Raw genomic sequence first — 230,686 nt, 5'->3', positions numbered from 1 at the left:
CGCAACGTCCTCGTCTCCATCGGTGGCAACGCCGATGACCGTGGCACCGCGGGCGATGCATTCCTGGATGTTGGAAATCGTTTTGTCGTGCACATGGCCCTGCGGCACGATCGCCACAACGGGGAAGCCGGGCTCGAGCAGGGCGATCGGTCCGTGCTTCATCTCGCCTGCCGCATATGCCTCGGCATGTAGGTAGCTGATCTCCTTGAGTTTGAGGGCGCCCTCGGCGGCAGCGGTTGAGTTTACACCGCGTCCCAGGAAGAGCGACGAATGAGCGCGGCGGAAGGCGCGAGACGCCTCCTTATCCTGCCAGCTTCTCTGGAGAACCTGGTCGATGAGATTGGGAACGGTTTCCAGCTCATGGAACTTCTTCTCGACCTCTTCCCTCGTCATGGTGCCGCGTGCTTGGGCGAGGCGCAGGGCGAGGAAGGCGGCGCCGACCATTTGCGCCGTGTAAGCCTTGGTCGAGCAGACGCAAACTTCGGGGCCAGCTTGGATGTACAGGGTGCCGTCCGACTCGCGTGCGGCCGTCGAGCCGAGAACGTTCGTGATGGCAAAGATCTTGCAGCCCAGGCCGCGCATGCGGCGCGCGGCGGTAAGGGTGTCGGCTGTTTCGCCGGATTGGGTGATGATGACGCAAAGGGTGTTGGGGGTTACCAGGACCGATTCCTTGTAGTTGAGCTCGGAGGCCTGTTCGACGACGACCGGGACCTTTGCCCAGTTCTCGATGAAGTCGCGGGCGATGAGGCCGACATGGTACGAGGTGCCGCAGGCCACGACGTAGACCTTGTCGATGGCGGCCATCTCCTCTTTGGTGAGAGTGAGCTCGTCGAGTTCGATACCGTGTTTGCCAAGGCGGTTTTGGAGCAGGCGGCGAATCGCCTCAGGCTGTTCTGCGATTTCCTTTGCCATGAAATCGGGATAGCCGCCCAGGGTGGCGGCCGAGGCGTCCCAATCCACGGTCATGGTGGTCGGGGAGTTGACGGAATTGCCGTCCTCGTCGAAAACCGAGCAGGTGCCCTGTGGACTCAGGATCGCCAGCTGTCCATCGTCGAGCTGGATGACTTCCTTGGCTTTGCCAGCCAGGGCCGTGATGTCGGAAGAGACGTAGCAGCCGTTTGCAGTGGTAGCGATGACGAGCGGCGAGCGTCTGCGAGCGCAGACGATTTGGCCGGGCATGTCGGCGCACAAGACCGCCAGCGCCCAGGAGCCCTCGCAACGGGAGACGGCGATGCGGACCGCCTCGAGCAGGTTGCCCTTGGCGGGGCCGTTCCAAGAGTCCTCGATCAGGTGGGCGATAACCTCTGAGTCGGTATCGCTTTTGAACTCATGACCAGCGGCGATAAGCTGGGAGCGTAGCTGTCGGAAGTTTTCGATGATGCCGTTGTGGACAATTGCGATACGGCCTGAGCAATCGGTATGCGGATGGGCGTTGCGGTCGGAAGGGGCGCCGTGTGTGGCCCATCTGGTATGGGCGATGCCCGATGTTCCCACGAGGTTTGCCGTGGCGCAGCGTTGCGCGAGGATTTCGACGCGACCCGAGCATTTGACGCCGTGAAGCGATCCGTCGGGGGAGAGGACTTCGATGCCCGCCGAGTCGTAGCCGCGATACTCAAGGGATGCGAGTCCGTCGAGCAAAAATGGTTGGGCCTGGTGGTTGCCGGTGTAGCCAACGATGCCGCACATAGTGAACCTCCTGTTTTCGTTTGTAGTTGCGCCGCAATGGCTTCATGTTGCAAAACGCCTGCGCTGTAATGCTGCATTGCTGCATACAGGTGGCCTGCAACGGCATGGTGCCGGAAACGACAGGTCGATTTTACCCACGGTGGTCTTATGAAAGGCAAACCAGTTCCATTGTTAACCGATTCACAAATTTTGCATGGATAACACTGCTGGGCTATGGTCGATGGAGTGAGACTATAGGCGATGACAGGAGGCTGGAAGAACGGTGCAGGTCGTATAGGCGACAGATAGACGACATAGGCAATAGGTGAGTCAAACAAAAAAGGCGAGCACCTAAAGGTGTTCGCCTAATTCTCCTATGGTGGAGCCTAAGGGGAAGCAGTCGAACTCGGCGGCTTCCCCTTTAACAAAAGGGTCGCCGTCCGCTCCTTTCAGCATATCCCACGTGATTTCAGTCTTATCCTCCGAATACCACGAGGTCACGACCAGCTTCTCGTCGTAGAGATAAATCTTATCGACGAAATATTCCAATATCTTATCGCGCGTCTCCGGGTTGTCGAAGTCCGCGTGAAGGAACTTCTCGAAGTACGCCTTGATGCTGTGCTCGTCCTCGCACAGCGAGACCTTGACGTTCTCGGCCTGTATCGCGTCGTTCAGGGATGCCTTCTGCGCCTCAAGCTGGTTCAGGCGCTCTATGAGGGTGTCGCTGAGCGCACCGCCCTCGATTGCCTTCATCAGGTTCGCGATGCCCTTCTCGACCTCCTTGCGCTTCGCCTCCAGACCTTCGAGGTACCCCGTCTCCTTGTAATGCTCCTTGTAGTACACGGCGGCGTCCACCGCAAGGGACATCAGGTTCTCCGAGTCGTCGATGATGTACCTCAGGACGTCGGTCACGAGGTCCTCAATCCAGTCCTTCTTGACCTTCTTCTTCGTGCACAGCTTCTTCCGCTGGGCGGAGCAATAGTAGTAGTAATACGTGCGCCCCGTCTTGCTCGTGCCCGAGACACCTTGCATCGTCTCCCCACACTCGCCGCAGTACAGCTTCCCGGTCAGCCAGTAGCGAGGAGCGCCATCCTCATCCATTCCTCGCGCCCTCTGGGAACCCTTGCGCTTGTTCTCGGCGAGGCGCTTCTGCGCCCTGTCGAACGTCTCCCCGTCGACCAGAGCGGGCATCCCGCCGGGAACGACGAACTCGCCGTGCCTGTACTCGCCGATGTACGCGCGGTTCTTGAGCATCCTGTGCATCGTCTTCACACCGAAGGGGTTACCCCTCGACGTACGCAGACCGGCCTCGTTGAACTCGTCGCAGATGGACTGCATGGGTTCTCCTTCGGCGTACTTCGTGAACATCAACTGCACGAACGGCGCGGTATCGGGGTCTATGACGTACTTGCGCTTCTTGTCCACCTTCTCCGTCTTGAAGCCGAACACCTTATGGCCGTTGAAGTTCGCGTGCTCGGCGTTGAAGTCCATCCCTCGTTGGATGTGCACGGACAGGTTCCGGCTGTAATACTCCGCCAGAGCCTCCATCAGCCCCTCGATGAGGATTCCCTCGGCGGTGTCCGTCGGGATGTTCTCCGCCAGCAGGTGTATCTCGCACCCCGCGTCGCGAATCGTCTTCTTCGCCATCGCCAGCACGTACTTATCGCGACCCAGACGGTCGGTCTTCCACGCGATGAGGGTGTTCGGACGGATTTTTGCGACCTCCGACAACATCAGCTGGAATCCCGGACGGTCTTCCTTCGTGCCGGATATGGCCGCGTCCTCGTACTCTCGGACGATTTTCAGCCCGTGCGCGTCCGCCCATTCGTGGGCAAGCTCGCGCTGCTGTTCGATGCTCGCCTCGTTCTGCGAGTGGGAGGAGTAGCGATAGTACGCGATGGCGAGGTTGTTGTCGTTGAGCTTTGATTTCTTTCTCGCCAAATGAATCACCTCCATTCGTTTAGACACTTTCTATTTCAATCTCAATTGATTAAATGCTTTTTGATTAGTCCGCAAATGCTCAATTTGTGCTTTCTTCCGACTTGTCGGAACAATGCTCCTTCACCCACCCGTGGATGATTGCCGCGATGGTCGTGTTCCTCTCTGCTGCCATAATCTTCAGCTTTCTCTTGTCCTCCACCGTTATGGAAAGCGAGAGAATCGTCCTCTCGGGGGCGGCTCCACTCTTGGTCCCATCCATCCGTACTCCCTCCCTAGGTAAACTTTATATAATTATATAATTGCAACGCAAGAGTGTCAATCTCCGGCGGGAGGCACCGGACAGCGTGATAATGTGCGCCGACCGGGAAATCCCTTGATTTACGTGCAGATTTTATATATAATTATATAATAATATGTTGGATTTTGCTCTGACAATGAGGTGCGGCCTGCCGCACCAAAAGTGAGAGTGGCAGCTTACACATAAAAGGAGGTTCTTTCATATGACTCTAACACCGACCGTCAAGCGCCTGCTTGCCGTGACGGCGTCCCTCGCCATGGCTTTATCACTGGCCGCATGCGGAACCGCTAAAACGGGGGAAGAAGCGCCGGGCCATCGAATCACATTGACCATCACGGCGGACAAGGGCTGGGACGAGAATTCCACGCCTGCCATCGTCCACATCAAGGGGCTTGATGAGGACAACGCTTCCGTTGACTTCTATCACGCCGTGAAGGCTGATAAGGACGGGAACAAGGGCACATCCGAAGTAGAAGTTGACAAGGGACGCTACGACATCGATGTCATCAGCCCTGTCAATAAGGACGGCTCAGCCTACGAGCTATTCGACACCGGCGATGCGACAGAAGTCGCAATCTCCGACGAACAGGACGAAGTCACTGTCGACTGCCAGATGACCTTCATCTCCGCAGACAAGGTGACGGACGATATGCTCAAGGCAATCGTAACCGACACGAAGACCGCCGTTGAGAACGGCGACTCCACCCTCAAGGGTGACAACGGAAAGGCTATCCTCGACAAGCTCGATAGCAATGTGAACGCCAACCCGAACGCCTCTGACGAGACGAAGGAAGACGCTTCCAAAGCCGACGAGGAAGTCAATGTCGACAGCGAACCTGCCGACACTACCAGCAAGCCTGCTGACAAGCCTTCCGACGGAAACGCCAACTCTTCCAGCTCCAACTCTGGAAATTCCAACTCTGGAAACTCTGGAAACAGCGGTTCCAACTCCGGCTCTTCCAGCAACACCGGAAACTCTGGCGGTTCCGACAAGCCGAGCAAACCTGCTCACCAGCATTCGTGGAAACAGCACACCGCACAGAAGTGGGTGTCCAACATGGTGACGGTTCCCGACTATGAAACCCAGAAGGTCGCTGTAGGAACAAACTTCATCTTCGCTGAAGACGGATATGTCGCAAGTAACATCAACGACGCAAAGGCTCACGCTAAGGAGCTTATTAAAGCTGGTTATATCGGTAATTACCGTACGGAAACCATCTACGAGGAAAAACAGGTTCAGGTCGGTTCCCATCAGGAAGACCATGGTCACAACGAAACCTATGTCGACTACGAATACTGCGACTGCGGTGCCCGCCGTTAATCACAACTGTCCATACCACGGCTATGCCAGACCCCTCACGGGGGAACGGCATAGCCGTATTTTTTTTTTCAATTCTCCGCCACAGGCGGTACGGCGGATGCCCGCCAAACTATCGCGATACGACTCATGGCATAGGCGAAGACGCCTGAGACCCTCCGAGGGGCTTTCTGAAGCCCACCGTTCCATCATCCCTAGACCCCTTTCGGAACGATTTTCGGGAATCGTCCCATAGACGAGCCGAAGTCGATTTTTCGACGTTTCCGCCTCTTTCGGGGAGAGACCCTTGAAAGGTCTTTTCCAAGCCCATCTCAAGCCCACCCGCGCTCTCGACCGTCGATATGCCTTCGGCATCGGGTCGGCGCGTGAAGGAGAAGGCCCGAAAGAAAGGGAGACGAGAGATGAACGGCTACGGCATCGAGACCTATGCGGATTTGGCCAAGACGGTCGGCGGGATGGTCCTCGCCAACGAGATGGCGCATCGTCCGCTGGAATTCGTGAGCGGGGATTTCGCACCATGGGACGAGATATTCCAGTGGTACATCATCAGCTACCCCGACTTCCTGATGGAGCACACGGACGAGCCGGTGTTCCATGACGAGGAACTCGACCTGTACGTCTGGGGAATCACCCACTTCGGTACAGGCTGGGACTGCGTGCCCGCCCCCGAGATTCGCTGAGAATGACGGTTCCCGCAAGGGAGCCGCCATTTTTTTACTCCCCGAGGTACTTGTCCTCGTCGCGCACGCGCTCCGTCGCCTCGGCCGTCTGCTGCATCTTCGGCGTGACGCCGCGATGCTTGACGGTGCGGGCGGCCTCGTTGTCCAGAGCCTCCTCGGCGGCCTTCAGGCGCTTCTCGGCGTCCCACATGTTGCCTCGGGATTCGTAGAGACGACGCTCGGCATCCTCCTGCATCCTGCGGCGCTGGTCCTCCATGAACTGGAGCATCATCATGCGGAACATCCGGGCCATCATGTCCGACATCATGCGGGAGACGGGGTCGGTCCCGGTCCTGCTCGCCAGCGTGTACAGCCCGAATCCCATCGCGAGGCTCGGGCAGGCTCCCTTCAGGGCGTCTCGTGCCTCCCTGGAATCGCGGAACTCCCTGCGGGCGCGTTCCACATCGGCGCGGAGCTGGGCGAGGGCGTCTTCCGGGTCGTTCTCTGCATTCGCGAGCGCCTCGTACTGCTCCCCGGCGATAGGCATGCCCTCGCTCTTCCTGCGGCGGGCGTACACGTTCTTCAAATCGGAGGCCATGTCCCTCACGTCGGACTCGCTCGGTTCGTACATGTCAAAATCATGCTGGGCAGGGGAATCCTGCTGCGTATCCTCCATGCCGACCATCTGGGAATCCTGATTCGGGGCCGGCGCTGTCTTCAGTTCCTCGCGGGCCTGCTGTCCCTGCTTCTCCTCGAAGAACCGCTCGACGCCTTCCTTCGTCAGGTCGTCTGCGAGGTTGGAGGCACGGCGCTTCCGGGTCCTACGCTTCGGACCCCATTCGTCCCGCATCCTGTAAGACCATCCGACGGACTTCTCGCCCGTCTTCTTGTCGACTTTCGATGTCTCATTGAGGGTCACTCCGGCGAACGCAAGACGCTGCTTGAAATCATCAATATCGCTGGCGTCGTCCCTTGCTTTTGCCACCGCATCGCCGAGATGGCGGTCGAAGGAATCGTGCTCGAACGAGTCCCGTTTCTCCGCCCACGTCGACTTGTCCTTGTCCGCTCCAATCACGGACAGGCCCCACTCGCGGCTCAGCTCGTCGTTCACCGCCTGCACGCGCGGGGCGAACAGGCTCGTGTCGTCCTTGTTGATGACCTGCCCGGTGCGGCAATCGTGGTTCGCGATTGTCGCGTGGGCGTGGACGCATCCGCCCTCGCCGTCCACGTGCATGGTCACCCAACACGGGGAGTCGGGGGCGAGTTCATGGCAGAGCAGGTAGGCGTGCTCCATGCCCCTCTGCACATCGTCGGGATTGCCCGGATTCAACTCGTCGAGCGCCCATGAGACGCGAAGCTCGTAACCCTCGTTGACCATGTTCGGATGGACGGCATGAAGCCCGTTGCAGTACGCGATGAACTCACCTCGGGAGGGCATGTCGCCCATCTGGGCGGCGATGCGGTCCGTCCCGTTTCGCAGATGGTCGCGTCTGCGCTTTCCCTCTCCGAACTCGGTGTAGGACATGCGGCCCCGGACGTCGGGCAATGCCTGCACATACGTCGTCGACATCAGACATCACCTCCCGTGATTCCGCCATGCAAATCGGCTCGAAGCCCCTTGACCTCGTCCGACAATCCGTCGATGGATTCCCGCAGGCTCTCGAACGCCTTCTTGTCCGGTTCCATCTTGATTTCCTCAAGCATGCCCATCCCTTTCACGCGGGCGTTGAAGGCCCGTGCAATCTGGTTGATGTTCACGCCGATTCGGTTCAATTCCATCAGCATCCGGTCGAGCTGCGGAGTGTCCGCAACGACCTCGTGCTCCGTGTGGGAACCGGCGGAACCGTACAGCGCGCCACGCAGATAATTCGAGCGCGTGCGTCCGCCTCTCTTCCCATCCAAAAGGGCAAGCTCCTCGGCGTTCATGCGCACCTGAATAACAGTCTCGCGACGGTCCTTCTTGTAGTGCTGGCGGGTCGCCTTGCCGCTTCTCTTCTCAACTTCTTTTGCCATGCAAAACACCTCCTTATTCGCAATCCAAATGCGATGCTCATTTCTCGTCGCACTTTGCTGCAATCTGCGAAACGGGGAAGGGAGCAAGCATTGACCATGTACGTACAAAATGCGAATATCGCATTTTTCCGCCATGGTCAGCTTGCGAGGGGGCGGCTTTGCCGTCCCCTTCGAACCCCCGAATCTGTCCCCTCCGACTCAACATGTTCTGTCCGACAGAACCACGCGACCGAATGTCGGACACGGGGACGACTCCCCATGTCCGAACCTCCGGCGCGTTTTAATCGAAGGGACGGCGCTCGGGATTGAAGCCCTCGACGCCGAGAGAACCGCGGCCGCCGTCCGAAGAATCGGCGTCGCCCGCAGGTCCGCGCACGACTGCGTTCTGAAACCCATCGGAAGGATTTCCGCCGTTTCCATGTCCGGCGTCCCTGCGCAGCGTCTTGACGAACGCGAGCACCTCTTCGGCGGAACCCATTTCCTTCACTTCGGGGAAGACCGCCACGAGGGCATCTGCGTACGCCTTGGTCTTCGCGGCCTGCTTCTCGCGGCGCAACTTCTTCGCCTGAGCCTCAAGCTCACGCGCCTTCTTGTCTATGTCATCGAATCTCTTTATAGCCATAATCAATCACTCCTTATCTATTTGAATCTATCTCTTCACTTGCGGTCGTTTCTCCGGACACCATGTACGCCGGAATCGACCCCACCTTGTTCCGCACATAGCCTCGATAGCTGTCCTTCACGTCGGGCTGCGCCAGACGCATCTTGTCGTTTCCCCGGTAGTCGTGATTCATCCACTCCTGCACCTGATATTCGAGAATCAGCATCTCGGGGACATCCATCCGGTTCGCCGAGCGGACCTTGTCCTGTAACTGCCATCCGTATTCCGGTGCAATCAGTTCGAGCGAGGAATAGAAGGAGTTCCGGCTCAGCATCTTTCCCTGAGGGACGTTCGTCTGGAACCAGTAGCGGTACAAATCGTATAGAAACTTGCAAGGGAGCAGGTCCCATGCGGCTTGGTCGAACACCTCGTCCGCGAACTGGCGAAGAGGGTCGTTGTCGACTCGGAACACGTCCAGCGACTTCTCGGATGCTTCGGGAACGCTGAACTCGTCGAAATCCATCTCGTACAGGGTGTGGAACAGGACGTATTCGAGGACATCCTTTCGTCCCAGATAATCGTCCTTGATGTATTTCCGCTCGCAGCCCTCGAATCGCTTCTCGAACGGAATCACGAGCAATCGCCTGTACATGGATTCCGACTTGTCCTTGAGCTTCGGAATCTCGTTCACGCATTGAATCATCAGCCCGCGGAAAAGGCACGGCATTGGAGCCTTGTACTTGCGGTTGAGCAGGAACGGGTCTCCCGTGATGACCGACTTGAGCGTGGCCGCCTTGTCGATATACGTTCCGACGTCGTTCTCGTCCGTGATAATCGCCTGTACGCGGGTAAGCTCCTCAAGCATGAAATCCTGCCCGAAATCCTTCAGGGGAATCGAGGCCCAAGAGCCTTTCCCGAGCAGGTTCCGGACGAGGGCGCAGAACGTGCCCTTTCCGTTGTTGCCCTGAGTGGAGTACAGCCAGACGGATTTGTTCCACGGCATGTTCGGACGCAGGGAAGCCCCCAGCACCTCCCAGAGAACCTTGACAACCTCGGGGTCGTCGGAAAGCTCCTCCATCCACGAGACCACGTCCCAATCCGTTCCGTCTTGGTCGTTGTGGATGACCGGATTCCGGGCGTTCGGGACGAAATCCACGTTCGACTTGCTGGTGAACACGTACTTCGGGTCGAAATCCAGCAGAATCTTGTTCTCGTAGTCGAAGATTCCGTTGTTCACGGGAACGAGTGCCTTGTCTTTGCAAGGCTCCACCTTCGGCACGAGGACGCGCAGCTTGTTCTCGGTGTTGCGCATGTCCACATCGCTGATTCCCGGGTGGAGAGCCGTAATCAACCTCCGGACCGTCTCGGTGCGGGTGTCGTACAGCCCTCGCCGTTCCCCGTGGGATTGGTAGACCCCCACATCGAAATTTCCGTCACCCTCCTGACCGTTCAGGCGGATTCCGACCGCGTGGTACAGGCGAATTATCACGCTCGCCACCTGCCAAGGCGTCAGGGCCTTCAGTTTCCGTACGCGGTCAGCAGGGGCTTTCGCGTTCGGGTACGCGTCCTTGATGGGCGCTCCCATAGGGGCGTTCGGGTCGCGGGGACCGAGGTTGTATTCCTCGATTGCGTTGTTGGTCGCCTGAAGAAGCTCCGCCTCGATGCTCTCGAACGGCAGGTCGGCGTCCTCGTCGAGGCCGTCCAGATAATCGTCCGTGACCGCCTTGAGCAGCCCGTTGTATGTTAAGTCTTGAAATTCGCTCATATCTGTGGTATCATTAATACAATTAAATGGTACCGTCCCGTAAGCGTCGCCAGCGCCGGGGCGGTTTTCTTTTTGCCTCATAACCTCACCTCCTTAATGAATCCCGTGAGACACCAGATATTTCTCGAACGTCTCGCGGTGAATACGGCGACTTCGAATCGTGTCGGTCATCACTACGAAGTCCGCGTCATCGGCCTTCATCAGCGAACGCACGCGCCCGATTCCTATTTCGAACAGGGTCGACGCCTCGGCACTCGTCAGGAACGGCTTCGCCTTCAGAGCCGTGATGTAGGCCGCGTATTCCTCCATCGTCAGCTCGCTCCCGCCGAGAATCTTCTTCGTGAACCCCTTCTTCTGTTTTGCATTTGCCATAAAGCAACCTCCTTTTTCCTGCCTATAAACGCAAAAAAGCGGCGAACCAGAATCCAGCAATCAAGCTGAAATCTGATTCGCCGCTCGTCACGTTCGTGCGATTGCCGTCCTATTTGGACGGATAGACGCTGTTGCCTCCCGCATCGGCTCGTCAGACCGACGCAGTTTCGAGGGCGGACCCTCATCGGCTTCCTCCCGAGCCTAAGGCTCGGTCTCGGATAGGCTCACGTCGGTATATCCCGGCCGCTATCCATCGGCAATCATGTCGCGAATATATGGATATTATACAACATGAAATGACGGAAAGCAATAGCAAACGTCATATAATTGCAGGTCAGGGGCTTGTCCGACGCTGTTTCCCGCCATAAATGAGCGGAAACAGTATGCAAAAAAATCGCGGTACAGGGGGAAGAGGGGTGCTCTCAGGTAAATGTTCCAGTTTTGTTCCACTTTTGTTCCAGTTTTTTCAGGCAAAATGGAACGCTGATTTCCCGATGGTTCTCGACCCGAAACGCCGTTGTTCCAATTGTTCCGGTTTTTTTCAACAAACTTTTTTATATATACGGATTTCTCTTTTTTCTTCTCGCGTAAATAAAGGTTTATAAAAAAGTGGAACAAATGGAACAATCGAAGAAATGCCCCGAGAATATGCGGGTTTCGTCTGTTCCAATTTTGTTTTGAGAAATGGAACAGGATTTTTCAAATCGGGCTGGGGCACCGAGGAATTGCGGGAAATGTCTGTTCCAACTTTTTTGGAACAAAATGGAACAACAATCTCTTGAATACATCATCTTTCCCACGTATCCAGTCCATAAAGCGCATCGAGCGAAGCGAGATGCAGGTTGTGCTCCCACATCCTCTTCAGAATGCCCTAAAAGCCGTTTTAAGCCACAGAAAAGCCCGAAGGGTAGACGAGTACCTCTTCGGGCTTAAAACGTCTTAAAACGCAAAATACGACGTCAGGAAAACGAAAAGGGGACGCCCTAAAGGGCATCCCCAAATCTATACACAAGCGCGAACTCATTCTTGATGAAGAAGAGTTCGACGCTTCCTCTTTTGGTGGAGGCACGGAGAATCGAACTCCGGTCCATAACAGCTCCCTGATCGGCATCTCCAAGCTCAGTCGCTTATTTAATCTCGGACGCATTGCGCGAAGCGACACGCTCGCTGCGTCCCAATCGGTTCAATCTTAGCTTTGACCATACCGATTACGTGCCAAAGCGCATTCCCCTGAAATGACGTCGCGCCGGTGTCGGGGAAATCACCGGGTTGACGCGCCGCTAATTATTTAAGCAGCGAGAGCCAGCTGGGGCTCAAAAGAAGAATTCTTGTCAATTCATTTTGACGGTACCCCTGTTTAACGTGGCGAGGAGACCACGGCCTGCTTCCTCTCTCAGAACTATCATGTCGAAACCAGTTGCCCCCATTGATGGGGGTCGGCGTGAGCCCGCTTTCGCGATTGAGACTTAAGACATGTGACGCGGCGTGGATTTGACAACCAAACCCGCATTTTGAAGCAACTCAAAGACCGCCCGCGCAAAGACCCAAAGTCTCAGCTCACTCGACCTGTCAAAGAACCCAATGGCTCGGCTCTTGAAAAGAACCTGTCATCCGTGGATAGGTATTCTACCACGTTTTGCTGCGCGTTATTCGGATGTGATGCTGTTCGTCAGGGGCGGTAGGGCTTTTGCATTCTGTTCAGCGGGCAGGTCGTCATTGCTCTGCCTGTTGGGCATTTGCCGGGGTCTTACATGTTGTTCGTTGAACGAGCGGGCATGTTCGGCTCCGCTTATCGGGCATTTGTTCACCGACCGTTTGAGATGACGAAGCATGTGGTAGAAGGAATTGCGAGTATCAAATGCGAAGCGGGGCCGCGGGGCCTCGGCATCTGCGAGACCCATTGTTCGATGTGGAGGGGCACGAATGGAAGACAAGGCGAAGAATGCCGGAAAAGTTGCGCTGGTTCTTGAGGGCGGCAGCTTTCGCGGGCAGTTTACGGCGGGCGTGCTCGACGTGATGATGGAGCATGGCATCGAGGTCGCCGCGTGCTACGGAACCTCCGCCGGCGCGCTCAACGGCCTTAACTACAAGAGCCGTCAGATTGGTCGCGCAAATCGCGTCAACCTCGCGTTTTGCAACGATTCCCGCTATATGGGAGCGCAGTCGCTCATCTCGACCGGCAGCATGGTCGGCTACGACTTTATGCTCAACGACGTGCAGGATCGCCTCGACCCGTTTGATAACGACGCCTTTTTGGCCAACCCCATGGAGATGTGGGCATGTGCCACGGACATCGTATTCGGCACCGCCGCGTACCTGCCCGTGCGCAATGCTACGCTCGATGTGGATTACCTGCGCGCCACGACGTCGTTGCCGCTGGTAACCAAGCCCGTTGAGATCGACGGTCACCTGTACCTGGACGGCGGCACCGCCGATTCGGTTCCGGTGGAGCATGTGCTCGAGGATGCGGGTTTCGACCGTGCGATCGTGGTGCTCACGCAGGACCGCAGCTATGTGAAGCAGCCGTCGAGCCAGATGGCGCTTGTCCGCCGTATGTACGCCGGCTACCCGTACTTGCTCGATGCCATGGAGAACCGCCACGAGCGTTATAACGAGCAGCGCGAGCACATCTGGGAGTACGAGCGATCGGGGCGCGCATTGGTGCTGGCGCCGCCCAAGCCAGTCGAGGTGGGTCATGTGGAGCACGACCCTGTCAAGCTGCTCGAGCTTTACCTGCAGGGACGTCAGGAGGCAACACGTCGTTTGGACGAGATCAAGGCATTCATGTAGGTTCGTGCAAGTTCGTGAAGATGGCGGGTTGGCTCCAGCCCGGTTGCCCGTCAATCTGCCGCGGCGGTGGAGCGGCGTTCGTGTGGTGCCTTCGGAGCCCATGCGCGCACGGGCGTATCGGGCTATACTAGATAGACTGGTCAAATCCCCTCGCATAGAGCGATTGCATGTAAAGGAACCTCATGGCACTCTCCATCGGTATCGTCGGCCTGCCCAACGTGGGCAAGTCCACGCTGTTCACGGCACTCACCAAAAAGGGCGGTCTTGCCGCCAACTACCCGTTTGCCACGATCGACCCCAACGTGGGCATCGTCGATGTGCCCGACGACCGCCTTCAGGCGCTCGCGGACATCGTGCATCCGGGCCGCATCGTGCCCGCTACCGTTGAGTTCGTTGACATCGCCGGCCTGGTGAAGGGCGCGAACGCGGGCGAGGGCCTGGGCAACCAGTTCCTTGCCAACATCCGCGAGACCGACGCGATCTGCGAGGTCGTGCGCTACTTCAAGGACCCCAACGTGCTGCGCGAGGCCGGCCGTGCCGACGAGTTCGTGGACCCCATGGCCGACGCCGAGACCATCATGACCGAGCTCATTCTCGCCGACATTCAAACGCTCGAAAAGCAACTGCCCAAGCTCGAAAAAGAGGCGAAGCGCGACAAGGACCTCATGCCCAAGCTCAACGTGGCAAAGCGCCTGGTCGAGTGGCTGAACGAAGGCAACCGCGCCGCTGCCATGGAGATGACGGACGACGAGCGCGCGGCCGCCAAGGGGCTGTTCCTGCTCACCATGAAACCGATGCTGTATGTGGCGAACGTGGACGAGGATATGCTGGGCGAGGATCTCGAGCCCATCGACGGCGTGACCCCGATCCCCATCTGCGCCAAGGTGGAGGCCGAGCTCTCCGAGCTCGACCCCGAGGAAGCCGAGATGTTCCTGGCCGACCTGGGTCTCGAGCGCTCTGGCCTGGAGACTCTCGCTCAGGCCGCCTACAAGCTGCTCGGTCTGCAGAGCTTCTTCACTGCCGGTGAGATGGAGGTCAAGGCTTGGACCGTGCGTTGCGGAGCGACGGCGCCGCAGGCGGCGGGCGTGATTCACACCGACTTCGAGCGTGGTTTCATCAAGGCAGAGACCATCGCGTATGACGACTACATCGAGCTGGGTGGCGAGCAGGGCGCCAAAGCGGCCGGCAAGCTGCGTATGGAAGGCAAGGAGTACATCGTGCACGACGGCGATGTGATGCACTTCCGCTTCAACGTGTAAGTTGCTTCATGTGCGGTATGCGGTTGCCGCACACATCCAAATTCAAGGTTTATGACGCGCGACGTTTCGAAAGGGGCGTCGCGCGTCTATGACTCCTCGTCAATGGTCAAATTGATGCGCGAATCGATGCTTTTGACCATTGGGGTCGTTGTGCGCGAGCAATGTCTTCCGCAACGACGAGATGTTTGATGTATCAGGCGGGAATCATATCCGGCTATGCAGGCAATTTGGCTACCGGAGGAGCTCCCAGGGTTCTTTTCCGAGATTGCGGGCGAGTTTTTCCAAGGTTTTGAGCTTGGGGTTTGATTTGCCGTTTTCGATAAGGTCGAGTTCAACGCGACTAATACCCAGCTGCAGTGCAAATTCGACCTTCGAGAGGTCGGCGTCCGTGCGAATGGCGAAGATGTTGTCGCCGAGTATCTGTTGAATGCTCTTTTCCATGGCATCGAGCATGCCGTGTGTTCGATGTGGAATGTAAACTACAGTTTACGTCTTGCGCCATTCGCACAGGTAATCCAAGATTTTTCGCTCATTCATTGCGGATTTCTTGAATTGGGTCTTACCACTCGTTCATACGGTCGTGGTTGACGACGCGATAGAACAGCTCCTGCAGCTTTTTGGGTTCGCGCGTTTGCCCCAGCGCCCACATCGTCTTCGCCACGAGCGCCTCGGTGGTCATGTCGCCACCCTTAAGGACGCCCGGATGCTCGGCATATGCACGGCCGACTTCATAGACGCCCAGGTCAAGGCCCTCTTCGGGGACCTGAGTGGTCATCACGACGGTTCGCCCTGAGTCAACCCAATTGAAGATCGCCTCCTGGAACGAGGCGTCGTCGGAGCCGAGCTCGGGCACGCCTCCCACGCCGAAGGTCTCAAGGATGACGGCGTCGTAGTCGGGCATGAGAAGGCGGAAGATGTCGGGCGTGAGGCCCGGTGTGAGCTTGAGCGTGCAGACGCGGTGGTCGAGTTGGGAGTAGAACCGCGGTGCGTTGTCCTCGCTGGGGCTTGTTGCCGGTGAACCGCTGCGGATGATCTTATTCTGGCGCAGGTAAGCCAATACGGGGTAGTTCACGCTGCAAAACGCGTTGAAGCTCATGGTCCGTTGCTTGCGGGCGCGCGTACCGGCGATTGCGTAGCCGCCAAAGACGATGCACACGTCGCGCGATCGGTCGTCTACGGCATAGGCCAGGCTCTGGTAGAGGTTGATTTTCGCATCGGTGAACGGATTGCCCATGGGTTGCTGCGATCCGGTGAGGACGATGGGCTTGGGGCTGTTTTGGATGAGGTAGGACAGTGCCGCTGCGGTGTAGGCCATAGTGTCGGTGCCGTGCAGGATTACAAAGCCGTCGTGTGTGTCGTAACCCTCGCGAACGACCTCGGCGATGCGCAGCCAATCGGCGGGGCGCATGTTGGTGCTGTCGATGTTCATGGGCTGCACGATGTCGAGATTGCACAGGCTCTCGATTTCGGGGACGCTGCGGGCGAGCTCCTCGCCGGTGAGTGCGGGCGAGAGGCCGTTGCCGTCCTCGGCGGATGCGATGGTGCCGCCGGTGGCGATGAGCAGGATGTTCTTCATGCGCATAATCCGTTTCCTCGGTGTTTGCACCATTGTAGAGCAGGGGAGTGAAAACGGGGAAGAGAGACGGCCGCGGATGACGCATGACAGTATTTTGCGGGTGAAATGTCACACGATTGTGTCTCGGGTTTGACTGCAGCGCCCCAAATTGACGAAAGTGCAGCAGTCTCTGGTGTCTCTTTGAGTAGACCGAATACATGCAGATTAAATACCTGCGGTTTCTTAGAGCAAAGTCGCTGTCTACTTTTGCAATTGTCAAAAGGTTCCACACTTTCGTCAATTTGGGGCGGAGAAGGGTGTTGATGTCGCCCTCTCCGCACGTTCTGTTAAAAAGTGATTGATGTTTTCGATTGCGGTGACGATCTTTTTGTGTGCGAGTACCATAAATCGGTCGAAAAAGCGCATGCGCATCGTCCGCTCGGAGGCGCGTTTGTTTTTGGAAGAGGGGATTATGGGACAGGTTGATCCTCAGGTGAGGCAGAAGGTTTTGGTTTTTGATTTCGGCGCGCAGTACGGGCAGCTCATCGCCCGCCGCGTGCGCGATTTGCACGTGTACTCCGAAATCGTGCCGTGCGATTTGACGGCAGACGAGGTGCGCGCGCTCGCCCCCGCGGCGCTCATCCTTTCAGGCGGCCCTGCCTCCGTGTATGCTGAGGACGCTCCGAACATCGACCCGGCTATTTTCGAGCTTGGCATCCCCGTGCTGGGTTTCTGCTACGGACACCAGGTCACGGCCGTCGCTTTGGGAGGCGAGGTCGGTCATTCCGAGGTGGGCGAGTACGGCCCGGCAACCATCGAACGTGATCGCGAGAGCGCTTTGTTTAACTCCACACCGCTCAAGCAGACCGTGTGGATGAGCCACCGCGATGCTGTGGCGCGCGTGCCAGAGGGCTTCACGGTGACGGCCAGCACGAGCGTGTGTCCGGTTGCGGCGATGGAAAACCCCGAGCGTCGCATCTACACCACGCAGTTCCATCCCGAAGTGAGGCACACCGAGTTCGGCCAGCAGTTGCTGAGCAACTTCTTGTTCGACATCTGCGGGCTCGAGCCCACGTGGACCATGGACAATCTCGTCGAGACCATGACCGCGGATTTTTGTGCGCAGGTGGGCGGTAACCGCGTGATTCTCGCACTTTCGGGCGGTGTGGACTCGAGTGTGGTCGCCGCGCTTGGAGCTCGTGCCGTGGGCAAGCAAATGACCTGCGTGTTCATCAACCACGGCTTGCTGCGCAAGGGCGAGCCCGAGCAGGTGGAGGAGGTCTTCACTAAGCAGTTCGACGTGGACTTCATCCACGTGCACGCCGAGGAACGTTATGCCGCGCTGCTGGCGGGCGTGACCGAGCCGGAGCAGAAGCGCCGGATCATCGGCACGCAGTTCTGGAAGGAATTCTTCGCCGTGGCACAGCGGCTCGAGCAGGACGGGCGCCCGGTGAAGTACCTGGCGCAGGGCACGATCTACCCGGATATCATCGAGAGCGGTGCGCGTAAGACGGGTGGTAAGGCGTCGACCATCAAGAGCCACCACAACCTGATTCCTTTCCCCGAGGGTGTGTCGTTTGACCTGGTGGAGCCCCTCGACCATTTCTTCAAGGATGAGGTGCGCGAACTTGGCTTGGCGCTTGGCCTGCCCGAGGCGATTGTGTATCGCCAGCCGTTTCCGGGGCCGGGCCTGGCGATCCGCATCATCGGTGCGGTGAGCCCCGAGAAGCTCGGGATTCTCAAGAACGCCGACGCCATCGTGCGCGAGGAGCTGGACGAGTACAACCAGCGCCTGTTCGAGCAGACCGGCGAGCGCAACAGCGAGCACTCCTGCTGGCAGTACTTCTGCGTGCTGCCGGATATCAAGAGCGTAGGAGTGATGGGTGACGAGCGCACCTACGCGCGCCCGGTGATCCTGCGCGCGGTGGAGAGTAGCGACGCCATGACGGCGGACTGGGCGCGCCTGCCCTACGAGGTGCTCGCGCGCATTTCCGGACGCATCGTGGCCGAGGTCCCCGGCGTGAACCGCGTGGCCTACGACATAACCAGCAAGCCCCCCGCGACCATAGAGTGGGAGTAGGAAATACCGGAACCCCACCACCATCTACCAGCGGCTTAGCAACAGTGTAGGTACATCAAAGGCAAATATCAAGCCCCTTTTGATGGACAGATGATGTACAATCCCGAATATCGAGTGGGAGTACATCACGAGCCATTGAAAGGGGCTTTTGCTATGGCTAGGGACTTCTACACGGGTACGGGCATCGTCTGGCGTGATAACAAGGGCAAGTGGCAAGGCAACCTCTACTGGTACGACTCTGACGGCAAGAGACACCAGAAATCGAAGTTGTTCACCGCCAAGAAGCGTGAGTCCCAAGCCCTCTTCGAGGACTGGAAGCACGAGTTGAACCGCAAGGCACGAACCACGAACCCGATGGAAACGGTGAAGGACACCAACCGCAAGACAGTTGGCGAGCGTCTGCGTGAATACCTCGACTACCTACAGCACGAGGTATCGAAAGGGACTTACGAGCAATCGACGCTCACTGCCAAATGGCAGGTTGCCAACCTCTATATCTTCCCCGACCCAATAGCCGACAAGTCCTATACCAAACTCTCCAAGAGCGACATAGAAGAGTGGGAAACCCGTATGCTTGAGGGCAAGGGTATCTCTACCGGAACTCTTGGAATCCCGTACTCTCTTTTGCGGCGAGTCTACAACTTCGACATTGAGCGAGAGAAGATTGAGGACACGCCCTTCCGCTTCTTGAAGTCCCCCAAGGCGGGCAAGCGTGAGAAGGCTTTCGCCACGGACGAATCACTCCGTAGGCTCACAGAAGCCCTTGAAAGGCGTTGGAAGAGGGAACGCGGGGACGTACACGCGATGTGCTATTTCCTCGCCTTGTACACGGGTATGAGAGGGCAGGAGATATGCGGGCTTCGTTGGAGGGACGTGTACCTCTCGCAAGACAAGTTGGCGATACGCAACGCCATAGCACGCAACGGCAACGAGCCTTACGCCAAGAGTCCCAAGACTAAGAACTCCGAACGCATCATCCCAATAGCCCCAAGGCTCAAGGAGAAGTTGGTTGAGTGGAAGAGAAGAGTCTGTTGGATGGAGGGCGTAGACGAACCAGAACCGAACTGGTATGTAGTCGGGGACAAAGAAGAGTTCCGCAAGCCCCAATGGGTGACTCAGAACTTCGGTAGGTTCTGTAGGAGAAACAACGTCAAGGCAAGCGACGGTACCTATCTGACTATGCACGGACTTAGGCATACGTTCGCAACCGTGGCAGTCCAAGAGAAGGTGGTTGATATCAAGACGCTTGCCGCCATTCTCGGTGATACGGTGTCTATGGTTATGGACACCTACGCGGGCGTTGGTGACGATGACTTGAAGTATCAGAGTATGGAACTTATATCCAAGGCGTTCGAAGAGAGGATGGAGCGGGATGATTAGCGAGAGCCGCGACGAGTTCACCAAATGGGTTTTCGACTCCTACAACTCGCTACACGAAGAACTCTTCGACTCTCTTGGAAAGTTCAAGTTGGAAAAGATGCTGAGCGGCGAAATGCTCTGCTATTCGATTGTGAAGCCTTGGTACAAGCGTGTGAGTGATGATAGGTACATCCTGAGCGACGCGGACATACGCCAAGAGGTGAACGAGGAGCAAGTGCGAGACGTTCGAATGTACCTTGAGGACAGGGACGAAGATACACGTTCCTACTTAGTCCGTTGGTTTCTTCCAAGAGAGAACGAGGAAGCGAGTGAAGTTGACTGGGCTTTGATTGAGCCTATTGCCGTGTGCGGCTTCGTTGAGTGGATGAAGCAGACTCAGGAAAAAAACCCCGAACTCTCAATGGGCGAGGTTGGGGACATTATGGCTCAGAGACTTCAAAGTTACTCTTGGGACTTCGTGGAGGAAATGATTTGGTACGCGATGGACTACGTTGATAGGCTCAACCGCGACGGCAGGAATATACCGGACTCGTTGCGGGTGGTTGCCCGCACGCTCGAAGCAAGAGAGAAACCGAGCGAGTTTTAGTTCTTGAAGAGGGGGCGGCAACGCCCCCTTCTCTTATCGTAGGTACCCGTTTCACGGTTGGCACTTGAAACCCCGCTGGGTAGAATAGACTTAGAAAAAAAGTTTGAGATTTCTGGGCAAGACAGTATAAAAACCATAGCCCAACTTTCAATACATAGTGAACAACCAAATATGCCTTTTCCTTCCTGAGAAGGGGGAGTCTCGTTTCGGGACTTCCTCTTTTTTTTTCAGGCTGGAAACTTTGGGCAAATACCGAAAGGAGAAACAGCAATGAACGAGAAGCAGAAGGAATACTGGGCGAAGCGTTACGAGAAACTAATCAGTCTCTCCGTCGAACTTCCAAGAGAGTTGAGAGAGGAAGTTCGTGAAGCCGCAAAGCAAGAGGGAATCTCAAGCGGTGAGTTCATCCGCCGTGCTATCCGTGAACGCTTAGCCGACTAACAACCGAATATTGACAACTGAATATAGGAAGGAAACGGGTAATGATTACTGACTTCAACTTAGACGCTTGCCGCGACAGTGCGGTTATATATAGTTCCGTCCTCGAACAGATTGAAATGCTCTACGAGGACGATACGGAACTCGCAGGGGAGTTCGCAATCGCGGCGATACAGACAGTCTTGAGCGGGGACACCACCACGGACAACAAGATGATAAAGGTGATGCTAAAGCAACTCCAACAGTCCGCACTAAAGAACCAAGAAAGATACGAGTTGAGTAGGGAATCCAAAAGAGAGTACAAAGCAAAGGATTTGCGGCTTGACGAAATAGCCGAACTTGTCAACGAGGGTATGAGCGTGCGGGAAATCGAACAACAACTCGATATCCCTAAGAGCACCGTCTCTTACAGACTTGGGATTATCAAGAAGGATTACCCAGAACTACTATCAAACGAGGTGTCCAACTGTCCAACTTGTCCAACATATGTAACTGATACTGATACTGTAACTGATACTGAGACTGGTACTGATACTTTGACTGATACTGAAACTGAGACTGAGACTTATAATGAGACTGTTTATTCGCTTTCGGACAAGCCGAAAGCGGGGCTTGCTACGCAAGCCAATCAAATAGGGTTTGGAAACTACGTCTATTAGAGGGAAGGAAACGATTATGGGACTATTCGGAAACAAGGAGTCACGCGAGGAGAAGCAAGCCCGCAAAGAAGCCAAGAAACAGGGTGAGTTGGAGAAGGTTGAGAAGTACGGCAAGGTTGTCCAGTTCATGTTCAGCGACGATATGACTGCAACCTTGTTCCTCCGCGAGAACGGTATCGAGTACAAGGTGACTAACAACGAAGAAGAGTCCGGTATCGCAACTTGGGGCGAAATCCAGTCAATCACGCTTGAGGACGGGGAGGAACTACAGTCCCGCGTGACGGCTACCCGCTTGCTCATGCTTGGCGTGTTCGCTTTCGCCGCCAAGAAGAAGACGGGCGGAAACAAGTTCATCACCGTCGAAGGTGAAGACTTCCTCTGGGCGTTGGAGGTTGGACGCAAGAAGGTTAGCGAAGCCCAACGACTCGTTATGAAGGCACGCCAACTCATGAAGAAGGCTTAGCCGCACGGGGACTTACTACTTGAGTCTCTTGGAAAAAAGTTCAGAAAAGTTGGGCATAACAGGCTAAAAAACATAGCCCAACTTTCATATATAAGTGAATAGCGAACTGCCATTTGCTATTTACCTCTTTCCTTTCTGTTGGGGAGGGACGGTTTCACCGCCGTCCTTCCTTTTTATTTGGGGGAAAGAGGTAATACAAATCACTACAGCGAAAGGAAAGAAACGATGATGAACAACACTATCCAACTCCGCGTATCCGACTCCATGAAGGCGAAGATTGAAGCGTTCGCACAGGCAAACGAGATGAACGTAAGCGAAGCGTGCCGCAACCTTATCTCCATGGAACTCAACCGCAAGGAGACGGTATTCGCCGCAAGCGACTTCGTGAAGTTCCTAAAGTCCGTAGGCTTCAACGCACTCGATGAAATCGAACCCGCCACGCTCGATGACGCGGCCAAGTTCTACGAGTCCTACCGCGACGGACTCTCAAAGGAACCCGATTACTGGCGTACTCTTGGGGAGCGTGAACTACACCTCAAGAACGATTTCGAGAAGAACAAGCGTGAGAACCCGAGCGTCAAGCACTCCTATGCCGCCCGCGTGGCTCACTGCCTAAACGGGCGATAGTCGATAAAAGCAAGTCTAGTTTTTTCAAATAGGTACAGCAGTCATATCTGCTGTTTCTCTTGGAGAGGGCAGGGGCTAACACCTCTGCCCTTTTCTATTGCTCAGGAAAAAGGAAAAGGAGAAACATTGAGATGTCTTTTACAGATGATAAGAAGAGGGGCAAGGTTGGCGAGAGAGTTGTAAAGGGATACTTCGAAGCCATAGGAGCCGAAATAAGAGACTTGAGCGAGGAATCCGAGTACCAAGCCCAAGACGTTGATTTGATAGCCGCAGACGGGCTTACATACGAAGTGAAGACTGATTACCGCTTCGCTGAAACCGGAAACCTCGCGTTGGAGGATAGCGTCACGAACTACTACGGCACCCATAAGAGTTGGCTTTGGACTTCCAAGGCCGATTACTTCTGCTTCGTTGACCCGAACCAAACTGACAGGTTCATCGCCATAAGTGCGGAGAACTTACGCCACTTGGTTAGGTTCGAATCGTTCCGCAAGGTGACGAAGGACGATGGTTATAAGTACATTTCCCTCTACCTATTGCCCTATTGGAAGTACCAAGAGTGCTTCGAGGTATACGAATACTAAGTTAGGAGGTGCGGCGATTGGCAGGAACCAAAAGCACTTTGAACGATTGGACTACCGCGAGGAAGAACAAGCGGTTTGCGGAACTATATGTCTTGGAGTGCGGCTATAACGCGAGTGCCGCATACCGCCGACTTTGGTTGGAGATTCACCCCGACAGGGATGAATCCGACTTACCGAGTACCACGACAATCAGAAGCCAAGCATACGAGTACCGCCACAAACCAGCCGTCCAAAAGCAGATTGAGAAGTTGGAGAAGAAGGTGGAGGAATCGCAAACCATCCGCCGCAACGAGACAATCTTCAATCTCAGAGAGATTGCGTTCAACGAAGAGAACTCCAACAGCGACAGGCTCAAGGCTATCGACCTGCTCAACAAGATGGGCGGATTCTACACCGAGAACTACAAGGTTGATTCCAACTCAACCATAGAGGTAACGCTTACGGACTAAGGGCGTTGCCTATGAACATCAGAATATCCCGCCGAGTGTTCGCACCGGCTTTTCTACCCTTGCTCTTGGACAACGAACACAGGGTAATACTACTCTTAGGCGGTGGCGGCTCAGGCAAGTCCTACTTCTCGTTTCAGAGAGCCGTGTACCGTGCGTTGTCCGAACCCAACAGAAAGATATTGATTGTCCGCAAGAGTGCGGTTGACGTTCGCCGCTCTTGTTGGGAAGACTTGCTCAGGACTCTTGGACAGTTCAAGGTAAAGCAACTTTGCACCATCAACCAAACGACTATGGAGGTGCGACTTACCAACGGTAGCCGTTTCCTCTTGATGGGGCTTGACGATTTCGAGAAAGTCAAGTCGATACCCGATATCAACGACATTCTCATTGAGGAAGCGTCTGAGATAACCTTTGACGATTACTCACAGTTGCTACAGCGTACCCGTGGAAAGGGTAAGTTGCTCAATCAAGTCGTTCTTATGAGCAACCCCGTATCGAAAGCCAACTGGCTCTTCAAGCACTTCTTCGAAGACGGTTGTAGAGAACCCAACTGTATCATCAGCCGCACGACTTACAAGGACAATCCCTTTCTCAACCAAGAGACAATCGAGACACTTGAAAACTATGAGCGGACGAATCCCTATTACTACCGCGTCTACACTCTCGGGGAATGGGGTTCGCTATCGAAGCAGATAATCACCAACTACCGCTCAGAAGAACTTGATATAGCGGAACTGAGCAAGCACGGATATCAGCATCTCGTAGGCTTGGACTTCGGCTTCGTCAACGACCCGACAGCCATTGTCGATTGCCTATTGGACGAAGACAACTCCAAACTCTACGTAATCCGAGAGTTCTTCAAGACTGGGCTTCTGAACGACGAGATAGCCGCACAACTAAAAGTGATGGGGCTATCCAAGTCAACCATCGTCGCTGACTCCGCTGAGATGAAGTCTATAGAGGAAATAAAGCGTGCGGGGATAACCCGCATCAAGCCCGCCGCCAAAGGACAAGGCTCAGTTCTACAGGGCATCCAGAAACTACAGCAATACGAGATAGTAGTTGACTCTTCCTGCTTCAACCTCTTGGAAGAGTTGGAGAACTATTCGTGGAAGAAGGACAAGTCAACGGGCGAGTACGTGAACGAGCCTATAGACGCCTACAACCACGCCATAGACGCACTTAGGTACTCGCTCCAATGTTGCGAGCACAAGCACCGTCTAAAGACACTACCGAAATACTCGTTATAAGGGGTGAGAACGATTTACAAGATTCTATTCGACAAGGGTGATGAACTCACCCCGCAAATCATCGGCAAGGTAATCCGCAAGCACCAAGAGAAGGTAGTTCCAATGCTCGAACGTGCCAACGGGTACTTCGAGGGACGCGGACAGGCTATCATGAACCGCACGAACCCAGACCCATCCCGTCCCAACAACAGAATCGTAAAGAACTACTGCAAGACTATCGTTGAGAACTTCCAAGGATATCTAACTGGCAATCCCGTCTCCTACGTTGGGATTGACAGGGCGGATATTAGCAACATCCAAGACGTTCTCAACGGCAACGACGTAATCAACACGGACTCCGAGTTCTTACAAGATGCTCTTGTAAACGGCATCGCGTTTGAACTCTGCTACGTGAACGAGGACAACGAGAACCGTTTCAAGAACGTGGACGCACGCTCAGTCGTTCCAATCTACTCGAACGACTTGGATGAAGACTTGCTCTTCGCAATCTACTATTACCCGATTCAGAACTGGCAGGACGAGACGGCACCCGAGGTTTGGGGCGTTGACGTTTACACCGACTCCGATATCTACCATTACGAGAGCACCAACACGTTCAACAACTTCACCCTCTTGGAAGTCGAACCGCACTACTTCAAGGAGGTACCGTTCGTAGTATTCGACTTGAACAAGGAGAACACGCCCATCTTCGAACCCATCATCTCGCTACAGGACGCCTACAACGCACTCCTATCCGACGAGGTGAACGACTTCGCGGCGTTCGTTGACGCCTACATGGTTCTCAAGAACCTCGACGCCACATCTGAGGACTTGGCTGAGATGAAGGCGAACCGCACAATCATCATCGACGGCGAGAGCGACGTTTCCTATCTCACCAAGAACATCAGCGACACCCAAATCCAGAACCTATTAGACAACATCAACTCTTCCATTCACACGGTTAGCAACTCGCCGGACTTCTCAAGCGAGGAGTTCAACAACGGCGTTAGTTCCGGCATCGCACTACAGTTCAAGTTGGTTGGCTTCAACAACATCGCTTCGAACATCGAAGCACGTTTCCGCAAGGCGTTGCAGAAGCGTATCTCGCTTATCAACACGATTCTCGAACTCGTTGATACGGATGCTTGCCCCGTGGAGGTTTCCTTCAAGCACAACCTACCAACAAGCATCCTCGATACTGTGAACATGGTGAACAGCCTACGCGGACTCGTTAGCGACGAAACCCTACTCTCTCAAATCCCGTTCATCAAGGACGTTACACAGGAACTTGAGCGTATCGAGAAGCAGAACGAACCGTATCTCGACCCATACGGCACCGCTGAACAGGTGATGGCTAATGGCGAAGAGACGGAATAACTACTGGCAGGAGAGAATCAAGGAAGAGCAAGAGAACTCCTACAATCGGCTCAACAAGGACACCGAGAGGGAACTAGCCGCTATCTATCACGAACAGGCAACCGCACTCCGCAACTCGATACTTGAGGTGTTCGCAAAGATTGAGTCCCAGAAGGAAGCGGGCGAGCCTATCCAAGCGAACGACTTGTACCGCAACCGTCGTTATTGGGAACTCTTGGAGGAGATAAACGAGCGTCTAAAGGTACTCGGACGCGAGCAGATACGAATCACGGAACCAGCGATAGTCAAGGCGTACCAAGAGACGCTGGACATAGTTGATTCCAACATCGTAGCCACTACATCAGCCGTCAACACGGCACTTATGAACGCCCACGCCATAGACGGCAAGCAGATAGTCAACCAAGTATGGTGTCTGGATGGCAAGAACTTCTCAGATAGGGTTTGGAACGACAAGCAGAAACTAATGCCCCAAATCAAGAAGGCACTCTCAGACGCTTTAGTTCAAGGCAAGTCCCATTGGGAGATAGCGAAGGCAATGAGCGACAAACTTGAGGTTAGCCGCGAGAACGCATTCCGCCTTGTACGCACGGAAACCGCACACGCCCAAGTCTACGCACAGACTCAACGATACAAGGAGTACGGCTTCACCAAGGGCAAGTTCTTAGCGTCTCCTACTTGCTGCCACGAGTGCCAAGAGCACAACGGCGAGATATACACGTTAGAGGAACTTGAGAAACTTCTACCAGTACACCCGCGTTGCACCTGCACTTACACGCTTGTAGGTGATTAGCGTGCTCGAACTCATATCTACCTACACTCTTGGGGAGTTCATAGGATTTTGCTCGATATTGGCGGGTTGTATCGCCGCTATCGTGAAGTTCCTTGGCTACCTCAACGAGCAGTTCCACTTCGTAGAGACGAAGAAGACGAAGATAGACAACTTGAACTCCAAACTCGACTCTCTCTTGGAGAAGGTTGAGAAGAACGAGGAGGATACACAAGTCCTCAAGGAAGCGAGCATTTCCCGCATCAAAGGCAAGATAGTCGATAGACACAAGGAGTATATGGAACTCGGATACATCGACTACCGCACCTTGGACTACCTACAGGCTCAGTTCCGAGCCTACGAGAAGATGGGCGGAAACTCGTATGTCCACGAACTCATGCGGGACTTGGAACAACTTCCATTGAAGGGTTAGGGCTAAACCCGATAAAAGACAGCCCGCTTTTTTCAAATACAGATGAACGAACGAGAGGGGGAGCAGAACGCTTCAACTCTCTTTTGATTTAGCAGGGGCGGTGTATCGCCGCAACTCGAATGAAAGGAAATGACTATGGAAAACGAAGCCGTGAACCAGTCCCAAGAGACTCAGGCAACCGAGACTCAGGAATCCACACCCCACACCTATACGGAAGAGGAAGTCCGCGAACTCCTACAGAAGGAGGGCGATAAGCGAGTCTCCGAAGCGATGAAGAAGGCTGAGCGAAAGAGCCAAGCGAAGATAAAGGAAGCCGCAAAACTCGCACAGATGAACGAGGAGCAGAAGTTCCAGTATGAACTTGAGCAGCGAGAGAAGGCAATCGAAGCCAAGGAAAAGGAACTCGCACTCGCAGAGAACAAGGCTACCGCTTCTCAAATCCTCGCCGACAGGGGCATTTCCGCTCAACTCGTGGACATGGTTGTTGCCGAGGACGCGGACGAGATGATGGACAACATCAACCGTCTGGACAACGCTTTCAAGGCTTCCGTCAAAGCAGAAGTAGAGAAGCGTCTTGCAACCAAGACTCCGAAGAAGAACCTACCTCTTGACACGCACATCACCCAAGAGCAGTTCCGAGCAATGCCGTTGTCTCAACAGAACGCACTCTACAAGTCCAACCCCGAACTATATAAGACGCTTTCGGGGCGTGGCTGATAAACCAACCCTACAACTGAATAAGGAGAATCAAACATGGCTGAACCTACCGCCGGAACCATTGATTTATATTCCAACTTCGTAGTCGAGAACAAGATTACCGATACCGTCAACTCCCTTCTTGACGTGAACTCTCTTATGACTCTCGACACCACCCTCACAACCGACGCTGGACTCACCAAGAAGGTACACAAGTACACCTATTCCGGCACCGTCGAAGCACTCGCCAAGGGTGCCAAGAACACCAAGTACGGCTCCATTGATATGGAAGAGACTGATTACACAGTCAAGCGTTACCAGCAGTCCTACAAGTTCAACGACATTGACGTTATGACTGACCCAACCATCCAAGACGTGTTCGCCGATGGTGCGGCCAAGGCTATGGCTAACGAAATCCGCACCGAATACTTCACCGAACTCGCCAAGATTAGCAACTCCGTTGACGTTACAACCGCACTCACCTATGACGCAATCGTTGATGCTCTACAGGAAATCGGCGTTGAGAACGAAGACAACCTCTTCCTACTTATGGGCGGTGACGGCAAGGCCGCTATCCGCAAGGACGCTGACTTCATTGCAAGCCGTCAAGGCGATATCGTTTACACCGGACAGTTCGGCACAGTTTGCGGCGTTCCCGTAATCTTCTCCAAACTCGTTCCCGCCAACACCGTCTACGCAACCAAGAAGGACGCTGTACGCTTCTTCGTCAAGCGTGAGGGTACCGTAGAGCAGGACAGAGATATCGAGACTAAAGACAACCTCGTTGTCTACGAACGCCACGGACTTATCGCACTCGTTGACGATACCGAGTCTTGCATCATCAACTTCAACACTGCCGCTGCTTAGTCATACAACCGAATAAAGAGAGGGGCTATAGATGCTAAGTAAACTCAAAATCCTATACCCCGCACTCTCTGACGAACTTCTCTCACTTCTCTTGGAGAACGCAACCGACTTCGTATGCGACTACTGCCATTTGGACGAGGTAGACAGTTCGCTCAACGCGACTATCTTCAAGATTGTCCAAGAGGACTTGACGAAGTTGGATTCACAGGGCTTATCGAGCGAATCGGCGGGCGGTGTCTCGCTTTCCTATACGAGCGACTACAGCCCCGCTATCTACGCATCACTCAACAAGCACAAGCGTATACGCACCGCTTAGGGGTGAGTGCCTATGTTCCGTTCACGAATGACTGAGCACTCAATCCAAGAGCCAATCAGGAAAACAGACGGCTTGGGATTCGCTTTCGATGATTACGACGAATCCCGAGCCGTTGCCCTCTACATAACCACGCCCACCCAAAGCACATTCAACCAGAACGAACTAATCACCACCCGTTACGACGCGGTTGGCTTCTCGCTTGAGGACTTGCCACAAGGCACCCTCATAGACGAAGAGTTCACGGTTGAGACTTCCACACCCTTCAAAGGGTGCGAGTGGGTACTTGAACTAAAGCGAATCGGAAACGCCAATGCCCAGTAATCACGAGGTATCACAGAACCTTAGCGAGTTCATACACAAGGACTTACCCAACTACCTCAAACGGGCGATGGCGGAAGCGTGTGCGGAGGTTCAGGGTGCGGCGAGAGAGAAGTGTCCGTCCGACACGGGCAACTTGAGACGTTCCATAGACTTCGAGGTAGAGGACGATGGGCGAGAGGGCGTTGTCTTCTCGAACGTCGAGTACGCACCATATGTCGAAGTCGGCACGGGCATCCACTCAAGCAAGGGCAACGGACGCAAGACGCCTTGGAGATACGAGGGTTCGCACGGCTGGGTTACGACGAGCGGCAACGAGCCGCAACCCTTCTTGGAACCAGCCGCACGAGAGAAGCAATCAGACATTACAAAGAAGTTCGAGGGGTTGTTTTAGATGATACTTTCAAGCCTATTGGGGGCTATCCAACAGGCTACAGGAATAGCCCCGCAAGCATATATGACAGAGAAGGCGGGAAAGCCCGCTATCACATATTCCTTCTACCGTGCCACGGACAACGGTGCGGTAGCCACATACCGTCTGCAAACGCGAGTGTTCGCAAAGACTCAGGAACAGGCGGTAGAGGTTGAGCAGAAGATAACCGACTCGTTAGTGACTCTTGGGGACTCTACCAAGTTCGGTTGCTCAATCTCTTCGAACGGGGGCGGTGCGTTGCTCGACGCCGACACCAACACCCCGCAAGTCCTCACCTACTTCGACGTGGTAGCCAAGCATTAGGCTCCACGACTTCACAACTGAATAACGCAAAGGAGTTGAATAGATGGCTATCAACAAGAAGATTGTACTCGGTAGCGGAAAACTCTACGCAACAGAGTTCACCGACACCATCCCCGAGGACTCCACCCTTGAGGTTGATGATAACATCCTCGGACTAATCAGCGGTGGTGCGACACTCACCTACGAGCCTGAGTTCTACACCGCTTCCGATGACTTAGGCATCGCCGTAAAGAAGATGATTACGAACGAGAACGTAACCCTTCAATCCGGCATCATGACTTGGAACGGCAAGACTCTACAGAAACTCGTGAACACCGGACGTGTTGACGAGGACACCGCTGGCAAGCGAATCGTCAAGATTGGCGGTGTCGGCAACTACGACGGCAAGAAGTACGTTCTCCGCTTCGTCCACGAGGACGCGGCTGAGGGTGATATCCGCATTACTATCGTTGGCTCCAACGAAGCGGGCTTCGAGATTGCCTTCACTAAGGACGAGGAGACAGTAATCGACGCCGAGTTCACCGCGTTCCCGATTGACGATGATGGCACTCTCATTATCTACGAAGAGGAAGACGCGAGCGTAACCGGCAAGACTGAGTAGGCCGACACTTCGAAAAACCGACAGGGGCGGGGGATTAGTCCCTTGCCCCTTTTTTCTTTTACCAAAACAACTGACTAAGGAGAAACACATGCTCGATTTGACTGCTGCTTTTAGTGAACTCTATCAGGTTCGTCTATTCGACGGTACGGAACTGAACCTCAACCGTCCGACACAGGCTCTTCAAGAGTCCATCATGCGGCTTCAGGAGATGGGCAACGACGCCAAGAACTCCTCCAAGATTATGAAGGAGACTATGGCTATCTTCTGCCGAGTCCTCAACCGCAACACCGAGGGAATCACCTTCACCCAAGAGCAACTTGAAGATGATTACGATTATTCCGTTGCACTCTTGGTTATCGGCGATTACCTACAGTTCTACGCTAAAGAGGTGGCTGCTAAAGTCTCTTTCCGCACTACCCAATAGCAGACAAGCAAAAAGAAGATAGCGAACCCTACCTCGCTGTTGGGTTAGAGCGGTACAGTCTCATATTTCACTACTTCGGGGTGTCCATCTCAGAGCAAATGGAGATGGACACCCTCACTTTCAACGAGTTGCTTAGAGACGCATACGTTATACGTCTCAAGGAGACTGACGAAGGTAGGGAATACCTCGAAAACTGCTGGCGTTTCGCACAGCAGGAACCCGATAGAGCCGCACTTAGAAAACAGTTCGAACACTAACTAAGGCGGTGAACACTTGTTAGATTTAGGCACACTACGAATCGGCATCGAAGCCGACTCAACAGCCGCTAAGTCCGAGATTGAGGGTGTCCGCAAGACAACTCAGGACACCGAGAGTCAAACCGAATCTTCTACGAAGTCCATGTCTGACTCTTGGAACTCCTTTTCCTCAAGCGTCAAGACAGCCGCCGCCGTTGGCTTCGCGGCTATCACAGCAGCCGTGGCGAGCCTTGTTAGCGTGGCTAACGAGACTCAGGAGGATATGGGGAAACTGGACACGGCCTTCCAGCAAGCGGGTTGGAGTGCCGAAGCGGCTGGCAACACCTACAGGGGCTTCGTAGGACTCTTGGGAGAAACCGACACAGCCGTTGAAGCATCGAACCACCTTGCTCAACTATGCACGAGCGAAGAGCAACTTAGCCAATGGACGAACATAGCCGCTGGCGTGTTCGCAACCTTTGGCGATTCCCTGCCGCTCGAATCGCTCACCGAAGCCGCCAACGAGACGGCTAAGACTGGCACCGTGGTAGGCTCACTGGCAGACGCTTTGAACTGGGCGGGCGTAAGCGAGGACGAGTTCAACGCGAAACTCGCCGCTTGCAACACCGAAGCCGAGCGAAGCCAACTTATCACCGACACGCTCAACGGACTCTACAGCGAAACCGGACAGGCTTACCGCGACAACAACGCGGAACTAATCGCCTACCGTGAAGCACAGGACGCTATGAATCAGGCGTTGTCGGATTTAGGTACGGCACTAATGCCCATCGTTACCGACTTGACTAACTTCGGCACCACTCTACTCAACAACTGCCAACCCGCTATTCAGTGGTTCAAGGACAACTTGCCCGCAATCAAGGACACGTTCCTACAGTGGGCACCCGCAATCGCAGCCGTTGTCGGTGCGTTCTTAGGCTTCCAAGCGGCTACCACAATCGCCGGAATCGTTCAGGGCATCACGACAGCCATTACCGCCTTCAAGACTGCCAACGAAGCGGCTACCATCGCTCAAGCGGCTTTGAACGCGGTTATGAACGCCAACCCGTTCGTACTTATCGCAACCCTTATCGCCGCACTCGTTACGGCACTTATCACCCTTTGGACAACCAACGAGGGATTCCGCAACGCGGTTATCAACGCTTGGAACGCCATTAGTTCAACAGCGTCTATGGTGTGGGGTGCGATAGTGAACTTCTTCACGGTGACTATCCCCAACGCTATTACTACCATGCTCACTTGGTTCAGCCAACTCCCCGCGAACATCGCATCGTTCCTAATGAGTGTGCTAACCAACGTCGCTTCTTGGGTTTCAAGTATGGCGAGCAACGCGGTGCAGGCTGGTTCTCAGTTCTTGAACAACGTCGTGAACTTCCTTACCCAACTTCCTTCCCGCGTGGCTTCGTTCCTATCCAACGTCATTTCACGTGTTGCCTCTTGGGTGGGGCAGATGGCGAGCAACGCGGCCAACGCGGCTTCTCAGTTCGCGTCTAACCTAATCAACGGGCTTGCGAGCCTACCGGGACGTGTCGTTTCAGTCGGCTCCAACATCATCCAAGGTTTGGTGAACGGCATCACAAGCGGTGCTCAAAGCGTAATCAACGCAATCGGCGGTGTCGTGAACGATGCTATCTCGTGGGCGAAGGGACTACTTGGAATCCATTCTCCTTCGAAAGTCTTCGCTGAAATCGGCGATTTCACAATGCTTGGTATGGAAGAGGGAATCAACGGCGGACTCAAGGGCGTACTAAAGACAGTCAAGAACGCCGCTACAAGCGTCTCAGATGCTTTTGCAGTCGATATGCCGGACGTTGAAGCCAACTACCGAGCCTACAGCAATGCACGCCTTGGAGGGGCTTTCGACGGCTCACAGGGCGGCACGACGAACAACAGCACTTCCACGACAACAGTTGTGGTGAACAACTACTCGCCCAAGACGCTGAACGAAAAGGACTCCGCACGCGAGTTCAAGCGTTCGGTTCGTCAACTCGCACTCGCTTAGATTGGAGGGATATGAGAAAACGCAAGTACACCATCACGAACCTTGACGGCACGGTTGCTATCAACTTCGACAACAAGACGTACACCAAGAGCCTATTGGACTTGGGTTCAATCGAAGCGAACCTTTCATCCTACGTGGGTGCGGGACAGGCGGGACAGACGATAACCGCACGACAGTACGGCACGCGAGAAGTCGTTATCGAAGGCTACGTCCTTGCCGACACCGAAGAGGAAATGAAGAGCCGCAAGGCTACTCTACAGAAGGTAATCGTCCCCACAACGGACTTCTACTTGGTGATTGATGATAGATACCGTCTCCGCATCACGGCAACCAGCACCCTTCAATACGAAACGGACTGGTACCTCAACTGCGAGATGCTTACCAAGTTCACAATCGAGGGGACTTGCTCAAACCCGTTCTTCGAGACTATCCAAGAGCAACAGGCTTCTATCACTGGTTGGATAAAGGACTTTCACTTCCCGTTCTCTAACCCCGTGGGGCAACGCTTCACGTTTGGACACAGAAGCACTTCCAAGATTGTCGATTTACGCAACGAGTCCGAGGTTGAAACTGGAATGATTATCACCTTCAAGGCGGTAGCCGGAACCATCATCAACCCGACTCTTATGAACGTGAACACGGGCGAGGAACTTACCATCGAAGCGACTCTTGAGAGCGGCGAAGAAGTAGAAGTCAACACGGGGTACGGCACTAAGAGTTGTCGCAACACAACCCTTGACGAGAACTGGTTGCAATACGTCTCCCTCGAATCAACTTGGCTTCAAATGCCCGTGGGCATCTCAAGTTTCCGCTACGACTACGACGAAGAGTCAACCGGAACCCTTGAATGCAACGTCTACTACACCCCGCAACTAATCGAGGTGTAACGGATGAATATATACGTCTACAAAGTCGAGGGCATCACGCCTACAGAGTGCGTCGGTGTCCTCGACTCCTACGCTTCGCTCAACTTCACGAAGTCCTTCAAGGGTTGCGGGACTTGGACAATCAAGGGCAACTTCACCCAAGAGGTTGAAAGGATGCTCAAGGTTGGCTACTTCATCTACGTCAATCCCCAGATTTGCGGGATGTGCTACTCCATCGAGTACGACACGGACGAAGAAGGGACAACCACGTACACAGCCTACGGCAACGAACTAAAAGGCATACTCGCGTACCGAATCGTATGGGACACCTACAGCCGCAAAGTCAACCTCCGCGACTACGTGAACGACTTGGTTGAGAAGAACACGCAGGGCAACCGAGCCTTGTTCAGCCGCATGGACAAACCGCAAATCTCCACTCCCACAGTCGATAAGCAAGTCTCTTACTCGAACCTCTTGGATACTATCGGGGACGTTGTTGAGACGGCCACTTCCACCGATGGCAACCCAATAGGCTTCGACGTTTATTGCGAGAATGCGGAACGGTTCGTCTTCACTCTCTTGGAAGGTGCGGACAGGACTATCACGAGTCCAGAACCTTTGCTCTTCTCACGCGACTTGAACAACGTCTCCACCCTAAACTACTCCGAGTCCGAAAAGGAACTCGTGAATATTGTGAAGGCAGGCGGACAGGGCGAGGGAGCCGAACGAGTATTGACAGTCGTGGGGGACGAGTCCTTGACGGGACTTGCGAGACGCGAGGGTTTCGCGGATTGCCGGAACCTACAATCAACCTACAAGGACGAGAACGGCGATACGCAGACTATCAGTGCCGAGGATTACTTGGCGATGCTCCAAGAGGAAGCAAAGGCATCTCTAACGCCCGCAACCCTATCCGTTGACGCAGAAGCCGTCGTGACGGTACAGCAAGCCTTGGATGCTCTTGGGGCGAAAGTCACACTACGCGACAGGGCTTTCAACGTGCAGACAACCGATTACGTCTCAGAAGTCAACGTGATTGACGAGGGGGACGGGATGTTGGTAACGCTCACCATCGGCGAGGGGCTGACGGCACAGCGACTAATCCTATAAACGAAAGGACAACTGAATATGGCTGAACACTACTCTTTCTTTGACGCTCAGGGAGCGGAAGGAAGTTACGATAGGACTTACTCAAGTGCCGACTTGGCTTCTTACTTCGCTTCATTCATCGGCAACGGCGTCTACGTGAATCCCGCCAACCAACTAAAGGTATCACCCGCAAACGGCAAGATGGCGGTGAACGTGGCGGTTGGCAAGGCTTGGATAAACGGCTACTTCTACGAACTCAGCGAGTCCGCAAAGGAACTCACCATCGCAACGGGCGATGCAAACAACCCTCGAATCGACAAGGTTGTTTGCTCGCTCAACCTATCCAACCGACTTATCGAACTCAAGGTTATCCAAGGTGCGGCGAGTGCCAACCCGCAAGCACCCGCACACTCACGCGAGGATGAAGTCTTTGATTTAGTCCTCGCTGAGGTTCACGTGGCTTCGGGTGCGGTTGAACTCAGCGAAGAAGATATCACCGACAAGCGACCCGACAACACTGTTTGCGGCTTCGTGACGGGCGTTGTCGAGCAAATCGACACAACCGGACTCTTCTCTCAGTACGACGCCGAGTTCAACACTTGGTTCGAGGGAATCCAAGGCATCCTTGACGAGGACACCGCTGGAAATCTTGCTAACCAAATCACCGCTATCCAAGAGCAGATGGCAGAGACTCTTACAGTGGAGAAGGGCGGCACGGGTGCTACAACCGCCGAACAGGCACGAACTAATCTTGGAGCAGCCGCCGCAAGCCACACACACGCGATTAGCGACGTTTCAGGCACCCTTCCCGTATCTCAGGGCGGCACGGGTGCGACAACAGCCTATGCGGCTCTACAGGCTCTTGGAATCACCCTTGGCACGAGTGCGGCACCTTCAACCGGAACCGCTAACACCATCTATATCCAACTTCTATAGGAGGTGATTAGATGGCTAACGGATGTACGATAAGTGCTTCTGCCACTTCCAACTCAATCACCGTAAGTGCCGCCGCTACTTACACGGGTTCTACTTGGAACGGCTACGGTGTCTCTTGCTCCATCTCAGTAGATGGCGTTGGCTCTTGGAGCGGAACCATCACCCTACCAAAGGGCGGTTCTCCACGCTACTTCTCGCACACCTTTTATATCTCAGAAGCGGGCAGTGCTCGAACCTTCACTTGCCGTGCGTCTTGGGATTCCTCTTGGAGTTCGGCGGGCGGCTCAACCTCTAACTCTTGCAGGGTGACAGTCCCCGCACGGCAGTACATTGCACACGGGAACCCGACTATCAAGGCAAGCAAGACTACGGCGAACTACGGCGAGAGCGTGACGATATCGTGGGCGAAGTCCGCGACTCAGGGCAACGCGAACTTCGATAGGTTCGAGTTGTGGCAGGGCAACACCAGACTCTACAGCGGTAGTGCAATCTCCAAGAGCGTCAAACCATCTGACGTGACGGGTGCGAAGGGCGGAACCGCAACCTATACCGTGAAGGAGATTCACGAGTGGTACGGCTCCTATCCCTCCACGCAATCAAGCGTGTCCATTACCGTTAGAAGCGGCGTCGTGTCCGCCTACGACTCGACAGGCAAGAAGCACACAGGTTTGGTGACAGCCTACGACTCAAGCGGCAAATCCCACTACGTTCTTATCACAGCCTATGACGCTAACGGTTCTCCGCACAGCGTAGTTTAGGGGGTGTCCTATGGAAACAAGTCTATTCTGGGACGCTCAGCAGAGCCAAGACGGGACTCTAGACAGGGTTTACAACTCCGATGATTTCGCCGCAATGTTTATGGGGTTCTGGGGAGACGGGCTTATCCCCAACACCTCAACCGCACTCTTGGTTGAGCCTATCGAGAACTCCTTCGCGGTAGTCGTGAACCCCGGTGACGCCTTCATCAAGGGACGCTTCTACCAGAACACGGAGGACAAGCAGTTCACTCTATCCAACGGCAACGCCCAAGAGCGGGTTGACTACATAGCACTTCGCTTCGACTCCGAGAAGCGAAGCGTCTACCTCAAATACTTGGAGGGTGCGGAGGGGGAGGGCAACCCGCTTTTCGCACGCTCAGCATCCTTGTTCGACTTGCTTTTGGCGAAGATTACCGTTCCCGCCAATGCACAGTATCTAACAGACGAGATGGTTGAGGACTTACGTGGAACCTCCGATTGCCCTTGGATAAACCTACGCTTCGACTTGGACGCTATCACTTCCAGTTTCCAAGCGTGGTACGACAACGTTAGGCAACTCTTGGACGAGGACGTTGCCGTACAACTCCAAGAGCAGATAGACGAGAACGCGGACGATATTGCAACGCTCAACTCGACTATCGCCAACCTTGTTGTTCAGAACCAGCAACTCCAAGAGCAACTTGAGAATGAACGCAAGTACGACAACGTAATCAAGGACGGCAATATCTACCTAAACACACGTCCGTATGACCCGGCAATCGACACCGACTTGCCGTAGATATAGCAAAAGGGACTTACCGAATCTGGTAAGTCCCTTTTTTGCGTTTGCGGCGAAGGCTTATACCTTGATGAACCAAACGTCGCTATCTTCGTCCTCGGTGGAGCAAACGAACGTGTTGTGTACGAGTGAGAGTTCGTCGCTTACCTCACCGTCGCGATACCGGAAGTGCTCGCAAGACAGACGCTCAAGTTCCGCTTCGCTCAAGCCGTCCAAGAATTCAACGAAGTTCGCCAACATATCCTCACGGGCGGACATTACTCAGCCTTCTCGGATTCCTCAGTCTGCTCTTCGTCCTTCTTCTTGTTCTTCGTGGATGAGTTCTTCTTATACTTCTCAGTCAACTCGGCATACTTCTTTGCGTGGAACTCCTTGTACTTATCCCCGTACACGTCATTCAGAATGTCTTCCGCCGCACGCTTGAAATAGGCATCCAACTTAGTCTTGATTGCCTCGTAAATCTTCGAGTAATCCTTTTCTTTTTCGTCGCTGATGAACTGAACGAGGTTCTTGTAATACTGGACGTTCGCACGGACAGTCTGAACAACGTCCTTGACGTGAGTACCCTTGCTGAACTCAAGCCCCTTACCCTCTTCGCTCTTGAGGGCGAAATACTCGCAGAGTTCAACGTTGCCCTTAGTGATTGCGTCAACCTCAGCCGTGTTGAATGGGTTCGCCTTCATAGACTCAAGAAGTTCGGGGTTGTCCGCAAGAGCCGCCTTCAACTTGGCAAGAGGTTCAGCGATAAGAACCTCTTCGGCGAACGCTTCGTGGATTTGCTGCTGATACTTGAAATCCATTTCTAAGACTCCTTCCAAGAGCCGAACAAAAAACCATAACTCGAATGATAGCAGTGGCTACTACTTTTTGTTAGTCCTCTCGAACCACTCCCGCAAGATTGCGGTTTCAAGTTCGTCCATCTTGCCACTGAGTTCCAAGTAAGACTGTTCGTCAATCACACTCATGTAAACGTCGAACCACTCCCGCACGAGTTCTTGCGTCTCTTGGTAGTCCAAGAGTTCCAAAGCCTTCTTTAGAAGTGTGTAGCGTGTGCCGAACGATTCAATGTCTCGCTCAAGGCACTCTCGACACTCCCACAAGGTATAGTTGTGGGTGAAGAAGTCTTCGCGTTCCCGCACGTCTGTCATTGCCGTTCCTTTCTCTCTTGGAATGCTGTACACCGTTGATGTACACACTCCTCTGAATAAGAAAACCGCTGGTAGACGTGGTAGAGTGTTTATCGAGTGGGAGTAGGCTGATAGGGTTCTGACCTGCATTTTTGAGTGCCGCACTGTGCCGCTGAGTTTCGTTTCGTACGAGAGTCATGGCAAAGCCGCCAGCGATGTTGGTGAGTAAATACGATAACCGAGCCTCCGTTCCCGCGTTGGGACGGAGGCTTTTTCTTTGTCGTTTTACTCCCTTGTCTCCGTTCGGGGATTATTTCTTGCTCATTTAGGGCTATTCGCGCTGAAAGATTTTGACTAGCTTGGTGTCCTTTATTTCGTAGACAATGTCTGCGACGTTCTCGACCAGCCTCTTATCGTGGGAGACGAACACTATCGTTCCGGCATAGGCGCTCATCATCTGCTCGAGGGCTTCGGCGCTCTTGATGTCCAGGTAATTTCCAGGCTCGTCCATGAGCAAGATGTTGTATCTGCCCAGCAGCATCTTCGCGAGTAGCAGCTTGATGACTTCGCCTCCCGAGAGAACGCCAACGTCCTTTGTCAGGTCGCGCGGTCCGATTCCCATAGAGGCGAGGATGCCTCGAATTTCGGTCATGCTGTACTCGCAACCATCCTGCATGAACGAGATCGCAGACTGACGGGCGTCGAACTTGTAGCCTGTTTGCTCGAAGTAACCGATCTCTGCCTTGGGAGAGATGTTGATACCGTCGGCGCGTCGAGCGATTGCCTTCAGCAGGCTGGTCTTTCCTGTACCGTTGCCACCGGTGATGGCCACTTTGGCACCGAGCGGTATCTCGAATTTCGCGTGGTCATAGAGCATGCAGTTGCCGAAGCTCAAGCTGAAATCGTCTGCCGAGATGGGAAATTTACTATGCAGTTCCAGGGCCTTGCTCTGGCGGAACCGCACGGCGCGAATGCTATCTGGGGCCTCAATCCCTTCGAGCGCTTCGAGGCGCTTCTCCATGTCCTTAGCCGCCTGGTACATCCTCTTCTGTTTGGTGCCGGTTGCTTTCTGATGCCCCAATCGACCTGCATACTCGTTGCTTTTTTTCGCAGCCTTCCGCTTGGCGTCGACCTGCCGTGCTTTTTTCCGTTGTTTTTCGATGGCGGCTTCGAGGCGATCGCGCTCGCGCATCGCCTCTTCGTATCGAGTCGCCTGAGCTTTGCGCTCTTCTTCTTTCTGTCGCAGATAGTCGGAGTAGTCACCCCAGAATTCGGAAATACCGCCGTCTTTGAGCTCCCAGATCTTGTCTACCACCTGGTCGAGAAAATGACGGTCATGGCTCACGATGAGCAGAGCCCCATCAAATGCCTTGAGTTGTCCGACGAGAAGGCGGATGCCGTCTTGGTCGAGGTGGCTCGTAGGCTCGTCGGCGAAGATCGCGCTTGCATGCTGGGAGAGTGCAGAGGCAATCTTGGCGCGTGTTTCCTCCCCGCCGCTCATCGTCTCCTGCGCCACTCCGGCGACGTTGAGACGGGAGAGCATCTCACCACTGTCCTGAGCCGCATCAAGGTCGAGTTCATCGAGTTGGCCGATGAGGGCAATGCTGCCGAAGCGCCTGACGTCGGCGTCCGCAATGGTAAGATTGCCGCTCAGAATTTTAAGCAGGCTGGTTTTGCCTGCGCCATTGTCTCCCACCAAGCCGATGCGATCGTAGGAGTAGATTTCCAACTCTTCGATATCCAGGATATCGCGGCCGGCATATTCCAAAAAGATGTCTTTAGCTTTGACTATGAGTTCCATAGGTTGAACCGCCTTTTGTGTATTAGCCTTTTACTGGAAGCGCAGCCATGCCAAAAAAGATTGCTCACGTCGATTTTTCGCCTTTGCCCAATTGCCGGCGCGAGCGTTTTGACCTTGCGCAAGCCGGCAAATCCGAAAATGATAGTTGGCGACGAATAAGGAGCGCGATGCGGAATGTCGGTGCAATACCTCGTCGTCGCAAGGGCTTGAAGGCTGACGCTTGAACCGATGGCTGCTGCCTCTTTTTTTCGAATACTTGGGCTATTGAATCTGCCCGGTATCTCTTTTCCCCGCGTTTCGGACGCTCGGAGCAAGCAGCATAGCCATCGCAAGCAGTACCATGGTCGCTCCAGAGCCGACGAACCATAACGGAGCTCCAAGCAGATCCGCAAAAACGGAGGGGGCTGCGAGGCCCATGGGCATGGCCCACGCCATGATGGTTCCGTAGAGGCCGAAAACGCGGCCTAGGTACTCAGGAGGTATCTGCTCCTGCATAAGGGCAGTCTGGGTTCCCGCGTACAACGGGGAGCATGCGCCCATAAGAAAGCTCACCGGCAGGAAAGCAGCGAACAATGACGGGCCGAGCGATCCGGATACGATTGCGGCAATGCCGAAGCCGGCAATCGCGGCGACCATGGTGAACGACCTATTGCGGAACCCTCCCGTAACCGCCAAGATGCCGGACCCAGCCAGCATGCCTGCAGAAAAAAGGATTTCCACCAAAGCGGCATCCCCCGTGCTACCGCCAAAATGCCCCAAGGTCATTATTGGGAACAATGCCGCGAGCGGAGAGAACGCGAAAGCGAAGACGAACCCGCACCAAAGAAGGGCGAACAGCCCCCTGTACTCCCTAATCAGCTTGTAGCCGTCCGAAATCTCAGAGAAGAGCTCTCGAACCTTATTGGAAAAGGACAAGCTGCGGTCGGCTTCATCGAGGCCCCCTGCGTCTATCTGTGCGGCGAGGACGGCTAAAGAAGCGAAAAGCGCTCCCAGCACGTCGAGGGCAATCATAGCGGTAATGCCCGCCACGGGATAAATCACTGCTGCAAGCGCGGCGCCAAGAATGTATCCGCCGGACTGAATCGCCTGAGTCACCCCCGATAGGCGAACGAGATGCTCTGGCGGGGCGAGATGGGGCGTGAGAGATTGGGAGGCTGGCGTGTAGAACGAAGTACCAACTGCACGGAGAAACAGGGCGATGAGAATTAGCCATGCAGGTAAGCTGCCGGCCAACGAGGCAATCGCCAAGGCGGCACCCACCGCGGCAATGAAGAGGTCGGCGCCGATGAGGACACGTTTCAAAGGCAGTCTGTCGACAACGGCGCCCGCAAGGATTCCGAACAAAGCAATCGGCAGAAAGCCTGCCAGCGATGCTAAGGAGAGGAGAGAAGACGACCCTGTCGTGAGGGCGAGATGCCAAATAAGACCCATTTGGAGAATCGAACTCGTCAATGTCGAAACGAGCTCCCCGCCCCATACGAAACAAATCTTAAATTGCCATGAATGGCACAGCGAAACAGACCTGCGCCGAGAGGTTTCAAATATCATGGTTATGTCCAATCGTGAAATGGCGTGCAGAAAAACAGCGCGACGCCACAACAGCGCCGCTTTCTAGGCGCTCATCCACGTGCGGAAAAGACCAACCACGACACCCCTCCTTTGTTAATTCGGTCTGGCAAACCATGTAATATTAACGAGGCTTGAGTTTGCCTGTCAAGAATCGACCATCGGAAAGGGCAATCCTCTTCGATTCCTTTTGTATCTTTGGTTGCATAGGTGACCCGCCAGGGCTATTACGCGTGGAAGAGGCGCCTGCCGAGCTGGCCGATGAGGCGCTGAAGATGGCCCTGGTCAGGCGAAACGATCCCAAGGGATGCGTACATCATTCGGATAGTAAGAATGTTGCCAGCAGGTTTTGCGGCAACCGCAAAGGAGCCGTATCCTGCAGCTGGAATCACGTTGCAGCATCCTGACCCGCATTCCGATTGGCGGACGGCCCGCTTCGGCATCCTGACCAGCACAGCGATCGAGCCTTGTCATTCCTTGGATATGCCGGTTGCTCGGGGCGGTCCCGACGGAGGCCCTCGCCTCCCCGGTCCGTGACCCAAGAAGGGCAAGCATGCTGATCTGCATGGCTGGTTCCTCCTTTATGTAGACGACCATGCAAAGAAGGGACAACCGAGGAGGCAGGTTACTGATGCGGGCTCCCGCACGCCCATGACTACCCGACGGGCTGTTTTTCATCTCCGATGCCCGCATTGCAGCATGAACGAATGTGCCTCGACATCTCTGCTGGCATGGTACGACTGGGATCGCACCTCGACGCATCCTTGCGCATACTGCCTTCCAAGTTTCGAAACCGGGAAGGAAAGTGTATGTGAGCGACGATATCGGCGCCGATTCGACGCTCGAGAGGGAGATTGCGCCGATTCTATCCATCGGGGATGCATTCCCGAAGATTCTCATCACTCGCACGAGGCATGAGCCCCATACCCGGGAGGGCGTGCTCGTGCTGAATTTCGCGAGGTGGCTGCTTGGCGGGTAGGGTTCTGAACGTCGCATTGGGATATCGCGCGACAGGGCACGCAGGGCTGTTTGTGCCCGCACGGGAAACGCCGTCGCCATGCGGGCGGCCTGTCGTGTCCGATTAGCCTTTTGCTAAACAGGCTTACGCCAACTCATGGGCAAGCCACCTGAGACTATTCACTTTGCTTATCGTTGACAAAGACCTGTGGCCTGCGGTTTTGTGAACGGCTCGTAAGCCACCCGCGTCGACTCACTTACTGTTGAAGCTGGTGGTTTGCAGGCTCAAAGGCGGTTGAGTTTCAAAACGGGCGTTTTTCGGCGATATCGAGCCTCCAAAGGCGGCTCTCCGTGCCCCTTGGGACAAAAATAAAAACTCAATACTCTGAGTTTGAAAATGGTTTTTGAAGTTGTCCCAGCTTTTGTCCCCGAAGCCGATGAAACGCGACGTCGCGTCATTCAGCGGCACTCACTTCGAGATGCCGCCGAAAACTGGGTGCAACTGGAGTGACGAGACGGCAAAACTATAACCACCGAGTGGGAGTAAGGCCATAGTGGTTTACAGGTTATGAAAAACAGCCTCTGACCTGCGGTTTTACTTATTTCTAACTGGTTGAACAATCGGCCCGTGACAAAGATTTGAACATTTTACAAGCTTCAAATCGGCATCACGGGCCTTTTTCATGACTTCACGGTTAACTGGGGTTTTCTTATTGCGATCGCATCCCTAGGCTTCTCACGGTCAGGGAGCTGACGGAGGCACACGTGAAAGAGACCGGCGGAAATCACATTGCACCCAAGGAAACGGAGGCGAGGAGCGCTCTCTCGAGTGCTCCCTGGAACTCGTCAGCTGTCATCTGCGGAACCAAATCCTTGATGTTCCTCACGTGGGCGAAAACAGACCTCATGGCGGTGCCGCAGTACTTTCTCTTGCCGGGGGCAAGCAGGCGATCCATCGCGTCCAGGTCCACATCGAACAACACGCTGCCGTGGAACACGACCAGGTCGCCAGCGTCTTGCCATGCGCATCCGCATACCTTGCGACCGGCGACGTAGACGTCGTTGCGGTCGTTTCGGACGGCCGGCGCGCCCAGGGCCATCAGGGCCCGCTCGGGAACCTCCATGGCGCGCGGAAGTAAATCACGCGGCACCGCCATCGAGAATGCCACGCACCCCTCGTCGCGGTAGACCGCCCCGCCGCCGCTTTGCCTCCGGACGATGTCGACGCCCAGCTCCTTAGCAAGTGCGGCGTCGACTTCCGCTTCAATGTCTTGGTTGAAGCCCACCGAGACGCAGGGGGCGTCCCGGTGGGTGAAAAGGAAGGGCGTGCCCGTGCGAAGAAGCTCCTGCTCGAAGGCGAGGTTCTCGTAAGCGGTGCGGTAGGGGCTCTTCACGACGTTCAGCATCAGTCCACCGTCGCCAGGAGCTGGCCCTCAGACACCATGCCGCCCTTGCAGGCAATTTCGATCTTTCCAGCGCACGGTGCCACGACCTCCATCGTGCCCTTGCCCTGCTCGAGGGAAGCAACTACTTGCCCGGCCTCCACGGTATCGCCGTCTGCGACCTTCCAGAACAGGATGGCGTTGCTTCGGGTCGATCTGATCTCCATGATTCCTCCTACCTCAAGTACGCTGCGACTTCCGCCGGCGTGAGCACCATGCCAGCGGACACGACCTTGCCGTCGACGACCAGCGCTGGCAGGCTCATGGCGCCGTAGCCCATGACGCGGTCCATGTCGGTGATGTACTCAAGCTCCGCCTCGAGCCCCAGCTCGGCGATGGCCGCTTGGGTGTTCTCGTTGAGCTCGTGGCACTTCTTGCAGCCGGCTCCCAGCACCTTCAACTGGCGGGCGCCTCCGCAGCCGCAGGGCTCCGCCTTCATCTGAGGGGCGTCCTCGCCGCATGCGCAGGGGGCGGCCGCCTTCTCTTCCTTCTTTTTTCCGAACCCGAACAATCCCATGACAATTTCTCCTTTCGACGCGCCCGCACCGTGCGGGCTCCTAACTGGTTAGAACAGCGGCTGCAGGAAGTTGAACACGTAGCCGCTTATGCACATGCCGACGATGCACAGCCCCACGAACGTCACCATCAGCCTGGGCTTGATGACGCGGGAGAGCATGGTCAGGCTGGGGATGGACAGCGTGGTGACGCTCATCATGAAGGCCAGCACCGTGCCCAGGCCCGTGCCCTTGTAGTACAGGGCCTCGGCGATGGGGATGGCGCCGAAGGTGTCGGCGTAGATGGGCGCGCCGACGAGGGTGGCCAGCACCACGGCGAAGGGGTTGCCGTCGCCCAGGACCAGCTCGATCCACTCGGCGGGGATCCAGTTGTGGATGAAGGCGCCGATTCCCACGCCCAGCAGGATGTACGGGAACACCTTCTTGAACGTGCCCCAGGTCTCCTTGCGGGCGTAGGCCAGGCGCTCGGCCACGGTCATGGACAAAAGCTCGGCGTCCGCCGGCGCGTCGCCGCGCACGAAGTCGGCCAGGTGTCCCTCCATGCCCATTTTCTGGATGATGGCGCCGCCGGCGATGGCGATGAGCAGGCCCACCACCGTGTAGGCCACGGCCGCACCCGGACCGAAGATGCTCATGATCAGCACCAGGCTGCCCAGGTCCACCATGGGCGAGCTGATGAGGAAGCTGAACGTGACGCCCAGCGGCAGGCCCGCGCGGGTGAACCCGATGAACAGCGGGATGGAGCTGCAGCTGCAAAACGGCGTCACCGTTCCCAACAGCGCTCCCACCACGTTGCCCCAGACACCCTTGAAACGGCCCATTATCTTGCGGCTGCGCTCCGGCGGGAAGTGGCTCTGGATGTAGCTGATGGCGAAGATGAGCACGCACAGCAGGATGACGATCTTCACCGTGTCATAGATGAAGAAGTGGAGCGTGCCGCCCCACTGGCCCGCTGTGTCAATGCCGAGCGCACCCAACAAGGCGGCGATCAGTTCGCTCAGCCACTGCATCTTCAGCACCTGGTCCAAGATGAACATTCCGATGGATTCCATTGGCGCTCCTTCCATATTGACGTATCAATATATATCTATGTATAAGGGCAATATAGGAGACACATAGACGCATGTCAATATATAAATTTGCGTGATATACTGAAGCTGCCAGACAGACAGGAGGAAACCATGGACAACGAGAGCCTCGCGGCGGCGTTCAAGGCGCTGGGCGACCCCACGCGCCTGCGCATCTACCAGGTCATCAAGGACAAGGACGATATCTGCGCGTGCAACATCCTTGAGCAGATGGACATCACCCAGCCCACCCTTTCCCACCATGTGAAGCAACTCTGCGCCGCCGGGCTGGTCAGCTGTCGAAAGGATGGCCGCTGGATGCACTACTCCGCCAACAACGAGACCGCAGCGCTTCTTTCCGATTGGATCTCCGGTTAGGCCGTGACCCAGCGTGACCCCAGAGAATGACCAAAATCGTATGGATATCCGTGACTCAAATTTGACCCCATGGATTTTCGGCAATTTTTGAGACTGGGTATAAATTGGGCGAACTAGAACAAACTGCGACAAACCGGAGCAAACTGGAGAGAGTTTTTAACTATAGGTTTGCAATTGTCGCTGGTGGCTTGCATGTGATGCCGCTTCAGATCACCTGAAAAGGGGAGGATTTGGCCGCTCTACCCTGCCCTTTTTGCTACTGGGACAAAAATGAAACTCAACACCCTTGAGTTTCATTTGAGTTTCGATTATCAGAGCAGTTTTGTCTCACTTTTGTGCCGTTGAGTATCGCCGTGTATCGCCACGTTCGTTTTCCGTATAAAATACTAGACGACATGGAAATGCCCGCACTTTCGATTCATAGAGTGGGAGTAGCGAGAACTGGCTTCTGAACTCGCGTTTCAGTACCGCCGAGTACCGCCTGATGCTGTTTCGGCGTCGCCATAGCGCAAAGCCACCAGCGAAATAGTGGGAATAACGGCCTCCGAACCCTTTGGTTCGGAGGCTTTCTTTTTGCATCTCTACCTGGAAAACGACCCAATTATTCCCGTCTATCCCTACTGGGCGGCACGGCGGAGTACTCGGCGGTACGGGAATAATTAGGCCCTGCGGGAATAATTCAAAATTCGGGTCCCCGGAGGGCCGATTTCGAACAGTTGAAACTGAGTTGAAACTGCGAGGCGGATTCAACCCTTTTCAATTGCATTTGCCCAGGTCAACAAACGGGAATAATAAAACGCGAAAATCGGTTTCGCCAGCGGTGCCTACGCCGGTGGCCTGAACGTGGTCAAGAGTGAGGAAGGCACGACGCTGAACATCAGCGGCGGCGCGTTTACGCGGACGGCGGCTCCGAGATGGGGAACAACGAGGACTGTTCTGGTTTACGGCACAACAACTATTACTGGCGGTACGTTTAACGAAAAGAGTACCAGCCCGAGTGCAAGGGTTGTTGTGACCGGCAAGGTAGACGGTTATGACTCCGTCACCTGTATCAAGGGCGGTACGTTCAACGGAAATGACAACAACGTTTTCCATCACTTGAGTCCTGCTCAGGCTGATGATAGCTTCGAGGTCTCGGGCGGCACCTTCAACAAGAGTATTCCCGATTGCTGCTGCTCCGATGGCTTCATCCCCACCAAGAACGCGGATGGCACCTATGGCGTCAAGGAGGGCATCTATATTGCCCAGGTCGGCAGCAAGAAGTAGGAGACGCTGGCTGATGCGATTCGTCTGGCTGCGAAGGGCAAGACCGTTACTTTGCTGGCGGATGTTGAGCAGAACACCCAGCTGGCCATCAACAAGGACATCACGCTGGAGCTGAACGGCAAGACCATCAAGAACACGGAAGACATCTGGAGCGATAATGCCAACGCGATCCTGTCCATCACGAATGGCGCCAAGGTGACCATCACTGGCAACGGCACCATAGATGCCAAGGAGAGCGACTGCTACGCCATTAACGTGGTGAATTGCGAGAAAAGCTGCCTACCTCATCTACAAGATGCACTTGAGCTGCGAGCTTGCCAAAGCGCCGCTGATCGATGCGGCGTGCGCGTGGACAACTCCCGAAGACATGGATCAGCTTAGCTATGGCATTGTACCCGTCAAAATTGAACAGATTCTCGAAACTGGCAACGACGAGATTCGATTTATGCTGAGCGGTGTGGCTACCGAACGCGAGAATTGCAACTTCAACTTTTCTATCCCCGTTTCGGGCACATCATACCTATCTGTAGCGAGGGCGACCTTGTGTTACTTCCCCAGGTGCAACAGAAACCAAGGCGTCGACTATACGGACACCGAGCTCGATTTACATTTTGGGCGGATCGGAAACGATGGGCGAATCAAGTCGCTATTGCCCAACAACCAAGGCGAGGAAGACTGCACAACCGATGAAGAGAAGGCTCGAAAAAGCTGCGCAAATGGGACAACGCCAAGCATATAGCGGAACCGCTAACCAGACGCAGTAAACCAAAAAAGGTGTACGCCAACCCGCTATGGGGCATGATGATACGTAAGTCGTCGAGATATCAAAGGGGCTCCCATGAACCTCAACGTTTTGGCGTAGTGGTCACTATCCACAACCTCAGAGGCGAGAACCGAATCGATGCGTTTATTCGACAGCGTGCTGCGCTAGGCTGGATAGTCGAACGGGTTGAAATTGACAATGAGCTCAAGATGTGTGAACGCAGTCAGGTCGAGGTGGAGTGCGAGTAGCCGTTGGCGGCGGCAATATTAGACAACGAGAAGGCGCCGGGATCTTCATCCCGGCGCCTTCTATCAAATTCAACGGTATCGTTGCACAATATTGTGCGTTGTCTTTCGAACTCCTGGGAGATGAGCATTGCGGGGCAGGGAAGCCCTCTTCTTGCTGGGAATCTAGATAACTCGCGGCTTGGTAGGGACCTTCCTAGTAGTTATCGTTCAGGCATGAGTACCCCATTGGTACATTACAGTTGGCGCTTCACTACTAGAACTATCTAAACCAAGTAGACCCAAATAGTGCCCACGCCTTTGGGAAAACTGCTTCTCGGATTCGAAATCCGCTGCGCTCAAGTGGTCTTAGCTGGCCAATAGGCCTTCGTGCAACGCGCCGCCGTATTTCCCAAACAGCAGGTAGGGTCTTGAATCCTTAGCCTCTGTCTGTCCAGAATCTCAAGCGCTTTGTCGAGGTCGAAGGCCTTGATAATTATTTGCATGGTAAGCCCATTGGCGGACGAGGCAATCTGACTCGACCCAACCACAAGAGTCTGCGACAAATCGTGCATGCCGGAGCCGTGAGGCTTCCGGAAATGCGCCGCATCGGCGTCTTTGTACAAGTCCTTATCAACGATATCGCGCAATTGCTTCCCGAGGGGGAGAGCTGGCACATGTCGTCGGCATCGCATTAAACCAGCTGCATCTACTCTTTCTAGGATACGAGTGGTTGCCCTCGGCGATTGTCGCGAGCTCGACACGCCCGCGAACAAGCCGGTCTTTGAACACGCTGGGCAGATCGCGCGTCGATATTTACCAAGAATTGGCCCTCGTGGTCACGATAATTGAGCAGTTCGACCACGAGGGTCGTGTCCCTGGACACGGCGAGATGATATTCGGTCAATGAAGGCCGCCGAGCGCCCGACTGCCTCGGTCGCCTTACGGCTCTGCTCCTCCATGCAACTCGGACTTTGCGGACAGCCTCCGAGCTTCAGACGGCAGCTACTTCAGGTACTGCGTCGGGCTTAAACCCATTCGCCGGTCATTTGCGACCGTTCGCGGCGCTGCAAGCAGAAATGTCCTCTTTGTCTTGTAATTGTTATATCACGTCATATAATCAGTACTGACAATATTACATCGGATAACAAAGTTTGGAGTCTCGATATGCAGGTAGTTCTGGCATCGCACGGTCGTCTTGCTGAGGGAATGAAAGATACCCTAGGCATCATTTTTGGGGAGTTGCCGGACCTGACAGCGCTCTGCGCATACGTCGACCCAGACGTTACCTTAGCCCAGCAGGTCAAAGACGTGCTGGCGCGTAAGGTTCCCGGCGAGGAGATGCTCGTCGTTACCGATCTCTTTGGCGGCAGCGTGAACAACGAGTTCATGGCCGCCCTTGCCGAGAATGACCTTACGCTCGTCTGCGGCATGAACATGCCCCTGCTCGTCGAGATTCTCTCTGACGCAAATCCCGACCTCGCGGCCGTAAGGGTGGCGGTCGACTCTTGCAAGGACTCCATCATGGTCTGCAACGACCTGCTCGATGCCGGCCGGGACTGCGGCGAGGATTTCTGACATGGATATCCAGTCCCTTTACCCGATGAACATCTCGTTCAGGTATTACGGCCTCGAGAAGTTCTTTGAGTCCTGCGCGAAAACAGGTCTGCATAATGCAGAGATCTGGCTTTGTCCCCAGCACTTCCTTATCAACGGGCAGTTCTCGGAGGACCCTTCAAAGCTCAAGGCTCTCATGCGCGAGTATGGGGTTCAGATCAAGTGCCTCTGTGGCGAGCAGAACAATCCAAAGCCCAACAACATGGCGGCTCGCGGCGAACTCCTCGTTGGCAATACGCGCTCCTACTTCCGTAGGGTGATTGATCTTGCTGGGGCCATTGACTGCCCGAAGGTTCTTGTGACCCCCGGCTGGAATTACTTTGACGAGAAGGTCGATGAAGCGCGCGCACGAAGCATCGACATGCTGAGGGAGCTCTCGGCCTACGCGCATGCTCGGGGGGTCACTCTCGTGCTTGAGAGCATCTGGAGTAAATCCTCCCAGGTCGCGCCAACGATAGCGCAGATTGCCAACATCAAGGATGCAGTGAATAGCGACAGCCTGAAGCTCACGCTTGACCTTGGCGCCATGAGCGACGCGGGCGAGACTGTCGACGATTGGTTCAACGCGTTCGGCAGCGACATTGCGCACTGCCATTTCGTGGACGGTACTCCCACGGGACACATGCCTTGGGGTCATGGCAACTTGGACATGCGAGGCATTCTCGCTTCGTTCAAGAAAGCCGGTTACAAAGGGGGCTTCTCGCTTGAGTACGTGCACCCAATGAGCTTCCAAGATCCGGCAGGGTATCTAGCCGAGACAAAAGCCCTGTTCGAGAAGTGCCTTCAAACGATTTAGCCAAGCGTGCATTAACCAAGGAAAGGAAAAGAAATGATCAAGCTATGCAGGGTGGACCACAGGTTGCTCCACGGCCAGGTCGCATTCTCCTGGAGCCATGCCCTGGGAGCCGATGCCATTCTTATCGTCTCTGATGAAGTGGCATCCAACGAGGTCCGCATGAAGACGATGCGACTGGCAAAGCCGGTGGGCATAAAGCTGGTCATCAAAAGCGTCGACGATTCCATCAAGGCAATCAAAAGCGGCGTAACCGACAAATATCGCCTGCTCATCGTTACCGGCAGCATTGCGGATGCCGAGAGGCTGGTCCGCGAGTGCGGCATTTCCTCGCTGAATCTGGGCGGCACCGTAAAGAGCTCCGAGACGACCCGCAGCTTCGGCAGTGCGGTCCATCTAACCGGTGAAGAGGTAGAGGTCGTCCGCGGCCTCGTCCGCGATGGTGTGGAAGTCGAGGTGAGGCAGGTAGCAAAGGACAAGAAGGTCGTTCTTTCCGAGAAGGACCTCTGATTGTGACGGTCAGTAAGTTGAAGGAGGGGCAATGGCTTTTCAAGCGTTTCTTATCGCTCTGATTATCTTTGTGGGAAAGGCCGACTACTTCGTCGGCACGGCAATGTTGGGCAGACCCTTGGTCCTTGGCATGCTCGTCGGCATTGCGCTGGGCGACGTGTCTCAGGGAGTGATCATCGGCTTCCAGCTGGAGCTTGTCTTTATGGGCATGCAGGCTATCGGCGCATCCATTCCGCCTGACATGATCGTTGGCTCGGTGCTGGGCACCGCCTTCGCCATCAGCACGGGCAACGGCATCGACACGGCGGTCACCATCGCGATGCCTGCGGCGATTCTCTCTGCCTTTGTGGTGAACCTCTTCTATGGCGTGATTACCCCGCTTATGGCTCGAATGGCAGACAAGTTTGCCGCCGAAGACAATGATAAGGGCATCTCCGCGGTGTTTCTTGCCAACGGTTTTCTTTTTGACGTGACTTTTGGTGTCATCGGTTTTGTGGCGTTCATGTTCGGCGGCGACGCGGTATCCGCCTTTGTCGCTTCGATTCCGGCGTGGCTCACCGCTGGCATCACCATCGCGACCGGCATTCTCCCTGCGCTCGGCTTTGCCCAGCTTGTGACCATGATTGCCTCTAAGGAGACCGCGGTCTTCCTCCTGTTGGGCTTTGTCCTCGCGGCGTATCTTGGCGTTCCGGTCCTGGGCATTGTTTGTTTCGCGGTTGTGATAGTCGGGATTCTCTTTATGGCACACATCTTTATGCCCAGCCAGGGCTCGGTTTTTATGACGGAAGGCGAGGACGACAATGAGTTCTAGCGATGCAACGAAGAAGCTTGGCAAGAAGGAACTCCGGAGCCTCTTCCTCAGGTCCTTCTCGACGTCTCACGCATGGCACTTCGAGCGCCAGCAGCACATGGCCTTCTGCTGGTCGATGATCCCTGCGATCAAGAAGCTCTATGACCGGCCCGAGGACAGGATTGCCGCCTACCAGCGTCACCTCGAGTTCTACAACTGCCACACGACCATGCAACCCCTCATCGGCGGTATCGTCTGTGCCATGGAGGAGGAGAACGCCAACAACGAGGAGTTCGACACCTCCTCTATCAGCTCCATGAAGGTCGCCCTCATGGGACCCCTTGCGGGCATCGGCGACTCCCTCATCGGCGGCACCCTGCGCATCATCGCCACCGGCATTGCGGGCGGTCTGTGCATGGCGGGTTCTCCCTTCGGCCCGCTTCTGTTTCTGCTTATCTTCAACGCGGTCAACATTGCTCTGCGCTGCCTTGGCGTGAAATATGGCTACGGCCTGGGCGAGAATATCATCTCCAAGGTTTCCGATCCCGGCACCATGCAGAAGCTTACTTGCGCGCTCTCCATCGTCGGTCTCATGGTCATAGGCGGCATGATTGCGACGAACGTCGCCATCACGACTCCCATCGCCTTTGATATCAGCGGCACCGCGTTCTCGCTTCAGGACACGCTCGACTCTATCTTCCCGAAGCTCCTTCCGGTGGCGGCGTTCGGCATCCTGTATGCCCTCAACAAGAAGGGCGTGAACGTCCTCGTGCAGATCATCGCAATCATGGTCCTTGGCGTCGCGCTTGGGGCCGTCGGAATCCTCGGTTAGGAGAATCTAGTGCTTGAATTTTGTCTCGATACCGGCGACTTTGAAATGGTGAAGACCGCCAGTAGCATCTATCCCGTTAACTGCTTCAGCATGAACCCCTCCATTGCCGTCAACTGCCTCAAGGGTACCGGCAAGTCCTTCGTGCAGAATGCGCTGGACATCCGTGGCGTCATCGGTGAGGAAACTCCTTTCTTCCTTGAGGCCATGGGAGACACTGCAGAGGAGCTCGTGGAGGACGCCAAGGCAATGGTCAAGGCTGTTCCAGGCAACACCTTTGTGAAGATTCCGGCATGTCCGGAGGGTTTCAAGGCAATTCGCGAGCTCAAGAATGCCGGCATTGCCACCTCTTGCACTGCCGTCTACACCTTCAACCAGGCGATGCTCGCGGCCATGGCGGGCGCCTCATACGTTGCCGTCTACGTGAGCAGGCTCGACAAGAACGGCGGTGACGGCATCGAGGTCGTGCGCCGCATCAAGCAGGCCTTCGTTGCCCACAACATCGACTGCGTGGTCAGCGCGGCCTCCCTCAAGACTCCGCTCTCACTCCAAGAGGCCATCGAGGCCGGTGCCGATAACGTCACCGTTGACCTTGAGATGCTTGAGGCCCTGGCGGTCCACCCCATGACCGAGGGCACGCTTAAGACCTTCAAGTCTGATTGGGAAGGCCTGTTCGGCGAGGGCGTCCGCATCGTCGACATGGTCGCTTAGGATTTCCGCCGTCAAGCAAGGGATATGAACGGCCCCGCCGGAGACGGTGGGGCCGTTCGGCTGGGAGCAAGCCGCAGGCCTGGTAACCGGGCCAGAAGAAAGGGGCGCGAAATGAGAGCTTGGTGTTCTGTTGGCCACTATCTGCAGGGCGTTGATGTTATTGGGCGAGTGGGCCGGTATGCGTCGATGTTTGGCAAAAACCACCTGTTCCTTGTGGACAGCTTCGTGTGCCAGATGCTGGGGGAGGGGCTCTATGGTGCCTACCCCTCTTTGGATGGATGCACGTATCGGACCCTGACATTTGAGGGCGAGATAAGCCGCAAGAGCATATCAAGGCTTGTCAACGAAGCTGGGGGTGAGTTTGACGTCATCGTTGCCGTAGGTGGCGGGAAAGTCATCGACGTGGCCAAAATGGTTGCCGCTCAAAGTGGCGCGGCGCTCGTCGTGTGCCCGACGATTGCGGCGACGGACGCTCCCACGAGCGCCATGTCCATCCTCTATAGCGATGAAGGGGAGATGAACGAGATTGTCCTCCATGTGAAGAATCCCGATCTCGTTCTGGTGGACTCCAGGGTCATCGCAAACGCCCCAACGAGATTTCTCTCGGCGGGGATAGGAGACGCCCTCTCGACCTACTATGAGGGCGAGTCCAACTGGAAGACTGGTCATGCCAACTACGTTTGGTGCCAAAGCGAGCAGGCGGTTAGCACTGCGGCGGGTCGCGCGGTTGCTCGCGCATGCATGGAAACGCTCGAGAGGGATGGTCGCGCTGCCGTCAAGGCATGTGAGCAGAGCACTGTTACGCCGGCGCTTGAGAACGTGATTGAGGCAAACATCCTCATGAGCGGCATTGGTTTCGAGAATGTCGGATGCTCTCTTGCCCACGGTCTGGGCAACGCGATGACGGTGCTCCCCGACGGCGAGAAATCCATGCATGGCGAGAGGGTGGGTTTCTCGACGCTGAGCCTCATGATTGCCGAGGACTACCCGAGTGAGGAAGTCGAGCGAGTGGCGCGCTTCTGCAGGGACTGCGGTGTTCCGACAACCTTCTCGGAGCTCTCGCTTGCGCCCAGCGATGACGACCTTCGCAAGGTTGCGCAGGCGGCAATGCAGGCCGAGTCTTGGGGTGCGAGCCCCGTGAGACTCTGCGACGCGGAAGTCGTGGACATTCTCAAGGCAACTGACGCCCTTGGGCGGAGGATCGCGCAAGAGTAAGTAACGTCCCTCCTCGAGAAACGAAAGCTGAGAGCCGCAAGCGGAGCTCGAACTCCGCTTGCGGCCTCTTTTATGTGCTTATGCTTCGGTAAGGATTTTTCCCTCCGGCGAAATCACGAAGCGGAACGACGCTCTGTCTCCCCTGAGCAGGGATTTTGAATAGTGAAGGGGATTGTCCTCGCTGTCCTTGGTTATCTTGGATAGCACGTAGATGGGCGACCCGATGATGCAAGAGAGGAGCTTGGCCTCATCCTCACGCGCGGTTGAAACGTCTATGACAAGCTCCTCGACCCCCAGATGTATGCCGTAGTTTTCCGACAAGAGGCCATAGAGGCTCATATCCTCGCTTAGGTCGTCAAGAAAGCTCGGGAAAGACCTTTCCGAGACATAGACGGAGTCGAGCGCGATAGGGATGGAGTCTTCGAACACGAGCCTCTTTGCCATCAGAACGGTATCGCCGACCTTTATGTCCAGCGCGTTTGCGAGGGCAGGGGTGGCTTCGAGGGAGGACCGCTCCAGGACCCGTCTATGGTTCTTGCCGCTAATATCGGAAAAGGCGTGGTAGCCAAAGTTGTTAGGCGATCCTTTTCGGATGACTCGCTTGGGGACGGAGACAAAGGAGCCCTTTCCGCGAAGCCGGTAGATCAGGCCTTCATCCACGAGATTCTGGACAGCTCTTCGGACGGTAATGCGGCTCACCGAATAGCGTTCGCAGAGCTCGAACTCGGTCGGAATCTTCTCGCCCACGCCGAGCTCTCCAGAGATGATTTGCTGACGGAGATTGTTTTCTACCTGTGAGTAGAGCAGGTCGGGTCTTGCGTCGTTGTTAGATACCATGACGTCTCCGATGACTCGAGTGGTGATAGTAAGGGCGTTCTAGGTAGCCCACTGTTTTCGTAATTATATGATGACATAAGACTTTATATCGCCATAAAGATGACAGGAGATGGTCGTTGAATCGTAAGTGACGACCATAACGGTGGCTTTTCCGATGGGGGAGTGCGGACAAATAGGTGGACCGAATAGGTCCGACTAGGAGTCCGCACCGCCCCACGACCGGTCGGCCTCTACGACACGTCCCTGTCCAATTACGACTACCTCTACGCGAAGCAACAGGAGTCGATGGTGGCTCCCGACGGCTCCGCTCTGGGCAACGGCGCTAAGGCGGAAGCTCCGTCGCCTGCTGTTGCAGTAAAACCCTCGGTCAAACCGTCGGCATCGAGCGTTTCAAGGTCGACTGCGAAAGCAACGATGCTTGGAGAGGCTCCCGTCAAGAAGGACTGGGTCATCGGCGTACTCGAGTCCCATAACGTCCGCATCGTCGATCGCCGCCCCAAGGGCGGAAGCCTCTGGGCCATCGGCGGCAGTGAGCTCGACGCCGTTATGAACGAGCTTGCCGCAAACGGCGCACAGTTCACCTACATGCCGGAAGGCGGCAAGGCAACGAACTTCAAGGCCGGCTGGTGGCTCTCCGGTTATCCGAAGAAGTCCGAGCCCAAGGCTTTAGAGCTCCGAAGAGCCGGCCATCACCGAAGCGGACCTCTCCAAGATCGAGGAGGGAACCCAGGTTTTCCATAAGAGCTTCGGCTGCGGTGAGGTCGTCTCAATCGGCAGCGACAGAATTGCCGTTCGTTTCGATGACGACAAAAAGAAAAAAGACCGCGAGTTTATGTTCCCGTCGACCTTCTATCAGGGGATGTTACAGCAATGAGATCCGCAGATGCCATCAAGTCGATACTCGAGGGACAAGGCCGTCCCCAACGCTCCCTTGCCATTGATCTCGGTCTCACCCCGCAGGCGCTAGACCAGCGCCTAAAGTCGTAGACTATGAAAGTGGAGACCTTGTGCCAAACGGCGGCGCAGCTCAATTACTCTGTGAAGCTGGTTCCGAACGATGGCGGCGAGAGTATAGAGATCGAGGGTTAACCGATGGACTCGGAGCTTGACCTGTCGCTTCCTGATACCGAAAACGACGCGGGCGCGCCCCAGGGCGCCCCGCGAACCATTGAGCGCTCGCCGAGAAATCTCATCGGAGAGGCTCGCTTGGCGTTCGATGCTGGGCTGCTAATCTCATGCCTTACGGTTCTAGTTACCATTCCAGATGTTTGTTCAAACTTGATTGACTCTAGCAATAGAGATGGACAGCGAAATTGGTGCACGAGGTATCTCGGGTTTCCTGGCACCCCTGTGGTTGACGACATCGACAGATCTCGCAAGCAAAGTCGAGACCATATCGAGCGAACGATGAACGCGCTCATGCGGGAAGACAACTTCACCGCATCCGATTTCTGCCAGCTGCGAAACGCCGTGCTCCATACTGGATCTTCGGTCGTTGACGGCGCGGGGGCAAAATACTCGCCGTTCCATTCGATCGGCATACAGGTCTTCGACAACGACAGCCAGCTGGTCGTCGGATACGGATCCACCAGCTCACCAGAGCCGGATGGGGTTGAGAACGACTGCCGCATAAAGATCAACATCAACTTAACTGCCCTGCTTGCGCGCATGGAAAGGGGCGTTGAAAGGTTTTTGAGCGAGTATCCTGAGCTCGATAAGGAGAAAGGAAAATGGGAGTACCTGACTTGGGGAATCGTTGATTTTCGAGCTCCGATCCACTGAGGGCTCCTCTGTTCATGAAGTGAAGCGAAGGAGCCTTATCGAGCTGTGCCGAAGCGTGATTAGGGGCATGCGCGAAGCCGCCTGCGACGATTCTTTCAGTCATCGCTCTTGCATATCCCTCCTGACCTGCGGGAACGCAAGACGATAAAGCCACTGGCTACGATTCACTTCGCCAAACAGGCGCCAAAGAGGGAAAACAGCCGTTTTGGCATCCCTTTCGAGCGATTTCGGACCTCAAAACCAACCCGTTTTGTCCCCGGGACAAAAATGAAACTGTGGGCTTGCGGTTTCGAAATAGTTCGCGGATTTGTCCCAGGGTTTGTCCCAAACGCCTACGCGAGGACACGCGGAGGGATTCGGCGGTATGACGGTCAAAATCGACGAGCCAACTGGAGTCAACTGGAATGACGCGGCGGCAAACGAGCGTGAAAGAGTGGGAATAGACAGTATTTTCGGAAACGCCTTGCTAGCGTGGGGCGTTCTCTTTTTAATATCGACCGTGATACCGAGTTGGTGGAATTCCCGGGTTGTTTTTGATGGCGTCACCGGTCTCGGGCACCACCTGCGTGCGTTGAAGCTTGCTTCCTGCTTCCACGAAGCAGTCGAGCACGCTGGCCTTCTCGATGTCCACGACGTCTGCGAGCAGACGGGCGCCTCGGTCGTAGTTGAAAGTCTTGGTCTCCCAGTTGCCAACGTGCTGGGCGGCGTCTCTCCTCGGCGACGCCACCTGGCTTGATTCAATGTGGGGGGCGAGTGCCCTCTGCTTTCTCGGGGTGGGTCTTGCGTTAAGATGCTGTGGCACGGGTCGGCCCTCAGGCCATGAATCTCGACAACTTGCCGCATGCGTGAGCCGTTCCTATTCCTCATCCTCAGGATGAGGAGAACGTTTCAGCACTGAACATCTAGCGCTAGCAGTGTATGCGAATTAATCAGCACAGCTTACTCCCGAACGCTGCTGCCGTCTCGTCAGACGCCCGATCGGGCACCTCCTTGCCCATTGCCTCCTCGATGGCATCGAGGAGCCTTCTCGCGCGATCAAGGAAGAACGTATCGAAATCATCACTGGCAAGCGCATCGTAGTCGATGAGGTGAGATTCCGCGCGCTTGCGAAGCTCTGCTCCGTCGACCTGCTCATCCTTCATTATCTTTGGTAGGTACTTCGAGGGCGCGATGCCTCCGATTTCTCGGTTCGTGCGCGCGATGAGTGGGGTTTTGTTCACGATGGAGTTCCACTTCGTCCGGTCGAGCCCCTTCCTCTCGCAGTACGCGCGCGGGAAAATGTGGTGGATGTCCGGTGGGGTTTCCATCGACTTCACCATGGTCATTGTTGCGCCGTCAACGAAGTCGAGGCAGTTCTCGCGAAATACGAGCGCCATGACCCCTTTGTAGGCAGCGCTGTTGCGAGTCTGAAGGCCGAGCAGGCGTGTCGACTGGAAATGGGCAGCATTTACGGTGCGCATTGGCGATTCAGCACCTTCTATCTCCGCCACTAGGTCCGGAGAAAAGGTCCTGGTTTGCTTTTGGGGCCTCCCTTCTCCTATCGCTTTCGAAAGTGTAAAATAATTTAAATTTCGAAAGCGAAGGGAAAACCGAGATGCTCGTCCGACGTGAACGTTATCTTAGTCGTCTCAAAACAATGGTGGGAACGCCCGACATCAAGGTGATAACGGGAGTTCGCCGTTCCGGTAAATCGGTGCTCATAAAGATGCTTTGCGATGAGCTGTTCGCGGAGGACCCGACGTCGAACAACGTCTATATCGACCTCCTTGACCTCGATAATGAACCGCTTCTCGAATATCACAGGCTGCACGAGTACATAAGGGGCCGCCATGTTGGCGGGGCGCAAAACCGTCTCTTTGTCGATGAGGTTCAGCTGTGTTCAGGTTTCGAGAAGGCGGTCAACAGCCTGCACGCACGGGGTGAGTGGGACATTTACCTCACCGGATCAAACGCCTTCCTCTTAAGCTCCGATTTGGCTACGCTTTTCACAGGAAGGCAGCGGGAGGTCCATGTCCTACCGTTTAGCTTCGAGGAATACTGTCAGTTTTTCAATGTCGAGAGTGCCGTTGACGATGCGTTCGACGGCTATGTGAGACGCGGAGGACTATCCGGTTCGTATGCATATAAAACCGATGAGGAAGCATATGGCTACATTCGAGATATTTGCAGAACGATATTGACGCGTGATTTGGTCCAGAAGTTCTCCGTTGCCGATGCGCAGGTCCTCGAGCGACTTTCTGAGTTCATGATGGACAACATAGGCAACCTCAACTCCCCGAATAACATCGCAGAGTCGCTCAAGGCGGGCAAAACTCCAACAAACCACGTTACCATCGGAAAATACATGTCGTTCCTGAGGGATGCCTTCCTGTTTTATGAGGCAAGGAGATACGACATAAGGGGCAAAAAATACCTTCAGACGCAGGCGAAGCACTATGCGTGTGACAGCGGCATGCGATATGCCTTACTGGGAACGAGGAATATGGACTGGGGCAGGATGTATGAAAACCTAGTCTATTTGGAGTTGAAACGCAGGGGATGGGAAATCTACGTTGGCAAGCTCTACCAGAAGGAGGTCGACTTCGTTGCGAGGAGGGGATCGGACCAAGTTTACATCCAGGTGAGCGATGACGTTGGATCGGAGAAAACACTTGAACGCGAAATGGCGCCATTGCTCTCGATCAAGGATGGCTATCCGAAGATTATTTTGGCACGTACAAGACATGAGCCATACAGCATCGAGGGGGTAAAGATTCTGGATATCCCGCACTGGCTTTTGGGCCTGCAGTCGTTATAGCGGCGTTGCAATAAGGATATTTGCAGGCTTGGACACCGAGCGGGTACCGATTGGGTATCGATGCCGGGATAGCTATCGGGCATCAGCGGGGCGCTGCGGCACCAGTTTGGGGCGTATGGCATGCACGAAACGCTCAATCGCTACCTCAAGATTCTCGAAGACGCCAAGATTATCCGGAAATGCGAACGTTTCGATATGAAATCTCGCAAGTCCTTGAGGGGCGAGCAGAAGTACTATCTCGCTGATTTAAGCTTCTACTTCGCGCTCAATACCGACAACCGCATCAATTATGGACCGGTGCTTGAGAATATCGTGTATAGCTACGCGAGGAGCTTGGGTTACGAGGTGAGCGTGGGGCGCATCGGGAAGTTCGAGTGCGACTTTATCGTACGGTCGCCCGAAATGGAGTATGCCTATATTCAGGTGGCGATGACCATAATGAACGACCGCGCGACCGAGGATCGCGAGTACCGCCCACTAGAACAAATAAAAGATAACTGGCCCAAATTTGTCATCACGCGCAACGATCCTATTCAGAGGCGGAGCGGCATCGTGCACGAGAACGTGACAGAGCTGATCGGGGAAGGGCGAGCGTTCGGATTCGAATAACGGCATGCGAAAGGTCTTATGGCGGATAGCAGGCGGGTGGCGTGGAATCGGGCATCAAGTGGGTATCGAACGCATGCCGGTGAGAGGGAGCACCTGAGGCGAAGCGGCATGAGGTGATTCACGTAGCTACTGGTGATACGAAATGGCATATCGAGTGGGAGTAGGGAAATTAGCCAGTTATGGGGGTATAAATCGCGTTTCTTGCAAGAAATACCCCCATAAACCTGCAGCAATTTGTCTATTTTGCACGCAATGGCATCTCAAGCGTCATTGCGTTGGCGGGTTGCACACCTTGCAGGGTTCATAGCCCATGCCCAGTGCGCTTGAGAGTGTTGTCTCAATGCAAGAGCTCTTGAGGTATCTGCATCCTGCTCTATGGTATTTGCTGCCTTGATTCGTAATGTAAACCGTTGTTTCCTGGGGCTGCGCTTGTGATTCCTCAGCTGCAGCCCGTGCCGCCTCTTCCTCGGCTGCACGCTGTTCGGCAAGTTCTCGTGTTGCTTGTTCGTCAACCTTGATGTCAAGGGTTACTTTGGCGTCGTCTCGTTTATTGAACGAGCACGACTTGCTGCTGATGGAGTAAACCGTATCGTCTACTGTGACACTATTCGGTTCAACCGAGAACGTATAGTCGCCCTTTTGATACGAGGACAGGTCTTTCATCGAGCCGTAGGCAAGTGTAAAAGAATCAGAGAATGCTTCGCCGCTCTTCAGGCTGCCTTCAACTTTGACGGTGAACGCTTCAACATGTTTCAGCTGATCAATTCCGTCTGAGAATTTGACCGTCAGCTTTCCGTCCTCGGGTACGAATGCAAGGCTAATTTCAACCGTTTCGTCTTTTTCGTTTTCCAGTTTGCATGTAAGGTCTTTCGAGGTGACCTTGAACAACGCATCGTCCTGCTCTAAATTCTTTGCGTCGACAGAAAACGTATAAGTTCCTACGGGGTAATCGTCAAGCACCTGCTTTGAGCCCGGAGTTACTTTAAACGTATCGCGGAAACTTTCTCCCTCTTCGGTTGTTCCCTTTACGTTAACCGTTACCGCCCCATAGGACTCTTGCCATTCGGGGGCATCAATGCGTACGGTGATGACACCAGGTTTGGGCTGGTAAAAGGAAAGTAGAAGAGAAAAAGCAATGCCGGCAACCGCCAGCGCTACAGTTGCCCGTGGCGCCTTTTGCCGAGATGGTGCAATTCCGGCTTTTTGACGCACAATGATTGCCGCAACTCCAAGAAGAGCGCCGACGAACGGCATGGCGCTTCCGGCCATTCCGAAGAAAAGAGCTGCTCCGGCAAGTATCAAGGGGATTGAATACTTCTTTCCAGAAGGGAGGCAATAGGAGGCTTGTGCAAGTTCATTCGCTGTGAGCTTCCCGCCAGTGTTTTCACTTGCCTCTTCGGGTCTGTTTTGTTTTTTGATGAGCCCCATTGCTTCTCCGTTAACGTTTTGATGTCATCTCGTTAATACGAGTCGATATATTCTGATTAAATAATCCGATATATTATACCGAAGGCGGACAGCCATTTTGCGTATGGGGTGAGTGTCATGGGATGGCGGCTGAGGAAATCAATCAAAGTGGCTCCTGGCGTTCGATTGAATCTGTCGAAATCGGGGGTCAGTACAACGGTGGGCAAGAAGGGCCTGTCGTTTAATATCGGCAAGCGTGGTGTGTATCGGAACGTTTCCATTCCCGGCACGGGGCTATATCGGCGAGACAAGATCGGTTCGGGTTCAGCGAAAAAGAGCCGCTCAAAATCGACTGGTAGAACGCCTCAAAATAGCTCGCGTACGAAAGGTGTGGAAACGATATCCCGCAAACCTGATTCCAAACCCTTGTCGACGAGTCGCGAGGAGAGGGAGGGTCAACTGCATCCTTCTTCCGCCATGGAAGGACTCTGGCTTTCCGTTGCGGGGCTGTCGACGGTTGATTCGCTCAAACGTGAGATCGATGCGCTTCAGCCAGAGCGGTATGTTCCGAGCGATTTTTTAAAATCGGCGCCTAGTTTGGAGACGCTAGAGGAGTGCTTGTCTCGCGAGGCGGATGATGCGGTAAAGGAACGTGCATTTTGGAAAGTCTACCGTCTCAAGGACGAGTATGTAAAAGCGCATGCGGAGGAGCGTTACGAGGAGTTGTATAGCGCTTGGGAACAGGAGCGCAACGAGTTTTTTGAAGCGGAGAGCGAGCGAGAGCGCTCTGCAAACGAGCAATTTATCAAGGAGTGCGAGGAGCAAAAACAGCGTCTGCGGTCTCGAATCGATGGCGATCTAGAGTATGTCTATCCAGAGATTCAGGCGATGCTGAGGGGGTTGGACGTGCCGTTTTCGCAGAATCTTAAATGTACTTCTACTTGCGAAAGCGGAATGGTTTCCATTGATATAGCGCTACCACCGGCTTTTGTTTTTCCAACTACGGAGCGACTGGTACGTAAAGATGGGACGGTTAAAGAAAAGGAAAAAACTCAGAAGTCTATGCGCGAGGAATATGCCCAGTACGTATTCAATCTTGTTGCGTACATCGCTGCTCGCACGTTTGATGTCAGCCCTTCGATGGAAGAGGTGGCCTGTTCCGCTCACGCTCTCCGTGAAAACAAGTTTGGAAATTATTCCGATGATTACCTTCTTTCCGTTGTGTTTGCGAGGGAGACAGTATGTGAGGCGGTGCGGAGCAACGACAGCGCAGAAGAGCTTTGCCTGGCAAGCGAAAACCGTTGTAATGTGACAAAGACCAAGATTTTCAAAGCAATCGAACCGTTTAGTATTTCCGAATAACCATGGGTGCGGCTGAGGTTGCTGGGTTAATGTGAAAGTTCGTTGTCCTGCCGTGTCTATGGGGTATAGTTACAGCAGTGATGCAGTCCCCCCTAATCTACGTCGAATCGGGGACAAAGAAAGGGTCGTTGTCGGGTAATCGGCAGCGGCCCTTTTGATTTAAGGTGGCTGAAATGGCAAAAGACTTCAAAACTATAGAAGAGCTCGTTCATATTCTCGAGTCGAGAGGAGTGAAGACCGATGAAAACACGTCGGCAATCCTCAAACGGGAGAGTTACTATGCCGTCGTGAACGGCTACAAGGATTCGTTTCTCGACCATCAGGCTATGAAGAAGTCGGAAGGGGACGTTTACAAACCGGGGACGTCGTTCAACGATATATTTGTTCTGTATCTATTCGACAGGGAGCTTAGACAATCCATAATGCCGTACATTATGTCGGCAGAAACAATCGTAAAGAGTGCAGTCGTGTATGCGTTTTGTGACAATCACCGCGGAATGCTCGATTACCTTTGCGAAGAAAATTATGTCAGCTCGAAAGATATGCTTGTTCCGTCGGGGTTCAAGGGAAATAAAAAGGTCGAACACGATAAGAACCTTAATAAGCTGATTGAAATACTTCGCAAAAAGAACAAGCTGAGCAATCGGTCTAAACAATATGAGATTCATTACATAGAAAAGCATGGTGGCATACCGTTATGGGTGCTGCAGAATGATTTGATGTTCGGTAACATCTCGCATTTTTACCAATTGCAGAAGCGCGGCGTCCAGAATCAAACGTGCCGAATCATTTCTGAAGTCAACGAAAATGGGAGGCGAATCGGCGCGAGGGAACTACTCAATGTGATAACCATTCTCGTTGGGTTTAGAAACATATGCGCGCATGATGAGCGCTTGTATTGCACGCGGGTGAAGGGGCATGGTTTCGACCATCTACTCAACGCGCTTGCAATCGTGCTCCCAAATCGCGAGGCGGGTGAAATGACGGATAGGATATTCGATAAAGTGGAAATGTTCAGAGGTGCTATCAGTCCGGAGTCGCTTAATGCAATGTATACGGACGAAAACGATATTCCGCTCGAATATAGACAGTAAATCGCAGAAGAGGGATGGTGGGGTTCTCGCTCGTTTTAAGGGGAGGGGTTGCCTATCCACGAAATTGGCCATTTGTGTGCTGGCAGTTTTTTCCATGGGCCTTTGTCACGAGCAAGCTACACGCGATGATCGAGTGAGTTGCATATACTCTTGCATGTCGGCAAAAGATGGGAAGACGGAAGATGTCAAGGCGTAAGACGCAAGATGAATTTGTCGCTGATGTCGACGCAATCAACCCTAATATCGAGGTGTTGGGAACGTATGTAAACTCAAGAACGAAAGTCCATGTGAAATGCAGGAAATGTGGGCATGAGTGGGATCCAATACCCGAGAATATCTATCGCGGACACGGATGCCCCAAATGCGGACACCGTGCATGCGAGGCAGCGCACAGGAAAACCCACGAGGAGTTTGTTGCGCAGGTTGCTGCGACGAATTCAACCGTCGAGGTGGTTGGGATATACGAGGGATCCGAGAAGCGCATCAGAGCAAAATGCCGAACGTGTGGCTACGAGTGGCCTCCCATCGCGCAGAGTCTTATAAGCGGCTACGGATGTCCAAAATGTAGTGGTCGCGTTGCCCTTACACAGGAAGAGTTTGTGTCCCGACTTGCAGATGTGAATCCCTCGGTTGAAGTCTTGGGAGACTACACCAATGCACGCAGCCGCATTCGTGTCAGGTGCCTGAAGTGCGGTCATGTGTGGGCTCCAAGTGCCTACAGCTTAACGGCGGGTTATGGGTGTCCAGAGTGTAAGAAAACAGAGTCCTCTGCCCGTCAGAGAATGTCGAAAAGTGAGTTCGAGAGTAAGCTTTGCGCGGTAAATTCCAATATCGCTGTGAAGGGAACCTACACGACTGCGTCAAAACCCGTAAAAGTACATTGCAAAAAATGCGGGAATGATTGGATGGGGATTCCTAACAACTTGCTACGAGGTGCCGGCTGTCCTGTATGCGCTAGGAGTGGCACATCGTACATGGAGCAGTTTTTTCTCGAATCTCTTAGGTTGGTTCTCGGGAAAGATAAGGTTCTGTCGCGTGATAGGAGCGCAATAGGAAAAGAGCTGGACATTTACATTCCTAGTTTGTCTCTTGCTTTTGAGCCGGGGTCGTGGTTCTGGCACAAGGACAAGCTGCATAGCGATGCTGATAAGAGATCCCTTTGTGCCCAAGCTGGAATACGATTAATCACAATCTATGATGATTATCCAGATGGCGCGGAGCCCCCGTTTGATCGGGATTGTCTGACGATTAACGGTGTCGTCAGTGCCGGCTCCAACGAGCGCGACCTTGAGCGTATCGTGGCGGACATAATGTCGGAGTACGGTATCACCTGCTGTTTCAGTCCACAGGAGACCGCTGCAATTTTCAGTTCTGCCAGCTCGAAATCACAGAGGATGATCCATGACGAATTCGTCGAGGAACTGCATGGGATAAACCCTGATATCGAGGTTGTTGGCAGGTATACGTATAAGAAGAACCGGATTTTAGTGCGGTGTCGAGTATGTGGTCACGAATGGAAACCCATCGCGCAGTCCTTAGTCAGGGGTTCGGGATGTCCCCGGTGTGCAGGTGCTCTAAAGCTGACGGAGACGGAGTTCAAAGATCGTCTGGAAGAATCAAATCCCAGCATAGAGTACGTTGGCGGGTATAAAGGCAATTCGAAAAGAGTCAATGTAAGGTGCATGGTGTGTGGGCACGAATGGAGCCCGTTTGCCAGTAGTCTGCTTCGCGGGCATGGGTGTCCAAAGTGTGCCGGCGTCCTAAGACGCACTCAGGATCAGTTCGTCAGAGAAGTTTCGGAAAAGCACCCTGATATTGAGATACTCGGAGAGTACAAGAGCTCCAGCACCGTTATTCTTGTGCTGTGCAAAACATGCGGTTACGAGTGGTCGCCGAAGGCTGAAACTCTTCTAACAGGTGGGTCTTGTCCAAACTGCCGAAGATTGAGGATGAAGAAGGCTAGACCTTCATGAGCCGATTTACAAATCTGCTTTGATTTCAAGGGCCATCAACCCTGCGGGACTCGTGATGCGACGCGAGGAAACCGCCTGCTTTGCGAGGCGGCCATGATTTGACACGGGATAGCCACCGCGACAAACTCATCGGCTCATCAAACACAATCCAAGAGTCGCTTCAGTTGATTATCGATGCGGATTTATAACCCGAGTATCGAATCCCCGTACTTCTCTTTAAGCGCTTTGACGAGCTCCGCGTCTTCTTCCGAAATTTGAAGCGTTACGTTTTCTTGCTCAGACGCGTAGTCAGCGCCCCATTGCCTTAGCGTTTCGATAATAACGTCGGTTACACGTACGCCTCTCTCATCGATATCAGAGAGTTCCCAAGTGGCGGGGCTCTTTTTGGCCAGCGCTTTCGTGGCGGCTATCGAAGACTTTGCGTATTCCTTCTGCTTCCTTTCGAAGTATCCGTTGCTTGCAACGATGTTGAGCTTCTTCTCGAATGGGACCTTATTTCCTAGATGCTCGATTCTTTCGTTGACGACAGAATCACTGTATTCGGGAAAATGGCTTGATTGCCATTTTTTCGGGAATATGTGCTCGATTTCCCATTTCGCTGGAAGCAGATCATCCTGCTGGGTGTAAGCATACAAGGCCAAAAGCATTCTAAAAGAGCGCTTGTTGGGCAGTTTAACCTGCTCTCTCAGACTTTGCCAATTGACGTCGCCAAACTCGAAGCCGGGTGTATCGCTTTCCAATATTGCGGTGTTGAGCTTCATAACGCCCGGTTTGACCGTGCTGACGGTGGGAGTCTTCAGGAACTTCGCAATCATCTCTGAAGCGAATTTTCTCAGGAAGCGTAGGAACTTTCCCTCGAAATCCTCTTTGTCCCTATGCGTGAGATAGAAAACGCCGACTGGATACTTCCAAAACTCGTTCGGGTACATGTTCAGCAGGTCGAGCTGCTTGCGAATTTCTGGATTACTCGTCCAAGGGAGATCGTTTGACTCCATGCGGGCGTTTACGACCTCCCACACATCCATGAGTGCATCGAGGTCTTCCATTATTTTAGGGTTTTTGAGCTTACTGAATTTGTTCTCAGCGTAATATCGCCTCACGCCCGGAGTGGTCGTTTGTGTATCGCCATCTTTGGCCCTGAGGTAGAACATGTAATATTGGAATAGTTTCTGGATGCTCTCTTCCGATTCATTGGCTCTTTCGTCAAGTGCTTTCCACTGTTCGATGAACCCTTCTTTCTGCTTCTCAGATTCCAGGAAGCCGTAGATCTTCGCTTTGAAGATATCGGCATCGGACAGTGGAAGACCGCGATCGTTCAGAGTGGAGAAAATTCTCAGCGCCGTTTCCTGAGTGTCGGCCTGGATTGGAAAGATGATTACGTGTTTTGTGACGTCAAGTAGGAACCTGTAAATCGAGAGGCTGTTCTTGGCAGAAGCCTGCTGGAACCGCTCTTGAAATCTTCTGAAGTTCACGGAATAGTGGTCTTCATGTTCCTCTGGAGCCTGTCCGCTGGTGAGGATATCCGCCAGAACATCGCCGTACTGGGAGTCGACGACTCTGGACTCAAGAAGCGTTTGGCTTTTGATTACCTTTCCAGTCATTTCGTCTTCAGGCCATATTGATTTCTCGATTTTTGACATGAAGTTTTTCGACTCGGGAGTCTCCTCACCCTTTTCGAGAGAGCCGTAAATCGCCCTGAGGAATAAGAACAGCGACGTGAGCCTTTGTTGGCCGTCGATGATTTCATATTCTCCGTTATTCTCGTAGAAAACAATGCATCCTAAGAAGTAGTCCTCGTTCTCATCCTTATTGCTGGCCGAGAACTCCCATAGGTCGTCGAAGAGCGTGTCCACCTGCTCTTCGGTCCACTCATAGGGCCTTTGGTATTCGGGAACAACGAACTTATGCTCTTTGCCCTCGGCGAGGAAGTCGCAGACTTTCTTTTTGTTTACTTCTATTGAACTTGCCACGTTTTGCCCAGCCGTTTCTTTCCAGCATTACAAATGTTACCCCTATTCTAAGCGCTATCGCAGACCTGGCCTCCTGGGTGTCCATTTTTCGCATTGAACCCAGTGTTCCGCCTTTGTGCAGCATGGGCTTTTATGCCCCTATGCTGAATTTGTTTTAGGTATTACCAGGTGTTTTGTTGAAATCGGTAATGGCTTGAACTTATCGAAAAGTATGTGACGATTTTTCAGGCAAGGAAATACATTTTCTGGCTGCTGAATTCTATCGCTTTCCTAGAATCGAACTTATCGAATCGACTGCGATATGGTTTGCATCGAACGCCTTTAGAAGATTGCTGCGTAATACTGTCTGAAAAACTAACGTGTCTGCTTTTGGTAAGGTAAATGATGTCGGAAGCAACTGCAAACTGCAGCGCGGAGAACATGACGGGTGAAAAGGCCGCTGGCATTCTGTCCGAAAAATACAAGAAGGCTATCGATGGCGTACCCAAGGTCAGCCATCCAGTTGAGGAATTGGCGGATGACTATCTTGGTCGCTATGCGACACGCGAGAAGGCGGCCAAAGCGCTCGCTAAGTATCAGGTCTTGAAATGCGGTACGGACGGTTTTATTACTGGTCTTGGTGGTCTCATCACACTGCCCGTTGCCATTCCCGCCAACTTGGGAAGCGTTCTTTATGTACAGATGCGCATGGTCGCTGCCATCGCGAAGATGGGCGGCTACGATGTCCGTAGTGATCAGGTGCAAACTTTCGTATATATGTGCCTTACAGGTACAGCCATTTCGGATGTGGCGAAGGAGGCAGGCATTCAAATTGGCGTCAAGACGCTCAACGCGGCGTTCAAGAAAATGCCCGCTACGGCACTTGTAAAGATTAACCAGCGTGTCGGCTTTCGTCTGCTTACCAAGTTCGGTCAGTCCGGAGTTGTGAACCTTGGCAAGATGATTCCACTTGCAGGTGGAGTAATAGGTGGCGGCTTTGACGCCGCCGCCACCATGGTCATTGCCAAGAACGCTATCAAGCTTTTTATTGCGGGCGAGGAACCTACAGGCGAGCAGGTGAGCGAAGAAGAGCTCAAGACGGTCGAGGCAATAGAGGTGAATCTAGAGGAGGAGAATTAGTCTTGTGCGCTTCGATCGATATTGCGCGATGAACTGTTCTTGCCGCCCCTTCGTCTTCGCGCAAACGTCCCGGCTATCTGTTCAGGCCAAGGACATATGTATTTGCACTGCTCTTGAATTGTTTTGGCGCACAGGTCTTCTCGGGCTTGTAAAAACGCCCTTCAACCTATTTGGAATAAGGCGTCCACCCGTTTACGTATCTCCCAGCCCACAACTATCCTCGCCAATAGTAAAATATCCTCGACAAATTGAGCTGGTATGACGAAGATATATGCGGAATGGCGAAGATACACGAAGGGTGACGAAGGTTCTATGGCACAGTTCGACTACGAGAGCATTCTAGCCAAGTTGATGGTTCCAGAAGTCGTGTCCGCTCTGGGCGACATTCGAGAGCTCAAGGGCAAAACAGCTTCATTCTCCGAGACAAGCCCTGAGGTCTTTGCCGCCTTGGTTGAGGTTGCAAAGATTCAGAGCACCAGCGCCTCCAACAGGATTGAGAATATTTCTACCTCAGATAGGCGCCTGCGCGAGCTCATGTTGGACAAGGTAGAACCTAGGAATCGGGACGAGAGGGAGATTACCGGCTATCGTTACGTGTTGGACATGGTGCACGAAAGCCATGACGATATCCCAGCCACTCCAAGCGTAATCCTCCAACTTCACAGGGACCTATATCGCTTCACGGATGACAGCTTTGCTGGTAGATGGAAGGATTCGGACAACGTAATCGCCGAGCGAACCGATGATGGCAAAATGGTGGCACGCTTCGTTCCGACCTCTGCTGTCGAAACGCCGTCGGCGGTCGAACAAATCTGCTCCGAGTACGCCGTGCAAATCAAGGCAAGCACCTATGATCCGTTGTTGGTGTCGCTTATTTTCGTTTTCGACTTTGTGAGTATCCATCCTTTCAACGACGGAAACGGCCGTATGAGCAGGCTATTGACGCTGCTGCTCATGTACCGCAGTGGCTATGACGTGGGAAAGTACGTTTCCATTGAGAAGGAGATTGAGCGTACAAAAGAAACCTATTACGAGGCCTTGGCAGCAAGTTCCAACGGCTGGAGGGAGGGCAAAAACGACTACGTGCCCTTCGTCACCTACATGCTGGGCGTCGTGACGGCATGCTACAAGGAGCTCAATGACAGGTTCTTCATTGTGGCAGTTCCGTCTGGTAACGAGGAATCAGTCAGGGCATTTTTCGACAAGCTTATCGGCACCGCGACTAAACGAGAGATTATGGACGCCAATCCCGGTATGAGCCGACGTACTTTGGAACGTATCCTTTCTAAGCTTCAAACCGAGGGCATCGTGGAGAAGGTAGGTGCCGCAAGGTCCACCGCGTATAAGGCAGCGAGATAGGATTTCTCACTCGTTGAACCGAAACCTAGTGTGCTCTTGGATACCTGTCTTCAATTGCACAAAAGTGAAAAGTATCAGACACCACCAGAAAGGTCTGCAATGGACACACAACGCAAAAAGGAGCTGAAGGAAAAAGCTTGCAACACCCTGCCTCCCATGGGCGTGTTGTCGTTTTGCTGCGAGCCCACGGGTGAGCGCTTCCTGCTCGCCTCGCGCAACATTCCCGCCGACACCAACGGCGTGAAATTCAAGCTCAATACGGGCTATCACCCCAATCGCCACCTCCTGGAGCTTTGGAAAACCCACGGCGAGGACGCCTTCCGCGTGGAAGTTCTCGAAACGCTCGACTACCGCGACGAGTCAATCAATCCCGACGACTACAAAGACGAGTTGAACGAGCTTCGCGACATGCTCCTCGAGCAGGATGTGCACGCTGCGCTTTTGTGGAGGTAACTGCCCTCAAACGGTAGTCTCCGGGCGACCCGCGCAGCCAACCTCCCCGTGTCAAAGACTTTTGACACGCCCGCCGCAGCGAAAAACGCGCCCGTCAAACACATTCGGTGGTACGGTGATGCCACATGCGCCATGCTCATTTTGGAAGGGAGGCATCATGGAGTTTCCAGAGCAACTCAAGGCGAACCGTCAACGCATCGGGCTTTCTCAGGAAGACCTGGCGCAGCGCATTTACGTGTCGCGCCAAACCATTTCGAATTGGGAAACGGGCAAAACCTACCCCGATATCAGCAGTTTGTTGTTGCTCTCGAACCTCTTTGGCGTCTCCGTGGATGAACTTCTGAAAGGAGACGTGGTGTCAATGGAGGACAAGATCAGGAACGATTCGCGCACGTTGGGGCGCCTTGGCTGGGCGATGCTCGGCTTTATCGTTGCGGCGCTGGTTTCGGGCGGCGTTGCCATTGTTGTGCGCGACGTGGGCCCCATGACTCAAGACGACATCAGCGTTGCTTCGACGATTTCGCTGATACTTGCAGGTGTCTTTTTCCTTTGCGCATTTGCGGCGGCGGTTTGGGCCGAGGTGCTCAAGCATCAGAACAACCTGGTGACCTTCCGCGAAATCGTTGCATTCGAAAAGGGCATTCCTGCAGATGAGGCTAGGGATGAAAACGCCTTGGGCCGCAAACACCCCATTGTTTCTTCTATTTTCAAGGTGTGTTCGGGTGCGCTTTTCGCGCTCATCGCGATTGTGATTTTCGAGATCATTGCGAAGTACATTCGCGACTTTATTTTCCTAGGTTGATTTTGCTTTGCAGATAGCGCATATCTGTATATTCGCGTTTGCCGTTCCGTTTGAAACAACACGACGGCGACGAACTCTCTGATTGGACTCGCCGCCGTCGTGCATGTTTTCAAATAAGTTGTATCCGCGTGAAAGGCGGGTCCTATTTCTCCGCAAACTTCGCGATTGTCTTTCCGATGGCATGCGGAATGCCAACTACCAGTGCATTACCCATGCAAAACGCCCTATGTCCATCGCTCATGGTTTTGTCACCTTCGGACGCGGTCCAACCTTTGGGGAACATTTGGATTTGGTCCAGCTCATCGGGCACCAGCCTTCGAATCCTTCCACTTTCTGAACGGATTGCATGCTTCATGCGGCTTGCGCCTTTGCCACCTTCACCTGTGAGGATGGTACGCGCTGGACTGTCGATGGGATCGGGCCAAGGCATGGAGCCTTCGCTGTAAAGGTACGTGAAACCTTCCGCCGTAGTGCGTTCAATTTTCTTTGCCGCCCGCTGCTCTTCCCATTTTGGAATATCAGCATCGCTGATGAAGAACTCCGCAGGAACCTCTGCGTCAGGAACCCTAATCTCTTCAAGCGTTTTTACGTGTCCGCTGTATGCGGGATTGACCTTACATGTGAAGGCAATTCCGTTTTGCATTGCACCGGCGTTTTGCCATACGCTCGTTTTTGGGCTGTCGGCAGCGAAATTTTGGGTGACATCGTACGGGTCATCAGAAACGTCAACAGTGGCAATACGCTCAATTGAGCTAGTGATAGGGAAGGCATCACTCATGACGCCTTCTTCTTTTACCCTGGCTTTAAGATCCCAGGTTTTATCCGTGAGCTCTCCATAGATATAAACGCGGCGCCGTTTTTGCGGCATTCCGTATTCAGCGGCATTGATGACGCGCCACTCTACGGAGTACCCCTGTTCGGAGAGACAGGAGAGGATGATGGCGAAGTCGCGCCCGCGTTGCTTCGAAGGGCTTTTCAAAAGTCGATCGACGTTCTCTAGCAGGATGTATTTTGGCTTTTTGAAGTTAATCATGCGATAGATGTCCCACCAAAGAACACCTTTCTTGCCTTCAATGCCACCTGCCATTGAGAGCGGCTTGGCTACGGAATAGTCCTGACAAGGGAAACCGCCCACGAGCATTTCGAAGTCAGGAATCTCGCGCGTTCCTGCCTCGTATTCGTCAAGAACCTTATTGATGTCTTCGTTTACGCAGCTACCTGCACCAAAATGAGCTTCGTAGCAGCGCCATGCAAACTGCTTGCTATCACGTCCGTCGGGCTCCCATTGGTTTGCCCAGATGGTTTCGAACGGGCCCGCGGAGGGCATGTCGAATTCAGGATGGTCAGGGTCATGGAACCCATCGAGACCCAAACGAAAACCGCCTACTCCCGCAAATAGCTCAGCAACTCTTATCTTCTTGGTCAAGGGGTGCTCCTTCGCATTCATTGAACCAAGAGTGTATTTTCTCATGAGGACAATAAATGATCAATACCTTTTATGCGATTTTCCGCCAATGAATAAACTGCTAAATCCAATCCTCTTCTTCCATGCGTTTAGCGGCGTATGAGCCCTTAATCCAGATTTGCTGTTTGTACATCGAGATGCCGTTAACGCATTCCGGCTTGTGAGTGCTATTGCTGCTTGTTCCGCGTACGAAGACAACGCCTTCACTAGATTTAGGAAAGTTCGGCGCGCTTCTAATTACGCCGGTCCCGTTAATAATTGGTTTTCCAGCCTTGTCATACGAGACAACATCAACGAGCTCGTTATTCACGATGAGTCTCTTGATTGCGTGCCAGACGCGTGACACTTGAGCGTCGATGAACTCATCATCAAATGCCATTCGTTTAAACCCAAGGAAGGTATTTTCAGTCAGTGGAGCACCATGGCTTGGTTCATTGAATACCATGCACAAAAGCTGGTTGTTGTTGAAGTATTCGAAAAAGAGCGATTCGTCGAATAGGGCGTCATCGACGAACTCCTCGAAGTCGATAGTGAATAGCTTCATGTCTTCTGTGCGAGCACCTGATTTTGTAAGCGTGATTGTTTTTGGTTTGAGTCCAATTGACGCGAAAAGTTCAATAGAGCTCATCTTTCCGCCAGCGCCAAATGCCCTCGTGACAAATTGCTCAGCAAGATTCTTGTTTTGCTTGCACGGGTCGTAAGGAATGCCCATTTCGTCAGCAATTTCGCCAAGCGTTTTGCCTTGGTATTTCTTAGCAATCTGATGCAGCTCAAAATCAATTGAGGTGTAGCTCGTGTAGCTCTTGGGAAGTTGCGTGAGATTATCACCAAAGTTTTTCTTTACCATCGTTGTGACGGCCGAGCGCTTGAGCCTAAAGCGAGGTGGATGAGGGTATTTCGGAGCGGTATCAATGAGAAGCAAGTTCTTTCGCAAGGCGCTCGATAGTTTTGGATAGTGTTGTTTGCGTTCGTTTTCGTCGGGATAGTCTTCTTGAATCTTTCTGATGAAGTTTCTGACCAGGGTCCAGTCGGATTTCAGAGTTTCGATTTCCGCATCACTGAACTGATGGAGCTGATAGCCCTTGATGGGGAAGTTGGCATAACCTGCAGCGGGAACGGTTTTTTCCGAGTCGTACAGGTAATAGACGATAAGCAGCCGTTGTGCCTTGTGCCAGAAATTCGAGGTTGCAAATTCTTCGCCAGCTATCGAGTCTAAGGAGACGGCAGTGATGGACATGGGCTCTTTTGCCTCAAAGCCCTTTCCTTTTTTGGACTTTCGTAGGCCGGTTGTCTTGAGCTCAGTTTCAATGTTGTCGATTACCAAATCGGGTTCTTGGCTCGAGTTTGCGGGGTATCCAATTACTGATTGCTCGATAACATCGCCGGCGATTCCAGTCACCTTGGGGTTTTCAAGCGTGCGGGCAAAGACGTTCTTGGAATCAACTTCGCCCAGCGTTTTTTCAAGGCTGCCTTCAAGTTTTTTCTCAAGATCGACCCATGTGCAATGAAACTGATACGAGCTCAATTTACCCCCTTAGAACGTCCTCATTGTATAGCCTTTCCTCGATTGAGGTGCTGCCCCTACGCCCCAATGGGTTTCTGTCCCCACTCGCTCTGGAGTTTTTCACATCGACATGAATTGACAGGGGAGTTTTAGGCGATTCGGCGCTCTTTCCGAAGGCGATTTGCACAATTCAGCAGGGTTTTTGCATCGTATCGGCATAATCCGGAGCAGACGGCCTCTTTTTGAAAAACGACGGCGCTTCTACCAGCGGCTTTATTTGCCGGTCTTCCGGTGTACTCGGCAAAAGCGGGAGGCAATGCAAGAACCCTGCCTCATTGCGCATCGAGGGCCCACCGGTAATGTATAAAACCCGACGAAGGCGGCAGGATGGGACTTGCTTCCTGTATGCTTCCTGTATACGTGCGCTGGCAAGTCTCGTGAACCCCACCTACACATGCAAATCTCGCAACGCTACGGCACGGTCAAATAACGGCTACACTGGAAGTGCTGAGAAAAACGCCAAGAAAATGCCTGGAACTGATCTCAACAAATTCGGGGAAAGCGATTTTCGAGGGAGAGCGATCGTGAATTTCGATGCTTCGAAAACCAGCGTGTTTACGAGGGGAAACCACATGTGGTTGCTACTTGCATTGCTGTCGGCAGTGTTTGCTGCTTTGACGTCCATTCTTGCCAAAGTTGGCATTGACGGCGTGAATTCCAACCTAGCGACTGCCGTTCGCACCGTCGTTGTCGTTTTCATGGCATGGGGCATGGTGTTCATTACCAGCGCTCAAGGTGGAATCGCTGACATTTCGCCAAAAAGCTGGCTATTTCTCATCCTTTCCGGACTCGCGACGGGTGCTTCTTGGCTCTGCTATTACAAAGCCCTGCAGCTGGGTGAGGCGTCAAAAGTCGTGCCAATCGACAAGCTCAGCGTTGTGTTTACGCTTATCTTGGCGTTCGTCTTTTTGCACGAGCAATTCACGTGGAAATCCGTCGTCGGTGCCCTGTTGATTACCGCGGGTACTTTGGCAATGGTGCTTTAGCAGGACGGATGTCATGGCTTCGCCTTTTGAACACTATCTGTACGTGCTGAAATGCGCAGATGGCAGCCTGTACACGGGCTACACCACCGATGTTTCCGCGCGCCTTGCGACGCATCAGTCGGGGCGTGGCGCCAAGTACACCAAGTCGCATGCACCCGTGAGTCTGATTGTGCAGGCTCGCTTCTATTCCAAGCAGCGAGCCATGAGTGCGGAGGCGTTATTCAAAAAGTTGCCGCGCGCTCGCAAAGATGCGCTTTTGGCGATGGCCGCCGCGGAGCTGTTTGAAGACGTGCTCTGCCGTGAGCTTCCAGGGTTCGGCGAGGATTCTGCTTGCGAGTTTGTTGACCGTCGCCTTGCGGATCAGGTTGATCCGGCGTACCGCGACTTTATGGCAAAGCTTGCGCCCACGGTCGATCCCAAGCGGATGGTCGGCGTTCGCACACCAGCCTTGCGCGCTATCGCGAAGGATCTTGCTCGTCGCGATGACGCACAAACGTTTTTGCGCGCCTTGCCGCATCGCCTGTTTGAGGAGAATCAGGTCCACGCGTTTGTCATTGCGCTTGAGCGCGACTACGACAAGGCTCTCAAGCTTTACAACCGTTTTCTGCCTTACGTAGACAATTGGGCCACGTGCGACCAGCTGTCGGTAAAGGTGTTGGCAAAGGACCCCGATTGTACGTTGCAGCAGGTGGATGCGTGGCTTGCTTCGGGGCATTGCTACACCATCCGCTTCGGTATCGGCGTGCTCATGCGTCTGTTTTTGGACGGGCGATTTGAGTCGTGCTTCCTTGATGTGGTTGCGGCCGCACGTATGCCAGCGGACGGGCGGGATGGCGCGAGTGCTGCGGCAAGCGCTTACACGGGGGGTGGTGCGCTCGGTACGCGGGACGTGCCCGCCACGGATGACGACATCTACTACGTGGACATGATGCGTGCCTGGTACTTTGCCGAGGCGCTGGCCAAGCAGGAAGCTGCAACGCTTCCGTATTTGGAGCGCAAGGGAGACGACGCGCTATTGGACGAATGGACCCGCCGCAAAGCGATTCAAAAGGCGATTGAAAGCCGTCGCATCTCATCTGAAATGAAAGAGCGTCTCCGCGCGATACGTTAGAGTCGGGCGGCGCGAAAGGTCACCATTGCGTAGCAAGAGCATCTTCGCACGATGTGGTAGGGCTTGCACGGCACAACGGGTTCCATTGCGTAACGGTTCAGACACACGGAGCCTTCTTCTGCCCAAGCTTCGGCGAGCGCCGTATACTCATGCTCAAACTTGCAAGATAACACGCCGTATTTCGCCTGTGCGCAGCCGCGTTGAGACGCACGGACTATTGCGTGAAACCAATGAATGCTGGGGGCTTACGATGTCATTTTCGCGAGCGAAAAACCACCTGGAGAGCTTCGGTTTGACCGAGCGCATCATGGAATTTGATACGTCGAGTGCCACGGTCGACCTTGCCGCTGAGGCCGTTGGATGCGAGCCCGCACACATCGCAAAGACACTCTCATTTGCCGTAGATGACCGCGTCGTGCTCGTTGTTTGTGCTGGCGACGCGCGTGTTTCCAATCCCAAATTCAAGGCAGTGTTCCATACCAAACCCAAGATGCTCAAGGCCGAGGAAGCAGAAGAGCGCATCGGCCATGCCGTTGGTGGAGTCTGCCCATTTGGCGTAAACGAGGGTTGCGACGTGTATCTCGACACGTCGATGCGCCGCTTTGAGGTGATGTACCCCGCGTGCGGCAGTGCGAACAGCGCTGTTCGGCTCACGCTCGAGGAGCTCGAACAGGCAACGCCGGGCAGCACGTGGGTTGACGTGTGCAAGCTGCCGGGGGAGTAGCCAGATTGTTGGAGCGGTAACAGGAGGTGCGCCATGCGCGTTGCTCACAGGATTGAAGATCTGATTGGCTCTACGCCGCTGATTGATTTGTCGGCCTTGCAGAATGACTGCGAGCCGTCTGTCGGCTCAGATGCTTGCGAAGATGTGCACGCCGCTGACGCTTGCAACAACGCAATCATCTTGGGCAAATACGAGGCAACCAACCCCGGTGGATCGATTAAAGACCGCGTTGCCCTCGCCATCCTCGATGCTGCCGAGACTTCGGGAAGCCTTGCCCCGGGAGGTACCATCATTGAGCCTACCAGCGGAAACACCGGAGTTGGCTTGGCCATGATCGCGGCGCAGCGCGGCTATAAACTCATTCTCACCATGCCGGATACCATGTCCATTGAGCGACGCAAGCTCGCCGCCGCATATGGGGCGGAAATTGTGCTTACTCCGGGCGCTGAGGGTATGAGTGGCTCTATTGCCAAAGCGGAGGAGCTGCACAAAAGCATTCCGGGTTCGATTATCGCGGGGCAGTTCGATAATCCGGCAAATCCGCAGGCACATTACGAGAGCACCGGTCCCGAGATTTGGAACGATACCGAAGACACTGTTGACGTGCTGGTTGCCGGCGCAGGTACGGGTGGAACGATTTCCGGCACGGCAAAGTACCTCAAAGAGCAAAAACCCGAGGTCTACGTGGTGGCGGTGGAACCCGCGGAGAGTGCGGTGCTCTCGGGCGGTGAGCCGGGCGCCCATGGAATTCAGGGTATCGGCGCGGGATTTGTCCCACGCAACTATGACGCATCGGTTGTGGATGAGGTTCTGCCCATTGCGTCGAGCGATGCGATGGACGTCAAGCGGGATTTGTCGCGGAAGGCCGGTTTGCTTGTGGGCATTTCTGCTGGTGCAGCTGTTGCGGCAGCGCTGCAGCTTGCTCAGCGCCCCGAGTTTGCAGGGAAGACCATCGTCGCGATTCTCCCCGACACCGGTGAGCGCTACCTTTCGGTTGAGGAGTAGCGGCTACACGCACCTTGTGATACGTCTGGCAATCGAAAAGACCGTCGAAAAGCACTCCTTCGCGAGGATGCAGGGTCTTTTTTTGAAAAATGACGGTTCCAATGGCAATTTTTGCCAGATTGTAAGGTCTGAGAAGCGCACGGCAGTCGCTTTTTGGGCATCGAGGGCATCGCAACGGCGTTTTCAACTAAGAAATCCCAGTTGAGCGCGGAGTGGATTAACTCGTTATGCCCTCGCGGGTTACGTCGGACCTTACAATCTGGCATTTTTTGCCATAATTCGCCCCGCTGGAAGAAAAACCTATATCAAGTTACTTTTCAAGTTGTTTACATGTCGCACAAAGACACTTTTCGCAAAGAAAAAGGCGTTCGTCCGAGCACATAAGTGCTGTAAGACGAACGCCTTAACTTCAAAGCGTTTGGGCCGCGGTCAAATCCGCTTCAAGCGTGTTTGATTACGCGAAGAACAGCTCGGAGAGGGTCATCGGCTCGATGTACTCGCCGTCCTTGTAGACGCGCATATTGCCAGAAGCGATTTCGTCGATGAGGATGACGTTGCCGTCGGCGTCGTAGCCGAACTCGAACTTGATGTCGTAAAGCACGAGGCCCTTCTCGGCCAGGTCGTCGGCGACGATCTTGGTGATCTTCTGGGTCATGTCCTTGAGGGAGTCGTACTGCTCGGCGGTCATAATGCCCAGGTCAACGAGACCGTCCTTGGTGACCAGCGGGTCGCCCAGCTCATCGTTCTTGAAGGTGGTCTCGACGTAAGACGGCAGGTCGTCGCCCTCGTTGCAGTACTGCTTATAGCGACGATAGAAGGAACCCACGGCCTTGTTGCGGCAGATGACCTCGAGGCCCCTGCCGAAGACGGTGGCGGGCAGGACCTCCATGGTGGTGTCGTCGAGGTTGGCGGACACGTAATGGGTCTTGATGCCGGCAGCGTTGATCTTCTCGAAGAAATAGATGGACATGCGAAGGTTGACGTCGCCCACACCTTCGATGGTCAGGCCCACGGAGTTCTCGCCCGGATCGAAGACGCCGTCTTTGCCGGTGCAGTCATCCTTGAATTTGAGCAGGTAGTTACCGTTCTCAAGGGCGAAGACGTCCTTGGTTTTGCCGGAATACACGAGTTCCTGTGCCATTGCGGGATTCCTTTCCATCACAGTGCCGCAAAACGTACCTTGCGAGTGTACAACTCTGCAGGAGCGCCTGGTTGCAACTTGCGTGACCAACAGATAATAACCAACTGAATTTCATGCCTTTGTTTTATTTGGAGAATGGGAACGGTTTTAATCTTGCCGGTACGTGAGCGCTGGCGGCTCACGTACCGGAAGGTCCGAATCCCGGCACGGGATAGAAAAAGCCCGGCTTCGCGAGGGAAACCGGGCTTCAAACTCAAGTGGTGCCCCCAACGGGATTCGAACCCGTGATATCCACCTTGAAAGGGTGGCGTCCTTGGCCGCTAGACGATGGGGACACGGCGGAGAAGAGTATAGCAGAAACTCCGCCGTTCGCCATGGTCCATTGCGAGAAGACCGTAGAAGCAGAAAATGACTAAAACCCGCAGCAGCTCACGCGGTCAAAACCTTGGGCGTGCGTCACGTTCGGGCATATGGTTGGAGAGTCGTTGAGATGCAGCTTCCGACGCTAAAACCCGTGACGCAGCGCGAAGTCCTCGGAAATCTCGCGAATACCCTCAACGCCTTCTGCCCATGCGGCGAAATCGGGCGTGTCGGAAATGATGCCGTCGGCCTCCCACACGGCTTGATGCGTGAGCTCCCACGCTTCGCCCACAGCGGGGCGAACCGGCAGATACGGATTGTGAAATGTGGGGTTGAGCAGGAAAAACGCCCCGCCGTCACAACGGTTCGCAAAGTCGCGCAGGGCACGTCGAGCGCTGCGCTTTTGGCCGAGCTTGTAGAGCAGCAACGTGCGCCCGAGCAAAAACCAGGGAAGATCCTCGGTGCCTTCGCCCGCCTCGCGCGCGGCTTCGAAAAACGCGTCCTCATCCTCAAGGCGCGCAAGTGCGAGCAGCAGCGTTCCCACAGCGAGATTGGGATAGCCCTTTGCGCGCATGACCATGCGGGCATACTGGGCCGCCGCACGATAGCGAGCGGTGAAGATGCAGCCCTGCGCCAGGGCCTCAACTGTGTGAAGCCAGCCGATCACATCCGGGTCGCACATGGTGCATGTAGCAGAATCGAGGGTGTCCAGCTCAGATGCTACGTCCTGGCTGCCCGCACCATCCTGCTCGTCCGCTGCATCCACGCGCCACAGCCCGTCAACCTCGGGATCAAAACCCGGACGGGTCTCCAGCAAATACGTGCGCGTGCGCTGCTCGAGCTGAAGCATGTCGCTCAAGCAGGCGTCCAGCGGAACATCCGCAAGCTGAATGCTCACCAGCTGCGCGTCAATGCAGCGTTCGTCCTGTTGAACGATAGCGTGGAGCTGCTTGCGCGTCTGACTGAACAGCTTGATACGCTCGCGCTCAAACTCGTCATCGGGCAGCTCCTCCATGCGAAAAAGCCCGCTCATGAGCGCAGCATGCACGCGCATGTACGAAACGAGCGCCTGGGCATGGGGTGTGGTGGCATAACGCTCTGCATCAAGGGAAATCTGGTCGTGCACCAACGCGCGTGCCGCGTCGGTAAGATCGGCGTGTTCCCGCAGGTAACAGTGCTCCAAATACGCTGGGACATACTGCGAAGGGTCCATTACGCACCTCCGCCCGTCGCCATGCCGCCCATTTGCTCGAGCATTTGGAGGTCCTGTTCGCTCAGCGCCGCCTGAACCAGCTCGTGCTCGGCGATCCAAAGCGCAAAGCTCGCTGAGTCGGGCGTGCCCATTCCCTCTTGGAGCAGCGGCGTTGCTTCCGAAAGCGCCACCACGAGTTCGTCGTCGCTGCCGGGCATGATGTGCACGCGGGAGAACATCCCTTCAGGGAACTCCGCCTGAACAAACAGCGTTTGGGGAGCGTGCAGGAAGAGACGTAGGATTTCGCGGAGCGTTTCGGTGGCGCCCTCGTAATCGAAGGCACGATACGCGAGGCTCATCTCGGCGATGAGGCTCCACGGATCGAGGGGCTGCGAGTCCGCCTGTGCATTGGGCTGGTTTGCCGCAAAGGGGACGAGCCCCTGGTACGCCAACGCATGGCGAGTGCGGAATTCCTGGAGCTCGGCGCGGTCGACCTCAAGCTTGGCAAGAGCGAGCATACCGGTGTGGCGCGCACCCGCCCAGTCGAGCGGAGCGATGGCGAGACATTCCTCAACGGTGGCAAGCGCGCAACGATATTGGCCTGCGATGAACTGACGAGATGCGAGGGAAGCAAGCCAGCGCTGGTAGGGGTGCTGCCCGAGGTCGTTGGCGAATTCGCGCGCATACGGGTCGTCCGCCTCGTCGATAAGGCGCTTTGCCTCGGCGGCAACGTCTGCACGGTTGTCGAGCAGATACGTCACCAGCTCGTCATCGGATTGGGACTGCACAGTGAAGAGCATGCGCTTGGCGTCCCAGTTATGTTCGTCGATGCGCACCGCTTCGGTTAGGTAGCGTTCCACGCGCTCGATGAGCTTGTTGATCTCATCTTCGCTGGCAAGGAAGGGCATTTGATAGTCGATGAGTTCCGTTGCGAGGCACACCAGATGAAACGAGCGGTCTCGGTCGGTTTTGATGAGCGACGCGGGGTCGTTTTGATAGGCGAGCATGGTGCGCTCGATGTACGCTGCGTCGTTAAGCGGATAGATGCGGTCGCGCTTCATGGCGGAGAGGACGAGCCGCAGGCAATCTTCTTGTCTGGGGTCAAATGCCATGCGGTCCTCCTTTCGGGTCAAAAGTAAAGAGACAGTATACCGCGCGCGGATGTTTTCGCGGATGAGGTCGACTTTCTGTGCGCTTTGGGGCACGTCTTGATGACGGACGAGCGGTGCGGTTTGGGTGGGAAACTCAACGGCCCTGCGGGCACGACCTGTCGGGCGGGTAGTCCGCGCGATAATGCGAGCCCAAGCTTTCTTTCCGTGTTTGCATTGCCTCGAGCATGGAGCGTGCAAGGGCAAGCTGGGAACGCAGACGGATGCCGTTCATGAGTTCGCGTGGTGCGCGTATGCTGCGGGTTTGCGGGTGCGGTGAGGGCGTGTCGTCGACCTGCCTCTGGGGCACGGGCGTGTTGTCGGTCTGCCCCTGCGGTGCGGGAGCGTTGTCGGCCTGCCCCTGCGGTGCAGGAGCGTTACCAGCTTGCGAGCGCAGCTCGGTCACGTCGTTTGTTCGCATTTCCTTCGCGCAACAAAGTTCACGCTCCAACGTACCGATCACATCAAGTGCGGCGGAGAGTCCCGCTTCCGTTCGGTTGATCATGGCGTAGGTGCTCATGGTATTTTGCAGCTTTGCGGTGAGCTCCTTTGCACGCACATCGGTAAATGCGGGAGTTTCTGCAGGTAGATGAATTGTCGCAACGGGCAAGTTGACATCGGTCCCATGCATCGCCGCCTTATTGCCCGCATGGAACCGCGCATATTCAGCCGCATTCGCTCCTGCTCGTCTACCAAACACCAGACCGTTGGCGCTCGACAAACCGCCCAAGCGGTCGGCACCGTGCATGCCGCCTGTGAGCTCGCCACAAGCAAAAAGCCCCGGGACGCCCGTCGCGGTGTTCACGTCGATGCGGATGCCGCCGTTCGACGCATGGGCGAACATCGCAACATGCAGGGTGTCGCTAGGATCGATTCCATACGTGCCTTTGAGCCATTGGGCAAAGGCTTGCACAAATTCCGGAATGTCATGCTGGGGGAAGGCATAGGACAGGGAGAGCCCCTCGTTGCCTGCGGCGTCGATAGCCAAATCTACTGTTTCATCTCTCAAACGAGCGGTAAAGGGACCGTGACCGGAACGTGCTTCCAACAGGTTTTCGAGATCTTGGGGATTGCAGGGAAGAATATCTGCGGGCACGCGTTGGGTGGAGCTGGGATTACATTCGGCTGGGGATGCGTCGCCGTGGGAAGGCGTCTTCGCGTCTTCACGAAAGCGCACGTAGCGGAACGTTTTCTCGTTGAAAACCACGCCGTATGCCGGAGCGACCAATCCGGGCATCATCTGCATAAACTCGATGTTGGTGAGTGTGCAGCCCGCGTCGAGCGCAATGCCATGGACGGAGCTCAACACGTCATTTGAAGTGAGCTTTCGGGCGAAGATACCGCTCGTTCCTCCTGCAGCGAGGATGGACGCCATGGCATTGATTTGGACGAAGGAATCGCGTTTTTGCTGGTAAAGGATGGCTCCCGTAACCGGTTCTTCCGCAGGCGCTTCTTCCGCAACTGCTTGGCAGTCGTTTTTAACCAGTTGCGCAAGCTCGCATTGCTCAAAAACCGCAATGTCTAACCGTTCGATTTCGCGCTGTGCAGCGGACACAAAAACGTCGCGTTCGATTCCGCGCCACAGGCGCAGTTTGTGGTCGAAGCAGGGGATATAGGTGCTGTCGCTGGCATGCTCATCGCTCGGGCGCTTTAGTTGGACGCCCAGCTCGTTTTCAAGCCAGGCAATGGATGGCAGGATTCCTCGCACAAACGATTGAACGAGATCCGGGTTCGCGACGCCTCCGCCAATGGAGAGGATTGTCTCGATAAGGTCATCCTCGTCTGCCTCGTTTTGGGGTCCGATAAGGCCGAGTCCCCAGGTACCAGGGTAGAAACTGGAGCCTCCAAACAGGTTGCCACTGCAGGCGATTGCGACTCGTGCGCCCGTTTGTGCTGCCTCAATGGCGGCGACAATGCCCGCGATGCCCGTGCCGACAACCAAGACGTCGAAGTCCCGCGGGACCGATGGTGCCTGCTGGTCAAATGAGGTTTTGCTGCGCATGGGATACCTCCGGGAACGGGACATTTGTGCTTGCCGCTGCGGTGCAATCGGTTATACTGTACCCTCACGGGCGATTGGCGCAACGGTTAGCGCAGGTGCTTTACACGCACAAGGCTGGGGGTTCGAATCCCTCATCGCCCACCCGTTGGTTTTGATTGGCCCGGCCACTTCGGTGACCGGGCTTTTTCGTGCCGTTCTCCCGTTGCCTGTGATTTCCTGCACTTTCAGAGCTTCAAAAGGAAGAAATCCATAGGCAACGGCAATCTTTCATGGATTCGAACCCGCGAGGGCGCGGAGCTGCGGCAACGCGCAAGCGTTGCCCAGTGGAGCTCGCGAGGCGCCGGCAGGCGCCGCAGCGCGTCGGGGCTTGCCCACAAGCCCCGGAATCCCTCATCGCCCACCATCGCAATGCGATCCAAACCCCTCTTCCGGGATTTGGGTTTTTCATGCCGTCAACTGCGGTCTCATAGCGTTACCTATGATTCTCTGCGCAATAAAGGCTGCAAAGGGCAGAAAACCATAGGCAATCTGGTTCAAAACGTACGCAACCAAAAAACACGCAGCATCCGTCTGGTTTCATTTTGGGAATGTAACAATGGTCTGGTTTCAAACGTCGGAGGCGTGATACTAAGGCGTTCGGGGTAGATATTCGCGTGCGTGTTGCTGCGGGTTGCATGGTCTTTTATGCTGGCAAACCGTAACGCGGTATGATGGATGGCATGCAATCCGCCATACGCGTGGCGCGTCCGCGAAAGGAGCCCTTGTGAGCGAAGAGTTCGACCTGTCAGGCTGTCCGGTCTTGCCTGCACATCCAACCGGAGAGCTGCGCGAACAGCTCGCCGACGTGCGGTACATTTTCACCGACCTCGACGCCACGATGCTGGCTCCCGGTTCCTGTGCCCTGAGCGATAACGAGGGCAATCCCAGCACCGAGCTGCTCGAAACCGTGGTTGCGCTCAAACGCGCGGGCATCGAGATCATTCCCTGCTCCGGTCGCAATCGCGCGATGCTGCAGGAAGACGCCCGCATTCTCGGTTTCAATTCCTATATCGGCGAGATGGGCGGCCTGCTTATGCTCGATCTGAAGGCAGGTAAATGGGAGTACTTCACCGCCGACATGCCTTACGATCCGGCGTGTGGTCTCACGCCACACCAGGTCATCGAGCGTGCAGACGTGTGCCAGCAAATCATCGACCGTTGGCCCGAGCGCATCGAATACCACAACGACATGTCTACCGGCTACAAGCACCGCGAGGTCACAATCGGCATGCGCGGCGAGGTCGACGATGCCGAGGCGCAAGCGATGCTCGACGAAGCCGGGTTGGGCTTGGTGTGGGCGAACAACGGATTCCTCACGCATATCTCCATGCCCACGACGCTCGACTTGGACAAGATCGGCGCCGCGCGGCCGTACATCGTCATGCCTTCGGGCCTGGACAAGGGCAAGGGCATCGAGCGTTTTTGCGAGCTGCGCGGTATCGATCGCGCGCAAACGCTTGCCATCGGCGATTCGGAATCGGATTTCCTCATGGCCCCGCATGTGGGCACGTTCGTATGCGTGGAAAATGCGCTGAAGGACCCTGCGGCGCCCGCGCTCATCGCAGGTAACGATAATGTGTATGTCGCCCGCGGCAAGATCGTGGACGGCTGGATGTACATGGCTCGCGCGGTGCTCGCGGCGCGGGCATAATCTGCGTGTACGAAAGCGCTGGCTGAAGCCCGATTTCCGAGGTGTTCAGCGAGGCATTTGCCGAAGGCGCCGGCCGAATGACCGATTGAAAGGTCGACAAAGGAGTCGGTTGAGCAGCCGGCTAAAGGCTAAGGGCGCTGGCCGGGGGACTTACGGGATGTACTGGTTGAAAGGGGACACGGCATGCTCGACAACGAATGCCCCATCGGTGTATTTGATTCCGGACTGGGCGGCCTGACCGTTGCCCGTTGCATCGCCACGTCGCTGCCCCATGAGTCCATCTACTACCTGGGCGACACCAAGCGCTGTCCCTACGGCGTTCGCTCTGAGGAGGAAGTGCGCTCCTTTGTGCTGCAAGCCGGTCGCTGGCTTTCTGCGCGCAACATCAAGATCATGATTATCGCCTGCAACACGGCGACCGCGGCGGGTCTGCGCATCGCTCAGCAGATGCTGCCCGTTCCGGTTATCGGCGTCATCGCGCCGGGTGCCCGCGCCGCCATCAACTCCACGCGCACGCGCAAAGTGGGCGTGCTCGCCACGAGTCTCACGGTGCGCTCCGGTGCTTACACGCGTGCCATCCAAGATCTGGATGCCGGCGTGGACGTATACGGCTGTCCTGCGCCGAGTTTTGTTGAGATGGTTGAAAAGGAGCTGGCTACGGGTGCGCACCTGCAGGAACGCTGGTTGCAAAACGGCGATGTTTTCGACACGCCCGAAAATCGCATGGAGGTCGAACGCACGCTCGCGCCGCTTATCAGTGGAGGAGTCCAGGTGGATACCGTCGTGCTGGGTTGTACGCATTTCCCCTTGCTCGCAGGTCCCATTCGCCATGCTTTGGGCCCGGATGTCCGCGTGGTTTCCTCGGCAGAGGAAACGACCCGTGAACTTGAGGACATCCTGCGTCGCCGCGAACTGCTCGCGTCGGACGACACCGTGCCGATGCATCGTTTCGCTACGACTTCGGATAACATTGCCGAGTTCGCCGCGGCGGGCAGCTTCATTTTTGGACAGCCGCTGCAGTCCATTGAGCACGTCAGCCTGGACGACCTTTCCGAGCGCTAGGGAAAGGTCAAGCCGGGCGGTGTGCCGTGGCGCAGGGCGAGCGATGAGCGGTAAACGCATATGCACGCACGCATGCCGCTATCGTTATCGAGCCTGAGCATCGGTTACCGCGCCTGTGCATCGTTGCAGGTGCGCGCACGTGCACCGGTATCGCTGTGGTTACATGTGTGCTTTCGTGGGAATACGAACGGCACGCAATTGAGTAGGAGAGGACACCTATGGAATACATGGAGATAAACCGCGCGAATGGACGCGCTGCCAACGAGATGCGCCCGGTCAATCTAACGCGCGAGGTCATGAAGAACGCGTTGGGTTCGTGCCTGGTGGAGTTCGGCGACACCAAAGTGCTGTGCGCCGCCACCATTGAGGAAGGCGTGCCGGGTTGGCGCAAGGCGAGTCATGCCGGCTGGGTGACGGCGGAGTATGCGATGCTGCCGGCGTCGACCAACCGTCGCACGAAGCGCGAAACCGGAAGCCGCAAGGGTCGCTCCATGGAGATTGAGCGCCTCATCGGCCGCAGCCTGCGCACGGTGGTGAACATGAAAGCCCTGGGTGAGTACACCGTCACCGTGGATTGCGACGTGTTGCAGGCCGACGGCGGCACGCGTACGGCGAGCATCACGGGCGCTTGGGTCGCTTTGCACGACGCGCTTATGAAGTGGGTCGAGGCGGGCAAGATCGCGCGCCTGCCCCTCACCGGCCAGGTCGCGGCGGTGTCCATGGGCCTTGTTGATGGTTGCGAGCTGCTCGATCTCGATTACGTTGAGGATAGCCACGCCGAGGTTGACATGAACCTTGTGGCGACCGATACGGGTGAGATCATCGAGCTTCAAGGGACGGGCGAGCGCACGCCGTTCAGTCGTGAGCGCTTGGGCCGCTTGCTTGACCTGGGCGACGCGGGTATTGCGCAGCTCATCGCCCTGCAAAACGAAGTGACGGCGTTTAGGGATTAGGGGCGAGCAGCCTTTTGAGCTAGAGGCGAGAAACCTTTTGAATGAAGCGGCAGGCAGTCTGAGGAATTGACAGCAAGCAGCTTTTGATTACGAGCGGACAACTTTGAGGAATGGGGAGCGCGCAATGGCACTCGAAAAGATCGACATCAATACGCTGAACCCGCAAAACACCATCGTGGTAGCGACCGGCAACGCCCATAAGCTCACCGAGATTCAGACGATTTTGGGCTCCGTTTTGCCGGAGGTTCGTTTTGTCGCCTTGGGCCAGCTCGGAGACTTTGAGGATCCCGAAGAAAACGGCGAAACGTTCCGCGACAACGCGCTTATCAAAGCTCAGGCGGCCGTCGAGGCAACGGGCCTACCCGCAATTGCCGACGACTCCGGTCTCGTGGTCGATTCCCTTGGCGGGGCGCCGGGTGTCTATTCCGCGCGCTATGCGGGCGAGCATGGCAATGACGCCGCCAACAATGAAAAGCTGTTGCATGAGATGGCGGACGTTACCGATGCAGATCGCACGGCGCGCTTCATGAGCGTGGTTGCGCTCATCAACGCGGACGGCTTCGTTTTCACTGGTACGGGTGCATGCGAAGGCGTGATTGGACATGAGGGTCGTGGCGAGTTCGGCTTCGGTTACGACCCGCTGTTCCTTCCTGTTGACACGCCGGGCAAGACCATGGCCGAGCTCACACCCGAGGAGAAAAACGCCATCAGTCACCGCTTCCACGCACTCCAGGACCTTGCGTCGCAACTTCATGAGATCGCGGATGTCTTTGCTCATGCTGGCGTTCCTGTGCAAGACACCCCGGTGAGCGCCGACGAGGACCGCTAGTATGCGCGCGGTTGTCCAGCGCGTTTCGCGCGCGAGCGTGACTATCGACAACGAGATTGCGGGCGCCATCGGCGCGGGCTACCTCATCTTGCTCGGTGTTGGTCATGACGACACGCGTGCCGAGGCGGATAAACTTTGGTCGAAACTCCACGCGCTGCGCATCAACGAAGACGAGGACGGCAAGACCAATCTCTCGCTCGACGACATCAAGGGTGAGGTCTTGGTGGTCTCCCAGTTCACGCTGTACGCGAACTGCAAAAAGGGTCGTCGCCCGTCGTTTGTCGACGCTGCCGCTCCCGATCACGCCACCGAGCTCTACGAGTATTTCGTGAGCCTTGTTCGTCAGGATGTGGAGCATGTTTCCACGGGGCGCTTCGGCGCATACATGCAGGTAGAACTTATTAACGACGGCCCCTTCACCATCGTGCTGGATACCGACGAGTTGTAAACGTTGTGCTTGCGTGTACCCGCACGCAGCGCGCCCCATATCGAAATATGATGTGATTCAGCTCAGACCTCAGACAATAGCGTAGTGAGCCTGCTACACTAGCGCAGTTCACGTACATTGGGGATCGCTGTCGATGCTCCCTGCAGGAGGCAAATGGCATGGAAGAGCTGGAAGTTAACCACGTAGCTGAGATTCAGGAAAAGCTGACCACTCTGGTCGGTGAGCGCATCAAGGTTAAGGCCAATATGGGCCGCACACGCGTCATCGAGCGCATGGGCGTTATCAAAACCGTTCACCCCGCCGTTTTCATCGTTGAGGTTGAAGAGCGTCGCGGCCGCAAGTCGCGCCAGTCGTATCAGTACGTCGATGTCCTCACGGGAACGGTCGAGCTGTTCGACCCCGAGACCGGCGAGTATATATTCACGCCGCTCAACACCGAGCTCGAGCAAGACTAGATGAGCAGGGTCTCTTCGGCGGACGGGTCGCGTGCGGCCACGTGCTCGACGGATGACGCTCTGACCATTTCCGCCCCCGCAAAAATTAACCTCTACCTGGGTGTTCACGCGCAAAAGGATGCACGCGGATATCACTTGGTCGATACCGTGATGATCGCGCTCGATCTTGCCGACACACTTACGGTAAGGCCGTCTGACGCCCTGACGGTGCGCACGGTTCCTCAGACCGATTTTCCTCAGGAGCACAACACCGCATATAAGGCGGCTGTTGCGATGGGGAAGGTCTTTGGCCGTGAGCCGCACTTTAACGTCCTCATTGACAAGCACATTCCCATGTGCGCTGGCCTGGGCGGTCCGTCCACCGATGCCGCTGCGACCATCGTGGCGCTGTGCCAGTTTTGGGGCATCGACCCACACGATGAGCGTGTTCTTGGCGTGGCGCGATCCATTGGCGCTGACGTGCCGTTTTTCCTGTATGGGATGCCGACGTATTTGGGCGGCTGCGGCGACGTTATGTGTGAGACATTCCAGCCGTTCACGGGTACACCCGTTGCGTTGGTCAAGCCCTGGTCGAGCCGCGTGTCTACGATCGAGGCTTATCGTCGTTTTGACGAGAACCCGGTTGCGCTTCCGCCGCTTGAGCCGATGCTCGAGGCGCTTCGCGCGCACAATGATGACGAGGTGCTCGCGCGCGTCGAGAACAACCTTGCCCCCGCGGCCTGCGGTCTTGCTCCCGAGATTGGCGAGATCTTGGATTGGATGCGTCAGCAGTCTGGCGTGCGCGTTGCCAATGTATGTGGATCTGGCGCGACGGTTTTTGCCATCTGTGAGACGCAGGAGGCGGCTGAAGCCGTGAGTGCCGCTGCGGACGCGCATGGATGGTGGTCATACGCTGCCAAGATGGGGGAGCGCGGTCCGTCCATCGTGGAGTAGGCGCGGCTGTAGGTGCGGTCGTTGGCGAGATGGTGTTGGCGTGCGTGTTGATGCAGCGCTGTGTCGCGACGTTGTAACGGTGGCGCTTGCATATGAGGTGTCCCTCGCTACAGCATTTCCATTCAACATGAGCTGCGTGTAGGCATAAGCCGTGCGTAGGGTTTTCGATATCCTCGGCAGCGGTCTGGCATTCTGCAAAACGTTTTGATAGGATAATCGAGCTATCGGGTTGTGGCTCAGTTTGGTAGAGCACTGCGTTCGGGACGCAGGGGTCGCTGGTTCAAATCCAGTCAACCCGACCATTGCGCTTAAGAGGGTCACCAGTAGGTGACCCTTTTGCGTTAGTGTTGTGCAGAGCCGCTGTGGCGGGGTATACTCTTCCGAGCTGTAGTGCGCGCACCGAGCGCCACGTCCGCAAATCGACGTTATTCCGGGAGGAAATCATTATGATGCCCAAGGGTATGGAATGGATTGTCATTCTCATCGTGGCCCTGCTGATCTTTGGCCCCAAGAATCTTCCGAAGCTCGGTAAGTCGCTTGGCTCCACGGTCAAGAACATCCGCGAGGGTATGGCCGGCGACGACACTCCCGATGAGGTCGAGGCCGACGTCGTCGAGGATGAGGACGACGAGGTCGCCGAGCTCGAGGCCAAGCTCGCCGCTGCCAAGGCTCGTAAAGAGGCCAAGGACGCCGAGTAACCCACTTGCAAAGGGTTGATCGCGGCCGGTTGACCCGCTGGGGCTAGCCGGTCGCTTTTGCTGTTATTCCCACACGTTTTGTATGGAGGAGTTTGCCACATGGATGCAAGCCAGATCGTACTGACCGCTGAAGGCCGCAAGAGGCTCGAGGAAGAGCTCGCATATCTCGAGGGCGAGAAGTCCCAGGAGATCGTCGAGCATATCAAGGAAGCCCGCGCGTTCGGCGACCTTTCCGAGAACGCTGAGTACGATGCGGCTAAGGAAGAGCAGGCCAAGAACGCTGCTCGCATCGCCGAGATCCGTGCTACGCTCGCCAACGCTCAGGATGCCACTACCGGCTCCGACCAAATTGTGTCCATCGGCTCCGTGGTGACGCTGGTCGACGAGGAGGGGGAGGCCACCGACTTCGCCATTGTGGGTACCACCGAGACCAACGTTTTGCAGCACAAGATCTCCAACGAGTCCCCGGTCGGCCGTGCCATCATCGGTCATGTCGAGGGCGAGTCCGTCGAGGTCACGCTGCCCAACGGTTCCAAGCGCATTTACACCATCGCCAAGATCACGCGCTAGGGTTTGTGAGTTTCGTCCAAATCCTAGCGCGCATCCGCTCCCTGGCGCCGCATGGCGCGAGGGGGCGGTTTTTGTTTAAGCCCCGTTTAAGCCCTCGTTTGAGTCACGTTTGAGCCCCTGTTCAAGCCTTGCTCAAGCCGCTATCGTTCGAACCCCGTGCTTCGACTTTGCGCATGTACACCCGCTTTCATGCACGCCGTATCCGTATATCTACCAGCTCTTCTTTCGGGCTGGAATAAGAGTTCTAAGAGAGGACACCATGGCCGAGAACACCTCTGCAACCGTTGAGACTGCCGAGTCTGCCAACACGCTCAACGACGAGCGCGCCCGTCGTCTGGTCGACCGCGCCGCCTTGTATGCCGCGGGCGAGAATCCCTATCCTGAGCATTCCGACGTCACCGATCACGCCGCCGACCTTCTCGAGCGCTATGCTTATCTCGAGAACGAGCAGACGGCCGACGAAACCGTGACCATTGGCGGTCGTGTGGTCGCCAAGCGCGGCCAGGGCAAGATCATGTTCCTCGTCCTGCGCGATCCTTCTGCTGACATCCAGCTGTTCTGCCGCGTGAACGACGTGGAGGAGGAATCTTGGGCGGTGCTCAAGAAGCTCGATCTGGGCGACATCGTCCAGGCCACCGGCGTTGTTACGCGCACCAAGCGTGGCGAGATCTCTGTCGCCCCGCGCCAGCTGCGCCTGCTCTCCAAGGCGGTGCGTCCGCTTCCCGAGAAGTTCCACGGCCTCTCCGACAAGGAGACTCGTTATCGTCAGCGCTACGTCGACCTCATCGTGAATGAGGATGTGCGCGAAACCTTCCGCAAGCGCTCCACCATCATCTCCACCTTCCGCCGCTACATGGAGGACAACGGCTACATGGAGGTCGAGACGCCCATCCTGCAGACCATCCAGGGCGGCGCCACGGCAAAACCGTTCATCACGCACTTCAACGCGCTTAACCAGGAGAATTACCTGCGCATCGCCACCGAGCTGCACCTCAAGCGTCTGATTGTGGGCGGCTATGAGCGCGTGTTCGAGATCGGCCGCATTTTCCGCAACGAGGGTATGGACCTCACGCACAACCCCGAGTTCACCACCATGGAGGCCTACCGCGCCTACTCCGATCTCGACGGCATGAAGGAGCTCGCCGAGGGCGTGATCACCGCCGCCGCGCGCGCCATCGGCCTTGAGGGCATGGTCGAGTACCAGGGTATGCAGATTGACCTGTTCTCGCCGTGGGCCAGCCGTTCCATGACCGAGGTCGTCTCCGACGTTTTGGGCCGCGAGATCACGCTCGACACGCCCATCGAGGAGCTGCGCGCCGCCTGCGCCGAGCACGACATCGAGTACAAGCCCGAGTGGACCGCCGGCAAGCTCGTCGCCGAGCTGTTCGACGAGCTGGGCGAGGCCACGCTCATCAACCCGACCTTCGTGGTCGACTATCCGGTCGAGGTGTCTCCGCTGGCCAAGCGCCACGAGGATGACCCGCGCCTGACGCACCGCTTTGAGCTGTTCATCGCCGCGCACGAGTACGCCAACGCGTTCTCCGAGCTCAACGATCCGGTTGACCAGGCTGAGCGCTTTGCCGCGCAGATGGAGGAGAAGGCCGGCGGCGACGACGAGGCCATGGAATACGACGAGGATTACGTGCGCGCACTTGAGTACGGCATGCCTCCGGCGGGCGGCATCGGCATCGGCATCGACCGCGTGGTCATGCTGCTCACCAACTCCAGCTCCATCCGCGACGTGCTGCTGTTCCCGCACATGAAGCCCGAGAAGGGATTCAAGTCGGGTGCTGCCGCGGCCCGCGCTGCCCAGCTCGCCGAGTCCGAGGGCGCTGCTTCTCCGTTCGTGAAGCCCGCCAAGCCCACGATTGACTACTCCAAGGTGGTCGTCGAGCCGCTGTTCGAGGACTTCGTTGACTTCGATACGTTCTCCAAGAGCGATTTCCGCGCCGTCAAGGTCAAGGATTGCGTCGCCGTTCCCAAGTCCAAGAAGCTCCTCAACTTCACGCTTGACGACGGTACGGGCGAGGACCGCACCATCCTTTCCGGCATCCACGACTACTACGAGCCGGAGGACCTGATTGGCAAGACGCTTATCGCCATCACCAACCTGCCGCCGCGCAAGATGATGGGCATCCCGTCCTGTGGCATGATCATCTCCGCGGTTCATGCCGAGCAGGGGGGCGAAGACGCATCCGAGCGTCTGAACGTGCTCATCGTGGATGATTCCATCCCCGCGGGAGCCAAGCTCTACTAAGGGTTTTCGGGCATTGCTCTTTTAAGTGTCCGGCGGTTGAGCTTGCTTTCCATTGCCTGCGGCATTGCATTGATCGTGCCTACAGGCATCCGGGTTCTGTGCCTTAAGTTGCAATCGAAGGGCGTCGCGCGTTGTGCGTGGCGCCCTTTTTGTGACTAGCGGGACTTTTCTCTCGCGATGAGCGTCGTTCATTTGTATAGGAATTGAGAAGTTCTGCATACTCAGAGTCCGTTCCCAGGCAGAACGGCGCAACTGGCGTATTTGTCTGGCTGGGCGCAAGCAACTTTGGGAATATATGAGCTGTCTGTAAGGTATTCGGTTCGAATACATCAAGGAGGAACCATGGAATACAAGATCACTGGTTATCAGCCCGAGAAGCTCTTCCACTTCTTCGAGGACATCAGTGCGATCCCGCGCGAGTCGGGCAAGGAGAAGCAGATCAGCGATTTCCTTGTTGCTTTTGCCAATGAGCGCGGTCTTTGGGTGTACCAGGACGAGGTCAACAACGTCATCATCAAGAAGCCCGCATCTGCCGGCGCCGAGGGCGCTCCGGCTGTCATGCTGCAGGGCCATATCGACATGGTGTGCGACAAGCTCGCCGGCGTTGAGCATGATTTCGAGAAGGACGGCATCGACCTGATGGTCGTCGACGGCATGCTGACCGCCAACGGCACCACGCTGGGCGCCGACAACGGTATCGCCGTCGCACTTATGATGGCGATTCTCGACGATGACACGCTGGTTCATCCTGCGCTCGAGTGCGTGTTCACCACGGATGAGGAGACCGGCCTGGTTGGTGCCGAGACGCTCGACAAGTCCCAGATCGATGCTCGCATCATGATCAACCTCGACTCCGAGGAAGAGGGCGTTGCCACGGTGAGCTGTGCTGGCGGCGTGGTTGCCACCATCACGCGTGCGGTTACGCGCGAGCACATCGCGGGCAGCACGCTTACGCTCGAGATCTCCGGCTTGCTCGGCGGTCACTCCGGCGCTGACATCCACCTGGAGCGCGGCAACGGCGACCTGCTCATGGCTCGCATCATCGAGCGCCTCATGGCCGCGGGTGATGCTCGTCTGGTGAGCTTCAACGGCGGCACCAAGGACAACGCCATCAACCGCGAGTGCACGGCTGTCGTCGCGTATGCTGACGCTGCAGCTGCACAGGCGGGTGCCGAGATCGCTAAGAACGTTGTCGATCAGATTACCGCTGAGCTCGAGGTCTTCGACCCCGGTTTCACTTGCGCCATCACCGTGGCAGACGGTGCCGAGGTCGACGCCATGTCCGAGGCCGATGGCCTTGCCATGATTCGCGCCCTGCGTCTCGCCCCCAATGGCGTGATGCGTCGCAACGTTGCCGCCGATGGTGCCGTTGAGGTTTCCTCCAACATCGGCGTGGTCGCCACGACTGACGACGAGATCAAGATCCTGCTTTCCCCGCGTTCGTCCATCACCTCGCTTCAGGACGATGTTAAGGACCGCATCCAGACGCTCGCCGACACTCTTGGCTTCAATGCCAAGTTCGAGTACGAGTATCCGGGCTGGAGCTACGCTGAGCACTCCGCCGTCCGCGACGTCTTCAAGGAGAGCTACCTCGGTCTCTTCGGTACCGAGCTCAAGATTGAGTCCATCCACGCCGGTCTTGAGTGCGGACTGTTCGCGGCCGCTCTTGACGGCCTTGATGCCATCGCCGTGGGCCCGCAGCTCTACGACGTCCACACGCCCGATGAGCGCATGGACCTCAAGTCTGCCGAGCACTTCTACACGCTGCTCGTCGACGTTCTCAAGCGTCTCGCCGCGTAGAAAGCGCGATTGATACGCACGTAGTGTTTCGCGACTCATTTTGAGCTCCTAAGTGCCCCGCAGCTCTTGTTGCGGGGCACTTTTCTGCAATTCAAGCCAGATAGTGGCAATTTTTGCCAGATTGTAAGGTTTGGAATCTGCTCGAAAGCGAGTTTTGCGCTCACTTGCTATTGCAGCGTTGCCGTGAGGTGATGCCAGTTTTACAGAACCGCAGGTATCGAGGGTGTGCGCTTTTCCATTAACTTCCTGAGGTGCCGTTGCGCCACGGGCGCACGTTCACGAGAGCTTATAATCTGGCAAAAGTTGCCACTTTGGACCTTGTTTGCGAAAAAACTTTCAGCTTTGCTATCAAAAGGGGGACTCCATGACCAAGTTCAGCCACGTTATCATCCGCCGTCCCGGCAAGTCTCTGAGTAACGGCATCACGAGCGCTCCCGAGCTCGGCCAGCCCATCTACGAGCGCGCCGTCGAGGAGCACTACGATTACGAGCACGCGCTCGAGCAGTGCGGCGTAGATGTCACCGTGCTGCCGGCGCTCGAGCAGTATCCCGACAGCTGCTTTGTGGAGGATCCGGCGGTCATCACCCGCTGCGGCGCCGTCATCACCAACCCGGGAGCCGCCTCCCGCAACGGCGAGAAGGACGAGATCGAGCCGGTCGTCCGTCGCTTCTTCGATGACGGGCATGTGAAGCACATCGTTTCCCCCGGCACGCTCGACGGAGGCGACGTCATGATGGTCGGCGACCACTTCTACGTCGGCCGCTCCGCCCGCACCAACGAGGAGGGCATCCGCCAGTTCTGCGAGATCCTCGAGGGCTGGGGCCTCGAGGGCTCCGAGGTCCCGCTGGAGGAGGTCCTGCACCTCAAGACGGGCGTGAACTACATCGAGGACAACAACATGCTCGTCTCCGGCGAGTTCATCGACAAGCCCGACTTCGCCCGGTACAACAAGGTCGTCGTGCCCGAGGACGAGGCGTACGGCGCCAACTGCATCTGGGTCAACGGCACCGTCATCGTGGCCGAGGGCTACCCCGCCGTGCTCAAGGCCGTGCAGGATCTTGGCTACAAGACGCTTGTTGTCGACACCTCCGAGTACCGCAAGGTCGACGGTGGCCTCTCCTGCCTGTCTCTGCGTTTCTAATCCACAATCTCGCGTTTTTACCTGAATCGGTTATGATAGTGCGCCATTGGGTACACGGGGTTTCGACACCAAATATTGAGCATAGACGAGGTTGACGCATGTTAGATAGATTTACCGACCGCGCACGTAAGGTCATGTCGCTTGCCAAGGAAGAAGCGAAAGCCCTTCACACCACCAAGGTGGGTACCGAGCATCTCCTGCTTGCGCTTGCAAAAGAAGACGAGGGTATCGCTGCCGAGGCGCTGCGTAGCCTCGAGATTTCTTACGACGATATTATGGCGGAGCTCAAAGGCATCCGTGAGGCAAACCCTGCAGGTTCTGAGCCCGAGGACGCGAAACTCGCGTTCACGCCGCTCGTGATTTCCACCATGGAAAAGAGCTTCCGCATTGCGCGCGAGAACAACCAGACCTACGTTTCCACCGAGCATCTGCTCCTCGCCGTGGTGAGTGAGACCGATGGCGTTGCCATGGATATCCTGCGTCGCCTGGGCGTTTCTGCCGCGAGCGTCCGTTCTGCCGTGGAAAAGCTCACGGAAAAAGACCAGGGCAAGCAGCGCCCCATGGCGGGTGCCGGTTCTGGTCGCCCCGGCGCGGGCCTGCCGTTCTTCGGCGGCACGGGCGCCGGTGCGCAGGGACAGGCCGGCACGATGCTCGAGCAGTTCGGCACCAACCTCACCGAGGAGGCGCGTAAGGGCAAACTCGACCCGGTGATTGGACGCACCAAGGAAATCTCCCGCATGATGGAGATCCTCTCGCGTCGCACCAAGAACAACCCGCTGATCCTGGGCGATCCCGGCGTGGGCAAAACCGCCATCGTGGAGGGCCTGGCACAGGAAATTGCTGCCGGTAACGTGCCCGAAAATCTCATGAACATGAACGTGTGGACGCTTGACCTGCCAGGTTTGGTGGCGGGCGCCAAGTACCGCGGTGAGTTCGAGGAGCGCCTCAAGCGCGTTATCGCCGAGGCCACTGAGGCCGACGACATCATCCTGTTCATCGACGAGATGCACACGCTCATCGGCGCCGGTTCCGCCGAGGGCTCCATCGACGCGAGTTCCATGCTCAAGCCCGTGCTCGCGCGCGGTTCGTTCCAGATCATCGGCGCCACCACGGCAGAGGAGTTCCGCAAGTACCTTGCCAAGGACCCGGCGTTTGAGCGCAGGTTCCAGGCCATCGACATCGAAGAGCCGAGCATCGAGGATACCGTTGCGATTCTCAACAAGCTTGCGCCCAAGTACGAAGAGCACCACCACGTACGCTACACGCCTGCCGCGCTCGAGGCTGCGGCGAGCTTGTCGGCCCGCTATGTCCAGGACCGCTTTCTGCCCGACAAGGCTATCGACCTCATGGACGAGGCCGGTGCCCGTGCACGTATCGCGCGCAACAGGGCTCCCGAGTCCGTGCGCGAGGCGGAGAAGAAGGTTTCCGAGCTCAAGGCTGCAGTTGAGAAAGCCACGGAAGACGACGATATGAACAAGGCTGCCGAGCTCAAGGAGCAGCAGCAGGCTGCCGAGATTGCGGTGGGCGAGGCCCGTGCCGCATGGAATGCCGAGCTCGAGGCAGCGCCGCTCATCATCGACGTGCCGCAGATCGCCGACATCGTGTCGGTGACTTCGGGCGTGCCCGTGAGCGACCTCACCGAGGACGAATCTCGTCGTCTGCTCGCTTGCGAAAGCGTGCTCAAGACGCGCATCATCGGTCAGGACGAAGCGGTTGCGGCTGTGGCGAAGGCCATCCGCCGTTCGCGCTCGCCGCTCAAAGACCCGCGTCGCCCCGGTGGTTCGTTCATCTTCCTCGGTCCTACCGGCACGGGTAAAACCGAGCTCGCCAAAACGCTCGCCGAGTACCTCTTCGGCAGCAAGGACGCTCTCATCAGCTTCGACATGTCCGAGTTCTCCAGCCAGTACGAAGTATCCAAGCTCATCGGTTCGCCTCCGGGATACGTGGGCCACGAGGAGGGCGGCCAGCTCACCAAGGCCGTGCGTCGCAACCCGTACTCGGTCGTGCTGTTCGACGAGATCGAGAAAGCGCACCCCGACATCTTCAACATCCTGCTGCAGGTGCTCGATGAGGGTCGTCTCACCGACAGCCAGGGCAAGACGGTCGACTTCCGCAACACCGTGGTCATTATGACCTCGAACGTGGGCGCGCGCGAAATCGCGCAGGACGCGACCGTGGGCTTTGGCACCACGGGCGAGGGCGGCCTTACGGCAAACGAGATCAAGGGCCGCGCGATGGGCGAGCTCAAGCGCTTGTTCCGTCCCGAGTTCATCAACCGTGTGGATGACATCGTGGTGTTCCAGAAGCTGCGCGGCGAGAGCCTCACCAGAATCGCGGAGCTGCTCGTGGACGACCTGCGTCAGCGCTTGATTGCCAACGGCATGAACATCGTGCTCACCGATGCCGCAATCGCGAAGATCGTGGCCGAGGGCACCGATCTCACCAACGGTGCCCGCCCGCTGCGCCGCGCCATCCAAAAGCTCATCGAGGACCCGTTGTCCGAGGAGCTGCTGGCAGGGGAGTGGAAGGCGGGCGACACCGTACTGTGCGATGTGGCCGACGACAAGTTCGTGTTCAGCCACACGGCAGGCGAGATTCCCGCACCGCGCTCGCATGGTGAGCTGGGTGCGAGTTTTGACGCGCCTGCCCCGCGCAACGCAACCGCTGCGCCGCGCGTTTCGCGCACCTCGGGCGGTTTGACCCAGATGGGTGCCGGGGCTCAATAGGCGAGGCACGGGCCGGGGCCGCAGGGTATCGCCGTGGCGTGTCACACGGATACCGCAGCTCGGTTGGCTTGCGCCGCCAGCGTCCGGTAGGCGCATGCGGCCAGCAGCTAGGAGGTGCATATCGGCACCTACAGAGGGCACGTCAAAGGGACGGTTTTCGGGCCGTCCCTTTGCTTTCAGGGACTTCGCAGTTTGTAGTGGCAGTGCATATGGTGCGTGGCGTTCGTGCCTCAGTCTCTTGTCGTGCGAACTTTGGGCTGTTTTTAGGCGTTTGTCTCCTGTTTCAAGCTTTCAAATGCCAAATAACAGCCCAAAGTGCGGTGCGCACGACAGTCGCCTCGAGCTTATGCCAAATAACAGCCCAAAGTGTGTGGGGGTGCTCGACCGTCCGAGCTAGCGGGCGAATAACAGCCCAAAGTGCGATGCGCTCGATTGCCAAGCCATCGCAATGCGCCGCCTTCCTTCGCGAAACTTTTGTACAAATCTGTGGGAGACTTCGATTTCGTGCGAAAATACAGCGGGCGTATGAAAAGGAGGACTGACGTGGAAGTGAAAAGCACCGAAGAGCGTATGAAAGAGGCGGTTCGCCTCACTGCACCGGGACAGCCTCTCCGCACAGCCCTCGACATGATCATCGCCGGCCACATCGGAGCCCTCATCTGCGTGGGCGACACCGAAACCGTGCTGTCCGCCGGCAACGACGGCTTCCCTCTCAATATCTCCTTTACGAGCAACCGACTGTTCGAGCTGTCCAAAATGGATGGCGCCATCGTCATCGACGGCGGACTCAACAAGATCTTGCGCGCCAATTTCCATCTCAATCCCGATCCGTCGCTTGCCACGAGCGAGACGGGTATGCGCCATCGCACCGCCGCGCGCATGAGCGTGCTCACCAACTCCACCATCATTTCGGTTTCCGAACGCCGCGGCGTGGTGAACGTTTACGTAGACGGCAAGTCGTATCAGATCAAGCCGGTCACTGAGATCATGAGCTCGGTGACGCAGCTCGTTTCCACGCTGCAGACCACGCGCTCCTCGCTCGACCGCTCGCTGCTGCGCCTGACCGCCCTCGAGCTCGACGACTACGTCACCCTGGCGGACATCACGAGCATCTTCTCGAGCTTCGAGATCATGGAGCAGGCAAAGCTCGACTTGCAGCGCTGCATCATGGAGCTGGGTACACAGGGCAAGATCGTGCAGATGCAGCTCGAACAGCTTGCGGGTACGAGCATGGAGACCGAGTACAACCTCATGATCCGCGACTACGCCGCCGTGGCGAGCGAGGAAAACGCCGCACGCATCCGTGACGAGTTTTCGAACATGTCCGCCCAGGACCTCGCCAACCCCAGCAAAATCGCCGCCGTTTTGGGTTACGACGACCTCGACGAGGATTCCGTCATGTCCCCGTTAGGTCTGCGCACCCTCACGCGCGTGTCCGTGGTGCGCGATGGCGTGGCCGAGCGCATCGTGGACGAGTACGGCTCGCTGCAGGACCTCATGGACGACATCAAGAAGGACCCCGATCGCCTGGGCAACTTCGGCGTGAACAACCCCGCGATTCTCGCCGATTCGCTTGCGCGCATGCACGGCAGCAAGCGCGAGGCTTAAGGGAATCGTTGTGAGTGCACAGGGCTTCCCGCGCACGTGCGCGGTCATCGTCGCCGGCGGGGCGGGCCAGCGTTTTGGCAACCCCGAGGGCAAGCAGCTTATCGTCATTGCCGGAAAGCCCCTGCTTGCGTGGACGCTTGAGGCTTTTGACCGAGCCCGCCATGTGGACCATATCGTGGTGGTGTGCCCGCCCGATCGCGAGCTCCATGTGTGCGATGAGGTGCTTTCGGAGTATGCCTTCGAGACGCCCATCACCTTCGCCCCTTCAGGAGCGGAGCGCCAAGATTCGACGCGCAACGGCATGAACGCAGTGCCCGAGGGTTTTGAAATCATCGCCGTGCACGACGGTGCCCGTCCTCTCATCTTGTCCGAGACCATCGACGCCGCCCTCGAGGCGCTCGTCGCCGCCGACGGGGGAGAGCAGAGCGACGCGTCTGCCGGACAGGGGCTTTCCAGCCATGTCTTGGACGGTATGGTGTGTGGACAACCGGCGGTCGATACACTCAAGATCGTCGATGAGCAGGGCGTTTTTCTTGAGACGCCGCAGCGCAGCCGCTATTGGGCTGTTCAGACGCCTCAGATCTTCTGGGTCGACGCGCTTCAGCGCGCGTACGCCTGGGTGGAAAAAACCGGTTTTGTAGGCACCGACGATTCGTCGCTTGTCGAGGGTGCGGGTGGCCGTGTTCGCGGCTTTGAGGCGCCGCGCGACAACCTCAAGGTGACCCTGCCCGAGGACGTTCCCCCGGTCGAGGCAGTTTTGCGCGCCCGCATGGGTTAGATTGCAGGCGAGGGGACTTCCGCTCCACGCCCCCAGTTGTGGAGTTGCCTGCATAGATAAAGTTTCCGAAACAATCCAACGCGTTTGGGCGTATAGTAACGACTGTTGTGTCGGCTCCTGCTGTCCATTTGTCATGTCGCGACTCAGCCTGTTGCGTACATGCGGACGTCAGGAGGCACGAGGCTAACCCGTCCGTAGTGGTCGGGCGAACCGAGTGTCTGAGATTGCCCTAAAAGAGGAGGAAGCACGCCTTGTGTGCGGCGACCGATGATTGAAGGGCAAGGTCAGGTGCTAGGTTCGTTCACGAGGCCAACCCCGTGCTTAAAACCCCAAAGGAGTTAAACATGGCTGAGAAGTACGTCCCGCGTCTGAAGACCAAGTACAACGAAGAGGTCAAGCAGGCCCTCCAGGACAAGTTCAACTACCCCAACGTCATGATGATCCCCAAGATGGAGAAGATCGTCGTGAACATGGGCGTCGGCGAGGCCGCCACTGATTCCAAGGCCATCGACGGTGCCGTGCGCGACCTGCGCACCATCACCGGTCAGCAGCCCATGGTGACCCGCGCCCGCAAGTCCATCGCTTCCTTCAAGCTGCGTGCCGGTATGCCCATCGGTGCCAAGGTCACCCTGCGCGGCGACCGCATGTGGGAGTTCTTCGACCGTCTGACCGCCGTCGCGATCCCCCGTATCCGCGACTTCCGCGGCATCTCCCCCAAGAGCTTCGACGGCCGTGGCAACTTCTCCATGGGCGTGACCGAGCAGCTCATCTTCCCCGAGGTCGACTTCGACTCCGTCGACCACACCCGTGGTATGGACATCACCATCGTCACCACCGCGAAGACCGACGAAGAGGCTAAGGCCCTTCTCGACGCCTTCGGCTTCCCGTTCAAGAAGTAGTAACCTGCGCCCCGGGGAACAAGGGCGGCGCGCGCAGATCACGCGTCGCCTTCCCGGAGCTCAAATATGCCATGTGAGGAGGAAATAAGTGGCTAAGACATCGATGATCGTCAAGTGCAATCGCAAGCAGAAGTTCTCGACCCGCGAGTACACGCGCTGCCAGCGCTGCGGCCGTCCGCACTCTGTGTACCGCAAGTTCGGCCTGTGCCGTGTCTGCTTCCGTGAGCTTGCACTCAAGGGCGAGCTTCCCGGCATCAAGAAGGCCAGCTGGTAAGTCACTGCCAGCGTGCGCCCTGGGCACACGCTCAGTTGGCGCGCAAGGAAGACGTGTCTTATAGGCTTCCCTGTTATGGGCAGGGGAGTACCGTAGGCACGGACTCATCAAGAACGAAGGAGAATCCGCATGAATCTCACTGACCCGATCGCAGACATGCTTACGCGCATCCGCAACGGCAATGCTGCGAACAAGGCCGAGGTCTCGATGCCGAGCAGCAAGAAGCTCGTCGAGATCGCTCGCGTCCTTTGCGAGGAGGGCTACATCGAGGGTTACACCGTCGAGGACACCACTCCCGCCAAGACTCTGCACATCACCCTTAAGTACGGCCCCAAGAAGACCAAGGTCATCAACGGCATCAAGCGCTACTCCAAGCCGGGTCTGCGCAAGTACGCCGGTTGCAAGGACCTTCCCCGCGTCCGCGGTGGTCTGGGCACTGCCATCGTTTCCACCAGCCAGGGCGTTATGGCCGACCGCGATGCTCGCAACAAGGGCATCGGCGGCGAGGTCATCGCTCTCGTTTGGTAATTCGTTCGGCGAGTAGAAGGAAAGGAGAACACCGTGTCTCGTATCGGTAAGAAGCCTGTCCAGATTCCCGCCGGAGTCGAAGTGACAGTCGACGGCACGCACGTTGCCGTTAAGGGCCCCAAGGGTACTCTTGAGGCTGATTTTTATGAGAAGCTCACCATCGAGGTTGCCGACGGCGTGCTGACCGTCTCCCGCCCCGACGACGAGCGTGAGACCCGTGCCCGTCACGGCCTCACCCGCGCCCTGATCCAGAACATGGTCACCGGCGTGTCCGAGGGCTACACCAAGGTCCTCGAGCTCGCGGGCGTTGGTTACCGTGTCGCCCTCAAGGGCAACACGCTCGACCTCTCCCTCGGCTATTCCCACCCGGTGCTGTACGAGGCCCCCGAGGGCATCACGTTCGAGTGCCCCGACAACACGCACATCCACGTGAAGGGCATCGACAAGCAGCAGGTCGGCCAGGTTGCCGCCGAGATCCGTGGCAAGCGTCCGCCTGAGCCTTACAAGGGCAAGGGTATCCACTACCTGGGCGAGCACATCCGTCGCAAGCTGGGTAAGGCCGCCAAGTAGTAGGCGTTTCCACGTCGTAAGACCAGCACCCCGTCAGGTGCTGGCAGGACTCATAAAAGGAGTTTTCACATGAACAAGCAACAGGCAAAGCGCGCCGGCCTCAAGCGTCGTCAGCGCCGTGTCCGCGGTAAGATCTTCGGCACCCCCGAGCGTCCGCGTCTGCGCGTAGTCCGTTCCAACGCCAACATCTACGCCATGATCGTCGACGACCTCAAGGGTCACACCCTCGTCTCCGCCTCCACGCTCGAGGCCGAGTTCAAGGGCACCAAGACCGGTAACAAGGAGGCCGCCGAGAAGGTCGGTAAGCTCATTGGCGAGCGCGCTCTCGAAGCCGGCATCAAGACCGTTTCCTTTGACCGCGGTGGCCGCATCTACCATGGTCGCGTCAAGGCCCTCGCCGACGGTGCCCGCGCCGCCGGTCTCGAATTCTAGGAGGTAAGAGCATGGCTCGTAATCAGCAGAAGCAGCAGCGCGAGGCCTCCGAGTTCGAGGAGCGCGTCGTTTTCATCAACCGTGTTGCCAAGACCGTCAAGGGCGGTCGCCGCATGAGCCTCGTGGCCCTCGTGGTCGTGGGCGACGGCAAGGGCAACGTTGGCCTGGGCATGGGCAAGTCCGCTGAGGTGCCCCTGGCCATCTCCAAGGCGTCCATCGACGCCAAGAAGCATATGTTCCACGTGCCGGTTACCGAGGAGGGCACCATCCCGCACGACGTGATGGGTCACTTCGGCGCTGCGGATATCGTTATGCGTCCGGCAGTCGAGGGTACCGGTGTTATCGCCGGCGGTGCCGTGCGTCCGCTCTTCGAGCTCGCTGGCATCAAGAACATCCTTTCCAAGTCCCTTGGCTCCGACAACGGCCTGAACATCATCAAGGCCGCTGCCGATGGCTTGCAGCAGCTCGCCAGCCCCGAGGATGTCGCTGAGCGCCGCGGTCTCACCGTTTCCCAGATGTTCGTCGGGAAGAAGGAGAACTAGGCATGGCTACCATCAAGATTAAGCAGGTCCGCAGCACCAACGGCTGCAAGGAGGATCAGCGTCGCACCGTGCGTGCCCTTGGTCTGCACCGTATCAACGATACGCGCGAGATCACCGACAACGAGGGCGTCCGCGGCATGATCTTCAAGGTCAAGCACCTCGTTGAGATTGTAGAGGAGTAACAATGCAGCTTCATGATCTTACTCCGGCTCCGGGTTCCACCCACAGCCGCAAGCGCGTTGGTCGCGGTAACTCCGGTAAGGGCGGCACCTATGCCGGCCGTGGCCTGAATGGCCAGGGTTCCCGCTCCGGCGGCACCAAGGGTGCCGGCTTCGAGGGCGGTCAGACCCCGCTCGCGATGCGTCTGCCCAAGCTCCCCGGCTTCCGCAATCCTCGTCGCATCGAGTTCACCGCTGTGAACGTTTCCACGCTCGAGGCCAAGTTCGAGGACGGCGCCGTTGTCGATGGCGTCTCCCTCAAGGCCGCCGGCATCACCAAGTCTGAGTTCGAGCCCGTCAAGGTGCTCGGCAACGGCGAAATCACTAAGAAGCTCACGGTCAAGGTCGACAAGGCTTCCGCTTCCGCGAAGGCCAAGATCGAGGCCGCTGGCGGAAAGGTCGAGCTCCCGTGCTAACTGGTCTGAAGAACGCATTCCGCATCAAAGAACTCCGCGGAAAGATTCTTTTCACCATCGCGATGCTCGTCGTGTACCGTATCGGTGCGCACGTTCCGGTGCCCGGCATCCCCTTCCAGGGGATGTCGGCCCTTTTTGCATCTGCCGGCGATTCCTTCGCCAGCGGCGCGATGGCGCTGCTGAATCTTTTCTCGGGCGGTGCACTGTCCTACGTCTCAGTGTTCTCGCTCGGTATCATGCCGTATATCACGAGCTCCATCATCATGCAGATGCTCCAGACCGTTGTCCCGAGCCTGCATGAGCTGTCTCGTGAGGGCGAGGTTGGTCAAACCAAGATCACCCAGTACTCCCGCTATCTTACGCTCGGTCTCGCGCTGCTGAACTCCATTGGCTACCTGTTCCTCTTCAAGAGCTTCGGTATCCAGTTCAACGGCATCGAGGGCACGCCCGAGATCATCTTCGACATCATGGTCGTGGGCACGCTTGTGGCGGGCGCCATGCTCATCATGTGGATCGGCGAGCTCATCACCCAGCGCGGTATCGGCAACGGCATGAGTCTCATCATCTTCGCCAACATCATGGCTGGTCTGCCCCAGGCGATTTTCCAGTCCATCGAGTCCGGCGCCACGGGACTTGTCGTCACTGCCGTCATCTTCGTGGTGATTCTCTGCGTTATCCCGTTCATCGTGTACCTCGAGCGCGGCCAGCGCCGTATCCCGGTGCAGTACGCCAAGCGCGTGGTCGGTCGTCGCATCATGGGTGGTCAGTCCACCTACCTGCCGATCAAGGTGAACACCGCGGGCGTTATCCCCATCATCTTCGCGAGTGCCCTGGTGTACTTCCCGGCTCAGCTCGCCGTGTTCTTCCCCAACGTGGGTTGGATGCAGACTTTTGCCGGCGCTCTGTCAAGCGGTTGGATCAACTGGATTCTCAATGTCGTCCTGATCGTGTTCTTCGCGTACTTCTATACGTCCATGGTGTTCAACCCGGACGAGACTGCCGAGAACCTCAAGCGTCAGGGTGGCTTTATCCCCGGCGTGCGTCCCGGTAAGCAGACCGCTGCCTACATCAAGAACGCACTCAACAAGATCACGCTTCCGAGCGCCGTGTTCCTGGCACTCATCGCGATCGTGCCTTCCATCGTGTTCTCTTTCACGAACAATGCCCTTATCCAGGCCTTCGGTGGCACCTCCGTGCTCATCATGGTCGGCGTTGTCCTGGACACCATCGACAAGGTGGAAAGCCAGCTCAAAATGTACGACTACGACGGTTTCTTCAAGTAAGGCGCAAAGGAGTCTTATATGAACATCGTGTTGTTGGGCGCCCCGGGCGCCGGTAAGGGTACGCAGGCCCAGCGCCTCGTCGCCGACTATGGCGTTGCCCACATTTCCACCGGTGACCTGCTTCGTGCCGCCGTCAAGGCTCAGTCTGAGCTCGGCATTGCCGCGAAGAAGTACATGGACGCCGGCGAGCTCGTCCCTGACCAGCTCGTGATCGACCTCGTGAAGGAGCGCCTTGCTGCCGACGACGCGCAGAAGGGCTTCATTCTCGACGGCTTCCCGCGCAATACCACGCAGGCCGTGACCCTCGACACCGAGCTTTCGGCCATGGGCCGCGAACTCGACGGTGCGCTGCTTGTCGACGTGCCGGCAGAGGTCATCATCGACCGTCTGTCCTCTCGCCGCACCTGCCGTGACTGCGGTTACACCGCAGGTCCCGACACCGAGGTGTGCCCTAAGTGCTCCGGCGAGATGTATCAGCGCGATGACGACAAGCCCGAGACCATCAAGAACCGCCTCGACGTGTACGAGAAGAACACGAGCCCGCTCGTGGAGTACTACCGTGGCCAGGGCATCCTGAAGGTCGTCGACGGCAATCGCGACATCGACGTGGTCTATGCCGACGTGAAGGATGAGCTCGGTCTATGATCAAAATTAAGTCTGCCGCCGAAATTGAGCAGATGAAGAAAGCCGGGGCGCTGTCTAAGATGGCGCTCCGGCACGTTGGTGCTATGGTGCGTCCTGGCGTGTCCACTTTTGAGCTCGACCAGCTTGCCGAGCAGATCATCCGCATGCATGGCGGCACCCCTGCATTTAAGGGGTATTGCGGATTCCCGGGCACCATTTGCGCTTCTCTGAACGACGCAGTTGTGCACGGCATCCCCAACCCCGATATCATTCTGCGCGACGGCGATGTAATCTCCATCGACACCGGCGCTATCGTCGACGGTTGGGTGGGCGACAACGCCTGGACCTTCTTCGTGGGCAATCCTGCGCCCGAGGTCAAGGCACTGTGCGAGTGCACGCTCGATTGCCTCAAGGTCGGTATCGCCCAGGCGGTTCCCGGCAATCATCTGGGCGACATCGGCTTTGCCATCCAGTCGCTCGCCGAGGGTAACGGCTACGGCGTGCTGCGCGATTACGTCGGTCATGGCGTTGGCCGCAACATGCACGAAGACCCCAATGTCCCGAATTACGGCAAGAAGGGTCGCGGCGTCAAGCTTCAGGCGGGTATGGTCATCGCCATCGAGCCCATGATCACGCTTGGCACCAACCACGTGCACACCGGTCCCGACGGTTGGCTCGTCTCGACCAACGACGGTTTGGCCGCTGCGCACTACGAGAACACGATCGCCATCACGAATGACGGTCCCGTGATTCTCACACAGGACGCGCAGGGCCCGTGGTGTCAGCTTCAGGGCGGCATGATGTAGCCAACGCGTGGACTGCGTGTAAAAATAATATCGGGAAACCGACAAAGTTATGGAGCGATTGAGTAAATCGCTCCTCTGTGTTTTGTATGTTGTAACATGCACTATTGCTGTCGTTTCTAGAGAAAGATGATGCCAGTGAAGAAGGAAGATGCAATCGAGCTCGAGGGTACGGTCACTGAGCCGCTTCCCAACGCAATGTTCCGCGTTGAGCTGGAGAACGGTCATTCGGTTCTGTGCTCCATTTCGGGCAAGATCCGCATGAACTACATCCGCATTCTGCCGGGCGACAAGGTCGTGGTGGAGCTTTCCCCGTATGACCTCACGCGCGGTCGCATTACCTATCGCTATAAATAGCAGCAGCCCATACGCATGTTTTCGAACTGGGGGGAATGCTCAGCCCCGCAGTTCGTTTTTGTGCGTTTCCAGCCTGAGTGATTAACGCCTGCGGCTGGGCGAGTAGATAACATTCCATTTGTAGCTTGAGCACTACCGAAAGGAAGAACGATGAAGGTACGCCCTTCCGTCAAGAAGATGTGCGATAAGTGCAAGATCATCCGCCGCCATGGCAAGGTGCTCGTGATTTGCGAGAACCCGCGCCATAAGCAGCGCCAGGGCTAAAGAGAGGAGATTCACGTGGCCCGTATTAACGGCGTCGACCTTCCGAACGAGAAGCGTGCGGAAATCGGTCTGACCTACATCTACGGCATCGGTCGCACTACTGCAGCGAAGATGTGTAAAGAACTCAACATCGCTGATGGTACCCGCATCAAGGATCTCACCGAGGAGCAGATCTCGGCGATCCGCGATTATATCAACGACAACGGCATGATGGTCGAGGGTGACCTCCGTCGCGAGCGCACCCAGAACGTCAAGCGCCTTATGGACATTGGCTGCAACCGCGGCCTCCGTCACCGCAAGGGCCTCCCTGTTCGCGGTCAGCGCACCCACACCAACGCTCGCACCCGCAAGGGTCCGAAGCGTCAGATCGGTGCTAAGAAGAAGAAATAAGGGAGACTGACGCATCATGGCTACTGCAAAGAATAAGCGCGGCGCCACCACCCGTATCAAGCGCGCCGACCGTAAGAACATCTCCGTGGGCCAGGCTCACATCCGTTCTACGTTCAACAACACTATTGTTTCCATCACCGATCCTGCGGGCAATGTCATCGCTTGGCAGTCGGCTGGCACGGTGGGCTTCAAGGGCTCCCGTAAGTCCACGCCGTTCGCCGCTCAGATGGCCGCCGAAGCTTGCGCCAAGGCCGCCATGGAGCATGGCATGCACAAGGTCGCCGTTCTCGTGAAGGGCCCCGGTTCGGGCCGCGAGACCGCGATCCGCTCTCTCCAGGCTGCCGGTCTTGAGGTTACCAGCATCCAGGACAAGACCCCCATCCCGCACAACGGCTGCCGCCCCAAGAAGCGTCGCCGCAACTAACTGAAAGGATCGATTAACTATGGCAATCGACAGGACTCCGGTTCTTAAGCGCTGCCGCCAGCTTGGGATCGATCCCGCAGAGTTGGGTTACAGCAGCAAGAAGGAATCTATCCGCCAGCCTAAGCGCCGTCGCAAGGAATCCGAGTACGGCATGCAGCTGCGCGAGAAGCAGAAGGTCAAGTTCATCTACGGTGTTCTTGAGAAGCAGTTCCACCACTACTACGAGCATGCTCTCCGTATGGACGGCATTACCGGTGAGAACCTCATGATCATCCTCGAGACCCGTCTCGACAATGTGGTCTTCCGCCTTGGTTTCGCCCGCACCCGCAAGGAGGCTCGTCAGACCGTCCGTCACGGTCACTTCACCGTGAACGGCAAGCGCGTCGACATCCCGTCCTACCGCGTGAAGCCCGGCGATGTCGTGGCTGTTGGCGAGAAGTTCCGCGATCTTCTCCCCATCAAGGAGGCCCTCATCTCCTCCGAGCGTTTCGAGGTCCCCGGCTGGCTCGAGGTCGACATCGAGAAGCTCTCCGGTAACGTTATTTCCCTGCCGACTCGTGAGCAGATCAGCGGCGATATCAACGAGCAGCTCATCGTCGAGCTCTACTCCAAGTAATCGTTCGCGCGCCCCGCTGGAGGTTATTACATGTCAGAATTCATCAGGCCTCAGGTTCACGTCGAGGAAATCAGCGACACCGCTGCGCGTGTGTCCGTCGAGCCGCTTGAGCGTGGCTATGGCGACACGCTGGGCAACTCCCTGCGCCGCGTGCTGCTGTCTTCACTCGAGGGTGCAGCCGTCGAGGCCATCCAGATTGATGGCGCCCAGCACGAGTTCACCACGATTCCCAACATGGTGGAGGATGTCACCGACATCGTCCTCAATGTGAAGGGCCTCGTGTTCCGTACGCTTGGTACCACCGATGAGGGCACCGCGACCATTTCGGTCGACGGTCCCTGCGAGGTGACCGGCGCAGACTTCTTCATCCCGTCCGAGTTCGAGCTCGTCAACCCCGAGCAGCACATCGCGACCCTCAACGAGGGTGGTCACCTGACCATGAGCATGCGCATCGGTTATGGCCGCGGTTACGTGTCCTACGAGCAGAACAAGCGCGACAACGATCCGATCGGCATCATCCATGTCGACTCGCTCTTCTCGCCTGTGGCGCGTTGCGCCAAGCTGGTCGAGGCTTGCCGCGTTGGTCAGCACACCGACTACGATCGACTCGTCCTTGAGATCGAGACGAACGGCGCGATTTCCCCGCGTGACGCTGTGGTCCAGGCTGCGAACATCATCAACCAGCACATGGCTGCGTTCATGACCCTGGCTGATGAGCCCGAGGCGGAGGAAGAGGTTTCCATCTTCGCCCCCGAGGTGACGAGTGACAATGTTGAGCTCGACAAGGAGATTGAGCAGTTGGACCTTTCCGTCCGCTCCTACAACTGCCTGAAGCGCGCTAGCATTCACTCGGTGCGTCAGCTGGTCGAGTTCTCTGAGAACGACCTTCTGAACATCCGCAACTTCGGCGTGAAGTCGATCGAGGAAGTCAAGGACAAGCTTGAGTCCATGGGCCTGAGCCTCAAGGCTTAACCCAGGTATTAGAGGAGATTCTAGAACCATGCGTCACAACAAGAAGAAAGGCCTGAAGCTCGGCACCGACGCCAGCCACACCAAGGCCATGAAGAAGAGCCTTGCCAAGGCGCTCTTCGAGAACGACCGCATCAAGACCACTGAGACCCGCGCCAAGGCGCTGCGCAGCTATGCCGAGCCCATCATTACCTGGGCTAAGAAGGGCGACCTGCATTCCCGCCGTCTGGCCATCGCCGCTCTCGGTGACAAGAACCTTGTTGCAGAGATTTTCGACAAGGCCGCTCAGGGCATGTGGGCCGACCGCAACGGCGGTTACACCCGCATCATGAAGCTCGGCCCCCGCAAGGGCGACGCGGCTGAGATGGTCATCATCGAGATCGTCTCCGAGCCCTGCACCCCCAAGGCCAAGAAGGCCACCCCGGTGAAGGCCGCCAAGAAGGTCGAGAAGGTTGAGGAGGCTGTCGAGGAGACTGCCGCTGAGGCCGAGGAGACCGTGGTCGAGGAGGCCGCCGAGGCTCCCGTCGAGGAGACTCCGGCTGAGGAGACCGCTGAGTAGCATTTGCTACGGGCATCTTATGTATGTAAAGGGTGGTTCCTTTGGGGGCCGCCCTTTTTGCGTCTTGGTTTCAACGCGCTTTCGTGCGAACCTAGGGCTGTTTGCAAACGGCGTATGCCAATTCATCCGCTTGTACATCTACTATCTACGCGCTGTTGCGTGAATCTAGGGCTGTTTTTCGGCATTTGGCTCCCATTACAGGCCCTCATAACCGGAAAAACAGCCCAAAGTTGAAATGACCTGCGTGAAGTGCCCCGTGCACAGCATCCTGTGCGAAGCGTCTTGCATGAAGTGACCTGCGTGAAGTGCCCTGTGCGTAGTGGCGTAGGTGAAGCGTCTTGCATGAAGTGGCCTGCGTGAAGCATCCCATGAGGAGGTGAGAATGATTCGAGTTGAGAACATAGCAGTTTCTTATGACGGGCGTGAGGTTCTCTCAGGTTGTTCGCTGGAGCTCGAGCGCGGTGAGCTTGTGGCGCTTGTTGGGGAAAACGGAGCGGGAAAGTCCACCTTGGGGCGTGTGATGTGCGCGGCTCAGCTTGTTGACAAAGGGAGCGTGACGGTCGATGGTCACGATCCTTCTGTCAGTGAACTGGAGCGTTTGTGTGTGAGAGAGCTTGTCGGGTATGTTCAACAGGATCCGAGCAATCAAATTGTCTCCTCGCTGGTATGTGATGAGGTGGCGTTTGGTCCGCGCAATCTGGTGCTCGATGAATCGCAGGTCGCCGAGCGCGTTGCCGAGGCGCTTGCCACGGCGGGTCTTGCGGACTTTGATCGACGCGTCACCACGGAGCTCTCCGGTGGGGAACAGCAGCGCTTGGCGCTTGCCGGTGTGCTTGCCATGCGGCCCAAGTATCTGGTGCTCGATGAACCGACGGCGCAACTCGATCCCGCCGCACGCGCGGCGATGCGCTCTTTGTTCGTTCGCCTTGCGCATGACATGCAGATAGGTGTGGCGCTTATCACACATGACCCGCTTGAAATCGCCCTGGCCGACCGTGTCTTTGGCTTAGGGGATAGTGCGCCGGATGAGGTTGTGCGGGACAAACGGACATTGGAGCCTTCGTATGGTGCGGGCGTTCACGCCCAGGGCCCCGCGGTTCCGTATGGTGCGGGAGACCATGCTCAAACCCCCGCGAGCACGTATGGTGCGGGAGCTCATGTCCAAGGCCCCGCTGTTCTTCGCATGTATGATGTTGCGTTCAGCTATGGCGACCGCCCGGTGTTGCACGATGTGAATCTCGGGGTGCGTGCAGGGGAGATCGTGCTGCTCGTTGGCGCGTCAGGTGCTGGCAAATCGACGCTCGCTGCCCTCGCTGCCGGCCTGTTTGAACCTTCATCGGGCGAGGTGCTTGTAAACGGCGCAAAGGCAAAGCCGGGGGCGCTCGGCTGTGCGTTCCAAAATCCCGAGTCGCAGTTTTTCCTGGATACCGTCTATGACGAGTTGGCATATGCCCCGCGCAACTTCGATGTGTCTGAGGAAGAAGTGGCGCATCGCGTGGAAGCCGCAGCTCGGCAAGTCGGCCTTGCACCTGCGCTTTTAGACCGCTATCCCTTTGAGCTTTCGGGCGGTCAGGCGCGTCGCGTCGCACTTGCGTCAATGTTCACGCTCGATGCTTCGGCATATGTGCTCGATGAGCCGAGCGCCGGTCTCGACGGAGCGGGGCGTGCGTTTGCCCACAAGCTGGTGTGTGCGTTGGCAGACCAGGGTAAAGCCGTGATGGTGATCAGCCACGATGTGGACGAGTGGTCCAACGTGGCGCATCGTATCCTTCGCCTGCATGATGGCACGCTCGAGGAGTGCGAACCCAACATCGTTCAATCGACTGGCACGTATGACGGTGCAATGCCCCAGGCCGGCGCGGCGGCCAACGACGTAAGTGCAACAGCGTCCGTTGCGGATGGGCCTTTCGACGCGCCTGCCATGCCCTTCGACGCAAGCGTAAGTGCAGCAGTTTCGGTTGCAAATGGGTCCTATGAACCCACAGAAGCTCAGCGGGCTTCTGTGGCCCCGCATGCAAACGAAGGCGTCAATACGCAGAAGACGCAGTCCAACCGCCGTAAAACGCCTTATATGCCTTTTTACGGCTATTCTCCCGACGCACTGCTGTCTCGTGCGGATGCCCGCATCAAGATAGCTTTGCTGCTGGCGGTGGCGATCGGTTTGTTCGTGTTGTTCGATCCGGTGCACATCGTCGTTTGGTTTGCTTTGCTCGCGGTTTGCCTTGCGGCTGCCCGCATGAGCCCTCTAACCATTGTGCGCGGCATGCGACCGGTGTGTATCGTGCTTGCGCTTACGGTGATGGCAAATCTCGTCTCATGCGATGGGCATGGTGCAATACCGATCATCGGCGTTGTGGGACTTGACCCTGCAGGAGGTATGAGGGGTCTGATCGCCGCGTTGCGCATCGTGTTGCTCGTGGGCTTCTCGCTTTCAGTTGCCGTTACAACAACGGCGACACAGCTCTCCGATGCATGCGTTCGTCTGCTTAAGCCCCTTTCGCTCCTGGGCGTTCCCGTTTCGTCCATCGGTTTGGCTCTGTCGCTCGCGTTGCGCTGCATCCCTTTGGTCGCAAATGAACTCGCGCGTATCCGAACCGCCCAACTCGCCCGTGGGGCGCGCTTTGACGAAGGCGGTATGGTTCATCGCATTCGCGTATGGGGATCTGTGTTCATGCCGCTCGTTGCCGGTTTGTTTTACCGCGCCGACCGTTTGGGCGACGCGATGGCGGCGCGCTGCTATGGCGCTGCAGATTACCATGGGGTGACGCAGCAAGACGACGTTCGCGCGTGATAGGATGTGGCGCGTATGAGCTGCAAGGAGGATGCCGTGACGTTGGAAAACGAGAGGGCGACCGCGCCCGTTATCGCTACAGACCCGCTCGAGCTCGACGGGACCCTGGTGTTTCGACTGGGCTACGATGGCGCGGCGTTTTCCGGGTTTGCCGAGCAGCCGAGCCAGCGCACCGTTGCCGGTGAGGTTCGACGTGCGCTCGAGACGTTCCTGCGCCGGCCCATCGATCTTACGTGTGCCGGCCGTACCGATGCGGGTGTGCATGCGATTTCCCAGTATGTGAGCGTACCGGCGTATGAATCGGAGCTTGAAATCACGCATCGGCGCTGGATGCGCGCGATGGCGGCGCTGCTGCCCAACGACATCGCGCTTGGAGAGGTATATCACGCCGCCCCCGGTTTCTCGGCGCGCTTTGACGCGCGGGCGCGCGCCTACACGTATCGTATCGTCACGGGCGATGCTCCGCCGTTGCTCACGCGTAACGTCACCTGGTGGCATCGTTTGCCGCTCGACGTCGAGGCTATGGAGCGCGCCGCGGCATGTCTTATCGGCGAGCACGATTTCAAGAGCTTTTGTAAGGTGTCTTCCGCAATAGGGAAGCCGACGTGCCGCAATGTGATGTCGGTGGGTTTTGAGCAGGCAAGCGCGCTTGGCGAGGACCATATCGCATTCACCATCACGGGTAATGCCTTCCTGCATTCCATGGTGCGCACGATTGTGGGCAGCTTGGTGGAGGTCGGCTGCCATCGACGCGACCCGCAATGGCTTGCGGATGCGCTTGACGCCTGCGATCGTCAGGCGGCTGGTCCCACAGCACCGGCGCGCGGACTGTGCTTTATGGACGTCACGTATGACGAGGGCGTTTTAACGGTTTGCCCGTAACCCCGCGCCCGGTGCGTTTCATCACGGAGAAGCCCAACGAGTCCGTTTCCCACTGTAATCGTTCCGTGCATGGAACGATTACATTTTGTATACACGTTTTGAGTAAAAATCCCGTATTATATGCATGGTTGATTCGAATCGATTAGCATTGTTCTCGATTCTAACCAAAAGGTATGCATCTTCGATACATCTGGATGAGACTTGTGCGGGAGGGTGAAACGCAAATGGCAAGAAAACGCAATGGACGTCAAGATGCCATCCGCGAAATCGTGCGCACTTCGGATGTTCGCACGCAGCGCCAGCTGGTCAATCATTTGAAAGATCGCGGGTTTGACTGCACGCAGGCAACCGTTTCGCGCGATATCGCCGATATGGGACTGCAGAAGCTCCATGAGGGCATGTACGTTCTCGCCGAAGACCTGCATCTTCAGCGCATGGTTTCCGAGCTCGTGGTTGACATCTTGCGCACGGAGAACCTGGTCATCGTTAAAGCGCAGCCCGGCACGGCGCTCGGTATCGCGGCGGCAATCGATGCGGCGGAACTTCCCGACGTGCTCGGCTCGCTTGCCGGCAACGATACGATCCTCGTTATCGCCCAAACCGCGCAGGATGGCAAGAAGTTCGAGGATCTGATCTCCAAGCTGCGGAGCGTCCGCAAGTAGGGGACGTGCGCAGGTAACGCCCCGCGAGCGTTTGCATCTGCCGATGTTTCGGACTGGCGTGCTCCTGTTTTGTCCTGGTGCCGGCAATTTGCCGGCTACGCGTCCCAAATCAGTTCTACAACAGCTCTATAAGTTGATGTTTTCCACAAGAAAGGGGCCCGGGATTTTTCCCGGGCCCCTTTTGCGTTGCGTTATCCTTCGGATACTTCAGATGACAACAGTGTGATGGGCGCCACATCAGGTGGCGTAGTTTATTCGGACACGCCTGACGCGCCTGGCTCGGGATCCGTGCCTGGCTCGGGATCCGTGCCTGGCTCGGGATCCGTGCCTGGCTCGGGATCCGTGCCTGGCTCGGGATCAACCGGAGTTTCAGGCTCGGTGGGAGTCTCCGGCTCAGTCGGAGTTTCAGGCTCGGTGGGAGTCGTCGGCTCCTCGGTCTCCTCCTCTTCTTCCTCCTCTTCAGGCGGTTCCTCCTCCGTTTTGGAGAAGACCCATTCCTTGTTGTCCTTATACGTGGGAGCCTCGCCTTCGGGGAAGCTCTCCGCAGGGAGGGCGGCGAGCATCGCGGACATGAAGTTCCTGAACACGGGCAGAGTAAGGTGAGAGTTCGTCAGACCGTGGAGCGACTTGTTACCGCTGGGGTTACCAACCCAGATAGAGACAGCGAGTTGCGGAGAATAGCCGCAGAACCACAGGTTTGTGGTGGTGTTTGCCGTACCGGCGGTACCAGTTTTGCCGGCAACGGGGCTGCTTGCCCAAGGGTTGCCGTCGCGACCGGTGCCGTTCGTCATGACGCCCTGAAGCACCTGAGTGACCGCGCGAGCTTCACCGGTGGTAAGCACCTGCTCGTACTCGTCCTCATGCTTGTAGAGCGTCTTGCCGCTGCGCGAGACGATTTCGGTGATGGCTACCGCCTCGCGGTGCTGGCCGCCCGAGGCGAAGGTGCCCATGGCCTCGGCCATCTCGAGCGTGGAGACCTCACCCGAGCCGAGCGTGAGCGAAAGGACGTCTTGCATTGTGGAGGTGTCCACGCCGAGCTTGCGGCACATCTGCAGGATGTTCTGGTTGCCAATCGCCTCGGCGATCTGCACGTAGCCGGTATTCGAAGAGACTTCGGTGGCACGGGCGAGCGAGACGTAGCCATAGTCTGCATTGGCATAGTTCTGGCAGCGGTACGTGGAACCGTCCGACTGTTTCCACGAAATCGGGGAGCTGCAGTTGACAGTGATGCTGGGGTTCATGCCCATGTGGATGGCCGTTGCGAGCGTGAACATCTTGAACGATGAACCGGGTTGTCGGCGCGTGGTGGCGAAGTTGGTGTGCGCGTCGTCGGCGTAGTAGTCGCGACCGCCCACCATCGCCTTGATTTGGCCGGTCTTGGGGTCAACGACCGTCATACCGATGTTGAGGTCGCCAGCGGCGCTGTACCGGTTGATGTTATCGATTGCCGCGCTCTCCGCCGCAGCCTGAATGTCGGGGTCGATGGTCGTCTTGACGGTGAGGCCGCCCTTGAACAGGACATCGGTGGAGAACTCCTCTTGCAGGAGCATCTTGACATAGTCGACGAAGTACGGGTCCGCGTAAACTTCAACACCCGTGTCGGAAGTCGAGGTGACGTTGAGCTCGAGCGGAGTAGCCACGGCCTCGTCATACTGCTCCTGCGTGATGGACCCAAGGCGCAGCATGTTGCCCAGTACCTTGTTGCGACGGTCGACGGCAACCTCGGGGTTGACGGTGGGGTCATAGTAGGAGGGGGAGTTGGGTAGGCCGACGAGCAGCGCAGCCTCGGCAAGCGTGAGGTCCTTGGCGTCTTTCGAGAGGTACGTGTGGGCGGCGGCTTGGATGCCGTACGCGCCATGGCCGTAGTAGATGGTGTTGAGATACATCATCAAGATTTCGTCTTTGCTGTAGATCTCTTCCATCTTGAGGGCGATGAACGCCTCGCGCACCTTACGCTCGATGGTTTGATCGAACTGCTCTTCGGAAAGGATGGTGTTGCGCACCAGCTGCTGGGTGATGGTCGAGGCGCCTTCGGAGCGTCCGGCGAGCTGCGCGAACACGGCACGGCCGATGCCGATGATGTCGACGCCGGGATGCTCGTAGAAACGCTCGTCCTCGACGTCGACCGTGCCCTTGAGAACCCATTCGGACACCTGGTCGATGGTGATGCTCTCACGGTTTTGCACGAAGAACGTGGCGATCTTGTTACCCTTCGCGTCATAAATGTGGGTGGGCTCGCTTACGAGGTACTCATCCGCATCACTGTAGTCGGGCAGGTCGGAAAGCCAGCGATTGACGTTGGCGATCATGCCGATGCCGAAGGCGATGCCCGCCACGAGCATGAAACCCAAGATGGATACCAGGATGATGGGTGCGGCATGTGTTTTGGCGCGCTGCCGTGTATTCCGCGTGCGGGGACCCATATATAACCTCCTACGAGTGGAATCGGGCGTGCGCCCGGAAACCGTGCACATAGATAAGATACAGATTAGCGCAAGCGGGAGCAGGCATACAGCAGCTTGTTCGCTTCACGCGAAAAACCATGTGTGCGGCGCGTTCGTCGCCGTGTACTGTCTTGTAGTATTGAGGGGCATTTGGATGGCGCGCAATCTGCAGATGCGGGGACAACACGACGCGCAGCCGTGTGGATATCGAAGGGGAGGGGCGCACGTGAGGGTACCGGAATTGCTCGCACCAGCGGGTTCGCTGGATGCGCTCTTTGCCGCAGTGGCGGCAGGAGCCGATGCCGTATATGTGGGGCTCGGAGCCTTCAATGCGCGTGCGGCGAACGCGGGGCTTACTTTAGACGAGCTTGCGTGCGCTTGTGCGCTTGCGCATGCCCACGGTGTGCGGGTGTATGTGACGCTCAACGTGTATGTGTTCGATGCGGAGCTCGATGACGCGGTTGCCTTGGCTCAGGCTGCGGCGCAGGCGGGGGCTGATGCGTTCATCGTTGCCGATGCGGGCTTGTGCTTGCGTTTACGTGCGCAGATTCCGCAGGTCGAGGTGCATCTTTCCACGCAGGCGGGCGTGCAGTGCGCTGAGGCGGTTGAGTTTGCCGCCCGCGAGCTCGACGTTGCGCGCGTGACGTGTGCACGCGAGTTGTCGGTGGACGAGTTGCGCGACTTGTGTGCCACGGGTGTACCTATCGAGGCGTTTTGCCACGGTGCCATTTGCATTTGCTATTCCGGTTCGTGCTCGTACTCCGCGTTGCGGCGAGGCCGTTCGGCAAATCGGGGCGATTGCGTCCAGCCGTGCCGTATGGCGTATGAGTTGCAAGATGCCGCAGGTAACGTGCTTGCAGGCGGGGCGCAAGATCGGCGTACGGGCCGTGTGCCCGATTGCCGTGCGGACGGTGCGCAGGCTTGCGAAGCGGGCAAGGGAAGCGTTCATGTTGATGACGATGACGCTTGGGCGACGGGCGACCGCCTATTATGTCCGCGCGACTACCTGGGCATTCGCTATGTGGAGGCTTTGACTCGCGCCGGCGTCGCCTCGCTCAAAATCGAAGGCCGTATGAAGAATCCCGACTACGTGTTCAACGTGGTCCGTTGCTACCGCGCCGCACTCGATGCGGTGGAGCAAGGGCGCCCGCTTGACGACACCGCACTCGACGACCTCGAGGCGCAACTCACACGTTCATTTAATCGCGGCTTTACCGATGGGTATCTGCGCGGGGGACACGCTGCGACGGGTGCGGACCATATGAGTCTTGAGCGCGCGATCAACCAGGGCCTCATGGTAGGCCGTGTGGTATCGCGCGGGCATGAAGAGGTCGTCATCGAGTTTGAGCGTCCGGTCGATGCGGGCGATACGCTCGAGATCTGTTCGACGCCCGGTGAGGATGCGCCGGCCGACGTCCCCAAGCGCTGGCCCATGGTCCCTTGTCCCGCGCAGGCACGCGCAGGTGAGCGCCTGCTCGTCCACTGCAAACGCAAGGTCGAGGTGGGCAGCGTGGTGCATGTGGTTCGCTCGGCAGACGTGATTGCGCAGGCGCAAGCGGCGGTGGATGCCATGCGCGCGGAAGCGCAGCGCCTGTGGACGGGTGATGTGCAGAGTTCTGCGAACGCGAGAACGAAGAAGACGGGGGAGTCTTCTGCGGCAACCGACGAGATGGCAGTGCGGGCGTTCGAGGGCGCGCAGGAAAGGCCGTCCGAAGACCCGAGGGATAAGCTGCTCGAAGACTCGGGGGATAAGCTGCTCGAAAAGTCGCGGCCCAACGAGCCGCTGCCTGGCGTGGACTTCCACGTCTCACATGTGTTTGACCTTGGCGAGGTGTGCCGTGCATCTGATATGGCTCGCGTGCGGGCGGCGTGCAAGCGCGAGCAGACGGTCATCTGCCGCAACTTGGGACAGATCGACGCGGCACGCGAGGCTGGCGTACGATGGGAAGCCGCATCTCCCATCTCGGTTTGGAATGCCGAGACGGCCCGCTGGCTAAGCGACCTTGGTGCTCAAAAGATCTGGTTGCCCGAGGAGCTTTCCGCCTCCGATGTTGCCGCCCTTCGTGCTGCGGCGGAGCCTGAACTCGCGCACATCATCGACGTACCCACTCCAGGCTCGACACCGCTCATGATTACCGAGCATTGCATACTGACCGCCGAGGGTCCCTGCGATCACGCGTGTGCCACCTGTGCGCGCCGCCGCGCGAGCCAAGAGGGGGATCGCTTCTTGGTGGAGTTGGACCGCAAGAGCGGGCACGCGCGGCTGCAGGTGCGTGTGGACGAGTTCGGCCGTACGCGCATTTTCGCGTAAATGGTGCACATTTCGAGTGCCGTCCTAGGCTAAACTGGACGGCACGTGTCTTTTCCTAGCACCGCCGGCATGCGCGTGGATGCGCGACGAACCGCAGGTGAGGGTGCTGTAACCAAGAAAGGTGTTCCCATGTTGCCTGTAGATGAGCAGATGCGCATCATTGCCTCTGGCACCGCCAAGATCGTACCCGAGGCCGATCTTCGCAAAAAACTCGAGCGCGGTGTTCCGCTTAACATCAAGCTCGGCGTCGACCCCACCTCGCCCGACCTGCATCTCGGCCATGCCGTTCCGCTGCGCAAGATGCGTCAGTTCCAGGACCTTGGCCACCGCGTGACCCTCATCATCGGCAACGGCACCGCCACCATCGGCGACCCGTCCGGTAAGAACTCCACGCGTCCGCAGCTTTCTCAGGAGCAGGTTGAGGCAAATGCCGCTACCTACGTGGCGCAGGCCATGAAGATCCTCGACCCCGAGAAGACCACCATCGTGCACAACGGTGACTGGATGTTCCCCATGGGCCTTGCCGAGTTGCTCTCCCTTGCGTCCAAGTTCACGGTTGCCCGCATTCTCGAGCGCGACGACTTCACCAAGCGTTACCAGTCCCAGACCCCCATTGCGCTGCACGAGTTCCTTTACCCGGTCATGCAGGCAAACGATTCGGTTCAGATTAACGCCGACGTCGAGATGGGCGGAACCGACCAGCTGTTCAACCTGCTCGCCGGCCGCGAGCTCATGGAGAAGATGGGCATGGAGCCGCAGGTCGCACTCACCATGCCGCTGCTTGAAGGTACCGACGGCACCCGCAAGATGTCCAAGTCTTACGGCAACTACATTGGCCTCACCGACGAGCCGGCGGACATGTTCGGCAAGACCATGTCCATTCCCGACGAGATGATCGGCAAGTACTACCGTCTGGCGAGCTCGCTTACGCCGGAGGAGGTCGACAAGATCGACGCCGCGCTGGCCGACGGTACGGCGAATCCCTACGAGCTCAAGCGCGCGCTGGGTCGCGATTTGGTGACGACCTACCACAGTGCCGAGGCCGCTGCTGCCGCCGAGGCCGAGTTCGACCAGGTTCACAAGAATCGTGAGCTGCCGACCGACATCGCCGAGGTCACGGTCGAGATTGCCGTCAACGACGAGGGCCTTGTGTACCTGCCTGCCGTTTTGCAGGCGGCCGGTCTGGTGCCGAGCGCCGGTCAGGCACGCCGCGACATCGACGGCGGCGGTGTCAAGCTCAGCGGTGAGGCGGTCGCTCCCAAGACGTACAACGTCGACCCTGCGTTGCTGGTTCCCGGCACGGTTTTGCAGGTCGGCAAGCGTCACTTCGCCCGCCTGGCATAGCGCTTGCGCGTTCGCGTTCACGCGCTCTCTTTCCTTTGAGAATTCCGTTGCTTCCCCGGAAGAATGGCCTCGTTTCGAGGCATGAAATGCCGAAAAACCAACGGAATTCGATGGGTCTGACTTCGATTTAGTTGACGCCCAGTTGGCAGAAACGCCAGCTGGGCGTTTTCATGTCGTTGTGTGGAGCGTCTGATAGCTGCGGAAAAACGTGGGTACGATAGAGCGGAATCGGGCCTGATGAAAGGGGCGCATGATGGGAAAAGAGACTTCGATGGATACGGTGCAGGCAATGCGAGAGCTGATTGACGTTGCCGAGGGTCGTGCGCGCGCGGACGCGGTGTTCGTGAACGTGCAGATCGTCGACGTGTATCAGCTTCGTGTGGCACGCGGACAGGTTGCCGTCAAGAACGGATGCATCGCCGCCGTGTTGTTCGAGGGTCGCGACTGCGAGGATGCATCCGTTCCCGCATGGGATGCAGATCAGGTCATCGACGGTGAGGGCCGCTACCTCGCCCCGGGCTTCATCGATGGGCACCTGCACATCGAGAGCTCGAACATCCGCCCCGCGGAGTATGCACGCATGGCGCTTGCTCGCGGTACGACCACGGCTATCGCCGACAGTCACGAGATCGCCAACGTGTGCGGTCTTGCCGGTCTCGAGTTCATGATCGAGGACGCTCGCCGTACGCCGGGCAGCATCAAGTTCATGATGCCGTCCTGCGTTCCGGCGCTTCCCGACGAGCAGGCGGGTGCGGTTATTTCGGCCGCCGACATGCATGCATTTATGGATGAGCACCCCGGCGATATTTTCGGTTTGGGCGAGATGATGAACCTCCCGGGCGTTTATTTCGCCGATGAGGAGACGTGCTCGCGTATCGATGTGGCAGGCCGCACGGTGTCCGGACAGGTTGACGGGCACGCTCCGCTCGCTGCGGGCAAGGACCTCAACGCCTATACGGCTGCAGGCATAATCGCCGATCACGAGAACACGCGTGCCGACGAGGCGCTCGACAAGCTGTCGCGCGGTATGTACACCATGCTGCGCGAGGGTACGTGCAGCCACGATCTGGCACAGCTCGCGCCCATCATCGTGGAGAACCCGGCGCTGGCGCGTCGCTGCTGCTTTGCCACGGACGACCGTGCACCGTCCGACGCCCTGCGCATCGGCATGATTGACAACGCGTGTCGCATGGCCGTCGAGGCGGGCATCGATCCGGTGGTCGCCATCTCCATGGCGACGCTTTCCGCGGCTGACGTCTTCGGTTTCGACCATGGGTATCGCGACCCGCTCGAGCGTCGCGGCGCAGTTGCTCCGGGCAAGCGCGCCGACCTTCTGCTTCTCGACGACCTCACCTTTGCATCCGCGCCGCATTGCGTGTATGCGGCGGGTGCGCTCGTCGCACAGGACGGCACCTTTGTGGGAGAGATCGCCCCGGCATCTCCGCGTGTCGTTGAGCTCGAGGCAAAGCTGCACGGTTCGGTGCAGATGCCCGAGCTCTCGCTCGACGTGTTCTCCTATCCGTTTGAGGCGGGCGAGGCGGTCATTGACGTCATCCCCGGTTTGGCCGTGACGGGCATCGCACGTCCCGATACGAGTGAGGGCTTGCGTCGCATCATGCTCGTCGAACGCTATGGTCGCGGTGTCGCCGCTCAGGCTGCCGGTGCGGATGGCGCGGGTGCTGCGGGAACGGGCCTTGCCGGCAAACACATCGGTCAAGGCTGGGTGCGCGGCTTTACCATTGAGAACGGCGCGATTGCATCGACCATCGGCCACGACTCGCACAACATCTGCGTGGTGGGCGACAATCCCGAGGACATGTTCACGGCGGTGCAGGCTGTGGGCCAGGGCGGCTTCGTGCTTGTGCACAACGGTGAGGTCACCGCAAAGATCGACCTGCCGCTGGGCGGTTTGATGAGCGATGGTACGGCGGAGGAAGTCGCCGCACAGCACGACCTCTTTATGACCGAAGCTCGCGACGCCGGCATCCAGCCGCCGCTCGATCCGATCATGGGCATGATCTTCCTGCCGCTTCCCGTTATCCCGACGCTGCGCATTCGCCCGGAGGGCATGTTCGACGTTACGACGTTCAGCTTTGTGAAGTAGGCTCAAAGGCAACGGTTCGGCAGATAGCTCGACGACACACGCCGCGGTGCACCTCGCATCGCGGCGTTCGTTTTGACAGGCACAGTGTTTTCGTCCGTGTAACGGTTGTGAATCGTGCGCACGGAGGGGTTATAACCATATAGAATGGAAACACTGCACCGAAATGGAGTGAGGGGCACGCCTGCGTCGAGATGCCTGCCTTCTCCTACTCCATGCGCCCCAACGAAAGGACGCCTTATGGCCGAGACTTCCGCGAACCGCATCGTGATTACCGTACTGGGAAAGAACCGCCCCGGCATCGTCGCTGGTGTGACGAATGTGCTTTCCGATGCAAACGTTGACATTCGAGACATTACGCAAAGCATCATCGAAGACATCTTCACGATGACGCTGCTGGCGGATATTTCGGCCGCCACCATCGACTTTGCGCAGCTCCAAGAGGCGCTTGTCGCCGAGGGGGAGCGCTTGGGCGTGACTTGTGAAGTCCAGCGCGAGGACGTATTCCAATTCATGTACCGACTCTAGACGCAACCCCAGGCGCACTGCCGCAGCAGACGAGCGCTCCGCCGTTGTGCGAGGTCACAGCACGGCGTCGGGGCGCTTTGCATACCGCACGGAAGGGAACCGACATGGCATACGATGCCCATCACATCTACTATCGATTCGACGACCACTTGAGCCGCTTGGTGCTGGACTACGATGCTAGTCGCCATATGGATGAGCGCGCCGAACGCCTGTACAACGATATTCCCTCCGAGGAATATGACGACGAGCTGTTTATTCGGCACGACGTCAAGCGTGGTCTGCGTAATGCCGATGGCTCGGGCGTGGTTGCCGGCTTGACGCGCATCGCCGACGTGCATGGTTATCGCAAGGTCGATGGCAACATCGTGCCCGATGAGGGCCATCTGTACCTGCGCGGGTATGACATCGAAGATCTCATCACGAACGCCCAGGCAGAGGACCGCTTTGGGTACGAGGAGGTCGCCTACCTGCTCATTACCGGCGAGCTGCCCACGGCCGACGAGCTTGCGGATTTCCGTGAGCGTTTGGGCGCATTCCGCAATCTGTCCGGCGACTTTGTACGCCAGTTCCCCATCACCACGGTGAGTCCTTCCATCATGAACGTTTTGCAGCGCGCCGTGCTGCTGCTGTACGCCTTCGACGCTGAGCCCGATTCGACCACGCCCGAGCACGAGGTCGATGTGGCAATCTCGCTGCTCTCGCGCTTGCCGCGTATCGCGTCGTTTGCGCACACGTTCCACAGCGCGCAGGTGCAGGGTACGCGCGCTCCCACGCCCGTCCCCGATCCCGAGCTCTCCACGGCCGAGGCGATCCTGCAGATCCTGCGCGGGGAGGAGGGCTTCACGCACGAGGAGGCCATGCTCCTCGACGTGATGCTCATGCTCCATGCCGAGCACGGCGGCGGTAATAATTCGACGTTTGCCTGCCGCGTGCTGTCGAGTTCGGGCACCGATGCCTACTCGGCGTACGCCGCCGCCATCGGCTCGCTCAAGGGGCCGCGCCACGGCGGCGCCAACGCCAAGGTCACAAGCATGCACGAGGATATTCGCGAGCATGTTGCCAATTGGGAAAACGAAGACGAGGTCGCGGCGTATCTCGAAAAGATCTTGCGTCGCGAGGCGTTTGACGGATCGGGCCTCATTTATGGCATGGGGCACGCCGTGTACACGTTGTCCGACCCGCGCGCCGTGCTGTGCAAGCGCTATGCCCGCGGTCTTGCCGAGGCGAAGGGTATGGGCGATGAGTTCGCTCTGATTGAGCGTGTCGAGAATCTTGCCCCTCAGGTCATGCGCGATGTGCGCGGCACCACCAAGCCCATGTGCGCCAACATCGACCTGTATACGGGATTCATCTACAAGATGCTCGGCATTCCCGAGTCCATGTTCACGCCCATGTTCGCCGTGGCGCGCACGGCCGGTTGGGCGGCACACCGCATGGAGGAGCTCATCTGCTCGCACCGCATCATCCGTCCGGCGTATCGCGCCGTGATGGAGCCCGGCGTGTACGTGCCGCTGTCCGAGCGCGCGTAAACGCACCTCTTGGTTTTCTGTGTGCAGTTCGTGCGTGCGTGGACGCGGATGGGCGCACGGCCACGCCCTGTGGTAGCATTGTTAAGCTATTTTGACTTGGTCGGAAACCAAGTCACCCTTTGCTCTGGTCGGAAACCAGGGCGCGATTGAGAAGAGGAGCCCTGCCATGAAGTCTGGCATCCATCCCGAGTATGTGGAGTGCACGGTTCGCTGCAGCTGCGGCAACACGTTTGTGACCCGCTCCACCAAGCCTGAGATCCAGGTCGAGCTTTGCAACGAGTGCCACCCGTTCTACACCGGTCAGCAGAAGTTCGTTGACACCGGCGGACGCGTCCAGCGCTTTGCCGACAAGTTCGGTGGCGCCGCTCAGGCCGCTCTCGAGCGCGAGGCCGCCAAGAAGGCCGCCAAGCAGGCCGCTGCCGAGGAGGAGGCTGCCAAGAAGGCCGCCGCTCGCGAGGCTAAGGCTGCCGAGAAGGCCAAGCGTGCCGCTGAGTACGAGAAGAAGGCTGCTGCCGAGGCTGCCAAGAAGGCCGCCGAGGCCCCCGCTGAGGAGCCCGCTGCCGAGGCCGCTGAGGCCCCTGCCGAGGAGCCCGTTGCCGAGGACGCCGAGTAAGCCCTCATTCGCACACATACGAGCGACATGCGACCCCGTATCAACCTTGATGCGGGGTCGTTTTGTGTGTCCACATAACCTGCGCACCGCGGCGTACTTGTTTGATTAGAGTTATCAGCAACTGTGTCGCGCACCGTTCGCAGAAGTGCTCCGTCACGCGCGGGCGATGCGCCGGAAGAGAAAGAACCTGCTATGGGATTCGTTTCTAAGCTGCTTTCATTCGGTGCCGACAAGGACCTGAATCGCTATCGCAAGACGGTCGAAGTCATCAACGCGCTCGAACCGCGCTACGAGGCGATGAGCGACTCGGAGCTTCATGATCAGACCGCGCTGTTCCGTGAGCGCTACGCAAACGGAGAGACCTTGGACGATCTGCTCCCCGAGGCCTTTGCTGTAGTGCGTGAGACGTCCAAGCGCGTGCTCGGCCTGCGCCACTTCGACGTGCAGCTTATCGGTGGCATGACCCTGCATGAGGGTCACATCGCCGAGATGAAGACCGGCGAGGGCAAGACGCTCGTGTCCACGCTCGCCGGCTATCTCAACGCGCTTGCGGACAAGGGCGTCCATATCGTTACCGTCAACGATTACCTGGCCAAGCGTGACTCCGAGTGGATGGGCCCCGTGTATGCGTTCCTTGGTATGAGCGTGGGCGTGGTGCAAAACGGCATGAGCCTCGAGTCCAAGCGCGAGGCCTACCAGTGCGACGTCACCTATGGCACCAACTCCGAGTTCGGCTTCGATTATCTACGTGACAACATGGTCCTTCGCGCGTCCCAGCGCGTGCAGCGCGGCCATGCCTTCGCCATCGTCGACGAGGTTGACTCCATTCTCATCGACGAGGCGCGTACGCCGCTCATCATCTCGGGCGCGGGCACCAAGAGCGCCAGCACCTACAAGGACTTTGCGCGCGCCGTTCGCGGCCTGACGCAGGGCGAGGAGGCCCAGTTCGATATGCTCTCGGCCACCGGCCCGGTTGAGGCCACGGGCGACTTCGTGATGGACGAGGCCAAGCACACCATCGCCGCCACCGAGCAGGGCTTGCGCAAGATCGAGAAGCGCTTGGGCATCGACGACATCTACGCCGACCTGTCCGGTCAGCTCGTCAACCATTTGCAGCAGGCGCTCAAAGCCCAGTACATGTTCCATCGCGATAAGCAGTACGTGGTCACCAACGGTGAGGTCAAGATTGTCGATGAGTTCACGGGCCGCATCATGGAAGGTCGTCGCTACTCCGAGGGTCTGCATCAGGCCATCGAGGCCAAAGAGGGCGTGCTCGTGCGCGAGGAGAACCAGACGCTCGCCACCATCACTTTGCAGAACTACTTCCGCCTGTACGATAAGCTCTCCGGCATGACCGGTACCGCCATCACGGAGGACGCCGAGTTCCGCGAGATCTACCAACTGCCCGTACAGGTCATCCCGCCCAACAAGCCCGTTCAGCGTATCGACCATGAGGATCTGGTGTATCGCACCATCGATGCCAAGTTCAATGCCGTTGCGGATGACATCGAGCGCCGCCACGCCAAGGGCCAGCCTGTCCTGGTGGGCACCGTGTCCATCGAAAGCTCCGAGCGCCTGAGTCGCCTGCTCAACAAGCGCGGCATCAAGCACGACATCCTCAACGCCAAGTTCCACGATCGCGAGGCGCACATCATCGCCCAGGCGGGCCGCAAGGGCGCCGTTACCATCGCCACCAACATGGCCGGTCGTGGTACGGACATCCTGCTCGGCGGCAACCCCGAGCAGCTCGCCTTGGACGCCACGCTTGCCCATGAGTTCGAGGTCGACAACGACTACGTCCAGCTGCTTTTGAGGACCGTCTCTTTCGTTCATACGGACGAGGATTCGTTTGCGCAAAACGAGGCTATCCAGGAAACGGCAAGGCATCTCGCCGAGCAGCAGGACATCCCCGTCGAGTCGGTCCTCGAGGTCTTCCGGGTCTACGATCGCGAGCTCACGCGTTTCAAGGAGATCTGCGCGGCGGAGCACGAAGAGGTCATCGCCGCCGGCGGCCTCACGGTGATCGGCACCGAGCGCCATGAGTCCCGTCGTATCGACAACCAGCTCCGCGGCCGTGCCGGCCGTCAGGGTGACCCGGGCGAGACCCAGTTCTACCTCTCGCTCGAGGATGACCTCATGCGCATGTTCGGCGGTGAGCGCATGGAAAAGGTCGGCAACATGATGATCGCCTCGGATATGCCCGACGACATGCCCATCCAAGCCAAGATGATTTCCAAGGCAGTCGAGGGCGCTCAGCACAAGGTCGAGAGCATCAACTTCTCCATGCGTAAGAACGTGCTTGAGTACGACGACGTTATGAACAAGCAGCGCCAGGTCATCTATGCCGAGCGCAACAAGATCCTCGACGGCAAGGATTTGGCCGAGCATATCGATGACGTTATCGATGCGCAGATCAAGCGCTGCGTGACCGAGTTCTGCCCGGTCGATTCCCGCGAGGGTGAGCGTGACCTCGACGGCCTGCACAAGTGGGTGGTCGAGCTGACCGGTCGTCCGGGCGCGCCGCGCTTTGAGGACGCGCCGTACGAGGAGCTGTGCAAGCAGGTTCTCGCGTTTGTCGAGAAGGTCTACGATGCCAAGGCGGAGCGCTTGGGCGACGAGCTCATGCGCGAGCTCAACTGCCAGGTCATGCTGCGCGTTATCGACACCCGCTGGATGAGTTACCTGCAGGAGATGGACTACCTCAAGCAGGGCATCGGTCTGCGAGGCTTTGGCCAGCGCGACCCGCTTGTTGAGTACAAGACCGAGGCGTTCCGCGCGTTCCAGATGCTCGTTGACACCATGTACGAGGACTATCTGCGCACCGTGCTGCGCGTCGAGTTCAAGAACAAGCCCACGCCCGCTCAGGTGGAGCAGCAGGACAACCCCGCGCTTGCGGGCGTGAAGATGAGCGGTCCAGGTGAGGTCGACGGCGACTCCGGCAATTCCACCGTTCGTCAGCATGCCGCCCAGGCTGCCAACTCGGCGGTCGGCCGTGCCCCGCAGGGTGAAAACGGCATGGCTGGCGCAGGTGTGCGCACGTATCGCAAGTCGGAGAGCGGCGACCCCTACGCCAACGTTGGCCGCAACGAACCCTGTCCGTGCGGTTCGGGCAAGAAGTTCAAGTACTGCCACGGCAGGAATCGCTAATGGCCGACGAGTCCACTTCGACGCTCGCCGAGCTCGACGCGCTTGAGGCACGCTTGGGCGAGGTCGAGTCATACCTGCATATCGATGAGCTTCGCGGACGCGTTTCGCAGCTTGAGGCCGAGAGCGCCGATCCTGCGTTTTGGGACGACGCCGATGCCGCTCGCGCCGTCATGGCTGAGCTTGCGCAGGCGAAAAACGATGTGACGTCTGTGGACGGCGCCCATGAGCGCATTTCCGATGCGCGTACGGCGCTTGAGCTCGCGGCTGAGATGGGGGAGGACGGCGCTGAGTTCGTGGCCGAAGCCGCGACGGCAGTTACCGACCTCACGCGCGTCATCGACGAGATGGAGCTCTCGAGCTGGTTTACCGGTGAGTTCGATCACGGTGACGCCATTGTGACCATCAAGCCCGGCCAGGGTGGCCTGGAGGCCCAGGACTGGACCTTCATGCTGTTCAAGATGTACATGAAGTACTGCGCGCGTCGCGGTTGGAAGGTCACGATCAACGATTGCCCCGCTGCCGAGGTTATCGGCATCGACCGCGCCACGTTTACCGTCGAGGGCAAGGACGCCTTCGGCATGCTGCGCGCCGAGGCGGGCGTGCATCGCTTGGTGCGCATTTCTCCCACGGACGCCAAAAAGCGCCGCCAGACTACGTTTGCCGGCGTCGAGGTCATTCCCGTTCTGCCCGATACCGTAGAGATTGAGGTTTCGCCCGACGACATCCGCGTGGACGTGTACCACGCGAGCGGTCCCGGTGGCCAGGGCGTCAACACGACTGACTCTGCCGTGCGTGTGACGCACATCCCCACGGGAATCGTAGTGACGTGCCAAAACGAGCGTAGCCAGATTCAAAACAAGGCTGCGTGCATGCAGATTCTCAAGGCGCGCCTCTACGAGCTCGAGCTTGCCAAACGCGAGGAAGCGCTCGACGAGATTCGCGGACCCAAGCACGACATCGGTTTTGGCAACCAGATTCGCAGTTACGTGCTGTATCCGTATCAGATGGTCAAGGATTTGCGTACTGAGGTCGAAACGGGCAATGTCGAATCTGTGCTTGAAGACGGCGACCTCGACCCGTTCATCATCGGATATCACCGATGGGTTGCCGGCAATGCCGAGCCTACAACCTTGTCCAATCAGAGCGCCGAGTAGAGAAAACCCATGGCAAACCGTATCGACATCAATCGCATCATCCAATCTAATTTTATGAACGACCTGCCTGTCGTCATGTTGGGCTGTGCCATCGCGGCATTTGCGACGGATGCGTTCATGATTCCCAACGGTCTTGCGGCAGGTGGCTTGACGGGTCTTGCCACCATCATCGCCGAGCTGGGAAGACGCTCAGGTGTGAACATCCCCGTCGGTCTTCAGACCGTGGTGATGAATGCGCTGTTGCTGTTGGTGGTCGTGCGCTCCGGTGGCGTTAAATACGCCGTTCAGACAATTACGGGCTTCACGTTGTTCGGTTTTTTCACCGACCTGTTCGCGCCCTTTGTGCTGCCCATGAGCAGCGATGACATCATGCTCGCCGCGCTATGGGGCGGCATCATTTCGGGCATCGGCTACGGTCTCGTGTTCCGTTGCGGCGCCAACACCGGCGGGTCCGATACGATCGGCCAGATCATCTCGCGCAAGAGCTCATTGCCTGTGGGTGGAACGGTCATGGCGATCGACGTCGCCGTATGTGCGGCGTCCGCCCCCGTGTTCTCGCTGATCAATGCCTTATATGCGGCGCTTGCGATGGTATTGATGGGCTATGTGGTCGATGCGGTTGTCGACGGCGGTAACACGCAGCGCGCCGCGTTCATCATTTCCGATGAGTACGAGGCCATCGAGCGCGATATTCTGCACACCATGGACCGCGGATGCACGCGCCTGGAAGCGCGTGGCTCGTGGACCAGGAAGGAACGCCCGGTGCTGTTTTTCGTGTTCAGCCGCCGCGAGGTTCCCCTGGTAAAAACCATCGTGTACGAGCACGACCCCGATACACTGCTCATCATCACCGACGTGAATGAGGCAATCGGCTACGGCTTCAAGTCCATGACCCAGTAAGGACGGGGACGCATCCCAAGAGGGGTGCGTCCCTGTTGCGTTGGCGGTAAAAGCGCCGTGTTGGGAAGCCGCTTCGCTACTTCGCGTAGACCGTCTTTCCCTGGAAGATCGTTTCGAGCACAGTGGCGATGCCGATGTCCTCGGGGTCACCCTCGATGATGTTGCGGTCGATGATGATGAAGTCGGCGTCCTTGCCAGCCTCAATCGAACCACTGCGGTCATCGATGAAGTTCGCGTACGCCTGGTTGATGGTGAAGGAGTCGATCATGTCGAGGACGTTCGCGCGCTCCTCCGGCCACAGCGGCTCATGGAACTTCGGGTCATCGTAGTCGAAGATCCACGGGTGGTAGTTGTCCGGCGCGATGCGCGTGACGCCGAGCTCGATTCCCACGAACGGATTGGGAATGGCCGTGATGGGATAGTCACTGGCATTGGCTACGCGCACGCCACCCGCAAAGAGACACTGCTCGGGGAATGTATGTGCGATGCGCTCAGCGCCCGTATAGGTGCCGTTGACGACCGTCGTCTCGTCGATCTGGAACCAATACGAGTTGGTCATGGCAACGACGTCGAGGTCCTTGAAGCGTGGGATGTCGTCTGGATCGAGCAGGAAGATGTGCGTGATGCAGTGACGGGCGTCGCGTGCGCCGTTCTCGTCGCGTGCGAAGGCGATCGCATCGAGCGTCTGCTTGACTGCCGCGTCGCCGGCGCAATGCACGTGGATGCCCATGCCGGCCTTGTCGATGGCCGCAACCACGGCGTTCATGTTGTCGGGATCCCAAATCTGGTCGCCGCGCCAACCCTCGGGGCGCCCGGCTGCGAGTTCGTAGGGCTCGCGCAGGAATGCGGTCTGGCTTTCAAGCACGCCGTCCATGAACAGCTTTGCGGCGTTGATCTGCACCAGGGAGTCCTTGTCGCCGATGATGCGCTCGTTCACGAGTTCCTCGACCTGCTCGGCGCCGCGATGGGGATTTGCCCAGTAGGCGCCATGCAGGTACATGCTCAGCTTGCCCTCTTCACCGAGCTCCTTGATGGCCTGCACGGCGTTGCTCTTGATGTAGAGCCACGGGTCGTAGCTGCCGGTGAAGCCAAGGGAATGGCACATGTCCTGGTAGGCGAGCAGACCCTCTTTGTACTGCTCGACGGTGAAGTCGGGCAGCGCGTTGAGGATGAGGTCCTGTGCGCTCTCGCGGAAGCAGCCCGAAGGCTCTCCAGCTTCGCCGTGCTCGATCTTGCCGTTTGCGGGGTCGGGCGTGTCGGCGGTGACGCCCGCGAGCTTGATGGCGGCGGTGTTCGCCCATAGGGAGTGGAGCGTCTCGGCCTGCAGCACGATGGGGATCTCGGTGGACACCAGGTCGAGGTCGGCGCGGTTGGGGCCGACGCCGGGGAAGCACGCCTCGAGATAACCCTGGCCGCGCAGCGCGGTGAGGCCCGGATGCTCGTTAAGGTAGGCGCGGCACGCGTTCACGTACTCTTCGGTCGTGTTGTAACCGGCGAGGTTGATGCCCACGGTTGCGGAAATGCCCATGGTGAAGTGCGCGTGACCCTCGAAAAAGCTCGGCATGATCATGTGCCCGCCGGCGTCGACGACCTCGGTTGCGTCGTCGATATATGTAGCCGCTCCGTCATTCGTTCCCACGTAGACGATCTTCCCGTTTTCAAGGGCGACCGCTTCGGCAATGGTGCGCTGCGCGTCTGCGGTGTAGATGTACGCGTTCTTGATTACCTTGTTGGCTGCCATGATGAGTCCTTTCTCTTGACAATGTTGCTCTTCAAGACGACGGAGGGGTTAGATCTCTTCGGGGGCTTCTATGGCTTCCGCTGCCGGGCGCTTGCGAGCGAGCTGGCGGCGAACGATGACCTCGCCCAGTGCGAGCGTGATCAGGATGCCCGCGCTGACGAACGTGGCGGTTTGCACGTCAAAGGGTGTGCCGGGGACCCAGATGAACAGGAACATGGTGGCTAGGCAGACGAACTCACCGGCGCGGACGAACAGGGTTGCGAGCCATGCGGGACCGGGGAAGACGTACGGACGCGGGGTTTGCGTGTCGGTGCGCTTGAGTTTGAGATATGCCTCGAAGTTGATGACATAGGGGATGAGCAGCAAGAAGCTCGTGCACGAGAAGATGGACCAGAACACGACCTCGGCGCTGCCGGTGAGGAAGCTCGATGCGATCGACATGACTGAGGCGACGCATCCGGTTACGAACAGGCTACCGGAGGGCATACCGTGCTTGTTTTGCTTGGCAAAGATCGGCGGAAGCTCGCCAGAGATGGCGGACTCGCAGGATACGCGGCAGACGGCCAGAATCCACATCATGCCTTGGCAGAACAGCACGATAACGAGCAGCAGTCCGAGTGCGGTTGCCAGGATTCCACCGATGGTGCCGCCAAAACCCAGGCGATAGGCGTCGACGAGGCCAGTGATGATGTTGATGCTGTCGGAAGGCAGGATGACCAGCATGGCAAACACGGTGACGACATAGAGAACGCTCACGAGCACGCAGTTTTTCATGGCTGCTTTGGGGACGTCACGTGCGGGATTTTCAAGTTCGGCGGCATTTGAACAGGAGATTTCAAATCCGAGGAAGTTGTAGATGAGTGCGGGGATGAACACGATGGCGGCGCCGAAGGTGGGCTTGAATGCGCTGAGCTTGAGCTCGTTGGCCATGGCACCCTCGCGTGTGAAGAACGCGATGGCAGCGGCGATGAGGCAACCGCCGAGGATCATCTTGGCGATGCAGCTGAAGTTGGTGAGCAGCTGGGAGCTTTCACCCGGACGCGATGCCATGAACATGAGGAGCCACACGATGCCCACGTTCACGACTGTCTTAATCCAAACGGGTGGGTTGATCTGGAAAATCGCGCATGACACATTGATGATAAGCGTAGCGACCGAGGACATCCACAGCGCGTTGCATGACCAGTAGATCCAGCTGATGCGCGCGCCCCACATGTTGCCAAAGGCGCGTTTGATCCAGGAGTAGAAACCGCCGTTGTCGGGGTAGGCGGCTCCAAGCTCCGCAACGGTAAGCGAACCCGGCAAGAAGAAGATCAGGGCGACGATGATGTTCCACGTGATGGATGCAAACCCCATCGTAGCGACGGACGCGATGGTGTCGACGAAGAAGATTGCCGTGATGAGACTGCAGAGCATGTCAAACTGGCTGACACCGCGGTTTGTCGATTTTTTCGCGCTCATGGTTGGTCCTTTCTATTCGGCAAGGGCACTGGGCAAAATCCGTGCAGAGGAACTCCCGGGTTTCGTTCCAATGCGCTCGGTGGTTTTGCTTGCCTATAGAAATATCAAAGGAGGGCGACTCCGATTTCACCCAAGCCATAATCTGACGGTTTGACGGCACAATCGGATATGGCGCTACAGTTACAGACGCGTGCGGTAGGTTTTAATCGGGTGAACGGCAAATAAAAAAGCGGCTGCTTATGTGACTTGTTGAACGGCAAGGCGGGTGGCATGATGGTAATCGCTGAACGATCATCGCCTGTCACGCGAGGAGTGTCGATGTTTCATATTGCGATTTGCGATGACAGCGAATACGACTTGCAGGAGATAAGCTCCGCTCTTCAAGGCCTCAGGCACCTGGGTATCTGCTTCGACGAGACGTGGTATCAATCGGGCCGTGCGCTCATTGACGACATAGCGGAAGGGGAGAAGTCCTACCATCTGCTGATCCTCGACATGCTCATGGATTCCATCAACGGAATTGAAACCGCGAAGGCGATTCGCACGTATGACGTGTCGATGCCCATCCTCATCGTGACCTCGACGGTGCAATACGCGCTTGCGGGATACCAGGTCAACGCATGGCGCTACCTGACCAAGCCGGTCGATCCAGGCGAGCTGGTGCGCGAGGCGGCTGCCGTCCTCAAGAGCCAGGAGAAAAGCGACGAGACCTGCTACGTCGTTCAAAGTAATGGAACCGTGATCAGGCGCGTTCCCCTTGCTGACATTCTGTACTTCGAGTCGTCCCTCCACACGATTACGCTGCATACGATGCGGGAGGACATCGAATTTCGCGGCGCCATCCGCGACATCGATGAGCAGCTGACACCTTTGGGCTTCTTCCGCATTCACAAGAGCTTCGTTGTCAATCTAAGTCACGTGCGCAGGCTCTCCTCGCGTTCGCTCGTCATGGTAAATGGCGATGAACTTGACATCTCACGCGCCCGTATACAGCAGCTGCGCCATGCTTTGATGGACGAAGCCGAGCGTGAGCATATCAGCTCGCATCGCATGCGCTCTTAGGAGATTCTCATGTTTGCCGGTGCGGACATCCTCCTTCTGCTGTACATCGGCCTTTCCGAAACATTCATGGTGCATTTCGCCTTCAGCGCGTTTATGCGCAGGAATGACAAGAACATGTACGAATACCTTGCCGTTCTAGCCGTGTACTTAATCATTACCTCCGTCGATGCACTGCTCGACATGCCGGTGTTCTACGTTCTTTTTATCTGCTATGTCCTGATTGTCTACATTGCGTTCAGGTTTTTTGACAGCACGCTCGAGGAGCGTCTCGTCATTTCGTTTGTGTACGTTGCCGTGAACTATTCCATGACGATTTTCGCGACGACGCTCGTGTTTGGTCTTGACGGCAACGGCTTTGAGGGCTTTCCGTCCAATCTTGCGCAGACATTCGAGTCGCAGACGTTTCTGACGATCATGGTGACCTGCTCCATCTTTCTCATGGAAAAGCTCAAGCGGTTTGTGTCCGCGCCGGCGACGATTGCGGGACTGTCGTTTTTGACGCCGCTTTTGATGGTGCTCCTCATTATTAACGAGTTTTACATGATATCTGCGCCCGACAGTCAAGACATGCTGTTCAAGCAGTACATCTCGATTGCGTTGCTCCTGCTTTTCACGGCAATCATCCTGTATATGCTCGCCCTGCGCATCGGCCTGCTCAAACACAGCTTGGAGTATTCGGCAACGCTTGAGCAGATGCTGTCCGTGCAGCAGAAGTACTACTCCGCCCTGCAGGAGCACCAGCGGGAGTTGCGTCGCATCTATCACGACACCAAGGGGCGTACGCGCACGATGCTCACGCTGCTCGACTCGGGCTTGAATGAAGAGGCAGCGGAATACGCGCGCAGCATGCTGCTCAGCGCACGCGACCCCGCCATGGAGATGGAGTGCGACAACCAATTGCTCGACGCCTTGCTGAGCGACCGCCTCGGTCCCGTACGGCGTTTGGGCGTCGAAGTGTCTTCGTGCATCATGGTGCCTCCGGTGCTCGAGATCGACAACGTCGACCTCTGCATTTTGGTCGAGAACATGCTGGATAACGCTGTTGAGGCGTGTGAGCGCATGCAGCCACGCAGCGGGACGGATGCCATGGTGCATAGGTTCGAGTCGGCAGCGGGCGGCGATTTGCCGCGGCGCTACATCGACGTGGATATTCGCATGCGTGGGCCGTTCCTCTGCCTGTATGTCGAAAACTCGTTTGATGGCTGTTTGAAGTGCGAAAAGGGCGTTTACCTTTCGGTTAAGCCCGACCCCGAGTCGCACGGTCTCGGCATCACACACATGCTCCGTATCGTCGAAAAATATCACGGGCGCCTGAAAATCGAGCACAGTGCGAACGTTTTTAGCGTGACGGCGTTGTTGGAGTATCCCGATGACGAGCTGTTGGATTCAAGTTCGATGTAGTTTTGCGAGCGCTGGGCTTGTTTGCAGGAGATTTGGGGCTTGATGGCGCTTGCTATTCCTGTGCCACTTTGATGATGTTGCCCCGTTGTTGCTACAATATCTCCCGTATGCAGTTAAAACGCACGACCTTAAGGAGCTCTAGTGGGTAACCACTTCCGTACATCCGGAGACGAGCAAGCCATTCCACAGGTGCCGCAAATCGGTACCGATGATGTGCCCGTCTCTTCCGCTGCGGATATGCAGGACCGCCTGTTCGAGCAGCCTGTCTCGCAATCCGTTTACGATGCCATGAACAACCCGACGTTCGACGTCGAGCAGTCCGCGATGCTCACCGCCGCCCAGCAGGGCGAGGCGGCCCCGTCGCCTGCTGCGGCAAATCCGCTGTTCAATATTCCGTCGCCCGCCGATCCGGCCGTGCCGCGCACGCCGAACATCCCGTCGCCCGCCGACCCTGCAGCTCCAGCAGGAGTTCCCGGCGGAGCCGGCATGTTCATGACGTCCGCCGGTCCCGCCGGCATGTCGACTGATGCCGACGAGGCGCGTCAGGTTGCCGACCTCGACGCTGCGCTTGCGAGCCCGGACTTTACCACGGTGTTCGCAGCTCAGGACATGCCCGACCAGCGTGCGCGTCAGGCTCGTGCCGCCGGCATGGAGCCCGTCATCCTCATGGAGCATGTCACCAAGATCTACCCGGCGCAGCCCAACAAGCCCGCGCTCGATGACATCAACCTCGAGATCTATCCGGGCGAGTTCGTCTTCCTCGTTGGACATTCCGGCTCCGGTAAGACCACGCTGCTCAACACCATGCTTCGCAACGTGAAGCCCACGAGCGGCCGCGTGTTGGTCGCAGGTCAGGATCTCATGCGCATCAAGAACCGCAAGATCCCGTTCCTGCGTCGTCAGATCGGTGCCGTGTTCCAGGACTACAAGCTTCTACCCAACCGTACCGCTTACGAGAACGTCGCCTTTGCCCTACAGTGCATCGGCAAGCCACGCGCCGTCATCAAGGCACAGGTCCCCGAGGTACTCCGCCTGGTGGGTCTGGCCGATCAGATGGACTCCCTGCCCGACCAGCTCTCCGGTGGCGAGCAGCAGCGTGTTTCCGTGGCTCGTGCCATGGTGAATCGCCCGCCGCTGCTCATTTGCGACGAGCCCACGGGCAACCTTGACCCGGCGATCTCGCTGGGCATCATGAAGCTCCTTGAGCGTATTAACCGTACCGGCACGACCGTGATCGTGGCCACGCATGACCGCGAGATGGTCGACTCCATGCATCGTCGCGTTATCGCCCTCGAGGGCGGCCGCGTGGTGCGCGACCAGGAGAGGGGAGGTTACGGCAACTATGGCGCCTTCTAATCTCGGCTATTCCATCAAAGAGGCTTTCCGCCACTTTTTCCGCAACTGGACGACGTCCTTCGGTGCTGTCGTTACCATTTTCCTGTCCTTGTTCATCATCGGCCTGTTCATTGTGGGCTCTGTGCTCATCAACTCCGCTATCGGCAGTGTTGAGGACCAGGTGACCATCCAGGCGTACATCTCCGATGAGGCGTCCGATGAGGATGTTGAGGATTACCTGCATAAACTGGAGCGTATGGACAACGTCAAGGGCGTTGAGTTCGTGAGCAAGGAGCAGGCGCTCGAGGAGTACAGCTCGTCGATTTCCAGTTCCGCCGATGTCACGATGTCGGCGCTCGACGGACAGAACCCGTTGCCTCGCTCCTATCGCGTCGAGATGGAAGACCCGTCTCAGGTTGAGGAAATGGCTGACAAGATCAAGGCCGACCCCGATTTCCGCAAGATTGTCGATGTCGCCAATTCCGAGGTCGAGGACAAGGATGCCGACGTGGCGGAGAACGTCCGCTATGGTCAGGAAGAGGTCGCTCGCCTGTTCCAGCTCACTGACTACATCCGCATTGCGGCCGTCGTGCTGGTTGCGCTTCTAACGTTCGTGGCGTTCATCTTCATCAACAATACAATCCGCCTGTCCATTACCGCGCGTCGTCGTGAGATTGCCATCATGCGTCTGGTGGGCGCCTCCAACGGATTCATCCGTGGACCGTTCGTTACGGAGGGCGTGCTGCAGGCCCTGTTCGGATCGCTGCTTGCCCTCGGTGCGCTTGAGCTCATCCGCAACCTCGTGATCCCTAAGGTCTCCGCGTCGGTTAGCTGGCTGAGCTTCGTGGTGCCAACTGAGGTCTACCTCGCCACGTATGGCTCGCTCGTGCTTATCGGCGTGCTCATCGGCTTGTTCGGCTCGGCCATTGCCATGAGGCGGTATCTCAAAGTCTAGGCGCATCGCCACTACGATTTGTTTGCTCGGGTGCCCTCGTTTTCCATACGTCCAGTTTTGCTGTTTTCCACTTTGGGATACAGGTTAAAAGCCGCGTGTTGGAGAACGGGGGCGCTTCCTTTATCGCTGCGGTTAATTGAAAGGAACACATGGCGCATAAAAGGCGTTCAGGTAACAGAAGAGGTGGATCGGCGAGGCCGAGAAGACAGCCCGGGCTGACGGGTATCGTGCGCGCCTACGACGCGCGCGCCGAGGTCGAAACTGCGGAAGGTGTGTTTCGCCTGAGCTCGCGTTCATTGCGCGAGGCGATGCCGGGCGATCGTGTGTATGTGAGCGTGCAGCGCAGGAATGGCGGTCAGCGTCGCGCTGTCGTCGAACACGTGATTGAGCGAGCAGTCTCGGCCATCGTCGGAACGTTTGAGCCGGCAGGGCCCTTGGGTGCGATTCGCCCGCTCGATACGCGTATTCACCAAGACTTTTTCGTGCTACCTGAAGATGATTCACCCGCGCGTCTCGGTGTGAATCCAGGGGATATCGTGGCGGCGCGCATCGTGGAGTATCCCACGCGTGTCGAGTCGGGCGTGGTAACGATCGAGCGCCGTATTGGAGATGCGAATGAGCCGAGTCTGGGTATCGAGTGCATCATGGCGCGGTACGGCTTGGTTGATGGATATCCCGAAGTAGCGGAGAGGGAAGCGGCGTCGCTGGTTGCGGATATCGAGGATGCTCTTCAAGACCCGTTGCGCCGCGATATTCGCGATCGTTTTCTGTTCACCATCGACCCGGTGGATGCGCGCGACTTCGATGACGCGATTTCGGTGGAGCGTACGGAGCGGGGCGGATGGCTGCTGAGCGTGCATATCGCCGATGTGTCGCACTACGTTGATTGGGGCAGTTCAATCGACCTCGAGGCGCGTCGGCGCTCGACCTCGGTGTATCTTGCCGATCGCGTGTTGCCCATGCTGCCCGAATGTCTTTGCAACGACATCTGTTCCCTGCGTCCGTGTGAGGATCGCCTGGCATTTACCGTTGACATGGAACTTGATGCGCGGGGCCGCGTGTACGCTTACGAGGCGTATCCCAGCGTGATTCGCTCGCGGGCGCGTTTGTCCTACGACGAGGCGGACGCCCTGCTTGCAGGCGAGGACGTGGAACTGCGTGCGGAAATGTGCGATGAGTGTGTGAGCTTCGCTGACCTGCGTGCGGCGCTGCGTTCCGCCGATGCCCTCGCCGTGGCGCGTCGCGAGATTCGTCGCAAGCGCGGTGCCATTGATTTCGATACGCCCGAGATTCATGCGCTCCTGGATGAGCAAGGATTTCCCCAGGCGCTCGTTACACGAGAGCGCACGGCGGCGACCAGTCTCGTTGAGGAGTCGATGCTGCTTGCGAACGAGTGCGTGGCGGAGTTCTTGGCCGACCGCGACCTTACCACGGCATATCGAGTGCACGAGGACCCCTCGCCTGACAGCCTTGCCGCCGCGGTGAAGACCCTTACCGAGCTGGGAGCGCTGGAAGGTGGCCTTGCAGCCGGTATTTTGGTTGGAGAGCCACAGGCCATAGCCACTGCAGTTACCAATGCCGCGTCGACGCCCTTCGCTCCCTTGGTGAACGCGCTGCTTTTGCGCGCGCAGCAACGGGCTGTGTACAAACCCGCCAACGAGGGACACTACGCCCTCGGCGCCCGTGCGTACTGTCACTTCACCAGTCCGATCCGTCGATATCCCGACCTGCTCGTCCATCGCGTGCTCAAACAGGCGCTCGCTAAACGAGAGCTGGGAAAACGTGAGATGAAGCAGCGTGCCGAGCGACTCACGGGCACGGGTTCTCAGGCGCTTGACGAGGTGTGCGCGCAGCTGTGCCGCCATGCGAGTGAGTGCGAGCGCACGGCTGATGCCGCCGCCAAAGCGTCTCAAAAGGTGAAGGTGGCTCAGTACTACGGCGTGCGCATCGGCGAGCGCGACACGGGAACCATCTCGTGGATATCCGATATGGGCGCCTTCGTCCGCTTGGATGCCACGGGAGTGGAAGGACTGGTGCGTATCGGCTCGCTGGGGCATGAATGGTGGGCCTATGACGAGTTGCGCCTCGCGTTGACGGGCGAATCGACGGGGACGGTCATTTCGCTCGGTCAGCGCGTGGTGGTCGAGATCGCGAGCGTGAACGTCCTGCGCGGGCATCTCGATTTGAAGCTCATCCACGTAAGCCCTGCGCTACACTGATATCCCAAACTATCCAGGAGGATCCCATGAATATGCCCATCGAGGCGCGCGATATCGAATATGCCGAGGACTTGCTTGCTGCGGGCGAGCTCGACCATGCCCAGATGGTGCTCGAGCCGCTAGCGGAACAGGCGGGGGAGTACACCGACGCTGTTTGTCACGATACGGAGGCGCGTCAGTGGTTCAGCTTCGCCGATGCGTTTGAGCGCCTGGCTTACCGCCGCGTTGAGAACGACCCGCGCGAGCTCACGCAAATCGAGGCGCCGTTTGATCGCCTGTATGCGGCGTTGGCGTATGTTTACATTCAAAAGCAGGAGCTTGAGGCTGCACGTGATGCGCTTAAACAGGCGGTTCGTTGGAACCCCATGAATTGCGCCCATCGTCTGAACTTGGCCGAGGTGTTTCGTGCTTTGGGAAATACCTGGGAGTGGACGGCGCTCTCCGCTTCTGTGCTCGACCGCGCTTCCACGCCGCAAGCCCTGGCGCGTGCCTATGCCAACCTGGGTCAATACTTTGTGGAAGAAGACAACCTTCGCGCTGCCGAGGCGTGTCGCCGTGCCGCGTTGCGTGCGTATGATGCCGATCCCGCCGCGACGGCTTTGGCTGCCCAGCTTGACCAAGAGCATCCCGAGCTTGCCGGGGAATCGGATGAGCAAGTCAACGCTGAGCTTGCAGCTCAGGGACTTGCTTCTGGTGCAAATGCCGAAATTGCCGTGTGTTTGCTCATGTGCGCGACTGATGCCGCCGCCGAGGGTGATCGTAACGAGGCGACGCGTTTAACGTTGCGTGCGCGCGATCTGGTGGGCGCGCCCGCGTGCGAAGCGCTCATTCGCCTGATTCATGAATCGGATGCCGAGTTGGCGTACGAGCAGAACGCCGATGTCGCTGCGGATGTTGCAGTTGCCGCGGGCACTGCCGCTGACGCTGGCACGGACGCTGACGCTTGCGATGCAAACGGCAAGGAGGTGTAACGATGGCCGGGGGATATACGCCCAAACCGCGCAAGGAGAAGAAGCTCATCGCCAAGAATCGCTCCGCACATCATGAGTACTTCATTGACGAGACCTTTGAGTGCGGTGTCGAACTGGCTGGTACGGAGGTTCGCAGCCTGCGAGAGCGCGCTTGCCAAATCACCGATTCGTTCGCGCTCATCCGCAATCGCGAGTGCTGGCTGCACAACGTGCACATTCATCCGTATTCCAATGGGTCCATTTTCAACCGCGACCCCGATCGCCGCCGCAAGCTGTTGCTTCATCGTAAGCAAATCGACTACCTGGATGGCAAGTTGCGCGTGCGCGGCACCGCGCTTGTGCCCCTGGAGCTCTACTTCAACGAGGACGGCCGCGTGAAGCTGCTGCTGGGTCTTGGTCGTGGCAAGAAACTGTACGACAAGCGCGAGGACATGGCAAAGCGTGATATGCAACGCGAGATCGAGCGTGCGCTCAAGGAGCGCAATCGTTAGAATGTTGCCGTTGCGGTGCGATTGTCAACACATGGCTGCGGGAGAGCGAACATGGTTGCGGGTAATGCGCCGTAAAGGCGCAACCGTTGAACGAATCGAGTGAAATACGCAGCTTCGTGCGGGTATGTACCGCTAAGATGTGGTGACTTGCGTGTTGCCGGCGATTTTGAACTTCGCTGGTGTTCGTGTTTTTGTTACCATGGTGATAGCAATCTACGACAAGGAGGTTGTCATGTCCCTCGATTCAAAAGCGATGTTCTCTATGAGCTACGGCCTGTACGTGGTGAGCGCCGAGGCTGATGGTCAAAAGGCGGGCTGCGTTATTAATACGGCGGTCCAGGTCACGTCCAAACCTATTCGCATAAGTGTTGCCGTCAATAAGGACAACGTGACGGCTGGCGTTATCAAGCGTGCGGGCGCTTTTACCGTCACGGCGCTCGACCAGACGTCCGACATGCTCTACATCGGCAACTTCGGTTTCCGCTCGAGCGATACCTACAACAAGTTCGAGAAGTACGAGACGGCAGTGTCCGAGGTCGGCAGCCCGTATTGTCCCGAGCACGCTTGCGCCATGTATGCTTGCAAGCTGATCGATACGGTTGATGTGGGTACGCATTACCTGTTCATCGGCGAGGCCGTTCAGGCAGAGAAACTGTCGGATGAACCGCCGCTGACATACTCCTACTATCACGAAACGCTCAAGGGCAAGACCCCGCCCAAGGCTTCGAGCTATCAGGGATAGTTTGTTATCACGGGTTAATTCGAGGGGAAAGTGGATATACTCTCCTCAGTGTTCATACGCTTTGAAAGGAGCCATCATGGCTGACAAGACCTACAAGTTCGTTTGTACCGTGTGCGGTTACGAGGTCGAGGTTGACACCCCCGAGCTGCCCGAGGATTTCGTGTGCCCCGTTTGCGGCGTGGGTGCCGATCAGTTCGAGGCCGTCGAGGAGTAATTCTCGGTTGCTTTTCACTCGGAGCAATTGATTGCTTGGGGACGCGTTCCAGCTGGAGCGCGTCCCTTGCTGTTATTTGGGGCATCTTCATGCCACGCGCTAATCGATCGCTCATCGACCACGTTGCCTATGCTTTCTTGCTGTTGCCTGTGTCTTCATGCCATTACCTATGGCTTTTTGCGTTTTAGGGCATTCAAAGTGCAGGATTTCATAGTCATCAGCGAGCTTCCATAGGCAATGGCGTCTTGCCATAGGCAATGAGGAGGTTTTTTCCTACATGTAGTTACTCATGCCCCTACTGCCAGCCATATTTCTCTGCTGTTGTCTATGACTTTCTTCCTTTTGTAGTTCCTAAAAGGCAGAAAACCACAGACAGCGGTAAACCGCCATAGATAACAGCGTGCTATTGCAACGGAACTCCAGCGGTGGAGAGCAGTTTGAAGAACTCAACTGTGTCAAGTGCGTCGGCATAGGAGAAGCGAAGGACTCTTGCTCCGGTTAGGTTGAGACGAGACTCGCGAATGCGCTCTCGCCGCATTGCTTGAACAGCAGAGACGACGTTCCTTTCGTTAAATTGCGCATAGGGATTGCCGCGTCCGAGGTACTTTTCCAATCCATCCAACTCGTCAATAATGGTACTTCCGCCGGGAAGCTCCCAGAAAAAGTCAACGCGCTTAAAATGACCTGGCTGTAAAGGATCCTCAATTTCAACCTGCATTTCCGGCGCGGCAAACCCCAGTTCAATAATGATTGCTCGGACAATCGATTCTCCTCCGTTTTCGCAGGCGCCGTCTGCATATGCGAGCGTTCGACGTGCCTGGCCGATGCCGTGACGTCTTCTGCCATGTTTCAAGAAATATTGCTCAAGTTCCTCTTTCGTGGTGAGCTGGTAATGCAGGGCAGAGTCGACGATTGCCAGTCCGTGTCGAAAACTGGAAGCGCATAGGCAGTCGAGTAATGTGGCGAGAAGGTCGATGCAAGGAACGTTATCGGAACTGGTGATAGACGAATCATGGAGCGTATGGGATTGGATGTAACCGGATGTCTTACGCCAGTTTGTGTTCGGCGCGATGGCAATATGTGTGACATCGAGCAAAGATTCAGAAACCTGCAGCCCATGGATAAGTGCTGCCGAATAAAGGCAAAAGACCCAGTTTGGGTGAATGCGATGAATCGCTTTGATAACCGCACGCGCTCTCATGCGAGCGTTGAGGCGCTCGAAAGATGCAGTCTCTGCATATGCTCCAGGATAGGGCATGACAACTTCACCGCTGGAAACGCGTGTGTTAAGGCTTCGTCGTTCGGTTGAAGTTGACGGGACGAGCAGCTGTCCGATTGATGAGGCGTAGGCAAGTTGGCGGCTCAAAGCTAGGTTTGTTCTCAATGGGTGCCTTCCAGTTAAAGTCGAGTGAGCGTATGCGAAGACCATACCCGAAAGGGTGTCTGATGCGGATTCCATTGCGTCTAATTCGCATCTAAAAGTGCAGTTGCATGAAGGTTTTGCCATGGGCGGTACGCTGCGGACGGTCGATATAGTCGGCAACCGGTATCCGTCTTGAGAAGGCGTTATTTCCCTGTGGAAAACTTTTCTGGCGAGCTTTCTCTTGTTTTTGGCTCCTTGTTGCGGTTTATCTCTTCGTGTTGTTGCCTATGGATTTGCTGCATTGCCTATGGCCTCGGGTAGTTATCTGTGCTTTTGCTGCAACGTCTATGGTCTCGAGCGGCTGTCTATGGTTTTCTGCGTTATCAACTCCTCAAAGTGCAGAAAACCATAGGTAACAACAGCTGACTGCAGGCAGCAGCGCCCCGCCATAGGCAACAGCGTCCTGCCATAGGAAACAGCTGCTTTTCATAGACAATAGAGTGTGTCCTCTCCTTGCCCGTAGTTCCCTCTGTGTTGTCTATGATTGCTTGCTGTTGCCTATGGTTTTCTTCCTTTTGGGATGTCTAAAGTGCAGAAAATTGCAGGCAACAGCAAGGGGGCATAGGCAACGGAGCGCCATCATAGGCAACGACAAGGGGACATAGGTAACGGAGCATGCGGCTGCTGAGTGGCTTGCGGATGTTGAGTGGCTTGCGGCTGTTGAGTGACTTACGGCTGATGAATGACCTGCAAGCATTATTGAGAATTCGGCTGTTTCTTGAGTTGTGCGGCGCGCTCGCGGTTTTCCGGGCAGAATTGGTCGAGCAGCGAATGGAAACGGGCGTTGTGGCTGGGTTCCAACAGATGCACGAGCTCATGGGCAACGACGAATTCCAAACATTCGGGCGGATACGCTGCAAGCCCCGAGGCGATGCGGATGGCTCCCGTTTTTGGGGTGCAAGATCCCCAGCGTGTCTTCATGCTCCGCACCGACCATCGCGTGGCGTGAACACCCATTACTGCCTCAAGACGCTCGTTAACGGGCGGGAGTGCTCGCTTGACTTCAGCTTTGTACAGGTGATTGAGCCGCTCGTTAAACTCCTCGGCAGACAAAGCCTGTAAAGATGTCTCATCGAGGTCGAGCACCTGTGCAGCGTCGACGTTCTCTCCCCATAACGCGATGGTCGTGGGCCGTGCTAGTTCGTTTGCCTCTTGGCGTTTTGTCCACCTGTTGCGCGCGTGCACTCGCGCGGCAATCCATGGTGCCTTGCGGTTGAGAAAACGCTCGGCAGTGCTCACGGGGCACCGAAGGGGAATGCTCAGCAGGACATCACCCTCGCGCGTGACTCGCAGGTTGAGATTCTTCACGCGTTTTCGCGTCACGCGAACGGGGATGGAAGCGCCGTCGGGCGTGATAACGGCAAGGTCAAACGCTGCGGGCATGCATCCTCCTTTCATGTGGCATCGCATCGAGCGGCCGAAAACACGGACAGTCCAGTATAGTAAGTCAGGTTCGTATACCCAACCAAGAAATGAGGACCCATGTCCAACAACGGAAAGAACGTCAAGGCGCATTATCGCGGCACGCTCGACGATGGCACGCAGTTCGACAGCAGCTATGATCGTGGCGAGCCCATCGCCTTCACGTGCGGCGCCGGTCAGATGATCAAGGGCTTCGATGCCGCCGTCATGGATATGCAGGTGGGCGAGAAGAAGACCGTTCACATTCCCGCCGCTGAGGCATACGGCGAGCGTCGTGAGGACCTGATTCTCAACTTCCCCGCCGCTCAGGTGCCCAACATCGAGCAGATCAAGGTGGGCGACAAGCTCTTCCTGCAGGGCCCCGGAGGCATGCCGGTTCCCGTGAGCGTGATCGAGGTCACGACTGAGGGCGTTGCCCTTGACGCCAACCACGAGATGGCGGGCAAGGACCTCAATTTCGACATCGAACTCGTGGAAGTCGAGGACTAGCGCCGGCGCCGCCGTACGGATAACATACCTATCAATGGGGGCGCAACACACAGGAGAGAGGGCGCCCCGTAACGGAAAGGGGCACATATGCTGCTCGAAGGTAAGAAGGCAATCATCACGGGCGGTACACGCGGCATCGGCTACGCGATCGCCGAGCGTTTCATCGAGGAGGGTGCTGCGGTAACCGTGTTCGGTTCGCGTCAGGAGACGGCGGACGCGGCGGTCGAGAAGCTCCTCGCCGATCACCCCGAGGCCAAGGTCTGGGGTCGCACCTGCAACCTCGCCGAGATGGATGAGGTCGTCGAGGCGTTCACCGCCGCAGCCGAGGACATGGGCGGTCTTGACACCGTGGTCAACAACGCGGGTATCTCCCAATCCGCGCCGCTGCTCGATTACACCGCCGAGGACTGGAAGAAGGTCATGGACCTCAACGTCACCGCGGTCTTCAACGGCTCTTACGCCGCTGCCAAGCTGATGGAGGAGGCCGGTCACGGCGGTACCATCACCACCACGAGCTCGATGGTCGCCAAGTACGGTCAGCCTGCCGGTGTGGGCTACCCCACGTCCAAGTTCGCCGTCAACGGCATGGTCCAGTCCCTGTGCCGCGAGCTCGCGCCCAAGGGCATCCGCGTGAACGCCGTGGCCCCGGGTATCACGCGCACCGACATGGTCGCCGCCCTGCCCGAGAAGATGATCGCCCCGCTGATCGCCACCATCCCGCTGGGTCGCATGGGCGAGCCCGAGGATGTCGCCAACGCCTTCGTGTACCTGGCGAGCGACATGAGCTCCTATGTCACCGGCGCCGTCATCCCGGTCGACGGTGCCGCCCGCGCGTAAAACGCGGTCACATAGCCAACATGCACGAAGCGGCTCGGAGCGATCCGGGCCGCATTTTTTGTGCGAAGACCGCGCGCGAACGAACAAGCCGTGCAGGAAACGTGGTTCATATGAAAAGCGAACACATGTGCGTCAATTTGGCGATACACTAGACGTTCGGGTGCACATGCTCCCGTGATTTACGTTCGGTTTCGATCAGATAGGATCTCCATGTCTGATTCCAACATCGTTATCAAGGGTGCGCGCGAGCACAACCTGCGCGACATCGACGTCGAGATTCCGCGCGACGAGCTCGTAGTCATCACGGGCCTTTCCGGCTCCGGCAAGTCGAGCCTGGCGTTCGATACCATCTATGCGGAAGGCCAGCGCCGCTACGTCGAGTCGCTTTCCAGCTATGCGCGGCAGTTTCTCGGGCAGATGGACAAGCCCGATCTCGACTCAATCGACGGTCTTTCACCCGCCGTTTCCATCGACCAGAAAACGACCTCCAAAAACCCGCGCTCCACGGTGGGAACCGTCACGGAAATCTACGATTACCTGCGTTTGCTCTTTGCCCGCATCGGTACACCCCACTGTCCTGAGTGCGGCCGCGAAATCGTACGTCAAACGACGGATCAGGTTGCCGATAAGATTCTCGAAGCGGGGGAGGGGCGCCGCGCCTTTGTGCTTTCTCCTGTGGTGATGGGTCGCAAGGGTGAGTTCACCAAGTTGTTGGAAGACCTGCGTGCCGAAGGCTTTTCGCGCGTGCGCATCGACGGTGAGGTCCGCGGTCTCGACGAGACGATCGAACTCGACAAGAAGTTCAAGCACACCATAGAGGTTGTGGTGGACCGTATCGTGATCCGCGAATCGAGCTTAGGCCGCATCGCGGAGTCGGTGGAGCAGGCGACCAAACTCTCACACGGTAACGTGAGCGTATATCTGCTGCCCGACCGCGATGCTCCCGAGGGCACCGAAGGCGACCTGCTTTCGTTCTCGCTCGCGCTCGCGTGCCCGGAGCACGGTCACTCCATCGACGACCTGCAGCCACGCGATTTCTCATTTAACGCGCCCTACGGTGCTTGCCCTGAATGCGACGGACTTGGTTTCAAAAAGGTCGTGGACGCAGAGGCGTTGATCGAGGACCCCGGCCTTTCCATCGAAGAGGGCGTGTTCGGCTCGTTCTTCGGCAAATCGAATTACTATCCGCAGATTTTTCGCGCACTGTGCAAGCATCTGAAGGTCGACCCTGCAACGCCGTGGAAGGACCTGCCGCCGCGCGTGCGTAAGACGTTCCTAGACGGTCTGGGCGACAAGAAGATGCGCGTGGATTACAAGACGCAGGACGGCCGCGACACCCATTGGTTCACCAAGTACTCCGGCGTACGCAACATCCTGTTCGAACGCTATACCGAGAGCACGAATGAGAATACCCGCGCCAAACTCGAGCGGTTTATCCGCGAGGAGCCTTGTACCACGTGCCACGGCGCGCGTCTACGCCCCGAAATGCTCGCTGTCACCGTGGGTGGCAAGTCCATTTACGAGGTCTGCTGCATGAGCTGTCGCGAGTCGCTGGAATTCTTCCGCGGTCTTGAGCTCACCGAGCGCCAGCAGCTTATCGGCCATGCCATTGTGAAGGAAATCATCGAGCGTTTGCGTTTCTTGGTCGATGTCGGTTTGGACTATCTCACGCTCGATCGCGCTTCGGCAACGCTTTCGGGTGGCGAGGCGCAGCGCATTCGCCTTGCCACGCAGATCGGCGCCGGTCTCATGGGTGTGCTCTACATCCTCGACGAGCCGTCGATCGGCCTGCATCAGCGCGACAACGAGCGCCTGATCGCCACGCTTGAGCGTCTGCGCGACATCGGCAATACCGTCATCGTCGTCGAGCATGATGAGGACACCATTCGCGCTGCCGACTTTGTGGTCGATATGGGCCCGGGTGCGGGAGAAAACGGTGGTGCCGTGGTGTGCGCCGGAACGCCTGAGGAAATCATGGCGTGCCCCGAGTCGCTCACGGGCGCGTACCTCACGGGCAAGCGCATGGTGAAGCTTCCCGCTGAGCGTCGCAACCCCGGACGCGGAGCGCTCAAAATCACGGGGGCTACTGCCAACAACCTGCACAACGTTACCGCGCAGATTGAGTTCGGCACGCTCACGGTGGTGACGGGCGTGTCCGGTTCGGGCAAGAGCTCGCTGGTAACAGATACCATCGCACCCGCCCTCACCAACGCCATCCATCGCTCGGCGCGCGTTGTCGGTCCGTATAAGAAACTTGAAGGCATCGACCAAATCGACAAGGTCATCGACATCGATCAGAGTCCCATCGGGCGTACACCGCGCTCGAACCCGGCTACGTACATCGGTTTGTGGGACGACCTGCGCGCTCTGTTTGCGAGCGTGCCGGAATCCAAGGCCCGCGGTTATTCGCCTGGACGCTTTAGTTTCAATGTGCCCGGCGGTCGCTGCGAGGCGTGTAAAGGCGACGGCCAAATCAAGATCGAGATGCACTTCCTGCCGGATATCTACGTGCCGTGCGAGGTGTGTGGCGGCAGGCGCTACAACCGCGAAACGCTTGAGGTTCGTTACCGTAACAAGACGATTGCCGACGTACTCGACATGTCGGTGACCGAGGCGCTTGCATTCTTCGGCAACATCCCGCAGATCAAGCGCAAACTGCAGACCCTCTACGACGTGGGCTTGGGCTACGTGCGCTTGGGACAGCCCGCCACAACGCTTTCGGGCGGTGAAGCGCAGCGCGTGAAGCTCGCCAAGGAGCTGCAACGTAAGCAGACAGGCAAGACGTTCTACATTTTGGACGAGCCGACCACGGGACTGCATTTCGAGGATGTCCGTCAGCTCGTGGATGTGCTCCAGCGTTTGGTCGATGCGGGCAACACCGTATTGGTGATCGAGCATAACCTCGACGTAATCAAGGTCGCCGACCGCATCATCGACCTCGGCCCCGAGGGCGGCAATGGTGGCGGTACTATCGTGGTTTCGGGCACGCCTGAGCAGGTTGCCGCTTGCAAGGAGAGCTACACGGGCCGCTTCCTCGCCCCGCTCCTCGAGCGCGACCGCGCCCGCATGGCTGAGTACGAACATAAAGAATAGACGTAAGTTGAAGCTTTATCTCCATTACCCTACAATTCTTTAAATGATAAAAAATGTAGGGTAATGGAGCGTGTCATGTCAGTTTTAGACAGCATCTTGGAAGAAGAGTATGAGCGCTCGGTTCGAATGTGTCACCATATACGTAAGGAGCTTGAGCGTCTTCCAAAAGGTAGCGTTCGAATAAAGAAAATCAATGGTCGCGAGTATTATTATCGGACTTTCCGCGAGGGGAATAAGGTAAGGTCCGCGTATATTCCTGCTTCGGAGGTTGATGCGGTTCGTGCACAGATCGAGCGTCGGCGCGAGCTTCAGTCCGCCTTGCGGGAGCATCAGCGTTCTCAGAAACAAATCGAGCGTGCTTTGGGAGTGAAGCATTAAATTGACTGAACAGCAGAAGGCCTTTGCGAGGGTGCTTGATCTTATAGAAGATGCAGGGTGCTTGCCCCACGTTATCCTTGTGGGCTCTTGGGTTGAGTTCGTCTATCGCGAAGCGGGCATATTAAAAGGTTTTATGCCGAACATAAGAACGTTGGACGTTGACTTTCTCATAAGAAATCTGCGTCAGCCAAATCCTGCTGCACAGCTCGCTTCTTTTGCTCGTGAGAATGGCTTTTTCGTAGAGTCAGACGTGCTCAACGGAACCACTAAAATCCTTGACGCCTCTTCAGGCCTTGAAGTTGAATTTCTAATTGCAAAACGAGGGGCGGGCGCGGAAGTTGCCCTAAAAACACATATCGGAGTAACGGCACAAACGCTTCGACATATGGACATAATGTCCAAAGACTCCATTGAGGTCGTTTGTTTGGGGCATCTTGTGCGCGTTCCCTCTCCAGAAGCGTACGTGGTCCATAAGATGGCTATCAATGACCAACGTGGTGCGAAGGCAGAAAAGGATGCGCAGGCAGTTTTAGGTATGTGGCCCTATCTTGATGAAGAGAGCGTCCACAAGGTGCTCGATGGACTAACAAAGAAAGAGCGGAAGCGCGTTGAATCGTTTGCCCAGAAATGGGGAGTCGATTTAGACGTTTAATGTCAATCCAAATATGTGCGACAGGCGCAACATGTTTGTGGCTTGTTAGACATGCGAGGGAATTGTGGCAAAACACGACAAAGTTCAAAAAACCAATGCGATGCGTGAGCTTGATCGGGCAGGTATTGCCTACGAAGCGTATGAATACGAAGACGACGGTACCGAGGCGCGTGGCTTGGGCGCTCGAATCGCCGAGCGCTTGGGCGAGGACCCGGAGCAGGGATTCAAAACGCTGGTAACGGTGGCTCCTTCAGGTAATCACGTGGTGTGCTGCATTCCCGTTGCAGAGGAGCTCGACTTCAAGGCAGCGGCTCGCGCGGTGGGGGAGAAGTCGCTTGCAATGCTGCCTACCAAGGAGCTCGTCGCTGTTACGGGCTACGTGCGCGGCGGCTGCTCGCCGGTGGGCATGCGCAAGCAGTTTCCCACGGTGATCGATGAGACGTGCATTCTATTCGATGCGATTCATATTTCCGGCGGTCGTCGGGGCTTGAGTCTAACGGTGGGAACCGACGATCTCGTGGCGCACCTTGGGGCAGTGGTTGCTTCCATCACGCGATAGGGCACGCAGAGCCTTACACCGATGTGTAATATCGCTGCGTTAGCTTGGTATTTCAGCTATCGCCCCCAGCACCTTCTCCGTGTCATTCGCCCTCAACCGCCTAATCCACACTCGGCCAAAACAACAAAACCCGAGGTATAAGGCTCAAGTTGACCTTTAAAGTTCCCTGTATGTTGTGTGTGGCTTGGAGGGGTGTGCGAAATTGCCCTTTACAATTGAACACGTGATTTTGACATTATCCGGTTTGCGAGAGGATTCGAAGTAATGAGATTCCATAGCAGCCTGCTTCTTGGCGCTCGTCGCGCTGTCGTTGCAAGCCTTTCCTTTACGCTTGTTTGCGCATCAGTTCCCACGGTCGCACATGCCGACACCCAGAGCGATCTTGCCGCTGCACGCGCACAGCTTGAGCAGATTGGCAACGAATACGCTGCCATCAATCAAGAGATTGAAAAGCTCGGTGCGGATTTGCAGGAAACTTCTCGTCAGATTGAAGAGACGACCGACAAGATCGATACCGCCCAGAAGGAACTGGCGAATTATACGTCGACTGGCTACAAAGACGGTGGCATCACGCTGACTCGCGTGTTCCTCAACTCCACGAGCTTGACCGATTTGCTCTCGGGCCTTTTCTACGCGGCCAAGGTGAGCAACGCTCAGGCGGAACTCATTCATGAGGTCGAGGACCTTCAGGACGATCTTGAGGAGCAGCAGGCCGAGCAGCAGGAGGCAATGGATAGCGCTGAGGCGCGTCTTGCCGAGCAGGCCGAAAATCAGGCGCAAGCCGCTGCGCTCGTTGCTTCGCTCGATGCCCAGGTTCGCGCTGAACTCGAGGCTGAGGCGAAGGACAACGAGTCCATTCAGAACGGTATGGATTCTGCCGCGGGCGGTCAGGATAATGGCTCCAGTCAACAGCCGAGCGATTCCGGCTCCAACAATTCGGGCAACACGGGCGGTTCTGGCTCTTCATCCGATGGCAACGGTTCAAACAACGGCTCTGGTAACGGCGGGAACGGTGGCTCCGGCAGCGGTTCGGGCGGTGGCTCAAATGGCGGTTCAAGCACCGTGGGCGCTTCCGCGTTGAGCATCGCCTTGCAGTTCGAGGGAAGCCCGTATGTGTACGGCGGTGCGTCCCCTTCCACGGGTTTTGATTGCTCCGGCTTGACCATGTACGCCTATTCTCAGCTTGGCATCTCGCTGCCGCATTCGGCGGGTGCCCAGATGGGCTTGCTGCAGCGTAAGGGCCGCTTCACCACGAGCATGAGTGAGCTTCAGTACGGCGACCTCGTTTTCTTCCCAGGGCACGTGGCGTTTTATGTCGGTGGCGGCATGTGTTTCGGCGCTCGACGCCCCGGCGTTCCCGCGGGTACGACGTCCATGTCGTATTTCGGTGCCTTCCTCGGCGGAGGCAATTTCTAGCGGATGCTCCCAGCGTTTGCGCGTGCCCGTCGACCAGCCTGCCTGGTTTTCGGCTGTCTACCGTGACGCGCTGTGCCCCAAATGACTTGCTACGTCGCTTCTATTCGAAGAAATATGGGTATGGAGGGGGCGTGTAGGTTGTAGTCGTCTGTTCGGAGCTGGTAAAATGCATATGTCCATCGCTCGCCTTGGCAAGCGCGAGAGCTCAATGTTCGTTGCGATACGCTTGGGCACACACGATAGGAGACGTTATTACAATGACGCACTTTAAACGTAGCCATGCTGTTATCCCGATTGCCGCACTAGCTGTCACACTCGGCTTCGGCCTTGTTGAATTCCCCATGCAGTCCTATGGTGTCACGAGCGCCGAGCTCCAAAGCGAGCTCGATGCGGCATCCAAGCAGCTCAACAACCTTTATTCGCAGGCTGAGCAGGCAGGTTATGACCTTCATGCCGTTCAGGCAGACCTTCAGGAAATCGAAGAAAGCATTTCCGAAACCGAAGCGCAGATCGAAGAGGAGGAGCAGCAGCTTGCCGAGCTCCAGGGCGAGCTGGGTGTCCTCGCGGCCGGACAGTATAAAGACGGTGGCTTGAGCCTTATCACGCTTCTGTTCAATTCGGATGATCTTGGCACGCTCGTTTCGAATATCCGCTATGCCGATAAAATCGCGGAACATCACCAGAACGTTATCGCCCAATCCAAGGAGCTCCAGAAGTCTCTCGACGAGAAAAAGGCTTCGCTTGAGGCAGATAAGGCCGAACAGGAAAAGCTCGTAGAGGAGCAGCAGGCTCGTGCCGATGCGGCGAATGCCGCTGCGGCGGAGGCGCAGGCATATTACGATCAGCTTTCCGATGAGGTCAAGGCGAAGATCGAGGAAGAGCAGGCCGCTGAACGCGAGCGCGCTCGCCAAGAGGCCGAGCAGGCCCGCAAGGATGCCGAGAACTCCGCCTCTTCCGGTTCCAACTCCGGCTCCAATGGTGGAAGCTCTTCCGGCTCCGGTTCCAATGGCGGCTCTGGGAACGGCGGCAGCACCAACAACGGGGGAGGGTCCAGCTCTGGTGGCAGCCACACCACCTCTTCTGCGGCAAACGCCATGACCGCCCGCGCTTGGGGTATCATCGGATCCGGTTATTCTTGGTCGGGTTATCGTTGGACCGGAGATGTGAACACGTCGGTGTTCACCTGTTCCGGCGTCGTCGACTATGCCTTGGGCCTGCCCACCAACTCCAACAGCCCTGAGTCCCTGTACGGTGCCGTGGGGTCGAACCTCACGCGTGATATCGGCAAGCTTGCCTATGGCGATCTCGTATTCTTCCGCACGGGAGGTCGTTCTCCCGGACATGTTGGCATTTACGTCGGCGGCGGCAGCATGATCGACTCTTGCCCCGGTGGCGGTGTCCAAGTGAGGTCGCTCAGTTACATCGGCGGCTTCCTCGGCGGCGGACCGATCGTCTAATCCAACAACCCCATGAGCGGCGGGCCCATGGTACCGCCGCTTTTTCTTTTTCAAACGTAAACTCGAATGTTATCCGATACAACAAGGCTGGTTTGCATGGCAGTTGAACATACGACCCAGACGCCCCCAGGCGCCCCTCAGTCGACTGAATCTCAGGACCTCACGCCCGATGATGAGGAGATGGACGTCGAATCGGTTGGCAAGTCGACTGCCCTTATGAGCGGCTTGGTTATCGTCAGCCGTATCACGGGCTTTTTCCGCACGTGGGCTCAAGCATATGGCCTGGGCGCCTCGCTGACGGCTAGCGCGTTCACCGTTGCCAACGGTATGCCCAACGCCCTTTATGAGCTCGTGATGGGCGGCATGCTCGCCACGGCATTCTTGCCCGTGTATGTTTCGGCAAAGCGCCGCGCCGGCAACGAGGGTGCGAGCGAATACGCTTCGAACCTCCTTTCGCTTGTCACACTGCTCATGTTCGGCCTGTCGGTCCTGTCGTTCATTTTTGCGGGCGAGATCATCTGGACGCAGTCGTTCAATGCGAGCGCGGAGTTCAACCGAGATCTCTCGGTTTACTTCTTCAAATTCTTCTGCATCTCAATTGTGCTGTATGCGTTGTCCTCGATCATCTCGAGCGTGCTAAACGCCGAGCGCGATTACTTTTGGAGCACCGCCGCGCCCGTGGTGAACAACATCATCACCACTGCGTCCTTCTTCACCTATGCGTTCTTCATGGATGCCGGCCTCGAGCAGGCGGCGATTTTGACGCTTGCCATCGCCAGCCCGTTGGGCGTGCTCTCCCAGGTTTTGGTCCAGGTCCCGGCGTTGTTGAAGCATGGTGTTCGCCTGCGTTTCCGTATCGACCTGCACGATCCGTGCATTCGTGAGACCCTTACCATCGGCATCCCCACGCTTATTGTGACGCTCGTGTCGTTTGCCACGACGTCCGTTCAGAGCAGCTGTTCGCTCATGGTCAATCCCAACGGTGCGACCATCACCTACTATGCACGCATCTGGTACATGCTGCCTTATTCGGTGTTTTCCATTCCCATCACGACTGCGATGTTCACCGAGCTTTCGATGTTCGTTGCGAGCGGCAATATGAAAGCGTACGTGAAGGGCCTTAGCGACGGTTCGGGCAAGATACTGTTCCTGCTCGTTCCCTTTGCCATGTATCTCATGGTATTTGCTCCCTGCTTGGCGGGTATGCTCAGCAGCTCGCGCATGGATGCACAGTCGGTGAGCGAGCTTTCCGATTACATCACGTGGCTGGCGATTTCCCTGCCGGGGTACGGCGTTGCTACCTATCTGCAGAAGGCCTGCTCTTCGCTGCGAAAGATGTATCTATTCGCCATCGCGGAATGCATCGCGGGAACGGTCCAAATTGTGATTTGCCTGGTATTCACTCCGATTTTCGGTCTGAACGTCGTCGGCTTCAGCTCCACGTTCTTCTTCGTCTCCATCGACCTGGTCACCTTCCTCATCTTGCGTAGAGAGCTTGGGAGCATTGGATTCAAGTCGATTCTGACCGCGACCGTTCGCGCTCTGGTTTTGGGCGGTGCCGGTGCGGCAGTCGGTGCGGCGATTCTTTGGGCTCTCCAGATGTTCATGGCGCCCCTTGCAGGCGGCATGTTGCAATCCATGGCGTATGCCGTCCTCGGCGGCATCCCTGCCCTCGTGGTGACGTTCGGCCTGGCTATCGCCATGCGCTTACCCGAGGCATCATTCCTTACCGTTATTCTGGGGCGCTTTGTTCCGCAATCCGCACGGAGTTAGGGCGTCGACATCAGAAGGGAAATCTATGCTATCGGACGATCGCGCAATCGAACGTCAAATTTCCGAGGTACTTTCTCAGCGAACGGGAACTTTGGCCGCCGATTGGCACTGCGTCTTCAAGGCGCGTTACGGCATGCACGTCGCATTCGAGGCGATTCGCGAATGCATGGGGGAGGGCGAGGTCGCCACGCAGCTCCTTACCTGCTGCACGGCCGTCGACCCCATTCTTTCTGCCGATCTGACGCCCCGCTATTGCGACATCTCGCCTCGAACTGCCTCCATCGACTCGCTTCGCCTCGACCTGTCTGGTTCCGTGCGCGCTGTCGTGTTGCAGCATACGTACGGCATTATCGACGACGCCTCTTCACGTGAGCTCGCCCGCTGTGCTCACGAGTCGGGTGCTGTCGTTATCGAGGATTGCGCCCATTGCGTGGGGCGTATGGCTCTCGATGAGGAGGGCCGCCCGCTTGCCGATATCTCCGTGCACTCTTTTGGTATCGAGAAGGTGCTCGACACCCTTATGGGCGGTGCCATTTGGGTCAACCCCGCGTCACCGTTTTCCGAGCTTGCCGCCGAGGTATCCCGTCGACTTGCTGAACTGCCGTCCGCTCCTGTGCGCATCAAGATGTTGTCGCGTATGAATCGCTTTCAGCTGCGTGTTTTCGGACATCTGCCGCACGACATCCATGTTCGCTGGTATCGCAGGCTGTCATCTCACGGCCTGTTCGAGCCCGCAGTTGCGGAGGAGGAGCGTCGCGGGCGGTTGCCGTACGACCCCATGCGTCCCTCGGCGTACGTATGCAAAAAAGCCTTGTCGGCGCTGAAGGGTATTGAGGGAATCGAAGCATCCAAACGCGAGCTCGTTTCCATCTATCGACGGGGATTGTCGGGTGTCGAGGGTATCGAGATTCCCGCGGCGGCGATGGAGGGCGAAGCTCAGCCCCTCCTCAAGTTCCCCTTGCTCGTACATGACACCGCGCTTGCCGATTGTGTGGTCGAAGCGGTGTGTGATGCGGGTTACTTTACTTCGGCGTGGTACCGACCCGAGCTGTACCCAAACGTCCTCGATAAAGAGGCATATCACGTTCCTACCGATCGCTCGAATCTGATGGAAAATGACCGCTTTATCGCGCGTGTCGCCACGCTGCCCACCAATATCACGCCCGATGCCGCCCAACGTGTTGTGGAGGTTGTCCTCGGCGTGGTCTCTTCATAGAAGCTGCAAGACCAACGCGGCTCCTTTGACCATAGGCTTTATGATAGAGGGCCGTTGAGATGATTATCCGTCGCGAGGCATGGACGAGAAGGACTATTGACGATGAACAGCACTGCGCCGCTTTTGAAGCAGGACGAGATTGCCACTCGATTCGTTCCCGTTGTATTGGGTGGCGAGGTTTTCGCGTACTCTCTCGCTCGTTGTTTCAACGAGGCATACGGAATCAAAACCATCGTGCTCTCTGCGGTGAATGTCCGTGTGACATCTTCCAGCCGCTTTGTCGATTACCGTATCTGTCCTGAGATGGGGCAGGGCGACGACGCCATCGTCGCGTTGCTTTCCCGCTTGGGAGAAGACCTCAAGCAGCAGGGCAAGGTCGCCCTCGTCATCGGCAGCGCCGACTGGCATGCGCGCCTGCTTTCCTCTCACAAAGAGGAGCTTTCCCGCTGGTTCGCGGTTCCCTACAACGATTTTGAGTTGCTGGATGAAATCACCCAGAAGGAGCGCTTTTACGAGCTGTGCGAGGAGCTCGACATCGCCTACCCCCGAACCTGGTCCTTCGATTGCTCCGATCCGAACGTGCAGATCGATGCCGAGTCGTTTACCTATCCGGTGATTGCCAAACCATCAAATTCCGCTCGGTATGACCTCATGAGCTTCGAGGGAAAGCAGAAGATTTACGAGGTACACGAGCCGCGTGACCTTACGCGCATTTTCAACCTCCTGCGTGATGCCGGCTACGATCGCGAGTTGGTGGTGCAGGACTTCATTCCGGGCGAGGACGATGCCCTTCGCTCGCTCACGACGTTCTCCGATGCTTCGGGTGACGTTCGCGTGGTTTCCGGCGGCAGGGTGGTCGTGCAGGATCACTCACCCTTCCTCATCGGAAACCCTTTGTGCATCCTTTCCGAGCGCGTCGAGCGGATCATCGAAGACGCCAAGCGCTTCATCAAGCATACGGGTTACCGCGGCTATGCGAATTTCGATATCAAGTTCGATGTGCGCGACGGTCAGTATAAGTTCCTCGAGGTGAATACCAGACCGGGTAGAAATACGTATTACATGGCCCTGGGCGGTGCGAATATCGCCGAGCTCTTGGTTGACGAGTACATCTTGGGCCGGGAAATCCCTTATCGCGAGGCGTACGATCGCTTCCTGTATACATGCGTTCCCGCCAAGGTCATTCGCAAGACCGTTCAAAATAAAGAGCTTCGCGATGAGGTTTTGTCGATGTACCGAAACCATGGGGCGCAATACCCCTACGATTGTCCGAACGACACGATTGAACACAAGGCGTTTGCCACCGCGGTTTATCTCAACCAGATAAAAAAGTTCAAGCGTTACGTTTGGGATGTGGCGACGTGTGAGGCGCACGCGTAGCAAGCGCGTCTGCGGTACGATTGACGCCAAAACATGACCGATGACGAATCGAGGCGATGGCAAGTGCAGGTGCGCGCTCTCACAAGGAACGAATATGAACGCGTATTGAGCGAAATCGCTCCCAATGCCCCTATTGAGCAGCTGCCCGTGTGGCAGGATTTCGAGGCGACGATTCCGGGCCGCAGTCCTTGGGGTTTCGCCGGAATATACGAGGGGGATGCGCTTGTCGCGGCTATCTCGTTCATGCAGTACGAAACGCACGGGTATCGCTACCTGCGCGCTCGACATGCTCCTGTGTGGGCGGTCGAACCCACGGAGGAACAGGAGCGAGCTGCCCTGGATGCGCTGGTTTCATATGTGCGTGCTCGGGACAAACGCCAGGTCTTCGTGCGATTGGCGGTTAAGAACGAACTGCCTGCCACGCGCCGTTGCCTGTCCACGCTCCCATACGATACAACCGTCATCATTAATCTCGAGGGCGGCGATGAAGCCATCCTCTCTCGCATGAAGCCGCGCGGGCGTCGCGACGTGCGCAAGGCCTTGCGTGAGTGCGAGCTTGCGTTTTCCGATGAAACCGAACGCGCCATCGAGTCGTTCGACGAGTATTACGAGGTCATGCTGCAGACTGCCGAACGCGATGGATTTACCGCCGCGCCCGCAGACGACTACCGCAACATGCTCAAAATCCTGGGGCCCGAGCATTGCCGTCTCTTCTGCGGACGCGATGGCGACACCGTGATCACCTGGACCATTGCCACCATTTCGGGCACGCGTGCCACGCGCTATTACGGCGCCTCCCGTGCGTGCGATGCGCGCTTCCTCGCCACCGACCGTCTCATTTATTTTGAGGCCTGCGAGCTGGGGCGTATGGGGTGCACGGAATATGACCAAATGGGCATCGGCAGCGAATTCGCTCCCGAGACGCTCAATCTCAACACGTTCAAGACCAAATTTGCCAAGGACGGCGTGACGACAATCGCCCCTGATCGCGATTTGCCGGTCAAAACGGGCTTTTACAGCGCCTTGGTACTTGCAAAACGTCTACGTGCACGGCTGCGTGGCAGGTCATAAGGAGTAGTCCTTTTATGCCTCGTTCGCTCGACACGCACGGCCGCCCCGGGCAAAACCTTCCCATCGCCCCCTTTGATGCTCACGCCGCTTCGGCGCATGTGCGCGAACAGGGGGCGGATCACGCCCCCTCGCTGGTGGAACAGGTCGCGAAGGTACCCACCGATCCCGGCTGTTATCTGTGGAAAGATTCTTCGGGCGAGGTCATCTACGTGGGCAAGGCCAAGAACCTGCGTGCCCGCTTGCGCCAATATGTGACGCTCACCGACGATCGCGCCAAGATCCCGCTCATGATGCAGCTCGTGGCGAGCTTTGATTACCTGGTGGTGGGAACAGAACACGAGGCCCTGGTGCTCGAGCGCGAGCTCATCGCGCAGTATCATCCGTATTTCAACGTGGACTACAAGGACGACAAGTCCTATCCCTACATCGCCATCACACGCGGCGACGTGTTTCCCGCCATCAAATACACGCGCGAGAAACATCGTCCCGGTACGCGCTACTACGGCCCCTACACCGACAGCCGTGCCGCCCGTGAGACCATCGACACGCTGCGCAAAGTGACGCCCGTATGTTCCGCAACCTGCGCGGAGTGGAAGCGCGTGCAGCGCCTGCTCGCCAAACAGCCCGACGATGCGGACGTCATCGAGCTCATCTGCGCGAATCAGGGCCGTCCGTGCTTTGACTATCACGTAGGACGCGGCCCCGGCGTGTGTGCCGGCATGATCAGCCGCGAGGAGTATGCGAAAAACATCCGTCGTGTGGAGCGGTTCCTGTCTGGTCAGCGTCGCGAGCTGGTGAACGACCTCAAGGCCGACATGGCCGAGGCCGCCGCAGAGCTCGATTTCGAGCGCGCGGGGCGTATCAAGCGCCGTTTGGAGGTCGTGAACGGCTTGGACGATCGGCAGCAGGTGGTGTTTCCCACGAGCGTCGACTTGGATCTTATCGGCTTTTACCGCGAGGAGACCATCGCGGGCGCCTGCGTGTTCGTGGTACGCGAGGGGCGCGTGCAGCGTACCTGCGAGTTCATTTTGGACAAGGGCTTTGATATCGATGAGGTCGAGCTCACTGCGGGTTTCGTTAAGCGCTACTACGACGAGACCTCTGACATTCCAAGTGAGGTTAACGTGGCGGTCGACCTGGCCGATGCCGAGGTGATAGGGGAGTGGCTCACTGCCAAGCGCGGCCGCGTGTGCCGTATGCACCGCCCGCAGCGCGGTGAGAAGCACCGCCTGCTCGAGACAGCTGAGCGTAACGCCCGGCATGCTCTCATGCGCTACATGATGCGTACGGGCTATTCTGACGATCGCACCAATCAAGCGCTGCTGCAGCTCGAGAGCGCCTTGGCGCTCGACGCACCTCCCCTGCGCATTGAGTGCTTCGACATCTCCACGCTTCACGGCGCCTTCACCGTGGCATCGATGGTGGTGTTCACCAACGGCAAGCCCGACAAATCCCAGTATCGTCGCTTCAAGATCCGCGCCGAGCTCGATGAGGCGAACGACTTCGCCTCGATGAGCGAGGTGCTCGGTCGCCGCTATGCGCCCGAGCGTATGGCCGACGAACGCTTTGGCAGCCGGCCCGACCTGCTCGTGGTCGATGGCGGTCGCCCGCAGCTCACCGCCGCGATTCGACAGCTCGAGGAGCTGGGGCTCGACATTCCCGTGTGCGGTCTTGCCAAGGCCGACGAGGAGGTGTTCGTTCCCTGGGACGACACGCCCATCGTGTTGCCGAGCGGGTCGGCCTCGCTCTACCTCATCAAGCAGGTACGCGACGAGAGCCATCGCTTTGCCATCACCTTCCATCGCGAGCTGCGTGGAAAGGCCATGACCGCCTCCATCTTGGACGAGATTCCGGGCATCGGCCCCAAGCGCAAGCGGGCGATCATGCGCCATTTTGGGTCCATGAAACGTTTGCGCGCAGCGAGCGTGGAAGATATTTCTGCCGTTGATACGGTAAATATGAAATTAGCCCGAGAAATCTATGAAGCGCTCCATGCGTTTTCGCGCGAGTCGAGTAACGAGGATGCGACGTATTCTCAACAAATGTAAAGCATGCACTTTATCTAAATGTAGAACCTTAATATCTCGCGTTGTCAACAACACGCCCGAACGGTCGGTTTACCGTCTGGGCGGCGGCGCAACCGTTTACCGAGCGTCTGACGTCATGGATAAACGCAGGAGTTACCTTTAAATCGCATGTAAGGTGTATGGAGCGCAATGTGTTCTCCATACCGATTGAGCGCATGATTGGAGAGCTCATGAAAGCATTGTCAAAGGGTATGTCTCGTCGTTCCTTCCTCACCCTCACGGGTGCCACGGCTGCGGTGGCGGGCCTCGGCCTGACCGGCTGCGGTGGTGGCGACAAGGAGCCCGCAGGTTCCGCTCCCGCTGGTGGCGAGGGCGGCGGCACGATGACCATCGGCTCCGCCTACGCCCCGTCCTCCTATGATCCGGCAAACTGCTCCTCGGCATTCTGCCTGAGCGCCAACATGAACGTCGTTGAGGGCCTCTACAACATCGACTTCACCGACTATTCCGTCATCTCCGGCCTCGCCGACGGCGAGCCCGCCAAGATCGACGACAACACCTATGAGGTTACGCTGCGTGAGGGCGCCAAGTTCTCTGACGGCACCGATGTTACCGCCGACGATGTCGTCGCTTCTTTCGAGCGCGCCACTGCCGAGGGCGGCATGTACGTTTCCTTCCTCACCATGTTTGACGCCATCGAGAAGAAGGACGACGCCACTGTCACCGTCAAGTGCAATATCGCCAACTTCGGCCTGCTGAAGGAGCGCCTGGCCATCATCCGCATCACGCCGGCCTCCCAGTCCGCCGACGACGCGGCCGCCAAGCCCGTCGGCTCCGGCCCGTGGATGTATGACGAGATGTCCGACACCTACGTCACGCTCCTTCCGAACGAGAACTACAACGGCGAGTTCCCGGCCAAGGACGCTGCGATGCGTATCGACGTCCTCACCGACACCACCGCCCGCACCACCGCTCAGGAGGAGGGCACCACGCTGATTACCGAGTCCGTGCCGCCCGAGTCCATCGAGCAGCTCGAGGCCGCCGGCGTCACCGTCGACCAGGTCAACGGCTTTGGTACCCGCTTCATCATGTTCAACGTGAAGAAGGCTCCGTGGGACAACGTCAAGGTGCGTCAGGCCATCATGTATGCGCTCAACACCGAGAAGATGGTTGCCAACGCCTTCTCCGGCCTTGCTTCCATCCCCACTTGCTACCTGCCGGAGTCCTTCACCAACTATCACAAGGCCTCCGTCACCTACACCTATGATGCCGACAAGGCCAAGAGCCTGCTCGAGGAGGCTGGCGTGACGCCCGGCTCCATCGTGCTGCGCACCACCGACAACGCTCAGGTTGTTTCCATGGGCACCCAGGCCCAGCAGGACCTCCAGGCCCTCGGCTTCACCGTCGAGCTCGTTTCCGACCAGTCCCCGGCAACCTATGCCGCCATCGACCAGGCCGACGACTCTTGGGATATCCTCATCGCCCCGGGCGATCCGTCCTGCTTCGGCGGCGACACCGACCTGCTGCTCAACTGGTGGTTCGGCGACAACAACTGGATGTCGACCCGCTGCGCTTGGAACACCTCCGAGGAGTGGAAGACCCTCAACGGTCTCATGAACGAGGCTCTGGGCGCCGACGAGGCCGGCCAGCAGGAGGCTTGGAATCAGTGCTTCGACATCCTTGCCGAGAACGTTGTTCTGTACCCGGTGCTCCAGGTCGTTACCCCGACGGGCGTTTGGCGCGAGAACCCCAGCCCCGATGGCGTCGCCGTCAGCGCGGACTTCAAGGGCATCGGCACGACCGGCGTCCAGGTTGTCGGTGTGAGCACGGTTACTGCTTAATGCGTTCTCCCATTTCGATGGGATGAAGATCCCTACGCGTAAGTAGGCAATTGCGGGGCAGGGTGAGCTTCACGGCGTCCTGCCCCGTTTTGTTTTGTACTGTTGGCATATCGAGGGGGGAGTGTATGAATAATCTCCTAAGACTCGTGGGAAGGCGTTTGATCGCACTTCCGTTCATGGCTATCGCCGTGACGTTTCTGATTTTCTTCCTCATGTCGTTCTCGCCGATCGACCCTGCCTATAAGGCCTTGGGCGAGTCCGCCACGCAGGAGCAGATTCAGAAGTACCACGAGGACTACGGCTTGGACGATCCCTGGCCGGTCCGTTACGTCCGTTACCTGGGTGACTTGCTCCATGGCGACTTGGGTACTTACAGCGCTCGCCGCAATTCCGTGGCCGACCGCATCGTCAAGGCCCTGCCCGTCACCATGCAGCTCACGTTCTTCGGCCTGCTAATCGGCGCCGTCGTATCGTTCCTCTTGGGAATCATCGCGGCACTGTACCGCGATCGCTGGCCAGACCAACTGATTCGATTAGTGTCGATCGCGGGACTCGCGACGCCGTCGTTCTGGTTGGCAGTCCTCCTCATCTTGATATTCTCCTCGTTCATGCATGTGCTGCCCGCATCTGGCGCGCTGCCCAACCCGGCGACGAACTTCGGCGGGTACATGGCTCGCATGATCATGCCCGCGATTTCCCTGGCAGTTCCTCTTACCGGCCAGATGACGCGTATCGTGCGTACCGCCATGGTCGAGGAACTCGATAAGGACTACGTGCAGACCGCCAAGGGTTCCGGCCTTCCCCAGAAGGTCATCATCGCCCGCAACGTGTTGCGCAACGCCCTTATCACGCCGGTTACCACGCTCGGCATGAAGATCGGTTACCTCATGGGCGGCGCCGTCGTCATTGAGGTCATCTTCAACCTGCCTGGTATGGGCATGGCAATCCAGGACGGCGTTGCCGGTAACGAACCCATGCTCGTCATGGGCGTTGTCATCGTCGTCGCCCTCTCCTTCATCATTGTCAATATCGTGGTTGATATGCTGTACCTGCTCATCAACCCGAGGATTAGGAGCGTGTAGCCATGCTGACTCAAAGAAAAGAGGGAGCAGAGCAGCTCGAGGGCATGGCAAAGAAGTCCGGCGGATTCAAACTCTCCGGTCTCAAGAACATGAAGCTCTCGTCCAAGATTGCCCTGGGCATCCTGATCGCCGTGGCGCTCGTCTCCATTTTCGCGCCGCTCATCGCGCCGTATGACCCCTATGCGATCGACGTCGCCCGCCAGGCGCCCGATGCCATGCACATCATGGGTACCGACGATAAGGGCCGCGACATCCTGTCCCGTATCCTGTTTGGCGGTCGTATCTCGCTCGTCATCGGTTTCGGCGCCACGCTCTTCGCGTTGGTCACCGGCTCCATCGTCGGCGCCCTTGCCGCGGTGACGCGCAAGTCGGTCTCCGAGTTCATCATGCGCGTGCTCGACGTCATCATGTCGGTCCCCGGCATCGCCCTCGCAGCCGTGCTCGTGACCATCCTCGGCAAATCCGTTCCGGCCATCATCTTCTCGATCGGCTTCATGTACATGCCGCAGATCGCCCGTATCGTGCGCGCCAACATCGTGTCCGAGTACGGCGAGGACTACGTGCGTGCGGTTATCGTCTCGGGCGCCCGTGCTCCGTGGATTCTGGTCAAGCACGTCCTGCGCAACTGCGCGGCCCCCATCATGGTCTTCACCGTGACCCTCGTCGCTGACGCCATCATCTTCGAGGCGTCCCTGACGTTCCTGTCCGCGGGCATCGCCGAGCCCACGCCGACCTGGGGCAACATCCTGGCCGACGCACGCGCCGGCGTTCTGTCCGGCCGCTGGTGGCAGGCGCTCTATCCGGGCATCGCCATCATGCTGACCTGCCTGGCGCTCAACATCCTTTCCGAGGGCATCACCGACGCCATGGCAGCCGCTCCCTCCGCGCCCGTCGACACCGAGGGTTCCTCCTCCCGTCGCGAGGCCGACCTGCTGGTCGCCGATCCCGTCCGCGCTTACAAGGAGCAGGCGGAGTCCCTGGCCTCCCGTCTGGCGGCCCTGCGCGAGGTCGAACTTGCGCGCACCGATCGCCGCGTGCCCGACCACTCGGTCGAACCGTTGCTGCAGGTCAAGAACCTCTCCATCGGTTTCCCGCGCCACGGTGACGTGAACGTCGTGGACAACGTGTCCTTCGACGTACGCCCTGGCCAGTGCATGGCGCTGGTGGGCGAGTCCGGCTGCGGCAAATCCATCACCACCAAGACCATCATGAATCTTCTGCCGCCCACGGCGCGCATCACCGGTGAGCTCCTGTACAAGGGCACCAACCTGCTTGACCTCAGCTCCGAAGAGCACCGTAAGCTCCTGGGCAAAGAGATTGCGATGGTCTACCAGGACTCCCTTTCCGCGCTCAACCCCTCGATGCTCATCTCCGCTCAGATGAAGCAGCTCACCAGCCGCGGCGGCACCCGCTCGGCCGAGGAACTGCTCGAGCTCGTGGGCCTCGACCCCAAGCGCACGCTTGAGAGCTATCCGCATGAGCTTTCCGGCGGTCAGTGCCAGCGCGTTATCATCGCCATGGCACTGACGCGCGACCCGTCACTCGTCATCTGCGACGAGCCCACCACGGCTCTCGACGTGACTGTGCAAAAACAGGTCATCAAGCTGTTGAACGACCTGCAGAAGAAACTCGGCTTCGCCATGATCTTCGTGAGCCATGACCTTGCGCTCGTGGCCGAGGTGGCCAGCGAGATCACCGTCATGTACGCTGGCCAGGTCGTCGAGTCCGCTCCCACCAAGGAGCTGCTCACCAACCCGATCCACGAGTACACGCAGGGCCTGCTGGGCTCCGTGCTCTCCATCGAGGCGCACGACGGTAGCCGTCTGCACCAGGTGCCGGGCTCCGTGCCGTCTCCGGCGGACTTCCCCGCGGGCGACCGCTTCGCCCCGCGCTCGAGCCATCCCACGGTCGGCCTCGACGTGCATCCGATCCTCAAGCCCGTCCCCGGCGTCCCCGATCACCTCGTTGCGGAGATCCCCGACGAGGAGCTCGCCAAGAACGGTCTCGTCTCCCGTTTGGAGGTGAGGTAAATGGCAGAGAATACCTCTCAGCAGCCGGTCATCTTCCTCGACAACATCTCCGTGACGTTCAGGACCCGCACCGGCTCCATCCTGCATCCTAACCTCGTCAAGGCCGTGAATGGCCTCACCATCAAGCTCATGCCCGGTGAGACCATCGGTATCGTGGGAGAGTCCGGCTGCGGCAAGTCCACGACCGCCAACGTCATGTGCGGCCTGCAGTCGCCCACCGACGGTCACGTGTACTTCAAGGGCGAGGACGTCACCAAGCGCACAGCGGACCTCCGCAAGAAGATCGGTCGCGTGGTCTCCGTGGTGTTCCAGAATCCCGCCACGGCGCTGAATCCGCGCATGTCCATCCACGACCAGCTGCTCGACCCGCTGATTGTGCACAGCGTGGGCTCGGATGCGGAGCGTGAGGCGCGCATCTGCGAGCTCTTCGGACTCGTGGGTCTGCCGTCCTCCGCGATGTACGCGCTGCCCGGCCAGCTCTCCGGTGGCCAGCGCCAGCGCGTGGCAATCGCCCGTGCGCTCTCGCTGCAGCCCGACGTCATCATCGCCGACGAACCCACGTCTGCCCTCGACGTGTCCGTGCGCGCGCAGATCTTGAACCTACTCACGGACCTCAAGAGGGAGCTCGGCTTGGCGATGGTCTTCATCAGCCATGACATCCAGACCGTGCGCTACATCTCCGACCGCATCATCGTCATGAACCATGGCCAGGTGATGGAAGAGGGCCCGGCGAGGCAGGTCTTCGACGACCCGCAGGACGATTACACCAAGCTGCTGCTCGGCGCGGCGCCCTCGTTGCTCCACCCCAACCTGGGCGAGTAGGGATTTTCGTTCGAACGCGCGCTCGGGGGTTTCCGGGCGCGCGTTCCTACCTGGGAGCACTTGAGGAGGACGATGTTCGACGATACAACTTTGGAGCGTTTCCGCTCCTATCGGGGCATCGACGCATGTCCTGAAGATTTCGATGCATTCTGGGATGCCCGGGTGCGGGAGGCGGACGCCGTTCCCGTGAGCTATCGCGTCGAGCGCGCGGCGATGCCGTCGGGTAGCGCGTGCGACCTGTTCGATCTGTGGTTCACCGGTATGAGGGGCGCCGAGCTTCATGCCAAGTATCTCCGTCCGCGCACCGATGACCCGGTTCCGCTCGTGTTGCAGTTCCACGGGTATCCGGGGGCGTCGCGCAGCTGGTTCGAGCAGTGTTCGTTCGTGGGCATGGGCATGGCGCTCATCGCCCTCGATTGCCCCGGCCAAGGCGGGCCTTCGCAGGACCCCGGCGGTTTTGTGGGAACCACGGTGGCCGGGCATATCGTCGCCGGTCTCGATGGCCCGGTTGAGAACCTGTACTACGTGCGCCTACATCAGGACATCCGCATCCTGTGCAATATCGTGTCCGAGCTCTCCGGCATCGACCGTGAGTGCGTCTATGTGAACGGCGCCTCGCAGGGAGGCGGACTCGGGCTTGCCACCTGCGCGCTCAATCCGGAACTCATCGCCCGTGCGGCGATTCTCTATCCGTTCCTCTCGGACTTCCATATGGTGTGGGACCTGGGGCTCGACGTGGTTGCCTATGAGGGCATCGGGTACTACTCACGCTGGTTTTCTGCCGCGGGGGAGCATCTGGATGACGCCTTTGCTAAGCTCGCGTATTTCGACTCCAAGAACTTCGCGCATCTTGTGCACTGCCCTGTGCTGTTCGGCACGGGTCTTGAGGATACGGTTGTTCCCGTGCCGACGCAGTTCGCGGTCTACAACAATCTCACCTGCGAAAAGGAACATCACCTCTATCCTGGCTTTGGGCATGAGGAGATCCAGGAGTTTGATGACCGTATCATTCCGTTCCTCTGTGAGAGGGGGTAGGCGGCGATGTTGAGTGTTTCCAATCTCGAAAAGCTCATCGCTCCCGGCGCCGTCGACATGCCGGGAACGTTGTCGGCGCGCTTGACGCCGCTGCTTGCTCCGGTTGCCGACGCCGCGGTCCCCGAGGGTACGCGTGAGCAGACAGACTGTCTGCTCGCTTCTGCAGCTTGCAGTTCGGTTGAACGTACCGAGGTTGATTTTGGCAATCCGAACGCGGCGTACTATCAGGTTGAGCTTACGCTTGCGGACGGTTCGAAGGTATTCGCGCGTTTGATTGAGCCGCGTGGCATCTGTCGTCCATGGGAGAAAACCCCGCTCGTCCTGATGTTCCACGACGCGGCACGTCCGGTGCGCGGGTGGCATCATATGACGCGTTTCGCCGCATTGGGTTGTGCTGTTTTGGCGCTCGATGAGGGCGTGCCTTCAATCGAAAACGTCGAAGCCGCCTTCAATTCCCTGGTTGTTCCCGCGCTTGCCCTGGCACATGCGGCATCTAGCCTTGACGGCATCGACCGCACTCGGGTGTATACCTGGGGCGAGGGACTTGGCGGTGCTTTGGCACTTGCCGTGGCGGCGATCATGCCTTCCCAGATCGCACGCTGCGCGGTGTGCAACCCCATGCCGCTTGATTTGACGAGGGGCTCCTCGTCCATCAACCTGATCGCCTGGGCGCCGCGTATCAGTTGCGCGACGTTGATCGGCACGGGGCTGCGCGACGAAATCGCTCCAACGGAGGCGTGTGCCCAGCTCGCGCACCGTTTGGGCGGCAATGCGGAGCTTATCGCATATCCCGAGCATGCACACGAGCGCATCAACGAGTTTGAAAATAAGGTGCTGAGTTTCTTGGCATCTGAGTGACGGCGTCGGTTCGCCACTATAGTTAGACGGCCGCGGATATTGGGTCCGCGCAGATACAAAGGAGTACTGTTCATGTCAACCACCAAGTTCACCGGCGTCATTCCCCCAGTTGTCGTTCCCGACACCGATGACCGCCGCCTCGACGTTGCCTCGTTCGAGCGCAGCATCAACCGCATGATCGATGCCGGTGTCGACGGTCTGTTCTTCCTGGGCTCCTCCGGCGAGGTCGTCTTCTCCACCGACGGGCGTCGTCGCCAGGTCATCGAGGAGGGCATCCGCATCGTCGACCATCGCGTGCCGGTGTTCGTGGGTATCATCGATACCGAGACCGAGCGCGTGATCGAGCACGGCCGCAGGGCCCAGGAGCTCGGCGCCGACGTGCTCGTGGCCACCGCCCCCTTCTACGCGCTGGGCGGCATGTGCGAGGTCGAGGAGCACTTCCGCATCCTGCACGAAGAGCTCGACCTGCCCATCTTCGCCTATGACATCCCCGTGTGCGTGCATACCAAGCTTCCCTGGAAGCTCCTTGCCAAGCTCGGCGCCGAGGGCGTGCTCGCTGGCGTTAAGGACTCCTCTGGCGACGATGTTTCGTTCCGCTACCTCGTTCAGGAGAATGAGAAGCTCGGTCATCCGCTCACGTTGCTCACGGGTCACGAGATCGTGGTCGATGGCGCATATCTGGGCGGCGCCGACGGCTCCGTGCCGGGTCTTGCCAACGTCGACCCCGATGGCTACGTGCGCCAGTGGAAGGCCGCTCAGGCCGGGGATTGGGCAACCGTCAAGGCCGAGCAGGATCGTCTGAACGAGATCAGCCACATCTTCGATGTGACCTCCGGTGTTCAGGGCTATGCCGGTGGCGTGGGCGCCTTCAAGACCGCCCTGCACCTCATGGGCGTGTTCGATTCTCCGCAGATGCCGCGTCCTGTGAAGGCGCTCGAGGGCGAGAACGTTGAGGCTATCCGCAAGGTTCTGGCCAACAACGGCCTGCTGTAAAACAAGCCAGGGGGTGCTCATGGACACCAAGACGATTGTTTCCCTAGACATCGGCGGAACTAAGATCGCCAGCGCGCTGGTGACGCTTGGCGGCGATGCCCCGTCAATTGGCGCGGTCCACAAGGTTCCGACCGAGGCGATGAAGGGCGGCGAGCACGTCCTCGCCACGGTGATCGAGCAGGTGAAACAGCTTGTCGCTGAAGCGGACGTAGAGCTTGCCGGAGTCGGTATCTCCAGCGCGGGCGTGGTCGATCCTCGTACGGGCGACATTACCTTCGCCAACGAGCTCATGCCCGGGTGGGGTGGAACGGCGCTTGCTACCGAGGTGACGCGTGCCACGGGTTTGCCGTGCCGTGTCCTTAATGACGTTCATGCCCACGCTCTGGGCGAGGCGCGTCATGGTGGTGGCTGCGGTGCGGAGAGCTGCTTGGTTGTCGCTGTGGGCACGGGTATTGGCGGTGCGTTCGTGGAGCGTGGATACATCATGCTCGGCGCCCATGACGAGGCCGGTCACATTGGCCATGTGTGCTGTCCCGCTGCCGCCGGAGTGCCCTGTTCGTGCGGTGCCACCGGTCATCTCGAGCCCATCGCGGCGGGCCCCGGCATCATCCGCGAGTACATCCGCTTGGGTGGCGACGAGACGCTTTCCGACGGCACGCCCATGCATGGTGCGGAGATTGACTGCCGTGCCGCTGCGGGCGACGAGGCTGCAATTGCTGCTGAGGAGCGCGCGGGCCGTGCGTTGGGCGAGGTCTTGGGCAGCATGTGCAACATGCTCGACCCCACGTGCGTGATTCTGTCTGGTTCGGTGGCCCAGTGCGGCTCTCATTGGTCGGACACCATGTACGAGGCGTTTAAGGGACAGGCGATGCCCCCGGTTGCCACGACTCCGATCGTCGGTGGCGTGCTCGGTGGCAATGCACCGCTTGTCGGCGCTGCCGAGAATTTCCTCCACTCGGCATACGTCGAGCTTGAGGACTAACACGTAACAAGGGCTGGCGGGACGCGATGAGGTGGCCCGTCAGCCTTTTTGTTTGAGAAAGGAGCGCGCAATGTCCGTGCATCCCGTTATCGAATCCATCAAGGGCAAGCTCGTGGTGAGCGTTCAGGCGTATCCCGGTGAGCCCCTGCGCACTCCCGAGCACATGGCCGCCATGGCGCGCGCTTGTGAACTCGGCGGTGCTGCAGCTATTCGCTGCCAGGGCCTTTCCGACATCGCCGCCATCAGGGGTCGCGTGGAGATTCCTGTCATCGGTTTGTGGAAGGACGGCCACGAGGGTGTGTACATCACGCCTACGCTGCGCCATGCGCGTGCGTGCGTGGCTGCCGGCGCCGATATCGTCGCCATCGACGCCACCGATCGCCCGCGTCCCGACGGCAAGACGCTCGAGGACACGGTGCGTCCGCTTCAGGACGAGGGCGTGCTGCTCATGGCCGACTGCATGACCATCGAGGATATCCGTCATGCGGTCGAGCTCGGCTTCGACTTGGTTTCCACCACGCTTTCGCACAACAAACCCGCCATCGAGACCACGCTCGACGAGGGTCCCGATCTGCCGCTACTGCGTCAGGCAACGAGCGAGTTTCCCGATCTGCCCATCATCTGCGAGGGTCACGTGCATACGCCCGTCGAGGCGCGCGCCGCTATCGATGCCGGTGCCTGGGCGGTCGTCGTCGGTACGGCCATCACGCATCCCACGAGCCTTACCAGCTGGTTCAAGGCCGCGCTGGAGTAGTGCTCGACTGGTGCTTGATGCGCAATCGACATGTAGCGTCATCGCGCCGTAAGCCCACGGCGGACCGGCGTTTGACGCATCGCCGCTGTCTGCTCGTCCACAACTCCTCATCAATGCCGTTGCCTATGCTTTTCTGCGTTTTGAACGCCTCAAAGTGCAGTAATCCATAGGTAACGGCGAGGGAACATAGGTAACCGCGAGAATTTGAATCGCGGTGACAGACAATCCCGGAGCCGCGCGCCCATGTTTCATCCGGCGCTCGGGCAGTCCTGCTCACGACGAAGGCGCCACTGGGGCCTTCTGTTCGTGCGGAACTCGCGGCGGACGAAAAATGGGCGCGAAGTGTCGAAGACGTCTCGAGATATACATCGGTGAACAGACATCTCCCCTCGGGCGATTTCTCGAAGAGCTGAGCCCGAGGGGATATGTCTGTCGCCGCTATCCATGTTCGCTGCACCATTCTGCCGTTATCTATGAAATACTGCTTATTGGAGTACTCAAAGCGCAGGAAAACATGGGCAACGCGAGGGGTTCATAGGCAACAGCGTATCACCGCAGGCAACGGCGAGGCATCGTAGATAATGGAGACAGAGGTTAGGGGGGCGACGCATTTGAACGTGACCGTTTACGCAACGAGTGTGAGTGCCCTTAGGCATGAGCTTGGAGAAAGCATCGAATGCTGGGAGCAACGAACGCACAGCATTGCTCCGCACTATGCGGTACGCGTTCAAAACACTCGAATGAACCTAAATGAACGTCTCGAGGCGCTGGCAACGGGGCTGCTTCTGCAGCAAATTTTGGGCGTTGAACGTGATGATCAGCTGACCTTCGGCGAATTTGGAAAACCCGAGCTTACGGATGGGTCGGCATACATCAGTATCTCGCATGGGGGAGACGTGGCAGCCGTTGCCGTTGCCCCCATTGCATGCGGTCCCATTGGACTCGATGTCGAACGCGTCGAATCGTACAATCGACCGGCGGCGCAACGTGTCCTCGCACCTTCGGAGCTTTCGCACCTCGATCACATAGAAGATCGCGCAGAACAAACGCGCGCGTTTTGCCTCGCCTGGACGCATTTGGAGGCAGTGCTCAAAGCGACGGGCACGGGATTCTCGCGCGATCCGCGCGTCGAAGGCATTCCGTCGGGATGGCGCGTTGCCCATATCGAAGATAATCATCACGTGCTTGCGCTTGCTGCGGCAGATATGCCTACAATAGAGATGATCAACGTAACCGCAGATACGTTGCTCGATTGATGCTGCACGCAGAGGAGGGATCCGCGCATGGCCTCAACCGCCGATACTCAGGAAATGGAAGCAAGGATTATCGACGCGGTATTCGAACTCATGAAAGACACCGATGTCCCCAATATCAAGGTCATCGATGTGGTTCGTCAGGCTCACGTGTCCAAATCGACGTTCTATCGGTATTTTGAAAGCGTAGATGCGGTGGTCAAGCGCTTCGAGGATCAGCTGCTTGAGAATATGGGCGAAATCAATGAAGTGGCGCTCAAGGCGCGATTCAGCGATGCCGAGCTCGATCCGACCCCCACGATGGTCTGCCGCATGGAGATCATGCAGCAGAATCGCGACAAGATCGTGGCGCTCAACGGTCCTCATGGCGACCCGACCTTCACGCACAAGGCAACCGTTTTCATGCATGAGCATTTTCGTCGGCGCCTGCAGATGCTGCCCTGCAGTGAAGAGACGTGGGACCTGTATCTGTCCTTTGCACTGGCAGGCCACAACAATCTCATTCAATATTGGTTGGAAGAAAAGCCCGAGGTCGAGCCACGTGTGATTGCGACAGCGCTCAACCGCTTTTTCTATGCTCCGTTTTTTCTCGAGGGTGGGTCGGCGCGTCATCAGCCCACTCCACTTCACTTTGAGGGGAAGTAACGCTCGTTTGCCAAGCATTCACGGGTGGCTGGCATCAAGTTGACATGCGCCCTTCAGGCTGACAAATGCCTTCTCTGCAAACAAACGCAGGGAAGGCATTTCTTTTCATTGTGTTTACCTGCGAAATGAATCGAATTACTTCAAAGCGTCTCATGAGGGGAAACGCTTATTGCTGAGAAGTCTCATGAGGGGAAACGCTTGCTGCTGAGAAGTCTCACGTTTGTGAGTAAAGGCTCCGTATTATAAAGACACGTTCAAGAGAACCGCTGCAGCAGTTCACGAGTTCTGCAAGGAGATCGGCTATAGCCGGTCCCATGCATCCGTGTACACCTTTTTCTTTCGAACAAGGATGTGATTGTCAGTGGTTAAGCTTGGCAAGGACATGCGTAGCGTGTCGATCGTTGGCGTGGGCTGCACGCCGTTCAAGAACTATGAGGATCATCCCGAGACCAAGGGCACGTCCGAGGGTGATGCGTTTGGATACGCCGCGCTTGAGGCTATTGCAGATGCCGGTCTCGAACCTCGTGACATCCAGTACTTCTATCATGGCGCCGCCAATCCCTTCATGATCGGCGATTCCTTGACACCCAACATGCAAGTTGCCGACTGGTTCGGCGTGCGCGGCATCGGCTCCGTCCACCACTCCGAGGCATGCTGCACCGGTTATGTGGCGCTGCAGGAGGCTGTCCAGGCAGTTGCTTCCGGCACCTATGATATCGTTCTTTCCGGCGCAGTCGACCTTGCGGCCTCGTTGCCCGTTATTGGCGCTCCTGGCTGCTTCCGTCGCGATTTCCCGCTCGAGGAAATGCTTCCTTCGATTCCTATGGTGTACGACCGCGCCTACGGTCGTCCGCTCGACTCCGCGTTCGGTATCTCCTTTGACAACTGGATCAACGACTACCGTTGGACCTACGACCTCTCTGCGGAGAACATCGACGACGCCCTGAACGCGCTTTCCAAGAGCCTGCGTCGTGCGGCCGTGAAGAACCCGCTGGCGTTCTATGACGTCGACTTTGACCAGGTTGCCCAGGCAAACGGCATGGCGAATGCAGATGAGTTCCTCACTTCCATGATGAATCCCAAGGTTACGCAGTACCTGCGCGTGTCCGGCTTCGAGACCAAGTGCGACGGTGCCGCCGCCGTGGTGGTTATGCCCACCGAGCTGGCAATCGCCCGCGGCTACGACCACACGCCCATCGAGGTCCTCGGCACGGGCTCCGCTGCTTTTGAGGGCTCGACGCTCGCGAACGAGTATCACGGCACCAAGAATGCCGCCGCCGAAGTCTACGCCTTAACCGGCGTGAGCCCCGACGAGATCGATCTGTTCCTCTGCAATGACTTCTTCCTCGCTTCCGAGATTGTGGCGGCCGAGGAGTGCGGCTTCATCCCGCGCGGCGAGGCATGGAAGTACGCCATCGAGGGCCGTACCGCATATGACGGCGACAAGCCCATCAACCCGCACGGTGGCCGCTGCAACTTCGGCCATGCCCACGGCGCTTCCGGCGTTGCCGATGTGTACGAGGCCGTCAAGCAGCTTCGCGGCGAGGCAGGCGCAACCCAGACGAACGTCAACGCCAAGACGGCGTTCCTCCGCGGCTTCGGAGGCGGTCAGAACGTCCGTGCCCAGATCATCCGCGCCATCGACTAGCGCATTGCGAATCAACGTAACCAAGGAGGTTATTCATGCTTCTCGAGAATATGGAGCCCGTCGTTCAGAAGTTCTACGACGGCGTGGCTGAGGGCAAGTACCTGGGGCGCAAGTGCACCGAGTGCGGCGCAATCGAGTTTCCGCCGCATTTGGGCTGCAATACCTGCGGCTATCACGAGACCGAGTGGGTTGAGCTTTCCGGTCATGGCACCCTCGTTTCCTTCGTGATCCCCGGAATCCAGAACGACAAGCCGTATCTGAAAGAGGTTGGTCCCTACGGCTACGGTGCCGTTGAGCTTGATGAGGGCCCCGTGTACACCTTCGTTGTCTTCTGCGGCAAAAAGAAGGTCGTCAAGAACCTACAGGAGCGTTTGCATGCGGGCGAGAAGATTGGCGTGCATGCAAAGCCCATACAGCGCGTTTCCGTGGTGAAGCCGGGCGAACCCGAGACCGTTGAGTGGTCCGAGCTGTGCTTCGAGCTTGATGAGGCCGTCGAGGCCTAGCAGCTTCGAGTGCGGGCGCCCCTGTGCCTCCGAGTTTGCGGGCGCCTTCACGTCTTGGAGTGCGGACGCCCCTGTGTCTCCGAGTGCCCACATCCATCTATTTGTATTGCACGGGGCGGAACGCCTGTTGTTCCGCCCGTTCTATGAAAGGAATCTTCCATGAGCAATCAGGAGCTTTTTGAGCAGGTTGCTGGTTTTGCCAAGGTGGCATACGGCTATGAGGGCGAGATCACGGCGGACACCACGTTCGACGAGCTCGGCAAGGGCTCGATGAAGATGATCGCGCTTACGTCCACCATTGAAAACGAGCTTGATGCCGAAGTGACCATCCACGAGGTCATGAAAATGCAGACCATTGGTGAGCTCGTCGAGCGCGTTGCCGAGGAAATCGAGGGGTAACGCTCATGAGTTTGATGGACCAACTGCGTGAGCGCGCCTGCGCCGCGCGCATGAAGGTCGCATTCCCCGAGGGCGATGACGAGACCATGATGCGCGCCGTTGCAGAGCTCACCGAGCAGGGTATTGCCGACTGTGTGCTGGTGGGTAACGGCGAAGAGCTTCGCTCCCTGGCATCCGAGCGCGGCATCAGTCTTGACGGTATCGAAATCGCAGACATCACTGACGAGGTAGCGAACGCCGCTCTTGCCGAGCGCTATCTTGCCTTGCCCGATTGCCCTTTTAAGGCAAAGGGCGTCGCCCGTCGTCTTGTGCGTCCCATGGAGCACGCGTTCATCCTGCAAGCCTTGGGAGACGTCGACATCACTTTTGCCGGTATCTCCTGTTCTACTGGAGACGTGATTCTTGCCGGTCAGACCATTATCGGTCTTGCGGACGGCATCGACACCGTAAGCTCCGTGGGCATCTTCGACATCCCCGGATACGAGGGAAGCGAGGGCAACCTGCTCGGATTTGGCGATTCTGCCGTGTGCGCCAACCCCGACGCCTCCCAGCTTGCGTCCATCGCCATTTCCGCCTGCGAAACCGTTGCGGCGCTCACCCAATGGGATCCCCGCTGCGCCCTGCTGTCCTATTCCACCTGCGGCAGCGCGACCGGCGAGCTTGTGGACAAGGTGATTGCCGCGCGCGACATCGCAAACGAGCGCCGTCCGGATCTCAAGATCGATGGCGAGTTCCAGTTTGATTCCGCCATCAATCCCCGCACGGCTGCACGCAAGGTGCCCCGTGATTCCGAGGTGGCCGGCCGCGCCAATATCGTAATCTGGCCCGATCTCAACGTGGGAAATGTCGGCGTGAAACTCGTTCAGCAGTTTGCCCATGCCGATGCCTACGGTCCTATGCTCCAGGGCTTCAAGAAAATCGTGTGCGATTGCTCTCGTTCCGCCGGAGTGTCCGAAATTGTCGGCAACGTGATTATGAGCTGCGTGCGTGCCGCAGTGTTGAAGGGGGAGGCGTAAGACATGGCTGAAAAGCAACCTTGGAGGGTTCTCGTTATCAACCCCGGCTCCACTTCCACCAAGATCGGCCTGTTCGAGGGCGAGCGTTCCGTGTTTGAAAAGACGGTCGATCACGATGCCGAGGAACTCGCACAGTTCGCGGGTATTTCCGAGCAGTTGCCGTATCGTCGCGCAACTATCCTTGCGGCTCTTGCCGAGAACGGTGTTGACCTTTCGAGTGTTGACGCGTTCGTGGGGCGCGGCGGCGGTCTGCTTCCGCTCCAGGGAGGTACATACGAGATTGGCGACGTATTGCTCGACCACGCTCGCCGCGGTGCAAACGGGGTGCAGCATCCCGCCCAGTTGGGAAGTCAGCTCGCGCACGAGTTTGCATCTGAGGCCGGCGGCAAGCCGTCCTTTGTGGTGAACCCGCCCGACACCGATGAGCTGTGTGACGAAGCTCGCATGACGGGTATCGACGGCGTGTATCGCCATGTGCACCTGCATGCGCTCAATCTCAAGGAGACCGCCATTCGTCACGCAGCCTCGATGGGGAAGCGCTATGACGAGTGCAACTTTGTCGTGTGCCACATCGGTGGGGGCATCTCCATCTCCGCACACAGCCATGGACACATGATTGACGGCAATGACATCGTGGGTGGAGAAGGCCCCATGACCCCGACGCGGTGCGGTTCGCTTCCTGTGACCGAGGTGCTCGATTATCTCGAGGCAGGGCATTCCGTTCAGGATGTCCGAGCGCTTGCACTCAAGCACGGCGGCTTCGTGAGTCTGTGCGACACGTCCGACGCCCGTGCCGTTACCGCAGCTGCAGCCTCGGGTGACGCTTCCGCCCAACGTGCCTGGGATGCCATGTCGTATCAGATCTGCAAATGGATCGGCGCTATGGCGTGCGTGCTCTCGGGTGAGGTCGACGGCATTTTGCTGGGTGGCGGTATTGTCCACGACAAGGGTCTCGTCAAGACGATTGAACAGCGCTGTTCTTGGATCGCCCCGGTAGCTGCCTATCCGGGGGAGTTTGAGCTTGAGGCCATGGCCGCAGGTGCCCGCCGTGTGCTTGATGGCGAGGAAGAGGCTCGTACGTATACGGGCGAACCCGCCTGGAATGGTTTTAGCTGCTAGTTTGCGTCCCGGCTAATCCTGCGCGCTCGTGTCGTGCGTGTGTTCGCGATCGGTGCGCCTTGTATCAATGTCCCATCATCAAAGGTGGTTTCTATGAACTCCAAGTTCTCATCTGTTGTTCGTGCATTTCTCACAGGCGGACTGATCTGCCTGGCGATTCAGGTCATCATGGCGGCACTTGGTGCGGTGCTTCCGCCCGAGCTGCCCCTTTCGCTGCGCGGTGCCATCGCGCTGGTGATCGCCGGCGCCATCACCATCGTGCTGACGCTTTCCGGCGTTTACGCAAAGATCGCCGATTTTGGCGGCATGGGCGCGAACCTTCCCTTCATCGGCCTTGTTCCTGCTCTCACCGGAGTGATGTGTGATGCGCGCGCCCACGGTGCGTCCCTGGGTGGTGCCATTGCCGCTGCACTCAAGGTCATGCTGCTCCTGTTTGGTTGTGGCTTTGGCTTCTCGCTCGTGTTTGTTTTCGCCTGCACCGCCCTTGGTGTCGGAATCTTTGCTTAGGAGTTGGTTGTCGTGACGTTTGTTCTCGCCTTTTTGCTGGGAGGAGCGTTCTGCGCCCTGGCTCAGCTCGTTTTCATGGTTGCCAAGATGGAGAACCCCATTCCGTGTCTGATTGCCTTCTTCTGTCTCGGTGGTGTGCTCGGCGTTTTCGGCATCATCCCCATGCTTGAGGAAACCTGCCAGGCAGGTATGATGGCGCTCGCGCTCGATCCCGGTTTTGGCATTCAGGGCGGTGTGTTCTCTGCGCTTGCGGGCAATCCGCTTCCGCTGGTTGCGCTGCTTGCAACCATTACCTGCATGATCGTTATGGGCCTCATCACCGGCACCATCGCCTCGTCCCATGTTGCACAGGATCAGAAGTAACGCTCCTCTCTCTGCAACCCTGCCGTTGCCTATGCTTTCCTGCGTTTTGAACGCCTCAGAGTGCAGTAATCCATAGGCAATGGCGAGAGGGCATAGGTAACCGCATTGACAGACATATCCCCTCGGGCTCAGCTCTTCGAGAAATCGCCCGAGGGGATATGTCTGCTCGTCGACATGTATCTCGAAAGGCTTCAGAAGCGCACCCATGTTTCGTCCGCCGCGAGTTCCGCACGAACAGAAGGCCCCAGTGGGGCCTTCGTCGTGAGCAGGACTGCCCGAGCGCCGGATGAAACATGGGTGCGCGAGCGTCGCTGACCGTCGTGTGGGTATACTTGAAGTGCAACCCACCCTCGGAGGCTTTTCATGGCAGAACCCAACAGCATCACCTCGGCCGAACTCGCCGATCGCGTACCCGACATCGTAATCATTACCGGTATGTCCGGTTCGGGCCGTACGCAGGCGATGCACGTGTTCGAGGACATGGGGTACTACTGCATCGACAATCTTCCACCAAGCCTTATCCTGCAGCTCGCGCAAATCGTGGGCATCAACTCGGGCGTGGGTCGCCACCTGTGTGTGACGAGCGACCTGCGTTCGCAAGGTCTGTTCGACGAACTGCTCGACACCATTGACGCACTCGCCCAACACGAGCTCTCATGCAAAATCGTATTTCTCGAGGCGAGCGACGAGGTGCTCATCCGCCGCTACAGCGAGAATCGCCGTCGCCATCCGCTTGCCAAACGCGGCGATACCACGGCAGATGCCATTCAGCGTGAGCGCATGGCGCTGTCCGACATCCGCGATCGCGCCGATATGGTGATCGACACAAGTCGCATGCGCACCACGACGCTGCGCAAACGCCTGCAAGCGGCTTTCTCCGAGCTGACCGATCAGCAGCTCATGGACGTGAACGTATTCTCCTTCGGCTTCAAGCACGGTTTGCCCGTGGAGGCCGACTTGATGATTGACGTGCGTTTCCTGCCCAACCCCTTCTACGATCCCGAGATGCGCACCATGACCGGCCTCGATAAAAAGGTGGCCGATTTCGTAATCGATAATCCCAAAACGCAGGAATTTCTCGACGCATGGTTCCGTTTGCTCGACGCGGTGATGCCCGGCTATATCGCCGAGGGTAAGCCGCAGCTCTCCATCGCGATTGGTTGCACGGGCGGCCAGCACCGCAGCGTTGCCATCGCAGAGGCAACCGTTCGCTACCTCGAGCGTCAGCAATATCACGTGGGCATTTCGCATCGCGATCTTGCCAAGGCAAACGTCCGAGGTTAAGTGTCATGTGCGCCCGTCAGATCCGCGCGGTTTCCATCGGGGGAGGAACCGGACAGCCCAAGCTCATCAATGCCTTGCGTCTCATGGGGGCGCATATCGATTCCGTGGTCGCCATGGCAGACGATGGCGGTTCGACGGGTTTGCTGCGCGAGCGTGAACATGTGGTTCCACCAGGGGATATTCGAAAATGCCTTTCGGCACTTGCGGCCGATCCCGAAGCTCCGCTCGCCCGTGCCTTTGCACACCGGTTTCCCTCCATCGACGACCACGCGCTGGGCAATTTGCTGCTCGTCGCGCTCGCCAAGGAGGGCGGCTCGTTTACCGACGCCATTCGCATGTGCGAGGAGCTTCTCGGTTGTATCGGGCATGTGCATCCGTCCACGTTGGAGCTCGTGAGCCTTTCGGGTCGCACGCACTATGGCGCGATCGTGCACGGGCAGGCCCAGATTTCCTATGGTTCAAACACCTTTTCCGAGGTGTGGCTCGAGCCGCAAAACGCCGAGGTGAACCAGGCCGCTGCCGATGCCATCATGACCGCAGATCTGGTTGTGCTCGGCCCGGGGTCCCTGTTTACCTCCATCATCCCCAACGTGCTGGTCGACGGCATCCGCGAGGCGCTGTTTGCCACGCACGCGGAGCGCGTGTTCGTGTGCCCCAAGATTGATTCGCTAGGGGAGACGAGTGGCATGAGCGCTGCGGACCATGTGGAAACCTTGCTGCGCCATGGGCTCGAAGGTGCCATCGATACCGTTTTGGTGCATCGCGCCGAGACTCCCGAGTTTGTGTATCCGTATCAAAAACGCGCGTGGGAGTGTGCGGTTGTCAAAGCCGCTGCAGCTGCGGCTTCGGCGAACGATCATGTATCCAATGGGGAAGCTGCCTCCGGTGTGCTTTCCGCTGGCGCAATTGCCGCTGCTAAGGATGCGCCTTTTGGCCCCATTCGTGCCAACGACGAGGATCTCGAGCGTATCCAGGCTATGGTGCCGCGCGTTTTGGTGCGCGACTTCACGGCGGGCGGCTCTCCCGCGGCGCACGATGCGGGGTGTCTTGCTGCGGCGCTTGCCGAGGTGGTGTCGTAGATGTCGTTTACCGCAGAAGTTCGAGACGAGCTGTCCCGCTGCACTGCCGAGTGCGCGTATTGTGATGTCGCCACCCTCGCTGCGCTGGTGCGCGTGTGCGGCACGCTTTCCATTGCCGGAGCGGGTCACTACCAGCTGCAAATCGCTACTGAAACGGGCGCCGTTGCACGTACCATGATCGAGCTCACGCACCGCATTCTCAAGCTCAAGACTGACTTCACGGTGCGCCGTTCCAATCTGCACAAGGTGCGCAACTACCTCATTGTCTTGCCCGACCAGCCCGACCTTGAGAAGGCGCTCGTGCTTTTGGGCGTGCTCGATCGCCGTGGCGGTCTTTTGGCCGGTACGCCACGTCACGTGTTGCAACGTTCCTGCTGCCGTCGTGCCTACGTTCGCGGCTGCCTGATAGCGGGCGGGTTCGTTGCCGACCCGCGTGGGGATTTCCACCTGGAGATCGCCGTTCAGGGTGAGCAGTTCGCCCGCGACCTTGCCGAGCTCATCACGTCGATGGGTGTGCGCGCTCGTGTAAATCCACGGCGCGGCGCCTACGCGGTGTATATCAAAAGCGCTGACGACATCAAAAAGCTCCTGCGAATCCTCGGATCTGAGCAGGCGGTGGCGGATATCGATTCGGCTCGCGCGGTCAAGAGCGTGAAAAACGACGTGAATCGTCGGGTGAATGCCGAGCTCGCCAATCAGACGCGTTCGGCCGGTGCGGCGCAAAATCAGCTCGCGCTCATTCAGGAGCTGGGGCGTTTGGGGTTGCGTCACAATCTGCCCGAATCGCTCGAAGAGTTTTGCAAATTGCGCGAAACCTATCCCGATCTTTCGCTGCGCGATTTAGGTGAGATGGTCGATCCGCCGTTATCGAAGTCGGCGCTGTATCATCGCGTTTTGCGCATCGAGAAACTGGTTAAGGAAGCGCGGTAAAGGCGTTCTCGCTTGTTGTGAAGCGTTTCAACTATTAGGACATGATGTTGCTCATCATCAATATGGAGGGCTTCTGCATATTTCAAGATGGTAAACCGCAAGGAAATAGGGCAAATTGAAGTAATGAAACGCTTCATTAAAAGAAAATGTCCAATCTTGCCATTTACAGGAACATGCCGCAAAAAAACAGCTACTATTTGGTCAGTGGTTAGTTTTCGGTCCTCAACGGCGGGAAAAGAGCCCGCGGGAGGTCCAACGAAAGGAGACACACATGGCAGTTAAGGTTGCTATCAACGGCTTCGGCCGCATCGGTCGTCTGGCTTTCCGTCAGATGTTCGGTCATGAGGGCTCCGAGATCGTCGCCATCAACGACCTCACCTCTCCCGACATGCTGGCGTACCTGCTGAAGTACGACTCCACCCAGGGCAACTACAGCCGTGATCACGAGATCGTCGCTGGCGAGGACTCCATCACCGTCGACGGCAAGACCATCAAGATCTACAAGGAGGCCGACGCCAACAACCTGCCGTGGGGCGACCTCGACGTCGACGTCGTGCTCGAGTGCACCGGCTTCTACACCTCCAAGGACAAGGCCCAGGCCCACATCAACGCTGGCGCGAAGAAGGTCGTCATCTCCGCTCCCGCTGGCAACGACCTGCCCACCATCGTTTACAACGTCAACCATGAGCAGCTGACGGCTGAGGACAACATCATCTCCGCCGCTTCCTGCACCACCAACTGCCTCGCCCCGATGGCCAAGGGTCTCAACGACTTCGCTCCCATCGTGTCCGGCATCATGACCACCATCCACGCCTGGACCGGCGACCAGATGGCGCTCGATGGCCCGCAGCGCAAGGGCAACAAGCGTCGTTCCCGCGCCTGCGCCGTCAACATCGTCCCCAACAGCACCGGTGCCGCCAAGGCCATCGGCCTCGTGCTTCCCGAGCTTAACGGCAAGCTGATCGGTGCCGCTCAGCGCGTCCCGACGCCCACCGGCTCCCTCACCAACCTCTACGCCGTCGTTGACAAGACCGTCACCAAGGACGAGGTCAACGCTGCTATGAAGGCCTACGCCGAGACCATCCCCGAGACCTTCGGCTACAACGAGGACGACATCGTCTCCACCGACATCATCGGTGAGACCCATGGCTCCATCTTCGACGCCACCCAGACCATGTGCGCCGACCTCGGCAACGGCCAGACCCTCGTTCAGGTCACCTCTTGGTACGACAACGAGAACTCCTACACCTCCCAGATGGTCCGCACCATCAAGTACTTCGAGAAGTTCGTCGCCTAAGGTGAGCGTGTCGGCTCGAAATTAGACCCAGCGTCTAGAGGAGGGCGCGGCCTCACGGCATCTGCCCGGGGTCGCGCCCTTTTACAATGCGCCGCCTGTGCGGTGCAGGGATATTCCAGAAAGGAATGACATGGCATTTACCAAGAAGACGGTCCGCGACATCGATGTCGACGGCAAGCGCGTCCTGGTTCGCGTTGACTTCAACGTGCCCATCAAGGACGGCGTTGTGGGCGACACCACGCGCATCCGCGCTGCTCTGCCGACCATCAACTACCTGGTCGAGCACAACGCCCGCGTCATCCTCATGAGCCACCTCGGCCGTCCGGATGGCACCGGCTTCCAGCCCGAGTTCTCGCTCGAGCCCGTCGCAGCCAAGCTCGCCGAGCTTTCCGGCCTCGACGTGACCTTCGTCGCCGACACCTATGGCGAGACGGCCGCTGCCGCCGTTGACGCCCTCGAGCCCGGCAAGGTCCTCGTGCTCGAGAACGTCCGCTTCGACAAGCGCGAGAAGAAGAACGACCCCGAGATCGCCAAGACCCTCGCCTCCTACGGCGACATCTTCGTGCTCGATGCCTTCGGCACCGCGCACCGCTCCCAGGGCTCCGTGGTGGGCCCGGCCGCGTACCTGCCCGCCGTCGCCGGCTTCCTGCTCGAGAAGGAGGTCGACACCCTCACCGGCATCTTCGCTGAGCCCGAGCGTCCGTTCGTCGCCATCGTGGGCGGCTCCAAGGTGTCCTCCAAGATCGGCGTGCTCGATCACCTCATCGATTCCGCTGACACGCTGATCATCGGTGGCGGCATGGCCTACACCTTCTTCCTCGCTCAGGGCATGACCGTCGGTCAGTCCCTCAAGGAGGAGGACTGGGTTGAGCGCGCGGGCGAGATGCTCAAGAAGGCTGAGGAGAAGGGCGTCAAGATCCTGCTCCCCATCGACAACCGCGTTGCCGATCACTTCGGCGAGGACGCCGTTCCCGAGGTCGTCCCGTCCGACCAGATTCCCGACGACCGCGAGGGCATGGACATCGGCCCCAAGACCGAGGAGCTCTATGCCGAGGCCGTGCGCGGCGCCAAGACCGTGTTCTGGAACGGCCCCATGGGCGTGTTCGAGTTTGATAACTTCGCCCACGGCACCGAGGCCGTCGCACGCGCGATCGCCGATTCCGACTGCACGTCCATCATCGGTGGCGGAGACTCCGTCGCCGCAATCAACAAGTTCGACCTTGCCGACAAGATGAGCTGGATTTCCACCGGTGGCGGTGCCTCCATGGAGCTCGTCGAGGGCAAGGCCCTTCCCGGAGTGGAGGCTCTCAATGACGCAGAATAACCGCACGATCCTGATCGCGGGCAACTGGAAGATGAACAACGACGTCGATGCCGCCGCCAAGCTGGCCGACGAGCTGGCCCAGGCCCTGCCCGAGGTCCCCGCCGGCGTCGAGGTGCTCGTGTGCCCGCCGACGATCGACATCACCACGGTCCACAACCGCATTTCCGCCGCCCCCATCGCTCTCGGTGCCCAGAACGTGTACTGGGAGCCCAAGGGCGCCTACACGGGCGAGTCCTCCTGCGACATGCTCAAGAGCGCCGGCTGCACCTACTGCATCATTGGCCACTCCGAGCGTCGCGATTACTTCCACGAGACCGACGAGGACGAGAACAAGAAGGCCAAGGCGCTCGTCGCCGCTGGCATCGTGCCCGTCTTCTGCTGCGGTGAGCCCGAGGAGGTCCGCGAGGCCGGCACCTATGTCGAGCACGTGACCAACCAGGTGAAGGCCGGTCTTGCCGGTCTCGAGATCACCGATCCGGCGCAGCTCGTCGTTGCATACGAGCCCATTTGGGCCATCGGCACCGGCAAGACCGCTACCGCCGACGACGCCCAGGAAGTCTGCGGTGCTATCCGCGAGACCCTGGTCGAGATGTTCGGCGCTGAGCTTGCCGGCGGCATCCGCGTGCTGTACGGCGGTTCCGCCAAGCCGGGCAACATCGCCGAGCTCGTGGCCAAGCCCGACGTTGACGGCGCCCTCGTGGGCGGCGCCTCCCTCAAGGCCGCGGACTTCTCCGCGATGGTCGTGAACGCTGCAGAGTAGCGTTTGTCCTGTACACGGGCCGCAGCGTATCGTGCGCTGTGGCCCTTTCTTTTGAGAGAAGGGAGCATCGATTATGGCGAATCGCCATCTTCCCGCGCTGTTGGTGATCATGGACGGCTGCGGCCTCGCCCCTGAGGGCGCGGACAATGCCGTCGCTGCCGCCAACACGCCGTTCTTGGACAGCCTGTACGCCACGTACCCGCACACCACGCTGGGCGCTTCGGGTGAGGACGTCGGCCTGCCCGAGGGCCAGATGGGCAACTCCGAGGTCGGACACCTCAACATCGGTGCGGGCCGCATCGTGTTCCAGGAGCTTTCGCGCATCAACAATGCCATCAAGGACGGCTCGCTCAAAGAGAACCCCGTCTTCACCAAGGCAATGGACGACGTTGCCGCTGCGGGCAAGACGCTGCACCTTATGGGCCTCATGAGCCCGGGCGGCGTGCATTCCATGCAGAGCCATTGCGAGGCGCTCGTTTCCATGGCTGCCGAGCGCGGCGTTAAGACCGTGCGTGTGCACTGCTTCATGGACGGTCGCGACGTGGATCCGCAGTCCGGCGCCGGTTATGTGTCCGAGCTGGCCGCGTTCCTGGCCGAGGTTTCCGAGCAGACCGGCTGCGATGCCCGCATCGCCACGGTTTCCGGCCGCTATTGGGCCATGGACCGCGACAACCGTTGGGAGCGCATCGAGCGCGCCTACGACGTGCTGGCGAACGCTTCCAGTGACGAGGCAGACGCCGTTGAGGGCATCAAGGCCTACTACGAGAAGGACCCGCGCGGCGATGAGTTCGTCGAGCCGTTTGCCTGCCACAACGAGGGCATCCATGAGGGCGACGCGGTAATTTTCTTCAACTTCCGCCCCGACCGCGCCCGTCAGATGACGCGTGTGTTCACGGATGAGGGTTTCGACGGCTTTGCGCGCGAGCAGATCGCGCTCAGCCATTTCGTGACGATGACCGAGTACGACCCCACGTTCAACGTCGAGGTCGCGTTCCCCAAGACCTTCCCCGAGAACGTCTTGGCCGATGTCATCGCCGCCAATGGCCTCAAGCAGCTGCACACTGCCGAAACCGAGAAGTACGCCCATGTGACGTTCTTCCTGAACGGCGGCATCGAGGAGCCCAAGGAGGGCGAGGAGCGCGTGCTCGTTGCCAGCCCCAAGGTCGCGACGTACGACCTCAAGCCCGAGATGAGCGCGCCCGAGGTCACTGAGAAGCTCGTTGCTGCCATCAATGAGGACCGCGCCGACTTCTACATCGTGAACTTCGCGAACTGCGACATGGTTGGTCACACTGGTGTGTTCGAGGCTGCCGTTGCTGCCGTTGAGGCTGTTGACGAGGCCCTTTCCAAGGTCATTCCCGCCATTCAGGCCAAGGGTGGCTTTGCACTGATCACCGCCGACCACGGCAACGCCGACCACATGTTTGACGTTGACGCTGCTGGCGAGCAGCATCCGTTCACGGCGCACACCACTAACCGCGTGCCGTTCATCGTCGTGAGCGATCGTGCGAAGCTCACCGGCATCGAGGACGGGCGTCTTTCCGACATCGCGCCCACGATGCTTTCCATGGCGGGCCTTGAGCCCTCCGCGGAGATGACCGGTCGCGTGCTGGCCGTCGAGGAGTAGTTCTTTTCGACTGAAGCTTGGTCTTTAGTTTGCATCTTGCAGGAAAACCTCCCGAAGAATCATCTTCGGGAGGTTTTCTTTAACGTTGGGGGGGTGTCTTCTGACTTGTCAACGAATTCTGTCTGAGTATTCGGAAGTTCCCCTCCAAAAGCGTTGCAGGACCGCGAGTTTTTGGAAAACTTTGCAGAAAAATGCGCTTATGCAACGCTTTTGTAGCTTGGTGTGGCCTAAGCAAGAACTTCGAGGCGTTCAACGGGCTTGTTGCGCTTGTGCGACGCTTTTCACCTTTCAAGAATGGATCGAGTATCAAGACCCCCTCTTCCAAAATAAGCGCAATACAAAACGTTATTTTCAGAAGGAACGGGGAACACTGGGGGATACGTAAGAGCGCGGGACTAAAGGAGGGCAAATGGATACGCCGGTCGTTTTATCTCATCAAACGGCATGGCTTTTTTACCATGCGCCAAATCGTCATGAGGTTCTTGCCGGCAATCTTGACTACCGTATCGATGAAATCGGTTTGACTGCTCACAAGATTGCAGAACGAATTCGCAGGTTTTTGCAGGACTGTGGCGTTCCCGCAAGTCAGCTTCAAACTCTGCACATTCTGTATGCAAAGGATTTCATGCGAACGCGTTCCAAGTCGTTTCGTCCACACGCCTTTGGTGCACTGATCGGTGAGTCAAGAGTTCATGAACTTGTTCCCGGTCTTTGCGTCGTGTGCGAAGAGTTGTGTTTTATGCAGGCGGCAACATGGATGAGCCGTTTTAAGCTTATCGAATTTGGCTACGAGTTGTGCGGTCGCTATGAATTGTCGATTCCAAGCCCGCATTCCGCATCATATCGTGAATGCATGCCGTTGACTTCTCGTAAAAAGATTCAGACGTATGTGGATGAGCATCCTGGTATAAGAGGGGCCAAACGAGCAAAAAATGCACTTGTTCGAGTCCGGGATTGGGCGCGGTCGCCTATGGAAACTGCAACTGCCATGGCTGTTATCTTGAATCGAAGCGAGGGAGGACTGGGTTTTCGCGGCTTTGACATGAACTATCGAGTCGAAATACCGGCCGAGCTGAGATTTCTCACGACCTCTACGTTTCTTGAAATTGATCTGTATGCTCCGCATTCGAAGACGGGGATTGAATACGATGGCGAAGTGCATGCGGATGCCGCTCAGCGTGCTCGCGACGCAGAGCGCCTTTCAACGTTGCGTGCCATGGGGGTAAAAGTACACGTTGTGACGAAGAGACAGTTTTCCGAACAATTGTCGTTTCATCGGGCGATGAACGCGATTGCGAGGAGCCTCTACCTTGATATCGAGCCTACGCCTGAGTTTCAACGTGCCCAAAACGAGCTTCGAGAGTTTCTTATTAGGGATTGGTCTGCATGAGGGTGATATGCAAAATGTTTTGAGAGGACGAGCACCATCGCTACCATTACGCAAGCAGTGAAGTGAGGGCGAAACGCAAAACGGTTTGGGAAGGTGAAAACGACGGCCTGAGAGGACGAAAGCTCCCAAAGCGTAAGCGTCGCAGGACCGCGAGTTTTTGGAAAACTTTGCAGAAAAATGCGCTTATGCGACGCTTTTGAAGTTTGATGTGTTCCCGTAAAGGAATTTCGAGATGCCCATCAGGTTCTTTGCGTTTTCGCGCTTTCATTCGAGTTGAAATTAACGTGGACGTTGCAAGCACGGCGAGGCGATGTGCTACCATTGTCCGCTGTACGTGAATTGACAAGAAGGAGTTCCCTGTGGGTCCGTTCCAAATCATCCTCTTCATCGTGTGGGCGCTGTCTACGCTTGCGCTCATCGCACTCGTTCTCATGCATTCCGGCAAGGGCACCGGCGTTTCCGACATGATCGCCAGCTCCCTGTATAACTCGAACGCCGCTACGGGCGTCATGGAGCAGAACCTTGACAAGCTCACGGTTATCGCTGCCTGCGTCTTTGCTGCGTGCGTCGTGCTTGCCATGTTCTTCTTCCCGCAGGGAATCGTCGGCATCTAAACCATTTGCTCACATACGCGTAATGCTGCCCCGTCGGTTTAGCCCGACGGGGCTTTTTGTTTTAGGGCTGAAAGGTGAAGGCGAGAAACGGGGGGGGAGCCGCAGGGCGAAGTGGGTGGAAAGAAGGGCTCGACGTTCGCGGTCGCCATTGCCGCCCCGAGGGAAGCTGCGGGGCAACGTGAATGAAGGAAGGGCGAGGCAGAAGGATAGGGCAGACCGCTCATCCGCTTGGGGCTTACGTTCGCCCCGCCGGCCCGTTACCGATCAGAAACAATGCGTGGGCACCTTGTGTACTTAACTTGTTCATTTGCGGGGCAAAGCATTCTTTCCCCAGCAAGCACTTTGTTGAAATAAAGGAAAAGCAGACCCTTTGGCAAAAACCTCACACTCTAGTATGCAAAAGTGCGATATGGTATCGGGTACGTTGATGCGCGGTGTATCTAGCCTTGCGACCGCCATCGACACACGAGGGCGGCACGTGTTCGCACTTCCGGTACACCAAGGGGGTGTTTACCGGCGCCAACCCTCGTAAAGCCAATTTATAAGGAGGATGGCATGGCTAAGTTTACTGAGCCCGTGGTGGGTCGTCGCCAGTTCGTCGGCGGCGCTCTCGCTACGAGCGCCCTCGCCGCGCTCTCTGGTTGCGGCGGCAACAAACCCGCAGAGGGCAGCGCTCCCGCCGGGGGTGGCACTGGCGACAACATCATGAGCTTCTACCTCTCCGAGCCGGCGTACATCGATCCGTACAACGCTCAGGAGAACCAGGGCACCGCTGTTGCCCGCGCCATGTTCGACGGTCTTATGACCTGGGACTGGGACACCAACTCCGCCGTGCCCATGTGCGCTGCCGAGATGCCCGAGATCTCTGAGGACGGCCTCGTGTACACCTTCAAGCTCAAGGAGGGCATGAAGTTCCACAATGGCGACCCCGTTGACGCCGAGTCCTTCGTCCGCGGCTGGACCCGTGTTGCCGACCCCAAGATGGCGACTCCGTCCGACATCTGCTACCACCTCGCTCCCGTTGCCGGCTATGCCGAGTTCAACGCCGGCGAGGCCGACGAGTTCGCTGGCATCAAGGCTATCGATGAGCTGACCTTTGAGGTCACCCTTGGCGCCCCCATGGCCGACTTCCTCGCCGTGTGCTGCCACCCGGGCCTCGTGCCGGTTCCGCAGGCCGCTCTCGACGACCCCAAGTCCTTCCTCGAGCAGCCCATCGGCAACGGCCCCTTCTACATGGACGAGCCCTGGAAGCACAACCAGTACATCAACCTCGTCAAGTTCGACGAGTATCACGGCGAGCCCGCTAAGCTCGACGGCGTGTACATGTCTATCCAGAAGGATCCGGACACCGCCTACAACGAGTTCAAGGCCGGCACCATCGACTTCGCTCAGATCCCCACGGGTCAGATCGAGGCCAACAAGAAGACCTACGGCGTTGCCGAGGACGGCTACACCTCCACCCCGGGCAAGCAGTGCCTGCTGGGCGTCGAGCTCTCCGTCTACTTCATGATTCCCTGCTCTCAGGACCCCGTGCTCCAGGACGTCAATGTCCGTCGCGCCCTGTCCCTGGCCATCAACCGTCAGAACATCGTCGACACCCTGTACGAGGGTTCTCGCCAGCCGGCTACCTCCATCATGCCGACTGCCATTGACGACGATCCCGAGAACACCTGGGAGTACTGCGCTTACGATCCCGAGCGCGCCGCTCAGATCCTCGACGAGGCCGGCTACCCGGCTGGCGCCGACGGCAAGCGCGGTCTTGAGATCACGCTGAACTACAACGGCGACGGTGGTCACGAGGACCTCATGTCCACCATCCAGCTCGACCTTGAGGCTGTGGGCTTCACCGTCAAGCAGGACGCCGTCGAGTGGGCTACCTACCTCGAGAACCTCTCCGCTGACACCTTCTCCTTCGGTCGCCTCGGCTGGACCGCTGACTACCCGACCATGGACAATATGCTGTACCCGAATTTCTTCACCGGCGCTGAGAACAACTACGCCAAGTACAGCAACCCCGAGGCCGACGAGCTCATGCTTCAGGCCCGTCAGACCGAGGACGAGGAAGAGCGCAAGGCTGCTTGCCGCAAGGTTTGCGCCCTCATCGGCGAGGACATGCCCGTTGTGCCGATCATGTTCTACGCTCACAACTATGTTGCTTCCGAGCGCATGGCGTCCTTCAACTACGACGCTCAGACCATCCCGCACTTCGAGACCGCTGAGCTCGCCTAAGTTCGTGCTGGAGTAGCTCGATAGCACCTGAAAGCAGGGCATCGCGAGAGCGGTGTCCTGCTTTACTGTCGTACTGTTTTACGACTTATGCAGTGGTGCTCATGCATGGAAATGCGCTTGCATCGCATAACGATGCATAATCACCGCTGCATAGTCCGTCGCATATCGTATAATGGTTATTTATGCTGCGGCGTACTGTAGCTAAGTGTAGTGTCCATCTGACTAGGGAGGGTATCGCTGTGCTCAGGTACATCCTCAAGCGAGTCCTACAGTTCATCCCGGTCTTCCTCGGCGTCACGCTCATTCTGTTCATCCTACAGAATGTCGTTCCGGGCGACCCGATCAAACTGATCGCCGGCGAGAGGAAACTCGATCCTGTTACCGAGATGAACATCCGCGCCGCTCACGGTCTCATCAAGACCGACGCGGACGGCAACATCATCTATGACGAGAACGGCGACACCATCGAAACGCCGATGGTGGAGCGTTACTTCGATTACCTGGGCGGCCTGCTCCAGGGTGATCTCGGCACTTCGTATCAGAAGGGCCGCGAGGTAACCGAAATGATTCTCGAGGCGTATCCGTATACGGTGCAGATTGCCCTCGTCGCCATCGTCATCGAGGCGATCGTGGGTATCGGTGCGGGCATCATCTCGGCCATCAAGCGCTACTCGTTCTGGGATGTGCTCGTGACGCTCGTCACATCCGCGCTCGTGGCCATGCCCGCCTTCTGGCTGGGCCTGCTGCTCCAGCTGTTCTTCGGCATCTGGCTCAAGGACCTCTCTGGCGGCGCACTTGCCCTGCCGATTTCCGGCGTCCCCGGCCCGCGCCCGCAGTTCGCTGGCTGGATGTACTACATCCTGCCCGCCGTCACCCTCGCTGCGATCTCCACGGCGTACACCGCTCGAATCATGCGCTCGCAGCTCATCGAGGTTATGAACCAGGACTATATCCGTACCGCCAAGGCAAAGGGCCTCTCCAAGCGCGACATCATCTTCAAGCACGCGCTCAAGAACGCCCTCATCCCGGTCGTCACCTACGTTGGCATGGACTTCGGCGCCATGCTCGCCGGCGCCATCCTCACCGAGACGGTGTTCAACTGGCCCGGTATCGGCCAGCAGACTTACACGGCCATCACGCGCCGCGACTGGCCCATCGTCATGGGTTCCGTCACGGTCATCGTGGTCGTGGTTATGATCATCAACCTGATTGTCGATGTGAGCTACGCGTTCCTTGATCCGCGTATCCGCCTTGGCAACAAGAGCGAGAAGTAGGGGAGGAGAATCATGCAGTATCCTCTGGATCTCGATACGCGTGCCGACGAGTGCGCTGCGGCAGCCGAAGCTCCGGTGAATGCCGAGGACAGTAATCCGTCCCGCACCCTGTGGGGCGACGCCTTCAAGCGCCTGAAGAAGAATCGCCTTGCGATTTTCGCCATCATCTGGATTCTCTTCGTCGTTGTCGTTGCCGCCACCGCCGATTTGTGGGTCCCGCAGGTCCTCGGCGCGCCGAACGCCTCCGATACGGCGACCATGGTGATGAACTCGCGCCTCGCGCCATCGCTTCAGCACCCCTTTGGTACCGACACCCTCGGCCGTGACGTGCTTTCCCGTGTTATCTACGGCGCCCGCATCTCTCTGACCGTCGGCATCGTCGCCACGGGCATCTCCACCATCATCGGCCTGGTGCTCGGCGCCATCGCCGCGTACTACGGTGGCCTTTGGGATACGATCATCATGCGCCTGGCCGATATCTTCCTGGCGTTCCCGTACACCCTGTTCGTCATTGCCATGATCGCGGTCATCGGCAACGGCATCCAGAACGTGTTTATCGCCATCGGCATCTTGGGCTGGCCTTCGATCGCCCGCGTCTTCCGTTCCGCCATTCTCTCCGTCAAGGAGAGCGACTACGTGGACGCGGCGCGCTCCATGGGTGCCTCCGACGTGCGCATCATCGCCCGCCACATCTTCCCGAACTCCGTCGCCTCCATCGTGGTGTACGCCACCATGAACATCGGCGGCGCCATCCTGACCGAGTCCGCCCTGTCGTTCTTGGGCTTGGGCGTCATCCCGCCCGATCCCTCGTGGGGCACCCTCATCCAGGAGGGCCAGAAGTTCCTGCAGACCGAGCCGTGGCTCATGATCATGCCCGGCCTTGCCATCCTGACCACCGTTCTTGCCTTCACCCTGCTGGGTGACGGCCTGCGCGATGCGCTCGACGTGAAGATGAAGGACGCGTAAACCATGGCTAAGAAGAACGATTCCTACGTCGACATCAAGACACAGCCGGTTCCCGAGGGACACCACCTGCTCGAGGTCGACGACCTGAAGATGTACTTCCATACCGAGGACGGCGTGGTCCACGCGGTCGACGGCGTGTCCTACACGCTCGACCGCGGTGAGACCCTGGGCGTCGTGGGTGAGTCCGGCTCCGGCAAGTCCGTGACCGCCATGACCATCATGGGCCTCATCTCCATGCCTCCGGGAAAGATCGAGGGCGGCTCTGTCACGTACCGTGGCCATGACCTGCTCAACATGTCCGAAGAGGATATGCAGCACGTCCGCGGCAACGATATCGCCATGATCTTCCAGGACCCCATGACCTCCCTGAACCCGGTCTATAAGATCGGCCGTCAGGTGGGCGAGGGCCTGCGCTTGCATCGCGGCTACTCCAAGGAGGAGGCGCTTAAGCGCGCCACCGAGCTGCTCGACCTCGTGGGCATCCCCGAGCCCGAGAAGCGCGTGAATGAGTATCCGCATCAGTTCTCCGGCGGTATGCGCCAGCGTGTCATGATCGCCATGGCTCTCGCCTGCGACCCTGACATCCTGATCGCCGACGAGCCCACCACGGCTCTCGACGTGACCATTCAGGCGCAGATCATCGAGCTCATGCAGGAAATGCAGGAGAAGAACGGAAACGCCATCATCATGATTACCCACGACCTGGGTGTTGTGGCAGACATGGCCGACAAGATCATGGTCATGTACGCCGGTCACCCGGTCGAGTTCGGTACCGCCGACGAGATCTTCTACGAGAGCCGCCACCCCTACACCTGGGGCCTCATCCGCTCCATTCCGGAGCAGGCGACCGATGAGAAGAAGCCGCTCACGCCCATCCATGGCAACCCGCCGTCGCTCGTGAACCTTCCCGCTGGCTGTGCCTTCGCACCCCGTTGCCCGTATGCAACGGAGCTGTGCCACAAGGAGCGTCCGAAGAAGTACGTCATGTCGGATGGCCATTATTCCGAGTGCCATTACGCTGACGACGATGCTTTTGTTAAGAAGTTCGCGCCCGATACCTCTCGTTCGCGCGCGACCATTCCCGCTGCCATTCCCGACGATGTGGAAGCTACGAAGGGAGGCGATGCGTAAATGGCCGAGAATACCCCGTTGCTCAAGGTCGAGCACCTTTACAAGGAATTCCCGACGGGTTCCGGCTTCTTGGCAGGCAAGTTCTCCAAGAAGGTCGTCTCCGCCGTTAACGACATCTCGTTTGAGATTCACGCAGGTGAGACCTTTGGTCTGGTAGGCGAGTCCGGCTGCGGCAAGTCCACCACGGGCCGTGCCATCATGCACCTCGACCCGCCGACCTCCGGCAAGGTCTACTTCGAGGGTCGCGACGTTTCCAAGATGAGCAAAAAAGAGCTCAAGGACATGCGTCGTGAGATGCAGTTCATCTTCCAGGATCCGTATGCGTCACTGAATCCGCGTATGACCATCGGCGAGATTATCTCCGAGCCCATGGTCATCCACGGCATCGGTACTCCCGAGGAGCGCATCGAGCGCGTTCGCGAGCTGCTTGATGTCGTCGGCCTCAATCCGGAGCACATCAACCGTTATCCGCACGAGTTTTCCGGCGGCCAGCGCCAGCGCGTGGGCATTGCCCGTTCGTTCATCCTGCGCCCGAAGCTCATTATCTGCGACGAGCCTGTTTCCGCTCTTGACGTGTCCATTCAGGCCCAGGTCCTGAACCTGTTGAAGGACCTGCAGAAGCAGTACGGCACCGCGTACCTGTTCATCGCGCACGACCTCTCCGTCGTGCAGCACATCTCCGATCGCGTGGCCGTTATGTACCTCGGCAAGATGGTGGAGCTCTCCGATTGGAAGCGCCTCTACGCTCAGCCGAACCACCCGTACACGCAGTCGCTGCTCTCCGCTGTGCCGATTCCCGATCCGGACGTGCAGAAGAGCCGCAAGCGCATCATCCTCGCGGGCGATCCGCCCTCGCCGATCGATCCGCCGACTGGCTGCCGTTTCCATACGCGCTGCCCGATCGCTCAGACTCGTTGCTCCGAGGAGACCCCGGAGTTCCGTGAGGTCGAGAACGGCCACTTCTGCGCCTGTCACTTTGCGCAGCCGTTCCCCATCAAGGAGACGCACATTGACCTCTAAGAGGTTGCAATAGAGAATTGCATGTGAAAACGGGCTTTCGGGCCCGTTTTCATTTAGAGTGGACAGGTGGAATACTCGGTCCGCGATGGGAGGGCCTCATGATCGACCGACGGACATTCTTGAGCGGTTTTGCGGCTGCGGGTACGCTTGCCGGGCTTTCGGGTTGCATGACGCAGCCAACGGAGGCCCACAAAGGGGCGAATGCCGTTCCGGTTTCGTGGGTGCGCTATCGCATCGGTAAGGCCGGGGCCATCGACCCGATGCTCATCGACAATGAAGCGGGCCGGGTTGTGGTTTCGCAGCTCTTTGATCCCTTGCTGCGATTCGACTTTGCATCCGGCGAACTTACGCCTTGCGTCGCCACTTCGTATCAGGTTGCCGAGGACGCGCGTTCGGTCACGTTTTCCCTTGCAGAGGGCGTCACGTTCCATAACGGCGACCCCGTTACCTCCGTATCGTTTAAGCGTGCGTGGGAGCGTTTGGTGCGTCCCCAACCTGGCGCAGAGGTTGAGGGCTCATCCGATGACGCGGTGGGCGAAGACGGGGCGTACGCCCTGCATAATCCTCTGACGCATCTGCTTGAGTTGGTGGATGGCTATGAGGCGCTCCATCGCGGCAGAGCTTCAGAGCTTGTGGGTGTTCGCTGTCCCGACGATCAAACGCTCGTCGTGGAGCTCACCGAGCCCGATGCGGAGTGGGTGTATACGGTGGCTCATCCGGCGCTTTCCCCCGTGCCGAAAGAGGCGGAGGATGACCCCGAGACCTTCGCGAATAATCCCATCGGTAACGGTCCGTTCAAAATGAAGCGTGCATGGGACGGCAAGGAGGAAGTCCGCTTGACGGCATATGCCGACTATGCGTTCGGAAAAGCCTCCGTCGAAGGTGCTTTGCTCACCATGGAGGATGACACTCAGGTCGCGTATAGGCAATTTGAAGCGGGCAATGTGGACGTGTGCGATGTTCCCGTTGACCAGTATAAAAACGTGCTCGACACCTTTGGGGCGGCTGAAGATGGCTGCACCATGACGCTGGGAGCGGGCGTGGCGCGCTGCGATGAGCCGACGTTGGTGTACCTGATGTGCAACACCCAGGTAGCTCCGCTTGATAATGCGGCGCTGCGCACGGCGCTGTCATATGCCATCGACCGTGAGGCTCTTGCCGACAAAACGCTCAAGGGGAGTGCCGCTCCCGCTACGAGCCCGGTGCCCCCGTGCGTTGCCAGGGGCGAGATCCCCGCTTGGTCCGCGTGTTCCTACGATCCCGATTACGCTGCGGAGTTGTTTGAGCAAGCGTATCCGGCGGAACCAGACGAAAAGCGTGATATGAGCCTGACGTTGCTGTATCGCAAAGGCGGCGTCCAAGAGTACGTCGCCGAGCAGATTAAAGAGGACCTTGCCATTGTGGGAATCACCCTTAAACTTCAGGCGCTCCAAGCGGGGGAGCTTGTGCAGCGCTACGATGAGGGCGATTTTGAATGTGCTCTCGCAACGTGGGTGCCCACGCGTCCCACGCCCTTGGCATTTGTAGAGCCGCTTTTGGAAGGGGAGCGCGATTCGCTGCCTGAGATAAATGACGTCGAGGAAGGCCAGTCTATCGCAGCGAGTTCGCTCAACGAGGAAGGTCAGCCTGCCGTAACGAGTCTGTTCGATCAGGCCCGTGCGACGACCGATGCCTCTGCACGGCACGACCTATGCGCGCAGGCGCTGCAGCTGGCGTCCGAGCGCATGGCGGTTATCCCCCTGGTGCATCCCGTCCACACCAAAGTTGCATCCGAGCGCATCGGGCGTCTTGCGGTTGATGCAAACGCCTTGCCCGACCTTGCGCATGCGCAGAAGTAGTGGATTGAAGCGGACGCCACCGGGTGTTTTGCATGTACAATCAGGCTCTTGACCTCGGAGAATGTTGTTTCTCGAGAACTTTTTGAAAAAATGCTTGCACAACAGGGGCGGTTCGGGTTACTATCTTCTCTGTTGCGAACGTCGGAGTGGCGGAATTGGCAGACGCGCTAGCTTGAGGTGCTAGTGACCATTTTGCGGTCATGCGGGTTCAAGTCCCGCCTCCGACACCATAGCAATTAACGAGGGCCACCATGAGTGGCTCTTTTACTATCTATCGCACGCGGTCGTGCGATGCGCGCCGTGTATGCGAGTTTTCGCGGAGGGGCGCCCATGGATTTCATTCACAATGATGAACTTGGCGACGCGGTCCGTTTGACGGAGCTGGTGAGCGATGCGATCGTGGTATGCGATATGGACGGCACGGTCCAGCATGTGAATGCCAAGCTTCTCGATTTGGTGAAGTCCTCGCGTGAGCGCGTGGTGGGCGTGGATGTCAAGGATTTGCTGTACAGCGCCATGTTTGAGCGCGCCCAGGATCATCGGATGCCGTTTGCGTCGGACGGTACGGACAACACGCTCATGCTCAAACTCACCGATGGCTCCTTCATCCCCGTGGGCGTTCGCGCCATCGAGCTCGAGCCGCCGCAGAACCCCGAAAACGATCACGCGCATCGATATGTCGTCGCAATCCGGAGCCTTGAGGAGCGCTTTGCGAACGACCGTAAGATGCAGCGCCTTCTCTCAGAGCTTCAGGCGGCGAACAAGCGCCTTTCGGGCACTCTATCCATAATTATGTCCACGGTGGGCTCAAACGACCTTGCATCGCTTGTAGACGCGGTGCTCAATCGCATGACCGAGACGCTCGACGCCTCGGGTGCCACCGCGTACTTCGCGGAGAGCGGCGGTTTCAAGTTGCGTGGCGTGAGTCGCGGCATGCAGGGGGTATACGTCCCCGATTTCATCCCGTACGGTGCGGGTGTCCCCACCTACGTGTTGCGCGAGCAGCGTGCGTGCCGCCTATCCATCACTTCCGGCGGATTGACGGGAGGCAGCTCCTCTACGGGTGAGCTGTACGACATCGACGCACATCTCAAGCGCAGCCTACCGTTCCAATACATGCCGCCCTTCAAGACCGTCATCGCCGTTCCGGTGTATTTCGGAACGCAGGTGCTCGGCATCATCGAGCTCGGCTGGTCGCGCCCGTGCACGCCGCGCGTTTACGACGTCAGCGTGCTCGAGGTGGTGTGCGACTATCTTTCCATCGAGCTGGTGGGTGTTGCCACATCGTTGCGGGCCGAACGCACGTCCGAGCTTACCCGCTCGCTCAATCGCGCGCGCGACATGCTGTTCGCGTTGAGCGACGACCGTGTATCGGCTTGGCGGGAAATCACCGAGGAAGTGCGCCAGCAACTCTCTTGCCGACTGTTGCCGGTGCTGTTCGATCCCGAGCGTTCGGTTTACGTGATCGATTACGAAGGAGGCAGCTCGGTCGTTTTGCCCAAGAGCGCTGACGAGGCGTTTTTCTCTGAGACCGCGCCTGCCGCCCGTGTGGGAGCCTTTGCGAAGTCCGATTTCATGGAGACGGCGAACGGTCCCCTTGCCGTGGCTGAGGAACCCAAACAAGCGCGGTTGGCGCGCGTCGACCGCACGACGCGGATCGGCAGATGGTTTGCAAGCCACGGTTTGCCGTGTCAAGGCGTCTACATCGATCTTGGGCCCGAGATGAGCGAAAACGAGTTCGTTGAGGATGTGGGACCGTTTGCCGCCGTTTTACCGCCGCGTCGGTTCCTGTTGTTGCGTGACGGCTCTCAAGAGCCCATCGACGACCTTGAGTTTGACTACCTTACGCATCTTGCCCACGACTTCGAGCTCGTCATGGGCGATGCGCGCCAGCAGGAGCATGAGCGTCGCATTGCGCAAACGCTTCAGGTGGGCATGCGCAACGCTTTGGGCAGCGTGCCGGGCATCACGGCGGACTCGCTTTACTCTTCCGCAACGCAGCAGGCGCTTGTGGGTGGCGACTTCTACACACTCATACGCCTACCCGATGACCGTGCTGTTATGATCCTGGGCGACGTGTCGGGCAAGGGCGTTGAGGCGGCTTCGATGTCCTCGCTCGTCAAGACGGCGCTGACCGCCTATACCTGGGAGGGAGCGAGCCCAGCGCGTATGGCGCGCTCGCTCAACCGCATGCTCATGAGTTTCTCGCGCGTTGAGACGTTCGTGACGGTGTTCATCGCCAAGCTCGATTTGCGACATGGACGTGCGACATATTGCTCGGCGGGCCATCCGCCCGCGATGCTGCTGCACACCGATGCAGACGGCGCGGTGGAAGCAGAGCAGCTGAGCACGCAATCGGGTGTGATCGGCGCGTTCTCGTCCATGGCGTACGAAAACGGTACCTTCACCTTTAAGCCCGGTGACATCCTGTTCATGTATACCGACGGTGCGATTGAGGCGCGCGATGCGTCGGGCGCCTTCTTTGGCGAGGAGCGGCTGAGCAGCGTGTTACTGAGCGCTGCGGCGGATGGCATCGACGGCATGTGCGCGCAGGTGCTCGACGCGCTCGACACCTTTACGGGTTCTGCGCTCGATGACGATATCGCGCTTGCTGCCTTGCGTTTTGACGGGTTGACTGAATAGAAGCGCATGCGTGCGGGAACGATAGCGGCATGAATGAGTGGAACGACATATCGGTTATTGCCCCTACGCGCGACATTGATCTGTCCACGGTGCCTGCGCTCCGCACGCAGGTGGATGCGCTTATCGAGAGCGGCGTTCGCCGCATTATCGTGAACTGCCAAAACGTTACGTTTATCGACTCAACGGGTTTGGCGTTTTTGCTCACGCGTGCTCGCACACTGCTGGAGCGTGGCGGAATGCTGTCGTTGGTGGGCGCTTCGTCCGAGGTCATACGGTTTTTGCAAATAGCGCGCTTGATCGACGTACTGCACGTTTCAGCCATAGACAAGCCGCCAGTGCCGGTGCTTTCGCCCGATGTTCCGCCGCTGTGGAGCAAGAGCTTTGCGATTCGTTCGGGCGTCGAGAATTTGGGGTATTACCGCCATCGTGTGGTCGAGCTGCTTGGCACGTTGCCCCTGAGCCGCGACGATTGCTTCGACGTCGCCCTGGCGGTGGGGGAGGCGCTGTCCAACGCGTATGATCATGCGTGCGATGCCTGCGGGTGTGTGATGACGGTCGAGGCGTTTCCCGATCGCGTGGTGATCGAGGTCAATGACTGCGGTAGCGGCTATGAGATCGCGGCGGATGAAGAGCCGGTTGAAAGCCGCGAGCGCGGACGCGGTATTCGCCTGATGCGTATGCTTGTCGACAACGTTGACGTGCGTCGCCGTTCCGATGCCCAGGGCACGCAGGTGCGGTTGATTAAGCTGCTGTAGGCTTGGTGGAGCGGCTTGCTCTTCGCTCGCACCGTCAGCACGGTTCGAATCCATGAGATGTGCGCGTAAAAGAAAAGGTGCCCGATTGGACACCTTAACAAGACAATGGAGGCGGCTCCCGGATTCGAACCGGGGGTAAAGGCTTTGCAGGCCTCTGCCTTACCACTTGGCCAAGCCGCCATATATGAAAAAGGCCGATCTTTCAACCGGCCCCTCACATGCAATGGAGCGGACAACGGGGCTCGAACCCGCGACCCCAACCTTGGCAAGGTTGTGCTCTACCAACTGAGCCATGTCCGCTTGCAGGAAGATACTATACGCAAATGTTTCGGACTGTGCAAGCACTTTTTTTAAAAAAATTGCGATACTGACGAAGCTGCAGGTACAGGGCATAAAATGCAGATTTGATTTGATTATGTCCGTGGGGTGTAATTTAGTGTTTGCCGGATACATAATGCGCCGTTCGCATGTCTGTTTGGATATGTGTCGGTATTGCTTCCACATGTATCGAAGCTGCCCAGTATTTGTTTGCTTCCAGTGTGCGTGAAACGCGCGATTGCAAAATAGTTTGAAAAAATCCTTGCGACAATGAGCGGAGCTTGGTATAGTTAACCCCGCGCTGATGCGCGCACCTGAGACGGGCGATTAGCTCAGGGGGAGAGCACTTCCCTGACACGGAAGGGGTCACAAGTTCAAATCTTGTATCGCCCACCACGAATTATGAGGTCACGGTATGTACCGTGACCTTTTTTCGTTTAGATGCATCTAGCTGTTTTGCCCCATAAACCTGTAGTGCGTTTGCGATGTTCGGAAGGGCAGCTAGATTAGCTCACGGCTACGACATGAAAATGATTTTTCCAGTACGCTGATGATTGATATCGAGTTTGTTGAATAGCAAGCTTCATTCATTTCCAGATCTAGTTGGAATTCAGTCTTCTCCTATTTGTCAAGAGAAACCTATATGTACGGTCGGAAATACTCACTTACCGAATACCGGGGTCTCACTCAAAAAGTGTCCGGACGAAACGATAGAGTTGTAGTGAGACAAAAAAGGCTCCTCGAGAGGAGCCTAAGCAAGTCAGATGACCACCTACGTGGCGCCCGGGGGCAATTTTGGCTAAGCCGTATTTTGACTCGCAGTGTCGTTTTGACTGGTAATCCAACCAGCGTGTGGAACGCCGGTGGACTCTCGACGTTTTGGGGCAGTGTCGTTTTGACTGGTAATCCAACCGGTGGAGGACATGTATTCATCGCCGAGCAAGTTGACGGATCTACCCGATTCATTGACCCTCAGACTGGCTCGAGCGATTGCTCGTCATACTTCTCGATGATTTCAAGTGGGGAGACCGAGATACTTCGCGTCGATGACAAGGACGTGACCGACCTGATAAAGAAGGCGGTGGGATAATTCAATGGATTACCAAGGCGCGCTGGCTGTTGCGAAGGGGATTCTTGATTGTCCTCCTCATTACGGCATTGTCGATATCGGACGCGCAGATGATTTCTGGGCGTTCTACGGCGGGTATCTCGATGGGATCGACAGGGACTTGAATCCATCTATCGTCGTCGTTATGAAAGAATCGGGCGAAATCATCCAGCCGCAGATACCGAGCGCCGATGGATTCGCGTTGCTCGATGAAGTCACATCTTGGATTGACGGAGTTTTGGGGCAGTGTCGTTTTGACTGGTAATCCAACGAGTCCCTGAGTCCGTTACATATCCGTTGTGTTTTGGGGCAGTGTCGTTTTGACTGGTAATCCAACCACGTACAGGAGCGCGTGGAATTCGAAGGTGTTTTGGGGCAGTGTCGTTTTGACTGGTAATCCAACTACAACTCCGGCGTCGATGCGCGGCAGCGTTGAGAAAGCAATGGCAGAATACGGAGACGGTTCAAGGGCTATAATTAGGGTGAGATGGAAGGGCAGGAACAGCGGCGGGCACGTATTCATGGCCGAGCAGGTTGATGGCGTGACTAGATTTATCGACTCGCAGACTGGCTCCGATGACTGCTCATCATATTTCAACGACGTCAGGAAAAGGGAGACGTTTATCTTGCGTGTCGATGACAATCCTGTGACCGGGCTTATTGAAAAGGCGGCGGTTAAAAGATGATGAACGTCCCTGATGAGGTCATCAAGGCCTACGACAGTATTCAGGCCGGTCTTGCGCAATTCGAGAGACTTGGCGAGTTGTTTGCGATCTCGAGTGGCTTTGCGTGCTTCAAGAGTGATGCGAGGACTGGGTTTGATGTCTCATTGCCGGCCTACACGATTGATTTATCTGGCGTGGTCACGGAAGTGCCACCGCTTACTGACGCATGGTTTACCCTATGCGAAATCGATGCTGTTTTGGGGCAGTGTCGTTTTGACTGGTAATCCAACTTGTTGAGGTAGATGAAGTGCTTCTGGTAGTTTTGGGGCAGTGTCGTTTTGACTGGTAATCCAACATGAAAGATCCCGGCAAGGATAAAATGAGGTTGACTACGATTCACGTCGCGAAACGGAAGGGGTGATGGCATGGAAGTCGAGATGTTCTCCAGAATCAAGCTCAAGGACGGTACCGTCGGTAACATCGTTGAGGTTTGGAAGGAAGGGGAGGACTACGAGTTCGAGCCCGCCGATCACTCCGATTTCGATGACGGCGCTCCGCTGACCTACCTCATCCACATCGATGATATAGCCGAGGTCATAGCCTAGCTGATTAATAGAGGGGGCGCATGTCATGTCTCTCGGATGGTACAGCAGTTTTGGGGCAGTGTCGTTTTGACTGGTAATCCAACTCGTCGCCGTTTGACGTCACGCGGAACACGTTTTGGGGCAGTGTCGTTTTGACTGGTAATCCAACAGGTGGAATGCGCACAAAAAAGCCGCCAACGTGTGGCGGCCTATGCGCGCGCGTGCGCGGTTCCCCACCAGGCGGTGAGGATGGCTAACTGATGCGTCAGTCCTCGGTGCCCTGCGTCTCAAGTGCGCAACGCGGCGGGTCGATGGTTGCTATCGCCGCGCCGGTGGCACGGTCCACCAACACGACGTCCACGCCGCAGGCGTCCGCTATGTCGGCGACGGTTGCGAGGGCTGGTGAGCGTCTTGGCATGGCGACGACGCCTGCCCAATTTGCGGAGCGCCCAAGCTCCTCGCTCACTTTTCGGAAGCTTTTCCCCGAACGCTCGATGATGAACCTAACAACGTTGTTTACCTGCATAAACGCACCTCTCTTTCGTTGCAAGCAGTATACAACAATTGTTATACGTTTAACAAACGTTGTGTAGGTTTTGTGTAGACGTTTAACTTCCGTTGTGCGTTTAATGGTTGTTGTGCAATCATGCAACCAGCCGCAAGGGAACGGCGGGCACCTTGAAAACAGCATCAGGAGCAGGGAGCAGAGTTAATGCGTTTTGGGGCAGTGTCGTTTTGACTGGTAATCCAACGAGAGAACAAAAGTTGCTTTCAGGGGTCCAGCAGAAGCTCGACCGAGAACACACAGTTAGAAAAGGAAAAGACAAAGGACGACCTTGGGTTTTTGACGAGGCAATCATCGTACAAAAGGACGGATCGATTGTAAAAAAAACGAGAGGTTAAACCCCCCCCGAGCCGGCGGGGAAACCTCTCTAGATGCATAATACCACATCATGTTTTGATTGTTTCTAGTCAAGACAAGGTGTAAATGAGGCAATTTTATCAATCACGGAGGTAGCAGTGTCTAGGGACGATTTCGACGTCATCGCGTTCAAGGTTCTCTCATGCCTGTACGGCTGCATCAAGTCGGGTTTTGGGGCAGTGTCGTTTTGACTGGTAATCCAACGTGCCGTAAGACGCGGCATGTATGCCGCCGGTTTTGGGGCAGTGTCGTTTTGACTGGTAATCCAACAAAGGGCAGTGACGTCGTGATCGTGAACGGCAGGGGCGAGTTCGTGACCGTGATGAAGGGCGGTGCCGAAAATAAACGCTACAGGAACGCCATCGGGCATCAGGGGGATTAGGACCATCGACTCGACGATGGACGACCGCTTTCTGTGCTACTTCTCAATCGTCCAAGAGGCAGCATCCGAACTCGGCCGCGTGTTCTTCCTGTACTCAGGAGAAGGGCACGACCTCATCACGGAGGAGATCGATTGCGAGAACCTCTCCGGTTGGCTCGTGAAACAAGATGACATCGAGGAGTTCGAGTCCCTATGGGCCGAGATGGATTGGGGCTCCATCCCCGACAGGTTCGCTCTCGACATGGTCGTGGCGGAGTGGAGCGGCACCGGACCTGATGACATCATGGTGTCCTTCGACTTCTACAACGAGTGGATGCGCGATGAGTTCGAGGCGACCGGGATTCTGCCTGCATTTTAGCTTGGCTGTGTTTCACTGAAACCAGGGACGACGCCTGTTTTGGGGCAGTGTCGTTTTGACTGGTAATCCAACGCGAACTCGGCTACCGACGCGGAGCACACCGTTTTGGGGCAGTGTCGTTTTGACTGGTAATCCAACAGAGCACCTTGAACGCGATGACGTCGAAGTCGTCCCTAGACATGTTGTTCCAATCATTCGAGGTGCTATAATCAAATAAAGATGAGGCACGACCCGACTTGCTATACGGGAAACGGCCTCATTTCTTTAAGGTCGCGATTTCGTTTTCAGATCCAACAACCACCACAGTCTCTCCATCGTTTTGGGGCAGTGTCGTTTTGACTGGTAATCCAACATGGAAAGGGCCGCTGCGGTCGCGGCGGCACGATATGAAAAGGGCCCCGTGCGGGGCCGTATTTCCGATTTATGATGTGGTAATATGTTTCTAGAGGGGTTTCCCCGCCGATTCGGGGGGGTTTAACCCCTCTTCTTTTTTACGATCGATCCGTCTTTTAGCACGATGATGGCCTCGTCGAAAACCCAAGGTCGTCTCTTGTCTCTTCCCTTGCTCACCGTGTGTTCTCGGTCGAGCTTCTGCTGAACCTCTGAAAGCAGCCTTTGTTCGGTCGTTTTGGGGCAGTGTCGTTTTGACTGGTAATCCAACTGAAAGAAAAGACCTCTAAGACGAGTCGGCAAGCACTTCAAGAGGTCAAGGTAGGGATGCAGGGGTCGATGCGACCGGCCCGCTCCACGTCCACATTATCAGATTGGAGCATGGCCATGAGGATATTCGTAGCGGCCTTTATCGGTGCTTTCATCGCGAACCGCGCGTACAACGCGGTCAGGAAGAGGTGGCCATGGTCTCAGAGGCGCAGAAGAGGGCGTCAGCGAAGTACTAGAGGGAGAGCACCACGCGCAAGGCGCTGACGTTCTACAAATCGGAAGCGGACATACTCGAGTGGCTCGAGGCGCAGGAGAACCAGGCCGGTTACATAAAGCGCCTCATCCGCGGGGACATGAAGCGCCAGAGGGGCGCGTGATGGCGCCGTTGCAGGTGTGCCACGCGTGTTCCGCGGTAGGGGTTGCGCACCGTTCGCCCTCGGCACGTATCTGCGCAGCTACACGGTGGAAAACGAAGGTCCATCGAGGGACGTTTTGCAGAGAACGCCTAATTCTCTGAACATCAGGCAAAAAGAGGTCGAGATGGGGTATCATCTTGTACAAGATATTGGACAATTCAAAGGGGTGAGGCCCATGGAGGCAGTCGCTTACAGCACGTTCCGAGCGAACCTGCGCAGTTATATCGACAAGGTGAGGGACGATGCCGAGCCCATCCTGGTGACCAGCAGAGATCCGGACTCGAACGTGATTGTCTTGAACGTCCGCGAGTACGAGAACATGCGGGAGAACCTATACATCCGCTCAAACGAGTACCTGTACGAGAAGCTCAAGCGCGGTATGGAGCAGGCGCGTGCTGGTAAGTTCACGGTCCACGAGATCATCGAGGATGACGATGATTAAGTCTTGGACGGACGCGGCATGGGCCGACTATATCTGGTGGCAATCCCAGGATAGGAAGACGCTCAAGAGGATCAACCAGCTCGTCAAGGACATTGATCGCGAGCCGTTCGACGGGATCGGCAAACCGGAGCCTCTGAAGGACGACCTGTCGGGCCTCTGGTCGAGGAGGATAGACGCCGCCAACCGCATTGTCTATTCCGTGTCCGGCGAGGTGGTGACATTCTACTCCGTCAAGGACCACTACAGCGACAAATAGCCAATCTTGCTGGTAAAACGAAAAGGTCCCGACGGTGAGTTTGAACTGCCTCCCATTTCTTGGATACGAGAAATGGGAGGCAGTTCGTTCTGCAGGGGTCCTTTTATTCCGTTTCTACGTCCAATTGGCGCTGCGTCGCAAACGCGATTTGTGCCGACTTCTCTGTTAACTCCTGCCGCTGTTTGAAAAGACGCATCGGGCAGGGTTTATCATGGTTGCGCTTACGAGACGGAAAGACGTTGCTGCGCTTGGCGGCGACGGGCGGGAATACCGATACGGGAGGCAACTCAATGGCTAGAACGTTATATCTGGTGCGTCACGGCGAAACGATGTTCAACGTGCGCAGGATCATGCAGGGTTGGACGGATTCTCCGCTTACCGAATTGGGAGTTGAGCAGGCGGAACGTGTTGGCCGCTACTTCAAGCACGAGGGCCTTACGTTCGATCATGCCTACGCTTCAACGCTCGCACGCACGCACCAGACCATCGAGGCGATCACGGATATGCCGTTCTCGCGCGAGCCTGGCCTGCGAGAGATGTACTTTGGCGAGTATGAGGCGGAGCGTTTTGCATTGCTGCCACCTCGTCCCTGGAACGATTTCTTCGTCAAGTTTGGCGGCGAGAGCGAAGATGAGCTGCGAAATCGCGTGTGTTCAACGCTCACGAACATCATGGAACGGCCCGGGCATGAGCAGGTGCTCGCAGTGAGCCATGGGTCGGCATGCCGCGCGTTCCTATTTGCTTGGGCAGAGAATACCGATTTTGGTCCCCGAGATATTCCGGGCAACTGCTCTGTGATGCGCTATTCCTACGAAAACGGCGTTTTCAAGCTCACGCAGGTAGTTGAGCAGGAAGAAATGCGCGAGGTGCTGGGGGAGTAGCTCCGAGCTTTCGAGCGTGCAAATGCAAAGGCTGGTTCCGTGCGGGACCGGCCTTTTTGCTGCATGGGGTATCATTGCCGTAAAGAGGGCACTTCATCAGGAGGTTTACCATGGACAACCAGCGCATTCGCATCTTTGACCTGCATTGCGACACGCTCGATCGTCTTGCTCTGCACACTGCCTTCCCCGACGTTGAGTTCGAGGATTTCGTGATGGGCACACCCAAAGATCGCCTGTTGTCGCTCGCGGATAACGACGCGCACATCTCGCTCGATCGCATGCAGGCGCAAGATTACGCCTGGTGCCAGTGCTTTGCGGCATTCATTCCCGACGAGCTCAATTCCGACCAGGCGTGGGCTGTGTTCCAGGCGGTTCGTTCGTATCTTCAGGGGCAGATCGCTGAGCATGCCGACCGCATCGAGCAGGTGCTTGACGCGCGCAATATTCGCTCCATTGTTGAGACGGGGCACTGCGCGGCGATGTTTACGGTCGAAGGCGGCTCGTTTATCGAGGGCACGGTCGAGCGCGTGCACGAAATTGCGGACGCGGGCGTCAAGATGCTCACGCTCGCATGGAACGGGCCGAACGCCATCGCCTCGGGACACGATACAACGGAGGGTTTGACCCCGTTTGGTCGCGAGGTCATCGCCGCGCTTGAAGAGCGTCATGTGGTAATCGACGTGTCTCATCTCAATGACCGGGGTTTCTGGGATGTGCTCGAGGCGTCGGAGCGGCCCTTTGCCGCGTCTCACTCAAACTCGCGCGCCATTTGCGGCCACCTGCGAAATTTGACCGACGACCAGTTCCGTGCTTTGGCCGAGCGTGGAGGCATCGTGGGCCTTAACTTCTGCGAGGACTTCATTACCGAGGATTTGCCCGCAACTCAGGATGATTTCCTGCGTCACGTTGATCACCTGCTCCAGCTGGGCGGCGAGCACGTTTTGGCGCTCGGTAGCGACTACGACGGTTGCGAAGTTCCCACATGGCTTGACCCTGCAGAGAAGATCGGCACGCTGCATGGGCTGCTTGCGGGCGAGTTTGGCGAGGACATCGCCGACCGCATCTGCTTCGAAAACGCCTGCGAGTTCTTCGAGCGCAACGAGACGTTATAGAAGAGAACCGTGGCTTTGTGCTGCGGTCTCATGCCATGCATTCCCGATTATGACTGGAAGAAAAACAGCCAGATAAAAAAGATTAGATAGGGGACGCTGATTGCGTAAAGCACGATCGGAATCGCGATTTTCCAGCCGAGGGTCTTTCCCTCGGCTTTTCGCTGTTCGGACCTGCGGGCAAAAAACACGGTGACCACGATGGCGGCAATTAGCGCTACTAACGCGAGGCCCGCCAGCCCAATCAAGGCGAAGAAGACGCCCACCGATGCCGCCATCAGAGGGGCAAGTATCACAAAGACGCTGCAGCCGCCGGGGCTATATAAGCGATTGTGAAATGTGGAATGCCTTTGCGAAGAATCGCCCATGCCCACCTCGAATAACGTATGCGCCGTGGCCTAGGCGAAGTCCGCGGCGATGCGGTGAATGAACAGCCCGCTACGGAGCTTGGGCTCAAACCATGTCGACTTGGGTGGCATGAGAAGCCCGGCGTCCGCCACGTCGAGCAGCTGGTCGATGCCCGTGGCGTTGAGAGTGAAGGCAACGCCGTCAGCGCCGGCGCGCTGTTCGAGCTCGTCGGTGCCGCGGATGCCGCCCACAAAGGTGATGCGCGCGTCGGTGCGCGGGTTCTCGATGCCGAGGATGGGGGCGAGCACGCGATCCTGCAGAATAGAGACGTCGAGCGCGGAGACGGGGTCTGTTGCGTCCTCTGCACTCGACGCATTCGTTTCACTCATCTTGAGCTCATACCACGAGCCGTCCATAAACATGCCAAAGGTGCCATGTTCGCGCGGTTTTACTGCGCCGTCTGCTTTGCGCAAGGCAAAGCCCGCAGCCTCAAGCTCGGCGCAAAGCTCTTCTGCGGTTTTTCCGCAGCGGTCGGCGACAACACGGTTGTACGGCAGAATTGTGAGCTGGCTTGCAGGGAACAGCACGGAGAGGAAGTAGTTGAACGGTTCCTTGCCTGTGTAGGTGCCGGCAGCCTGCGCCTGCTCGCGCATGCGCTGCGCCACTTTGACCGCGCTCGCGGTGCGATGATGGCCGTCGGCAATGTAGGCGCAGGGAATCTGCTCGAACATGGCGCGAATGGCCCCCACGGCATCGGGGCGGGCGACCTCCCACACGGTTTGGCGCACACCTTCGTCATCGGAGAAGGCATAGAGCGGCGTCGAGGTCTTGGCGGCGCCGATGATCATATCGAGCACGGGCTGGTCGCGATAGGCGAGGAAGATTGGGCCCGTCTGGCATCCGAGCGCACGGATGTGCTCGATGCGGTCGCGCTCCTTCTCTTCACGCGTGAGCTCGTGGCGCTTAATCACGCCGCTCTCGTACTCTTCGACAGCGCATACGGCGACGATGCCCGTCTGCACGCGGCCTTTCCATTCCAGCTCGTAGATGTAGTAGGAGAGGTTCCCGTCGGCCACATACGTGCCATCGTCGATGCGCTCATGCAACAGCTTCGCCCCGCGCTGGTACACCTCGGGCGCATACATGTCCTGCGCGGTCCCGAACTGCGTCTCAGGGCGATCGATGTTCAAAAACGAAAGCGGACGCTCCTTTACGTACTCAGCCGCTTCAGCGCGATCGAGCACGTCGTACGGAAGGGCGGAGACATCTGCCGCATGCTCGGGAACAGGTCGAATGCAGGGGAAGGGGAGCGCTTTCACGAAGATCCTCTCGTACGAGACGTTTGAGACGCACGGATGTTTGGGACACATGGCGGCCGCATTTCCGTGCCATGCGACCGCCATGGCATCGACGGGGATTATTTGATCACGCGAACGCGATACATGGAAGGAATCTGCTTGAGCGCCTCGATGGTGCTTTCATCCAGATGTTCGTCGGTGTCGAACATAGTGTAGGCGTTTTCGCCGGCGCTTTCGTTGACCATGCGCTGGACGTTGGCGTTGTCGTCGGCGAGGATGCGCGTGATCTGACCGATCATGTTGGGCACGTTGGCGTGCAGGCAGGCGATGCGGCTTGCGGCGCGCGCCTTGCCCATGGAGCAAGCGGGGTAGTTCACGGAGTGGGCGATGTTGCCGTTTTCCATGTAGTCCTTGAGCTCGGAGATCGCCATGTCAGCGCAGTTTGCCTCAGCCTCGTTGGTGCCGGCGCCGGAGTGTGTGGTGACGAAGGTGTTCGGCATGTTGACGGTGCCAGGGGTGGCGAAGTCGCAGGCAAACCAGGAAAGTTTACCCGCGCGCAGGGCGGCGTCCACGGCGGGTTCGTCGACGATGGTCTCGCGTGCGAAGTTGATAAGAACCGCGTCCGGTGCGAGTAGGTTGAGCTGCTCTTCGGAGATCATGTGGATGGTGTCCGCCTTGCTCGGGACGTGCAGTGTGAGGTAATCGCAGCCGCGGCAGAGGTCCTCGAGCGTGCCCACGCGCTGGACCTCGCGGTTAAGGGCCCATGCGTGTTCGACAGAGATGAACGGGTCGTAGCCGAAGACGTCCATGCCCAGCTCCACGCAGGCGTTTGCCACCTTGGATCCCACGTTGCCCAAGCCGACCACGCCCACGCGCTTGCCACGCAGCTCACGGCCCACAAACGCCTTCTTCGCCTTCTCGGCGTGGACGTAGATGTCGGGGTCTTCGGCGTTTTCGCGCACCCACTTCATGGACTGCATGATGCCGCGGCTCGACATGATCATCATGGCGAGGACCATTTCTTTCACCGCGTTGGAGTTGGCACCTGGGGAATTGAACACCACGACGCCCTGACGCGCGTATTCCTCAATGGGGATGTTGTTGACGCCTGCGCCGCAGCGGGCGATGGCGCGGATGCCTTCGGGTAAGGTGAAGCCGTGCAGGTCAGTTGAGCGCATCAGGATGGCGTCTGCATCCTCGATGTTCTCTACGAAGTCGTAGCCCTCGCCGAAGTCGACCTGCCCGTCCTTAGTGATATCGTCGATGATCTTGATGTTTCTCATGCCTGGGTCTCCTCAAATTCGCGCATGCAGGCCGCGAGTGCCTTCACGGCCTCCATGCTTACGGCGTTGTAGATGCTGGCGCGCATGCCTCCGACGACGCGGTGCCCCTTGACTCCCTCGATTCCGCGCTCGCGGGCAAACGCGACAAAGCGGGCGTCAAGTTCGGGGTCGTTTGTGCGGAAGGTCACGTTGGCAATGGAGCGGCTGGCGCATTGGGCCGTGCCGTGGAAGAGCGAGCTGTTGCCGAGCAGTTCGTAGAGTAGCTCCGCCTTGGCGCAGTTGCGCTTTTCGATGACCGCGAGACCGCCTTGCTCTTCGATCCAGGAGAACACCTTGCCGCACAGGTAGATGCCGAAGGTGTTGGGGGTGTTGTACATCGAGCCCTTGCTCGCCTGGAGCTTGTAGCCCATATATGTGGGGCAGATGTCGGCCAGCGCGGGTCCGTTTTCGATGAGGTCTTCGCGTACGATGACCACGGTGACTCCCGCCGGGCCGGCGTTTTTCTGCGCGCCAGCATAGATGAGGCCGTAGCGCTCGATATCGAGCGGCATAGAGAGAAAGCAGCTCGAGACATCTGCGACGAGTGGCGTATCTCCACAGGTTGGCAGCTCGTGGAACATGGTGCCGAAGATGGTGTTGTTCTGGCAGATGTGCACGTAGTCGAGTTCGCCCGAAGCCGCGCGTTCCGCAACGGGGTTCAAGTCGGGGATGCGGTCAAAGTGCGTGTCTTCGCTCGTGGCAAGGACCTCCGCTGTTCCGTATTTTTGCGCCTCACGCTGCGCTAGGCCGGAAAACTGGCCGCTTACAACGTAGCCCGCGCGTTTCGTGCGCATGAGGTTGAGCGGGATTCCAGCGAACTGCAACGTCGCTCCGCCCTGTAAGAACAGCACGCGATACGTGTCTGGGATATTGAGCAGACGGCGCAGTGTTGCCTCGGTACTGTCGATGACCTGCTGGTATGTTGCAGATCGATGGCTCATTTCCAAGATAGACATGCCGGATCCGGCGTAATCGAGCATCTCCGATTGTGCCTCGCGCAAGACGTTTTCGGGAAGGGCCGCAGGGCCTGCGGAGAAGTTGTATACACGCGTCACAGTCAGCGCACCTCCTCAAGAGTTGAACAGTTCAACACTTTAGCACCATAAAGTGTGTTAAAAGGGCAGGGCGTGGCTTGTGTCTGTTTGTTTACATAGCAGGTTGTTTTGCGGGTGTTACGGCTTTTGGCCGACTCGTTTTCCGCCCCCATTCTCAAGGAAATTGACGACACCAAATTCCTCTGTTGCGGTTGGCCAGCGATTATTTTGCCTGCAAGGAGGGTGGTGTAGTTTTGGATTCGATTGGCATCCGCAGACACCACCCCCCTTGTTATCCGAGACAACTTTTGCCTCTTGAGCTTGAGTTTTAGGATCTGTGTAAGCCAAACGACCAGACCGTGCTCAACTTTTTTGGAAGCACTCCATTGGAGATATTGCGTCATGCTAGTTTTTATACATGGATACCGTGGTGCTGACATATTTCTCTACTCTTCGAGCGATTCGCTGGACGCGTCGCGTGTATGGACATTTGAATTGGGAACACGTCGGTAGGATTGAACAGCGAAAGGCACTTGCTGCGTGTGTGCCGAGCTTCGATGCCGTCGATCTTGACCGGTTGGCACGTTTGGGTTTTTGGAATGAGGGGGATTGCGACGATCTTCACGTCTTAATTTCAAATGCTTCTGCTCGGAGACAGAGGAGGTTGTTGAAATGCCACCTGGTGTCAAGACGCCTGCCCGATCATGCCATCATGAAGGTTGATGAGGGCGTATACAGTGCTTCACCTGCATATGCTGCCCTTCAGTATTCCTATCATCACGAGCTTGCCGACGTGTTCATGTTGCTTATGGAACTGCTTGGCTCCTATTGCCTTGCAGAAGAATTAACGTTTGGTATTGTTCAAGATGAAGGGCAAACTTCATCGGGAAACAAAAGCGATGCTGCGTCGGCGTGTTATCACGTTGAGCCTGCTGTGACATTACGTGAGCTGCAAGAAATGGCGAAATCGATTAAGAGCAGCGCATGCCGCACGTTTAAAACTGCCGTTTCGTTGGCTGCAGCGGATTCCGCATCACCGATGGAATCGGTAATGTTCGGCATGTTGGGTGCTCCGATGCGTTATGGAGGATTTGGCTGTTCGGGGTTGCCCAAGGGCGGAATGTTGCTCAATCACCTCATTCGATTTGATGAGAGGTCTCGGGCGATGGCTTCTGGCATGCCCTACGCCATCATGGATGCCTATGTTCCTGCTGCTAAAACCGATATCGAATATAACGGCGCGGGCCACGAGTGTGAAAATGCACGGTTGCATGATGGTCAACGAAATAATGGAATCAGAGGCATGGGTATCAAGGTGGTCGTGATTAACCGCGACCAAATGAAGCAAGTTGCAGCACTGGAGGCAATCGCACGCAGTCTGTACCGGGACGCCGGAGTGCGATTTCGTTGCGGGACCTCGGGATATCGCGTGAAACAGATTGCTTGGCTTAATGATTTGCGAAAAGCAATCGAGCTTAATCCAATTTAAGGATTGAGGATGTCGACAACGGATTGAGAGATTTGAGCACGAACGATGGCTCGAATCCAACAGGGGAGCGAGCTTGTACCAGGGCGATCTGCGTTCCTCCGAATGAACAGGACGAATTCGGGTGTGTAGCTTTTCGTGTATTTGCGAGTGATTTTGAGCTTCCGAATGAGGAACGCGGTTCCAAAGAACGGCTTGCCATCCTTGAGCGAGATGTTTTTCTTTTAAATTGGCACTCGAGTGGCAATTTTTGCCAGATTGTAGGGTTGGCCCGGGTCGCTGTGGTGGGCATTGGAGGTAATGGGACGATTCTGCTTCTTTCTCAGTCAAGAAAAGTGCAGGTAGACGCGTTGTGAGTTATTGTGACGTTGTCGCATGGTGTTGTTTGGTTCGCTTGGATGTTTTGGAAGCTCAGCCGAGACCTTACAATCTGGCATTTTTTGCCAAAAGTACCGCCCTCAGAGTGAAAAAAGGGATGCTCGGACGTCCCGGGCTTACTCCCGAATAGAAAACGTGGGAATAAATTGAACGGAAGAAGCACGAAGTCGTTTATTTTAGACGAACGGAACACGGACCAGCACGTTGCGATTCGTGCTAGCAATATGTCTTGCGTTGCTTTGCGAAGCAGGCCTGACGGCGTTAATGCAGCACCAACTTATGCGTGGAAGGGGCTGCGGTTCTTTTGGGAGAGGCTCTGCCGGATGTGGTAGTACTCAACACCGAGCAGCACGAGCAGCAATGCAATGGAAAGCAGATAGCCCAAGACTGCGCCCATGAGGCCGAAGATCAGGATGAGAACCGTGGGTACCACCAGCGCGAATGCAAACGTGATGAGATAGGGCCGCATGGCGGAATCTTGGTGGCGCAGCACAGTAACGATGGCATACAGAAAGTCGATTGCCGCGCTGATGCCGCCCGCGATAACCATAAGATATGCGAGCGTGCGGAATTGTTCGAAATCAACGCCGTACATGAAGCTCATGAGGGGAATGCCGAGCCATGCCATAAAAACAAACGTGCCGAATGTGAGAATGACGATGACGCCGATCATGGCAAGCACGATGAGGTCGAAACGCTTGCGGCGCTTGGGGTTTGCCCAAATGTTTGCCAGGCGCAGCAGTTGGGGTTTATACATGAAGCCCGCGGCGAGAAGGATACCCTGCGCGGGAAAGAACAACGCATTGAAGTACAGCTGGTTGTCGTAGGAGAGCAGGCCCTCCATGGCGAATTTGGGCACATTCTCGATGAGGTTAAACAGGAACAAGGCGGAGAAAAGCGGGAAGCAGTGGCGGAACAAACCGCTGATTTCGTTGACGTTCCACGGTCCGGATGCCTCTGTTTCCAATAGGGCGAGCGGAATGGTGATTATGGCAAGCGACGCGACGGCGGCGATCGCCATACCTACCGCTGCAACGCTTGTCGAACGCGCCACAAAAAGGAGAACGGAAAAAACGACCAAAGCAGCGAGGGAGCGCAGCGCCTGGCTGATGCCCGCGAGGTAGAGTTTGTCGGCTTGCTGCAAACGGCCCTCGTACACGTCGGCGAGGCCGTCGGTGATCTTGTACACGTAGACGCCCATGGACAGCATGAACATGGTGGGCCCATAGTCGCGGATCGTGCAATACAGAATGCCCGCTATCAGCGCAAAGATCGAAGTGATCCAACGGTTGATTTGGTAAGACGAAAAGGAGCTATGTTCCTCGATGTCCGAAACCTGGAAATTGCGTACACCGTAGTTGGACAGGAACATGAGCAGTGTGCCCGCAACAAACGCCATGGAGAACATGCCCGCTTGTTCGGTGCCTGCAAGCTGCGTGGTAACAACGGTGAGCGCCGGGAACACCATGCCCCACACGCCTACGCCGATGGAGTTCCACAGATAGTCGCGTCCTGTCTCGCCACTCTCGTATTCGGCCTCTTGCGCCGAAAGGCCTCCTCCATATACGGAGGAGATGAGCCGCGTCCACCAGGCGTTTGCAAGCTCGGCAAGCGGGCTGGGCTTGCGCGGCGCGCGCGGGCGTTGTGGGTGGCTGCGATGCAGCTCACGTACCTTATGGCGAAGATTGTCGAGGGGATTATGCAACGAGGGCCTTCTTAAAAAAGTAGGGCGCCGTGGTGTTGGCGCCCCGTTCAAACTTATGCGTGCGGACCGGCGTTTTTCACGTTCTCAGGCAGGTGCGCGTACTTCTTCTCGAAGTTCTCCTGGAACATGTGCGCGAGTTTGCGAGCGGTCGCGTCGTAGTCGTCCTTGCTCTCCCAGCACTTCCACGGCACCATCACGTTGTCGGGCACGCCCGCGCAGGTAGTGGGGATATCCAGGTTGAAGACATCGTCGTGGATGAATTCCGCCTGTTCAAGCGAGCCGTCGAGTGCTGCGTTGACGTTGATGCGGTTGTAGATGAGCGGGATGCGGTGGCCAACGCCGTAGGAGCCCTCGACCCAACCGGTGTTCACGAGGTACACGCGGGTCTTACCTGCAGCGATGCGCTCGCCGAGCATGTCTGCGTAAACCATGGGGTCAAGCGGCATGAACGGCTCGCCGAACAGCGAAGAGAAGGTGGGTACCGGCTCCTTGATGCCGACTTCGGTGCCGGCGACCTTGGAGGTGAAGCCGCTCACGAAGTGATACATGGCGGCGTCGGCGGAGAGACGGGCAATCGGGGGCAGCACGCCGAAGGCGTCGCAGGTGAGGAAGATGACCACGGTGGGCTCGCCGCCGCTGCCGTTGACCCAGGCGTTGGGGATGTGCTCGATGGGGTAGCCCACGCGGGTGTTCTCGGTAAGCGAGGTGTCGTCGTAATCGGGTTCGCGCTTGTCATTGAGGATAACGTTTTCGCACAGCGCGCCGAACTTCACCGCGCGGAAAATCTCGGGCTCGCGCTCCTCGGTGAGGCCGTCGCACTTGGCATAGCAGCCGCCCTCGATATTGAAGATACCCTCGTCCATGGCCCAGCCGTGCTCGTCGTCACCGATGAGCAGACGCTTGGGGTCAGCGGAAAGCGTGGTTTTGCCCGTGCCGGACAGGCCGAAGAACACGGCGGTGTCGTGCGTTTCGGGATCCATGGAGGCGGAGCAGTGCATGGGGAGCACGTGGTCCTCGACGGGCAGCAGGTAGTTCATGACGGAGAAGACGGATTTCTTGATCTCACCCGAGTACTCGGTGCCGGCGATCACCACAGTGCGCTCGGTGAAGTTGACGAGCACCGCGGCTTCGGAGTTGAGGCCCTCGATGGAAGAGTCGCACTTGTAACCGGGGGCGGCGAGGATGGTGAAGTCGGGCTCGCCGTAGCTGGCGCGCTCCTCGTCGGTGGGACGAACGAGCAGTTGGGTGATGAAGAGCGCCTGGCTCGCAAGCTCGCAGGTGACCATGAACTTGCGGGCATGATCGCGGTTGGCGCCGGCAAGGCCGCGCACCACGTAGCAGCCGCGCTCGGAAAGGTGGGCGGTGACTCCATCGCGCACCTGCTCGTAGCTCTCCTGCGAGATGGGGACGTTCACGTTGCCCCAAGCGATGGTGTCGTGAATCTCGGGTGTGTCGACCACGAAGCGGTCCTTGGGGCTGCGACCGGTGTATTTGCCAGTTTCGACCACCAGGGCGCCGTTGGCAGCGAGCGTGCCTTCTGCGTGGGCGAGCGCCGCCTCGACGAGCTCTGCCGGGGCCAGGTCTACGTGGACCGCGTCAGCGGAAGCCACGATGCCGTGACGCTCCAGGATTTGAGAAACGGATTCGACTGCCATATGGGTCCTCCTTGGGATGGCGGGCAATGAAACGGCTTGGCCCTCCTAGCATGGGATGCGCGCGTTTTCGTGTGACACGCGCAGTTGCTATCTTGATAGCGCATTCGATGTATTCTACCACTGTTGCGTAGTGGAGTAGTCGACGGTGTGGTTGTTGCTCGGAGGATAGGATTGACGATGGCGGGCTTGCGGGAATGCTGTTAGTAAAACCCGCAGCGATGTTGCGGGTGCACTTGCGATGGGTTGCGGCCGTGCTGTCGATGACCTGCAATTTTGTTCGCGACGGGTTCACGGCCGCATCGCCGCTTGTCGAAACCCCGCATGAGTTGTCGTCCAAGGGGGTAGAGTAGGGAGCAACGTAACGCAAAACAGGGAGGCCGTTATGGCAAAAACAGAGAACATCGTCTTTATTAACGCGACACTTTTGGACGGCACGGCAGACATGGAGCCGCAAGTGGACCGCGCGATCGTGGTTGAGAATGGTCGCATTGCGGCGATCGTTCCCACCGGGCAGGCACCCGTGGGCCCTGGGTATCGCGTCATCGACCTCGCCGGCGCCTACTTGATGCCAGGCTTGATTAACATGCATGTGCATTTTTGCGGTTCCGGAAAGCCCACGAGCGCGGGCGATGCCGGTGCGCTGATGAAGAAGCTCGACAATCCCCTGGGTCGCGCCATCGTGCGCAAGCTGCTGCGAAAGAGCGCCCAGCAGCAGCTCGCGAGTGGCGTGACAACCGTCCGTGGTGCCGGTGACCCGTTGTTTGCCGACATCGCGGTGCGTGATGGGTTCAACTCCGGCAAGTACGTCGGTCCGCGTCTCATCGCGCCGGGTACGGGCGTGACGGTTCCCAACGGCCATGGCGCGGGGCTGTTTGCCAAAATCGCTGAGACACCCGAGCAAGCCGCCGCACTGGTGCGCGAGATCGCCGCTCACGGAGCCGACGTTATCAAGCTGTTTGTGACCGGCGGCGTGTTCGACGCCACGAAGGTGGGCGAGCCGGGCGTGCTGCGCATGTCGCCCGAGATTGCTTCCGCGGCTTGTGCGGCGGCGCACAAGCTGGGACTTCCCGTTATGGCGCATGTTGAGAGCACCGAGGGCGTGCAGGTGGCGCTGGCTGCGGGCGTGGACACCATCGAGCACGGCGCGCCCATGACCGACGAAATCCTCGCGCTGTACAAGGGCGCTGCCGGCACGCAGTTGCCCGGCCGCAAACCGAGCGTGACGTGTACGATTTCTCCCTCGCTCCCGTTTGTCAAGCTTTCGCCCGAGCAAACGCACTCCACGGAGATTCAGAAGGCTAATGGCGACATCGTGTGCGCGGGCATCATCCAAAGCGCGCGTGAGGCACTCGACAATGGCATCGACGTGGGTTTGGGCACCGATTCGAGCTGTCCGTACGTCACGCAGTACGACATGTGGCGCGAGGTCGCCTACTTTGCCAAGTACGTGGGCGTGAGCAACGCCTTCGCCCTGCATACCGCCACGGCGGTGAATGCTCGTCTGCTTGGCTTGGGCGATGAGACGGGCACCATCGAGGTGGGCAAGAGCGCCGATATGATCGTACTCGAGAAGAACCCGCTCGATGACCTCTCTGCTCTGAGCGACGTCAAGCATGTTATGTGCCGCGGCGCGTACCTCGAGCACCCCAAGGTCAAGCACCTGGCCGAACTCGACCACGATCTCGATTGGATTATGGAGCAGCCGGTCGATTAACGTTGCCCGGTTGACCCGAGGGCGCATTGGACGCGCGGACATATTCCCTGCGGGTGTGGTTCGCTACGCTCACAAAACACCCTCCGGGAAAATGTCCGACGCTTGCCGCTGTGTCCTGTTGTTGTACTGCCTACGGTAAGGCCCGAGGGTCTATTCCCGAAGAGCGTTTTTGTTGAGCGAAGCGGAACCACGCTCGCAGGGAATGCTCCCTCGGGCCTATGCCTTGGGTTGCATGTGCTTCAAATCAAGAAGCTTAGCGCGCGAGCTTGTCGATGATGCGCTCGATTTCGGCGAGCTTGTCTGCCCGCTCTTGTTCGGAGCCAGATTGGAGGGCCTGCCGGACGCAGCCGGAGAGATGCGCTTTGAGCACGTCGGCGTTCACTCGGCCGAGCAGCGATTGCGTTGCCATGAGCTGCGTGGAGACATCGATGCAATAGCGGTCGTCTTCGACCATCTTGATGATGCCGTCGATTTGCCCGCGCGCCGTTTTGAGCAGGCGCAAGACCTTGTCATGATCTGCCATCATGGCGTGCTCCCTTCAGGGAATAGGGTGTCCAAGGTTGCTCGACTACGCCTCGTCGATTGAGAGCGCACGGAATTTCTCGCCTGCCTGCTCGATTGCCTGAGCGAGCTGTTCGGGAGCGACCTCGCTGGAGCATTCGACCTCAACGGTTTGAGCCTCGTGATCAGAGTCGGCATCGGTCACGCCGGGGATGGCGAGCAGCGCGGTTTCGACCTTGGCGTCGCAGTGGCCGCACATAAGACCCTCGGTTTTGATGATGTAATTCATGTCGTCCTCCTTGTGGTCTGCGTTTGAAAACGCACGTTTGTCACGCGCTTTGATGCGCGGGTTTTCCTGTTGATGTACCGGTCCGGTCGTAGTTGCACATGCGTGGGGTGCCGTCGCGCGTCTACCGCGGAAGCGACGGCGCCAAACGTCAGGCTTTCTTCGGCTTGAACCCCTTGAGCCGCAGCGCGTTCGACACCACGCAAACGCTCGAGAGACTCATGGCTGCTGCGCCGAACATGGGCGTGAGTTGCCAACCCAACAGCGGGTATAGGGCGCCTGCGGCCAGCGGGATGAGCAGCGTATTGTAGAACAGCGCCCAGAAGAGGTCCTGTTTGATGTTTCGGATAACGGCGCGCGACAGCTCGATGGCGCGCGGGACATCGAGCGGGTCGCTTTTCATGAGCACGATGTCGGCCCCTTCCTTTGCAATGTCGGTGCCGGTGCCGATGGCGATTCCTGCGTTGGCGCGCGCGAGGGCGGGGGAGTCGTTGATGCCGTCACCCACCATGGCGACGATCCCCCCGTGCTCCTGCAGTTCGCGCACGTGGCGCTCCTTGTCGGCGGGAAGGACGTCGGCGATGACGTCGCTCACGCCCACGCGTGCGGCGATGGCGCGCGCAGTGAGCTTGTTGTCGCCGGTGAGCATGACGGTTTTGACGCCGAGGTTTCCCAGTGCGGCAATGGTTTCCATGCTGGTCGGACGAAGCTCATCTGCCACGGCGATGGTACCCATGAGCTGCCCGTTCTTTGCGAAGAAGAGGGGGGTTTTCCCTTCGCGGGCAAAACGTTCGAGCTCGCTGCGGTCAATCGAGATACCCAGATCGGCCATGAGTGCCGCGTTGCCGGCTGCAATGTGATTGCCACCTTCGCGCGCGGTGACGCCGCGACCCGGAATCGCCTCGAAGTCTTCGACGACGCGTGCCACGATGCCGCGCTCGTCAGCGCATGCCATGATGGCCTCCGCCAGTGGGTGCTCGCTGCTCCTCTCAAGCGCGGCAGCGAGTTTGAGCAGCGCCTTCTCCCGTATGACGGGCTCACCCGTGGTGTCTGTTGCGGGCAGGATGTCGGTCACCATGGGTTTTCCCTGCGTGATGGTGCCCGTTTTGTCGAATACGACGGTATCGACATCGCGCAGGGTTTCGAGTGCCTCAGCGCTCTTGAACAGGATGCCCATCTCGGCGCCCTTACCGGTGCCTACCATGATGGCGACCGGCGTGGCAAGCCCAAGCGCGCATGGGCAGCTGATGACAAGGACGGTTACGGCAAAGGTGAGCGCGCGGCTGACGTCGCCTCCGGTTGCGATCATCCACACGACGAAGACCGCAGCGGCGATAACGAGGACCGCAGGTACAAAGACAGCCGCCACCTTATCGGCCAGACGCGCGATGGGGGCCTTGGTCGCGTTGGCGTCCTCAACCAAACGGATGATTTGGGCAAGGCTCGTGTCGTCGCCCACGCGCGTGGCACGGAAGGTAAACGACCCGGTACGGTTGATGGTCGCAGCGTTGACCGTATCTCCCGGTCCCTTTTCCACCGGTATGGACTCGCCGGTCAACGCACTCTCGTCGATGGACGAGGTGCCCTCGAGTAACACGCCATCCACAGGGATAGCCTCGCCCGGGCGCACACGGATGACATTGCCGAGTTGAACGGCGTCCGCATTGACCGTGCGTTCGGTTCCGTCTTGGGAAACCACGGTTGCGGTTTTGGGCGCAAGGTCGACGAGCGCCTCCAGCGCGCTGCCGGTCTTCACCTTGCTGCGGGTTTCGAGGTATTTACCCACGGTGACCAGGGAAAGGATGGTGCCTGCGCTCTCCAGGTACAGACTGTCCATGGCGATGGCGTGAGCACCCATGATGTCACCTGCGGCAAGTGCGGCGGCGGTGCGATACATGCCGAAGATCGACCACGCGATGCTCGCGGTGGCGCCGACGGCGATGAGCGCGTCCATGGTCGGCGCGCCGTGGAAAAGCGACTTGAAGCCGTTGATGAAGTAACTGTCGTTGACGTAGAGGATGGGCAGCAACAGTAACAGTTCAGTGAGTGCGAGGTTCATGATGTTTTGATGCGCGGTGAAGAAAGCCGGCAGCGGCCATCCCGACATATGACCCATACCCAGGTAGAACAGTGGGATGAGGAATACGATGGAGATGATGAGGCGCTTGCGCATGGCGCGCGCCGTAGCTTCGAGTTTCTTGGTAGGGGATTGCGCGGTAAGGGGGTGTGCGGTGCTAGATGCCGTGCCCGTGCTTGTGCCAGAGGCGCCGCCCGCCGCTGCGGACGTTTGGGCTTGCGCAGTGTAACCTGCACGATCAACGGCATCGCACACGTCGCGGTCGGTGAGCGTATCTTCGTCAAACGTAACGCGCATGCTGCCGGAAAGCAGGTTGACCGAAACGTCCTGCACGCCCTCGAGCTTGCAGACCGCCTTTTCCACATGGGCTTGGCATGCCGCGCAGGTCATGCCTCCCACGTCAAATGTTTCTTGGACCATACAGGTACTCCTTTTGATTGAGTCGTTTGCATGATACACCCATACCCCCTGGGGGTGTTATTAAAACACAAACACGGATACATCACATGGGACGCAGGGGTGGCGGACCTGGTGAAATAGCGGCATTTCGGCGTATCGATTGCAGCATGCCTGGTGTTTGTTGTTCAGATCGGATCCGCGTGCTGGTTGTGACATGCTTGATGCTTTGTTGCCCGAAGCGCCTCTGCGTGCTGCGACCGAGCGCACGAGCGCAACCGCCCCAACACTTCGAGAAGTTCTGATGGTGTTGGGCGAATACCGCGTTCGTGCCCTCAAAGCACCCGTATACTTGCCCGCGGTGGAATCTGCTCCACGCGTTCGAGAGCGGCACCCGACAAATATGGTGCGGGTGCAGGCGCACAAGCCGGAAACGAACGTGCTCCACCGCGCGGACCGGCCCGCGCATGTGTATAGAGACCCTATGCGCGGGTTTCCAAGGTACCGCGACGTTTGACGTCGCCATCTTGCCGCGCGGAAATGGATTATTCCTTCATGCCTTTTTTCAACAAGCTTCATATCAATGGTGACCGCACAGCGAAGAACGATGCGAACGGTGCGCGCGAGCAGGCGCGTGACGTTGCATCTGTGCAGGTAAATGCTGCTGATCAGATGGCTCAGGATGCCGTCGCAGCTCCCTCCTTCGCCGACCTTGGCCTTTCCAAAGGCGTGCTGCGTGCTGTCGAGGATATGGGTTACACCACGCCCACGCCCGTGCAGGCGGCCGCCATTCCCGAGGCCCTCGACGGGCGCGACGTGCTCGCCGCCGCTCAGACGGGCACGGGCAAGACCGCGGCGTTTTTACTTCCCACGATGAACAACCTGCCACATGTTCCGCGCTCCCGCGGTCGCGGCAAGGTCGCGGCGCAGGGCCCGCTTATGCTCGTGGTCACCCCCACGCGCGAGCTCGCCCAGCAAATCGAGGAGGTTTGCCACGCGATTTGCCGCCGCACCGGGCACACGAGCGTGACCGTGGTGGGCGGCGTGAGCTACAACCCGCAGCGCGATAAGCTCAAGCGCGGCTGCGACATCCTCATCGCCACGCCCGGGCGCCTGCAGGACCTCATCAACCAGGGCGCCTGCTCGCTCGATCAGGTGCAGATCTTGGTGCTCGACGAAGCGGACCGCATGCTCGACATGGGCTTTTTGCCCGACGTGCGCCGCATCGTGAGCTATACGCGCGATGACCGTCAAACGCTGCTGTTCTCGGCCACGCTTGACGAGAAGCAGGTTGGTTCCATCACCGACCTGGTGCACGACCCTGCCCGCATCGAGATCGCTCCGGTGACCTCAACCGCCGAGACGGTCGCCCAGTATGTGCTTCCCGTTTCACTCGAGGCGAAAAACGGCCTGCTTGCGCAGGTGCTCAAGCGCGAGGGTGCCAGCCGCGTCATCGTGTTCACCCGCACCAAGCATCGTGCCGACGCATGTAGCCGCCGCCTTGCCCGCGCCGGGTTTACCACGGCTGCCATTCACGGCGATCGCACGCAGGCGCAGCGTGAGCGCGCTCTCAAGGCGTTTCGCGAGGGAGCGTGCGAGGTCCTTGTGGCAACGGATGTGCTTGCGCGCGGCATCGACATCACCGACGTCAGCTACGTGATCAATTTCGATGTACCGGAAGATCCGGTCGATTACATCCATCGCATTGGGCGCACGGGACGCGCCGGTGAAGCGGGTTGGTCGCTCACGTTCGTCACGTCCGACGATGTGGCGGAGTTCTTCGATATCGAGGCCCTGATGGGCAAGACGGTCGACCTGTTTGATGCCGAGGGTCTGGAGCTGGGGGCGCATCCCGTCGAGGTCGACCCCGACCGTGTTCCCGCCAAGGCTCCGGCGGGCAAGAAGGAGAAGCAGCGCCGCCGTAAGGCAGCGAAGCGCGCGAAGGGAAACGATGGTCCTGCGAGCAGGTCGTCAGAGCTTACAAGCAAGCCGTCGCAGCATAAGCGACCTGGTAAAACGCGTGTTCGCGCAAGCGATGAACAGGCGGATGTCGAGCTTTTGACCGCGCGTGAGGTGCGGGTCGAGCGTTCAAAGCCTGCGAAGGGTCAACCCAAAAAGCATGTGTCCAACCGTGCTGAGCGTCGCGTCGCCGAGCGCGCGGAAAAGCAATCTGCGCGCGAGGACAATCGAGCCGATCACCGTGCGGCCGAGCGTGCCGAGCAAGCGGAGCATACGCGCCGCCGTTCCGACCGTCGTGCAAAGCGCGGTCAGGATGTGGCGGTGCCC

General features: G+C 57.7%; 217 protein-coding genes, 7 tRNA genes and 1 other RNA gene (1 of these 225 only partly in view). 177 read left to right on the top strand and 48 right to left on the bottom strand.

Translation table 11 applies throughout. The features are described from left to right. From glmS to C1711_RS03885, 3 genes are all read right to left on the bottom strand, one after another. On the bottom strand, positions 1–1,686 hold the 5' portion of the coding sequence (gene glmS, locus C1711_RS03895) for a glutamine--fructose-6-phosphate transaminase (isomerizing) (RefSeq protein WP_102337877.1). 165 nt of this gene lie to the left of the window's left edge; 1,686 of the gene's 1,851 nt are visible here — the first part of the coding sequence; it begins with the start codon at positions 1,684–1,686; the stop codon falls past the left edge of the window. 330 nt (positions 1,687–2,016) lie between these two features. Further along, complete coding sequence (locus C1711_RS03890) at positions 2,017–3,606, bottom strand: recombinase family protein (RefSeq protein ID WP_199824837.1); 1,590 nt, start codon at positions 3,604–3,606, stop codon at positions 2,017–2,019. A 79-nt stretch (positions 3,607–3,685) separates the two neighbouring features. Further along, positions 3,686–3,865 (bottom strand): hypothetical protein, encoded by a 180-nt coding sequence (locus tag C1711_RS03885; RefSeq protein WP_065532245.1) that lies wholly within the window; start codon positions 3,863–3,865, stop codon positions 3,686–3,688. 241 nt (positions 3,866–4,106) lie between these two features. Here C1711_RS03885 and C1711_RS03880 point away from each other — a divergent pair, with 241 nt between their 5' ends. Both C1711_RS03880 and C1711_RS03875 read left to right on the top strand, forming a co-directional pair. Beyond that, a complete protein-coding gene (locus C1711_RS03880) occupies positions 4,107–5,225 on the top strand; it encodes a hypothetical protein (protein ID WP_102337875.1) in 1,119 nt (372 codons plus the stop codon). A 398-nt stretch (positions 5,226–5,623) separates the two neighbouring features. Then, complete coding sequence (locus tag C1711_RS03875; RefSeq protein WP_066736968.1) at positions 5,624–5,902, top strand: hypothetical protein; 279 nt, start codon at positions 5,624–5,626, stop codon at positions 5,900–5,902. A 34-nt stretch (positions 5,903–5,936) separates the two neighbouring features. Here the strand turns inward: C1711_RS03875 and C1711_RS03870 are convergent, their stop codons facing one another. The 6 genes from C1711_RS03870 to ssrA all read right to left on the bottom strand — a co-directional run bounded on the left by C1711_RS03870 (position 5,937) and on the right by ssrA (position 12,057). Then, positions 5,937–7,451 (bottom strand): relaxase family protein, encoded by a 1,515-nt coding sequence (locus tag C1711_RS03870; RefSeq protein ID WP_102337874.1) that lies wholly within the window; start codon positions 7,449–7,451, stop codon positions 5,937–5,939. Continuing rightward, positions 7,451–7,894, bottom strand: a complete 444-nt coding sequence (gene mobC, locus C1711_RS03865) for a plasmid mobilization relaxosome protein MobC (protein WP_102337873.1) — start codon at positions 7,892–7,894, stop codon at positions 7,451–7,453. The genes C1711_RS03870 and mobC overlap by 1 nt, the downstream gene beginning before the upstream one ends. Before the next feature lie 280 nt (positions 7,895–8,174). Further along, positions 8,175–8,516 (bottom strand): hypothetical protein, encoded by a 342-nt coding sequence (locus tag C1711_RS03860; RefSeq protein ID WP_102337872.1) that lies wholly within the window; start codon positions 8,514–8,516, stop codon positions 8,175–8,177. 13 nt (positions 8,517–8,529) lie between these two features. Further along, a complete protein-coding gene (locus tag C1711_RS03855) occupies positions 8,530–10,260 on the bottom strand; it encodes a DNA primase family protein (RefSeq protein WP_199824836.1) in 1,731 nt (576 codons plus the stop codon). Between the two features lie 93 nt (positions 10,261–10,353). Further along, entirely contained in the window at positions 10,354–10,632 is a 279-nt protein-coding gene (locus C1711_RS03850) for an excisionase (protein ID WP_009270622.1), read from the bottom strand. Between the two features lie 1,057 nt (positions 10,633–11,689). Beyond that, positions 11,690–12,057: a transfer-messenger RNA gene (gene ssrA, locus C1711_RS03845) on the bottom strand. 498 nt (positions 12,058–12,555) lie between these two features. Between ssrA and C1711_RS03840 the strand changes: the two genes are divergently transcribed. Then, positions 12,556–13,422 carry a patatin-like phospholipase family protein gene (locus tag C1711_RS03840; protein WP_102337870.1) on the top strand — a complete coding sequence of 289 codons (867 nt, stop codon included), beginning with the start codon at positions 12,556–12,558 and terminating at the stop codon, positions 13,420–13,422. Between the two features lie 182 nt (positions 13,423–13,604). Next, a complete protein-coding gene (ychF, locus tag C1711_RS03835) occupies positions 13,605–14,681 on the top strand; it encodes a redox-regulated ATPase YchF (protein ID WP_102337869.1) in 1,077 nt (358 codons plus the stop codon). A gap of 231 nt (positions 14,682–14,912) precedes the next feature. Here ychF and C1711_RS03830 read toward each other — a convergent pair whose 3' ends face one another. Then, positions 14,913–15,122 carry a helix-turn-helix domain-containing protein gene (locus C1711_RS03830; protein WP_102338553.1) on the bottom strand — a complete coding sequence of 70 codons (210 nt, stop codon included), beginning with the start codon at positions 15,120–15,122 and terminating at the stop codon, positions 14,913–14,915. A gap of 118 nt (positions 15,123–15,240) precedes the next feature. After that, positions 15,241–16,257, bottom strand: coding sequence for an asparaginase (locus C1711_RS03825; protein ID WP_102338552.1), 1,017 nt, complete (start codon positions 16,255–16,257; stop codon positions 15,241–15,243). Positions 16,258–16,708: 451 nt separating this feature from the next. Here C1711_RS03825 and guaA point away from each other — a divergent pair, with 451 nt between their 5' ends. From guaA to C1711_RS03690, 27 genes are all read left to right on the top strand, one after another. Beyond that, a complete protein-coding gene (guaA, locus tag C1711_RS03820; RefSeq protein WP_199824835.1) occupies positions 16,709–18,316 on the top strand; it encodes a glutamine-hydrolyzing GMP synthase in 1,608 nt (535 codons plus the stop codon). Positions 18,317–18,469: 153 nt separating this feature from the next. After that, positions 18,470–19,696: a tyrosine-type recombinase/integrase gene (locus C1711_RS03815; protein WP_159060042.1), complete on the top strand. Its 1,227-nt coding sequence runs from the start codon at positions 18,470–18,472 to the stop codon at positions 19,694–19,696. Continuing rightward, positions 19,689–20,282 carry a hypothetical protein gene (locus C1711_RS03810; RefSeq protein WP_102337867.1) on the top strand — a complete coding sequence of 198 codons (594 nt, stop codon included), beginning with the start codon at positions 19,689–19,691 and terminating at the stop codon, positions 20,280–20,282. Before C1711_RS03815 ends, C1711_RS03810 begins: the two co-directional genes overlap by 8 nt. Before the next feature lie 270 nt (positions 20,283–20,552). After that, a complete protein-coding gene (locus tag C1711_RS03805) occupies positions 20,553–20,723 on the top strand; it encodes a ribbon-helix-helix protein, CopG family (RefSeq protein WP_102337866.1) in 171 nt (56 codons plus the stop codon). Between the two features lie 41 nt (positions 20,724–20,764). Continuing rightward, positions 20,765–21,379 carry a helix-turn-helix domain-containing protein gene (locus C1711_RS03800; RefSeq protein WP_102337865.1) on the top strand — a complete coding sequence of 205 codons (615 nt, stop codon included), beginning with the start codon at positions 20,765–20,767 and terminating at the stop codon, positions 21,377–21,379. 16 nt (positions 21,380–21,395) lie between these two features. Then, positions 21,396–21,842, top strand: a complete 447-nt coding sequence (locus C1711_RS03795; protein ID WP_102337864.1) for a hypothetical protein — start codon at positions 21,396–21,398, stop codon at positions 21,840–21,842. Positions 21,843–22,067: 225 nt separating this feature from the next. Continuing rightward, positions 22,068–22,469: a hypothetical protein gene (locus tag C1711_RS03790; protein ID WP_102337863.1), complete on the top strand. Its 402-nt coding sequence runs from the start codon at positions 22,068–22,070 to the stop codon at positions 22,467–22,469. 131 nt (positions 22,470–22,600) lie between these two features. After that, positions 22,601–23,053, top strand: a complete 453-nt coding sequence (locus C1711_RS03785; RefSeq protein ID WP_102337862.1) for a hypothetical protein — start codon at positions 22,601–22,603, stop codon at positions 23,051–23,053. A 260-nt stretch (positions 23,054–23,313) separates the two neighbouring features. Next, the gene (locus tag C1711_RS07710; RefSeq protein ID WP_159060041.1) at positions 23,314–23,502 is read left to right on the top strand and encodes a hypothetical protein; all 189 of its coding nucleotides are present in this window, start codon (positions 23,314–23,316) and stop codon (positions 23,500–23,502) included. A gap of 11 nt (positions 23,503–23,513) precedes the next feature. Further along, complete coding sequence (locus tag C1711_RS03775; protein WP_102337860.1) at positions 23,514–24,752, top strand: PBSX family phage terminase large subunit; 1,239 nt, start codon at positions 23,514–23,516, stop codon at positions 24,750–24,752. Between the two features lie 3 nt (positions 24,753–24,755). Further along, positions 24,756–26,108: a phage portal protein gene (locus C1711_RS03770; RefSeq protein ID WP_102337859.1), complete on the top strand. Its 1,353-nt coding sequence runs from the start codon at positions 24,756–24,758 to the stop codon at positions 26,106–26,108. Beyond that, on the top strand, positions 26,089–26,898 hold the full coding sequence (locus tag C1711_RS03765; protein ID WP_102337858.1) for a minor capsid protein: 810 nt from the start codon (positions 26,089–26,091) through the stop codon (positions 26,896–26,898). The genes C1711_RS03770 and C1711_RS03765 overlap by 20 nt, the downstream gene beginning before the upstream one ends. A 1-nt stretch (position 26,899) precedes the next feature. Continuing rightward, positions 26,900–27,307, top strand: coding sequence for a hypothetical protein (locus C1711_RS03760; protein ID WP_102337857.1), 408 nt, complete (start codon positions 26,900–26,902; stop codon positions 27,305–27,307). A gap of 135 nt (positions 27,308–27,442) precedes the next feature. Then, on the top strand, positions 27,443–28,024 hold the full coding sequence (locus tag C1711_RS03755) for a DUF4355 domain-containing protein (RefSeq protein WP_159060040.1): 582 nt from the start codon (positions 27,443–27,445) through the stop codon (positions 28,022–28,024). Positions 28,025–28,060: 36 nt separating this feature from the next. Beyond that, entirely contained in the window at positions 28,061–28,870 is an 810-nt protein-coding gene (locus tag C1711_RS03750; RefSeq protein WP_102337855.1) for a hypothetical protein, read from the top strand. A gap of 31 nt (positions 28,871–28,901) precedes the next feature. Continuing rightward, on the top strand, positions 28,902–29,186 hold the full coding sequence (locus C1711_RS03745; RefSeq protein WP_102337854.1) for a phage head-tail connector protein: 285 nt from the start codon (positions 28,902–28,904) through the stop codon (positions 29,184–29,186). Positions 29,187–29,258: 72 nt separating this feature from the next. Next, complete coding sequence (locus tag C1711_RS03740; RefSeq protein WP_159060039.1) at positions 29,259–29,507, top strand: hypothetical protein; 249 nt, start codon at positions 29,259–29,261, stop codon at positions 29,505–29,507. Continuing rightward, positions 29,497–29,898: an HK97-gp10 family putative phage morphogenesis protein gene (locus C1711_RS03735; protein WP_102337852.1), complete on the top strand. Its 402-nt coding sequence runs from the start codon at positions 29,497–29,499 to the stop codon at positions 29,896–29,898. The genes C1711_RS03740 and C1711_RS03735 overlap by 11 nt, the downstream gene beginning before the upstream one ends. A gap of 63 nt (positions 29,899–29,961) precedes the next feature. Further along, a complete protein-coding gene (locus C1711_RS03730) occupies positions 29,962–30,240 on the top strand; it encodes a hypothetical protein (protein WP_159060038.1) in 279 nt (92 codons plus the stop codon). A gap of 43 nt (positions 30,241–30,283) precedes the next feature. Next, a complete protein-coding gene (locus tag C1711_RS03725; protein ID WP_102337850.1) occupies positions 30,284–30,841 on the top strand; it encodes a hypothetical protein in 558 nt (185 codons plus the stop codon). An 88-nt stretch (positions 30,842–30,929) separates the two neighbouring features. Then, on the top strand, positions 30,930–31,265 hold the full coding sequence (locus C1711_RS03720; protein WP_102337849.1) for a hypothetical protein: 336 nt from the start codon (positions 30,930–30,932) through the stop codon (positions 31,263–31,265). A gap of 273 nt (positions 31,266–31,538) precedes the next feature. Then, positions 31,539–33,521 carry a phage tail protein gene (locus tag C1711_RS03715; RefSeq protein WP_102337848.1) on the top strand — a complete coding sequence of 661 codons (1,983 nt, stop codon included), beginning with the start codon at positions 31,539–31,541 and terminating at the stop codon, positions 33,519–33,521. Positions 33,522–33,532: 11 nt separating this feature from the next. Further along, a complete protein-coding gene (locus C1711_RS03710) occupies positions 33,533–34,408 on the top strand; it encodes a phage distal tail protein (protein WP_102337847.1) in 876 nt (291 codons plus the stop codon). Between the two features lie 3 nt (positions 34,409–34,411). Then, on the top strand, positions 34,412–35,497 hold the full coding sequence (locus C1711_RS03705; protein WP_102337846.1) for a siphovirus ReqiPepy6 Gp37-like family protein: 1,086 nt from the start codon (positions 34,412–34,414) through the stop codon (positions 35,495–35,497). Between the two features lie 18 nt (positions 35,498–35,515). Then, positions 35,516–36,412, top strand: a complete 897-nt coding sequence (locus C1711_RS03700) for a hypothetical protein (RefSeq protein ID WP_102337845.1) — start codon at positions 35,516–35,518, stop codon at positions 36,410–36,412. A gap of 11 nt (positions 36,413–36,423) precedes the next feature. Continuing rightward, positions 36,424–37,170, top strand: coding sequence for a hypothetical protein (locus C1711_RS07705; RefSeq protein ID WP_159060037.1), 747 nt, complete (start codon positions 36,424–36,426; stop codon positions 37,168–37,170). Positions 37,171–37,180: 10 nt separating this feature from the next. After that, entirely contained in the window at positions 37,181–37,948 is a 768-nt protein-coding gene (locus tag C1711_RS03690; protein WP_102337843.1) for a hypothetical protein, read from the top strand. 60 nt (positions 37,949–38,008) lie between these two features. Here the strand turns inward: C1711_RS03690 and C1711_RS03685 are convergent, their stop codons facing one another. The 5 genes from C1711_RS03685 to C1711_RS03665 all read right to left on the bottom strand — a co-directional run bounded on the left by C1711_RS03685 (position 38,009) and on the right by C1711_RS03665 (position 42,475). Then, positions 38,009–38,206, bottom strand: coding sequence for a hypothetical protein (locus tag C1711_RS03685; protein ID WP_102337842.1), 198 nt, complete (start codon positions 38,204–38,206; stop codon positions 38,009–38,011). Then, positions 38,206–38,748, bottom strand: coding sequence for a hypothetical protein (locus C1711_RS03680; RefSeq protein WP_102337841.1), 543 nt, complete (start codon positions 38,746–38,748; stop codon positions 38,206–38,208). Before C1711_RS03680 ends, C1711_RS03685 begins: the two co-directional genes overlap by 1 nt. A 60-nt stretch (positions 38,749–38,808) precedes the next feature. Then, complete coding sequence (locus C1711_RS03675; protein WP_102337840.1) at positions 38,809–39,096, bottom strand: hypothetical protein; 288 nt, start codon at positions 39,094–39,096, stop codon at positions 38,809–38,811. A 310-nt stretch (positions 39,097–39,406) separates the two neighbouring features. Further along, a complete protein-coding gene (gene abc-f, locus C1711_RS03670) occupies positions 39,407–40,876 on the bottom strand; it encodes a ribosomal protection-like ABC-F family protein (RefSeq protein WP_005987409.1) in 1,470 nt (489 codons plus the stop codon). Between the two features lie 261 nt (positions 40,877–41,137). Beyond that, a complete protein-coding gene (locus C1711_RS03665) occupies positions 41,138–42,475 on the bottom strand; it encodes an MFS transporter (RefSeq protein ID WP_234346218.1) in 1,338 nt (445 codons plus the stop codon). Between the two features lie 778 nt (positions 42,476–43,253). Between C1711_RS03665 and C1711_RS03655 the strand changes: the two genes are divergently transcribed. Next, a complete protein-coding gene (locus tag C1711_RS03655) occupies positions 43,254–43,421 on the top strand; it encodes a hypothetical protein (protein WP_157966984.1) in 168 nt (55 codons plus the stop codon). 763 nt (positions 43,422–44,184) lie between these two features. On the opposite strand, the gene C1711_RS03650 is transcribed toward C1711_RS03655, so the two are convergent. From C1711_RS03650 to C1711_RS03635, 4 genes are read right to left on the bottom strand one after another with little or no spacing between them, the layout of a single operon-like run. Next, positions 44,185–44,805 carry a lipoate--protein ligase family protein gene (locus tag C1711_RS03650; RefSeq protein WP_102337837.1) on the bottom strand — a complete coding sequence of 207 codons (621 nt, stop codon included), beginning with the start codon at positions 44,803–44,805 and terminating at the stop codon, positions 44,185–44,187. After that, positions 44,805–45,008, bottom strand: coding sequence for an acetyl-CoA carboxylase biotin carboxyl carrier protein subunit (locus C1711_RS03645; RefSeq protein ID WP_102337836.1), 204 nt, complete (start codon positions 45,006–45,008; stop codon positions 44,805–44,807). The genes C1711_RS03650 and C1711_RS03645 overlap by 1 nt, the downstream gene beginning before the upstream one ends. Before the next feature lie 8 nt (positions 45,009–45,016). Beyond that, entirely contained in the window at positions 45,017–45,358 is a 342-nt protein-coding gene (locus C1711_RS03640; protein ID WP_102337835.1) for a thioredoxin family protein, read from the bottom strand. A 48-nt stretch (positions 45,359–45,406) separates the two neighbouring features. Next, positions 45,407–46,408, bottom strand: a complete 1,002-nt coding sequence (locus C1711_RS03635) for a permease (protein WP_199824834.1) — start codon at positions 46,406–46,408, stop codon at positions 45,407–45,409. 129 nt (positions 46,409–46,537) lie between these two features. Between C1711_RS03635 and C1711_RS03630 the strand changes: the two genes are divergently transcribed. From C1711_RS03630 to C1711_RS03570, 10 genes are all read left to right on the top strand, one after another. Continuing rightward, positions 46,538–46,801 carry an ArsR/SmtB family transcription factor gene (locus tag C1711_RS03630; RefSeq protein WP_102337833.1) on the top strand — a complete coding sequence of 88 codons (264 nt, stop codon included), beginning with the start codon at positions 46,538–46,540 and terminating at the stop codon, positions 46,799–46,801. Between the two features lie 1,011 nt (positions 46,802–47,812). Further along, positions 47,813–48,067, top strand: a complete 255-nt coding sequence (locus C1711_RS03625) for a hypothetical protein (RefSeq protein WP_102337832.1) — start codon at positions 47,813–47,815, stop codon at positions 48,065–48,067. Positions 48,068–48,118: 51 nt separating this feature from the next. Beyond that, a complete protein-coding gene (locus C1711_RS03620) occupies positions 48,119–48,448 on the top strand; it encodes a hypothetical protein (RefSeq protein ID WP_102337831.1) in 330 nt (109 codons plus the stop codon). Between the two features lie 1,773 nt (positions 48,449–50,221). Then, entirely contained in the window at positions 50,222–50,632 is a 411-nt protein-coding gene (locus C1711_RS03600) for a PTS sugar transporter subunit IIA (RefSeq protein WP_102337827.1), read from the top strand. A 1-nt stretch (position 50,633) separates the two neighbouring features. Then, positions 50,634–51,467, top strand: a complete 834-nt coding sequence (locus C1711_RS03595; protein WP_159060036.1) for a sugar phosphate isomerase/epimerase family protein — start codon at positions 50,634–50,636, stop codon at positions 51,465–51,467. A 33-nt stretch (positions 51,468–51,500) separates the two neighbouring features. Next, the gene (locus C1711_RS03590) at positions 51,501–51,974 is read left to right on the top strand and encodes a PTS sugar transporter subunit IIB (protein ID WP_102337825.1); all 474 of its coding nucleotides are present in this window, start codon (positions 51,501–51,503) and stop codon (positions 51,972–51,974) included. 31 nt (positions 51,975–52,005) lie between these two features. Further along, positions 52,006–52,785 (top strand): PTS mannose/fructose/sorbose/N-acetylgalactosamine transporter subunit IIC, encoded by a 780-nt coding sequence (locus C1711_RS03585; protein WP_102337824.1) that lies wholly within the window; start codon positions 52,006–52,008, stop codon positions 52,783–52,785. Continuing rightward, positions 52,775–53,596: a PTS system mannose/fructose/sorbose family transporter subunit IID gene (locus C1711_RS03580; RefSeq protein WP_102337823.1), complete on the top strand. Its 822-nt coding sequence runs from the start codon at positions 52,775–52,777 to the stop codon at positions 53,594–53,596. The genes C1711_RS03585 and C1711_RS03580 overlap by 11 nt, the downstream gene beginning before the upstream one ends. Positions 53,597–53,605: 9 nt before the next feature. Continuing rightward, complete coding sequence (locus C1711_RS03575) at positions 53,606–54,304, top strand: transaldolase family protein (RefSeq protein WP_197713856.1); 699 nt, start codon at positions 53,606–53,608, stop codon at positions 54,302–54,304. Positions 54,305–54,415: 111 nt separating this feature from the next. After that, on the top strand, positions 54,416–55,519 hold the full coding sequence (locus C1711_RS03570) for a glycerol dehydrogenase (protein WP_102337822.1): 1,104 nt from the start codon (positions 54,416–54,418) through the stop codon (positions 55,517–55,519). A 78-nt stretch (positions 55,520–55,597) separates the two neighbouring features. Here C1711_RS03570 and C1711_RS03565 read toward each other — a convergent pair whose 3' ends face one another. After that, positions 55,598–56,356, bottom strand: coding sequence for a GntR family transcriptional regulator (locus tag C1711_RS03565; protein WP_102337821.1), 759 nt, complete (start codon positions 56,354–56,356; stop codon positions 55,598–55,600). Positions 56,357–56,641: 285 nt separating this feature from the next. Here C1711_RS03565 and C1711_RS07790 point away from each other — a divergent pair, with 285 nt between their 5' ends. The 3 genes from C1711_RS07790 to C1711_RS07785 all read left to right on the top strand — a co-directional run bounded on the left by C1711_RS07790 (position 56,642) and on the right by C1711_RS07785 (position 58,874). Beyond that, positions 56,642–57,097 (top strand): hypothetical protein, encoded by a 456-nt coding sequence (locus C1711_RS07790; RefSeq protein WP_199824833.1) that lies wholly within the window; start codon positions 56,642–56,644, stop codon positions 57,095–57,097. A 351-nt stretch (positions 57,098–57,448) separates the two neighbouring features. Continuing rightward, entirely contained in the window at positions 57,449–58,138 is a 690-nt protein-coding gene (locus C1711_RS03545) for a hypothetical protein (RefSeq protein ID WP_102337820.1), read from the top strand. A gap of 364 nt (positions 58,139–58,502) precedes the next feature. Then, a complete protein-coding gene (locus C1711_RS07785; protein ID WP_199824832.1) occupies positions 58,503–58,874 on the top strand; it encodes a hypothetical protein in 372 nt (123 codons plus the stop codon). 193 nt (positions 58,875–59,067) lie between these two features. Here the strand turns inward: C1711_RS07785 and C1711_RS03535 are convergent, their stop codons facing one another. Continuing rightward, positions 59,068–59,514: a hypothetical protein gene (locus C1711_RS03535; RefSeq protein WP_234346216.1), complete on the bottom strand. Its 447-nt coding sequence runs from the start codon at positions 59,512–59,514 to the stop codon at positions 59,068–59,070. A gap of 218 nt (positions 59,515–59,732) precedes the next feature. On the opposite strand from C1711_RS03535, the gene C1711_RS03530 reads away from it, so the two are divergent. Together C1711_RS03530 and C1711_RS03525 are read left to right on the top strand one after the other, a co-directional pair. Further along, complete coding sequence (locus tag C1711_RS03530; RefSeq protein WP_102337818.1) at positions 59,733–60,935, top strand: ATP-binding protein; 1,203 nt, start codon at positions 59,733–59,735, stop codon at positions 60,933–60,935. A 120-nt stretch (positions 60,936–61,055) separates the two neighbouring features. Further along, positions 61,056–61,544, top strand: coding sequence for a DUF4143 domain-containing protein (locus tag C1711_RS03525; RefSeq protein ID WP_234346215.1), 489 nt, complete (start codon positions 61,056–61,058; stop codon positions 61,542–61,544). A gap of 267 nt (positions 61,545–61,811) precedes the next feature. Here the strand turns inward: C1711_RS03525 and C1711_RS03520 are convergent, their stop codons facing one another. Beyond that, positions 61,812–62,972 (bottom strand): hypothetical protein, encoded by a 1,161-nt coding sequence (locus C1711_RS03520; RefSeq protein WP_102337817.1) that lies wholly within the window; start codon positions 62,970–62,972, stop codon positions 61,812–61,814. A 117-nt stretch (positions 62,973–63,089) separates the two neighbouring features. Here C1711_RS03520 and C1711_RS03515 point away from each other — a divergent pair, with 117 nt between their 5' ends. From C1711_RS03515 to C1711_RS07670, 3 genes are all read left to right on the top strand, one after another. Then, on the top strand, positions 63,090–64,313 hold the full coding sequence (locus C1711_RS03515; protein ID WP_102337816.1) for a DUF4236 domain-containing protein: 1,224 nt from the start codon (positions 63,090–63,092) through the stop codon (positions 64,311–64,313). A gap of 173 nt (positions 64,314–64,486) precedes the next feature. Next, positions 64,487–65,407 (top strand): Abi family protein, encoded by a 921-nt coding sequence (locus C1711_RS03510; RefSeq protein ID WP_102337815.1) that lies wholly within the window; start codon positions 64,487–64,489, stop codon positions 65,405–65,407. 182 nt (positions 65,408–65,589) lie between these two features. After that, a complete protein-coding gene (locus C1711_RS07670; RefSeq protein ID WP_159060035.1) occupies positions 65,590–67,380 on the top strand; it encodes a zinc-ribbon domain-containing protein in 1,791 nt (596 codons plus the stop codon). A 182-nt stretch (positions 67,381–67,562) separates the two neighbouring features. Here C1711_RS07670 and C1711_RS03500 read toward each other — a convergent pair whose 3' ends face one another. Then, positions 67,563–69,350 (bottom strand): DUF262 domain-containing protein, encoded by a 1,788-nt coding sequence (locus C1711_RS03500; protein WP_102337813.1) that lies wholly within the window; start codon positions 69,348–69,350, stop codon positions 67,563–67,565. Positions 69,351–69,734: 384 nt separating this feature from the next. Here C1711_RS03500 and C1711_RS03495 point away from each other — a divergent pair, with 384 nt between their 5' ends. From C1711_RS03495 to C1711_RS03480, 4 genes are all read left to right on the top strand, one after another. Further along, positions 69,735–70,469: an EcsC family protein gene (locus C1711_RS03495; RefSeq protein WP_102337812.1), complete on the top strand. Its 735-nt coding sequence runs from the start codon at positions 69,735–69,737 to the stop codon at positions 70,467–70,469. A gap of 312 nt (positions 70,470–70,781) precedes the next feature. Beyond that, positions 70,782–71,828: a Fic family protein gene (locus tag C1711_RS03490; RefSeq protein ID WP_102338550.1), complete on the top strand. Its 1,047-nt coding sequence runs from the start codon at positions 70,782–70,784 to the stop codon at positions 71,826–71,828. A 99-nt stretch (positions 71,829–71,927) separates the two neighbouring features. After that, the gene (locus C1711_RS03485) at positions 71,928–72,281 is read left to right on the top strand and encodes a GIY-YIG nuclease family protein (protein WP_102337811.1); all 354 of its coding nucleotides are present in this window, start codon (positions 71,928–71,930) and stop codon (positions 72,279–72,281) included. A gap of 157 nt (positions 72,282–72,438) precedes the next feature. Then, complete coding sequence (locus C1711_RS03480) at positions 72,439–73,083, top strand: helix-turn-helix transcriptional regulator (protein WP_159060034.1); 645 nt, start codon at positions 72,439–72,441, stop codon at positions 73,081–73,083. 142 nt (positions 73,084–73,225) lie between these two features. Here C1711_RS03480 and dcm read toward each other — a convergent pair whose 3' ends face one another. Together dcm and C1711_RS03470 are read right to left on the bottom strand one after the other, a co-directional pair. Continuing rightward, positions 73,226–74,509, bottom strand: coding sequence for a DNA (cytosine-5-)-methyltransferase (gene dcm / locus C1711_RS03475; RefSeq protein WP_234346213.1), 1,284 nt, complete (start codon positions 74,507–74,509; stop codon positions 73,226–73,228). 100 nt (positions 74,510–74,609) lie between these two features. Beyond that, positions 74,610–76,073, bottom strand: coding sequence for a MutH/Sau3AI family endonuclease (locus tag C1711_RS03470; RefSeq protein WP_102337809.1), 1,464 nt, complete (start codon positions 76,071–76,073; stop codon positions 74,610–74,612). A gap of 563 nt (positions 76,074–76,636) precedes the next feature. On the opposite strand from C1711_RS03470, the gene C1711_RS03465 reads away from it, so the two are divergent. The 4 genes from C1711_RS03465 (at position 76,637) to cysK (ending at position 79,938) form a co-directional block, all read left to right on the top strand. Further along, the gene (locus tag C1711_RS03465) at positions 76,637–77,098 is read left to right on the top strand and encodes an EamA family transporter (protein WP_234346208.1); all 462 of its coding nucleotides are present in this window, start codon (positions 76,637–76,639) and stop codon (positions 77,096–77,098) included. A 13-nt stretch (positions 77,099–77,111) separates the two neighbouring features. Then, positions 77,112–78,209 carry a DNA alkylation repair protein gene (locus tag C1711_RS03460; protein WP_102337807.1) on the top strand — a complete coding sequence of 366 codons (1,098 nt, stop codon included), beginning with the start codon at positions 77,112–77,114 and terminating at the stop codon, positions 78,207–78,209. Between the two features lie 250 nt (positions 78,210–78,459). Continuing rightward, positions 78,460–78,933, top strand: coding sequence for a YbaK/EbsC family protein (locus C1711_RS03455; protein ID WP_102337806.1), 474 nt, complete (start codon positions 78,460–78,462; stop codon positions 78,931–78,933). A 33-nt stretch (positions 78,934–78,966) separates the two neighbouring features. After that, positions 78,967–79,938, top strand: coding sequence for a cysteine synthase A (gene cysK, locus C1711_RS03450; RefSeq protein WP_102337805.1), 972 nt, complete (start codon positions 78,967–78,969; stop codon positions 79,936–79,938). 454 nt (positions 79,939–80,392) lie between these two features. Here the strand turns inward: cysK and C1711_RS03445 are convergent, their stop codons facing one another. The 5 genes from C1711_RS03445 to C1711_RS03425 all read right to left on the bottom strand — a co-directional run bounded on the left by C1711_RS03445 (position 80,393) and on the right by C1711_RS03425 (position 85,781). Further along, positions 80,393–81,079, bottom strand: a complete 687-nt coding sequence (locus tag C1711_RS03445) for a phosphoribosylaminoimidazolesuccinocarboxamide synthase (RefSeq protein WP_102337804.1) — start codon at positions 81,077–81,079, stop codon at positions 80,393–80,395. A gap of 258 nt (positions 81,080–81,337) precedes the next feature. Beyond that, positions 81,338–81,414, bottom strand: a tRNA-Glu gene (locus C1711_RS03440). A gap of 170 nt (positions 81,415–81,584) precedes the next feature. Further along, positions 81,585–82,652, bottom strand: coding sequence for a hypothetical protein (locus tag C1711_RS03435; protein ID WP_102337803.1), 1,068 nt, complete (start codon positions 82,650–82,652; stop codon positions 81,585–81,587). Further along, a complete protein-coding gene (locus C1711_RS03430) occupies positions 82,652–83,743 on the bottom strand; it encodes a hypothetical protein (RefSeq protein ID WP_102337802.1) in 1,092 nt (363 codons plus the stop codon). Before C1711_RS03430 ends, C1711_RS03435 begins: the two co-directional genes overlap by 1 nt. A 133-nt stretch (positions 83,744–83,876) precedes the next feature. Then, a complete protein-coding gene (locus tag C1711_RS03425; RefSeq protein WP_234346206.1) occupies positions 83,877–85,781 on the bottom strand; it encodes an FAD-binding protein in 1,905 nt (634 codons plus the stop codon). Between the two features lie 68 nt (positions 85,782–85,849). Here C1711_RS03425 and C1711_RS03420 point away from each other — a divergent pair. From C1711_RS03420 to C1711_RS03230, 38 genes are all read left to right on the top strand, one after another. Beyond that, positions 85,850–85,922 (top strand) — tRNA-Val (locus tag C1711_RS03420). A 622-nt stretch (positions 85,923–86,544) separates the two neighbouring features. After that, positions 86,545–87,471 (top strand): HAD family hydrolase, encoded by a 927-nt coding sequence (locus C1711_RS03415; RefSeq protein ID WP_102337801.1) that lies wholly within the window; start codon positions 86,545–86,547, stop codon positions 87,469–87,471. A gap of 183 nt (positions 87,472–87,654) precedes the next feature. Continuing rightward, positions 87,655–88,533: a glutamate racemase gene (murI, locus tag C1711_RS03410; protein WP_102337800.1), complete on the top strand. Its 879-nt coding sequence runs from the start codon at positions 87,655–87,657 to the stop codon at positions 88,531–88,533. A gap of 218 nt (positions 88,534–88,751) precedes the next feature. Further along, a complete protein-coding gene (rph, locus tag C1711_RS03405) occupies positions 88,752–89,486 on the top strand; it encodes a ribonuclease PH (protein WP_102337799.1) in 735 nt (244 codons plus the stop codon). Positions 89,487–89,610: 124 nt separating this feature from the next. After that, positions 89,611–90,315: an RdgB/HAM1 family non-canonical purine NTP pyrophosphatase gene (rdgB, locus tag C1711_RS03400; protein WP_102337798.1), complete on the top strand. Its 705-nt coding sequence runs from the start codon at positions 89,611–89,613 to the stop codon at positions 90,313–90,315. Between the two features lies 1 nt (position 90,316). Further along, positions 90,317–90,763 carry a D-aminoacyl-tRNA deacylase gene (gene dtd, locus C1711_RS03395; RefSeq protein WP_102337797.1) on the top strand — a complete coding sequence of 149 codons (447 nt, stop codon included), beginning with the start codon at positions 90,317–90,319 and terminating at the stop codon, positions 90,761–90,763. Between the two features lie 158 nt (positions 90,764–90,921). Beyond that, a complete protein-coding gene (locus C1711_RS03390; protein WP_102337796.1) occupies positions 90,922–91,218 on the top strand; it encodes a Veg family protein in 297 nt (98 codons plus the stop codon). After that, positions 91,219–92,151 (top strand): 4-(cytidine 5'-diphospho)-2-C-methyl-D-erythritol kinase, encoded by a 933-nt coding sequence (gene ispE / locus C1711_RS03385; RefSeq protein ID WP_102337795.1) that lies wholly within the window; start codon positions 91,219–91,221, stop codon positions 92,149–92,151. It begins immediately after the preceding gene. A 225-nt stretch (positions 92,152–92,376) separates the two neighbouring features. Beyond that, positions 92,377–92,453 (top strand) — tRNA-Pro (locus C1711_RS03380). A 144-nt stretch (positions 92,454–92,597) separates the two neighbouring features. After that, the gene (locus C1711_RS03375) at positions 92,598–92,849 is read left to right on the top strand and encodes a Sec-independent protein translocase subunit TatA/TatB (protein ID WP_199824830.1); all 252 of its coding nucleotides are present in this window, start codon (positions 92,598–92,600) and stop codon (positions 92,847–92,849) included. Positions 92,850–92,948: 99 nt separating this feature from the next. Then, on the top strand, positions 92,949–93,419 hold the full coding sequence (greA, locus tag C1711_RS03370) for a transcription elongation factor GreA (RefSeq protein WP_102337794.1): 471 nt from the start codon (positions 92,949–92,951) through the stop codon (positions 93,417–93,419). A 259-nt stretch (positions 93,420–93,678) separates the two neighbouring features. After that, positions 93,679–95,676: a lysine--tRNA ligase gene (lysS, locus tag C1711_RS03365; protein WP_102337793.1), complete on the top strand. Its 1,998-nt coding sequence runs from the start codon at positions 93,679–93,681 to the stop codon at positions 95,674–95,676. A gap of 342 nt (positions 95,677–96,018) precedes the next feature. After that, positions 96,019–97,476, top strand: a complete 1,458-nt coding sequence (locus C1711_RS03360; protein WP_102337792.1) for an aminoacyl-histidine dipeptidase — start codon at positions 96,019–96,021, stop codon at positions 97,474–97,476. A gap of 364 nt (positions 97,477–97,840) precedes the next feature. Further along, on the top strand, positions 97,841–98,617 hold the full coding sequence (locus C1711_RS03355) for a dimethylarginine dimethylaminohydrolase family protein (protein ID WP_102337791.1): 777 nt from the start codon (positions 97,841–97,843) through the stop codon (positions 98,615–98,617). Between the two features lie 98 nt (positions 98,618–98,715). Next, positions 98,716–101,343 carry an ATP-dependent Clp protease ATP-binding subunit gene (locus C1711_RS03350; RefSeq protein WP_102337790.1) on the top strand — a complete coding sequence of 876 codons (2,628 nt, stop codon included), beginning with the start codon at positions 98,716–98,718 and terminating at the stop codon, positions 101,341–101,343. Positions 101,344–101,868: 525 nt separating this feature from the next. Continuing rightward, positions 101,869–102,951 (top strand): DNA integrity scanning diadenylate cyclase DisA, encoded by a 1,083-nt coding sequence (gene disA, locus C1711_RS03345; RefSeq protein ID WP_199824875.1) that lies wholly within the window; start codon positions 101,869–101,871, stop codon positions 102,949–102,951. Positions 102,952–102,961: 10 nt separating this feature from the next. Further along, positions 102,962–103,729: an IspD/TarI family cytidylyltransferase gene (locus C1711_RS03340; RefSeq protein WP_102337788.1), complete on the top strand. Its 768-nt coding sequence runs from the start codon at positions 102,962–102,964 to the stop codon at positions 103,727–103,729. 344 nt (positions 103,730–104,073) lie between these two features. Beyond that, the gene (gene rplE / locus C1711_RS03335; protein ID WP_102337787.1) at positions 104,074–104,628 is read left to right on the top strand and encodes a 50S ribosomal protein L5; all 555 of its coding nucleotides are present in this window, start codon (positions 104,074–104,076) and stop codon (positions 104,626–104,628) included. A gap of 88 nt (positions 104,629–104,716) precedes the next feature. Then, positions 104,717–104,902, top strand: a complete 186-nt coding sequence (locus tag C1711_RS03330; RefSeq protein WP_039910329.1) for a type Z 30S ribosomal protein S14 — start codon at positions 104,717–104,719, stop codon at positions 104,900–104,902. A gap of 129 nt (positions 104,903–105,031) precedes the next feature. Beyond that, entirely contained in the window at positions 105,032–105,430 is a 399-nt protein-coding gene (gene rpsH / locus C1711_RS03325; RefSeq protein WP_102337786.1) for a 30S ribosomal protein S8, read from the top strand. A gap of 33 nt (positions 105,431–105,463) precedes the next feature. Beyond that, positions 105,464–106,000 (top strand): 50S ribosomal protein L6, encoded by a 537-nt coding sequence (gene rplF / locus C1711_RS03320; RefSeq protein WP_102337785.1) that lies wholly within the window; start codon positions 105,464–105,466, stop codon positions 105,998–106,000. A 69-nt stretch (positions 106,001–106,069) separates the two neighbouring features. Then, positions 106,070–106,432 carry a 50S ribosomal protein L18 gene (rplR, locus tag C1711_RS03315; protein WP_102337784.1) on the top strand — a complete coding sequence of 121 codons (363 nt, stop codon included), beginning with the start codon at positions 106,070–106,072 and terminating at the stop codon, positions 106,430–106,432. An 11-nt stretch (positions 106,433–106,443) separates the two neighbouring features. Then, complete coding sequence (rpsE, locus tag C1711_RS03310; protein ID WP_102337783.1) at positions 106,444–106,974, top strand: 30S ribosomal protein S5; 531 nt, start codon at positions 106,444–106,446, stop codon at positions 106,972–106,974. Between the two features lie 2 nt (positions 106,975–106,976). Next, positions 106,977–107,156, top strand: coding sequence for a 50S ribosomal protein L30 (gene rpmD, locus C1711_RS03305; RefSeq protein ID WP_102337782.1), 180 nt, complete (start codon positions 106,977–106,979; stop codon positions 107,154–107,156). A 2-nt stretch (positions 107,157–107,158) separates the two neighbouring features. Further along, positions 107,159–107,608: a 50S ribosomal protein L15 gene (gene rplO, locus C1711_RS03300; protein WP_102337781.1), complete on the top strand. Its 450-nt coding sequence runs from the start codon at positions 107,159–107,161 to the stop codon at positions 107,606–107,608. Then, entirely contained in the window at positions 107,602–108,891 is a 1,290-nt protein-coding gene (gene secY / locus C1711_RS03295) for a preprotein translocase subunit SecY (protein WP_102337780.1), read from the top strand. The genes rplO and secY overlap by 7 nt, the downstream gene beginning before the upstream one ends. Before the next feature lie 18 nt (positions 108,892–108,909). Beyond that, entirely contained in the window at positions 108,910–109,536 is a 627-nt protein-coding gene (locus C1711_RS03290) for an adenylate kinase (RefSeq protein ID WP_102337779.1), read from the top strand. After that, positions 109,533–110,321, top strand: coding sequence for a type I methionyl aminopeptidase (gene map / locus C1711_RS03285; RefSeq protein WP_102337778.1), 789 nt, complete (start codon positions 109,533–109,535; stop codon positions 110,319–110,321). The genes C1711_RS03290 and map overlap by 4 nt, the downstream gene beginning before the upstream one ends. A gap of 135 nt (positions 110,322–110,456) precedes the next feature. Beyond that, the gene (gene infA / locus C1711_RS03280) at positions 110,457–110,675 is read left to right on the top strand and encodes a translation initiation factor IF-1 (RefSeq protein ID WP_009141477.1); all 219 of its coding nucleotides are present in this window, start codon (positions 110,457–110,459) and stop codon (positions 110,673–110,675) included. Positions 110,676–110,825: 150 nt separating this feature from the next. After that, entirely contained in the window at positions 110,826–110,939 is a 114-nt protein-coding gene (gene rpmJ, locus C1711_RS03275) for a 50S ribosomal protein L36 (protein ID WP_006363204.1), read from the top strand. Positions 110,940–110,954: 15 nt separating this feature from the next. Further along, on the top strand, positions 110,955–111,329 hold the full coding sequence (gene rpsM, locus C1711_RS03270; RefSeq protein WP_102337777.1) for a 30S ribosomal protein S13: 375 nt from the start codon (positions 110,955–110,957) through the stop codon (positions 111,327–111,329). A gap of 16 nt (positions 111,330–111,345) precedes the next feature. Next, complete coding sequence (gene rpsK / locus C1711_RS03265; RefSeq protein ID WP_102337776.1) at positions 111,346–111,753, top strand: 30S ribosomal protein S11; 408 nt, start codon at positions 111,346–111,348, stop codon at positions 111,751–111,753. A gap of 19 nt (positions 111,754–111,772) precedes the next feature. Then, entirely contained in the window at positions 111,773–112,369 is a 597-nt protein-coding gene (gene rpsD / locus C1711_RS03260) for a 30S ribosomal protein S4 (RefSeq protein ID WP_102337775.1), read from the top strand. A gap of 30 nt (positions 112,370–112,399) precedes the next feature. Continuing rightward, positions 112,400–113,341, top strand: coding sequence for a DNA-directed RNA polymerase subunit alpha (locus C1711_RS03255; RefSeq protein WP_102337774.1), 942 nt, complete (start codon positions 112,400–112,402; stop codon positions 113,339–113,341). A 28-nt stretch (positions 113,342–113,369) separates the two neighbouring features. Continuing rightward, complete coding sequence (gene rplQ / locus C1711_RS03250; RefSeq protein ID WP_102337773.1) at positions 113,370–113,897, top strand: 50S ribosomal protein L17; 528 nt, start codon at positions 113,370–113,372, stop codon at positions 113,895–113,897. Positions 113,898–114,279: 382 nt separating this feature from the next. After that, positions 114,280–116,688 (top strand): ATP-binding cassette domain-containing protein, encoded by a 2,409-nt coding sequence (locus C1711_RS07845; RefSeq protein ID WP_234346204.1) that lies wholly within the window; start codon positions 114,280–114,282, stop codon positions 116,686–116,688. Between the two features lie 42 nt (positions 116,689–116,730). Next, positions 116,731–117,570 carry a tRNA pseudouridine(38-40) synthase TruA gene (gene truA / locus C1711_RS03235; protein ID WP_234346361.1) on the top strand — a complete coding sequence of 280 codons (840 nt, stop codon included), beginning with the start codon at positions 116,731–116,733 and terminating at the stop codon, positions 117,568–117,570. A 224-nt stretch (positions 117,571–117,794) separates the two neighbouring features. Beyond that, on the top strand, positions 117,795–118,232 hold the full coding sequence (locus C1711_RS03230; RefSeq protein WP_102337771.1) for an arginine repressor: 438 nt from the start codon (positions 117,795–117,797) through the stop codon (positions 118,230–118,232). 251 nt (positions 118,233–118,483) lie between these two features. Here C1711_RS03230 and C1711_RS03225 read toward each other — a convergent pair whose 3' ends face one another. Beyond that, on the bottom strand, positions 118,484–120,655 hold the full coding sequence (locus C1711_RS03225; RefSeq protein ID WP_102337770.1) for a PBP1A family penicillin-binding protein: 2,172 nt from the start codon (positions 120,653–120,655) through the stop codon (positions 118,484–118,486). A gap of 247 nt (positions 120,656–120,902) precedes the next feature. Between C1711_RS03225 and C1711_RS07700 the strand changes: the two genes are divergently transcribed. The 9 genes from C1711_RS07700 to C1711_RS03175 all read left to right on the top strand — a co-directional run bounded on the left by C1711_RS07700 (position 120,903) and on the right by C1711_RS03175 (position 134,303). Then, on the top strand, positions 120,903–122,987 hold the full coding sequence (locus C1711_RS07700) for a U32 family peptidase (protein WP_159060033.1): 2,085 nt from the start codon (positions 120,903–120,905) through the stop codon (positions 122,985–122,987). A gap of 129 nt (positions 122,988–123,116) precedes the next feature. After that, positions 123,117–124,331, top strand: a complete 1,215-nt coding sequence (gene tyrS, locus C1711_RS03210) for a tyrosine--tRNA ligase (RefSeq protein ID WP_199824829.1) — start codon at positions 123,117–123,119, stop codon at positions 124,329–124,331. A 253-nt stretch (positions 124,332–124,584) separates the two neighbouring features. Then, positions 124,585–126,435 carry an adenine deaminase gene (locus tag C1711_RS03205; RefSeq protein WP_234346202.1) on the top strand — a complete coding sequence of 617 codons (1,851 nt, stop codon included), beginning with the start codon at positions 124,585–124,587 and terminating at the stop codon, positions 126,433–126,435. A gap of 237 nt (positions 126,436–126,672) precedes the next feature. Beyond that, positions 126,673–126,960, top strand: a complete 288-nt coding sequence (locus C1711_RS03200; RefSeq protein WP_102337769.1) for an ACT domain-containing protein — start codon at positions 126,673–126,675, stop codon at positions 126,958–126,960. A gap of 104 nt (positions 126,961–127,064) precedes the next feature. Further along, positions 127,065–128,489 (top strand): citrate synthase, encoded by a 1,425-nt coding sequence (locus C1711_RS03195; protein WP_102337768.1) that lies wholly within the window; start codon positions 127,065–127,067, stop codon positions 128,487–128,489. Positions 128,490–128,655: 166 nt separating this feature from the next. After that, positions 128,656–129,102: a 50S ribosomal protein L31 gene (gene rpmE / locus C1711_RS03190; RefSeq protein WP_102337767.1), complete on the top strand. Its 447-nt coding sequence runs from the start codon at positions 128,656–128,658 to the stop codon at positions 129,100–129,102. Between the two features lie 192 nt (positions 129,103–129,294). Next, positions 129,295–132,249 (top strand): preprotein translocase subunit SecA, encoded by a 2,955-nt coding sequence (gene secA, locus C1711_RS03185; protein WP_102337766.1) that lies wholly within the window; start codon positions 129,295–129,297, stop codon positions 132,247–132,249. Beyond that, on the top strand, positions 132,249–133,403 hold the full coding sequence (gene prfB, locus C1711_RS03180; RefSeq protein WP_102337765.1) for a peptide chain release factor 2: 1,155 nt from the start codon (positions 132,249–132,251) through the stop codon (positions 133,401–133,403). Before secA ends, prfB begins: the two co-directional genes overlap by 1 nt. Before the next feature lie 9 nt (positions 133,404–133,412). Continuing rightward, entirely contained in the window at positions 133,413–134,303 is an 891-nt protein-coding gene (locus C1711_RS03175; RefSeq protein ID WP_102337764.1) for a YitT family protein, read from the top strand. Between the two features lie 76 nt (positions 134,304–134,379). Here C1711_RS03175 and C1711_RS03170 read toward each other — a convergent pair whose 3' ends face one another. Next, the gene (locus C1711_RS03170; RefSeq protein ID WP_102337763.1) at positions 134,380–136,044 is read right to left on the bottom strand and encodes an amidohydrolase; all 1,665 of its coding nucleotides are present in this window, start codon (positions 136,042–136,044) and stop codon (positions 134,380–134,382) included. Between the two features lie 48 nt (positions 136,045–136,092). Further along, positions 136,093–137,505 (bottom strand): APC family permease, encoded by a 1,413-nt coding sequence (locus C1711_RS03165; RefSeq protein WP_102337762.1) that lies wholly within the window; start codon positions 137,503–137,505, stop codon positions 136,093–136,095. A gap of 318 nt (positions 137,506–137,823) precedes the next feature. Here C1711_RS03165 and C1711_RS03160 point away from each other — a divergent pair, with 318 nt between their 5' ends. The 9 genes from C1711_RS03160 to C1711_RS03120 all read left to right on the top strand — a co-directional run bounded on the left by C1711_RS03160 (position 137,824) and on the right by C1711_RS03120 (position 146,895). Beyond that, positions 137,824–138,567 (top strand): LytR/AlgR family response regulator transcription factor, encoded by a 744-nt coding sequence (locus C1711_RS03160; RefSeq protein WP_159060032.1) that lies wholly within the window; start codon positions 137,824–137,826, stop codon positions 138,565–138,567. Between the two features lie 9 nt (positions 138,568–138,576). Continuing rightward, on the top strand, positions 138,577–139,968 hold the full coding sequence (locus C1711_RS03155; protein ID WP_102337760.1) for a sensor histidine kinase: 1,392 nt from the start codon (positions 138,577–138,579) through the stop codon (positions 139,966–139,968). A 141-nt stretch (positions 139,969–140,109) separates the two neighbouring features. After that, positions 140,110–141,324: a cell division ATP-binding protein FtsE gene (gene ftsE / locus C1711_RS03150; protein ID WP_102337759.1), complete on the top strand. Its 1,215-nt coding sequence runs from the start codon at positions 140,110–140,112 to the stop codon at positions 141,322–141,324. Beyond that, positions 141,311–142,258: a permease-like cell division protein FtsX gene (gene ftsX, locus C1711_RS03145; RefSeq protein ID WP_102337758.1), complete on the top strand. Its 948-nt coding sequence runs from the start codon at positions 141,311–141,313 to the stop codon at positions 142,256–142,258. The genes ftsE and ftsX overlap by 14 nt, the downstream gene beginning before the upstream one ends. A 227-nt stretch (positions 142,259–142,485) precedes the next feature. Beyond that, entirely contained in the window at positions 142,486–144,477 is a 1,992-nt protein-coding gene (locus C1711_RS03140; protein ID WP_234346200.1) for a ribonuclease R family protein, read from the top strand. 26 nt (positions 144,478–144,503) lie between these two features. Continuing rightward, complete coding sequence (locus tag C1711_RS03135; RefSeq protein WP_102337756.1) at positions 144,504–145,448, top strand: hypothetical protein; 945 nt, start codon at positions 144,504–144,506, stop codon at positions 145,446–145,448. 2 nt (positions 145,449–145,450) lie between these two features. Continuing rightward, a complete protein-coding gene (gene smpB, locus C1711_RS03130; protein WP_102337755.1) occupies positions 145,451–145,939 on the top strand; it encodes an SsrA-binding protein SmpB in 489 nt (162 codons plus the stop codon). Positions 145,940–146,171: 232 nt separating this feature from the next. Beyond that, positions 146,172–146,681, top strand: a complete 510-nt coding sequence (locus C1711_RS03125) for a flavin reductase family protein (RefSeq protein WP_102337754.1) — start codon at positions 146,172–146,174, stop codon at positions 146,679–146,681. Between the two features lie 76 nt (positions 146,682–146,757). Then, positions 146,758–146,895, top strand: a complete 138-nt coding sequence (locus C1711_RS03120) for a rubredoxin-like domain-containing protein (protein WP_102337753.1) — start codon at positions 146,758–146,760, stop codon at positions 146,893–146,895. A 403-nt stretch (positions 146,896–147,298) separates the two neighbouring features. On the opposite strand, the gene C1711_RS03115 is transcribed toward C1711_RS03120, so the two are convergent. Further along, positions 147,299–148,153, bottom strand: coding sequence for a hypothetical protein (locus C1711_RS03115; protein ID WP_102337752.1), 855 nt, complete (start codon positions 148,151–148,153; stop codon positions 147,299–147,301). Between the two features lie 861 nt (positions 148,154–149,014). Further along, the gene (locus C1711_RS03110; RefSeq protein ID WP_102337751.1) at positions 149,015–149,701 is read right to left on the bottom strand and encodes a M48 family metallopeptidase; all 687 of its coding nucleotides are present in this window, start codon (positions 149,699–149,701) and stop codon (positions 149,015–149,017) included. 99 nt (positions 149,702–149,800) lie between these two features. Between C1711_RS03110 and C1711_RS03105 the strand changes: the two genes are divergently transcribed. From C1711_RS03105 to C1711_RS02865, 49 genes are all read left to right on the top strand, one after another. Beyond that, on the top strand, positions 149,801–150,229 hold the full coding sequence (locus C1711_RS03105) for an FKBP-type peptidyl-prolyl cis-trans isomerase (protein ID WP_102337750.1): 429 nt from the start codon (positions 149,801–149,803) through the stop codon (positions 150,227–150,229). Between the two features lie 87 nt (positions 150,230–150,316). Continuing rightward, positions 150,317–151,066, top strand: a complete 750-nt coding sequence (locus C1711_RS03100) for an SDR family NAD(P)-dependent oxidoreductase (protein WP_102337749.1) — start codon at positions 150,317–150,319, stop codon at positions 151,064–151,066. A 210-nt stretch (positions 151,067–151,276) separates the two neighbouring features. Continuing rightward, a complete protein-coding gene (uvrA, locus tag C1711_RS03095) occupies positions 151,277–154,159 on the top strand; it encodes an excinuclease ABC subunit UvrA (protein ID WP_102337748.1) in 2,883 nt (960 codons plus the stop codon). Between the two features lie 75 nt (positions 154,160–154,234). Beyond that, positions 154,235–154,537 (top strand): hypothetical protein, encoded by a 303-nt coding sequence (locus C1711_RS03090; RefSeq protein WP_102337747.1) that lies wholly within the window; start codon positions 154,235–154,237, stop codon positions 154,535–154,537. A 1-nt stretch (position 154,538) separates the two neighbouring features. Next, entirely contained in the window at positions 154,539–155,189 is a 651-nt protein-coding gene (locus C1711_RS03085) for a GSU2403 family nucleotidyltransferase fold protein (protein ID WP_102337746.1), read from the top strand. Between the two features lie 64 nt (positions 155,190–155,253). Continuing rightward, positions 155,254–155,748 carry a Cys-tRNA(Pro) deacylase gene (ybaK, locus tag C1711_RS03080; protein WP_102337745.1) on the top strand — a complete coding sequence of 165 codons (495 nt, stop codon included), beginning with the start codon at positions 155,254–155,256 and terminating at the stop codon, positions 155,746–155,748. 264 nt (positions 155,749–156,012) lie between these two features. Beyond that, positions 156,013–157,164, top strand: a complete 1,152-nt coding sequence (locus tag C1711_RS07960; protein ID WP_102337744.1) for a C40 family peptidase — start codon at positions 156,013–156,015, stop codon at positions 157,162–157,164. A 257-nt stretch (positions 157,165–157,421) separates the two neighbouring features. Then, complete coding sequence (locus C1711_RS07955; protein ID WP_102337743.1) at positions 157,422–158,621, top strand: coiled-coil domain-containing protein; 1,200 nt, start codon at positions 157,422–157,424, stop codon at positions 158,619–158,621. Positions 158,622–158,717: 96 nt separating this feature from the next. Further along, positions 158,718–160,394, top strand: a complete 1,677-nt coding sequence (gene murJ / locus C1711_RS03065) for a murein biosynthesis integral membrane protein MurJ (protein WP_159060031.1) — start codon at positions 158,718–158,720, stop codon at positions 160,392–160,394. Between the two features lie 25 nt (positions 160,395–160,419). Beyond that, positions 160,420–161,610: a DegT/DnrJ/EryC1/StrS family aminotransferase gene (locus C1711_RS03060; RefSeq protein ID WP_102337741.1), complete on the top strand. Its 1,191-nt coding sequence runs from the start codon at positions 160,420–160,422 to the stop codon at positions 161,608–161,610. A 102-nt stretch (positions 161,611–161,712) separates the two neighbouring features. Beyond that, positions 161,713–162,990 carry a carboxylate--amine ligase gene (locus C1711_RS03055; protein WP_102337740.1) on the top strand — a complete coding sequence of 426 codons (1,278 nt, stop codon included), beginning with the start codon at positions 161,713–161,715 and terminating at the stop codon, positions 162,988–162,990. A gap of 105 nt (positions 162,991–163,095) precedes the next feature. After that, the gene (locus tag C1711_RS03050) at positions 163,096–164,061 is read left to right on the top strand and encodes a lipid II:glycine glycyltransferase FemX (protein ID WP_234346198.1); all 966 of its coding nucleotides are present in this window, start codon (positions 163,096–163,098) and stop codon (positions 164,059–164,061) included. A 14-nt stretch (positions 164,062–164,075) separates the two neighbouring features. Further along, the gene (uvrC, locus tag C1711_RS03045; RefSeq protein WP_102337738.1) at positions 164,076–166,109 is read left to right on the top strand and encodes an excinuclease ABC subunit UvrC; all 2,034 of its coding nucleotides are present in this window, start codon (positions 164,076–164,078) and stop codon (positions 166,107–166,109) included. A 170-nt stretch (positions 166,110–166,279) separates the two neighbouring features. Beyond that, entirely contained in the window at positions 166,280–167,929 is a 1,650-nt protein-coding gene (locus tag C1711_RS03040) for an ABC transporter substrate-binding protein (protein WP_324761439.1), read from the top strand. Positions 167,930–168,054: 125 nt separating this feature from the next. After that, positions 168,055–169,011, top strand: a complete 957-nt coding sequence (locus C1711_RS03035; protein WP_102337737.1) for an ABC transporter permease — start codon at positions 168,055–168,057, stop codon at positions 169,009–169,011. 2 nt (positions 169,012–169,013) lie between these two features. Then, a complete protein-coding gene (locus C1711_RS03030; protein ID WP_102337736.1) occupies positions 169,014–171,041 on the top strand; it encodes a dipeptide/oligopeptide/nickel ABC transporter permease/ATP-binding protein in 2,028 nt (675 codons plus the stop codon). Further along, positions 171,042–171,863: an ABC transporter ATP-binding protein gene (locus tag C1711_RS03025; RefSeq protein WP_102337735.1), complete on the top strand. Its 822-nt coding sequence runs from the start codon at positions 171,042–171,044 to the stop codon at positions 171,861–171,863. It begins immediately after the preceding gene. Between the two features lie 72 nt (positions 171,864–171,935). After that, positions 171,936–172,898 carry an acetylxylan esterase gene (locus C1711_RS03020; RefSeq protein ID WP_102337734.1) on the top strand — a complete coding sequence of 321 codons (963 nt, stop codon included), beginning with the start codon at positions 171,936–171,938 and terminating at the stop codon, positions 172,896–172,898. A 6-nt stretch (positions 172,899–172,904) separates the two neighbouring features. Then, positions 172,905–173,756: an acetylxylan esterase gene (locus C1711_RS03015; RefSeq protein ID WP_102337733.1), complete on the top strand. Its 852-nt coding sequence runs from the start codon at positions 172,905–172,907 to the stop codon at positions 173,754–173,756. 72 nt (positions 173,757–173,828) lie between these two features. Next, complete coding sequence (locus tag C1711_RS03010) at positions 173,829–174,749, top strand: dihydrodipicolinate synthase family protein (protein ID WP_102337732.1); 921 nt, start codon at positions 173,829–173,831, stop codon at positions 174,747–174,749. A 19-nt stretch (positions 174,750–174,768) separates the two neighbouring features. Continuing rightward, a complete protein-coding gene (locus tag C1711_RS03005) occupies positions 174,769–175,731 on the top strand; it encodes an ROK family protein (RefSeq protein WP_102337731.1) in 963 nt (320 codons plus the stop codon). A gap of 70 nt (positions 175,732–175,801) precedes the next feature. Then, complete coding sequence (locus C1711_RS03000) at positions 175,802–176,485, top strand: N-acetylmannosamine-6-phosphate 2-epimerase (protein WP_102337730.1); 684 nt, start codon at positions 175,802–175,804, stop codon at positions 176,483–176,485. A gap of 740 nt (positions 176,486–177,225) precedes the next feature. Next, complete coding sequence (locus tag C1711_RS02995) at positions 177,226–177,741, top strand: 4'-phosphopantetheinyl transferase family protein (RefSeq protein WP_159060030.1); 516 nt, start codon at positions 177,226–177,228, stop codon at positions 177,739–177,741. 27 nt (positions 177,742–177,768) lie between these two features. Further along, positions 177,769–178,383 (top strand): TetR/AcrR family transcriptional regulator, encoded by a 615-nt coding sequence (locus C1711_RS02990; protein WP_102337728.1) that lies wholly within the window; start codon positions 177,769–177,771, stop codon positions 178,381–178,383. Between the two features lie 361 nt (positions 178,384–178,744). After that, positions 178,745–180,031, top strand: coding sequence for a thiolase family protein (locus C1711_RS02985; protein ID WP_234346359.1), 1,287 nt, complete (start codon positions 178,745–178,747; stop codon positions 180,029–180,031). A gap of 35 nt (positions 180,032–180,066) precedes the next feature. After that, positions 180,067–180,534 (top strand): Zn-ribbon domain-containing OB-fold protein, encoded by a 468-nt coding sequence (locus C1711_RS02980; protein WP_102337726.1) that lies wholly within the window; start codon positions 180,067–180,069, stop codon positions 180,532–180,534. A 159-nt stretch (positions 180,535–180,693) separates the two neighbouring features. Further along, the gene (locus C1711_RS02975; protein WP_102337725.1) at positions 180,694–180,933 is read left to right on the top strand and encodes an acyl carrier protein; all 240 of its coding nucleotides are present in this window, start codon (positions 180,694–180,696) and stop codon (positions 180,931–180,933) included. A gap of 5 nt (positions 180,934–180,938) precedes the next feature. Next, positions 180,939–181,949, top strand: coding sequence for a phosphate acyltransferase (locus tag C1711_RS02970; RefSeq protein ID WP_102337724.1), 1,011 nt, complete (start codon positions 180,939–180,941; stop codon positions 181,947–181,949). 3 nt (positions 181,950–181,952) lie between these two features. Further along, entirely contained in the window at positions 181,953–183,068 is a 1,116-nt protein-coding gene (gene buk / locus C1711_RS02965) for a butyrate kinase (protein WP_102337723.1), read from the top strand. 93 nt (positions 183,069–183,161) lie between these two features. Then, positions 183,162–183,575 (top strand): SpoVA/SpoVAEb family sporulation membrane protein, encoded by a 414-nt coding sequence (locus C1711_RS02960; RefSeq protein WP_102337722.1) that lies wholly within the window; start codon positions 183,162–183,164, stop codon positions 183,573–183,575. 12 nt (positions 183,576–183,587) lie between these two features. Beyond that, on the top strand, positions 183,588–183,938 hold the full coding sequence (locus C1711_RS02955; RefSeq protein ID WP_102337721.1) for a SpoVA/SpoVAEb family sporulation membrane protein: 351 nt from the start codon (positions 183,588–183,590) through the stop codon (positions 183,936–183,938). A 363-nt stretch (positions 183,939–184,301) separates the two neighbouring features. Further along, complete coding sequence (gene rapZ / locus C1711_RS02950) at positions 184,302–185,222, top strand: RNase adapter RapZ (RefSeq protein ID WP_102337720.1); 921 nt, start codon at positions 184,302–184,304, stop codon at positions 185,220–185,222. A 5-nt stretch (positions 185,223–185,227) separates the two neighbouring features. After that, positions 185,228–186,301, top strand: coding sequence for a gluconeogenesis factor YvcK family protein (locus C1711_RS02945; protein ID WP_102337719.1), 1,074 nt, complete (start codon positions 185,228–185,230; stop codon positions 186,299–186,301). Further along, positions 186,302–187,231 carry a DNA-binding protein WhiA gene (gene whiA / locus C1711_RS02940; RefSeq protein WP_102337718.1) on the top strand — a complete coding sequence of 310 codons (930 nt, stop codon included), beginning with the start codon at positions 186,302–186,304 and terminating at the stop codon, positions 187,229–187,231. Between the two features lie 271 nt (positions 187,232–187,502). Next, positions 187,503–188,528 carry a type I glyceraldehyde-3-phosphate dehydrogenase gene (gene gap, locus C1711_RS02935; protein WP_102337717.1) on the top strand — a complete coding sequence of 342 codons (1,026 nt, stop codon included), beginning with the start codon at positions 187,503–187,505 and terminating at the stop codon, positions 188,526–188,528. Positions 188,529–188,658: 130 nt separating this feature from the next. Then, positions 188,659–189,852 carry a phosphoglycerate kinase gene (locus C1711_RS02930; protein ID WP_102337716.1) on the top strand — a complete coding sequence of 398 codons (1,194 nt, stop codon included), beginning with the start codon at positions 188,659–188,661 and terminating at the stop codon, positions 189,850–189,852. Further along, positions 189,839–190,612 (top strand): triose-phosphate isomerase, encoded by a 774-nt coding sequence (gene tpiA / locus C1711_RS02925; RefSeq protein ID WP_102337715.1) that lies wholly within the window; start codon positions 189,839–189,841, stop codon positions 190,610–190,612. The genes C1711_RS02930 and tpiA overlap by 14 nt, the downstream gene beginning before the upstream one ends. Before the next feature lie 73 nt (positions 190,613–190,685). Continuing rightward, on the top strand, positions 190,686–192,239 hold the full coding sequence (gpmI, locus tag C1711_RS02920) for a 2,3-bisphosphoglycerate-independent phosphoglycerate mutase (RefSeq protein ID WP_102337714.1): 1,554 nt from the start codon (positions 190,686–190,688) through the stop codon (positions 192,237–192,239). A 409-nt stretch (positions 192,240–192,648) separates the two neighbouring features. Beyond that, a complete protein-coding gene (locus C1711_RS02915; RefSeq protein ID WP_102337713.1) occupies positions 192,649–193,629 on the top strand; it encodes a hypothetical protein in 981 nt (326 codons plus the stop codon). 359 nt (positions 193,630–193,988) lie between these two features. Then, the gene (secG, locus tag C1711_RS02910; RefSeq protein WP_102337712.1) at positions 193,989–194,243 is read left to right on the top strand and encodes a preprotein translocase subunit SecG; all 255 of its coding nucleotides are present in this window, start codon (positions 193,989–193,991) and stop codon (positions 194,241–194,243) included. 555 nt (positions 194,244–194,798) lie between these two features. Continuing rightward, a complete protein-coding gene (locus C1711_RS02905; RefSeq protein ID WP_102337711.1) occupies positions 194,799–196,472 on the top strand; it encodes a peptide ABC transporter substrate-binding protein in 1,674 nt (557 codons plus the stop codon). 239 nt (positions 196,473–196,711) lie between these two features. Beyond that, on the top strand, positions 196,712–197,746 hold the full coding sequence (locus C1711_RS02900; protein ID WP_102337710.1) for an ABC transporter permease: 1,035 nt from the start codon (positions 196,712–196,714) through the stop codon (positions 197,744–197,746). 12 nt (positions 197,747–197,758) lie between these two features. Next, a complete protein-coding gene (locus C1711_RS02895) occupies positions 197,759–198,712 on the top strand; it encodes an ABC transporter permease (protein ID WP_102337709.1) in 954 nt (317 codons plus the stop codon). Between the two features lie 3 nt (positions 198,713–198,715). Further along, on the top strand, positions 198,716–199,843 hold the full coding sequence (locus tag C1711_RS02890) for an ABC transporter ATP-binding protein (RefSeq protein WP_102337708.1): 1,128 nt from the start codon (positions 198,716–198,718) through the stop codon (positions 199,841–199,843). Then, the gene (locus C1711_RS02885; protein WP_102337707.1) at positions 199,844–200,863 is read left to right on the top strand and encodes an ABC transporter ATP-binding protein; all 1,020 of its coding nucleotides are present in this window, start codon (positions 199,844–199,846) and stop codon (positions 200,861–200,863) included. 98 nt (positions 200,864–200,961) lie between these two features. Beyond that, the gene (locus tag C1711_RS02880; RefSeq protein WP_102337706.1) at positions 200,962–202,701 is read left to right on the top strand and encodes an ABC transporter substrate-binding protein; all 1,740 of its coding nucleotides are present in this window, start codon (positions 200,962–200,964) and stop codon (positions 202,699–202,701) included. A 140-nt stretch (positions 202,702–202,841) separates the two neighbouring features. Further along, positions 202,842–202,931, top strand: a tRNA-Leu gene (locus tag C1711_RS02875). Positions 202,932–203,031: 100 nt separating this feature from the next. Continuing rightward, entirely contained in the window at positions 203,032–205,344 is a 2,313-nt protein-coding gene (locus tag C1711_RS02870; protein WP_102337705.1) for a SpoIIE family protein phosphatase, read from the top strand. Between the two features lie 29 nt (positions 205,345–205,373). Beyond that, positions 205,374–206,099, top strand: coding sequence for an anti-sigma factor antagonist (locus C1711_RS02865; RefSeq protein WP_102337704.1), 726 nt, complete (start codon positions 205,374–205,376; stop codon positions 206,097–206,099). Positions 206,100–206,205: 106 nt separating this feature from the next. Here C1711_RS02865 and C1711_RS02860 read toward each other — a convergent pair. Together C1711_RS02860 and C1711_RS02855 are read right to left on the bottom strand one after the other, a co-directional pair. After that, positions 206,206–206,279 (bottom strand) — tRNA-Cys (locus tag C1711_RS02860). A gap of 44 nt (positions 206,280–206,323) precedes the next feature. Beyond that, positions 206,324–206,399 (bottom strand) — tRNA-Gly (locus tag C1711_RS02855). A gap of 339 nt (positions 206,400–206,738) precedes the next feature. Here C1711_RS02855 and C1711_RS02850 point away from each other — a divergent pair. The 6 genes from C1711_RS02850 to C1711_RS02825 all read left to right on the top strand — a co-directional run bounded on the left by C1711_RS02850 (position 206,739) and on the right by C1711_RS02825 (position 208,795). Next, a tRNA-Val gene (locus C1711_RS02850) sits at positions 206,739–206,813 on the top strand. A 415-nt stretch (positions 206,814–207,228) separates the two neighbouring features. Beyond that, positions 207,229–207,507: a hypothetical protein gene (locus tag C1711_RS07690; protein ID WP_234346196.1), complete on the top strand. Its 279-nt coding sequence runs from the start codon at positions 207,229–207,231 to the stop codon at positions 207,505–207,507. A gap of 4 nt (positions 207,508–207,511) precedes the next feature. Next, complete coding sequence (locus C1711_RS02840) at positions 207,512–207,790, top strand: hypothetical protein (RefSeq protein WP_102337702.1); 279 nt, start codon at positions 207,512–207,514, stop codon at positions 207,788–207,790. A 154-nt stretch (positions 207,791–207,944) separates the two neighbouring features. Then, a complete protein-coding gene (locus C1711_RS02835) occupies positions 207,945–208,211 on the top strand; it encodes a toxin glutamine deamidase domain-containing protein (RefSeq protein ID WP_267892310.1) in 267 nt (88 codons plus the stop codon). Next, the gene (locus C1711_RS02830; protein ID WP_102337700.1) at positions 208,208–208,474 is read left to right on the top strand and encodes a hypothetical protein; all 267 of its coding nucleotides are present in this window, start codon (positions 208,208–208,210) and stop codon (positions 208,472–208,474) included. Before C1711_RS02835 ends, C1711_RS02830 begins: the two co-directional genes overlap by 4 nt. 141 nt (positions 208,475–208,615) lie before the next feature. Then, complete coding sequence (locus tag C1711_RS02825; protein ID WP_102337699.1) at positions 208,616–208,795, top strand: hypothetical protein; 180 nt, start codon at positions 208,616–208,618, stop codon at positions 208,793–208,795. Between the two features lie 244 nt (positions 208,796–209,039). Here the strand turns inward: C1711_RS02825 and C1711_RS02820 are convergent, their stop codons facing one another. Next, entirely contained in the window at positions 209,040–209,300 is a 261-nt protein-coding gene (locus tag C1711_RS02820; RefSeq protein WP_102337698.1) for a helix-turn-helix domain-containing protein, read from the bottom strand. 794 nt (positions 209,301–210,094) lie between these two features. Between C1711_RS02820 and C1711_RS02815 the strand changes: the two genes are divergently transcribed. The 5 genes from C1711_RS02815 (at position 210,095) to C1711_RS02790 (ending at position 214,203) form a co-directional block, all read left to right on the top strand. Then, positions 210,095–210,436, top strand: a complete 342-nt coding sequence (locus tag C1711_RS02815) for a hypothetical protein (RefSeq protein ID WP_102337697.1) — start codon at positions 210,095–210,097, stop codon at positions 210,434–210,436. Positions 210,437–211,687: 1,251 nt separating this feature from the next. After that, positions 211,688–211,954: a type II toxin-antitoxin system Phd/YefM family antitoxin gene (locus C1711_RS02805; RefSeq protein WP_102337696.1), complete on the top strand. Its 267-nt coding sequence runs from the start codon at positions 211,688–211,690 to the stop codon at positions 211,952–211,954. Continuing rightward, positions 211,947–212,210: a Txe/YoeB family addiction module toxin gene (locus C1711_RS02800; protein ID WP_102337695.1), complete on the top strand. Its 264-nt coding sequence runs from the start codon at positions 211,947–211,949 to the stop codon at positions 212,208–212,210. The genes C1711_RS02805 and C1711_RS02800 overlap by 8 nt, the downstream gene beginning before the upstream one ends. Positions 212,211–212,500: 290 nt before the next feature. Then, entirely contained in the window at positions 212,501–213,091 is a 591-nt protein-coding gene (locus C1711_RS02795) for a histidine phosphatase family protein (RefSeq protein WP_102337694.1), read from the top strand. Positions 213,092–213,201: 110 nt separating this feature from the next. Beyond that, positions 213,202–214,203 (top strand): dipeptidase, encoded by a 1,002-nt coding sequence (locus C1711_RS02790; RefSeq protein ID WP_102337693.1) that lies wholly within the window; start codon positions 213,202–213,204, stop codon positions 214,201–214,203. Between the two features lie 47 nt (positions 214,204–214,250). Here C1711_RS02790 and C1711_RS02785 read toward each other — a convergent pair whose 3' ends face one another. The 4 genes from C1711_RS02785 to serC form a co-directional block, all read right to left on the bottom strand. After that, on the bottom strand, positions 214,251–214,568 hold the full coding sequence (locus C1711_RS02785) for a hypothetical protein (protein ID WP_102337692.1): 318 nt from the start codon (positions 214,566–214,568) through the stop codon (positions 214,251–214,253). A 30-nt stretch (positions 214,569–214,598) separates the two neighbouring features. Further along, entirely contained in the window at positions 214,599–215,867 is a 1,269-nt protein-coding gene (locus C1711_RS02780; protein WP_102338542.1) for a DUF1015 domain-containing protein, read from the bottom strand. Positions 215,868–215,965: 98 nt separating this feature from the next. Beyond that, a complete protein-coding gene (locus C1711_RS02775; RefSeq protein ID WP_102337691.1) occupies positions 215,966–217,129 on the bottom strand; it encodes a phosphoglycerate dehydrogenase in 1,164 nt (387 codons plus the stop codon). Further along, positions 217,126–218,223, bottom strand: a complete 1,098-nt coding sequence (gene serC, locus C1711_RS02770; RefSeq protein ID WP_102337690.1) for a 3-phosphoserine/phosphohydroxythreonine transaminase — start codon at positions 218,221–218,223, stop codon at positions 217,126–217,128. Before serC ends, C1711_RS02775 begins: the two co-directional genes overlap by 4 nt. 397 nt (positions 218,224–218,620) lie before the next feature. Between serC and C1711_RS02760 the strand changes: the two genes are divergently transcribed. Next, positions 218,621–219,691 (top strand): hypothetical protein, encoded by a 1,071-nt coding sequence (locus C1711_RS02760; RefSeq protein WP_102337688.1) that lies wholly within the window; start codon positions 218,621–218,623, stop codon positions 219,689–219,691. A 652-nt stretch (positions 219,692–220,343) separates the two neighbouring features. Here the strand turns inward: C1711_RS02760 and C1711_RS02755 are convergent. After that, positions 220,344–221,771: a lipopolysaccharide biosynthesis protein gene (locus C1711_RS02755; RefSeq protein ID WP_234346194.1), complete on the bottom strand. Its 1,428-nt coding sequence runs from the start codon at positions 221,769–221,771 to the stop codon at positions 220,344–220,346. A gap of 53 nt (positions 221,772–221,824) precedes the next feature. Beyond that, positions 221,825–223,426: a phosphoenolpyruvate carboxykinase (ATP) gene (gene pckA / locus C1711_RS02750; RefSeq protein ID WP_102337687.1), complete on the bottom strand. Its 1,602-nt coding sequence runs from the start codon at positions 223,424–223,426 to the stop codon at positions 221,825–221,827. Between the two features lie 382 nt (positions 223,427–223,808). Here pckA and C1711_RS02745 point away from each other — a divergent pair, with 382 nt between their 5' ends. Beyond that, positions 223,809–225,140 (top strand): amidohydrolase family protein, encoded by a 1,332-nt coding sequence (locus C1711_RS02745; protein ID WP_102337686.1) that lies wholly within the window; start codon positions 223,809–223,811, stop codon positions 225,138–225,140. Positions 225,141–225,393: 253 nt separating this feature from the next. On the opposite strand, the gene C1711_RS02740 is transcribed toward C1711_RS02745, so the two are convergent. The 3 genes from C1711_RS02740 to C1711_RS02730 all read right to left on the bottom strand — a co-directional run bounded on the left by C1711_RS02740 (position 225,394) and on the right by C1711_RS02730 (position 228,424). Then, positions 225,394–225,666, bottom strand: coding sequence for a metal-sensing transcriptional repressor (locus C1711_RS02740; RefSeq protein WP_102337685.1), 273 nt, complete (start codon positions 225,664–225,666; stop codon positions 225,394–225,396). 42 nt (positions 225,667–225,708) lie between these two features. Then, on the bottom strand, positions 225,709–225,930 hold the full coding sequence (locus C1711_RS02735) for a heavy-metal-associated domain-containing protein (RefSeq protein WP_102337684.1): 222 nt from the start codon (positions 225,928–225,930) through the stop codon (positions 225,709–225,711). A gap of 148 nt (positions 225,931–226,078) precedes the next feature. Continuing rightward, positions 226,079–228,424 (bottom strand): heavy metal translocating P-type ATPase, encoded by a 2,346-nt coding sequence (locus tag C1711_RS02730; protein ID WP_102337683.1) that lies wholly within the window; start codon positions 228,422–228,424, stop codon positions 226,079–226,081. 531 nt (positions 228,425–228,955) lie between these two features. On the opposite strand from C1711_RS02730, the gene C1711_RS02725 reads away from it, so the two are divergent. Next, the coding region (locus tag C1711_RS02725; RefSeq protein ID WP_234346193.1) for a DEAD/DEAH box helicase at positions 228,956–230,686 on the top strand (1,731 nt) is incomplete at its 3' end.

The organism is Collinsella provencensis, assembly GCF_900199705.1.
GTDB classification, from domain to species: domain Bacteria; phylum Actinomycetota; class Coriobacteriia; order Coriobacteriales; family Coriobacteriaceae; genus Collinsella; species Collinsella provencensis.
This window is presented reverse-complemented; position numbering and strand designations above follow the sequence as displayed.

Coding starts and splice junctions, on each gene's coding strand:
- C1711_RS03885 (WP_065532245.1), bottom strand. CDS start 3,865: ATGGATGGGACCAAGAGTGGAGCCGCCCCCGAGAGGACGATTCTCTCG.
- C1711_RS03880 (WP_102337875.1), top strand. CDS start 4,107: ATGACTCTAACACCGACCGTCAAGCGCCTGCTTGCCGTGACGGCGTCC.
- C1711_RS03875 (WP_066736968.1), top strand. CDS start 5,624: ATGAACGGCTACGGCATCGAGACCTATGCGGATTTGGCCAAGACGGTC.
- C1711_RS03870 (WP_102337874.1), bottom strand. CDS start 7,451: ATGTCGACGACGTATGTGCAGGCATTGCCCGACGTCCGGGGCCGCATG.
- mobC (WP_102337873.1), bottom strand. CDS start 7,894: ATGGCAAAAGAAGTTGAGAAGAGAAGCGGCAAGGCGACCCGCCAGCAC.
- C1711_RS03860 (WP_102337872.1), bottom strand. CDS start 8,516: ATGGCTATAAAGAGATTCGATGACATAGACAAGAAGGCGCGTGAGCTT.
- C1711_RS03855 (WP_199824836.1), bottom strand. CDS start 10,260: ATGAGCGAATTTCAAGACTTAACATACAACGGGCTGCTCAAGGCGGTC.
- C1711_RS03850 (WP_009270622.1), bottom strand. CDS start 10,632: ATGGCAAATGCAAAACAGAAGAAGGGGTTCACGAAGAAGATTCTCGGC.
- C1711_RS03840 (WP_102337870.1), top strand. CDS start 12,556: ATGGAAGACAAGGCGAAGAATGCCGGAAAAGTTGCGCTGGTTCTTGAG.
- ychF (WP_102337869.1), top strand. CDS start 13,605: ATGGCACTCTCCATCGGTATCGTCGGCCTGCCCAACGTGGGCAAGTCC.
- C1711_RS03830 (WP_102338553.1), bottom strand. CDS start 15,122: ATGGAAAAGAGCATTCAACAGATACTCGGCGACAACATCTTCGCCATT.
- C1711_RS03825 (WP_102338552.1), bottom strand. CDS start 16,257: ATGAAGAACATCCTGCTCATCGCCACCGGCGGCACCATCGCATCCGCC.
- guaA (WP_199824835.1), top strand. CDS start 16,709: ATGGGACAGGTTGATCCTCAGGTGAGGCAGAAGGTTTTGGTTTTTGAT.
- C1711_RS03815 (WP_159060042.1), top strand. CDS start 18,470: ATGGCTAGGGACTTCTACACGGGTACGGGCATCGTCTGGCGTGATAAC.
- C1711_RS03810 (WP_102337867.1), top strand. CDS start 19,689: ATGATTAGCGAGAGCCGCGACGAGTTCACCAAATGGGTTTTCGACTCC.
- C1711_RS03805 (WP_102337866.1), top strand. CDS start 20,553: ATGAACGAGAAGCAGAAGGAATACTGGGCGAAGCGTTACGAGAAACTA.
- C1711_RS03800 (WP_102337865.1), top strand. CDS start 20,765: ATGATTACTGACTTCAACTTAGACGCTTGCCGCGACAGTGCGGTTATA.
- C1711_RS03795 (WP_102337864.1), top strand. CDS start 21,396: ATGGGACTATTCGGAAACAAGGAGTCACGCGAGGAGAAGCAAGCCCGC.
- C1711_RS03790 (WP_102337863.1), top strand. CDS start 22,068: ATGATGAACAACACTATCCAACTCCGCGTATCCGACTCCATGAAGGCG.
- C1711_RS03785 (WP_102337862.1), top strand. CDS start 22,601: ATGTCTTTTACAGATGATAAGAAGAGGGGCAAGGTTGGCGAGAGAGTT.
- C1711_RS03775 (WP_102337860.1), top strand. CDS start 23,514: ATGAACATCAGAATATCCCGCCGAGTGTTCGCACCGGCTTTTCTACCC.
- C1711_RS03765 (WP_102337858.1), top strand. CDS start 26,089: ATGGCGAAGAGACGGAATAACTACTGGCAGGAGAGAATCAAGGAAGAG.
- C1711_RS03755 (WP_159060040.1), top strand. CDS start 27,443: ATGGAAAACGAAGCCGTGAACCAGTCCCAAGAGACTCAGGCAACCGAG.
- C1711_RS03750 (WP_102337855.1), top strand. CDS start 28,061: ATGGCTGAACCTACCGCCGGAACCATTGATTTATATTCCAACTTCGTA.
- C1711_RS03745 (WP_102337854.1), top strand. CDS start 28,902: ATGCTAAGTAAACTCAAAATCCTATACCCCGCACTCTCTGACGAACTT.
- C1711_RS03735 (WP_102337852.1), top strand. CDS start 29,497: ATGCCCAGTAATCACGAGGTATCACAGAACCTTAGCGAGTTCATACAC.
- C1711_RS03730 (WP_159060038.1), top strand. CDS start 29,962: ATGACAGAGAAGGCGGGAAAGCCCGCTATCACATATTCCTTCTACCGT.
- C1711_RS03725 (WP_102337850.1), top strand. CDS start 30,284: ATGGCTATCAACAAGAAGATTGTACTCGGTAGCGGAAAACTCTACGCA.
- C1711_RS03720 (WP_102337849.1), top strand. CDS start 30,930: ATGCTCGATTTGACTGCTGCTTTTAGTGAACTCTATCAGGTTCGTCTA.
- C1711_RS03710 (WP_102337847.1), top strand. CDS start 33,533: ATGAGAAAACGCAAGTACACCATCACGAACCTTGACGGCACGGTTGCT.
- C1711_RS03705 (WP_102337846.1), top strand. CDS start 34,412: ATGAATATATACGTCTACAAAGTCGAGGGCATCACGCCTACAGAGTGC.
- C1711_RS03700 (WP_102337845.1), top strand. CDS start 35,516: ATGGCTGAACACTACTCTTTCTTTGACGCTCAGGGAGCGGAAGGAAGT.
- C1711_RS07705 (WP_159060037.1), top strand. CDS start 36,424: ATGGCTAACGGATGTACGATAAGTGCTTCTGCCACTTCCAACTCAATC.
- C1711_RS03690 (WP_102337843.1), top strand. CDS start 37,181: ATGGAAACAAGTCTATTCTGGGACGCTCAGCAGAGCCAAGACGGGACT.
- C1711_RS03685 (WP_102337842.1), bottom strand. CDS start 38,206: ATGTCCGCCCGTGAGGATATGTTGGCGAACTTCGTTGAATTCTTGGAC.
- C1711_RS03680 (WP_102337841.1), bottom strand. CDS start 38,748: ATGGATTTCAAGTATCAGCAGCAAATCCACGAAGCGTTCGCCGAAGAG.
- C1711_RS03675 (WP_102337840.1), bottom strand. CDS start 39,096: ATGACAGACGTGCGGGAACGCGAAGACTTCTTCACCCACAACTATACC.
- abc-f (WP_005987409.1), bottom strand. CDS start 40,876: ATGGAACTCATAGTCAAAGCTAAAGACATCTTTTTGGAATATGCCGGC.
- C1711_RS03650 (WP_102337837.1), bottom strand. CDS start 44,805: ATGCTGAACGTCGTGAAGAGCCCCTACCGCACCGCTTACGAGAACCTC.
- C1711_RS03645 (WP_102337836.1), bottom strand. CDS start 45,008: ATGGAGATCAGATCGACCCGAAGCAACGCCATCCTGTTCTGGAAGGTC.
- C1711_RS03640 (WP_102337835.1), bottom strand. CDS start 45,358: ATGGGATTGTTCGGGTTCGGAAAAAAGAAGGAAGAGAAGGCGGCCGCC.
- C1711_RS03635 (WP_199824834.1), bottom strand. CDS start 46,408: ATGGAATCCATCGGAATGTTCATCTTGGACCAGGTGCTGAAGATGCAG.
- C1711_RS03630 (WP_102337833.1), top strand. CDS start 46,538: ATGGACAACGAGAGCCTCGCGGCGGCGTTCAAGGCGCTGGGCGACCCC.
- C1711_RS03600 (WP_102337827.1), top strand. CDS start 50,222: ATGCAGGTAGTTCTGGCATCGCACGGTCGTCTTGCTGAGGGAATGAAA.
- C1711_RS03595 (WP_159060036.1), top strand. CDS start 50,634: ATGGATATCCAGTCCCTTTACCCGATGAACATCTCGTTCAGGTATTAC.
- C1711_RS03590 (WP_102337825.1), top strand. CDS start 51,501: ATGATCAAGCTATGCAGGGTGGACCACAGGTTGCTCCACGGCCAGGTC.
- C1711_RS03585 (WP_102337824.1), top strand. CDS start 52,006: ATGGCTTTTCAAGCGTTTCTTATCGCTCTGATTATCTTTGTGGGAAAG.
- C1711_RS03580 (WP_102337823.1), top strand. CDS start 52,775: ATGAGTTCTAGCGATGCAACGAAGAAGCTTGGCAAGAAGGAACTCCGG.
- C1711_RS03570 (WP_102337822.1), top strand. CDS start 54,416: ATGAGAGCTTGGTGTTCTGTTGGCCACTATCTGCAGGGCGTTGATGTT.
- C1711_RS03565 (WP_102337821.1), bottom strand. CDS start 56,356: ATGGTATCTAACAACGACGCAAGACCCGACCTGCTCTACTCACAGGTA.
- C1711_RS07790 (WP_199824833.1), top strand. CDS start 56,642: ATGGTGGCTCCCGACGGCTCCGCTCTGGGCAACGGCGCTAAGGCGGAA.
- C1711_RS03545 (WP_102337820.1), top strand. CDS start 57,449: ATGGACTCGGAGCTTGACCTGTCGCTTCCTGATACCGAAAACGACGCG.
- C1711_RS07785 (WP_199824832.1), top strand. CDS start 58,503: ATGACGGTCAAAATCGACGAGCCAACTGGAGTCAACTGGAATGACGCG.
- C1711_RS03535 (WP_234346216.1), bottom strand. CDS start 59,514: ATGGCGCTCGTATTTCGCGAGAACTGCCTCGACTTCGTTGACGGCGCA.
- C1711_RS03530 (WP_102337818.1), top strand. CDS start 59,733: ATGCTCGTCCGACGTGAACGTTATCTTAGTCGTCTCAAAACAATGGTG.
- C1711_RS03525 (WP_234346215.1), top strand. CDS start 61,056: ATGCACGAAACGCTCAATCGCTACCTCAAGATTCTCGAAGACGCCAAG.
- C1711_RS03520 (WP_102337817.1), bottom strand. CDS start 62,972: ATGGGGCTCATCAAAAAACAAAACAGACCCGAAGAGGCAAGTGAAAAC.
- C1711_RS03515 (WP_102337816.1), top strand. CDS start 63,090: ATGGGATGGCGGCTGAGGAAATCAATCAAAGTGGCTCCTGGCGTTCGA.
- C1711_RS03510 (WP_102337815.1), top strand. CDS start 64,487: ATGGCAAAAGACTTCAAAACTATAGAAGAGCTCGTTCATATTCTCGAG.
- C1711_RS07670 (WP_159060035.1), top strand. CDS start 65,590: ATGTCAAGGCGTAAGACGCAAGATGAATTTGTCGCTGATGTCGACGCA.
- C1711_RS03495 (WP_102337812.1), top strand. CDS start 69,735: ATGTCGGAAGCAACTGCAAACTGCAGCGCGGAGAACATGACGGGTGAA.
- C1711_RS03490 (WP_102338550.1), top strand. CDS start 70,782: ATGGCACAGTTCGACTACGAGAGCATTCTAGCCAAGTTGATGGTTCCA.
- C1711_RS03485 (WP_102337811.1), top strand. CDS start 71,928: ATGGACACACAACGCAAAAAGGAGCTGAAGGAAAAAGCTTGCAACACC.
- C1711_RS03480 (WP_159060034.1), top strand. CDS start 72,439: ATGGAGTTTCCAGAGCAACTCAAGGCGAACCGTCAACGCATCGGGCTT.
- C1711_RS03460 (WP_102337807.1), top strand. CDS start 77,112: ATGGCTTCGCCTTTTGAACACTATCTGTACGTGCTGAAATGCGCAGAT.
- C1711_RS03455 (WP_102337806.1), top strand. CDS start 78,460: ATGTCATTTTCGCGAGCGAAAAACCACCTGGAGAGCTTCGGTTTGACC.
- cysK (WP_102337805.1), top strand. CDS start 78,967: ATGCGCGTTGCTCACAGGATTGAAGATCTGATTGGCTCTACGCCGCTG.
- C1711_RS03445 (WP_102337804.1), bottom strand. CDS start 81,079: ATGGCACAGGAACTCGTGTATTCCGGCAAAACCAAGGACGTCTTCGCC.
- C1711_RS03435 (WP_102337803.1), bottom strand. CDS start 82,652: ATGGACCCTTCGCAGTATGTCCCAGCGTATTTGGAGCACTGTTACCTG.
- C1711_RS03430 (WP_102337802.1), bottom strand. CDS start 83,743: ATGGCATTTGACCCCAGACAAGAAGATTGCCTGCGGCTCGTCCTCTCC.
- C1711_RS03425 (WP_234346206.1), bottom strand. CDS start 85,781: ATGCGCAGCAAAACCTCATTTGACCAGCAGGCACCATCGGTCCCGCGG.
- murI (WP_102337800.1), top strand. CDS start 87,655: ATGCTCGACAACGAATGCCCCATCGGTGTATTTGATTCCGGACTGGGC.
- rph (WP_102337799.1), top strand. CDS start 88,752: ATGGAATACATGGAGATAAACCGCGCGAATGGACGCGCTGCCAACGAG.
- rdgB (WP_102337798.1), top strand. CDS start 89,611: ATGGCACTCGAAAAGATCGACATCAATACGCTGAACCCGCAAAACACC.
- dtd (WP_102337797.1), top strand. CDS start 90,317: ATGCGCGCGGTTGTCCAGCGCGTTTCGCGCGCGAGCGTGACTATCGAC.
- C1711_RS03390 (WP_102337796.1), top strand. CDS start 90,922: ATGGAAGAGCTGGAAGTTAACCACGTAGCTGAGATTCAGGAAAAGCTG.
- ispE (WP_102337795.1), top strand. CDS start 91,219: ATGAGCAGGGTCTCTTCGGCGGACGGGTCGCGTGCGGCCACGTGCTCG.
- C1711_RS03375 (WP_199824830.1), top strand. CDS start 92,598: ATGATGCCCAAGGGTATGGAATGGATTGTCATTCTCATCGTGGCCCTG.
- greA (WP_102337794.1), top strand. CDS start 92,949: ATGGATGCAAGCCAGATCGTACTGACCGCTGAAGGCCGCAAGAGGCTC.
- lysS (WP_102337793.1), top strand. CDS start 93,679: ATGGCCGAGAACACCTCTGCAACCGTTGAGACTGCCGAGTCTGCCAAC.
- C1711_RS03360 (WP_102337792.1), top strand. CDS start 96,019: ATGGAATACAAGATCACTGGTTATCAGCCCGAGAAGCTCTTCCACTTC.
- C1711_RS03355 (WP_102337791.1), top strand. CDS start 97,841: ATGACCAAGTTCAGCCACGTTATCATCCGCCGTCCCGGCAAGTCTCTG.
- C1711_RS03350 (WP_102337790.1), top strand. CDS start 98,716: ATGTTAGATAGATTTACCGACCGCGCACGTAAGGTCATGTCGCTTGCC.
- disA (WP_199824875.1), top strand. CDS start 101,869: ATGAAAAGGAGGACTGACGTGGAAGTGAAAAGCACCGAAGAGCGTATG.
- rplE (WP_102337787.1), top strand. CDS start 104,074: ATGGCTGAGAAGTACGTCCCGCGTCTGAAGACCAAGTACAACGAAGAG.
- rpsH (WP_102337786.1), top strand. CDS start 105,032: ATGAATCTCACTGACCCGATCGCAGACATGCTTACGCGCATCCGCAAC.
- rplR (WP_102337784.1), top strand. CDS start 106,070: ATGAACAAGCAACAGGCAAAGCGCGCCGGCCTCAAGCGTCGTCAGCGC.
- rpsE (WP_102337783.1), top strand. CDS start 106,444: ATGGCTCGTAATCAGCAGAAGCAGCAGCGCGAGGCCTCCGAGTTCGAG.
- rpmD (WP_102337782.1), top strand. CDS start 106,977: ATGGCTACCATCAAGATTAAGCAGGTCCGCAGCACCAACGGCTGCAAG.
- rplO (WP_102337781.1), top strand. CDS start 107,159: ATGCAGCTTCATGATCTTACTCCGGCTCCGGGTTCCACCCACAGCCGC.
- C1711_RS03290 (WP_102337779.1), top strand. CDS start 108,910: ATGAACATCGTGTTGTTGGGCGCCCCGGGCGCCGGTAAGGGTACGCAG.
- map (WP_102337778.1), top strand. CDS start 109,533: ATGATCAAAATTAAGTCTGCCGCCGAAATTGAGCAGATGAAGAAAGCC.
- rpmJ (WP_006363204.1), top strand. CDS start 110,826: ATGAAGGTACGCCCTTCCGTCAAGAAGATGTGCGATAAGTGCAAGATC.
- rpsK (WP_102337776.1), top strand. CDS start 111,346: ATGGCTACTGCAAAGAATAAGCGCGGCGCCACCACCCGTATCAAGCGC.
- rpsD (WP_102337775.1), top strand. CDS start 111,773: ATGGCAATCGACAGGACTCCGGTTCTTAAGCGCTGCCGCCAGCTTGGG.
- C1711_RS03255 (WP_102337774.1), top strand. CDS start 112,400: ATGTCAGAATTCATCAGGCCTCAGGTTCACGTCGAGGAAATCAGCGAC.
- rplQ (WP_102337773.1), top strand. CDS start 113,370: ATGCGTCACAACAAGAAGAAAGGCCTGAAGCTCGGCACCGACGCCAGC.
- C1711_RS07845 (WP_234346204.1), top strand. CDS start 114,280: ATGATTCGAGTTGAGAACATAGCAGTTTCTTATGACGGGCGTGAGGTT.
- C1711_RS03230 (WP_102337771.1), top strand. CDS start 117,795: ATGGCAAGAAAACGCAATGGACGTCAAGATGCCATCCGCGAAATCGTG.
- C1711_RS03225 (WP_102337770.1), bottom strand. CDS start 120,655: ATGGGTCCCCGCACGCGGAATACACGGCAGCGCGCCAAAACACATGCC.
- tyrS (WP_199824829.1), top strand. CDS start 123,117: ATGTTGCCTGTAGATGAGCAGATGCGCATCATTGCCTCTGGCACCGCC.
- C1711_RS03205 (WP_234346202.1), top strand. CDS start 124,585: ATGGGAAAAGAGACTTCGATGGATACGGTGCAGGCAATGCGAGAGCTG.
- C1711_RS03200 (WP_102337769.1), top strand. CDS start 126,673: ATGGCCGAGACTTCCGCGAACCGCATCGTGATTACCGTACTGGGAAAG.
- C1711_RS03195 (WP_102337768.1), top strand. CDS start 127,065: ATGGCATACGATGCCCATCACATCTACTATCGATTCGACGACCACTTG.
- rpmE (WP_102337767.1), top strand. CDS start 128,656: ATGAAGTCTGGCATCCATCCCGAGTATGTGGAGTGCACGGTTCGCTGC.
- secA (WP_102337766.1), top strand. CDS start 129,295: ATGGGATTCGTTTCTAAGCTGCTTTCATTCGGTGCCGACAAGGACCTG.
- prfB (WP_102337765.1), top strand. CDS start 132,249: ATGGCCGACGAGTCCACTTCGACGCTCGCCGAGCTCGACGCGCTTGAG.
- C1711_RS03175 (WP_102337764.1), top strand. CDS start 133,413: ATGGCAAACCGTATCGACATCAATCGCATCATCCAATCTAATTTTATG.
- C1711_RS03170 (WP_102337763.1), bottom strand. CDS start 136,044: ATGGCAGCCAACAAGGTAATCAAGAACGCGTACATCTACACCGCAGAC.
- C1711_RS03165 (WP_102337762.1), bottom strand. CDS start 137,505: ATGAGCGCGAAAAAATCGACAAACCGCGGTGTCAGCCAGTTTGACATG.
- C1711_RS03160 (WP_159060032.1), top strand. CDS start 137,824: ATGTTTCATATTGCGATTTGCGATGACAGCGAATACGACTTGCAGGAG.
- C1711_RS03155 (WP_102337760.1), top strand. CDS start 138,577: ATGTTTGCCGGTGCGGACATCCTCCTTCTGCTGTACATCGGCCTTTCC.
- ftsX (WP_102337758.1), top strand. CDS start 141,311: ATGGCGCCTTCTAATCTCGGCTATTCCATCAAAGAGGCTTTCCGCCAC.
- C1711_RS03135 (WP_102337756.1), top strand. CDS start 144,504: ATGAATATGCCCATCGAGGCGCGCGATATCGAATATGCCGAGGACTTG.
- smpB (WP_102337755.1), top strand. CDS start 145,451: ATGGCCGGGGGATATACGCCCAAACCGCGCAAGGAGAAGAAGCTCATC.
- C1711_RS03125 (WP_102337754.1), top strand. CDS start 146,172: ATGTCCCTCGATTCAAAAGCGATGTTCTCTATGAGCTACGGCCTGTAC.
- C1711_RS03120 (WP_102337753.1), top strand. CDS start 146,758: ATGGCTGACAAGACCTACAAGTTCGTTTGTACCGTGTGCGGTTACGAG.
- C1711_RS03115 (WP_102337752.1), bottom strand. CDS start 148,153: ATGCCCTATCCTGGAGCATATGCAGAGACTGCATCTTTCGAGCGCCTC.
- C1711_RS03110 (WP_102337751.1), bottom strand. CDS start 149,701: ATGCCCGCAGCGTTTGACCTTGCCGTTATCACGCCCGACGGCGCTTCC.
- C1711_RS03105 (WP_102337750.1), top strand. CDS start 149,801: ATGTCCAACAACGGAAAGAACGTCAAGGCGCATTATCGCGGCACGCTC.
- C1711_RS03100 (WP_102337749.1), top strand. CDS start 150,317: ATGCTGCTCGAAGGTAAGAAGGCAATCATCACGGGCGGTACACGCGGC.
- uvrA (WP_102337748.1), top strand. CDS start 151,277: ATGTCTGATTCCAACATCGTTATCAAGGGTGCGCGCGAGCACAACCTG.
- C1711_RS03090 (WP_102337747.1), top strand. CDS start 154,235: ATGTCAGTTTTAGACAGCATCTTGGAAGAAGAGTATGAGCGCTCGGTT.
- C1711_RS07960 (WP_102337744.1), top strand. CDS start 156,013: ATGAGATTCCATAGCAGCCTGCTTCTTGGCGCTCGTCGCGCTGTCGTT.
- C1711_RS07955 (WP_102337743.1), top strand. CDS start 157,422: ATGACGCACTTTAAACGTAGCCATGCTGTTATCCCGATTGCCGCACTA.
- murJ (WP_159060031.1), top strand. CDS start 158,718: ATGGCAGTTGAACATACGACCCAGACGCCCCCAGGCGCCCCTCAGTCG.
- C1711_RS03060 (WP_102337741.1), top strand. CDS start 160,420: ATGCTATCGGACGATCGCGCAATCGAACGTCAAATTTCCGAGGTACTT.
- C1711_RS03055 (WP_102337740.1), top strand. CDS start 161,713: ATGAACAGCACTGCGCCGCTTTTGAAGCAGGACGAGATTGCCACTCGA.
- uvrC (WP_102337738.1), top strand. CDS start 164,076: ATGCCTCGTTCGCTCGACACGCACGGCCGCCCCGGGCAAAACCTTCCC.
- C1711_RS03035 (WP_102337737.1), top strand. CDS start 168,055: ATGAATAATCTCCTAAGACTCGTGGGAAGGCGTTTGATCGCACTTCCG.
- C1711_RS03030 (WP_102337736.1), top strand. CDS start 169,014: ATGCTGACTCAAAGAAAAGAGGGAGCAGAGCAGCTCGAGGGCATGGCA.
- C1711_RS03025 (WP_102337735.1), top strand. CDS start 171,042: ATGGCAGAGAATACCTCTCAGCAGCCGGTCATCTTCCTCGACAACATC.
- C1711_RS03020 (WP_102337734.1), top strand. CDS start 171,936: ATGTTCGACGATACAACTTTGGAGCGTTTCCGCTCCTATCGGGGCATC.
- C1711_RS03015 (WP_102337733.1), top strand. CDS start 172,905: ATGTTGAGTGTTTCCAATCTCGAAAAGCTCATCGCTCCCGGCGCCGTC.
- C1711_RS03010 (WP_102337732.1), top strand. CDS start 173,829: ATGTCAACCACCAAGTTCACCGGCGTCATTCCCCCAGTTGTCGTTCCC.
- C1711_RS03005 (WP_102337731.1), top strand. CDS start 174,769: ATGGACACCAAGACGATTGTTTCCCTAGACATCGGCGGAACTAAGATC.
- C1711_RS03000 (WP_102337730.1), top strand. CDS start 175,802: ATGTCCGTGCATCCCGTTATCGAATCCATCAAGGGCAAGCTCGTGGTG.
- C1711_RS02995 (WP_159060030.1), top strand. CDS start 177,226: ATGAACCTAAATGAACGTCTCGAGGCGCTGGCAACGGGGCTGCTTCTG.
- C1711_RS02990 (WP_102337728.1), top strand. CDS start 177,769: ATGGCCTCAACCGCCGATACTCAGGAAATGGAAGCAAGGATTATCGAC.
- C1711_RS02980 (WP_102337726.1), top strand. CDS start 180,067: ATGCTTCTCGAGAATATGGAGCCCGTCGTTCAGAAGTTCTACGACGGC.
- C1711_RS02975 (WP_102337725.1), top strand. CDS start 180,694: ATGAGCAATCAGGAGCTTTTTGAGCAGGTTGCTGGTTTTGCCAAGGTG.
- C1711_RS02970 (WP_102337724.1), top strand. CDS start 180,939: ATGAGTTTGATGGACCAACTGCGTGAGCGCGCCTGCGCCGCGCGCATG.
- buk (WP_102337723.1), top strand. CDS start 181,953: ATGGCTGAAAAGCAACCTTGGAGGGTTCTCGTTATCAACCCCGGCTCC.
- C1711_RS02960 (WP_102337722.1), top strand. CDS start 183,162: ATGAACTCCAAGTTCTCATCTGTTGTTCGTGCATTTCTCACAGGCGGA.
- rapZ (WP_102337720.1), top strand. CDS start 184,302: ATGGCAGAACCCAACAGCATCACCTCGGCCGAACTCGCCGATCGCGTA.
- C1711_RS02945 (WP_102337719.1), top strand. CDS start 185,228: ATGTGCGCCCGTCAGATCCGCGCGGTTTCCATCGGGGGAGGAACCGGA.
- whiA (WP_102337718.1), top strand. CDS start 186,302: ATGTCGTTTACCGCAGAAGTTCGAGACGAGCTGTCCCGCTGCACTGCC.
- gap (WP_102337717.1), top strand. CDS start 187,503: ATGGCAGTTAAGGTTGCTATCAACGGCTTCGGCCGCATCGGTCGTCTG.
- C1711_RS02930 (WP_102337716.1), top strand. CDS start 188,659: ATGGCATTTACCAAGAAGACGGTCCGCGACATCGATGTCGACGGCAAG.
- tpiA (WP_102337715.1), top strand. CDS start 189,839: ATGACGCAGAATAACCGCACGATCCTGATCGCGGGCAACTGGAAGATG.
- gpmI (WP_102337714.1), top strand. CDS start 190,686: ATGGCGAATCGCCATCTTCCCGCGCTGTTGGTGATCATGGACGGCTGC.
- C1711_RS02915 (WP_102337713.1), top strand. CDS start 192,649: ATGGATACGCCGGTCGTTTTATCTCATCAAACGGCATGGCTTTTTTAC.
- C1711_RS02905 (WP_102337711.1), top strand. CDS start 194,799: ATGGCTAAGTTTACTGAGCCCGTGGTGGGTCGTCGCCAGTTCGTCGGC.
- C1711_RS02895 (WP_102337709.1), top strand. CDS start 197,759: ATGCAGTATCCTCTGGATCTCGATACGCGTGCCGACGAGTGCGCTGCG.
- C1711_RS02890 (WP_102337708.1), top strand. CDS start 198,716: ATGGCTAAGAAGAACGATTCCTACGTCGACATCAAGACACAGCCGGTT.
- C1711_RS02885 (WP_102337707.1), top strand. CDS start 199,844: ATGGCCGAGAATACCCCGTTGCTCAAGGTCGAGCACCTTTACAAGGAA.
- C1711_RS02880 (WP_102337706.1), top strand. CDS start 200,962: ATGATCGACCGACGGACATTCTTGAGCGGTTTTGCGGCTGCGGGTACG.
- C1711_RS02870 (WP_102337705.1), top strand. CDS start 203,032: ATGGATTTCATTCACAATGATGAACTTGGCGACGCGGTCCGTTTGACG.
- C1711_RS02865 (WP_102337704.1), top strand. CDS start 205,374: ATGAATGAGTGGAACGACATATCGGTTATTGCCCCTACGCGCGACATT.
- C1711_RS02840 (WP_102337702.1), top strand. CDS start 207,512: ATGGATTACCAAGGCGCGCTGGCTGTTGCGAAGGGGATTCTTGATTGT.
- C1711_RS02835 (WP_267892310.1), top strand. CDS start 207,945: ATGCGCGGCAGCGTTGAGAAAGCAATGGCAGAATACGGAGACGGTTCA.
- C1711_RS02830 (WP_102337700.1), top strand. CDS start 208,208: ATGATGAACGTCCCTGATGAGGTCATCAAGGCCTACGACAGTATTCAG.
- C1711_RS02825 (WP_102337699.1), top strand. CDS start 208,616: ATGGAAGTCGAGATGTTCTCCAGAATCAAGCTCAAGGACGGTACCGTC.
- C1711_RS02820 (WP_102337698.1), bottom strand. CDS start 209,300: ATGCAGGTAAACAACGTTGTTAGGTTCATCATCGAGCGTTCGGGGAAA.
- C1711_RS02815 (WP_102337697.1), top strand. CDS start 210,095: ATGGACGACCGCTTTCTGTGCTACTTCTCAATCGTCCAAGAGGCAGCA.
- C1711_RS02805 (WP_102337696.1), top strand. CDS start 211,688: ATGGAGGCAGTCGCTTACAGCACGTTCCGAGCGAACCTGCGCAGTTAT.
- C1711_RS02800 (WP_102337695.1), top strand. CDS start 211,947: ATGATTAAGTCTTGGACGGACGCGGCATGGGCCGACTATATCTGGTGG.
- C1711_RS02795 (WP_102337694.1), top strand. CDS start 212,501: ATGGCTAGAACGTTATATCTGGTGCGTCACGGCGAAACGATGTTCAAC.
- C1711_RS02790 (WP_102337693.1), top strand. CDS start 213,202: ATGGACAACCAGCGCATTCGCATCTTTGACCTGCATTGCGACACGCTC.
- C1711_RS02785 (WP_102337692.1), bottom strand. CDS start 214,568: ATGGGCGATTCTTCGCAAAGGCATTCCACATTTCACAATCGCTTATAT.
- C1711_RS02775 (WP_102337691.1), bottom strand. CDS start 217,129: ATGAGAAACATCAAGATCATCGACGATATCACTAAGGACGGGCAGGTC.
- C1711_RS02760 (WP_102337688.1), top strand. CDS start 218,621: ATGGATACCGTGGTGCTGACATATTTCTCTACTCTTCGAGCGATTCGC.
- pckA (WP_102337687.1), bottom strand. CDS start 223,426: ATGGCAGTCGAATCCGTTTCTCAAATCCTGGAGCGTCACGGCATCGTG.
- C1711_RS02745 (WP_102337686.1), top strand. CDS start 223,809: ATGGCAAAAACAGAGAACATCGTCTTTATTAACGCGACACTTTTGGAC.
- C1711_RS02740 (WP_102337685.1), bottom strand. CDS start 225,666: ATGATGGCAGATCATGACAAGGTCTTGCGCCTGCTCAAAACGGCGCGC.
- C1711_RS02735 (WP_102337684.1), bottom strand. CDS start 225,930: ATGAATTACATCATCAAAACCGAGGGTCTTATGTGCGGCCACTGCGAC.
- C1711_RS02730 (WP_102337683.1), bottom strand. CDS start 228,424: ATGGTCCAAGAAACATTTGACGTGGGAGGCATGACCTGCGCGGCATGC.